Source organism: Paenibacillus faecis (assembly GCF_008084145.1).
GTDB lineage: Bacteria > Bacillota > Bacilli > Paenibacillales > Paenibacillaceae > Fontibacillus > Fontibacillus faecis.
The window spans coordinates 345790-510829 of record NZ_VSDO01000001.1 but is presented as its reverse complement, the minus strand read 5'-3'; the positions used below and the strand labels follow the sequence as shown (position 1 = coordinate 510829).

162 protein-coding genes and 3 pseudogenes are annotated in these 165040 nt (G+C 50.9%); 142 read left to right on the top strand and 23 right to left on the bottom strand.

Annotation, left to right across the window (positions count from 1 at the left end):
- From FRY98_RS02400 to FRY98_RS02365, 8 genes are all read left to right on the top strand, one after another.
- Nucleotides 1-802 (top strand): IS4 family transposase (locus FRY98_RS02400; protein ID WP_170287053.1); only part of this gene is annotated, 802 nt, incomplete at its 5' end.
- Between the two features lie 676 nt (nt 803-1478).
- Complete coding sequence (locus tag FRY98_RS02395) at nt 1479-2066, top strand: TetR/AcrR family transcriptional regulator (protein WP_148450153.1); 588 nt, start codon at nt 1479-1481, stop codon at nt 2064-2066.
- Nucleotides 2067-2141: 75 nt separating this feature from the next.
- Nucleotides 2142-3350, top strand: a complete 1209-nt coding sequence (locus FRY98_RS02390; RefSeq protein WP_148450152.1) for an MFS transporter — start codon at nt 2142-2144, stop codon at nt 3348-3350.
- 152 nt (nt 3351-3502) lie between these two features.
- Entirely contained in the window at nt 3503-4189 is a 687-nt protein-coding gene (locus tag FRY98_RS02385; RefSeq protein ID WP_148450151.1) for a FadR/GntR family transcriptional regulator, read from the top strand.
- A 78-nt stretch (nt 4190-4267) separates the two neighbouring features.
- Entirely contained in the window at nt 4268-5047 is a 780-nt protein-coding gene (locus FRY98_RS02380) for an ABC transporter ATP-binding protein (RefSeq protein ID WP_148450150.1), read from the top strand.
- A 231-nt stretch (nt 5048-5278) separates the two neighbouring features.
- Nucleotides 5279-5581 (top strand): hypothetical protein, encoded by a 303-nt coding sequence (locus FRY98_RS02375; RefSeq protein WP_148450149.1) that lies wholly within the window; start codon nt 5279-5281, stop codon nt 5579-5581.
- The gene (locus FRY98_RS02370) at nt 5574-5864 is read left to right on the top strand and encodes a hypothetical protein (protein ID WP_148450148.1); all 291 of its coding nucleotides are present in this window, start codon (nt 5574-5576) and stop codon (nt 5862-5864) included. The genes FRY98_RS02375 and FRY98_RS02370 overlap by 8 nt, the downstream gene beginning before the upstream one ends.
- A gap of 204 nt (nt 5865-6068) precedes the next feature.
- Nucleotides 6069-7028: an IS110 family RNA-guided transposase gene (locus tag FRY98_RS02365; RefSeq protein WP_148450147.1), complete on the top strand. Its 960-nt coding sequence runs from the start codon at nt 6069-6071 to the stop codon at nt 7026-7028.
- Between the two features lie 23 nt (nt 7029-7051).
- Here FRY98_RS02365 and FRY98_RS29390 read toward each other — a convergent pair.
- Nucleotides 7052-8607 (bottom strand): IS3 family transposase gene (locus FRY98_RS29390; RefSeq protein WP_420819690.1). Its coding sequence is split into 2 segments (ribosomal slippage): nt 7052-7977 and nt 7977-8607, totalling 1557 coding nucleotides; the frame shifts between segments, so codons are not numbered across the junction.
- Nucleotides 8608-8795: 188 nt separating this feature from the next.
- Between FRY98_RS29390 and FRY98_RS28365 the strand changes: the two genes are divergently transcribed.
- The 18 genes from FRY98_RS28365 to FRY98_RS02270 all read left to right on the top strand — a co-directional run bounded on the left by FRY98_RS28365 (nt 8796) and on the right by FRY98_RS02270 (nt 33697).
- A complete protein-coding gene (locus FRY98_RS28365; RefSeq protein WP_170287002.1) occupies nt 8796-8966 on the top strand; it encodes a hypothetical protein in 171 nt (56 codons plus the stop codon).
- 842 nt (nt 8967-9808) lie between these two features.
- Nucleotides 9809-11878: a bifunctional aldolase/short-chain dehydrogenase gene (locus tag FRY98_RS02350; RefSeq protein WP_148450144.1), complete on the top strand. Its 2070-nt coding sequence runs from the start codon at nt 9809-9811 to the stop codon at nt 11876-11878.
- A gap of 98 nt (nt 11879-11976) precedes the next feature.
- Entirely contained in the window at nt 11977-12735 is a 759-nt protein-coding gene (locus FRY98_RS02345; protein ID WP_148450143.1) for a DeoR/GlpR family DNA-binding transcription regulator, read from the top strand.
- Nucleotides 12736-12789: 54 nt separating this feature from the next.
- Nucleotides 12790-13518, top strand: coding sequence for a (Fe-S)-binding protein (locus tag FRY98_RS02340; protein ID WP_148450142.1), 729 nt, complete (start codon nt 12790-12792; stop codon nt 13516-13518).
- Nucleotides 13515-15083: a LutB/LldF family L-lactate oxidation iron-sulfur protein gene (locus FRY98_RS02335; protein ID WP_148450141.1), complete on the top strand. Its 1569-nt coding sequence runs from the start codon at nt 13515-13517 to the stop codon at nt 15081-15083. Before FRY98_RS02340 ends, FRY98_RS02335 begins: the two co-directional genes overlap by 4 nt.
- Nucleotides 15028-15762, top strand: a complete 735-nt coding sequence (locus tag FRY98_RS02330) for a LutC/YkgG family protein (protein WP_148450140.1) — start codon at nt 15028-15030, stop codon at nt 15760-15762. The genes FRY98_RS02335 and FRY98_RS02330 overlap by 56 nt, the downstream gene beginning before the upstream one ends.
- A 229-nt stretch (nt 15763-15991) precedes the next feature.
- Entirely contained in the window at nt 15992-17455 is a 1464-nt protein-coding gene (gene rhaB / locus FRY98_RS02325; protein WP_148450139.1) for a rhamnulokinase, read from the top strand.
- Between the two features lie 48 nt (nt 17456-17503).
- Nucleotides 17504-18760: an L-rhamnose isomerase gene (gene rhaA, locus FRY98_RS02320; protein WP_148450138.1), complete on the top strand. Its 1257-nt coding sequence runs from the start codon at nt 17504-17506 to the stop codon at nt 18758-18760.
- A gap of 76 nt (nt 18761-18836) precedes the next feature.
- Nucleotides 18837-19688 carry a rhamnulose-1-phosphate aldolase gene (rhaD, locus tag FRY98_RS02315; RefSeq protein WP_148450137.1) on the top strand — a complete coding sequence of 284 codons (852 nt, stop codon included), beginning with the start codon at nt 18837-18839 and terminating at the stop codon, nt 19686-19688.
- Between the two features lie 773 nt (nt 19689-20461).
- Nucleotides 20462-21448, top strand: coding sequence for a hypothetical protein (locus FRY98_RS02310; RefSeq protein WP_148450136.1), 987 nt, complete (start codon nt 20462-20464; stop codon nt 21446-21448).
- A gap of 15 nt (nt 21449-21463) precedes the next feature.
- Nucleotides 21464-21733, top strand: coding sequence for a helix-turn-helix domain-containing protein (locus FRY98_RS02305; RefSeq protein ID WP_148450135.1), 270 nt, complete (start codon nt 21464-21466; stop codon nt 21731-21733).
- A gap of 414 nt (nt 21734-22147) precedes the next feature.
- Nucleotides 22148-27733: a glycerophosphodiester phosphodiesterase family protein gene (locus tag FRY98_RS02300; RefSeq protein WP_148450134.1), complete on the top strand. Its 5586-nt coding sequence runs from the start codon at nt 22148-22150 to the stop codon at nt 27731-27733.
- Nucleotides 27734-27795: 62 nt separating this feature from the next.
- A complete protein-coding gene (locus FRY98_RS02295) occupies nt 27796-28374 on the top strand; it encodes a glycerol-3-phosphate responsive antiterminator (RefSeq protein ID WP_148450133.1) in 579 nt (192 codons plus the stop codon).
- 213 nt (nt 28375-28587) lie between these two features.
- Nucleotides 28588-29397 carry an HAD-IIA family hydrolase gene (locus FRY98_RS02290; RefSeq protein ID WP_211373267.1) on the top strand — a complete coding sequence of 270 codons (810 nt, stop codon included), beginning with the start codon at nt 28588-28590 and terminating at the stop codon, nt 29395-29397.
- A gap of 142 nt (nt 29398-29539) precedes the next feature.
- Nucleotides 29540-30907 (top strand): ABC transporter substrate-binding protein, encoded by a 1368-nt coding sequence (locus FRY98_RS02285; RefSeq protein WP_148450132.1) that lies wholly within the window; start codon nt 29540-29542, stop codon nt 30905-30907.
- Between the two features lies 1 nt (nt 30908).
- The gene (locus FRY98_RS02280) at nt 30909-31790 is read left to right on the top strand and encodes a carbohydrate ABC transporter permease (RefSeq protein ID WP_148450131.1); all 882 of its coding nucleotides are present in this window, start codon (nt 30909-30911) and stop codon (nt 31788-31790) included.
- Between the two features lie 42 nt (nt 31791-31832).
- A complete protein-coding gene (locus FRY98_RS02275; protein ID WP_148450130.1) occupies nt 31833-32648 on the top strand; it encodes a carbohydrate ABC transporter permease in 816 nt (271 codons plus the stop codon).
- A gap of 56 nt (nt 32649-32704) precedes the next feature.
- The gene (locus FRY98_RS02270) at nt 32705-33697 is read left to right on the top strand and encodes a sugar phosphate isomerase/epimerase family protein (RefSeq protein ID WP_148450129.1); all 993 of its coding nucleotides are present in this window, start codon (nt 32705-32707) and stop codon (nt 33695-33697) included.
- Between the two features lie 582 nt (nt 33698-34279).
- Here the strand turns inward: FRY98_RS02270 and lacZ are convergent.
- Nucleotides 34280-37405: a beta-galactosidase, LacZ type gene (gene lacZ, locus FRY98_RS02265; protein ID WP_148450128.1), complete on the bottom strand. Its 3126-nt coding sequence runs from the start codon at nt 37403-37405 to the stop codon at nt 34280-34282.
- Nucleotides 37406-37713: 308 nt separating this feature from the next.
- Between lacZ and FRY98_RS02260 the strand changes: the two genes are divergently transcribed.
- Both FRY98_RS02260 and FRY98_RS29270 read left to right on the top strand, forming a co-directional pair.
- Entirely contained in the window at nt 37714-38538 is an 825-nt protein-coding gene (locus FRY98_RS02260) for an AraC family transcriptional regulator (RefSeq protein WP_148450127.1), read from the top strand.
- 111 nt (nt 38539-38649) lie between these two features.
- Nucleotides 38650-39219 carry an Imm41 family immunity protein gene (locus FRY98_RS29270; protein WP_148450126.1) on the top strand — a complete coding sequence of 190 codons (570 nt, stop codon included), beginning with the start codon at nt 38650-38652 and terminating at the stop codon, nt 39217-39219.
- Here FRY98_RS29270 and FRY98_RS02250 read toward each other — a convergent pair.
- Nucleotides 39214-39927: a M50 family metallopeptidase gene (locus FRY98_RS02250; protein WP_148450125.1), complete on the bottom strand. Its 714-nt coding sequence runs from the start codon at nt 39925-39927 to the stop codon at nt 39214-39216. The two genes, FRY98_RS29270 and FRY98_RS02250, sit on opposite strands and share 6 nt — an antisense overlap.
- 154 nt (nt 39928-40081) lie before the next feature.
- Here FRY98_RS02250 and FRY98_RS02245 point away from each other — a divergent pair, with 154 nt between their 5' ends.
- From FRY98_RS02245 to FRY98_RS02195, 9 genes and pseudogenes are all read left to right on the top strand, one after another.
- On the top strand, nt 40082-41938 hold the full coding sequence (locus FRY98_RS02245) for a TerB N-terminal domain-containing protein (RefSeq protein WP_148450124.1): 1857 nt from the start codon (nt 40082-40084) through the stop codon (nt 41936-41938).
- Nucleotides 41939-41986: 48 nt separating this feature from the next.
- Nucleotides 41987-43330: an ATP-binding protein gene (locus tag FRY98_RS02240; protein ID WP_148450123.1), complete on the top strand. Its 1344-nt coding sequence runs from the start codon at nt 41987-41989 to the stop codon at nt 43328-43330.
- On the top strand, nt 43327-45537 hold the full coding sequence (locus FRY98_RS02235; RefSeq protein WP_148450122.1) for a DEAD/DEAH box helicase: 2211 nt from the start codon (nt 43327-43329) through the stop codon (nt 45535-45537). Before FRY98_RS02240 ends, FRY98_RS02235 begins: the two co-directional genes overlap by 4 nt.
- 71 nt (nt 45538-45608) lie before the next feature.
- Complete coding sequence (locus FRY98_RS02230) at nt 45609-46256, top strand: pentapeptide repeat-containing protein (protein WP_148450121.1); 648 nt, start codon at nt 45609-45611, stop codon at nt 46254-46256.
- Nucleotides 46257-46387: 131 nt separating this feature from the next.
- Nucleotides 46388-47938, top strand: a pseudogene (locus FRY98_RS29385) (IS3 family transposase).
- A gap of 203 nt (nt 47939-48141) precedes the next feature.
- Nucleotides 48142-48678 carry a DUF6932 family protein gene (locus tag FRY98_RS02210; RefSeq protein WP_148450117.1) on the top strand — a complete coding sequence of 179 codons (537 nt, stop codon included), beginning with the start codon at nt 48142-48144 and terminating at the stop codon, nt 48676-48678.
- On the top strand, nt 48678-49721 hold the full coding sequence (locus tag FRY98_RS02205) for a hypothetical protein (RefSeq protein ID WP_148450116.1): 1044 nt from the start codon (nt 48678-48680) through the stop codon (nt 49719-49721). Before FRY98_RS02210 ends, FRY98_RS02205 begins: the two co-directional genes overlap by 1 nt.
- Nucleotides 49722-50023: 302 nt before the next feature.
- Nucleotides 50024-50365, top strand: coding sequence for a YolD-like family protein (locus FRY98_RS02200; protein ID WP_148450115.1), 342 nt, complete (start codon nt 50024-50026; stop codon nt 50363-50365).
- 387 nt (nt 50366-50752) lie between these two features.
- A complete protein-coding gene (locus tag FRY98_RS02195; protein WP_091033306.1) occupies nt 50753-51259 on the top strand; it encodes an HIT family protein in 507 nt (168 codons plus the stop codon).
- A 207-nt stretch (nt 51260-51466) separates the two neighbouring features.
- Here FRY98_RS02195 and FRY98_RS02190 read toward each other — a convergent pair whose 3' ends face one another.
- Nucleotides 51467-51685: a helix-turn-helix domain-containing protein gene (locus FRY98_RS02190; RefSeq protein ID WP_148450114.1), complete on the bottom strand. Its 219-nt coding sequence runs from the start codon at nt 51683-51685 to the stop codon at nt 51467-51469.
- Between the two features lie 100 nt (nt 51686-51785).
- On the opposite strand from FRY98_RS02190, the gene FRY98_RS02185 reads away from it, so the two are divergent.
- Nucleotides 51786-52058, top strand: coding sequence for a DUF6809 family protein (locus tag FRY98_RS02185; RefSeq protein ID WP_170287001.1), 273 nt, complete (start codon nt 51786-51788; stop codon nt 52056-52058).
- A 460-nt stretch (nt 52059-52518) separates the two neighbouring features.
- Here FRY98_RS02185 and FRY98_RS29160 read toward each other — a convergent pair.
- A pseudogene (locus FRY98_RS29160) lies at nt 52519-52584 on the bottom strand (putative holin-like toxin); the annotation flags it as partial.
- 158 nt (nt 52585-52742) lie between these two features.
- On the opposite strand from FRY98_RS29160, the gene FRY98_RS02180 reads away from it, so the two are divergent.
- The 12 genes from FRY98_RS02180 to FRY98_RS02135 all read left to right on the top strand — a co-directional run bounded on the left by FRY98_RS02180 (nt 52743) and on the right by FRY98_RS02135 (nt 60405).
- Nucleotides 52743-52988: a hypothetical protein gene (locus FRY98_RS02180; RefSeq protein WP_148450112.1), complete on the top strand. Its 246-nt coding sequence runs from the start codon at nt 52743-52745 to the stop codon at nt 52986-52988.
- Nucleotides 52985-53410, top strand: a complete 426-nt coding sequence (locus tag FRY98_RS02175; protein ID WP_148450111.1) for an NUDIX hydrolase — start codon at nt 52985-52987, stop codon at nt 53408-53410. Before FRY98_RS02180 ends, FRY98_RS02175 begins: the two co-directional genes overlap by 4 nt.
- Before the next feature lie 200 nt (nt 53411-53610).
- Nucleotides 53611-54093, top strand: coding sequence for a DinB family protein (locus FRY98_RS02170; RefSeq protein ID WP_148450110.1), 483 nt, complete (start codon nt 53611-53613; stop codon nt 54091-54093).
- Nucleotides 54094-54276: 183 nt separating this feature from the next.
- Nucleotides 54277-54915, top strand: coding sequence for a DUF4304 domain-containing protein (locus FRY98_RS02165; protein ID WP_148450109.1), 639 nt, complete (start codon nt 54277-54279; stop codon nt 54913-54915).
- Nucleotides 54916-55286: 371 nt separating this feature from the next.
- Entirely contained in the window at nt 55287-55526 is a 240-nt protein-coding gene (locus FRY98_RS28760; RefSeq protein WP_249043311.1) for a DUF5071 domain-containing protein, read from the top strand.
- A gap of 188 nt (nt 55527-55714) precedes the next feature.
- Nucleotides 55715-56182 carry a hypothetical protein gene (locus tag FRY98_RS02155; RefSeq protein WP_148450108.1) on the top strand — a complete coding sequence of 156 codons (468 nt, stop codon included), beginning with the start codon at nt 55715-55717 and terminating at the stop codon, nt 56180-56182.
- Between the two features lie 219 nt (nt 56183-56401).
- Entirely contained in the window at nt 56402-57052 is a 651-nt protein-coding gene (locus FRY98_RS02150) for a lysozyme inhibitor LprI family protein (RefSeq protein ID WP_148450107.1), read from the top strand.
- Between the two features lie 326 nt (nt 57053-57378).
- Nucleotides 57379-57474 carry a competence inhibitor ComI gene (gene comI / locus FRY98_RS28755; RefSeq protein WP_019639195.1) on the top strand — a complete coding sequence of 32 codons (96 nt, stop codon included), beginning with the start codon at nt 57379-57381 and terminating at the stop codon, nt 57472-57474.
- Nucleotides 57475-58201: 727 nt separating this feature from the next.
- Entirely contained in the window at nt 58202-58726 is a 525-nt protein-coding gene (locus FRY98_RS02145) for a DinB family protein (RefSeq protein WP_148450106.1), read from the top strand.
- Nucleotides 58727-58807: 81 nt separating this feature from the next.
- Nucleotides 58808-59284 carry an NUDIX hydrolase gene (locus tag FRY98_RS02140; RefSeq protein WP_148450105.1) on the top strand — a complete coding sequence of 159 codons (477 nt, stop codon included), beginning with the start codon at nt 58808-58810 and terminating at the stop codon, nt 59282-59284.
- A 422-nt stretch (nt 59285-59706) separates the two neighbouring features.
- Entirely contained in the window at nt 59707-59856 is a 150-nt protein-coding gene (locus FRY98_RS28355) for a hypothetical protein (RefSeq protein WP_170287000.1), read from the top strand.
- 66 nt (nt 59857-59922) lie between these two features.
- The gene (locus tag FRY98_RS02135; RefSeq protein ID WP_148450104.1) at nt 59923-60405 is read left to right on the top strand and encodes a hypothetical protein; all 483 of its coding nucleotides are present in this window, start codon (nt 59923-59925) and stop codon (nt 60403-60405) included.
- 106 nt (nt 60406-60511) lie between these two features.
- Here the strand turns inward: FRY98_RS02135 and FRY98_RS29265 are convergent, their stop codons facing one another.
- Nucleotides 60512-60886, bottom strand: coding sequence for a hypothetical protein (locus FRY98_RS29265; protein ID WP_148450103.1), 375 nt, complete (start codon nt 60884-60886; stop codon nt 60512-60514).
- A gap of 513 nt (nt 60887-61399) precedes the next feature.
- Between FRY98_RS29265 and aac(6') the strand changes: the two genes are divergently transcribed.
- From aac(6') to FRY98_RS02045, 16 genes are all read left to right on the top strand, one after another.
- Nucleotides 61400-61840 (top strand): aminoglycoside 6'-N-acetyltransferase, encoded by a 441-nt coding sequence (gene aac(6') / locus FRY98_RS02125; RefSeq protein WP_148450102.1) that lies wholly within the window; start codon nt 61400-61402, stop codon nt 61838-61840.
- A gap of 30 nt (nt 61841-61870) precedes the next feature.
- On the top strand, nt 61871-62692 hold the full coding sequence (locus FRY98_RS02120) for a GNAT family N-acetyltransferase (RefSeq protein ID WP_148450101.1): 822 nt from the start codon (nt 61871-61873) through the stop codon (nt 62690-62692).
- A 14-nt stretch (nt 62693-62706) separates the two neighbouring features.
- Nucleotides 62707-63141, top strand: coding sequence for a hypothetical protein (locus FRY98_RS02115; RefSeq protein ID WP_148450100.1), 435 nt, complete (start codon nt 62707-62709; stop codon nt 63139-63141).
- Between the two features lie 220 nt (nt 63142-63361).
- Nucleotides 63362-63811: a GNAT family N-acetyltransferase gene (locus FRY98_RS02110; RefSeq protein ID WP_148450099.1), complete on the top strand. Its 450-nt coding sequence runs from the start codon at nt 63362-63364 to the stop codon at nt 63809-63811.
- 77 nt (nt 63812-63888) lie between these two features.
- Complete coding sequence (locus tag FRY98_RS02105) at nt 63889-64305, top strand: hypothetical protein (protein WP_148450098.1); 417 nt, start codon at nt 63889-63891, stop codon at nt 64303-64305.
- 10 nt (nt 64306-64315) lie between these two features.
- On the top strand, nt 64316-64849 hold the full coding sequence (locus FRY98_RS02100; protein WP_148450097.1) for a hypothetical protein: 534 nt from the start codon (nt 64316-64318) through the stop codon (nt 64847-64849).
- 51 nt (nt 64850-64900) lie between these two features.
- Nucleotides 64901-65470, top strand: a complete 570-nt coding sequence (locus FRY98_RS02095) for a histidine phosphatase family protein (RefSeq protein ID WP_148450096.1) — start codon at nt 64901-64903, stop codon at nt 65468-65470.
- Nucleotides 65471-66037: 567 nt separating this feature from the next.
- Nucleotides 66038-66484, top strand: a complete 447-nt coding sequence (locus FRY98_RS02085; protein ID WP_148450095.1) for a VOC family protein — start codon at nt 66038-66040, stop codon at nt 66482-66484.
- A 31-nt stretch (nt 66485-66515) separates the two neighbouring features.
- Complete coding sequence (locus FRY98_RS02080; protein ID WP_249043310.1) at nt 66516-67304, top strand: metallophosphoesterase family protein; 789 nt, start codon at nt 66516-66518, stop codon at nt 67302-67304.
- Between the two features lie 33 nt (nt 67305-67337).
- A complete protein-coding gene (locus tag FRY98_RS02075) occupies nt 67338-67880 on the top strand; it encodes a GNAT family N-acetyltransferase (RefSeq protein WP_148450094.1) in 543 nt (180 codons plus the stop codon).
- Nucleotides 67877-68620, top strand: coding sequence for an ATP-grasp domain-containing protein (locus tag FRY98_RS02070; RefSeq protein ID WP_225040172.1), 744 nt, complete (start codon nt 67877-67879; stop codon nt 68618-68620). The genes FRY98_RS02075 and FRY98_RS02070 overlap by 4 nt, the downstream gene beginning before the upstream one ends.
- A 16-nt stretch (nt 68621-68636) precedes the next feature.
- Nucleotides 68637-69059: a DUF6843 domain-containing protein gene (locus FRY98_RS02065; protein WP_148450093.1), complete on the top strand. Its 423-nt coding sequence runs from the start codon at nt 68637-68639 to the stop codon at nt 69057-69059.
- Nucleotides 69060-69086: 27 nt separating this feature from the next.
- Nucleotides 69087-69566 (top strand): GNAT family N-acetyltransferase, encoded by a 480-nt coding sequence (locus tag FRY98_RS02060; RefSeq protein ID WP_148450092.1) that lies wholly within the window; start codon nt 69087-69089, stop codon nt 69564-69566.
- A 31-nt stretch (nt 69567-69597) separates the two neighbouring features.
- Complete coding sequence (locus FRY98_RS02055) at nt 69598-70737, top strand: hypothetical protein (RefSeq protein ID WP_148450091.1); 1140 nt, start codon at nt 69598-69600, stop codon at nt 70735-70737.
- Between the two features lie 10 nt (nt 70738-70747).
- Nucleotides 70748-71209 (top strand): GNAT family N-acetyltransferase, encoded by a 462-nt coding sequence (locus FRY98_RS02050; protein WP_148450090.1) that lies wholly within the window; start codon nt 70748-70750, stop codon nt 71207-71209.
- Nucleotides 71210-71254: 45 nt separating this feature from the next.
- Nucleotides 71255-72055, top strand: coding sequence for a class I SAM-dependent methyltransferase (locus FRY98_RS02045; protein WP_148450089.1), 801 nt, complete (start codon nt 71255-71257; stop codon nt 72053-72055).
- Nucleotides 72056-72192: 137 nt separating this feature from the next.
- On the opposite strand, the gene FRY98_RS02040 is transcribed toward FRY98_RS02045, so the two are convergent.
- Complete coding sequence (locus FRY98_RS02040) at nt 72193-75135, bottom strand: S-layer homology domain-containing protein (protein WP_148450088.1); 2943 nt, start codon at nt 75133-75135, stop codon at nt 72193-72195.
- Nucleotides 75136-75632: 497 nt separating this feature from the next.
- Here FRY98_RS02040 and FRY98_RS02035 point away from each other — a divergent pair, with 497 nt between their 5' ends.
- The 29 genes from FRY98_RS02035 to FRY98_RS01900 all read left to right on the top strand — a co-directional run bounded on the left by FRY98_RS02035 (nt 75633) and on the right by FRY98_RS01900 (nt 92551).
- Nucleotides 75633-76097, top strand: coding sequence for an NUDIX domain-containing protein (locus FRY98_RS02035; protein WP_148450087.1), 465 nt, complete (start codon nt 75633-75635; stop codon nt 76095-76097).
- Between the two features lie 44 nt (nt 76098-76141).
- Nucleotides 76142-76618, top strand: a complete 477-nt coding sequence (locus tag FRY98_RS02030) for a DinB family protein (protein ID WP_148450086.1) — start codon at nt 76142-76144, stop codon at nt 76616-76618.
- Between the two features lie 102 nt (nt 76619-76720).
- The gene (locus FRY98_RS29380) at nt 76721-76840 is read left to right on the top strand and encodes a SecDF P1 head subdomain-containing protein (protein WP_412067020.1); all 120 of its coding nucleotides are present in this window, start codon (nt 76721-76723) and stop codon (nt 76838-76840) included.
- A 473-nt stretch (nt 76841-77313) separates the two neighbouring features.
- Entirely contained in the window at nt 77314-78189 is an 876-nt protein-coding gene (locus FRY98_RS02025; RefSeq protein ID WP_338114592.1) for an aminoglycoside phosphotransferase family protein, read from the top strand.
- A gap of 35 nt (nt 78190-78224) precedes the next feature.
- A complete protein-coding gene (locus FRY98_RS02020; RefSeq protein WP_148450084.1) occupies nt 78225-78545 on the top strand; it encodes a hypothetical protein in 321 nt (106 codons plus the stop codon).
- 52 nt (nt 78546-78597) lie between these two features.
- Nucleotides 78598-78993, top strand: a complete 396-nt coding sequence (locus FRY98_RS02015; protein WP_148450083.1) for a DUF6508 domain-containing protein — start codon at nt 78598-78600, stop codon at nt 78991-78993.
- Between the two features lie 166 nt (nt 78994-79159).
- On the top strand, nt 79160-79753 hold the full coding sequence (locus FRY98_RS02010; protein ID WP_148450082.1) for an O-acetyl-ADP-ribose deacetylase: 594 nt from the start codon (nt 79160-79162) through the stop codon (nt 79751-79753).
- Nucleotides 79754-79758: 5 nt separating this feature from the next.
- Nucleotides 79759-80433: an HAD family hydrolase gene (locus FRY98_RS02005; protein WP_148450081.1), complete on the top strand. Its 675-nt coding sequence runs from the start codon at nt 79759-79761 to the stop codon at nt 80431-80433.
- A 50-nt stretch (nt 80434-80483) separates the two neighbouring features.
- Entirely contained in the window at nt 80484-81206 is a 723-nt protein-coding gene (locus tag FRY98_RS02000; protein ID WP_148450080.1) for a hypothetical protein, read from the top strand.
- A gap of 132 nt (nt 81207-81338) precedes the next feature.
- On the top strand, nt 81339-81887 hold the full coding sequence (locus tag FRY98_RS01995; protein WP_148450079.1) for a GNAT family N-acetyltransferase: 549 nt from the start codon (nt 81339-81341) through the stop codon (nt 81885-81887).
- A 22-nt stretch (nt 81888-81909) separates the two neighbouring features.
- Nucleotides 81910-82605 carry a HEAT repeat domain-containing protein gene (locus FRY98_RS01990; RefSeq protein WP_148450078.1) on the top strand — a complete coding sequence of 232 codons (696 nt, stop codon included), beginning with the start codon at nt 81910-81912 and terminating at the stop codon, nt 82603-82605.
- A gap of 163 nt (nt 82606-82768) precedes the next feature.
- Nucleotides 82769-83290, top strand: coding sequence for a hypothetical protein (locus FRY98_RS01985; RefSeq protein ID WP_148450077.1), 522 nt, complete (start codon nt 82769-82771; stop codon nt 83288-83290).
- A 51-nt stretch (nt 83291-83341) separates the two neighbouring features.
- Nucleotides 83342-83908 (top strand): hypothetical protein, encoded by a 567-nt coding sequence (locus tag FRY98_RS01980; protein ID WP_148450076.1) that lies wholly within the window; start codon nt 83342-83344, stop codon nt 83906-83908.
- Nucleotides 83909-83965: 57 nt separating this feature from the next.
- Nucleotides 83966-84184 (top strand): hypothetical protein, encoded by a 219-nt coding sequence (locus FRY98_RS01975; RefSeq protein ID WP_148450075.1) that lies wholly within the window; start codon nt 83966-83968, stop codon nt 84182-84184.
- Nucleotides 84185-84187: 3 nt separating this feature from the next.
- Complete coding sequence (locus FRY98_RS01970; RefSeq protein ID WP_148450074.1) at nt 84188-84496, top strand: hypothetical protein; 309 nt, start codon at nt 84188-84190, stop codon at nt 84494-84496.
- A 16-nt stretch (nt 84497-84512) separates the two neighbouring features.
- Nucleotides 84513-85163: a class I SAM-dependent methyltransferase gene (locus FRY98_RS01965; protein WP_148450073.1), complete on the top strand. Its 651-nt coding sequence runs from the start codon at nt 84513-84515 to the stop codon at nt 85161-85163.
- 36 nt (nt 85164-85199) lie between these two features.
- Nucleotides 85200-85604, top strand: coding sequence for a hypothetical protein (locus FRY98_RS01960; protein ID WP_148450072.1), 405 nt, complete (start codon nt 85200-85202; stop codon nt 85602-85604).
- 321 nt (nt 85605-85925) lie between these two features.
- Complete coding sequence (locus FRY98_RS01955; protein ID WP_148450071.1) at nt 85926-86387, top strand: hypothetical protein; 462 nt, start codon at nt 85926-85928, stop codon at nt 86385-86387.
- A 35-nt stretch (nt 86388-86422) separates the two neighbouring features.
- Nucleotides 86423-86959, top strand: a complete 537-nt coding sequence (locus tag FRY98_RS01950; protein ID WP_148450070.1) for a SecY-interacting protein Syd — start codon at nt 86423-86425, stop codon at nt 86957-86959.
- A 107-nt stretch (nt 86960-87066) separates the two neighbouring features.
- Nucleotides 87067-87351: a hypothetical protein gene (locus FRY98_RS01945; protein WP_148450069.1), complete on the top strand. Its 285-nt coding sequence runs from the start codon at nt 87067-87069 to the stop codon at nt 87349-87351.
- Between the two features lie 26 nt (nt 87352-87377).
- On the top strand, nt 87378-87863 hold the full coding sequence (locus FRY98_RS01940) for an NUDIX hydrolase (RefSeq protein WP_148450067.1): 486 nt from the start codon (nt 87378-87380) through the stop codon (nt 87861-87863).
- A 39-nt stretch (nt 87864-87902) separates the two neighbouring features.
- Complete coding sequence (locus FRY98_RS01935) at nt 87903-88268, top strand: DUF4180 domain-containing protein (RefSeq protein WP_148450065.1); 366 nt, start codon at nt 87903-87905, stop codon at nt 88266-88268.
- A 17-nt stretch (nt 88269-88285) separates the two neighbouring features.
- Complete coding sequence (locus FRY98_RS01930; RefSeq protein WP_148450063.1) at nt 88286-88591, top strand: DUF5316 domain-containing protein; 306 nt, start codon at nt 88286-88288, stop codon at nt 88589-88591.
- 14 nt (nt 88592-88605) lie between these two features.
- The gene (locus FRY98_RS01925) at nt 88606-88989 is read left to right on the top strand and encodes a nuclear transport factor 2 family protein (RefSeq protein WP_148450061.1); all 384 of its coding nucleotides are present in this window, start codon (nt 88606-88608) and stop codon (nt 88987-88989) included.
- A gap of 15 nt (nt 88990-89004) precedes the next feature.
- Nucleotides 89005-89799 carry a hypothetical protein gene (locus tag FRY98_RS01920; protein ID WP_148450059.1) on the top strand — a complete coding sequence of 265 codons (795 nt, stop codon included), beginning with the start codon at nt 89005-89007 and terminating at the stop codon, nt 89797-89799.
- A 31-nt stretch (nt 89800-89830) separates the two neighbouring features.
- The gene (locus FRY98_RS01915) at nt 89831-90793 is read left to right on the top strand and encodes a hypothetical protein (protein ID WP_148450057.1); all 963 of its coding nucleotides are present in this window, start codon (nt 89831-89833) and stop codon (nt 90791-90793) included.
- A 27-nt stretch (nt 90794-90820) separates the two neighbouring features.
- Nucleotides 90821-91615: a GNAT family N-acetyltransferase gene (locus FRY98_RS01910; protein ID WP_148450055.1), complete on the top strand. Its 795-nt coding sequence runs from the start codon at nt 90821-90823 to the stop codon at nt 91613-91615.
- Nucleotides 91616-91647: 32 nt separating this feature from the next.
- On the top strand, nt 91648-92118 hold the full coding sequence (locus FRY98_RS01905) for a hypothetical protein (RefSeq protein WP_148450053.1): 471 nt from the start codon (nt 91648-91650) through the stop codon (nt 92116-92118).
- Between the two features lie 25 nt (nt 92119-92143).
- Nucleotides 92144-92551 (top strand): hypothetical protein, encoded by a 408-nt coding sequence (locus tag FRY98_RS01900; RefSeq protein WP_148450050.1) that lies wholly within the window; start codon nt 92144-92146, stop codon nt 92549-92551.
- 334 nt (nt 92552-92885) lie between these two features.
- Here the strand turns inward: FRY98_RS01900 and FRY98_RS01895 are convergent, their stop codons facing one another.
- Genes FRY98_RS01895 through FRY98_RS01880 form a run of 4 tightly spaced genes read right to left on the bottom strand, consistent with a single transcriptional unit; the run spans nt 92886 to nt 96442 of the window.
- On the bottom strand, nt 92886-93710 hold the full coding sequence (locus tag FRY98_RS01895) for an ABC transporter permease (RefSeq protein WP_249043308.1): 825 nt from the start codon (nt 93708-93710) through the stop codon (nt 92886-92888).
- Nucleotides 93707-94684: an ATP-binding cassette domain-containing protein gene (locus tag FRY98_RS01890; RefSeq protein ID WP_148450048.1), complete on the bottom strand. Its 978-nt coding sequence runs from the start codon at nt 94682-94684 to the stop codon at nt 93707-93709. The genes FRY98_RS01895 and FRY98_RS01890 overlap by 4 nt, the downstream gene beginning before the upstream one ends.
- 19 nt (nt 94685-94703) lie before the next feature.
- Complete coding sequence (locus tag FRY98_RS01885) at nt 94704-95528, bottom strand: NAD(P)H-binding protein (RefSeq protein ID WP_148450046.1); 825 nt, start codon at nt 95526-95528, stop codon at nt 94704-94706.
- Nucleotides 95525-96442, bottom strand: a complete 918-nt coding sequence (locus tag FRY98_RS01880; RefSeq protein ID WP_148450044.1) for a helix-turn-helix transcriptional regulator — start codon at nt 96440-96442, stop codon at nt 95525-95527. The genes FRY98_RS01885 and FRY98_RS01880 overlap by 4 nt, the downstream gene beginning before the upstream one ends.
- Before the next feature lie 204 nt (nt 96443-96646).
- On the opposite strand from FRY98_RS01880, the gene FRY98_RS01875 reads away from it, so the two are divergent.
- The 22 genes and pseudogenes from FRY98_RS01875 (at nt 96647) to FRY98_RS01775 (ending at nt 112331) form a co-directional block, all read left to right on the top strand.
- Nucleotides 96647-97132, top strand: a complete 486-nt coding sequence (locus FRY98_RS01875) for a tetratricopeptide repeat protein (RefSeq protein WP_148450042.1) — start codon at nt 96647-96649, stop codon at nt 97130-97132.
- Between the two features lie 17 nt (nt 97133-97149).
- Nucleotides 97150-97572: a hypothetical protein gene (locus FRY98_RS01870; protein WP_148450040.1), complete on the top strand. Its 423-nt coding sequence runs from the start codon at nt 97150-97152 to the stop codon at nt 97570-97572.
- Between the two features lie 24 nt (nt 97573-97596).
- A pseudogene (locus tag FRY98_RS01865) lies at nt 97597-97788 on the top strand (GNAT family N-acetyltransferase); the annotation flags it as partial.
- 27 nt (nt 97789-97815) lie between these two features.
- Nucleotides 97816-98277 carry a GNAT family N-acetyltransferase gene (locus FRY98_RS01860; protein ID WP_148450036.1) on the top strand — a complete coding sequence of 154 codons (462 nt, stop codon included), beginning with the start codon at nt 97816-97818 and terminating at the stop codon, nt 98275-98277.
- 1 nt (nt 98278) lies between these two features.
- Complete coding sequence (locus tag FRY98_RS01855) at nt 98279-98932, top strand: NUDIX hydrolase (RefSeq protein WP_148450034.1); 654 nt, start codon at nt 98279-98281, stop codon at nt 98930-98932.
- A gap of 20 nt (nt 98933-98952) precedes the next feature.
- Nucleotides 98953-99591: an HAD family hydrolase gene (locus tag FRY98_RS01850; RefSeq protein WP_225040197.1), complete on the top strand. Its 639-nt coding sequence runs from the start codon at nt 98953-98955 to the stop codon at nt 99589-99591.
- A gap of 15 nt (nt 99592-99606) precedes the next feature.
- Complete coding sequence (locus tag FRY98_RS01845; RefSeq protein ID WP_148450032.1) at nt 99607-99867, top strand: hypothetical protein; 261 nt, start codon at nt 99607-99609, stop codon at nt 99865-99867.
- Between the two features lie 29 nt (nt 99868-99896).
- Complete coding sequence (locus tag FRY98_RS01840; protein ID WP_148450030.1) at nt 99897-100415, top strand: DinB family protein; 519 nt, start codon at nt 99897-99899, stop codon at nt 100413-100415.
- A gap of 44 nt (nt 100416-100459) precedes the next feature.
- Complete coding sequence (locus FRY98_RS01835; RefSeq protein WP_249043306.1) at nt 100460-100969, top strand: GNAT family N-acetyltransferase; 510 nt, start codon at nt 100460-100462, stop codon at nt 100967-100969.
- Nucleotides 100970-100983: 14 nt separating this feature from the next.
- Complete coding sequence (locus tag FRY98_RS28350) at nt 100984-101142, top strand: hypothetical protein (protein ID WP_170286998.1); 159 nt, start codon at nt 100984-100986, stop codon at nt 101140-101142.
- Nucleotides 101143-101334: 192 nt separating this feature from the next.
- On the top strand, nt 101335-101880 hold the full coding sequence (locus FRY98_RS01830; RefSeq protein ID WP_148450029.1) for a GNAT family N-acetyltransferase: 546 nt from the start codon (nt 101335-101337) through the stop codon (nt 101878-101880).
- A 26-nt stretch (nt 101881-101906) separates the two neighbouring features.
- Nucleotides 101907-102467 carry a GNAT family N-acetyltransferase gene (locus FRY98_RS01825; protein WP_148450027.1) on the top strand — a complete coding sequence of 187 codons (561 nt, stop codon included), beginning with the start codon at nt 101907-101909 and terminating at the stop codon, nt 102465-102467.
- Between the two features lie 17 nt (nt 102468-102484).
- Nucleotides 102485-103414, top strand: a complete 930-nt coding sequence (locus tag FRY98_RS01820; protein WP_148450025.1) for an AraC family transcriptional regulator — start codon at nt 102485-102487, stop codon at nt 103412-103414.
- 31 nt (nt 103415-103445) lie between these two features.
- Entirely contained in the window at nt 103446-104279 is an 834-nt protein-coding gene (locus FRY98_RS01815) for a class I SAM-dependent methyltransferase (RefSeq protein WP_148450023.1), read from the top strand.
- A gap of 52 nt (nt 104280-104331) precedes the next feature.
- Nucleotides 104332-105987 carry a spore germination protein gene (locus FRY98_RS01810; protein WP_148450020.1) on the top strand — a complete coding sequence of 552 codons (1656 nt, stop codon included), beginning with the start codon at nt 104332-104334 and terminating at the stop codon, nt 105985-105987.
- Nucleotides 105988-106015: 28 nt separating this feature from the next.
- Nucleotides 106016-107119 carry a GerAB/ArcD/ProY family transporter gene (locus FRY98_RS01805; RefSeq protein WP_148450018.1) on the top strand — a complete coding sequence of 368 codons (1104 nt, stop codon included), beginning with the start codon at nt 106016-106018 and terminating at the stop codon, nt 107117-107119.
- Nucleotides 107112-108308 (top strand): Ger(x)C family spore germination protein, encoded by a 1197-nt coding sequence (locus tag FRY98_RS01800; protein WP_148450016.1) that lies wholly within the window; start codon nt 107112-107114, stop codon nt 108306-108308. The genes FRY98_RS01805 and FRY98_RS01800 overlap by 8 nt, the downstream gene beginning before the upstream one ends.
- Before the next feature lie 91 nt (nt 108309-108399).
- On the top strand, nt 108400-109533 hold the full coding sequence (gene yqeK / locus FRY98_RS01795; protein WP_148450014.1) for a bis(5'-nucleosyl)-tetraphosphatase (symmetrical) YqeK: 1134 nt from the start codon (nt 108400-108402) through the stop codon (nt 109531-109533).
- 3 nt (nt 109534-109536) lie between these two features.
- Complete coding sequence (locus tag FRY98_RS01790; protein WP_148450012.1) at nt 109537-110151, top strand: NUDIX hydrolase; 615 nt, start codon at nt 109537-109539, stop codon at nt 110149-110151.
- A gap of 53 nt (nt 110152-110204) precedes the next feature.
- Nucleotides 110205-110813, top strand: coding sequence for a DUF4269 domain-containing protein (locus FRY98_RS01785; RefSeq protein ID WP_148450010.1), 609 nt, complete (start codon nt 110205-110207; stop codon nt 110811-110813).
- Nucleotides 110814-110823: 10 nt separating this feature from the next.
- Nucleotides 110824-111759: a cysteine synthase A gene (gene cysK, locus FRY98_RS01780; protein WP_148451145.1), complete on the top strand. Its 936-nt coding sequence runs from the start codon at nt 110824-110826 to the stop codon at nt 111757-111759.
- A gap of 152 nt (nt 111760-111911) precedes the next feature.
- A complete protein-coding gene (locus FRY98_RS01775) occupies nt 111912-112331 on the top strand; it encodes a YjdF family protein (protein WP_148450008.1) in 420 nt (139 codons plus the stop codon).
- A gap of 73 nt (nt 112332-112404) precedes the next feature.
- On the opposite strand, the gene FRY98_RS01770 is transcribed toward FRY98_RS01775, so the two are convergent.
- Nucleotides 112405-113241 (bottom strand): helix-turn-helix transcriptional regulator, encoded by an 837-nt coding sequence (locus FRY98_RS01770; RefSeq protein ID WP_148450006.1) that lies wholly within the window; start codon nt 113239-113241, stop codon nt 112405-112407.
- Nucleotides 113242-113384: 143 nt separating this feature from the next.
- Between FRY98_RS01770 and fabF the strand changes: the two genes are divergently transcribed.
- From fabF to FRY98_RS01700, 14 genes are all read left to right on the top strand, one after another.
- Entirely contained in the window at nt 113385-114623 is a 1239-nt protein-coding gene (gene fabF / locus FRY98_RS01765; RefSeq protein WP_148450004.1) for a beta-ketoacyl-ACP synthase II, read from the top strand.
- 214 nt (nt 114624-114837) lie between these two features.
- Nucleotides 114838-116169 carry a hemolysin family protein gene (locus tag FRY98_RS01760; RefSeq protein ID WP_148450002.1) on the top strand — a complete coding sequence of 444 codons (1332 nt, stop codon included), beginning with the start codon at nt 114838-114840 and terminating at the stop codon, nt 116167-116169.
- A gap of 134 nt (nt 116170-116303) precedes the next feature.
- A complete protein-coding gene (locus FRY98_RS01755; protein ID WP_148450000.1) occupies nt 116304-117362 on the top strand; it encodes a DUF4349 domain-containing protein in 1059 nt (352 codons plus the stop codon).
- A 147-nt stretch (nt 117363-117509) separates the two neighbouring features.
- On the top strand, nt 117510-118664 hold the full coding sequence (locus tag FRY98_RS01750) for a response regulator (protein ID WP_148449998.1): 1155 nt from the start codon (nt 117510-117512) through the stop codon (nt 118662-118664).
- Nucleotides 118665-119383: 719 nt separating this feature from the next.
- Nucleotides 119384-123421, top strand: a complete 4038-nt coding sequence (locus tag FRY98_RS01745; RefSeq protein ID WP_148449996.1) for an LPXTG cell wall anchor domain-containing protein — start codon at nt 119384-119386, stop codon at nt 123419-123421.
- Nucleotides 123422-123635: 214 nt separating this feature from the next.
- On the top strand, nt 123636-125081 hold the full coding sequence (locus FRY98_RS01740) for a polysaccharide deacetylase family protein (RefSeq protein ID WP_148449995.1): 1446 nt from the start codon (nt 123636-123638) through the stop codon (nt 125079-125081).
- 20 nt (nt 125082-125101) lie between these two features.
- Entirely contained in the window at nt 125102-126421 is a 1320-nt protein-coding gene (locus FRY98_RS01735) for a nucleotide sugar dehydrogenase (RefSeq protein ID WP_148449992.1), read from the top strand.
- Between the two features lie 65 nt (nt 126422-126486).
- A complete protein-coding gene (locus tag FRY98_RS01730) occupies nt 126487-128298 on the top strand; it encodes a glycosyltransferase (RefSeq protein WP_148449990.1) in 1812 nt (603 codons plus the stop codon).
- A gap of 11 nt (nt 128299-128309) precedes the next feature.
- Nucleotides 128310-130061, top strand: a complete 1752-nt coding sequence (locus tag FRY98_RS01725) for a polysaccharide deacetylase family protein (protein WP_148449988.1) — start codon at nt 128310-128312, stop codon at nt 130059-130061.
- A 32-nt stretch (nt 130062-130093) separates the two neighbouring features.
- Nucleotides 130094-131176, top strand: a complete 1083-nt coding sequence (locus FRY98_RS01720) for a glycosyl hydrolase family 18 protein (protein ID WP_148449986.1) — start codon at nt 130094-130096, stop codon at nt 131174-131176.
- 85 nt (nt 131177-131261) lie between these two features.
- Nucleotides 131262-131906: a class D sortase gene (locus FRY98_RS01715; protein WP_148449984.1), complete on the top strand. Its 645-nt coding sequence runs from the start codon at nt 131262-131264 to the stop codon at nt 131904-131906.
- Nucleotides 131907-131934: 28 nt separating this feature from the next.
- Nucleotides 131935-135096, top strand: a complete 3162-nt coding sequence (locus tag FRY98_RS01710) for a hybrid sensor histidine kinase/response regulator (protein WP_249043305.1) — start codon at nt 131935-131937, stop codon at nt 135094-135096.
- Nucleotides 135096-135743: a GGDEF domain-containing protein gene (locus FRY98_RS01705; protein ID WP_148449982.1), complete on the top strand. Its 648-nt coding sequence runs from the start codon at nt 135096-135098 to the stop codon at nt 135741-135743. The genes FRY98_RS01710 and FRY98_RS01705 overlap by 1 nt, the downstream gene beginning before the upstream one ends.
- A 162-nt stretch (nt 135744-135905) precedes the next feature.
- Nucleotides 135906-138098 carry an alpha-galactosidase gene (locus FRY98_RS01700; protein WP_148449980.1) on the top strand — a complete coding sequence of 731 codons (2193 nt, stop codon included), beginning with the start codon at nt 135906-135908 and terminating at the stop codon, nt 138096-138098.
- Between the two features lie 76 nt (nt 138099-138174).
- Here FRY98_RS01700 and FRY98_RS01695 read toward each other — a convergent pair whose 3' ends face one another.
- The 3 genes from FRY98_RS01695 to FRY98_RS01685 form a co-directional block, all read right to left on the bottom strand.
- On the bottom strand, nt 138175-138624 hold the full coding sequence (locus FRY98_RS01695; protein ID WP_148449978.1) for a carboxymuconolactone decarboxylase family protein: 450 nt from the start codon (nt 138622-138624) through the stop codon (nt 138175-138177).
- Between the two features lie 86 nt (nt 138625-138710).
- Nucleotides 138711-139610 carry a sigma-70 family RNA polymerase sigma factor gene (locus tag FRY98_RS01690; protein ID WP_170286997.1) on the bottom strand — a complete coding sequence of 300 codons (900 nt, stop codon included), beginning with the start codon at nt 139608-139610 and terminating at the stop codon, nt 138711-138713.
- A gap of 113 nt (nt 139611-139723) precedes the next feature.
- The gene (locus tag FRY98_RS01685) at nt 139724-140974 is read right to left on the bottom strand and encodes a methyl-accepting chemotaxis protein (RefSeq protein ID WP_148449974.1); all 1251 of its coding nucleotides are present in this window, start codon (nt 140972-140974) and stop codon (nt 139724-139726) included.
- Nucleotides 140975-141145: 171 nt separating this feature from the next.
- Here FRY98_RS01685 and FRY98_RS01680 point away from each other — a divergent pair, with 171 nt between their 5' ends.
- Together FRY98_RS01680 and FRY98_RS01675 are read left to right on the top strand one after the other, a co-directional pair.
- Nucleotides 141146-142642, top strand: coding sequence for a DHA2 family efflux MFS transporter permease subunit (locus FRY98_RS01680; protein ID WP_148449972.1), 1497 nt, complete (start codon nt 141146-141148; stop codon nt 142640-142642).
- Nucleotides 142643-142870: 228 nt separating this feature from the next.
- Entirely contained in the window at nt 142871-144319 is a 1449-nt protein-coding gene (locus tag FRY98_RS01675; protein ID WP_148449970.1) for an N-acetylmuramoyl-L-alanine amidase family protein, read from the top strand.
- An 80-nt stretch (nt 144320-144399) separates the two neighbouring features.
- Here the strand turns inward: FRY98_RS01675 and FRY98_RS01670 are convergent, their stop codons facing one another.
- The 4 genes from FRY98_RS01670 to FRY98_RS01655 form a co-directional block, all read right to left on the bottom strand.
- Nucleotides 144400-146841, bottom strand: a complete 2442-nt coding sequence (locus FRY98_RS01670) for a glycoside hydrolase family 94 protein (protein WP_148449968.1) — start codon at nt 146839-146841, stop codon at nt 144400-144402.
- 165 nt (nt 146842-147006) lie between these two features.
- Nucleotides 147007-148059 carry a LacI family DNA-binding transcriptional regulator gene (locus tag FRY98_RS01665; protein ID WP_148449967.1) on the bottom strand — a complete coding sequence of 351 codons (1053 nt, stop codon included), beginning with the start codon at nt 148057-148059 and terminating at the stop codon, nt 147007-147009.
- A gap of 135 nt (nt 148060-148194) precedes the next feature.
- Complete coding sequence (locus tag FRY98_RS01660) at nt 148195-149106, bottom strand: molecular chaperone DnaJ (RefSeq protein ID WP_225039438.1); 912 nt, start codon at nt 149104-149106, stop codon at nt 148195-148197.
- A gap of 189 nt (nt 149107-149295) precedes the next feature.
- Entirely contained in the window at nt 149296-150189 is an 894-nt protein-coding gene (locus FRY98_RS01655) for a C40 family peptidase (protein ID WP_148449964.1), read from the bottom strand.
- Between the two features lie 183 nt (nt 150190-150372).
- On the opposite strand from FRY98_RS01655, the gene FRY98_RS01650 reads away from it, so the two are divergent.
- Together FRY98_RS01650 and FRY98_RS01645 are read left to right on the top strand one after the other, a co-directional pair.
- A complete protein-coding gene (locus tag FRY98_RS01650) occupies nt 150373-151620 on the top strand; it encodes an MFS transporter (protein ID WP_225039436.1) in 1248 nt (415 codons plus the stop codon).
- Nucleotides 151621-151761: 141 nt separating this feature from the next.
- Complete coding sequence (locus FRY98_RS01645; RefSeq protein ID WP_148449961.1) at nt 151762-152754, top strand: aldose 1-epimerase; 993 nt, start codon at nt 151762-151764, stop codon at nt 152752-152754.
- Between the two features lie 103 nt (nt 152755-152857).
- Here the strand turns inward: FRY98_RS01645 and FRY98_RS01640 are convergent, their stop codons facing one another.
- Entirely contained in the window at nt 152858-153223 is a 366-nt protein-coding gene (locus FRY98_RS01640) for a LytTR family transcriptional regulator DNA-binding domain-containing protein (protein ID WP_148449960.1), read from the bottom strand.
- Between the two features lie 175 nt (nt 153224-153398).
- Here FRY98_RS01640 and FRY98_RS01635 point away from each other — a divergent pair, with 175 nt between their 5' ends.
- Nucleotides 153399-154484 carry a lactonase family protein gene (locus FRY98_RS01635; protein ID WP_148449958.1) on the top strand — a complete coding sequence of 362 codons (1086 nt, stop codon included), beginning with the start codon at nt 153399-153401 and terminating at the stop codon, nt 154482-154484.
- Here FRY98_RS01635 and FRY98_RS01630 read toward each other — a convergent pair.
- Complete coding sequence (locus FRY98_RS01630; protein ID WP_148449956.1) at nt 154481-155572, bottom strand: bifunctional 3-deoxy-7-phosphoheptulonate synthase/chorismate mutase; 1092 nt, start codon at nt 155570-155572, stop codon at nt 154481-154483. The two genes, FRY98_RS01635 and FRY98_RS01630, sit on opposite strands and share 4 nt — an antisense overlap.
- Nucleotides 155573-156129: 557 nt before the next feature.
- Between FRY98_RS01630 and FRY98_RS01625 the strand changes: the two genes are divergently transcribed.
- On the top strand, nt 156130-157188 hold the full coding sequence (locus FRY98_RS01625) for an AI-2E family transporter (RefSeq protein WP_148449954.1): 1059 nt from the start codon (nt 156130-156132) through the stop codon (nt 157186-157188).
- Between the two features lie 62 nt (nt 157189-157250).
- On the opposite strand, the gene FRY98_RS01620 is transcribed toward FRY98_RS01625, so the two are convergent.
- Complete coding sequence (locus tag FRY98_RS01620; protein WP_148449952.1) at nt 157251-157781, bottom strand: hypothetical protein; 531 nt, start codon at nt 157779-157781, stop codon at nt 157251-157253.
- 123 nt (nt 157782-157904) lie between these two features.
- On the opposite strand from FRY98_RS01620, the gene FRY98_RS01615 reads away from it, so the two are divergent.
- From FRY98_RS01615 to FRY98_RS01595, 5 genes are all read left to right on the top strand, one after another.
- A complete protein-coding gene (locus tag FRY98_RS01615) occupies nt 157905-158930 on the top strand; it encodes an FUSC family protein (protein WP_148449950.1) in 1026 nt (341 codons plus the stop codon).
- A gap of 219 nt (nt 158931-159149) precedes the next feature.
- A complete protein-coding gene (gene helD, locus FRY98_RS01610; protein ID WP_148449948.1) occupies nt 159150-161495 on the top strand; it encodes an RNA polymerase recycling motor HelD in 2346 nt (781 codons plus the stop codon).
- A 92-nt stretch (nt 161496-161587) separates the two neighbouring features.
- Nucleotides 161588-162832: a bacillibactin exporter BcbE gene (locus FRY98_RS01605; RefSeq protein ID WP_148449946.1), complete on the top strand. Its 1245-nt coding sequence runs from the start codon at nt 161588-161590 to the stop codon at nt 162830-162832.
- Nucleotides 162833-163011: 179 nt separating this feature from the next.
- Entirely contained in the window at nt 163012-163689 is a 678-nt protein-coding gene (rpiA, locus tag FRY98_RS01600) for a ribose 5-phosphate isomerase A (RefSeq protein WP_148449944.1), read from the top strand.
- A gap of 14 nt (nt 163690-163703) precedes the next feature.
- Complete coding sequence (locus tag FRY98_RS01595) at nt 163704-164138, top strand: GNAT family N-acetyltransferase (protein WP_225039428.1); 435 nt, start codon at nt 163704-163706, stop codon at nt 164136-164138.
- A 58-nt stretch (nt 164139-164196) separates the two neighbouring features.
- Here FRY98_RS01595 and FRY98_RS01590 read toward each other — a convergent pair whose 3' ends face one another.
- The gene (locus FRY98_RS01590) at nt 164197-164871 is read right to left on the bottom strand and encodes a tetratricopeptide repeat protein (protein ID WP_148449942.1); all 675 of its coding nucleotides are present in this window, start codon (nt 164869-164871) and stop codon (nt 164197-164199) included.
- Nucleotides 164872-165040: the final 169 nt, after the last annotated feature.

The following is a 165040-nucleotide window of genomic DNA, read 5'->3' as shown; positions in this document are numbered from 1 at the left end:
GTACCGTGATCATACTCAAATCAAAATTCACGTTCGAGTCTTGGTTTTGACCAAAAGTGAAGAAAAAGAGGTCATTCCTGAGAAGGCCATCCCTACTACGGGAAATGTGAGTGACTACGAAACCATGAACTTACTGGTTGAAGACGATGGCACAATATACGTTATGGATCGCGGCTATGTCAAGTACAAACAGTTCGATACTTGGCTAGAACAAAAAGTTCAATTCGTAACCCGTATCAACGAAAACCATAGGGTTTGGCAGGTGGAGCAAGAGCTGCCGGTTGATCCCGATTCAAACATCACCCGAGATGCTATCGTTCAATTAGGGAGCGCCTTCCGTAAGACAGAGAATTCTTTACGCCTTGTAGAGTTTTTGGATGAAAAGGGTCGCAAGTATCGTCTGGCAACTTCGTGCTTGGATCTAAGTGCTGAGGAAATCGCGGATATCTATCGGCAGCGCTGGCTGATCGAGCTATTTTTCAAGTGGATGAAGCAGCATTTGCGATTAGTGAAGCTATATAGCTATGATCCTCAAGGGATATGGAACCAGATCTTTATCGCTCTGATCGCCTACGCTATTGCCATGCTCATTCACGTGAGCAGTGGAACCCGAATGAGTTTATGGGAAGTGCTTCAATCCCTTCGTCTTTTATGGGAGAAGCCGAATTTGCTACTTGAAACCGAGCTTCATCGAAGGAGTAAAAGCCAGAGCAACAAAGGGCGTCAAAGGGGTACAAAAATATACAAGGAACCGCCTATTATGAACACGTCAGTTGGAATAATCAAGCCAAGGGGAAAATGAAGCTGAGAGAAGAGGCAAAATAAAACAAAAAGTTAATATCCAAAAAATGGAATAACGCATCTATTTTCTGCCCCCCTTCATTTTTTGACCAAATACTGAATAAACCAAATGGAAAATATTTACACAGTATCTCTGTGAGTCACCGTGTAAGCTTTGATGCAATGCCAGTGCCTTTTTGGCCGCTATTTTTCCCGAAAACGCAAATGGGGTCGAAATAGCAGCCCAAAACGCCGCTATTATAACGGGCGGCAAGTGAGATTGCGGGGTCGGCAGCACCATGTTAGTTTTAATGCAACGCAAGTGCTTAAAAAGCCGCTGCTTCGCAGTGATAAGCCGGATTCGACAAAATGGCGGCGTAAAAGGCTTCTGTCACTATTCACCTGTCTAGCTTTCAAAAGGGAAACGGGCTCCGCCGAATGCGATAAGGTGTTTGGCCTAGAAGTGCAAATCTGCAGGAATTTGAAGTTATCAAGATTGTCTAAAGGTGCGCTAGCTTGCGGGAAGCTATGGAGGCCGACCCGGGACGAGCCTGGCTACTTGATGGCACGTCTAAGAAAAATTGCGAAAACTTTTTTTATCCCGTATAATACTGAAGAAACGTTCAGTATTATTTGTTTTACTGAGCGACGCTTAATGCCGAGGGTCTTCATCAACTGCTTTAGAAAGGGGTGAGCGGGTGAACAAAAAGAAACAGCAGACCGAGCAGACCAAGAAGCGGATTGCCGATGCGGCCAAGGAATTATTCGTTCAAAAAGGCTACAAGGCTACATCCATCGAGGATATCGTGAAAGCCACCGGGTGCAGCGCCGGCAATATCTATTATCATTTCAAAAGCAAGGAAGGCTTGTTTTTGCATTTGATCGAGGAATGGAACAGGGAATGGGAAGAGAATTGGCTGACCAAGGAACCGCTCTATCCGACCACGATCGAAAAACTGTATGGCATGGCCGAGCATTTGGCTAACGATCAATTTAACCATCCGTTGACCAAGGCGATTGATGAATTCTACACGAATGCCGAGAAAGCTTCGGACATTGAGGAACGCATGAACGACATGGTCAAAGGCTACATCGCCTTTAATGAGCAGCTGCTGCAGCGGGGCATCGATAACGGGGAGTTCAGGAGCAGGGATGTCACCGGACTGGCCATCATTCTGGAAAGCTTGATCATCGGTTTGAACCAACATACGCTAAGGATGGACCGCGAGCGAGCGCTGGAGACCTACCGTTTGGCGATGGATGTTTTTTTGCATGGGATTGTTTAGCCGTCAGGCTAATTTTTTTACAAAGATATAGAATAAAAATTCAGTATTCCGTTTTTTTGGAGGAGAGTTAGAGAAATGGCACTATTACTTAAAAGTCGGGGAGCTATACTGATCCTGATGCTCAATTTGTTTCTTGTGTTTACGGGAATCGGTCTTGTCATACCGATTATGCCGAAGTTCATCGAAAGTTTAGGCATTACCGGGGGAATTGTCGGTATGCTGGTGGCGGCCTTTTCGCTCACCCAGTTCTTGTTTTCGCCGGTGGCCGGCCGTTTGGCCGATTTGTTCGGACGGAAAAGACTGATCGTGTTCGGCATGCTCCTGTTTGCCTTCTCGGAAGCGTTGTTCGGCTTCACGAGCTCGACGGTACTGCTGTTTGTGTCCAGAATGCTCGGCGGCATCAGCGCGGCCATGATTATGCCGGCCGTTATGGCTTATGCGGCGGATATCACGACCAATGAGGAGCGGGCCGCGGGGATGGGATTTATCAACGCGTCCATCACGACGGGATTTATTATCGGTCCGGGCCTTGGCGGGTATGTCGCCGAGTTGGGTCTGCGGGTTCCGTTTTATTTTGCGGCGATCGCCGGCGTGCTTGCGGCTTTAATCAACTTGTTGATCCTTCCCGAATCCAAGCCGGTTAAGCGGGAAAGTTCGAAATCACCGGCAGTGGATAAAAAGCCGAGAGGCCTTTTGACACAGCTGCGGTATGCGTATCGGGAGCCTTACTTTTTCAGCTTGATCATCGTATTTGTCATGTCTTTCGGCTTGGCCAACTTTGAGACCGTCTTCGGGTTGTTCGTCGATCACAAGTTCGGATTCGGGCCGCAGGATATCGCGTTTATTATCACGTTCGGCTCCATATCGGGCGCGGTGATTCAAGCCACCGGCTTTAGCTGGATTCTGAAGCGTTTCGGGGAGAAGCGGGTCATTTCCGTTTGCCTTCTTTTTGCGGGCGTGTTTATTCTTCTGACGCTGTTTGTACACAAATTCTGGCTGATCTTTGCGGTCACGTTCATTATCTTTCTCGCGATCGACATCCTGCGTCCGGCCATCAGTACGCAAATGTCCATGGTAGCCGAAGATCAGCAAGGCTATGTCGCCGGCCTCAACTCGGCCTTCACCAGTTTGGGCAATATCGTCGGCCCGATCGTGGCCGGATTTTTGTTCGATTTCGATATCAATTATCCGTATATGCTTGCGTTTGTGGTTCTGCTGCTTTGCTTCTTCCTGTCCATTCGGACGGGGAAACCGGGACGACAGGAAGCGCCGGCATCATCTTGATAAAATGAATAAAAGGCAAAAAGGGGCCGTTCTGAGCAGAGTCATTCGCTTGGAACGGCCCTTGGCGTAGGGTGAAAAGGCGGCAAAGCGCCGGTTTGTTCTTGTCGGCGAAGTCAGGATATGCTAAACTTCTAAAAACAGGAGATGATCAGATGAATGGGAAGCTGTCGTTTAAAGCCTTGAACCAGCCTAAGCTGGTGGACGAGGTCGTCAATCAGTTACAGCATAAAATATCCAGCGGCGAAATTCGTCCCGGAGATAAATTGCCTATAGAGCCTGAACTGATGGAGCTGTTTGGCGTCGGCCGTTCCACGATCCGGGAGGCGATTCGGGTGCTGGTGCACGCCGGTTTGCTGGAGAAGAAACAAGGATACGGCACATATTTGAAGAGCGCTCCCGTAATTCAGGAACCGCTGGTTCATCGTCTGCATCGGGCGGAACTTATGGAAGTGTTCGAGGCGAGGAAGATGCTGGAAGTCGAAATTTCCAGGCTGGCCGCCCTTCGCCGCGAAGATGAGGATCTGCGGAACATGCGCCAACACCTGGACACACGCAGTTTAGCCCTGCAGCAAAACAATCGCGACCTTTACGTGAAGTCGGATATCGAGTTTCATTTGTCCATCGCGATCGCCAGCAAGAACGGCGTCATCATCGATATGTTCCGTACGTTTTCGCACGTATTAAGCGATGCCATGAGTAAACTAAACCAAGAGTACAGTTCGCATGATCCGCAATCCCATAGCCATGAGCAATTATATGAGGCGATCCGCGGCATGAATCCGGATGTTGCCGTATCATGGACCCTGAAAATTTTGGAGGGCACCATGGCGGAGTTATAATCCATCAGTTGCCATTAAACAGCAGATGATATGATGAATGAGTGGTTGTAACTCAGACGATGAGGAGGAGAACAGGGGATGTCAAATATTGTTGAAGTGAAAGATGTTTATTGGAAACGCGAAGAGAAGGTCATTCTGAAGGATGTCAACTGGACGATCTCCAAAGGCGAACATTGGGCTATCCTAGGCCTTAACGGTTCGGGGAAGACTACGTTATTGAATATGATTACGGGATATATCTGGCCGACGGGGGGGCAGATTTCCGTGTTGGGCGAACGTTATGGAACGGTGGATCTGCGGGAAATGCGGCGGCGGATCGGCTGGGTCAGCTCGTCTTTTCAAGAACGGATTCATCCCAATGAACAGACGCAGCATTTGGTCATCAGCGGGCTTCATGCTTCCATCGGCTTGTTCGAGAAACCTACGGACGAACACATTCAAAAAGCCGTCCACCTGATGGAGACGCTGGGCTGCGGACACCTGGTCGACCGCCAATACCAGACCTGTTCTCAAGGGGAAAAGCAGAAGCTGTTGATCGCCCGCGCGCTGATGGCTTCCCCCGAACTGCTGATCCTGGACGAAGCTTGCAACGGGCTGGACCTCCTGTCCCGGGAATCCCTGCTGCAGAGCATCGCTAACTTGATGAAGGAAAAAGATGCGCCGACGCTTCTATATGTCACACACCATGTGGAGGAAATTTTGCCGGAGTTTACCCATTCCTTGCTGCTTCGGAAGGGAACCGTGTTTGCCAGCGGAAGAACGACGGAGGTTCTTACGAGCGAGCGGTTAACGGCTCTATTTGAAACCCCGGTTCAAGTCACCTGGAAAAATGAACGGGCTTGGCTTTCGTTAACCTAATCAACGGGAAAGGGCCGCCTAGAGCAACCATTACATATCGGTTGTTCCTGAGCGGCTCTCTTGTTATTTCAACACGGTTCCGTCTTAGTTGGAGGGGGCGGGCTCTTTTTTCGCTTTGGACAGTTAGCAAGAGCTGGATGAAAGTTAGCAGCGCCGCCCCCAGGATACAGGGCTAAAGCCGCGTACATGGCCGTATGATAAGCCCCGCCGCTCGACTCGAGCACGGCGAAGTTGAGTGTACCGATGAGCACGACGCCCAATACATTGGCCGTTTGCATCATCGTGCTGAGAATGCCGGAGGCGGCGCCGATGTGGTTCGGGCCAACCCGCGACAGGATGGCGGTAAGCAATGGCGCGCCGACGATTCCTTGGCCGATTCCCGCAAGAAAGAGCGAGGGGAAATGCGTCCACTGCGGGTTTTCCACATCTAAACACCATCACCGCCGCACCGGCGGGAAGCAGCCGGGACCCCCATCTCTTAACGCCGCGCGGCGCGAGCATCGATCCGAGAAAAAATCCGACGCCGATGGATAGGAAAGAGAGCGCCGACGTCATCGGTGAGAACGATAGGCCATCCTGCAGAAACAAGGACAGGGTCAAAAACAGCGCGGCATTTCCGTTTTTTGCTGCCCTCCACCAACGATTCCCGGACAAAGGGCAGAGCCATTGCGATCAGACCGATCGGCAGATTGATCGGAAACACCGTTCGCCAACCGAAGCCGAACAAGTCGGCGTGAAGAAGAAGTTAATGGTTTGGTTCGAATTAAAGGGAATTCCTCCCGTTAATCAAACATGGCCTAGCGGCCACCGCCAGTAATGAAAATGGTACGGTCATTCACCTACTTTTCTGTTACATTTAAAGTGTGAGTCATAGGTCGGCCAAATATTGGGGATCTACCCCGTCCGTTAATCGGACCAACTGCAGCCATGAGGATCGCCGAGTGTTGCCTTGAGCACGTGTATAAATTTTCTCCTCAAAAGGTTGCATGATTCACACCCATACTGCAACTGGAGGGATAATATGGACGCCATACGCGAATGTTGTGCTGGACTGGATGTCCACCAGGAAACTGTAGTAGCTTGCCTGCTGAGCGGGCCGCTTCATAAGAAGCCCAAGTCTGTTATTGAAACATTCGGTACCACTACACGAGAGCTCTTGCGGTTACAAGACTGGCTCGTAAAGCACGAATGCACAGAGGTTGCCATGGAAAGCACAGGAGTTTATTGGAAGCCGGTGTGGAACATACTTGAGGGCACCTGTACTTTAACCTTGGCAAATTCGCAACATATCAAAAACGTCCCTGGCAAGAAGACGGATGTAAACGATGCGGAGTGGATTGCGGGATTACACCGTTGTGGGCTCATCGATGGTAGCTTCGTCCCGGATGAATCCATACGAGATTTGCGGGATCTTACTCGCTACCGTCGAAAGCTCATTCAAAACCTTACTCAGGAGAAAAACCGAATCCACAAAATTCTTCAGGATGCAAATATCAAACTAACCACGTTCATCTCGGACCTGTTCGGTGTTTCTGGACGTGCCTTACTGGGATCCATCGTCAACGGGGAAGTCCTTGACGTACATGAGGTACGCAAAATGGTACACACCCGGCTGAAGATGAAGGTCCCGTTGCTGGTTGAAGCACTGAATGGTCGCCTGCGCTTGCATCACCGAAACATGATCAAGCGGCACTTGGAACATATACATTATTTAGAAAAGCAGATTCAGGAACTCGAGGCTGAGATTGAATCGGCAGTAGAGCCTCACATGAGGGAAATACAGTTGCTCGATACGATTCCGGGAATTGACTTCGATGCTGCGGCGAGCATCGTAGCGGAAATAGGTACCGATATGGCGCATTTCCCAAGTGAAGCTCACTTAGCCTCTTGGGCAGGTGTTTGTCCAGCCAACCATGAGAGTGCCGGTAAAAAAAAAGAAAAAAGAACAACCGCGGAAACTGAACCGCTCCCCGTCAAGTAGACAGTACAAAAAATAAAAGTCAATTAAGCGGCCTTGGTCCTGAATTCCATTGGACTAAGGCCGTTTAGTTTTGCTTGTAGTCTTTCGTAATTGTAAAAGTGTATGTAGTCATCAATATCCTTTTTGAGTTCCTCAAAGCTTTGGTAGGTATGCAAATAATACTTTTCACATTTCAAGGTTCCCCAGAAGGATTCCATCGGTCCATTATCAATGCAACGACCCACACGGGACATACTCTGCTTTATTTTAGCTTCGTCCAACAGCTCCTTAAAGCGCAGTGATGTATACTGAAAACCGCGGTCACTATGAAGCAGCGGTGTGCTATCGGGTGCTGACTGCAGGGCTAGATCCAACGTCTGAAATACGAGAGGATTATTATTGGAGCGTCCCAGTACATAGGAGATAATCGATTTATCATGGAGATCGAGGATTGCACTTAAATAAGCCTTCTGACCATTGCCGTATTTAAACTCCGTGACATCCGTTGCCCACTTCTCATTCGGCGCTTCCGCTTGGAATTCACGATTAAGTATATTCTCAGCTACTTGCTGCGGCGTAGAACGCTGGTACTTCCTTTTCTTTCTACGGATGACGGACTGGATTCCTTTAATCTTCATAAGTCGTTGCACTCGCTTAAGGTTAATCGCTTTTTGCATTTGTCGACACATATGTAGTGTTAATTGCCGGTAACCGAAGGTGCCCTCGACCTTCTCGTACAAGGACATCATAACCTCCGTCAGCTCTCTGTTCTCCATCTCGCGCTTCCCAGGAATGTGGTTAAGCCACTTGTAATAGCTTGACCTTGACACCCCGGCAATGCTGCATAAAAGTTGTATACTGAGTGACTCTGCTTGTTGGACAGCTTGAATGGCAAGGTAGATGTTCTCTTGCCGATGCTGGCTCAGGGACGCCTCCTTTCGAGATCTTGTAACTTTTTTAAGAAAGCATTCTCCGCCCGGAGCCGCTCGTTTTCGTACTCGAGCTTCTTCATGGCAAGCTTTTGCTGATCCGTTTCGCTTAGCTCTTCAGGCGACTTTGTACGTCCTCTGCCGTCCTGTAAAGCATCCTGACCACCTACTTCATACTTTCTTACCCATCCGTATACTTGCTGGTAAGAAACCTGGAACTGCTTTGCTGTTTTTGTATAGTCTTGTCCATTTGCAAGGCAGTAGAGGACAATGTCAATTCTCTCCTGCCATGTCGTGGAACGTCCCTTGGTCATAGCCGTTGTTCCTCCTGTATAGGCTTTTAAACTGCTATGACTATTATACTTCTTAATCCAGTTGGCGAGTTGCGTTCGACTCGCAATCCGATATTTATCAATGATTTGATTCTGCGACATCCCCCCATCCAGATAATCCTTAACCGCTTGGTGCTTTATCTCTTCGGAATAACTACGATTATGAGTGCGGATTTCTAATCCCTCGTAACCATATAACCGATAACGATGTTGCCATTTGGCTATTGTGGATTTATTAAAGCCATGCTTCCTGGCGGCTTCCTTCACTCCAATAAGGCCCCTTTCAATCTCTTGAAGGATGGCTAACTTCTCAATAGCACTGGGCTTGTCTGTAGGCATGAAAAAAACTCCCCTCACAGTAACAGGTTTTATTATTTCACCTGTCTACTGTATGGGGAGCATATCAAAACAAGCATATAAAGTCCGTGTTATGCCAAGCGGCATGGGCAGCGATAAAAAAGAAGGATAGCCGGTTTACAGCAGTGTACTCCCGAATTGCAAAGAGGGCAGGCACACAGAAGGCTAACATGGCGATCGCCCATTTGATGATACGAATCATTTATGTAATGCTTCGTGATAAAGTGCCTTATGAAGAATTAGGGCGCGAGTATTTAGTTTCCGACAAAAAAGTAGCAGAGTCCCTTGTGAAGAAGCTACAAAAGCTAGGTTACCACGTCGAACTAACCGAGATTGCTTAAATATTAGTTTTTAAAAAAAGACAAAAATCATTTAAGGGATGCTTTAAAGCCAATTTTAATTTCGCGCTGTGAAGCAACAAATTCATTTTCGTATAAATTTGGTGAATATGCGGCTGCAGAGGCGAATTAGCTGGAAAACAATTCGCCTGAAATTGTGTATATCGGCAATCGGGCCGCGAAATAGATGGAGCTTTTCCAGCTAATTCCGGTCAAAGAGCCAAGAGCGGTACATTAACGGGAGATTTTCCCGTTATTGATGTAGACTCCGACGGTGGGTTTTCAGTGAATAAGTACCTTAAACGGCGCGATTTTGTCGAACTTGACTCATCGCTGTGAGATAGCGGTGTTTTAGCACTGTCGTTGCATTAAACCTGACATGGTGTTGCCGACCCCGCAATCTCACTTGCCGCCCGTTATAATAGCGGCGTTTTAGGCTGCTATTTCGCCCAAATTCGCTTTTTCGGGGAAAATAGCGGCTAAAAAGGGCCTTATTTCTCTGGTGCGAGTCCAAAAATCGGTTTTCAGCCCGCTTTTCCTTAAAATAAGGCCCCAAATGATCGCTATTTCTCATCGAAAGGACGAATTCGACAAAATAGCGCCTCAAAAAGCCTTTATCCACCCGCCCGGCTTCTAAGGGAGGCGGTTACGGTCATTAGCCCCTTCGGGTTAATGCAACGTCAGTGCTGTTTTAGGCCACGAGGCCGCTATTTCGCGGGCGGCTAGGCTCCTCAGCCGTATAGGCCGAATTTATTTTGTTTTTTTGTTTGAATTACATATATTCAAAAATAAACAATTGAATTATAATCATAAACAAACACAAACAAAAAAAGGAGGTTCGAATCATGATACAAAATCTTTGGCAACCCTCCCAAGCCCCAACGGAGAAAAACGGGTTGGCCGAACTCGTTTACCGCTCCAATCTGATCGGGACAGATCGGCGGGTCTGCAACTGGGGCGGCGGCAACACCTCCACGAAAACCCGGATCATTGACTTTAGGGGGCGGGAGGTGGAGGTCATGTACGTCAAAGGCAGCGGCTCCGACCTGGCCACCATGGGCCCCGGCCATTTTACGGGCCTAAGACTGGAGGATATCGCTCCGCTATTCGAGAGAAGCGAAATGTCCGACGAGGAGATGGTGGCCTACCTGGCGCAGTGCATGATCGACAGCAAGCATCCCCGGGCTTCCATCGAGACGCTGCTGCACGCCTTTTTGCCTTTTCCGCATGTTGACCACACGCATCCCGACGCGATTATCAGCATCTGCTGCGCGGACAACGGCCGCGAGATCGCCCAAGAGATATACGGCGACCGATTCGTATGGGTACCTTATATACGCCCCGGGTTCAAGCTGTCGAAAATGATTGCCGAAGGCGTACGGGCCAATCCGAAGGCGGAGCTGGTTCTGATGGAGAAGCACGGTTTGGTGACCTGGGGGGATACCTCCGAAACCTGCTATGCGCAAACGATTAAAGTCATTAATGAAGCCGAAGCCTATATTGAGGCGCGGATCGATCCGAAGACCCTGTTCGGAGGCGAAAAATACGCCCCGCTGGCGGCGGACGACCGTCGCAGCCTAGCTGCTCAAGTGCTGCCGGCTATACGGGGATTCGTTAGCGATGAGCGCAGCATGATTCTTACTTTCGATGACGAAGAAGATGTGCTGCAATTCGTCGGCGCCCGGGATGCCTTGACCCTATCGCAAGTCGGAGCCGCCTGCCCCGATCATCTCGTTCATACCAAGGTGACGCCGCTGTTCATCGACTGGAATCCAAACGCGGAGGATGTGAGCGGGCTCTTAAGCAAGATCGAAGCAGGGGTCGGTCAATACAAAGAACAATACAAAGCCTACTTCGAGCGGAATAAGGCGCCCGGTGATGTCATGTTCGAGCCTGCGCCGCGGGTCATTCTGATTCCCGGCCTGGGCATGATCAACACCGGTAAGAGCTGGGCGAACTCCAAGGTGAGCGGGGCGCTGTACCATCGGGCGATCGCGGTCATGCGGGGAGCCACGGCGCTCGGCCGCTTCGTCTCCTTGAGCGAGAGCGAGTCGTACAACGTGGAGTACTGGCCTCTGGAGCTCTACAAGCTTTCTCTGGCCCCGCCCGAAGCGGAATTTTCCCGGCAGGTCGCCTTTATTACCGGCGGTGCCGGCGGCATCGGCAGCGAGACCGCCCGCCGTTTGGCAGGCGAAGGAGCGCATGTCGTTCTGGCGGATTTGAACCTGGAAGGGGCCCGTAAAGTCGCGGACGAGATCAATGCCAAGTACGGGGAGATGCGCGCGCTGGCCCTCCGCATGGACGTGACCCGCGAAGAGGAGGTTCGGACCGCTTTTCTCGAGGCTTCGCTGAATTACGGAGGCGTCGATATTTTAGTGAACAACGCCGGATTGGCGACTTCAAGCCCGTTTGAGGAAACGTCGCTGAAGGAATGGAACCTCAACCTGAACGTACTCGGCACCGGATATTTTCTCGTGGCCCGGGAGGCTTTCAAAATAATGAAGCGGCAGGCCCTGGGAGGGAGCATGGTGTTCGTCGGTTCGAAAAATTCGGTCTACGCCGGCAAGAACGCCTCCGCTTACAGCTCGGCCAAAGCGCTGGAAGCCCATCTGGCCCGCTGCATCGCGGCGGAAGGCGGGGAGTACGGCATCCGGGTGAACACCGTGCTGCCCGATGCGATCCTGCAAGGCTCGGCGATTTGGAATTCCGGCTGGCGCGAGGAGCGAGCGGCGGCCTACGGCATCGAGCCGGACCAGCTCGAGGAATATTACCGCAAGCGGACGACCTTGCAGGTCAACATTTATCCGCGGGATATCGCGGAAGGGATCACTTTCTTCGCCTCCTCCAGGGCGGGTAAAACGACAGGCTGCATGCTGACGATCGACGGCGGGGTTCCGGCGGCGTTTACCCGCTAAAGCTTTTGATGGGTTCCGGCCGCATACGTTATAATTTATTTCATGATTGGAACAACGCACGTGGTTTCATCAAATCCGTATCGAAAAGAGGATGTCAGATGCTGGTTGCAGAGCGTTACGAAAAAATCGTTCAGCTTGTGAATGAAAGGGGAAGTATCCGGGTCACCGAGTTAAGCGAGCTTTGCTCCGTCACGGAGGAAACGATCCGAAGAGACCTGGATCGGCTGGAGCAGGCGGGACGGCTCAAAAGATCCCACGGCGGAGCGGTTAGCGTAAAGGAAGCCCAGCTCGAGGTCCCCTACTTCGAAAGAGAAGTTACCCGGTCGGAGGAGAAGAAACGCATCGCCGAGGAAGCGGTCAAGCTGGTTCGGCCGCATGACCGGATTTTGCTGGACGCCAGCACTTCCGCCTGGTATATGGCGAAAATCATGCCGGATATCCCGATGACGGTCCTGACCAATTCCATCAAGGTCGTCACGGAACTGAGCACCAAGGAGAAGGTGGAGGTCATCTCCGTCGGCGGCCGGCTGTCCCCCCGTTCGCTGTCGTTTGTCGGGCCGCTCGCCGAAAAGTCGCTGGAATCCTTCCATGTCGACAAGCTGTTTTTCTCCTGCAAAGGGGTGCACCTCGAACGCGGCATCAGCGAATCCGGCGAACTGCAGGCCCGGCTCAAGCAGCAGATGATGGGCATGGCGGATCAAAAAATTCTGCTGGCGGATTCCAGCAAGTTCGGCGTGCAGGCTTTTACGCAGGTGGCGGATTTGTCCAGTGTCGACACGGTGATCAGCGATTCCAGCCTGGCGCCGGATATCGTGGAATCCCTCGGCGCAGTCGGGCTCAACGTCAAGAGGGCCTAAGTCTAAAGAAAGGCGGCCATCGTAAACTTTTACATGGGAAAGAGGGTGAACGGGTTGAAGGTGTCCATGTTTATTACCTGTGTCAGCGATGCGGTATATCCCCGGGTCGGGGAAACGATGATGCGTCTCTTGGCCAGGTACGGGATCCTGCTGGATTTCCCCAAGCTCCAGACCTGCTGCGGGCAGCCGGCCTATAACAGCGGTTACTGGGCGGAAGCGAAAGCCGCCGCGAGGACGATACTTGCCGCTTTTGCGGACAGCGACTTCGTCGTTTCGCCTTCGGGTTCTTGCACGTATATGCTTCATCATTACGAAGAGTTGTTCAAAGACGAGCCTGAGGGGCGGGAACAAGCGCGTCAGCTTCGGCACAAAACGTTCGAATTCACGCAATTTCTGGTTCAGGTGCTGGGCATTACCGATGTAGGCGCCCGGTTTCCCCACAAAATCACGTATCATCCGTCCTGCCACGGCAGCCGGCTGCTGGGCGTGAAGGATGAGCCGATGGAGCTGCTGCGTCACGTGAAGGAGCTGGAGTTCGTTCCGCTCCCTTTTGCTGAGGACTGCTGCGGATTTGGAGGAACCTTTGCCGTAAAGATGCCGGATATTTCCGGCGCGATGGTTGCGGAAAAGGTCGATCATCTCAGGGAAACCGAAGCCGAAGTCTTGGTCGGGCTGGATATGGCCTGCCTGATGAACATCGCCGGTCACTTACGTTACCGGAACGAGCCGGTTCGGGTGATGCACCTCGCGGAACTGCTCTATGAAGGGGTGGTGCTGGCGTGAGCGCAGGGAAAAATTCCAAGCGAACCGTACAGGAGCGGGCAGGCCTCGCCTTGAACGACGATTTTTTGCGGAAGGCGGTCCGCTTTACGACGGAACGGCTTCGCAGCGGCAAGCGGAAAGCGGCCGAGGAACACGGGAACTGGGACGAATGGCGGGAGCGGGGCAGGCAGATCCGGCTGCATACGATCGCCCATCTGGATTACTATCTCGGCCTGTTTGCGGACCAGGCCCGGGTGAACGGTGTGCATGTCCATTTTGCCGATACAGCGGAGGAAGCCGTTTCACTCGCTCTTGAAATCGCTTCCAAACATGCGGCGGCGACAGTCGTAAAATCCAAGTCGATGGTGACGGAGGAGATTCACCTGAATCGGGCTTTGGAGTCGGCGGGCATCGAGGCGGTTGAAACGGATTTGGGCGAATATATTATTCAACGGGCCGGGGAAACGCCGTCCCACATCATTATTCCGGCGATTCACAAAAACCGCTATCAGATCGCGGACCTGCTGTCCGAGGATGCCGGCGAACGGCTTGCTCCCGAAACGGCGATACTGGCGGGGTATGTCCGGAAAAAACTGCGCGAAAAATTTCTGGCCGCCGACATCGGCGTCACGGGCTGCAATTTTGCGATTGCGGAAACCGGCTCGATCGTTCTGTTCGAAAATGAGGGGAATGCCCGCATGGTCACCACCCTGCCGAAGACGCAGATCTCGTTCATGGGCATGGAGCGGATCATCCCCTCATGGAGCGATCTCGAAGTGATGGCGACGCTGCTTCCCCGTTCGGCGACCGGACAGAAATTGACGGTCTACATGTCGGGAATTACGGGGCCGAAGCGTTCCGGAGACGCGGATGGCCCGGAGGAGATGCATGTCATCGTTCTCGACAACGGGAGATCCTTGCAGTTGGGCGATCCCGAATTCCAGGAGCTGCTGAATTGCATCCGGTGCGGAGCGTGCCTGAACGCTTGCCCCGTGTACCGCCATATCGGGGGCCACGCCTACGGCGGTACTTACAGCGGGCCGATCGGGGCCGTGCTCACCCCGGCGTTGAACAAGAACGTCGCGGAGTGGGACGATATCGCGGGCGCTTCCAGCTTGTGCGGGGCATGCTACGAGGCCTGCCCGGTCAAGATCCCGCTGCATGATATGCTCGTCTCGCTGCGGCGGAGAAAGGTCGAGCGGGGATACGGCGATGCGCGCGAGACGATCGGAATGAAAGCGTACGGCTCGCTGATGTCCCGCTCCAAACGCTATCACGGGTTTTTGAGGCTGGGGAGGCTTGGACAGAAGTTGATCGTGCGAAACGGCGGGATCACCCTGAAACTGGGGCCGCTGAAAGGCTGGAACCGCTACAGAGTGGCGCCGGGCCTGGCCGCCGAACCGTTCCGGGAACGTTATCAAACGTTGGAGGCCGAGCTGCGGCAAGGGCTGCAGGAACTGCCGCCGGAAATCGCGGAGCGGATGCGAAAACGGATCGGCAGCCGAGAGAAGAGCGCGGGAGGTGAGGAACATGGCGGAAGATCACCGGGAGTGGCTGGATCATCTGGATCAACGCTCGAGAGCTAAGCAGGAGGAATTTCTGGGCAAGATCGCTTCAAGGCTGCGGCGTCCGCGTTTGACGCAAAAACCGCGGCAGCCGTACCGGGGAGCGCCCGACTTCTGGAACTCTTACGATGGCTCGGAGGACGATAATCTTCAAAGGTTTACGCGGAACTTTGAGGAGGCCGGGGGTTATGTGATTCGGGCGGACAGCTTGCAGGAAGCGGGCCGGTTCATGACGGAAAAGGCGCTGGAGCTGCAGGCCAAGCGAATTCTAAGGCATGACCGGCCGGCATTGGCGGACCTGGGGTTGGAGTCCTCACTGCCGGAGGCAAAAGTGCAAGTATGGAATTGGAACCGGGAGGCGTCCGAGGACTGGAAGGCGCGCGCCGCCGAAGCGGATATCGGCATCATCATGGCGGATTACGCGGTGGCTTACACCGGGTCCATCGCCATACTTTCCGGCCCCGACAAGGGCCGATCGGTCAGCCTTTTGCCGGCGGTCCTTTTTGCCGTCATCCCGATCGCTTCGCTGGTTACCAGACTGGGCGAGGTGCTGACGGCGTTCGACCGGACCGGGCGGGAAGGATTGCCGGCCGGCATTCATTTTATCTCGGGGCCGAGCCGTTCCGCGGATATCGAGAACGATCTCACCATCGGCGTGCATGGTCCGGGTATCGTTTATGCCGTGCTGGTTTCAGGTTGAACCGAACCGTAGGCGGGAAAACGGCGGTCTCCGGGTCGGGAGGCCGCCACACTCCAGTATGTTGTTTTGTTCTTGATTGAATCGTCAAATCGAAACGAAATCAACCTAAAACAAATAATAAACAAAAATAAAAACATATAAACAAACATAATTTCATTGACAATCGGAAATTTAGCGATTAGGATGAAGGAAAATCCTTCACTTTATTTGACCATAAGGGGAAGAACTTATGTTAAATCATATCGCGGTGGATATCGGGGCTTCCAGCGGGAGGCTGGTGCACGGCGCCTTGATTGCCGGACAGATGGTGATCAGGGAGCTATACCGGTTCGACAACCGGTTTCACAGGGTAGAGGGTCATGATTATTGGGATATCGATCATTTGTTGGAAGAGATTTTGGCCGGTCTTGTCTTAGCCAAGCGGGGGGGAATCGGGCGCTGCACGCTCGGCATCGATACCTGGGCCGTGGATTACGTTCTGCTGGACCGGACGGGGAAGCGGATTCACGAAGTATATGCTTACAGGGATTCACGGACAAATGGCGCGCCCGATAATTTCCACCGGGTGATTCCGCGGGAGGCGGTGTACCGCAAAACCGGGATTCAGGAGCTGTCGTTCAACACGTTGTACCAGCTTTTTGTTCATGATCCCGAACAGTTGAAGCGGACCGATGCCATTCTCCTCGTTCCGGATTATTTGTATTTCCGCTTGACGGGGAGACAAATCAACGAGCTGACAAATGCGTCCACCACCCAATTGCTGAATTTGCAGGATGGAGAGTTCGACCCGGAACTGCTAGGCATTCTCGGGCTAGACCGGGCGCAGTTCGCGGAATTGACGGAGCCGGGGATAAAACTAGGGCCCCTTCTCCCCGAATTGAAGGAAGCTTATGATCTCCCGGAGTGCGAACTGGTCGTGGTGCCGACCCATGACACGGCTTCCGCCGTCGTCGGGGTCCCGGCGGCCGGCGATCGGCCGTGGGCGTACCTCAGCAGCGGAACCTGGTCTCTCCTTGGGGCGGAGTTGGCGGAGCCGCTAAATACCGGGTCCGCCATGAGCTGCAATTATACGAATGAACGGGGAGCTTACGGAACTTTTCGGTTTCTGAAAAACATTATGGGGCTGTGGATGATCCAGGAAACCCGCAGGGTTTCGGCGATAGACTGCAGTTTTGCGGAGTTGGCGCAATGGGCGGAAGAGGCTCCTCCCTTCCAAAGCCTGGTTGCCTGCAATCATCCGCGTTTTTTGAACCCGGCCGATATGATCGAAGAAATCCGCAGCTTTTGCCGGGAGACGGGGCAACCGGTTCCCGCGACGCTGGGGGAAGTGGCGCGATGCATCTTTGAAAGCCTGGCGCTTACGTACCGCGACGCGATGGAAGAGCTGGAACGGTTAACGGGACGTACGTTCGAAGTTCTTCATATCGTGGGGGGCGGGTCCCATAATGGTCTGCTCAATCAATTAACCGCGGATTTGTTGGGGAAACCGGTGTGCGCCGGGCCCTCCGAATCCACCGCCATCGGCAACCTCGCCGTGCAAATGATCGCGTGCGGATGTCTCTATGACGTCAGAAGTGCACGGGAAACCATCGACGGATCGTTTCCGATTACCCGATATACGCCGCGACCCGTCGAGAATCGAAAGCAGTTGCTGGAGCGGTGGGAACGAGTGAAAACCAGCCCGGTGTTTTAGCGTCGGTTGGAAGATACTTAAATCTCACTTGAAAAAGGAGCGAACCAGATGGATGCCAAAATCGTCGAAAATTACGAGTATGCCAAAGGCCTCTATAGCCAGCACGGGATTGATGTCGACCAGGTGCTGAACAAGCTTGCGGACATTAAAATTTCCTTGCACTGCTGGCAGGGGGATGACGTTCGCGGGTTTCTTTTTCGAGATAAAGCATTGGGCGGCGGCATCGCGGTTACCGGCAGCTATCCCGGGCGCGCCGGAACTCCCGGAGAGCTTCGGCAGGACTTGGAGAAAGCGCTTTCGTTGATCCCGGGGAAACATAAAGTGAACCTGCACGCCATTTACGCGGATACCGAAGAAAAGGTGGACCTGGATCAGCTTGAGCCGAGACATTTCCAAAGCTGGGTGGACTGGGCGCGGGAGCAGGGGCTCGGATTGGACTTCAACCCGACCTGTTTCTCGCATCCCAAGGCGGAGGACGGATTTACGCTGAGCCATCCGGACCGGAAAATCCGCGATTTCTGGATCGCCCATGGCCAAGCGTCGCGCCGGATCGCGGAATATTTCGGCAAGGAACTCGGGCAGACTTGCGTGACGAATTTCTGGATTCCGGACGGTTACAAGGACACGCCGGTGGACCGGCTGTCACCGCGCAGAAGGCTGAAGGAAGCGCTGGATGAGATTTTCCGGGAGGCTATCGATCCCCGCTACAATATCGATGCGGTCGAAAGCAAACTGTTCGGGATCGGATCGGAGAGTTATGTCGTAGGTTCGCACGAGTTCTACATGGGATACGCGATGTCCGCGGGAAAAGCGCTCTGTCTGGACGCGGGGCATTTTCACCCGACCGAAGTGATCTCCAACAAAATTTCGTCGGTTCTTATGTTCGTGGACCAGCTTCTCCTGCATGTCAGCCGTCCGGTCCGCTGGGACAGCGACCATGTCGTCGTCATGGACGATGAGCTGCTCGAGATCGCCCGGGAACTGGTGCGGGGCGAGCTGTTGTCGCGAACCCACGTCGGCCTCGATTTCTTTGACGGCAGCATTAACCATGTGGCCGCCTGGGTGATCGGGACGCGCAACACGATCAAGGCGCTGCTCCGGGCCATGCTGGAGCCGGTCGAGCGGTTGAAGGCGGCGGAGCTCGACAAGGATTACACGACGCGGCTCGCGCTGACCGAAGAATTCAAATCCTATCCGTTCGGAGCGGTCTGGGATTACTACTGCGCTAGATCCGGCGTCCCCGTACGCGAGCAATGGCTTTCGGAAGTCCAGGCGTACGAGCGGGATGTTCTTTTGAAAAGATAGGGACTTGGGATTTTTACATTTAAGGCTTTCATAGTTAGCCATTATAGCGAATTTTTATAAAGGGGATTGGATGGTCATGACGGTTTATGTCACGGAATCGCTAAATTATATCGGGTCGGGGGAAGCGCCTTTTATCCGGGAGATGTCCGAGGTAACCTCCAATATGTGGAAATACGGATGGGACGAACGGAATGGCGGAAACGTCAGCTATTTGCTGAATGAGGCCGAGGTCGCGAAATACATCGATATTCATCGTGTACTGCGGGTGATCGAGCCTGCTTTTCCGGTGGATGCCTTGGCCGGCAGGTACTTCATCGTGACGGGATCGGGAAAATACTTTAAAAATGTCGGCGATGATCCGGAAGCGAACCTTGGCGTGATTCGCGTATCGGCGGACGGCGAGCGGTTGGAACTACTCTGGGGCTTTAAAGACGGCGCTGTGCCCACCAGCGAACTGGCCGCTCATTTTATGAGTCATATCGAGCGGCTTCAGGCGGACCCGGGCCATCGCGTAATTCTCCACACCCATGCGACAAATGTAATAGCGATGACTTTTATCCATGACCTTGACGAGAATGCCTTTACCAAAACGCTGTGGGAGATGTGCACGGAATGTCTGGTCGTCTTTCCGGACGGCGTCAGCATCGTGCCGTGGATCGTGCCGGGCACCGCCGAAATCGGTCGCGCGACGGCCGAAAAAATGCGCACCAGCCGCGTGGTCATTTGGCCCCAGCACGGCATTTACGGCGCCGGCAACACGATGGATGAAGCCTTCGGCCTGATCGAAACGGTAGAGAAAGCGGCGCAGATCTACATGCTGATCGCTCCGCATGAGATCAAGCAGCGAATTACGGAAGCGCAGCTCCGGGACTTGGCCCGGGCGTTCGGGGTTACGCCGAAGCCCGGGGTGCTGGGGCGGACGCAGTAGCCGGAAGCGCAGGACTCGGGCACGACGTCGCCGGACGACCGGAGACCGGACATGAATGAACCGGTCTAACGAATAAACCGGTCTAAAGAATAAACCGGTCTAACGCGCACGATAACGCTCGGGGCACGGGCAGGGCAGAGCACCATTTGTTCTTCGTGAATAACGCCTTTTTGGGGGCGTTATTTTCTTTTTTCCGGGAGGATGGCGTTTCTCGGGTTCGCTTGTTTGTCCGTTTACAGAGGTGAGCGGGAGCCGCCGAGTCAAAAAGATGCAAATCTGCAGGAATTTTCAGCGATTGAAGGGGCCATATGAGAAATTGATGCAAATCTGCAGGAATTTATTGAGATTTTTTCGAAGGGGGAAGATTTTGCCCAAAAAACCTGCAGATTTGCAGGAATTTTTAAATTAAGGGCGAACGGAAGAAAAAAGCCTGCAGATTTGCAGGAATTCGCCAAAGAGGAATGAGGTTTTGGTGAGCCAAGTGATCGAGCAGCTTAGAGCCATCGGCCTCTCCGATTTGGGCAGACATTATGAGAACATCAAACGGGAGTTCGGGGGCGTTATTTAAATGGCGGACGAAGACAATGGCGAAAGAGCTGTTGTCTTTTTTATATGCAAGTGTTGCGGGCCTGATTAGATTCGAATATCATAAGTAGTAAGTAGTAAGTAGTAAGTAGTAAGTAGTAAGTAGTAAGTAGTAAGTAGTAAGTAGTAAGTAGTAAGTGGTTGAGTAATTAGCATGCCCTAATCGCAAAAAAAGGGAAGTCAGGTCCATGCACGATTTTAGCCTGGTTCAGGAGTTCTCCATGATTTCGCTAAATGCGCAGCGAAGCCGGCATATGACCACAGCCAAGAAAGTCGCGCTGCGCTGCATGGCGGCGGCGGTGATTTTGGAAGCTTATATGGAAGGGTTCATGACGGGGCCCGAAGATCAGCTTGGTGTGAGTAAGGAGATTCAGGCCACTTTTTCATCCGTTCCTTACCGGGAAGTGTTTTTTCAGGATCCTAATTTTGCGAATAAAAGAGGAAGCCTGGGCGCGTGGTTAAAAAGAGCTTCAAGGCTGTCCAAAAGAAAACTTAGCCGATTGGAGACGGTCGTCTCCGCATCGCTACTTCAAATCGGGCTGTTGGAAGAAATTCCGCATCTGATGGGGTGCGATCTTTATTTTCATTCGGCGGGACTTTCCATCAAAGAATACCGGTGTCACATGCAGATGTACCCGAGAATTACCGAGCGCTGTCGGGCGGAGATTCTCGAGGAGGGAGCGGTCGATGAGAAGACGATCTGTATGTTGTGGCTGCTCCGGGAAAGCGGATGCATGCATGATCTTTTTTCGAGAAACGAGTTGGAACGGGTTGCTGTCCGCATGAATGAACTGCATAAAAATAACCCGCTTGCCCGGCAAGTGTATCCGATTCGCATCCGGCACGGCTGGGAATTGGCGGTCAAGCGCTTACTTCGGGTGAAAACGCAGTTTGTTAAAACCCCGGTGGGCAGCGGGGTAAACTTCATATTCCCGATCATGGAGCGGGCGCAATCGGTGTTTATCGAAACTGAGGCCTGGTTCTCCAATCCCCAGGAAAGGCTGAACGATGTGACGAGACGGCTGGAATCCAACGGCCATTCGTACACCATCCTAAGGACGGGGCCGATTCCGACACTGAAAATCGATAATGTGGAGTATGAGGCGGTCCCGCAGGCTATTTACGGCAGAGTTCCCATTCATGGCGTACGGCTGCTTCCCAAGCGCTCTATTTAGAGGAGAGAACCCTAGATGTCGAGACAACGATCGATGGAGGCGATTCTGGCGTCAGAATACGTATCTATCGGAGAATTAGTCAGGTTGACGGAATCCCGCTACAGCACGCTCAAATTTTACACTGAAGAAGGTTTGCTTCCCTACGAGCAGGCGGAGGAGAACTTAACGCGCCGATACAAACGGGAGGAGACGATTGCCCGAATTCATTGGATCCGTGAGAAAAAAGCGGCAGGATTGTCCATTCCCCAAATTAAGGAGGCGCTGCAAATGACCGGAGGTTCCTGAACTGAAACTTTCCGGGCGAGGAGACGAAAAATTAATTCCCGTTATTTACAATCCCTTTACTTGGATCAGATACGGTGAAAATAATTCCGCTTTAAAGTGTAGGTATCGTGGGATGAGGACAGACAGCCCCCTGCGCAGGTAGGGCAATGCTTTGCGATCCAGGCGGCGAATGTGTGATCATGGCCGTTATCGCAAAACCCAATCGAATACCGGGTAGAGACCAGGAGAAAACCCTCTTTTCGCTACGGAAAGCCGGATGCCCTTTAAGGGCGGGCTTAACGGAGCGGACGGACGGTTTTTTTTGTGCTGCCCAACGAAGCGGATAGCTGAGGCCAAGGGTTCGGCCCTGGCCCTGACGCCGGGAGGGGAATCTGCCGCATCCTTCAACTCATTCTTAGGAGGGATAGCTAACGCATGAAAAAAGCGAAAAAGCTGCTGCACCTGATCACGGTTTTGTCTCTATTGGCCGGCTTGGCAAATATGGGGCCGGCGATCCCTACGGCCGCGGCTGCGGAAAAGGGACCGAACAGGGCGGAGATGGAGGCGGTACGGACGCGGACGGCTCCGGTCATTGACGGGCGTTTGGAAGAGTCTTTTTGGAGCGTCAGTGAACCGCTCACGGTTCGCACCGACCCGGCTTCGAACGACAACCATCGGTTTGGACTGCTGTGGGACGACACTTATTTGTATATCGGGGTGCGGATCGAGGACGATACGCCGATCACCGGGGGCAGCGGATACTGGTTCGATCAGGACAGCCTTAATCTGTTTTTCGACCCGACCTTGCATCGGTCGTCCCCGTTTGCCCCGGAGGATATGCAGATCGGTTTGCTTTACGGGCAAGACGGAAGCGCGCCGGAGTTCCGGTTTGGTGCGGCGCTGAATAATCATGCGGATAAGGATGAGAAGAAGGTGCTGCGCTCGATTCACGCCACTCCCGAAGGCTGGAGTGCCGAGCTGGCCGTTCCGTGGGACATGCTTGGCATGGACCCCCGGCTTCAGAAACAGCTCGGCCTCGAAGTCGGCGTCACCAACCGTTATGATGCGGCGGATCCGGCGAAACAGCGAACGAGCTATTGGAGCGCCTACAATTCCTCCAGCTTCTGGAACGATACGAGCGGGTACGGCGAGGTGCATCTTTCGGATGCCACACCGGTTTCCGGCTCGGTAAATCCGGTGCTGCTGGAGGAGAACTACGAAGGGTATGAGGAGGGAACCCTTCCGCCGGGCTGGATCTCCGACGTCAATGGAGGGAGCCCGGCGTTTACGGTGACCCGGGACACGTATTCCTCCGTGACGGGAGACACATACGGAGGTGGGACGGCGGATCCGGCACCCTTCGGCAAAAGACTCCGTTTCGACGGCAACAAGTCCGGGTGGCAAGCGCGGATCACCGCGCCCGTGCAAGCCGACAACTACACGGTGGAAGCGGATGTCCGGTTTGAAAGCGTGCTGAATTCGGCACGCTGGGCGGCGCTGATGTTCCGCGTTCCCGCGAACGGCAAGGCGCCGTACAATCAAATGGCCGTAAGGCAAAACGGCGCTTACGAACTGGCCTACCGGAACCCGGACAACCAATGGAACGTCCCGGAGAGCGGGACCTGGCAGCCGCTTGCGCTCGGCAAGGACTACACGCTGAAAGTGCGGGTGTTTGGCGATAATGTCAAGGAATACATCAAGGCCAAGGACGAAGCGGAGTTCGCCCTGCTGATGGACGCCACGCTGGACAGCGGGCTTTTGGAACGGGGGAAGGTAGGCTTCCAGGCGGATCAGGCTTCCGTTTCCTTCGACAATCTGAAGGTGACCCGTCTTACCGCGGACCGGCTGGATCTGGTACTGCCGGATTCGGCGGAAGCGCTCAGCGGACCGATGACGGTAACCGCCACCGTTTATTACTCCGACGGGGTGGTTGAGCCCGTCCAGCCCAAGGACCTTAAGCTGTATTCTTCGGATGAGCGCGTCGTCAAAATTGTCGACAATCGGCCCGTACCGCTGAAGGAAGGCGAAGCGGTGATTACGGGGGTTTACCATCAGGCGGAATCGGGCGTCCATGTCCGGGTGACTCCTTCCCTGACCGGGCCGAAGGTGGTGAAACTGGCGCATGATCAGGGCTATTTGCTGGTCGAGGCGGGCGACCCCGTTCCGCTCAAAAATATCCGGTTTACGGCGGAGTCCAGCGACTATTCCTCGGCGGAAATCGACGGGAGCCGGTTGAACTGGACCGCGGACAGCGGCGAAGTTACCACGGACGGGACAGATCTCATGGTGAAGGCTCCCGGCGTCTATGAAGTGAAGGCGGGCATCGACAGCGCCGAGTTCCGGTTGATTGTGGTGGCGAAGGCGGCGGATCAGCAGGAATATACCCTGTATGCGGAGGATTTTGACCGCATGGCGGACGGAGCGTTTCCGGAAGGCTGGACCCGCAAGCAGGGCGCTTCCGAAGGAGCCGCGGGCGTGCGGGACGGGGCGTTCGAAATGCGCGCCACGGCTTCGCCGGACAATCCCTCCCGCGTCCTCCTGCCGGATTACTTGAGCTTGTTCGGCAACTATGCAATCGAGGCGGACATTACGAATACGGCAGCCAATAACACCGCGCGGTGGAATTCCATCATGTTCCGGGTTCAAAACGGGGATTCCCCCTATTACCAGATGGCCGTACGCAAAGATCCTTCCGTTTACAACGGGGTGGAGTTTGCGGAGCGCACGGCGTCCAATCAATGGAACGTGATGGATCGCGGTTCCTATACCGAGCCGATGGAGGAAGGGAAGCCGCTTCGGTATACGGTAAAAGTGTACGGCAATCGCGTCCAGGAGTATATCAACGATCGGATGGTGATCGATACGGCGAAGGCGGAGGCGTACAACAAGGGACTTATCGGATTTCAAGCCGACGGCAGTACCATGCGGATCGATAATATCCGGGTGACTCTGCTGGAGCAGCCGCTTCCGGTTCAGGAGATCACGCCGTTTGTCAAAGTGTCGGAACCCGATACCCGGATCGCGATGGCGCCTACGGTCGTCACCGAGGTGGTGTATGGCCAAGATCTCGCGAAACTAAAGGACGGACGGCTGCCGGCCACGGCGATTATTCATATCAACGCCGATCTTGCCGTGACCGAAAAGTACGGCGGCAAGGTGATTTCCCCGCTGAGCGACGTGCTCGAGACGATGGGGGAGAAGGTCATTCCGGCCTTTTATGTCAAAGAAGAGCTGGCGGTTGACCGGCTCGTTCACGAGCTGCGCGAGCGCGGTTTGGAGGACGCCTTCGTCGTCTCCGACCGTCCGGACTTGGTCCGGCGGGCCAGAGCGGCTTATCCGATGATCCGCGGCATCCTGGACTTCATTTCCCTCCTCCATCCAACGCCGGAGCAATTGCTCGATATCCGCAGACAAACCGCGTCGAGCCAGGCGAGAGTCGCGCTGCTGCCGGCGGGGGCGGCTACCCGGGATAACGTGGCTTATCTGCAGAAGCTGGCGGTGATGGTCTGGGCGCAGGAAGCCCCGGGCACAACCGGCGGGCCCCTGCCGCTGCACCGTTTGATCACGGCGGGCGTCAACGGGGTTGTGGCCGCCGAGCCGGTGAAAGCGCACGAAGCGCTGGAGCTCTACAACCGCGATACGACGCTGGTTCGCAAAGTGTACATGATCGGGCATCGCGGCATGCCTTCCGTATCCCCGGAGAATACGATCGAGAGCAATATTTTGGCGATTGAGGCCGGTGCCGATTACATTGAGAACGACATGTTCCTGACCAAGGACGGATATCTGATCATCACCCACAATGCTTCCCTGGAAACGACGACGGATGGAAGAGGGCAGGTCGAGAATTTCACCCTGGAGCAGCTCAAAGCGCTGAACGCGAACAAGCCTTATCCGCAAGGTTATTCGCTGGTGAGGATGCCGACCCTGGACGAGCAGCTGCAGCTGGCCCGGGAGCGGGGACGCCTGGTTTATGCGGAGATCAAGACCCAAACCCCCGGGGCGGTGGATGCGTTCGTACAAACCGTCAGAAAATACAAGGCGGAAGATATCGTCAATGTGATGTCTTTTTATCCGGCTCAACTGGAGCGGCTTGCTCTCTTGATGCCGGAAATGAACGCGGGTCTGCTGACCGGTTATTTGTCGAGCGAATCCAATGTGGAAGGTTCGCTGCGGGAGACGATCAAAGCGCTGTCCAGGCAAAACTGGACTTATAATACGGATTTTAACGGTCTCGGGCCGAAATTTATGGAAGCCGCCAAGCACCGCGGGCTGCTGATTTCCCCGTGGACCCTGAACAAGCGCGATGATATCATCAAGTACTTCAAGATGGGCGCGTTTGCCATCACGACGGACTATACGTACTACGCTTCGGATTGGGCGGCTGCGCTGTCCGCGAAGGAATCCGCGCTGGTGTTAAACCAGGGGGAATCCCGGAGTATAAGCGCGGTCGCGGAAACCTATAGGGGCGACAAAAAAGAGGTTGCGCCGGACGTTGTGATCATCGAGGGAAGCGATATTCTTCAGGCGGACGGTAACACCGTCAAGGCGGTCGGAGCCGCCGGAAAGGCCTATGCGCTGCTGCGCTACTCGGCTGCGATCGAAGGGGGCGGCACCTATGATCTGTATTCGGAGCCGATCGAGATCGCGGTTCGCGGGGGCCATAACGGCGGCGAAACGCCGGGCAACGGCGGAGGTACCGGCGGAAACGGGAACGGAAGCTCCGGCAAACCTGGCGGATCGCAAGGCCTTCCCGGAACACCGGCGGGCAGTGAGACTGGGCAGCCTGATACCGGCGCCGGGACTACCGTACTTGAAGCGACAAGTGGAGCCGTTAGAACGGAGGACTTGAAAAAAGCTGTGGAGGCGGGAAAACCTGTCGAGGTCCGCTTTAGAGGGGAGAGTGTTAGGGTTCCTTTAGCAGGTCTGACGCCGGAGTCGTTACGGCGGACTGAAATTACGCTGACGCTGGTCAACCGGGATCTGCAGGCCGGCTACAGACTGCCGCTGCGGAACATCGATCTTGCTGAGGCCTCCCGTTTACTCGGAGGCACCGCCGCCGATTCCGCCGAGCTTGTCGTCACCGTCCGCGAACTGAACGGACCGGAGAGATCCGCTGTGGCAAAAGCGGCCGAACGCGCCGGAGGAAGGCTGGCCGGTCCGGTTGTGGAATTCGGGCTTCGCCTATCATCCGGGGACGGATCCGCGTCGGAGCGCAGCGTGCCTTTCCCGATCGCTAACGCGGTTCAATACATCGGAACCAATAACGGCGGGAAAAGCCGTACAGGGACGGGCGTTCGTTTCGATCGGGCCGGGAACAAACTGGTTTATACGCCGAGCCGTTATGTCGTCGAAGCCAACGAGGTGATATTGACGCGCGGCGAAAACGGAATCTTTACCATACTGTCCATGGAAAAGGCATTTGCCGACATGAAGGGTCACTGGGCGGAGCAAGAAGCCCGGAAGCTGGCGGAGCGGCTGCTGCTGGAGGGAACCGGCAGCGGGGCGTTTGAACCGGGCCGCCCCGTGACGCGGGCCGAATTCGCGGCCATGCTGGTTCGGGCCCTGGGCCTGGATGCGAAGTCAGAAGCCGGTCTGACGGCGGGGAGCGGTGAAACATCGGGCCCGGCCATGAAGGATGTCGCTCCCGCGGATTGGTTCGCCCCTTATGTACGGGCGGCGGTTCAGTCCAGGCTCGCCGGCGGATACGAAGACGGGACCTTCCGCCCCGACGCCCCCGTCACCCGCGGGGAGCAGGCGGCGATGATGGCCAGAGCGATGCGGATCTCCGGCTCCGCTGCCGGTTCCGGATCCGGATCTGGTGAAGGCACCCGGCGGCTGGACGGCTTCAAGGACGCCGCGGAAATCAGATGGGGGCGGGCGGATTGGGAAACGGTCCTTCAGGCCGGCCTGTTCAACGGCGTCACCGGGAACCGGCTGGATTCGGCCGCATCGTCCACACGCGCACAGTCCGCGGTTGTGCTGTATCGCTTCCTTCAATGGTGCGGCGATTTGGAGTAGATGTTAATCCAGCGCTGATAAACGGCCTCTATACTAGGGACAAACAACAAGGAGGCGTGAGAATGAAAAATGGACTGTTCACGGGAACCTGGGGACGAACGATCATCCCCGCCGTGAGAAAGCCGGAGGATCTGGCGGCGGCCTGCGCCAGCGATTGGCCGATCTTGTTCCTGCTGACTGGCGATTTGTTTACGGTGCAGCACTATGTCCGGCAGGCGGATGAGGCGGGGAAGAAAGTGTTCCTCCATGTCGATTTTCTGGCGGGCCTGGCCAGCGACCCCGTCGCCGTGGAATACATCGCGGACAAGGTTCGACCGACAGGCATCATATCGACCAAAAGCCATATGGTCAAACAGGCCAAAAAGTGCGGGCTTCAGGCGATCCAACGATTGTTCCTCATCGACACGTCGGCCCTGGAACACGGTATTCATACCGTGCGCCAAAACCGGCCGGACGCGCTGGAGGTAATGCCGGGCTTGATCCCGAGAGTGATCGGCGAGCTGCGGGCGAGCACGTCTTTGCCGATCATCGCGGGAGGCCTGATCAAGGACCATGAGGAAATCGAAACGGCGCTGCGCGCCGGGGCCGCCGCGGTATCCATGGGAAATCAAAGCTTGTGGCATTCTTTTGCAATGTCTTAACACGACGTTAATACGCCCTTGACACTGGGGGGCTACATTAGAGGAGAAAGAAAGCTTAGAGTTTCAAGTTCAATTTCATAATTTAGGGTCGGAGACGAGGAGAAAGCCCTTATGCAGAGAGCCGGAAACGGCATGGTTCGCCATGTCCGTTTCCAGGGCGGCTGCATAACGGGCTTTTTTGTGTTGTCCGCCCCAAAGGAGGCTGTTCAATCATTGCCGGACACGCTGTCATTTGAGACGTACTTTTTTGATCTGGACGGCACGATTTTTCTGGGTGACGTCCTGCTGCCCGGCGTGCGGGAAACGCTGTGTTATTTAAGGAGCCAGGAGAAGAAGGTAAGATTCTTGAGCAACACGACCATCCGGACGAGAAAGGAATGCCGTGACCGGCTCCGGCGGCTTGGACTGGCGGCGTACGAGGAAGAAATCGTCACGGCGGGGTCGATGTCGGCCGTTTATTTCGGAGAACGGCCCGAACGGGTCCGGGTTCTCGTCGCCGGGGAACAGGCGCTGGTCCGGGAGCTCGCCGCCGAGGGGGTCGATACGACGGAGAATCCGTCCGAAGCGACGCATGTGCTCGTCGGTATGGACCGGGAGTTCAACTACGGGAAGCTGCATCGCGCGATGAAGGCGGTCCAGGGCGGCGCGCGGCTGATCGCGGCGAATCCCGATCCGAACTGCCCGGTGGACGGCGATTTGATCCCCGACACCTGGTCCATGGTCAAGGCGATCGAGGCCGCGAGCCTGGGAACGGTGGAGGAGATCATCGGCAAGCCATCCGCCTACTACGCCGCCAAGGTGCTGGATTGGAGCGGCACGGACGGGGACCGCTGCCTGATGGTCGGCGACCGGCTGGACACCGACATCCTGTTCGGCGCCGGCCACGGAATGCGCACGGCGCTCGTACTGACGGGGGTATCGACGCTTACGGACCTGGACCGGTTCCCGGTTCGGCCGGATTACATCTGGGCGACGATGGATGAGATGCTTCCGCGCTCCCAGCGGGCCGGAACGATCGTTTAACCGGCGGGCGGAATTTTACAGCATTTTTACCCCATGCTTACGAAAGAAATATACGGATTTGGTAGAGTGGAAGAAATGCCGGCCCCTAAAGCTCGGGAGTTCTTCCGGAAACAGCTAAACTAAATTGGAGGAGATGGACGTTATGCGGAAATGGAGCACGAAAGTACTTGCGGCGGCCTTAGGGCTGTCGCTGCTTGCGGGATGCGGTGGAGGCAGCGGAAACGGGAACGGAACCGGGAGCAGCAACGGCAAGGGAGATGACGCGGCGGCTTCCCAAGGGACGGCTCAGACGGCGTCCGCGGCGAACGGCGGGAAGAAAACGGAGCTGACCTTCTACTACCCGATTGCGGTCGGCGGTCCTTTGACCAATACGATCGAAGCGATGACCGCCGATTTTGAAAAAGAGCATCCCGACATCGATGTCACCCCCGTGTATACGGGCAGTTATGCGGATACCGCGGTAAAAACGCAGGCGGGCGTTCAAGCGAAGCAGCCGCCGGATGTGGCGGTACTGCAATCCACGGAGTTGTTCAGTTTGCTGGATATGACCGCGATCGTTCCGCTGGACGACTTCATCGCCAAGGAAGGCAACGATTATTTGGCGGATTTCTATCCCGCCTTCATGGCGAATTCGCAAACGGACGGTCATACCTACAGCATCCCGTTCCAGCGCAGCACGATCGTTCTGTACTACAACAAGGAGATGTTCAAGGAAGCCGGACTGGACCCGGAAAAAGGGCCGGCGAACTGGGAGGAAATGCAGGACTACGCGATCAAGCTGAAAAAGGACGGACGCCACGGGCTGGAAATCCCGGTTACGGGCTTCGCTTACTGGATGATGCAGACTTTCGCGCTGCAAAACGGGGAAAACCTGATGACCCAGGACGGTAAAAAGGTGATGTTCGACACCCCGGAGAACGTGGAAGGACTTCAATATTGGGTGGATCTTGCGGCCAAGCATAAGGCGATGCCGGAAGGGGTCACGGATTGGAGCACGGTGCCGTCCGACTTCCTGGAAGGCAAGACCGCGATGATGTACCATACGACGGGGAACCTGACGAACGTCAAGAAGAACGCCACATTTGATTTTGGCGTCAGTTTCCTGCCGGCTAAAAAGCAGTACGGCAGTCCGACGGGCGGAGGCAACTTCTATATTTTCAAAGACATCAGTCCGGAAAAGCAGCAGGCCGCCTGGGAATTCGTTAAATTTATGACCGAGCCGGAGCGCGCGGCCCAGTGGAGTATCGATACCGGTTATGTCGCGGTGCGCAAGTCCGCCTATGAAACGGAGCGGATGAAGAAGTATGCGGGCGAGTTCCCGGCGGCGCTGGTGGCCCGCGATCAGTTGGAATATGCGGCAGCCGAACTGTCCACGCACAATAACGGCAAGGTGATGAAAATTTTGAACGATAACGTTCAGGCGGCATTGACCGGCACATTGTCTCCTGCGGAGGCCTTGAAGAAAGCCCAGACGGAAGCCGATCAGGCTCTGGCTTCCTTCAATAAATAGCATGGCCGGAAGCCGCTGGAGAAACAACGCCTTTGCCTGGATTTTGCTGCTGCCTTCTTTGGTTATTCTGGCGTTGTTTACTTTCTATCCGATCTTTCTGACGCTTCGTCTCAGTTTGTTTCAGGCCGACCTCGCCGCGCCGGAGCCCCTATTTGTCGGATGGGATAACTTCCGCAGGTTGGCGGAGGACGAAGTGTTCAAAAAGGTGATGGGCAATAATGCGATATTCGCGCTGGGGACGGTTCCTACGGGGATCGCCCTGGCCCTCTTGATGGCGGTTTTCGCCAATAAGATGATGCGGGGAAGAGGATTTATGCGGACGGCCTTCTTTTACCCGACGCTGATCCCCATGATCGCGGTCGCCAACATCTGGCTGTTTATTTACACGCCGGAATACGGTCTGGTCAGCCGGCTCCTCTCCTGGACCGGACAGGCCGAACTGAACTGGCTCGGTACGCCGGGCCTCGTGCTGTGGGCGATGATCATCATGATCATTTGGAAGGAAGCGGGCTATTTGATGATTTTTTATCTGGCCGGCATGCAAAATATCCCCAAAGAGTTGTATGAAGCCGCCCAAATGGACGGGGTCGGGAGTTTTACCGTGTTCCGTAAAATCACATTCCCGCTGCTCATGCCGACCACGCTGTTTGTGAGCATCGTCGCCTTGACGAACGCGTTCAAGCTGGTCGATCATTTGATGATAATGACCCGCGGGGGTCCCAACAATTCAAGCAATTTGCTGCTCTATTACATCTACGAGACGGCTTTCAGCTTCTGGGACCAGGGCATGGCTTCCGCGCTGACGGTAGTCATGATCGGACTGCTGCTGCTGTTTGCGGCGGTTCAGTTTTTCGGACTCGACAAACGCATTCACTATCATTAATTCCGGACGGATCGTCCGGAAAGAAAGGCAAGGCTCAAAGATATGCCGCAGAAATATGTGTCTAAAATCGGCCATTCCCTTATGCTGCTGCTGGCCGCGATCTGGCTGGTGCCGCTGATCTGGATGACGGTGACCGCGTTCCGCTCGCGTCAGACGGCCCTTTCGGGGTTCTGGTCGGCGGACTTCACCCTGGACAATTTCGCCACGGTTTGGTCGGCGGCTCCCTTTACCGTGTATTACCTGAATACGCTCCTCATCGTGTTCGGCGTATTTGCCGTACAGATGCTGACGGCGACGATGGCCGCCTTCGCGTTCGCGCGGGTGCCGTTCGCCGGAGGCGGGATCGTGTTTCTGGTATTTCTGGCGCAGATCATGATTCCGGCGGATGTGCTGATTTTTCCAAACTACAATATATTGAAGCAGTTCTCGCTGCTCGATACGAAACTGGGAATTATGCTGCCGTATCTCGCTTCTTCCTTCGGGATTTTCCTGCTCCGCCAGGTTTTCAAGACGATCCCCCTGGAATTGGAGGAGGCGGCACTCATGGAAGGCTGCAACCGGTGGCAGGTGTTGTGGAAAGTGTATTTTCCGCTGTCCCGGCCCACCTATGTCGCCTTTGCGCTCGTGTCGATCAGCTATCAGTGGAACAATTTCCTCTGGCCGCTGATCGTCACCAATTCCGTGGAAAACCGGCCTCTCACGGTCGGGCTGTCGATTTTCGCCCAATCGTTCGAAGTCGGGGTCCAATGGACTGAGGTCAGCGCGGCGACGCTGCTCGTCATCGTACCGCTGCTGGTCATTTTCCTGGCGTTTCAGCGCCAATTCATCGACAGTTTTATTCATTCCGGCATCAAGTAAGTAAAGAATGAGGGAACCGACCCGGCAGGACCATCCCATTTGAAGGAGAGATCCAGATGATCGCACGCGAAGACTGTTCCGTTTCCACCTATGCTTATATCGAGCGACCGCTTCAAGAGGCGGTGCTGACTTTGGCCGAGGCCGGCTGGAAGCAGATCGAAATCATGTGCGAGGGCGGCCATGAAGAGATCCTGGTCTGGCCGGAAGCGCGGCTGGCGGAACTCAAGCGGACCGGGGAGGCCTACGGCATCCGGTGGAGCCTCCACGCGCCGATCACCGGCTGCAACCCGGCGGCCCGGGACGAGGCGGAGGCGGCCCGATCCGAGCGTCTGCTCGTGGAAACGCTGCGCGTGGCGGAGCATTTGGGATGCCGCCATGTCGTCCTGCATGCGGGGAGCGAGGAGGTGCCCGGGGCTGGATTGGCCGGGAAGAACTCCGGCGGCTCCATGCCGGCGGGCACCGAGGAGGCGGCCGCGCTGCCGCAGGCCGAGCCGACGCCCGGGAACGAGGCGGCGGCAGTAGGCATGGCCGAGGGGGAGGGTGCGGCGGAACCGGCGGGGGCCAGAGCGGGGGTTGAGACCGCGACCGAAGCGGCGAAGCTGCGGGTCGTCGGCTTTCTCACCCGGGTGCTGGAGCGGACGGCCGGCGGCGGCGCGGTCATTGCGCTGGAGAATGTCCCGCCTTACCCCGGTTTGCTCGGCGTGGAGGTGTCCTTCCTGCGGGCGATCGCCGACGAGATCGATTCCCCGCGGGTCGGCCTCGTCTTCGATTGCGGCCACGCTCATATGACCGGCAGCGGACGCTGCCTCCTCATGCTTCAGCAAGCGATGTCCCGGCTGGTGGCGCTGCACCTCAGCGACAACACCGGGCAGGCGGATGATCATTTGGGGCTCGGCGGCGGCACCGTGCCGATCGAGGCGATGGTGGCCTGGCTCGTGGCCTGCGGGTATCGGGGCGCCTGGGTGCTGGAGATGAGAAAGCCGGAAGATTTGCAGCCTTCCGCAGACAGGCTGCAAAGTCTGACCCGGCAGTTCTTGAGCAGCTTTTAGCGAACCGAATTAGGCTCCAATAAGGGAGCTAATGCCCCAGGGGACTAATGGCTGTAATCGCCTCCCTTTGAGCCGGTCGGGTAAATAAGGGCATTTTGAGGCGTTATTTTGTCGAATTCGTCCTTTCGGTGGGAAATAGCGGTCTTTTGGGGCCTTATTTTAGGGGAAAGTGGGCCGAAACCTGATTTTTGGACCCGCAACAGTGAAATACGGCCTTTTTTGGCCGCTATTTTTCCCGAAAACGCAAATCAGGCCGAAATAACGGCCCAAAACGCCGCTATTAAGACGGACGGCCAGAGAGATTGCGGATAGGCAGCACCATGTCAGGTTTAATGCAACGCTAGTGCGGACGGCCAGAAAAATTGCGGGTCGGCAGCACTAAGTCAGGTTTAATGAAACGTCGGTGCATCATCGCACCAAAAACTTGCAGAGTATTTGCGGGTTTTTATAAATTGAATGCAAAAGATAAGGAAAAAACCTGCAGATATCTGCAGGTTTTTTATATAAGCTTATGAGGCCGACCAAGATCTCCTCAAAGTCACCTTAAGATCATCTCAAGGCCTCGCCTCAAGGGCCCGCCCGTTACACGGGTCGAACCCGGAACTTGAAGGAATAAGGCCGGTTTGCGGGAAGCGTGTAAGCTTCGTGCGTCCGGGCTCCCCAGCTGTCGTCCCCGCCGACGCCCATTTGTTTGAGGTTGATTCTTACAATGGTATGACCGGTTTCGGGCAGCTTGTAGACATGGTCATGCGCTTCCAGTTCGTCCGGGGACCAAGGCAGCGCATTGAAGTCGAACGGCACTGGACTTTCAAACCGGAGGGCGGCCGCACCGTCAGCGGCGCTCTGCGCGATTTCGGCATACCGGACGTCGGTCTTGTTGCCGCACTCCTGCGGGCGCAGATAAGGAACGAACTGATCCCGGACGGCACCGGTGTAATATCCGAGACGCGCCCCGGTCTTCCGATCCCAATAGTTCTCGTGCGGACCGCGGCCGTACCAGGATACCGTGTCATGGCTCTTGTTCAGGGCGAAAAGCAGCCCGAACTCCGGCAATTCAGGCAGATTGCCGTCCGGCACCAAAGTTTGCTCCACCTCGATCGCTCCATCGGGGAACAGGCGGTAGACAAGGGATAGGGTGCTCGAAGGCTGATTCTCCCACGCGTATTCGGCATAGACGGCATAACCTTCGCCTTCCGGCCGATGTTCGAACCGGGTCAGCTTCAGTTGGAACGGGGCGGTTTTCCAAAAAGCGCAGCGTTCATGAAGCTTGCTGCCGAGATCGTTGTCGGTAACCGCGCGCCAGAAATTCGGCCGCACGTCTCCGGCGAGCCGCTCTTGGCCCGATATTTTATAGGAGACCAGGTTTCCTGAATGGCGGTCAAAAGAAACAGAGAAGGTTTCCCCCGATAGGGTTAGCCGATCCGCCTCGATTTCCGGTTTCAGAGGGGAAAGCCCTTGAGCCTCGGAGGAACCCCACGGCACCGGCACCATGCGAGGCTTCAATACGAACTGCTCCCACGCGACTTCGTGTCCGGCCTTGGCCCACTTCTGATCGGCTTTCGTGACGAAGGAAACCGTCAGGACGGCTTCCCCATCCCCCTCGAAACTGGGCTGGAACGGAATTCGGATCTCCACCGTTTCCCCGGGCTGCACCGGGCAAGTCAGCGTCCCGCTTTGCACCGGAACACCATCCACAGCCACGCTCCACACGCCTTCGTATTGCTCCAGATCCGTGAACAGCGCTTGATTCCGAATCCGAATAAGGCCTTGACTCAGATCGACGGCTTCGAAGCGCAGATCCTGATAGCATTTCTTAACCTCTTGCAGCTTGGGCGTGACGGTCCGGTCGGCAAAAATGAGCCCGTTGCCGCAAAAGTTGCCGTCATGCGGCGTCTCGCCGAAATCTCCGCCATAGGCAAGGTATTCCGTCCCGTCTTCCGCGGTCGTCCGAATGGCCTGGTCGATCCAATCCCAAATAAAGGCTCCCTGCAAAATGTCGTACTTGTCAAACAGTTCCCAATAAAGATGAAGTCCGCCGCAAGAATTTCCCATGGCATGGCTGTATTCGCAGAGGATATACGGTTTGTTGGGACGGCTAAGCGCGTAGCGCTCGACATCGCGGGGCTTCACGTACATGGTGGACTCGATATCGCTGGCCGCTTCCGATTTGCGGTAATGAAACACCCCTTCGTAATGGACGAGCCGCGTCGGGTCGGCCTGTTTCAGAAACTCATACATGGCGATGAAGTTGTCTCCGCCGAAGGATTCATTGCCGAGCGACCAGATGATGACGGACGGGTGGTTTTTGTCCCGCTGAAACATGGAATTGCAGCGATCGAGCACGTTGTCGCGCCATTCCGGCCGGCTGCCCGGCACATTGAATTCATTCAATTCCTGCTGCCCGTATTGCCAGGATCCATGCGTCTCCAAATTGGTCTCGTCGATCACATAAAGCCCGTATTCATCGCAAAGTTCGTACCAAAGCGGCTGGTTCGGATAGTGGGAGGTGCGGACCGCGTTGATATTATGAGCTTTCATGAGCTCGATGTCCCGGATCATCTCGGCCTTCCCGATGGCCCGCCCGGCGTCTTGCGAAAATTCGTGCCGGTTGACGCCCTTAAATACGATGCGGCGGCCGTTGATTTTCATCAGTCCGTCCTTCAGTTCGAATTTACGGAATCCGGTCCGGCAGCGGGTCGCTTCGAGGACACGGCCTTCGCGATCCTTCAGCGACAGTATGACCGTGTAGAGATGGGGCGCCTCCGCGCTCCACTTCAGCGGATTCCGCACCGCCGCCGAGAGCTGCAAAGTACGGGATTCTTCGGCTTGCAGGACGGAGGTGAAGGTCAGAGGCGCTTCAAGAACGGCCCGCCGATCTTCATCGTACAGTTGGGCTTCCACGGTGATTTCCCCGGTACTTTCTCCGGTATAGTTGGTGATTTGGATATCGAGCCGCAAATCGGCATCACGGTAATCGGCATCCAGGTCGCTGCGCACAAAAAAGTCGGCGATATGCACCGGGCCGGGCGAATAAAGGTAAACATCGCGGAAAATCCCGCTGAGCCGCCAAAAGTCCTGGTCCTCCAGCCAACTGGCGTCGCACCACCGATAGACCTCCACGGCCAGTTTGTTGTCACCTTCCACCAGGTAAGGGGTGATATCGAACTCGGCAGGGGTGAAGGTATCCTCGCTGTACCCTGCCAACTCGCCGTTCACCCACACGTAGAACGCGGATTCGACGCCTTGAAAACTGAGAAACACAGGGCGTCCTTTCCAGTTCTCCGGCACGGTAAAGGTGCGGATATATGAACCGACCGGATTGTAAAGCGTCGGCGCAAAAGGAGGCGTAAGCTCCGGCTCGGAGACAGACCAGGGGTATTTTACATTCGTATACTGCGGATAATCGTAGCCTTGAAGCTGCCAATGGGAAGGGACGGGCATTTCCCCCCAGCCGCTGGCGTCGAAATCGGTCCGGTAAAAATCCCGGCTTCGCCGGTCCGGCGTCTCCGCGAACGAAAACTTCCACACCCCGTTCAGCGATTGGTAGTAGGGGGAAGATTCGGGATCGTTTGAGAACGCTTCCGAAACGGAAGGAAAAGGCATCATGGACGTGTGGGCGGCGAGCCTCCCCAATTGAAACAGCTCCGGATTGTTATTCCACTCGGGATAACCGTTGGCCGGGGGTGTGTAAACGAGTTTTTGGCGCATGATATCGTAACAACTCCCTCCTATATAAATTGAACTAATTGATTTACATGTACGGCCGCCGTGTGAAATGTTCTTCCGATCGCTGTGCTCCCAGATTTCTTTAATTAAGTTTATAAGGTAGAAATCCGCTCACAAAGGCGAACACTTCGCTTCTCCAGAATCATTTCACACTCTAGCCTATTGGCAAATCTTAAATCCAATTTATATATGTTATAATATATTCACATTATAAGATTCCGTGGAGTATTAGAAAATAAAAGAATATTCGCCCTGTGTATTAAAATATGAAACAAAAGGAGGGTTTTCCGTTGAAGTCCCGGATCATCTTCGGAAAGACGGAGGAAACATCCCGGCTGCCTGTGTTTATGACGACGCTGGGCTACTGGGAGCATCAGGACGAAACGCATCGTCCCGCGGGTTTTCCCGATTATCAGGTGCATCAGGTGATTCAAGGCCAAGGCTCACTGATCCTGGGCGAGGAGGAGTTTCTCGTGGGGCCTGGGGAAGTCTTCTTCTTGTTCCCGGGAATTCCGCACAAGTACATGCCGGTTAGCGACCGCTGGGAACTGGCCTGGGTTTCGTTTCAAGGGAGGGAAGCAAGCCAGTTGCTCGCCTATGCGAGGGTCAACGGATCAGGTGTCGGTCGGCTGCGTACATCGACGCTGCTGGACCCCCTTTACCGCATGCTTGAGGCGGAAGAAACGGGGATCGAGGATTTTGAGACGGAGTGCTCGAAGCAGTTGTACAATCTATTGCTGGATCTAAAAAAAGAGTTGATCGAACCCGCGGCAAAAAACGATGAACTGGAACGAATGCGTCCGGTGCTTACCTACATCGCGCAAAACTTGTCGCGTCCCTTACCGCTCGGCGAACTGGCGGAGATCGCGGGCGTTTCGCCGCAATATTTGTGCCGCCTTTTTCAAAAAACGCTGAAGCTCCGGCCACTAGCTTATATCAATCAAGAACGCGTCAATCTGAGCAAAAAGTTAATGTTTACGGAGCGCGGCAAAAAGATCTACGAGATTGCGCAAAGGGCGGGATACGAAAACTCCAGCTACTTTTGCGCGGTGTTTAAACGGTATACTGGAATGAGCCCCGAGGAATTCAAAAGGATGCACGGACTCGGTTCCTGAGGAGATAAAGTGACTTAAGGCGGCCAGGCGGATCGTTTAGCGGGAACCATTCCAGCTAAATTGGCGTGTTGAGCGGTTGAAAATTGAACGATGAAGGAAGGGGGAGCACGGATGAAAAACGAAGCGATCAAAGTGCTTGAAGCCAATAGTAACGGGCAAAAGGGGAGTTTTATTTATTATTTGCACGAAGAGGACTTGTTTCATGAGGCTTCATACTGGGAACTGTACCACGCGATGGTCGATATCATTGAAGCTACGAAACGGGAACCGCGGCTGGAGCGAGGGATCAGCGCTGCGATCGCTAAGGTGTTTTCTTTTATCTACCGCAGCTTTATGTGGAATTATTGCCCTAACGATCAATATTCCATTCAGGGGCTGCCGGGTGAGGAGCATTTTCCGGATATGGTGGACCGGCTGGATGAGGTCTTTGGCGCCTATTTTCATGGAATATCCGTGAAAAGGGAGGCTGCGGATAGCGAGATTCCGAAGCATATCGGTAAGCCTGCGACGCGGGCTCTTGCCCAAGCGGGATACCGGGAGCTGGACCAGCTCGCTTCGATCCGCGAACGAGATCTCCTCAAGCTGCATGGAGTAGGCCCCAAAGCCGTGAGGATCCTGCGCGAAGCCTTGGAGGAGAAGGGGCTTTCTTTCGCCCCGGACAGCTCTCCCCGAAAGTCATAATCCGGACCGCATCCTTGGTGTCATTTCGGATCTGTTCGGTCTAGCCGCCCGGTCCCGCTTCCAGTACAGCTGCAGCGCGAAGAGTGCGCACCAAAGGGAAATCACGATGAAAATCATCGACCACACCAGTGCCGGCACCAGGGTCAGATCGGCCAAATTGGCGGCGTCGCCGGCTTGGCGGGGATCGATGACGGAGCGCTGCAGCAGGATCATCGGCCCCATCACGGACTCTTCCAGACACAGGAAGGCCAGCAGCAAATAGTAGAAGTTTCGAATCTTTCCGCCAATATAGTAAAATACCGCGTTGATCAAAATAAAGCCGATCAGCCAGCCCACCCCGTACCCCGATCTCACGAAAAATAGTATCGTCGCCAGCGCCATGGCGCTGATTACCGCAAGCCCCAGGGCTTGTTTTTGTTTGGCATAGCCGTAAAAGAGACCGATGGCAAACAGCGAAGCCGAAATGTAGCCGGCCAAAGAAACGACAATCTGGCTCCAACCGGAAGCCAGCATGGAGTAGGTGACTCCGCTGTGATCGGGATTCAGTTCAATTCGCAGCACGCGGCCGGAGACCAGCAGCGTCGCCACGGCGTGACCGAGCTCGTGCACCATCGTATCGAGCATGCGGAACCAGTCGGAAAAAGGGATCAGCCGGGTCAGAAACGCAGCCCCCAGCAAAAATAGCAAGGCTTTAATCCATTTGTTCATATGGGTTATCCTTTCGGGTTATCGCTGACAACCGAATCTCCCGTGGAAGAGCCGACTGTCACTCCATTATAATAGAGAACAAAAATGCATTCAAAAAAGCGAACAAATTTTCGCTTCGATGGTATAATGGTGTCATGATGGAGGACATTGGACGATGAACGAAGGAGCGGACAAGCACGGCATGTCTCAGGATAATAAAAACCCGCGAACCACCCGGGAACAGGGGCTTACGTTCGCCGAACTGGAGCTTGATTTCACGGACCGCGAGGAGCATGCGGACGCTGCGAACCCTATGGCCGGGGCGAACCCGCAAGCGCAAAGCCGGATCGTGATGCCGGATCGTGTGGAGCGGGAAATCGACTGGAGGGAGAACTTCAGGTATGTTTCCCGCGAGGAGCAATTTGTCCAGCAGGCTAAGGAGCTGGAAGGGGAGACGGTGGAGACGGCCGAATTCGTCCCGTTCCAAACGTATTGGCCGACCTATGCGGAAATGCAGCCGCCACAACTGAAATGGTATTTGCATTGGCGCGGAGAGGTTCGTGCGGGAAGGTACCCGGATACGGATCTGTCGTATCTTTTTGTATATATGTATGAATTAATTCATGGCGTCGGCTGGCGGGAGCCGTCGCAGGGGCTGGATCTCCTCTTCCGGGTTTGGCGGGAATACCGTGAGCGTTACCCGAAACTGGAGGTGTACGCGAGGGAATGGCTGTATGATTTTGCCCTGGTGTTCGGGCTGGATTTGCCCGGGATGGAACCCCTGCTGAAATTTCCCCGGAACCTTTCGACCGAGCTGAGGGAACTGGAATGGTACCGGAGGTTTACGGCCGAACCGCTCGGACTGACCTGGGACATGCTGACGCCGCTCCTCGATTATGAGGTGGAGAAGAGCCGCTTTTATACGGGCCAAGGACGGAAAGACTTGCAGCAGTATGCGCCGAAAGTGGTGTCCCTGGTTGACGGCTATTTGGGCAAGACGCAGGGGAATCGGCTTATAGACCGGTTTAAGCCGCGGGAGAAGAAAGTCAAGCGGTACTTGTTCCGCAGCGCTGTCTACGATTTTGAACTGTACGGGCGCAGCGTTCCGGTCACCGTGCTGCCGGTGAGCGAGCATCTGCCGCTCCGCGATTATGTGACCCAGCTCGTCCGGCTGACGGAGAACAAGCTCCGCGATCTGACGGGATTCAAAGGCAAGCTGCGGGGGATCGTCGTGGAGCCGGACGTCGAGCAGCTTGTCGACCGTTTTTTGCGCAAGGAATTCGAGCAGCGCAAAGCGGAGGAAGTCAAGGCCCGGACCCCCAAAGTGAAAATCAACACGGCCAGGCTGCGCAAATTACAGAAGGAGTCGGATGAAGTGCGCGATCTTCTGCTTGCGGAGGAATTGGGCGGCGTTGGGGGAAATGCTTGGGGTGAGCCTAAGACGGCGGTGACCCCGATCACGGAGACCAAGCCGGGCCGGCGACGCGACTCGGATAAGCGAAAGCAGTCGGGACCGCAGCAGACGGAGCTTGATTTTGAGCGGGGGTGGCTGGTCTTTGCGGAAGCACCCGAGGAATTCCCGGACATGGGGATGGGCGCACTGGCGATTCCGCCGACGGCGTCCAGCGAAAGTGAAAGCAAAAGCGTAGGCGAAAGCCAAAGCGAAAGCCCGGTAGCCCGACAAGAAACGGTGCTTTGGACCGAACGGGAGGCGGTTGCCGGGAGCGAATCGACGGCGGCGTTTTTCGCAGACCGAATCCAAGGGGGGGACGAGCTGCCGTCCGGATGGCGGGAGATGTCGGCGCGGTTCAGCGGGGCGCATCTTGAAATGCTGTCCGCTTTGTTGAACGGCGAAGGGACGTCCGGCTTAAATAGGATCGCCGAGCTGGCCGGCTCGATGCCCGAGCTGCTGCTGGACGAAATTAATGAAATCGCCATGGAAGAGATCGGCGATTTGCTGGTGGACGGCGCCGAAATTCCCGAGGAATATCAGTCTGAGCTCGCCGGGCTGCTTGGGAGAGCGGCCGAGTGAATGGGAAGCGGCGAGGGCGAAAGTAGAATTCAATGAGGTGAGATCTCGATGAAACAGGTGCAAATTCCGAAGCGGCTTACGACGGCGCTGGTGAACTCCCTGACGGCGGGGGTGGTGCCGCGGGTTGGGCTCGAGCATATCGCCGTCGGGCGTAAGGCCGAGGTCGCGTCGATGCTTCAGGATATGAACAATATCGCGGAGGGCGGGGCGGCCTTTCGGTTGATTACCGGGCGGTACGGCAGCGGCAAAAGCTTCCTGCTGCAAATGATGCGCAACTATGCGATGGACCGCGAGTTTGCGGTGGCGGACGGCGACCTTTCTCCGGAGCGCCGCCTCGTTGGCACGAAGGGGCAAGGGCTCGCGACTTACCGGGAGCTGATGAGGAATATGTCCACCCGGACGAGGCCGGATGGCGGCGCATTGGAACCGATGCTGCAGAAATGGATCGCCGCGCTGCAGCAGGAGCAGATGCAGGCCACGGGACTGCGGCCCGGAGATCCGCAACTGCTTGACGCGGTGGAGCTGCGGATTTACGCGGTGAGCCAGGAGCTGCAGAACCTGGTGCACGGGTTTGATTTTGCCAAGGTGCTGGCGGCTTACTGGAGCGGATACAAACTCGGGGACGAGGACCGGAAGGCGGCGGCGCTCCGCTGGCTGCGGGGCGAATTTCCGACGAAGACGGAAGCCCGCAAGGAGCTCGGCGTCGGCGTGATCATCGACGATGACAACTGGTACGACTACATGAAGCTCTGGGCGGAGTTCGCCGTGCGGATCGGGTATAAGGGACTGCTGCTTTTTATCGATGAAGGCGTGAATTTGTACAAAATCACCAACAGCATTTCCCGCCAAAGCAACTATGAGAAATTGCTGACGATGTTCAACGACACGATGCAGGGGAAGGCGCAGTACCTCGGCATTTACCTGGGCGGAACCCCGCAGTTCGTGGAGGATGAGCGGCGGGGATTGTTCAGCTATGACGCTCTCCGCTCCCGGCTTATGGACGGGCGCTACAGCAGCGGTGAGCGGCGGACGTACACCTCGCCGATCCTGAAGCTCGATATGCTGTCGCATGAAGAGATTTTGATTCTTCTGCAAAAACTGCGGGATATCCATGCCATGCATTTCGGCTATGCGGCGAAGCTGACGGACGAGCAGTTGATCGCGTTTATGCAGGCGGCGGTAGGCCGGCTGGGCGCCGAGGAGCTGCTGACAACCCGGGAAGTCGTCCGCGATTTCATGGACGTGCTGCATATGCTGCATCAGCATGAGTCGCTGACCTTCGAGGCGTTGATGGGGGAGCGGGAGCAGGAGTTTGCGGCATCGGGCGGAGCGGGTTCGCGTAAAGAAGCGAAGGACGAACTGGACGACTTTTTGGCGGAGTTTGACCTATGAGCGGACACCATTCTTTTTCCAGGCTGGCTCCCTTCATTCAGGAATATATTTACCGCAAACAATGGGACTCCCTGCGCGAAGCCCAGGTCGAGGCATGCCGGGTGCTGTTCGATACCCCGCATCATTTGCTGATCGCTTCGGGGACGGCGTCGGGGAAGACGGAGGCGGCCTTTTTTCCGGCGTTGACGGAGCTGTTCGAACGGCCGTCGGAATCGGTCGGCATTCTGTATATCGGGCCGCTCAAGGCGTTGATCAACGACCAGTTCGAGCGGATCACCGAGCTGCTTCGCGAGGGGGAGGTCCCGGTCTGGCATTGGCATGGGGATGTGTCCCAGGCGGAGAAAACCAAGCTGATGCAGCGCCCTTGCGGCGTGCTGCAGATTACGCCCGAATCGCTGGAAGGGCTGCTGATGAACCGGCCCAATGCGATCCCCGCGCTGTTCCATGATCTAAGGTATATCATGATCGATGAGGTGCACGCGTTTATGGGGGCGGACCGGGGGATTCAGGTGCTGAGCCAGCTGACCCGGCTATCGCGGATGGCCTCCTGCTCTCCCCGGCGGATCGGCTTGTCGGCCACGCTGAGCGATTACGACACGGCCGCGCGCTGGCTGGGGGCCGGCACGAAGCAGCCCGTCGAGGTCGTCTCGCCGCAGGGCGGGCGGAAGCTGAAGCTGTCGGTGGAGCATTTTTCGTTCCCGGACGCGCGGAATGAACGGGAAGCCGAGCATTTGGAGCTGGCCAAGCAGAACTATCACAACTTCATATATGACCACACGCACCGCAAAAAAGCGCTCATCTTCACCAACAGCCGCTCGGACGCGGAGCTGACGACGCTCGAGATGCGGCGGATCGCCGCGAAGCGCGAGGAGCGCGATGTGTTTCATGTGCATCACGGGAGCATTTCCGCGATGCTGCGCGAAGAGACCGAGGCCGCGCTGCGCTCCGGCCCCGGGCCCGCGGTCGCCGCTGCGACGGTCACGCTGGAGCTGGGCATCGACCTCGGCGAGCTGGAGCGGGTGATCCAGCTCGGGGCGCCGTACAGCTGCTCCAGCTTCGTGCAGCGGCTCGGCCGCTCCGGACGCCGGGGCGACATGGCGTCCGAGATGATGTTCCTCGTCGCGGAGGAAGAGGACGAGGAGGCGCAGCTCCCCGCGCGCATGCCGTGGACGCTGCTGCGGGCGATCGCCGTCATCGAGCTGTACGTCCGCGAACGCTGGGTGGAGCCGCTCGATCTGCGGCGGAAGCCGGTCGGCGTGCTCTATCACCAAACGATGAGCACGCTCAAGAGCATCGGCGAAGCCGAGCCCGCCGAGCTGGCGCGGGCGGTGCTGACGCTGCCTTCCTTTCGCGGCTTCGAGCCGGAGGAATACAAGCAGTTGCTGCAGTACTTGCTTCAGACCGACCATATCCAGCAGACGGAGGAAGGGACGCTGATCATCGGGCTCGGCGGGGAGAAGGTGGTCAACAATTTCCGCTTCTACGCCGTGTTCAAGGATGACGAAGAGCATGCGGTGTACAACGGCTCCGAAGAAATCGGCAGCATCACCACCGTGCCGCCGCCGGGCTACTGCTTCTCGCTGGCCGGGAAGCTGTGGAAGGTGGAAGAGGTGGACAACAAGCATAAAGCGGTGTATGTCAAATCCTCCCGGGGCAAGGTGGACACGCTTTGGCTCGGCGCCGGCGGGGATGTGCACACCCGGGTGATGCAAAAAATGCGCCAGGTGCTGGAAGATTCCACGCTCTATCCGTATCTCGCTCCAGGCGCCGTGAACCGGTTGGAGCGCGCGCGGCGGCTGGCCCGCGAGAGCGGGCTGCTGCAAAGTCCGGTGATTCCCGCGGGCGGCGATTCGGTGTTTATTTTGCCCTGGGCGGGAAGCAAACAGTTCCGGACTTTGGAGCGCCTTTTGAAGCATAACCTGTACGAGTCCATGGGCTTGCGGCAGGTGGTGCCGATGGAGCCGTACTACATGGTCGTCGCCGGACGGGCCGGGGCGGATGAGCTTCTGACCGCGATCCAGGCCGAGCTGTCCGAGGTGAGAGATGCGGAGGGGCTGCTAGACGCAAGCGAGGCCCCCTACCTGGGGAAGTACGATGAGTTTGTTCCGCCCGAGCTGGTGCGGCGCGCTTTTGCCGTGGACGGATTGGATTTGAAGGGCTTGAAGGCAGCGTTGAACGGCGTTCCGGGGGATGGTTTTGCCGGTTGAAAGCCGAACAGCTAACGGAGCGGGAGCGCTTTAGATACGCATTAAATTTAATTTTTGAAGGGGATAAAGACATGGCGGCGAGAATAAAAATGATGGCACCTCAGCTTCCGGCGGAGTTGAACGAGGCACGGTGGGAGGATGTCCTGGAGGACGAGGACCGTGAACTAGTGAACGGGCTGCTCAGCGGCGACCGGTTCGAATATGAGGTCATGGATCGGTGCATTTTGGCCAAAGTAAGGCTGCGCGGATGTTCTTTTGCCCATACCACTTTCGACCGGATGGACCTGACCGACGCGGTTCTGGAAAACTGCGACCTGTCCAATGCCGTCTTGCAAAAAGGTGTGATCCACCGCGTCCATTTCAAGGACTGCAAATTGACCGGCATCAATCTGAGCAAGGCCAACCTCGGGTTCGTCACCTTTGAAAACTGTATCATGAACCTGTCCGATTTCGGCGAGGCTTCGCTCAAGCAGGTGCGCTTTACAGGCAGTGTTTTGCAGAATGCGACGTTTTATGGCTGCAAGTTCAAGGATGTGGAGCTCGACGTGTGTGACCTGAACGAAGCGGATTTCAACAACACCTCGCTGAAGGGGATGGATATCAGCACGTGCACGTATGACCGAATCGACATTCCGGTAGACGCACTGGCGGGATGCACCGTGGCGCCCGAGCAGGCGATCGGGTTTGCGAAGCTGTTGGGATTGAAGGTGAAGGGATAGAAGAGGAGTGCCCAGAGCATACATAAACGGGTATCCGAAAGCATCGGAAGGCAGAACTCTGCTGATATGCTCCCCATACAGTAGACAGGTGAAATAATAAAACCTGTTACTGTGAGGGGAGTTTTTTTTTCATGCCTACAGACAAGCCCAGTGCTATTGAGAAGTTAGCCATCCTTCAAGAGATTGAAAGGGGCCTTATTGGAGTGAAGGAAGCCGCCAGGAAGCATGGCTTTAATAAGTCCACAATAGCCAAATGGCAACATCGTTATCGGTTATATGGATACGAGGGATTAGAAATCCGCACTCATAATCGGAGTTATTCCGAGAGCTAAAGCACCAAGCGGTTAAGGATTATCTGGATGGGGGGTGTCGCAGAATCAAATCATTGATAAATATCGGATTGCGAGTCGAACGCAACTCGCCAACTGGATTAAGAAGTATAATAGTCATAGCAGTTTAAAAGCCTATACAGGAGGAACAACGGCTATGACCAAGGGACGTTCCACGACATGGCAGGAGAGAATTGACATTGTCCTCTACTGCCTTGCAAATGGACAAGACTATACAAAAACAGCAAGGCAGTTCCAGGTTTCTTACCAGCAAGTATACGGATGGGTAAGGAAGTATGAAGTAGGTGGTCAGGATGCTTTACAGGACGGCAGAGGACGTACAAAGTCGCCTGAAGAGCTAAGCGAAACGGATCAGCAAAAGCTTGCCATGAAGAAGCTCGAGTACGAAAACGAACGGCTCCGAGCGGAGAATGCTTTCTTAAAAAAGTTACAAGATCTCGAAAGGAGGCGTCCCTGAGCCAGCATCGGCAAGAGAAGATCTACCTTGCCATTCAAGCTGTCCAAAAGCAGAGTCACTCAGTATACAGCTTTTATGCAGCTGCCGGGGTGTCAAGGTCAAGCTATTACAAGTGGCTTAACCACATTCCTGGGAAGCGCGAGATGGAGAACAGAGAGCTGACGGAGGTTATGATGTCCTTGTACGAGAAGGTCGAGGGCACCTTCGGTTACCGGCAATTAACACTACATATGTGTCGACAAATGCAAAAAGCGATTAACCTTAAGCGAGTGCAACGACTTATGAAGATTAAAGGAATCCAGTCCGTCATCCGTAGAAAGAAAAGGAAGTACCAGCGTTCTACGCCGCAGCAGGTGGCTGAGAACATACTTAATCGTAAGTTCCAGGCCGAAGCGCCGAATGAGAAGTGGGTAACGGATGTCACGGAATTTAAATACGGTAATGGCCAGAAGGCCTATTTAAGCGCAATCCTTGATCTTCATGACAAATCGATTATTTCCTACGTACTGGGACACTCCAATAATAATCCTCTCGTGTTTCAGACGTTGGATCTAGCCCTGCAGTCAGCACCCGATAGCACACCGCTGCTTCATAGTGACCGCGGTTTTCAGTATACATCACTGCGCTTTAAGGAGCTGTTGGACGAAGCTAAAATAAAGCAGAGTATGTCCCGTGTGGGTCGTTGCATTGATAATGGACCGATGGAATCCTTCTGGGGAACCTTGAAATGTGAAAAGTATTATTTGCATACCTACCGAAGCTTTGAGGAACTCAAAAAGGATATTGATGACTACATACACTTTTACAATTATGAAAGACTACAAGCAAAACTAAACGGCCTCAGTCCAATGGAATTCAGGACCAAGGCCGCTTAATTGACTTTTATTTTTTGTACTGTCTACTTGACGGGGAGCGCTTCAAGCTGGCGGGGGTCTTTTTATTTTATGTTTAAGTTTGGCTAAAGTTTAGTAACTTTTTTATTTTGGATCATATAACAATTGACATACCTTCTTTAATGGGTGAAAATTGAGGAGAATTAATACTCTCAAATATTACCATTATATAAAGAAGGGCTGTATTGATTTTGAATAATATCCCTGAATTTTGTGATGGATACCATTTACCTGAAGGTATTCATGAGTGTACAATAAAGGATATAGAACATGCGTTCTTATTCACGGAAAAAAGAAAAAAACTATGGAGAATGTTCAAGGGGTTAATCAATAGACTTATTGACGTCGGGTTAACACCAAAAGCTATATTAATCGACGGGAGCTTTGTTACAGGAAGAAAAGAACCTGGCGATGTTGATTTTGCAGCGTACATTCCACCGGAGGTTGTTTCTGAAGCATTTACTACCTTGGATGAGCATGATAAGCAGGCAATTACCTTGTTTTTAAATCCAAATAATCAATTAGCCATTAGAAATATGTTTGGAGCGCATTTACTACTGGCTGATTCAGAGGATATGTTGAATCAGTGGGCTTATTTTTTCTGCACTGGCGGATCGAAGGGGAAGCTTAGAGACAAGGATCCGGAAAGAGACCCTGATTGGGTTATAGTTCCTCGAAGCAAGGGTATACTTAAGGTATACTTAGATGGGGGTGAAATCTGATGGTTATTGACACCTTGTCAGAAACAATAGAAAAATTAAAAGAAGCCCAAAAGAACTTGGAAAGAATAAGATCAACTTATAAAGATAATTCTGAATTACTCAACATTTATGAACCTTCGGCAAAATATTTAGTGGACAGCATGAAAGATCGTCTTAATGAATTGTTAAATGAGGAAGTCGATTTGAAATTATCTCAACCTGACAAGGATGTTGACCTTTGGATTCGAATTAATGGAGAGGATTTCCAATCAGGTAAGGGGCCAATTGGCTTGGTTGGTAACTTTTTAAGTAAATTATCTAACGCTAATAGACAATCCTTAAACTTAATTGCAAAAGCTCGTAATATTGATATTAAATCTATTACAAATGAGTTTCCGCTTTCATTCGATCTTACTACAACAGCTACAGGAAGTCTGAAATTAGGTTTGAAATCGCCTAATTTGAAAGTAGATATCGATGATGAACAACTGGATATGTTTAGCTATAATAAGGATCCGTGGGAAAAACTTAGAGAACTAGCTACCCAAAATGAGATGGCTGTTGAATCAATGCAGCTATTATTATCTGCACTTGCTTCAGCAGAAGATGAAGAAATTTTAAGTGGGTTGGTTGAAAAGTATAACGAAAGAGATGTTTTAAAAATTATTCACTATGCTAAGCAGGTTACACCTAGTTCTCAGTCTAATATTGACGCAATTTCCTTTGAAGGAAACAGTGTAACTTTTCGTCAGCGTATAGTCAATACAACCAAACACACGCGTAAACAATTATCAAAACAAGCAAAAAAACTAGTGAATAAAGAATTTGTACATGGTAAGGGGAAAGTACGTGGTGTTGATTTAGACGATAAGAGTTTAATTATTCGACCATTTGTTTTTGAAGATGTTAAGCATGATGAAATAAGATGTTACTTATTAAATGATGATGGTGAGCAAAGTCTTGAACGATTTCTTAAAAAAAGAGTGAAGGTATCTGGCTTTGTTGTTTATTCAAGTAATAATAAATTACTGAGGCTAGAAGCCGAAGAAATAACTGTGGAATAATGAGAAAAAATCCCGCACCTTCACTGGTTAGCGGGATTTTTTCATCATGAACTCTAAAACACCGAATTTCTCAGCATTCATGCGCGAGTCCAATTCCGTATTTTCACACGGGCCTTTTCCACGTCTCCGTAAACAAAATCGATCCTCTCCGGTAACCACTCCCTGACTCACGCCATAAAAAGCCTCTTTCTCCGTCGGCCCCGCGCCAAGCTCGATAAATCCGATTAGAGAGCTATCGTAAAATTTTCTCGTTGAATAGGAACATTTGTTCGGTATATAATATCCGCAGAGGTGATTCGGATATGTCAACGAACAAACTTACGCCGGGGTCGAATATGCTATGCGAGTCCTCCCGCATGATCCTGCCAGAGGATAAAGAGGCGATGTTGCGCGCTCAACATGAGGAAAAACGCAAGAGCCGTCCGGAAATCGATGGACAGCTCACGGAGCAGATTTCGCGTTTTCTGGTCGAGACACATCGCGCTAAACAGCCGGTTAATTTGCGCATGTTTGACGAGTTCGAAGACGTGCGAGTCGTCGGCGTAATTGAACGGCTCGATCTACGGTCCGGCCGCTTTATGGTTGACGGCGAATGGTTCGGCATGGCGGATATACTCGAATTGGGATTCGCGCCAAGAGAATAGGAAGTGAACGTAGAAAAGCGACGTAAACTAAACGGCGGGAGGTTAAACTTTCTACCGGTCCGGGTGAATGGCAGTGGATTCGGATCGAGGATATATTGGCAGCCGAGTAAATGAAAAGACTACAGGAGCAATTATGCCTCTGTAGTCTTTTTTTGTTGTTGGGAGCATGCCCACAACTTGCCCACAAAATATATCAACTTTTGAAATATTCACAGACCCTGTGAAACCGTAAAAGCCGCTTGGATAAAGGATTTCACGTTTTTTAAACGAATTAAATATACGTATTAACTTAAGAGTTATCTAAGGCCGGGTCGCGTCATAGATGCGGAACGTTAGATGAAATTACGATGCAAGTTCTTTTCAAAATCAAAAACTATGAGGTGCATAATGCCAAGACTAATTACATTGGCTGATGGAAGATCAGTAGAAGTTGAATGTGTAAGCTGCGCATTGACAAGTGGTTTGATTTCTTCAACAGGTGGAGTGATTTTTGAATCAAGCAACTTTCATGTCCATCAGGATATTGCTTACCCAATTAAAGGGTTAGTTATATTGGCTTCAAAGAGGCATTTTTACTGTATGGATGAATTAACAGATGAAGAGCGATTAGAATTTATTTCGTTAATCCATAAGCTCAGAAGTGAACAAAGAAAACGATTGGGAATTGATAAGGTCTATTATTTTTATAATGAAGATACAACACACCACTTTCATTTATGGATGGTTCCTAGATATGAATGGATGTATCAATTTGGAAATTCAGTAGAATCATTAAGACCGGCATTATTACATGCAAGGAATAATATGAATGACGATGAGAATATGAAGAGTGTAGAAGAAGGGGTTAGCATGCTAAGAGAGGGCATGAGGGATTTTGTGAGTAGCTCAAGGTAACTTCATCTAACACCGTGTTCATGCATCGGGCTGACGCCCTCGGTTTGGCAGAGGAGTAGTCGGGGGAAGTGGATGCAGCCAGACAACCCTGCGAGGCTGAGTGGCAGAGCCACCAGGGGCTAGCGCTCCTTAAGCCTCTCGGGTTCGTGAACACAAGAACGTTAACTGAAATCAACGATAGTGAAATAAGTACCCCCAAAATCTTTTTCAATCTTTGGGATAAGCTTGTTTAATGTTAGTTCTATTAAGAAGATAATCGGTGCTGGTATGGTGGAAGTCGGCAAGTTTAATGAGTATGGCGGTTGGAATATCAACTTCACCGCGTTCATAATTACTGTATATACGTTGACTACAGTTGAGGTATGCAGCAATTTGAGATTGAGTTAAATCCTTATCTTCACGTAAGCTTCTAATTCTTGGGTACATACAAACACCTCCAACATAAAAATACTCTAGCGAGTAATTCGCTATTGAGATTTAGCGATAAAATCGCTAAAATGTTCTTATGAGAAATACAATGGAGGGAATGAGTAGCTTATTAGAGCAATTGTATTTTGGAGAAATTAGACCAGAAGAAAAGATTATACCAAAGAATCCAGAGTATAAATTGTTGAATAGCGAAATTTCAAACTTCAAGGAGAAGTTACTAACAAGTCTGACGGAGGATGAGGTAGAGCTTCTTGAAAAAATATATGATCTGTTGGGAAAGTCTTCTTCTATATACTCAACCGAAGTATTCATCTATGGTTTCAAAATGGGTGTTCAAATTGTAACGGAGGCTTATGCTGATAGAAAATAAAGAAGAATTTTAAAGACTGATATATAGAGGGGAAAGTAGCTCGAGGAAGTCGTTGACTTCAGTTAACACCGTATTCCCACTGCGTCGCTATCGCTCCTTGGTCCGGCCGGAGCATGAAGAAGCGGTTTCGAAGAGGCAAATTCAGTAGCAGGGAAGTGGAATCAAACCGGACAACCTTGCACTACCTAACCGCGTCGCGGCCACTCCCTCCGGTCGTTTAAGGCAGTGAAGGTTCGGGAATACCCGAACGTTAGGTGAAATTACTGCAGACAACATTACAGATCTTATATAAATAAAAATAATCAACAACCCATAAAAGCGTTATAAAATGAGTTATACTGAGGTAAGAATAAGTAAGGAGCCGTGCGCTAACACGGCTCCAAAGTACAATAACTGCATAAAGAGCAGTCGGCCACACTAGTCAGGTCGCAGAATAGACCGTTTCCTTAGGCAGGGCGGTCTATTTCTTTTTCATGTAGGTAAGCAATGCCAGAAGGAACATGCCGAACATGAACATTAAGGAAAGTGCATCTTAGACCTCCATGGGCATTACCTCCCTTCTGGGAGATTAGCCGACCGCCCTTATAGCCGTATATTGTACTGGGAAATTATAACATATAGGACATGATCAAATACCATTAATATACTATAATTATCTAGAATACATAGGAAACAAAACCGTATATGAGAAATGTAAACACACAGAAGGCAGTAACATCACTTAACAATGCATCTATGCTGCGGGGCATTCGCCCCTTGGTTGTTAGAAGCAAGCTCACAGACATAGATCCAGACAACACACGACCCGGCCAAGATAAGAGCAATCTAAGGCTGGGGCGTTTCGTGAATACAAGACCGTTAGATGAAACCTGCGGAAAGCATGTAAAAACTAAGAAAGAAGAAAAAACAATTGAAGGAGAAAAACGATGAATCCTCCGAAACATATCGTTTCTGCAGCTGCAATTGTAATAAATGATAAAAACGAATTGTTACTCATAAAAGGACCAAGAAGAGGCTGGGAGATGCCTGGAGGGCAAGTTGAGATTGGGGAATCCCTTACACAGGCAGCAATTAGAGAAACAAAAGAAGAATCAGGAATAGACATAGAGATTATTAAATTCTGCGGGATTTTTCAGAACACCGGTAATTCCATTTGTAATACTTTATTTTTAGCAAGACCAATTGGAGGAGAACTAACAACAACAATAGAAAGCTTGGATTCTGGATTTTTCCCAATAAAAGAAGCGCTAGAAATGGTTGAATGGAAGAACTTCAGACAAAGAATAGAATATTGTTTAAACCCTGAAATACAACCATTCTGTATTGAGTTTAATGACGAGAATAATATATGAGAGTATCTCAAAGAGCAGCAGGCATCATCTAACACCATATTCACGCCGTTGGGTCGTGAATGCGGGAACGTTATGCATAATTTCCGCAATCCCTAGCTAATCAAAGGAGGAATAATTTTGCTCGATTGGCAGGCAGTATTTATTGATCGAGACGGTACTATTGGAGGTACCGGCCACTTATCGAAAAGTGAGGTACAGGGATGAGTTATAAATCTATTCTCATAGACCAATTAAACGCCTGTTATAACGATAGGAGCTGGTTCATTCCGCTTCATGAAATTTTAATAGATTTAAATGCTACAGAAGCTGCACGGGAAAATGGGAGTAAACAATCAATTTGGTCGATCGTGAATCATCTCATTTTTTGGAATGAGAAGTGGCTTGAGAGATATTACGTCGAACAATTTGAATTAGAAAGTTCAATAAACAATGATGATACTTTTTACGTAAATCCACATACAATAAATGAATTGGAGTGGAAGAAGACCTTACAGAGACTTGAAACAGTCTTTAATAGTTGGAACAGGGCACTTGAGGAAAGCGAAGATCTCAAACTTATAAAAGAAATCCCTTCATATTTCAATGCTGCTTGGTGGGGAGTAATATCAAATTTATGTATTCATAATGCATATCATATTGGTCAGATAATGCTGCTCAAAAAACAATTAATAAGTATAGATTAATAAAGCATCGGGCCATCCGGCCCTCGGTCCAGTAGAGGGATTTCGGGGAAGTGGTGGCAGCCGGACATCCCTGAACTGGCTAAGTCCGTTGGACCCGGCGCTGTCGCGTCTTAAGCCAGTGAGGGTTCGTGAATACAAAGACGTTAGGCGAAATTCCACAAAAATCAATAAGGACAAAATCTAATGGACACAAAAACATTTAGAAGATTAATCAAAGACAATTTGAAGCCCATTTTAAATGACATGGGATTCAAAGGCACAGATCATCACTTCATTAAGAAAACTAATGATCATTATATCTATACGCTTGTTATCCAAGCCAATATCAAAGGTGGCGCTTGTATTATGGAAATGGGTGTAGGAATAGACTGTGTTGATTTGAATCGAAATAATAAAATTACTACTGTTTATGATTGTGAATTTAGAAAACGAATAAAACAAGAAATAACTTTATGGGATAGGTTAAGGGGAAACACTCTAGAAAAGTGGCATGATTATGGTGAGAATGAAAACCAAGCTCTTAAAACAATTAGTAAAATGTCCAAGCTTTTCAAGGTACAAGGACCAGAATTCTATGGTCAATTTGATCAGTTCCCGAATCCCTTAAGCAAGATTACTATAGAAGAATTAATCTCAGGCAGTGACAGAATAGATAACTTAGGCAGCCCACCTAAACTAAGGTTAGCTCTGATTTTATCCAAAACACATCAGTATATCGGGAATAAGAAGGAACAAATTTCTTTTGCCGAATGGGGTCTAAGGAATATTGGAAATGCATCCGCATTGGAAGAAGAATTTCGTAAGTTGATTCAGGATGTGTGAGCCTTCGCCTAACACCATGTTCACGCATCGGGCATTCGCCCTTGGTTCGGCTGAAGACAGAAGTGTATTCAGAGAGGGATTTCAGTAGCAGGGGAGCAGAATCAGCTGGACACACCCGCAATACCTAACCGCATCGCGGCCGTCCCTTACGGAACTTAAGGTGGTGGGGCGTCGTGAACACATTAACGTTATGTGAAATGATTGCAACAAATGAAAGGATCTGAAAACATGAGTGACCTCTACAAATTATTACCTAGAGATAAACATGACTTTGAGAGAGTAGATGTTTTAAAAAATATGGATAAAGACGACCTGATAAAACTAATCCGAAATTAATCGAGTGGCTGCAGGATATAAACTGGCCAATAGCTATGGATGTATCTAAATTACTATTAACAGTTCCCGTAGAAACGATTCCATTTATCCGAAATGTTCTTGCGGGTGACGATGATATTTGGAAAGAATGGTGTTTGAGATATATTGTAAAGGACCTACCTACGGAACTAAGAGAAAACTTAAAAGAAGATCTTGAGCGAATTGCATATAGACCAACAAAAGGAAAAGAACTTGAAGAAGTACATATAACCGCTCAAGAAATATTAAAGAAATAAATCGATTATGAAAGTGAAGTCAAGGGAGGCAATCACATCTGATAACACCGTATTCACGCGGCGGACCGTTCGGCCCTTGGATCGGCAGAAGATATGAAGTCAGGAAGCTGATTCAGGCAATCAACCCTGCAAGCTTACGTTTTTGACTCAGTCGCTACGTGCCAGACACCCAGCATACGTGCTGGGTCGTGAATACAGTAATGTTAGCAAAAATTGACGAAAAGCAGGTGAAAGACATTAAAAAACTGGGATCTCTTTTTATTATGGGACTCTTTATATCGCTATTGCTAAGTTCTTGTAATGATAATGAACATATAAAACTGCAACCAACAACAATATCAAACATATATCCGGGCGATATAACCAAAGTAAATAAGATAATTCTAGTAGACGGCTTTTCAGGTAAAAGAAAAGAGATTACTAAAAAAGAACAGGTAATAAACATGCTTGATCAAATAAAGGATGAACTGCTTATACCAGAAGAAAATCAAGAGGGGGGAGTAGGATATATTTTTAGAGTGATTCTATATGAAGATGAAAAAATAGTAATGGACTTTACTCCACATCATATACAAAACATTAATTTTAAATTTAATGACAATTTACATCAGAAATTAAAAGAGATATTCGAAGTGCAATTTGAAAGAAAATTCTAAGAAGCCGTCAACTTCTGCTAACAATGTGTTCACGCATCGGGGGACTAGCCGCCTCGGTCCGGGAAGATAAATCGGGAAAGCCGATTCCCGGGACACATCCGCACCACCTAACCGCAACGCGGCCGGTCCTTCGGTTTAAGGTGGCGGGACGTCGTGAATACAACAACGTCATGAGCCATTACCGGTAAATATTAAAGATAAAATTTAAGGAGATAATTTATGAAAGGTAAGATACTCTTATTATTTTTTATTACGATAGTGTTGTCATCTTGTCAAAATATTAGTCAATCGACTACCTTGAACAGCGAAACTAAATCAATAATGAATTCTGAACTGCCTCCTGATGTAGTAAGTACAGGTAATGGAACAGAATCGAAAGATATAACTGAAGGTCGATCAGATCCTTCTAACAATGAAGTGTTATCCATAAGCGTTGGGAACTATGATTTGACTGGAGAATTTTATGATGAAATGCTTCGAAATCCTATAGATCGTGATTATGAAGTGGAATTTAATGAATTACAAAACTCCGATGAGGTTACAACATTGGGATGGGGGGCGTTGGAAAGCAAATATACAGAGATTTGGGATAAAGAGTTGAATCAAATATATAAAAAGCTTCTTTCTAAGTTGGATAGAGAACCAAGGGAAGCACTAATTGAATCACAGAAAGAATGGTTACAGTATCACTTAAAGGAAACAAAATTTGTAGAGAAGACATTTATTGATAATGGTTACCTAGGAACACAAGGATCGGTAAGCCTAGGGAAGGTTATAAAGGAGAGAACTAGGGAAAGAACAATGCAATTATTTGAATATCGATATTTGCTTGATGGTAAAGTCGAGTTTTTATACCAAAGTAAAAAATAGAGTTGGAATCTTGATCAAAGGTTTTTAGGTTATGCTTCGAAGACAGTAACGGTGCATAACACTGTATTCGCGGATTGGGGCTGTCGTCCCTCGGTTATCAGATGTATAATCATGGAAGAAGCTCAGACAACAAACGCCCTAGCCTAAGAGAAGAGCTATCTAAGGCTGGGGCGTTTCGTGAATACCCAAACTTTATATGAAAGGAATGAAAGATACAGATTATTAAACAAATTGAGAACACTTGTACGCAGATATAAATAAAGGTAAAATATAACTACAATTGAATCTTGGGTGGGCATGGTTTCCCTTCGAAAGGAGGTGAAGCCATGGAAGTGAAAGATGCATTAACGATCATGTTCCTCTTTGGGACATTCATTCTTGCTCTTTTAACATACATCAATAATAACAACAAGAGAAAGTAAAAACCCACCCAAAGGTTGAGGCCAGAGGTGGGTTTTGTTCCTGTACGACTTAGAAGGGAATAGACCATCCAAGCCAATTGTACTGACCAAGTGTTCGCAGCACTTGGTCTTTATTACGTATATAATAACACAAAGAAAAAAATGTATCAAAGCGTGAAACAATATTGAAGGTGATAATAAGAAAAAAAGAGATAAGTTGAAAGTCAAAACGAAGATGGCATCCCCATCATGTAACACAGTATTCACGCATCGGCGGACAGCCGCCTCGGTCCCGGTAGATAACTCGAAGAAGTGATTGCCGGGACACATCAGCACCATCTAACCGCATGGCAGCCAGACCTAAAGGTTCTTAGGGCGTGGGACATCGTGAACACGAGAAAGTTATAGGAAATATTTAAAACACTTTATAGAGGAGTTCGCGAATGATTAATCAATTCTCAAGATTAAGGATGGAATTGATGAGTCCTACCCATCACAAGCTTATGCCAAAGAAATAAAAGTACTAATAGAATAGAACATCTGAAGGGCGTTTCAAGGGGGCAATAGGCATCACATAACACCGCATTCACGCATCGGGGCTATCGCCTCTCGGTTGTCAGATGTATAATCATGGAAGAAGCTCAGACAACAAACGACCCAGCCTAAGATATAGCTATCAAAGGCTGGGTCGTTTCGTTAATACAAAAACGTTAGGTGATATACAAATAAGAAATTGGAGGAACAACAAATGCTAAACATAGAGAATTTATTGCTTATAACAGATATTCCCGGTTATACCCCTCAAATCAGCCGTTTATTATCAATGATGAACTATGCTAGATTTACAACAATAGATGCAGTAAAGAGTCTTTCGCAAGAACAGCTTGATTTTTTGCTTGATTCTCAAAGTAACTCTATTGGAGCATTATTATTGCACTTTGCAGCGGTTGAATATGCTTACCAGGTCTCTACATTTGAAAAGCGGGAATTGAACGAAAAAGAACTCTCAATATGGAGTCCTGCTCTGAATTTGGGGAAGGAAGGTCAAGAAAAAATTAAAGGTAATGATTTAGCATATTATCTCAATCAATTAGATGGTGTAAGAAATAGGACGCTCGAATTATTCAAATCAGTTAACGATGATTGGTTATATATAGAGGAGAAATTCTGGTGGAATAAAGCTAACCATTATTTTATGTGGTTTCACGTCTTTGAAGATGAGATCAATCATAGAGGACAAATCAGAACGATTAGAAAAAGATTGAAAGTGTAAGCAGTAGATTTGAACCTCACCTAACAATGTGTTCAAGCAGTAGCTTAAAGATATACGCTTTACATATCAGGGGGAGTAATTATGAAAGATTATATAAAAGAAATGAGAAAACTCATAGGTACAAGGCCCCTTTTAATGTGCGGTTCAAGTGTTATTATTTTTAATACTGAAGGGCAAGTATTAATGTTACATCGAACAGACAACGACAGTTGGTGTTTCCCGGGAGGTGCAATCGAACCTGGGGAGAAGGTAGAGGAAGCGGCGTTGAGAGAAGTTTTTGAAGAAACAGGACTTACGGTTAGAGAATTGACGCTGTTTGGTGTATTTTCAGGAAAGGAATTGTACTACAAGTATCCCCATGGGGACGAGGTTTACAATATCGATATTGTATTTATGACCGAAGCTTATGATGGAGAACTGACACTTAATGAAGAAGGTAAGGATATTCGTTTTTTTGATCTTGATGGTTTGCCAGAAACGATAAGTCCCCCTGTTCGGCCCATCGTCAAAGAGTTACTAATAACTAAAGGGGTCAAAAAAATTGAAAGCTTTCATTAGCGTTCTGACTGTTTTTTTTGCACATTTTATTTTAATTTTATTTTTTGGGATCCGAGTGGAGGATTTCACATCCGAAACCGTGCTGTTTTTTATGTTATTTTATACCGTCCCCTTATTGCTATTAGTGTCTAATTCTGCTTTGGCTTATAGATCTAATAATAAAAGGAAAAGATGGATTTGGCTTGTAACAAGTGTTGTCCCGGGTTGCCTTGTAATTGTCTCGGCAAAGTATCAACCGACCTCACCAGGTGGGTTTCCAATTTTTCCGGATTATCAAATAGAATTGGGCTTTTTTTTACCTGCTATCCACTGCTTTCTTCAAATCATTTGGTTACTGGATTGGCTAGCAACTAGAAAGCACTAGCTGCCCCATCATGATAAAATTTATCCTAAGAGAAGGTATGGAAAGGAGACTCGGAGAGATGGCCTTAATGTTGATTATCGTACTGATTATTGGGTTTGCAGGGATTATTGGGAATCAATATGCAAGTCTAAGAAGGATGGACGACCTTCAAAGATCGGTAAAAGAGATAGAGATGCAACTCCGTGATCTTCGCAACAAGGAAAAGTAGAACTCTGAGGGGATTAGCTTGCTCCGGAAATTATAAAAATTTTAGAGCGAATAGGAGAGCTTTTTCATGCCCAAGCATGAATTCGTTGTGGAAAGCAGGCAAGACGCGGATAACCTCTCGTACGCGTCCTTTTCCTGGAATTCGAAAGGAGAACTCTGGAGGGACGGGTTGTCCGAGGAGGATCATGTTTCTTTGGAGGATGAATTCATCTCCTACATCAATGATTCGTTGAATTGGCTTCCCACTTGGAACCCCAGTACCAAAACAGAAGGTATGGGATTGAACCACTACGGGGTCACGGTAATAAGCGGGCAAAATCTAAGGGTCTTTCGAGGTATACTCCAGGCATGGACGGATCTTTTGGGATTTGCCCCAGAGAACATCGTGCTCAAGGGAAGTTGTTTTACGATTGTGGGAGTAGAAAATTCCGGGCAATATGAAAAATTGGAATATAAAAAGACCATTTTGATTAAACATTTGCAAAAGCTAATCAGAATGATAGATCGAGCTGTAGAAGAAGATAAGTGCATCCTGCACTTAGGGATATGAAAAAGACTCAGGGTGTGGAAAAAGCAACTTTGAGTCTTTCTTGCATGCAATAGATTCGGCAGCCTGGACGATAACATAAGCCCAAGGCTGCCGCTGATTCGAAGCGTTATTGTCTTATAATCAGGATGTCACGTGGCGGTCTTCCAGTGCTTTGGATTTGGGATATTTCGCTGTTAGTTAAATTGCGGCCTACCAGAATTAGTGATGATGTAACGTTGTTGAAATTCAAATTACCCAAGTTAGCCACATTTTGACTGCCCCGGAAAACCCGGAAGGACCCCTGAAAGTTAGTTCCCGAAAACAGTACCAGTGTTACTTGAGTGCTTTGCACAACATTTCTGAGTCGGAAGCTCGAAAGCGCATTGTTGAACCGAAACGCTCCAAGATCACGAACCGCAACCCCACCGCGTCTGAAGAGGATCCGACGACCAGAAAAATTAGTACCTGACCAAAGTGCAAGGCGTACATCACTGTTTGCCAACTATATCACTCCTTTTTTAAGGTTGATATAGTGTATTGCAGTTTTTGAGAATGGTGTAGACACGTAGAGCAGGGGAATAGCTTGATTTTTCTAATCTGGGGTACGTGTTATTTAAAAAAATGGAAAAACCTTCATCCATCCCCTAAAATAGAGTAGAGATGGTATGGCTTAAGCTGCCAACCTCCACCTAATCCGTGATGACGTTATGACCATGTGGGTTTAAGTGTGTAAGCAAGCCATTTTGCTATGAGGAGTTGTATCCGAGTGTTTTCAATCATACCGATGTTTCTGTTTATTGTCTACGGATTGTTCATTCTTCTTGGACTATATTGCTTATATTTGCTGATTAAATTATTGATTCGTGCGATAGAAGCTTTGGATATCCATTTGGAGGAAAAAAGAAATAGACGACTATAGAGCACAGATCCGCAGGGCCTGCGGTAGTCGGTTTGGCGATTTGATAGTAATGAATTACCTCAAATCCGTAAGACTAAATAAGAGAGGTGTGTCCTGATGAAGATTGTAAAAGCGGATCCATCCAACCTAAATGAATTAACGGAGCTAGCGTTGAAACTTTGGCCAGACAACGAACAGGAGCATTTAAGAGCCGAATTTGAAGAGCTATTGGATTCGGAGAGAGACATCCTTTATTTAGCAACTATTGAAGGTGGTTTTGTGGGATTTATTCATATGTCACTAAGAGTCGATTACGTTGAGGGTTCTAATTCGAGTCCCGTCGGATATGTTGAAGGAATCTATGTTGAGCAGGACTACAGAAACAGAGGGATTTCCAAAAAATTAGTTGAGGCTGGAGAGCAATGGTCGAAGTCGCTCGGTTGCCATCAAATCGCCTCGGATACACAGCTGGATAATGTTATAAGTCAGAAATTTCATAAGAAGATAGGATTTAAAGAAGCGGGAAGAATCGTAGCTTTTATCAAAGATATTAAGTGATTTGAGCTTGCGATGTAAGGAGGGATTCCCATGCAGGCTTTAGCGCCGGAATATTATTATACTGTTGAAAAATTACTAAATGACGGTTTTCAGCATCCTGAGGTTCTATCCATAATTGAACGGAATAATCCGGGCGCCATCTACGTGGATCAATTATTGAATCCAAGAAGTGCATTAGTTTGGAGCCAGGGGATTCAAGGATTTTATCTTATAGGGGATTACAGAAATGATTACTTTAATCAATCTCTAGATGGTTTTATAGCTGAGTATATTGAGCCCAGGATGAAGGCGACTTCCTTAACTCATTTAGAAATCTCGGGTCATCACGAGAAGTGGGATTTTGAAAGCATGTTTGCTTCCAGAAAACTTTATCAGTTCGAGCAATTGGTTTTAGAAATGCGAAAGGAACCCGTAGAAACGATTGAAAATACGGGCACATACCAAATCATCAATTTAAAAACTGATGAGTGGAATAACGGAAGTATAAGAAATGTAGAACTCATAAATAGCCATATCGATTTGTTTTGGTCCTCCAAAGAAGAATTTAAGAAAAAGGGATATGGGTATGCTGCTCTAGACGAATCAGAAGTCATTGGAGTATGTTACTCCAGTTTTGTAACGAATCAAACTCATGCCATTGGTATTGAAACGGTACCTCGATATCAGAACAAGGGTGTGGGAACTTATTTGGGATATCGATTGGTTAAAGATATACGTGACAGTGGGTATACTCCGTATTGGGACTGTTCGCTCGATAATGAAGCATCAAAAAGACTGGCCTGTCGATTAGGCTTTGAACAGGTACACCGCTACAAATGCAGAGGTTTTGAAATTGAAGTAGTTGAACAATAAGAATAGTAGAAAAGATGTGGTGCAAGATTAAAAAAGTGGTGACGCTTTCTCTTTTCTTCATAGTTGTGATTATAGGCATCCTGTATATCTCGAACAAAGCAACCTATACATCCCTGAAAAAAGAAGTTATGGACGAGATCAGCCTGACTAATTTAGTTAAAGTTTCTTTTAGGAGATATTCAGACGATAAAGGAACGATCATTAAGGATGAGAGAAGGATCGAGCAGATGTTAGCCGAACTGTCGGATATTGAGTTGAAAAAAGTGAGAAACATTTCTGCGGATCGGGAATATGAAGTAAGGATATATCTGAAAGATAAAAATCTTGGCTTCGAAGTTACGGAAGATTTGAATTACATGGTTATTTTTAAGGAGTCGGGCCACCAACTCTACAAGGTGCTTGATGGTAAAAATCATTTAAAAATGATTGAAGCCTTAGACTATCGGTAAAGTTCTGATATTGTAGGAAACGGAGCAATCCGCAATCCAGGCCCCAGTATAACATGCTGCTCTGCGGAGGTTCCGTTGGAAAGCTAATGTCTAAATTTTTGAAAGGTGTGATGTGGTATGAGAAGTAACCAAAGTATATTGAAAACTGGCTTGTCGGTGAAGGCTAAATTTTAGGTGGAGAACTTGAAAACAGGTCTCTCCACGAAATCGGAGGGTTCCTATGATTAGATTAGAAAGAATTGATAAAGATAATTGGGAAGAATGTGCTGAGCTGGAGCCGGCAGAAGAACAACAATCCCTTATTGCGCCGAATGTATATTCTATTGCTGAAGCTCAGTTTTTGCAGGGATTTTCGAGTGTGGCCATCTATAAGCATGAGACGATGATTGGGTATGCTCTATACGGAAAAGATCCGGATGATCATAATTATTGGATCTATCGTTTTATGATCGATCGGCGTTTTCAAGGTCAAGGGTACGGGTTCCTGGCTGTTTGCAGCATCATTGAAGAGATCAGAAGCCGCGCGGATCGGACGGATGTATTGGTTTTAGGGTATAAACCTGAGAATGAGCGAGCAAGAAGATTGTATTCAAAAGCCGGATTTATAGAAGATGGATTGGCTCCGTGGGGAGAAATGATTGCAAAATACAGCTATGTGAGTACAGAGTAAGTTTAGACAACCAGCGGCCCAGCCTAGATCTGAGTGATCTATGGCTGGGCTAATCCCTAATCGGGGGAGGTCCCATATTGAAGAAATTCATAAGATTGAATGTTGTTAGTATCCTCTATGCTTTTTTTATATTTATTCCCCTGGAACTTATGATTAACGTGTACAGAATTAATAGACTGACAGGTTGGGACATTAACACCGTAAATAAGATTAGTTTAGCAACTGCTGTTATTGAAATGTGTTTGGGCACGCTCATTTTATATTTTTTAACAAAAAAGTGGCTTGGTAGAGGGGGGGCAAACTATTTTACTGTGATCCTCTGGATACCTTATTTGATGCTGCTCGTCTACACTTTTTCCTCTTTATTTCCTATCACGGAGAGAGGAGACAACCCCAATCCCGCATCAGGTCTTATCGCAATAGGAGCTTTATTCTTATACCCCATATATATTCTTATCATCAATTTCATAAGTTTTTTAACTGACTATGAATAGGACGGTACTCATGACTTATTATTTGTATCATTATTTTGAGAAAGAAATGGGTCCATTCAAGAACTTGTCAAAGCTATCAATGGATGATGCAGCAAAAGTATCTAATCAAATAAAAAAAGAGGGTAAGGTGTTTGCCAGTCGAAGAAATGATGAATATTTGATGATCAGAAGAGAATTGGAAAGAACAGCGAGAGACCTATTTATTAGTAAAGGCGGGAAGCCAGTCAATACTTTTCCTCACTATATGACTTTGGGGGCTTGTAGTTGGCTTCAGACATGGTATTTGGAACCGGGGATCATCACAATAGATTGGAATGAAATCGCTAAGGAATCCATGAGTTTTACATACGGTGATTTATTCCCAACTATGCGATATCCCGATGAAAAACCATACAGAAAACAAGTGTATACTAAAGATGAAATTATTAAAGTTATTGATCAATTTGGCTTTCCCCAAGATTGGAACCATGATGGAGCTAAGGGACCGGAAAGATACATAGAAGTGCAAATATGGGATGAACAAATTATTCAAAGATATCTGTAAGTGACGCAGTAGAAGTAAATCAGCCGAGCCGGAGAGGATTGGACGAAATACATGAATACAATCATTTATATGGTAAGACATGGTGAATCGCCAAAAGTTGAGGGTAATGAGCGGACTCGGGGGTTAACCGAGAAAGGGAAGACGGATGCAAAACGAATTACAGAATTGTTGAAGCACGAAGGAATCGATGTTTTTTTCTCAAGTCCGTACTCCAGAGCAATAATGACTCTCGAAGAATTGGCGCAGACGGCGGGAAAGCAAATCCAGCTCCATGAAGATCTTAGAGAGTTAACGTTTTCGAACGATGACAAGATCACGTCAGACAAAGAACTATACCCTTTGGTAAGTAAGATGTTTTCAAATCGGGCAGCAGTCTCGCCTGGTGGAGAGTCCGCTATCGGTTGCCAAACACGTGCAGTAGCTGTCCTCAAGGAGATTTTAACGAAAAATCGTGGTCAGCGCATTGCGATCGGAACTCATGGAGCCGTGATGACTTTGATCATGGAACACTTTGATAGCAGCTATGATTTTGATTTTTTAATGAGAACATCAAAACCGGATGTTTACAGGATGGAATTTAAGGATGATGAGTTAATAAAGGTTGAGAGATTATGGAAATGAAGATGATGAGAATGTTATGATATCATTACTCCAAATCTTTTACATAGAGATCCTTTTCCTTACGATCAGGAAGAGGAAGCCTATCACTTCTTCACCAATGAAGTCGGATTTAACGGACCGAGGGATGAAGTAAAGCAAATTGTAGCCGCAAATAGAACGAAATATGAGAAAATTTACATCATGGGCTTTAGCGTCGGAGCAACGATGGATGGATATGCAGCGAGTTTGAGGTTGACGGCGTGATTGGGTTTTATGGATCCCGAATTCGGGACTATGTTGAGATGGAGCCAGGATGTCCGACTTTATTATTTTTTCCCGAATCGGAAAGATCGTTTCATGTTCCGGATCTGATCGACAAACTGAAGAACAAGAAAAATGTCACAGTAGCAGCCATTCATGCCGACCACGGATTTATGAACCCCTTTTTTAGAGCCTATAGCCGTAAAGACTATATGGAATGCATGAACAAATGCTTAAAATTCCTGAAGCAAATCGATGAGACCGATTCAACCATCTTGTCAGGGTAGCCGAAGAAAATGAAATCAATAAACTAGGGAGGCCTGTCATATGAAACAGGATTTTGCTTTTTCAAGAATAGGTTACGTCTATATTCCCACCACGCAGATCGATGAGTCCATTCATTGGTATACGGAGAATTTGAATTTTAAACTGATGAATAAGTTTCAAGACCGCGGGACATTCGTTGCCGTTTTACACCACCCGCATCAAAACTCCATAGCTTTATTGCTCATTGAAACACAAGACAAGCAATCCATGGAAATCACAAGAAACGGAAAACCATTTCCGGTCATGGCCATGAACTGTCCCAATATTGAATACACATATCAATTATTGAAGGATCGAGGCGTAATGGTGGAGGATTTACATACGCTCGGTAATGGAGAAGCCAAGTACTTTTATTTCAGAGATCCTGAAGGTAATCTGTTAGAAGCGGCCTGGTCCATATGGGATCCGGTGGACGAATTCAAAGAAGACTTTGTAGAGCAAGAGTAAATCATCATGTTATCGGAGAACCAATTCGTACATGCCGAGCGTTGCAGCGCTTGGCTTTTTTAAAAAGGGGAGAAAGATTATGCACGATGCCATAGCTATAATCTCGGATATACACAGTAACCGTTTTGCATTAGAGGCGGTATTAGAAGATATATCCACGCGAAACATTCAACGGATCGTAAATTTGGGGGATAGTCTATTCGGCCCCGTTGACCCGCTCGGTACAGCCAAAAGGTTGATGGAGCACGATAAGATAGTGCATATCATGGGAAACTGCGACGCGGCTTTACTGGAAAAAGAGATGGATTCCGCTACATTCCAATACGTTAAACCTTTACTGGGGCGTGAGATTGAGGAATGGATAAGAACGTTTAAAGATACATGGGTATATAAAGACCTGTTCTTTTGTCATGGAACTCCTTATGCAAACGATCGTTACTTATTAGAGACCATAGATGGGAATGGGGTTAGTTACAAGAAGCCTGACTTTCTCATGAAAGAACTTGGCTCCATTTCGCAAAATTACTTTTTTTGCGGCCATAGCCATGTCCCCAAATCCATATTTTTGCCCGACGGTAAGCTCATCGTCAATCCGGGGAGTGTGGGGTTGCCCGCCTATGAGGAGGAATTGCCAGTTCCGCATAAAATGGAGTCGCTGTCCCCTTTTGCGGATTATGTCATTGCCTATCAGACGGAGATGAGCGTATGGAATATAGAGCATGTTATGGTTCAGTATGATTGGGAGCAAGCCGGCTCGATGGCCGAGTCAAACGGACGAATGGATTATGCGGTTGCAATCAGGACGGGAAGAGTAACGTGAGAAAAAAATACGATTTTTAAGGGGGGACGCACAATGAAAAACTTACCAACCATACAACTGGAACGACTTATATTAAGACCTTTCTGTTTAGATGATGCCAAAGAAGTCCAGACCTTGGCCGGTGAAAAATCTGTTGCCGAAATGACGTTAACGGTTCCTCATCCGTATGAGGATGGGATGGCGGAACAATGGATTGAAACGCACGCTGACAATTTTAATGAAGATCGGGCACTTCAATTGGCTATCGTACATAAGGATGAAAGTTATTTAATCGGTGCTATAGGATTAAGTATTAATAGAGGGTTTGAGCATGCAGAGCTTGGATATTGGATTGGAAGCAAGTATAGAAATCAGGGTTATTGTACTGAAGCGGCTAAAGGGATCATGGATTTTGGATTTAAGAAACTGAAGTTAACCCGCATTTTTGCATGCCATTTAGGGAAAAATCCCGCCTCGGGAAACGTAATGACCAAATTAGGCATGAAATATGAAGGAACATTAAGACACCATGTTAAAAAGTGGGATCATTTTGAGGATCTTGTTTATCATGGTCTTTTAAAGGATGAGTATGAATGATGAGAGCTTATATTCAGACCGATAAGAACGGAAATTTTTACAACGTAAACGCGTTTATCGCGAATGAAGGTTTTACTTCCTTGGGTTGGGAGACCGTTAAATTCCATGACGTACAGGAGATCAGGGAGTTTGATCCTGAACATATCCTGGTGAGCGGGATCGGAAACGTGAGAAAGCGCCTTGAAATTTTGGGGTTTGAAAGAAAACAGGGAGAAATCGATTATCCGCCTTCTTTGTCACGCTATTTCGGCAGAAAAATTTGGGCCACCACCCTTCAGGAACTTATCCAGAAACCACAGGATTGGGGTATATTTATTAAACCTAAAGACACGACCAAACAGTTTGCCGGGCGAGTTGTGAAAGAGTATCGGGATTTTATAGGATTGAATGACGAGGATGAACGGACGACGATTTGGTGCTCCGAAGTGGTGCATTTTAAAACGGAATGGCGTTGTTTTATCCGATACGGTCAGATCCTTGATATCCGCTACTATAAAGGGGCCTGGGATTCTAAAATAGATCTCAGGGTTGTCGAGAATGCAATCCGTGATTTTATCGATGCACCAGCCGCCTACGGGATGGATTTCGGAGTTGACCTCAATGGCGAAATGAAGTTGGTGGAGATCAACGACGGCCATTCTTTGGGGACTTACGGGATCAGTCCTTTAAACTATGCAAAATTTCTCTCGGCCAGATGGTCCGAATTAACGGGGACAACGGATTATCTTCGAACTCTTTAGGGAAAGGACCTGGCGTATGAAGCAAATGCTCCTCGCTATTTTGTGTTTAGCCTTAACAGTAGGATGTGCTTCCCCATACCAACGAGGAACTTATGACCTCTACCTTATACCGCAAGGTTACGAGGGGATTATTAGGGTCATTTATAATGTAAAAGGGGCTCCACTTCTCGAAAGGGAAGGGAAATACGACGTTATACCTGTAGATTCAAACGGGAAATACGAAACATCGAACCCTATGTACGATTACGGAGAGGTTATTGATCAGTATTTTTATGTGGATGAAAAAGGCAACCGGACGGCCATCGACCCGACCTGCGTGAACATTAGGGGGACCGGCGGAACCAGTGTCGGTGGAGTAGAAACGCATCACACGGAAATTGAAGTAACGAATTCGCTTTGTGGGGAAGATTTTATGCTTCATGGGTCGAACAGAAGTTGAGATATATTTTGATTAGGGAGAGCAAGTATGGAAAAACTAGACGACATTAAATTGGTTCATTTGGCGGAAAAACATGTAGCTGAGTTGAACAAATTTGAGCTTCCTGAGGAACAACGGCAATTTACGGCGCTGCCAAGTGAAGTGCTTAATGTAACGGAAGGTCAGTATCCCATCGTTATATTAGATGAAGGGGTGGCTGTGGGATTTTTTTTGCTCCATGCCACGGATCGGGTTAAAGACTATACCACCAATCCAAACGCTATGCTATTAACGGCTTTATCCATCAATTTAAAACAGCAGCGCAAGGGATATGCGAGAAAAGGAATGCTTCAGCTGCCTCTTTTTGTGAGAAAAGAATTTGAGCATTGTGATGAAGTCGTCTTGGTGGTCAATCACAAAAATATTCCGGCTCAACAGCTGTATTTGAAAGTGGGATTTGTGGACACGGGGGAAAGAAGAATGGGACCGATCGGAGAACAAATCGTCATGAGTTTAAGCATAGCCTAAGATTTGCCGCCGGAAAGGAGAGGCCATATAGATGGGGCTCGACTACAGTTATGTACTTGTGATCAAGAAAGTTAGAAGAGATGAATTATTTCATTTCGTGGAAGAGCATGGAGAGGTTGATTTATCAGATCATTTCAGTGCTTATTTCGAACTCGACTCCCATGTTCTGAAGTATTTGGAAGGGGGATATGATTGGAAACCGCATTACGATAAAGCAGAAATTCAAAAATATCTGCTGCCGGACAACCGGGCCAGGATTGGCGGCATTGATTATGACGAACGAACTCCTCAGGCAAATGACGAGGAGCTCGTGGTAAGATTTACGGCGGTTACATCCGATATGAGCCGGCTATTCGAGGATTCCGTGTCCGTCAGAAACTGGTTTGTGGCTCTGAGCAGAAGGGTAGACGCCAAGTTGACTTACTTGGACCTGGAATCGGAAGGACGCAGGGTCATCTTTTTGGAGGGTTCGGAAGCCTTTTTAGCGTTTAAAGGGGAAGGCCTGTTCGAGGTAAGTCAAAAAAATTTTCTTGGGGCTATGGATGAATTCTCTAAAAATTTACCGGATATCCTCGCTTCTTATGAGACGAATTACAAGTTTGAAGAAGAGTATACTTTGATCCTGAGGAAAGCCGATCTCGAACCATTGCGAAGCTATATTGAGAGGCAGGGGCACTTTGACAACGGTCAGGTTGTTTTAAAGTTTGATCTGGACTCGGCGCTGATGAGGTATCTGGAAGAAGGACATGGCGAGCAAGAGTATGGTATATCTCAAGGCGGTATTCCCTACTTCAACAAAGAAATCGTCTATAAGTATATAGAGCCGGATTACAAAGTGCAAATCGAGAGGATCGATTATTCGGAAGAAGAACTTGGTGGTGATGAAGACCGGGTCGCGGTACGATTTATTCCAAAAAAGTGGAAGACAGATCAGTTGTTTTCCCAATCCGAATCGATCCGTCATTGGTTTGTAACTCTGAGCAGGGAAGTCTCGGCCAAGCTGACTTATCAGAGTTTATGGAATGATGGGTATGCTCACAGGATTATTTGTTACGAAGGCGAGCATGCGAATATCGAGTTTACAGGACATTATGAGCTGGAAGTATCTCGTTTTAAAGAAATATATCGGGTTTTCTCCATGTATTTTGACCAGTTTTATGATTTAGAGTGAGGGGGAAATCATGCTAATTACAGACATCGACGAAATGAAAGCCATGCATGAATCCGCCGTTGTTGATAGCGGTTTTGTTGCAACTTGCGGCAGAATGCATGATTTAAATACACTCCCCGGGTTTGCGGCTTTAACTGACGAGGGAATTCTAGGGACGGTATTTTATCTCATTGAAAATCATGAATGTGAGATCGTTTCCCTTGAAAGCCGGAAAGAGAACCTAGGCGTAGGCTCTGCACTGGTCCAACGTGTCGTTGACCATGCCCGGACAGCAAGCTGCAGAAGAGTATGGTTAGTAACAACCAATGAAAATTTAAGGGCGATTCGGTTTTATCAAAGGCGCGGATTTGAGATGAAGGCCATACACAGAAATGCGGTGGAGGCCGCGAGAAAGCTTAAACCGTCGATTCCCTTCACAAGTGAAGACGGGATTCCGATAAAGCATGAAATTGAGTTTGAAATGTTGCTGTGAGGAGAAACTCTCTCTCATAGACGCAAACCAAGGGGAGAATAAACCATGGAGGCAATCATTCGTTACTATAACCAATATGACGAATCGTCCAGGCTCACAACGGACCACTCCAGAAGACTTGAATTCATCACCACCACCCATGTGCTGGACCAGCATATCTCGAATGATCATGAAATTTTGGATCTTGGAGCGGGTACGGGAATTTATTCTTTTTATTACGCGGAAAAAGGGAATCCTGTGGTCTCCACCGACATTACGCCTAGACATGTCCAGATGATAGAGACCAAGGCGGATGAATTAGGAATGAATCATGTCCGGGCGAAGGTGATCGACGCGAGGGACCTTTCCCGTTTCGAAAACGGGCGTTTTGATGTTGTCTTATGCTTAGGGCCTATTTATCATCTAACCGACCCGAGGGATCAAGAACGGTGTATTCGTGAATGCATTAGGGTTCTAAAACCAGGGGGGATTCTTGCCGTAGCGTATGTCAATAAGTTCTTTATTCTTCCCCATTTGATCCAAAAAGACAGAAAATACTTAGAAGAACCCTGGGTGAGTAAAATATTGGATGAGGGCAGGATTTTTTCTCACGAAGTTCCAGGCTTTTGGACGGATGCTTATTTTCACTCGCCGAGCGAAATGGAACAACTGTTAACCCAGCGAGGTATCGGCAAAATCGCAAATGTAGCCACAGACGGGGTGGGCCAATATTTGCGGGATATGGTGAACGATTTCAGTGAAGAAGAGTTTAAACTATGGGTGGCGTACCATTTACGAACTTGTTCGGAGCCCTCGATCCTGGGAATGAGCAATCACGGACTCTTTGTGGGCCGGAAAGTGGATTAGTTGTCTTCAAAAGATGACAGGGAAACCCCTTATGGAATATTTTCACAATCGAGCAGCCTAAAAAAGAACCGAAAGCGATATGCTCTCGGTTCTTTTTCTTTAAAACTCGGGTTCCAAAGCCCCTCGAATTAGGACTTTTATTGATAATTCACTTCCTCAGCGAAGTAAATCTGCTTCAAACGATCCTTTATGCGCTGAATTTCCTCTGCGGTTAACGGAGCCGTAGGACTTAGCTTGAAGTTCCTTCCGGTGATATAGCTTACATCCGTGTTCTTGTTCAGGTTGTAAGGTGTCTTTGGAACCGGACTGCGAGTATAGTCGGTGAAATCAATAACGGACCATGCCTCGTCTCCATCCTCTTTGGATAAAATAATCCGCTGTGAGGCGTTTTCCGTCCACAAATAGCGCAGATTGGCCGGTGAATTATTGGAGTCCATAGCCGTCTTAAAGCCGGAGCCTCTGAACATGAGTGTAAATTCTGCATGATCATTATTCGATCCGGCTGATGATTCATAAATCTGTTTCAGTGCGTCCACGCCCACAATCTCGACTTCGCGGTCATCAGGGAAGTGGTTCACAAAGTTCTCCCAGATTTCGGACATGTTAGGGTTACTGGCAAGCCAGTTAATGTCCAAAATAATGGACAAATAGTTTACCGTATTTATACGTTGAAACGGATTATCTAAATATTGTTGCGCTATATACAGTTGTGGTGCCGCATCCGTTTCATTCACATAGGGGTCACCCGGATGGAGAGTCCAGCGGGAGGAATCTTTGGTATAGCGCGATCCAATCGGATCAATCGTAATCGAATTCATGAATACGGTGCCGCTATTATCCGAAACTCTCTGCGCAGGGACCATCGGATTGTCTTTATTGGACCAGTAAGGCATCAAAGGTGAACCCTCACCATACATGCCGTTCACATTATATTGTGTAGCCGACCACCCCATCGCGGAAGTGATCTTAAAGTGATCTTTGAGCCATTGGGTTTGCTCGGGATTCACTGTAAAGCTGGTCAATGATTTAGGCAGATACTTCCGATATTGGTCTGTATCCATGCCTTCAAACACTGAAGGTGATCCCATCGTATTGGATTGGTGCAGTTCATTGAGCGCATTGTAACGATACATATACAACCACTCGTTCATCCGCAATTCCCATAAAGGGAGGTCATACAGGTTATTCGGATACCCGTCCAAAATACCGACTTCATCACCGTACTGGTCGACGTATTCCAAAACCTTTTTAAGCTGCGGACGATTCGTTTCTACGAAAACAAATCGATTTTCCATGGCCCAAGTTACTTTTATGTTAGGGCCAAAGTGGTCCATCAGCAATTGACGAGCCTGCTCGATTTGTTCCACCGTGGTCGTACTGCCCGGATCTTGCCCCTGCAGCATTAGTGAGACAGCAAAATATTGCTTTTTGCGTTCTCCCGGTACTACCGTCAATTCGGCATCGGAGATGAAGTGAATTCCTTGGGATGACGATTCAACTTCGATCTTGAATGGTATGACAGAGTTCACCGGAGGAATCAGATGCAGGTTGGCTATGTGTCCATCCTGGTCAAATATTCCCCTGGAATCCTCGATCCGAAGCTTCAAGTCTGACGGTAACAAACCTGATGGTATGACCTCTCCTTTGGCATTCCGAAATATGTAGGGCATACTCCAGGATGCAGGGTCTAGAGTAATAGACTGCGGAATGTTATTCGTCGCCAAGTATACGGAGCTGATGACACTCGGATCCTCCGCCGGAGGAGTCTTGCCTTTTACGATCAGCTTGGTCTGTGCTGTAAGTACCCGATAGGGCTTGGCAATGGTGATTTTTATCCCTACAGGAATGAAGCTGTCAGCCGTCGGAATATTCCCGGTATGTGCGATTTTCCCTTGTTCATCAAAAACATCTAATTCATCACTAAATGTATAAGTTACACTTGTGACGCTGGCAGCGGGAATGGTTACCGGCCGCCCTTCATTGTAGAGCTGAAAGGACAACTGATACGAAGGATACGTTTCCGGTTGATTTACCAGCTCCGGTGCTTTGATGACGACTTCATCCGCTACAAAATCCACAGAATCACCCACTGGAAGCACCGGTGGTTTTGGCGGAGCTGTTGGATTTGTCGCTGGTGGTGTCCCTGGTGGCTTTATAGGTGGTGTCTCCGGTGGTTTAGGGTCAGCCCCTGGTGGAATCTCAGGCTGCTCCGGCTTCGGTTCAGTTGGAGTTATCGGCTCCGTCGGTGTTACCGGACTTGCTGGTGGATCAGGTCTAGGACTATGGCTGCTAGGCCCCGTGGTTTCCAAATTCGCAGGCGGTCTGCTAATCTCGGGTGCCAGATCGCCCGTTGCCTTCTTCGGTTCCGTTGGGCTGATCGGCTGATTCTCGGTTGCAGGTCCTTGTCCTAATGACTCCAGTAAGCGCTGGGCGCGTTCTCTCAGATCGTCCCCGCTAAGCCAGACGCGATAAGCAATTAGCACAGCGTCCTGCCGTGTCACAAATTGTTTGGGATGGAAATAATGATTCGTATCCCCCTCAATCAGCTCTAATTCCTCCATCAGCCACACGCTCGTTTGTGCATAGTCCGATATATCGGACCGATCCACAAAGCTGGATATCCCGGAGGATAGGGTATGTTCAGAAACACCGAAATACCTGGCATACCAAACGGCCATATCCTGGCGACTCAAATTGTTCTTGGCGCCGAATAATTGGTCACCGATTCCCTTAGTAATACTCTCTTCCTGCAAGATTTGTACATAAGGTAGAGCCCATGTTGACACATCGCGAAAAGAAGTTAGACCTTTGTTATTAGATGCTCGCTTTATGATTTTGGCGAAAATGCTTGCGCATTCCTGCCGCGTAATAAAACGCAAAGGCCGAAAGCTCCCATCCTCATAACCAGTTACATAACCTTGGGCAGCCATGACCTCGATCGCATCGGCCGCATAGGAATGTTCAATATCGTTAAAGGCTCTGTTTGCAAAAGCGGGAACACTATGTATAAAGAACAACCAAACAGCCAGTAAACCAGCCACGTAACGACTAAATCGTTTTATTTTCTTTTCACTCTTCATTATTTCGGATCATCAACCTCCTCTGTGAGACATCATCGTGGTCACTTTAGCCTGCACCTCCATGTCAACCTTGAAAACCGGTCTTTTTTCAACAGGTTTTCATTCCCATTACAAAAACACCCAACTGTATATACTTGGATTATCGGAATAATCCCCCTGGGATTGAATAAAACCGGCAAAAAAATGACTTGAGAAATGTGTCTTTTAAAGACACAATTCCCTACCAATTTACATTGGTTTTCATTGGTAATTAGGGAAACCCTATTCTATATAGTTTTTAAGCTGCCGAAACGGGATTGTAATCGTTAGGGCTAGCCTAACGAGGGAGTTTGCCTGTATAATCATGGGAGAAAAACATTCAGTGACCCAGCCTCCTTTTGATTTAGGGCTGGGTTTTTGTATGAATACAGGAATGCAGTCCATTGATAATGGATTACGTTTGTGGCTCTTAATAGCAAGGAAGATCCGGCTGTAGTATAGGATAGGGAGGTTTTTACGTGCAAAAGCAAGCTCAACCACAGAAATACCACGTATTGGCCCGAGGTGTCATTTTGGCGGATCATCACCTCTTGGTTGCTCATTGTAAAGGCATGGATAATACGTTTTTACCGGGCGGCCATGTGGAATTTCACGAAAGCATTCGAACCTCATTGCAAAGAGAGATCCATGAAGAGCTGGGCCTGGCGTGTGAGGTCGGTGCTTATATCGGGGCGGTGGAGGCCGCATATGAAGATAAGGGAGTGTATCACCAAGAGATCGGTCATGTTTTTGCTACCTGTTTGGACCACACGGATCCTGGAAGAAATCCCATATCCCAAGAGGACCACTTGGAGTTTTATTGGATTCCCTTAGGTGAAATGGAAAGACACAACCTGCTCCCCGTGCCGGTGAGAAACATGATTGAAAACTACACCAAGGGCGTGGCGGGGCCGGGTTTCGGAAGTACGTTTGAAGATGAATGAGTCACAAATGGATAGATCTCAAAAAAATAAAGGATGGATGATAAATGTCAATGTCCGTGAAAAACCAAAAATTAATCAAGTCTTTTGTAGAATGGATCGCGTTCGTAGACACCCTTAAGCAACTGGATAAGAGTACCTGGAACTCTAGCCTGAAACCCGGAAAATGGACGATCAAAGACATCGTTAGTCACATGATGTTATGGGATAAGTACTTTTATGAAGAAGCCATTCACAAGATTGCCACGCATCAGGAATTGACGCTAAAGCATTTGAACTATGATGAATTCAACCGGGAAGCTGTGGTTTACAGTAAAGCGATAACGACAGACGCATTGGTGGAAGAAGCCATAGATTATCGTAAAAAGATCATAGAAACGATTGAAGCGCTGCCGGAAGAGGCGGTGGAGCAAAATTATACGGACGGGGACGGTAATGTTTTTCATATCCCGCAATACTTGAAGGATTTTATTTGGCATGATCGGCATCATATGAAACCCATGAAGGAGTACCTTAGAAAGTGAGAGTAAGCTCATGAAATTGAATATTATTTTATTTTTTTTGCTGTCCCTTCTATTTTCGCATGTTTCCCCTTATGGTGGGAACTTACCCAAAGAATTGGGGAGTTGATCGCAGCTCCAACGGTACAAACGGTTTTAGTTTCCGGGGAATTCAGTATTTCGGGAAGTTTCACTTTAAGTGAAGCTAATGAGTTGAAGGAGTTGATCAAAATAAGCGCTGAGTGAAGGAAGGGGAGTAGCAATATTGGGGCTGTAATTTACTTGGGAAAGAAGTTAGTATTGGCGTTGGGCAAGGATGTGATAGGTTTCGGAACTACGTTGCCAACATCCACAACTGTAGATATAAAGTCCCGCCGTCGGAGTCTGAATAATTAACGGGAAAATTTCCCGCTAATGTACCGCTCTCGGCCCTTTGGTCGGATTTAGCTGGAAAAGCTCCATCTATTTCGCGGCCCTATTGCCGAAAAACACCATTTTTAGGCGGATTAACGGGAGGTTTTCCAGCTAATTTGCCTCTGCAGCCGCAGACGTACCGAATTAACGGGAAGAATTCCCGTTAATTCGAACCAAACCATTAGTTGCAGGTCAAGAGTGCGAAAAGAACCCCTTTACACCGCTGTCTAATATGCAAATCAATAGTTCAACCTATGTTGAACCTATATAAATAATTTTAAGTTCATGAAAGGGGGGAGAACACCATTACTCAAATTCCCGAGATTCAATGGGTCGAAGGTGACCAGGAGGCGATTACCCATATAAAAAATCGTCACGAGCTGTTTTCTCTAAATCCGGGACTTGAAGCTGAAGTCGTCAAGGTAGAAACCGAACATGGCGCGTATGTTCTTAAGATATGGAACAAGGATTCGAAACCGGATGTCGGAAAGCAGTATCACCTTCTATCCGAACTGTATACCAAGGGGATCCGCGTTTCCAAACCGTATGGTTGGGGAACGGATATGAATCAAAATCCCGTATTGCTGACCAGCTACGACGGGGTGCCCATTTCCAAATTGGACAAAAGCAAATTGAAAAAAATCGTACAGATGTTGGTCCAAGTCCATAACTATCATGAAAACAGGGATATGGCGTTGATTCCGAAGTACGATTTTGTGGCTTACTTTTTTCCTCGGCTGGAGCAACACCATGATCTGAAAAATAGTTTGGTTAAGCTGTTGGACCGGATAGAAATTCGGCAGGATCGTTTCATTCACGGCGATTATAATTTAGGGAATATTTTGGAGCATCAGGACAAGTTAACGGTCATCGATTGGACAAATGGTCAGTTGGGCGACATCAGATATGACATAGCTTGGTCTGTTTTTTTAGTGCGGGTTTACGTCGGTGAACGGTACGGCCGGATGTATGCTTCTGAATTCAGGGCATTAATCCCAGGTTTTTCCTTGGAAGATGCTGAAATTTTTGAAGCTGTAGCGTGTTTGCGCTGGATTTTGTTAAGCCGGATGTCCGATTTGTCCCAGGGCTCGTCCATTCTAAAACGCGTGAATGAAATCATTCTGAGCAATCCGTGGTTAGATGAGGAGCTCATCTTGAAAGGTAAGTCGAGGCGGCTATGAGCCCGGAGCCACGATTGAAAGGAGGAGATTAACCGATGTCTGTCGCGGCCTTTATTATCGAGCCTCAGGACAGGGATTTCTATGTCCCCGTAGCTTCGGAAGCTTTCTTTTGCAAGTGCTGGATTCCTGCGTCTATTGAACTCAAATTGCAATACATTCCGCTTTTCCAATCCGGGGTTGATATCCAAAAAGATGATCTCCCCCTTTTATTTCAGGAGCTTTCGCATCTCATGAATTGGTCTAAACAAAATTTAAGTAAGGAGGATGGCTTACATCTTTGTTCCCGAGTAGATTTCTTAAAGACCAAGCTGACGGAAGCCTTCTCCGAAGAAGGGGTTATCGTATTTATAGGATAAGGCTTTATGTCCGCGTAAAATTTTAGTTCGTCTCGAAATGAGGTAGTGGCAGATGTCGCAACATAAAGAGCTTACGAAACAAGATATCGAGAGTTTAGTCGGTTTTCTTGATTACTTTCAGAATTCCGGCAATACGTTTTACGAAGTGGTCAACGGATATTATAGGGAGAGTCCGGAGGTGGAACGCTTCCGGGAGGAATTGAATCGCACCGGCTTCCTGGTCGTTTTTAACTGGCACGAATGGTTGGCGGATCACGAGGAATTCACGGATTTGGCCCAACCGATCGATGAACCCATCAAGAATGCGGACCTGGATACGCTGAGAAAATTAATGACCAGCTATATCCGTGGAGACCGGTTCAATGAAGGCTTGTTTATTCGGGCCGTTTTGAACGGACATATCACCTGTATTTTGTTACGACTCAAAGCGTTAAAAGATCAAGTGTAACCCCCCCTCGGAAAGGCTTTCTTTGGAGCGGGGGGCTTTTTGCTTCTTATGCCTTAATTTCTATAATCCATTCTTATCCTGTTCTCCCCATGGTAAATTAAGGTACTATGAGTATAACAAATTTCATTTGGAAAAGTTGAGAAGCGGTCCAAAATGAGGGGACGACATGTCCGCAAGAGGAAAGGAAGAATCATTCGTGCAAGTTACCATCAAGAATACCATAGTCGAACTAATTCAAGGGGATATCACGAAATGCGAAGTGGACGCGATCGTCAACGCGGCAAATACAAGTTTGCTGGGCGGGGGCGGAGTGGATGGCGCTATCCATCGGGCTGGAGGAAAAGCGATCCTGGAGGAGTGTTTGAAAATCCGCAATCAGAAGGGCGGCTGTGCCGTAGGCGAGGCCGTGGTGACAACCGGAGGGAACTTGAAATGCCGTTATGTCATTCATACGGTGGGTCCGGTTTGGAACGGCGGAGCCAAACAGGAAGAAGAGAAATTAAAAAGCTGCTATAGAAGCTCATTAAAGCTGGCTGATTCCATGAACGTCGAAAGCCTGGCCTTCCCCAATATAAGTACGGGAATATACGGATACCCGAAAGAACGGGCCTGTATTGCAGCTATTGATGAAGTGACTGCCTATTTGGTAAATAGCGGGACCAGCATAAAGAGGATCATTTTCGTTTGCTTCGATGAAATCAACTACGAACTATATAAACAAGAATTGAAAAAGACCGCGAGTAATTTGAAGAAAGGTTGAACCCTATGAAACCGTTCGAAGTAATAAGTCTCGATATGTTTCAAACCTTAGTCAACGTAGATTCTAGGAAAGAACATATTTGGAGGCAAATCCAAAATGATTCCTATACATCTGACCTGGCTGAACAATGCGGAGGACGGTTACTGGAGCTTTTTTGGGATCATTCCAGCGATTTCAAGGCGACGAAACAATTTCATCTCACTCAAGACATTTATAAACGGTGTTTTGAAAGTTTGTTTAAGGAAAAGGGCATGACTTATGATCCGCTAGAGGCTACCAGGATCTTGATCAGCGAACACACCCAATCGGAACTGTACGAAGATACCGTGGAGTTTTTAGAAGGAATTATAAATAAATATAAGGTTTGTATAGTTAGTGATACGGATGAGGCGATGCTGCCCAAGTTTTACTTGGACTATAGCCTGCGCATATTCACTTCCGAGCAGTATCAATCCTATAAAAATGATGATCACAATGCGATGTTTAAACAATTGCTTCATACCTATCATGTAAATCCCAGTCAAGTGATCCATATTGGAGATTCCATATCCGATGTTGTGGGAGCCAAGCGGGAAGGTATCGTGAGCTGCTGGTTGAATCGGGAGAGGAGATCCTGGCGGCACGAAGTGAAGCCTGATTTGGTTATTCATTCACTTAGAGATCTGGATACATTGTTGTAACGGGTACGATTCGCAAAAAAAAGATATAGAAGCAGATAGGGAGCAGTCATGTGAAAAAGGCTATGATACGGATCTTATGCGGGACGGTTTTACTTTCAAGCTTACTGTCCGGGTGCGGGGGAAGTTCGAACCTTCAACAGAAAAGTCAAAATTCGAAGGCATCTCCCCAGCCGGAGGCATCTAAAACCAAGGACGAAATCGCCCTTAAGGTCGATTGGACTTCGTTGATCCCCCCGGGTTGGCACATTCTTATAGCGGAAGATGAGTCCGTTAAAGCCGAAGGCGATTTAAACAAGGACGGGATCAAGGATATCGCGGCCGTGATTGAAGGTGCCTCAAGTGAGGATACAGCGCCTCCGCGTTCCCTTTTGATTGCCTTTGGGGACAAAGAACGGGGTTACCGGCTATCGATTATTGCGGATAAAGTTCTATTGAAAGCCGATGAGGGCGGTGTATGGGGCGATCCTTTTGAAGGCTTGGAAATTAACCGGGGGTCTGTCGTTGTGAGCCACTACGGCGGAAGTAATTGGCGTTGGTATCAAAAATACAGATTCAGGTATCAAAATGACGATTGGTATTTGATCGGGGCGACGACAGGCAGTTATTTTAATGGGACGCCGATGGAAAGCATGGAAGAAGACGACTACAATTTGCTGACCGGCGACTATATCGAGAAACGGACGAATGATCAAGGGCGCACCGTGACGAAAAAAGGAAACCGAGGCGTCAAGCCATTGGTTACGCTTAGGGAATTTAATATCGAGGACATGTGACTGAGGGGTTGCCGAGTATGGAAAAATTAAAATTTAAGCGGGAAAATATCAAAGCAATTCTTTTCGATTCGGGCAGAGTGTTAAACGAAGTTCTTGAAATCTTGAATAGGGAACAAGGGGGACTCGACCACAATGATACTTAATGGGAGGAGCGTGAATCTTTCACGGGTTACCGTGGATGATCTTGATTTCATTAGCGAACTGGAATGCAACAAGGATATATGGGTTTACGAAGAATATGTGGAATCGGATCGCGCAACCGTCAGAGCGGATTATTTGGAAAAAATGGACTCGGATACCGGTTATGACTTTGTTGTTACAGCGGATATAGATGGAAAGCATGAGCGAATCGGTTTGGCGCAGATCTGGAGTTACGTCGATCATCGAAACAGTTGGGAACTCGGTTTTGCTATCCTTCCTTCCTACCAGAGACAGGGGTACGGAGCGGAAGCGACAAAACTTCTACTGGATTTTGCATTCAGGCAATTGCAAGCTCATAAAGTTGTCGGCATGTGCCATTGTCATAACCTCAAATCCGTTAAACTTATGGAACGCGCGGGCATGAGAAGGGAAGGGATTTTCCAGGAAGAATTGCTGCTGGATGGACAGTGGCATGATCAATATTTTTATTCCATCCTGGATAAAGAATATATAAAGAAATATGCGATGGAGCTTGACTAAAATCAACTAGGAGTTGGAGAACATGTTTTTCAAAGATATCGTTAAATCTTTAAATATCAAATTGCCTGATGAGACCCTGGAGCCATTGAACAGACACTTCCGTCTCCAGGAAGAGGTGGATTTTTTCTTGCGGATGTTGCGTCAAGAAGAGATCGTGGAGATGCTTGAATTTATGTCCGAACTGGACGGGTTTCAAGACTTGCTTCCCCTCTGGACCGATGACAATTCCAACTACGTCTGCATGTATTATCGAGGGCCGCTGAGTTACCGAGTATGTTACGTGAATCATGAAGAGACCGATCTTTCCCCCGGTTTTAGAAATGTAAGTACCTTTATTGCCGCATTGGAGCCGAATCCGCAGAGCGAATGGGGGGACCTGGAAAAAAACTATCCGAATGCGCATCCCGAAAATAGCGAGTGGATCGCCGCGGATCTTGAAAGTATCGAGCAGATTTATCACATTTTGCAAAACTCCGATTTGGAAGACGAAGTGAGATGCCAGTATATCTACAGTGTTTTGGCGCTGACCCCCTATGACCATTTGGATTCTCTGGTGCAGTTTTTGGATGAAGACGATATGTTTGTTCAAGAACGGGCCTGTGATATTTTGGGGTATCACCAATACGTACCGGCCAGGGAAAAGTTGCGGGAGATCGCGGAGCACGGACTGCCTAATGCCCGCTCAGCCGCTAAGCGTGCGCTTGCTCGGATAGGTTGAGCAGCCAGAGGCGGAAGGAGGGAAAATCATGAAAGAAAAAGAATCGATACAAGCATCTTTTGGCGTTTTTCACTATCAAGAGGATTTTCAATCCTATGAACTCGACGACGGAATATGACGAAGTTTTTGATTTTGACTACAATTTCATAAAGGCGGATGTATAATGGGGAACTACATTGGATTGCCGGATGACCCGGCCTATGCCATTGAAACATTACATATGTCTAACGGATTGACTTCCGTTTTGTTGGAAGTCGTTGTTCTAAGCGGATCCATTCTGGCCGAAACCGATCGGGAGAAAGAGTTGATCATTTGGCTGGCGCAAAGAGACCAGGCTGCCGTTGGGATTGGAACGGTGGGTTTCGACCTCGATGAGATGCCGTGGACGTTGGACTCTTTTGAAGCGGAGAAAGCCTTTATGCTCCGTACGATTGAAGCCGCCATAGAAGGGCTGGGATGGGAACGGCTCGATTATGAGCCAAATAAAGATATAGTCCTGAATTGCTTACGGCAATTTGGATTCATGATCCAGGCTTTTGAGAGAAGAAGCGTGAATCTGGAGAATTACCTGGAATGGACGGAGATTGAGGAAGGGGACCCCTGTCCCACGATTCCTTATGGTTATCCGAAATGCGAGAAACATGGAGTTTACTTGTCCTTGTTTGGATGCATCATTTGCAATTAACTTTCGCGGTGGATTTCAACAACACGTTCATCATAGTTCGGAGGTAGTTTCATGGGGATGGATTTTACGGCGTTTATGGCACATCGTTTGGATGCATCCGAGATATTTAAATTTAGCGAGGAACTTAATGCGGCGGTTCATTCGTTTCCAAACATCCATCGATTTATCGATAAACTAAGCAATAGTACTAATGCACTCTCTCCAATGTGGACTTTAACTCCCGACTATATTGGGGGAACGACCCACCTTCAAGGACCGGTCGGGATTTCCTTATATTTTTCAGAAAAGGTATGCCATTTCAGCCATTATATTCGATGGGGTTCATTTCTCTTGGATACGGAGGGCATTCAAAGTTTTTTAAGAGGAGTAAGCTATGATCTAACAACTTTCTTTAAAGCTGAATATGCCATTTATGTCCCGGACAGCGGGGCCAAGGAATCGATTATTATGGACTTTATTTGGGACGATGAGAATCGGGATATGGAGTTCATCCGAAACTGGCTTGCTGCCCATTGCGGGCCGCCGAAGAAGCGTATTCAAGAGATTTATGCGGATCGGGAGTATGGGTGGGAGTCGGAAGGGTACTACATCGATGATTTTGGGGATTACAAAATATGAAGCGGTATATTCGGGTGTGGCGGTTACTATGTGGATGTCTATCATGAGGACCATTCGGTGATCTGGATAACGGAAGAAACGCCGTTTATGAATAAATCCGTCCCCGGTCAGCAGCGATTTGTGTTCCCGAATGACGAAATGAGCGCATTTGCCCAAGCTTTGGTAGATAAACTGGAAGAAGTCAGGGAAATGTGCCGTTCACATGGACTGAATTTTCAATATGATCGAGATCAATATATAACGGCCATTCGAAGTTATAAAAGCAAGAGAGGCTAAAGAATGAATTCCAAGGAAAAAAAGGAATTGGCGTTTCGCATCTATCCCTTGCCGCATGGAACGAGCTACGGGTATACCGATTTGCTCCAACCGGAAACGGTTGAAATCCTGTTCGATTACTGTCAGATCATGGAGGCCGTCATTTACAAAGAAGGATGGGATATGTTATTGAATTTCCACGGCCTTGAGACCTTATATGAGCTGAATAAAAAAAGCGGATGGTTTGATTGCGACAGCATGGATGAGTTTTTACAATACATAGAAGCTAACATCGAGGATACCTCTAATCGTACTAGAGGGCAGCTTTCTTAAAAAGGAGGAACGGGCATTGGGAGACTATTGGGAGCAAAGATTCAGCAGTGAAGGAATGATTTGGGGTAAATCCCCCAGCAGGACGGCTTATCACGCACTTGAGATCTTTAAGGAGCATCATGTGCAATCTGTACTCGTCCCCGGTTCGGGTTATGGAAGGAATACCAAGGCGTTTTCGTCCATCTTTGATGTTGAAGGGATCGAAATATCGACCGAGGCTTTGGCCATAGCGGAAGAATGGGACCCGGACAGCCGATTTATTCAGGGTTCTTGCCTGGAACCCATCTTACCGAATAAAACATACGATGCGGTCTATTGCTTTGATGTATTGCATTTGTTTTTAGCGAAGGAACGAAAACAATTGATCGAGAATTGCTTGCATCATCTTAACCCATCCGGTCTCGTGTACTTCACCTGTTTCTCGGACCAAGACAAGAATTACGGCGTAGGAGCGAAGATCGAAGAGGGGACTTACGAATACATACAAGGGAAATATGCTCATTTTTTTAGTGAGAAGGATTTGCTGCAACATTTCAGTCAACTTCAAATTTTGGAAACAGGATCCTGTAAGGAGATTTTGAATTATAACGATCACAGCACGAAGGAATATCATTTGAGATATATCGTTGGCCGGAAAATACAGAAGGTGAATCATGATGAACCTTAGGGATAAACCTACACTTCTGAATTCGAGGGCTGTGGAATGAAGAAAAAGACGAGAGAAATCATTGTGCGTGAAAAAGAATACGTCTATGTGCTGACCTCCAAATATTCTAACGGAGAGAGTTTAGTCAGACTAAATATCTCCTCGAAGGAAGATAAGCAATTTACCTGCACCTTCAAATTTTCCACATGGGATCATCCCATAGCAGGTAGTCCGCTTCTAACAGGAGTGGACCTTAGAAACAAAAAAACGAACGATACTGAGCGTTTTAATTTGCACCACCCTAAACGGATCAAGGAGTTAATTATATACGCTCTGGATCACGGATGGACCGGAGAAACCAGTATTGAATATCCCAATGGGCTGGATATTTTGGATCAAATGGGATGGGATACGGAATTCCTGCTTTTTGGAGGAGCCAATATTGAAGCCGACGTTAAATAGCGAACTATGGGAGCTCATCGAACGTTTAAATACCAAGGAGACGCTCCCCGAGACCGGGTTAAGACGCAACTCGATATACTATCCATTAATATCTTATATCAATCATACCATCGCACTGCTGCTCAGTGGTTCCTATGATGAGGCAGCCTTATTTATTCGGAGGGCGAGAAGGGAAATGCAAGATAGGAATTTTGAACGAACCGAATACATCCTCATATGTCAAACCTATCTGTCCCAACTTCAAGCGTATTTGAAGAAACATAAGCTGCTAAGCCCAATGGGTGAGGAATGGATAGATGAGGAATAGGAGGCCTTATGTAAATGATCGGTCCCGTTTTTCTAAGAGGTGCATTAATTCAGGAATTTAAAGATCACCTCATCAAGTTTCCCTATGCACCGGTAATTCGCCATGGAATAAGTAATCTGGATGCTGTCCCCAAGACGTTCACGCAGGAAGAAGCTGAGGCTGTCGTTCACGATTTTGCCAAGCAGCGCTTTCCGATCATATGTCGGGCCGGAAGTAAGAGTCCCATCCCTTTCTTTGATTTTCATGTCGCTCTCGAACATACCGAGAATGAAAGAGAAGTAAGAATCGTTGAAATGCTGGTATGCGATCCGGTCCGCGAAAATGCCGCTAAAGGCATATTGATGGCTTACTACACCCTTGTGAATGACAAAACGGGAATTGAAAAGCTGCAGGTTCCTTTTATACCCGAAGGCTTAGATGAAGGGTTGAATATTGAGCTGATGGGTGAGGTAAAAAATAGCAGAGCATATATGTAATCAAAGCCTAAACTATCGCAATAGGAGAAAAAACGATGAACCTCAAAGAAGTTATTTACGACTATTTCCAAACTAATCATCCTAGCTCACTTGTGGAAAACACAGATCTCCACGACTTCTCGATGATCGAGCAGGAATTGGGATTTAAGCTTCACCCTGATTTACAGGCGTATTTCGGAAGCTATTATTTTGATGAAATTGAAGGAATCCTGGCTTCATCCACGGTCCCGGCCACGGAGAAATGGGGCCATTGGTTTGAATTCAATCATGAGTTCAAACTCCCCGTCACGCTACACGGGCCGGAAAGAGACAAAGATTTGAAGGAACAGATCATGCGCGCCTATCAAGTTTGGACCGGCGGATATGACTTCGGCCAGCGGTTTTGGGTCGGGGAAATCTTTGCGAATATCGGGCAGATCCTGCTGGTCTTTAACAATGAAACAGGCGCCGTCGAATGGATCGACACGGATTACGGGAGCTTCGGCAATCTGGATCAGGACCCCAACGGTATTTTTACACCTACGTTAGTCGATTTGATCGTTGCCTTAACCGGCAGTTATCAACAGAGGTGATAACGACATGTTTGTTACAGGGGATCTGCACGGTTATGAGGACATTAGCAAGCTGAATTCATGATAAAGCATACAGAAAAGAAAACGTCAACTGGTGGCGGGGAGAATTGCCGACACAGGAGGAGTACCAGGAGGGATTGGACAATTTGGCGAGGCATCATTGGGAAGTCGATCTCGTGATTACGCACACTTGTTCCACATCCACCGTAACATCGTTGAAAGAGGCGCTCGGCACCCCTGTCGAAGCGGACGAGTTAAGCGATTACTTGGAACATATTCAGCAACGTTTGACCTACCGGTCTTGGTATTTCGGTCATTTTCACCACGATCTATTGCTGCCGAAAAATTTAAGGCTGATCTATCACGATGTTGAAAAGATAGGGCGGGATTAGCAATCTAAGCGAAGTTGGTGCGGACGATGATAAAAAGATTGATAAAACGGCTCCCCAGCGACTTACTGGTGCGTCTATACACAGCCATGCCTTTTAAGGGAATAAAAAACTGGATCGTCTACAAAGCCCAGGATAAATTTCTTGTTGCGGTTCTGGGGGTCATTACGAATGAGTCGAGCCAGGTTCTGTTATTAAACCATGTTTATCGCGAAGAGCCTTGGGGTATCCCCGGAGGCTGGATGGAGTTGGAGGCTCCGGAGAAAGGACTCAAGCGTGAAATCCAGGAAGAAACCGGGCTTTCGGTAGAGATTACGGGGATTTACCGTGCGGTTTATCAAACGGATCCCGACCGTGTGGAATTGATTTTTCGCGGCGAAGTAAGGGGCGGGACGTTTAGACCCTGTGCGGAGATCTCGGACATTCTTTACTGTGAGGTCGGCTCCTGGCCGGCAGGTTTACCGGATACCCAAAAGTCCTTGATTCAAGAGGTCCTTGAAAAAACCTCGGTATGACGATTTTTTCGAAATGATATGTAAAAAGGGGGATATAGGATGAATATCACAACGGTTCAAAACAACGGGGCGGATATAGCCCTAATTCACAGCAGCGAAGAACTGATCACGGATGTTCAATCGGCCTTGGACTTGATAGCGACCGTCCAATATGAAACCGGGTGCCATCGGATCGTACTTCATAAAACGGCGATTACGGAAACTTTCTTTGATTTGAAAACGAAACTGGCCGGGGAGATTTTGCAAAAGTTTATTAACTATCAAACGAAAATTGCCATCGTGGGCGACTTTTCCGCATACTCCAGCAAGAGTCTTCGCGATTTTATCTACGAGTGCAACCAAGGTAAAGACATCTTTTTCCTGGCCAGCGAGCATGAGGCGGTAGAAAAATTGAGCCACCTCTAAGGGAGAGGAGAAAAAACGTGAGAAACATAAGAATCACATTGCTTCTCGCTGCTGCCTTCGGTTTCCTTATCGCACTGGGATTCGGGATACTGGACTCCTGGAGCATGTCTTTAAAAGTAACGGGTGGAATCGGTATCGGTGCCTGGCTGGTGGCCGGGATTTTTACCGGGTCTTACATCAGCGGAGACCGTTCCAGAGCCAACGAGAGCATCGAGACGGCGGAGGATAGAACATTCCGAAACAAGGCGGCAAATCTGTTGTTCCTGATTGGAATCCCGTTTCTGGTTATCGCTTTAGTCTTGTATTTGATCACCGAATCATAACGGAGGTGCTATCCATGACCAAGGAAGAGAAAATCGCATGTATTCACAACTACGTTAACGCATATAACGCCTTCGATATTGAGGGAATGCTCCGGCATCTGCATGAGGATGTGGTGTTCAGAAATTATTCCAAAGGCGTTGTGGAAGTGGAGACCCATGGGATCCACGAATTTAAACGATTGGCTGAGCAATCCAAAGGGGTGTTTTCGAGCCGGCGTCAAGCGATCAAGGCAATAAAGATCAATGACGAAGAAGCCGAAGTCGAACTTGACTATAAAGGTGTACTTGCCGTAGACCTCCCTAATGGCCTAAAGACGGGGGACACAGTTGATTTGGAGGGCAGGTCAATCTTTCGCTTTTCCGGAAATAAGATATATATCCTTGAAGACCACAGTTAGGAGAGCTTGCTGGATATGGGATTGGATGCTTTTGTGAACTGCAATTGTCTCAGAGAGGGCAAGGTAAAGCCAGCCCCCTTTGATTTAAGTCTCTTGGAGTGGACGGATGACGGGATTGAAATGCCGGACACGGTGGAAGACGAAATCTTTTATCAGTTTCACGAATGGAAGGAACAGGCGTGTACCCACGAGGATATGCAAATATACTCGGACCGTGTAGGGAATACGTCTGGAATGAACGTCTACTATGGCGTGCTGGAGCGGTTGGGAGAAGAGCGGTTTCCGCTTTTACGCCGCATATGGGGCTCGCCTTTCACCGCCGAGGAATCGCGGAAGGCCCTCTCCGAGCTTGAGCAGTTCGAGCGCCGGGTGGGAGAGGTGGAGGGCATTTTCCTGCTGGAATCGGGCTCGATGGAAGAATATCAGATGACGCTCGTTGGCGAGGACAGGTGGTTTTATTCGGCGGGTAATGAAATTACTTACCGGCTTAACCCGGAAGGATTTTGCGTGCAGGATCGGGAGGGACGGGTGTTGTTCCAGTCCAGAGCTTTTACCCAAGAAACGGTCGAGACGAACCGAAGCGGCTGGCAGCGGTTCAATGCGCGCTTTAGCGATTCGGATACCGGAAGCACCTGCGAAACAACGTCTCCGATTTCCAAGAAAATCTGGGGGGTCGAGGAACTGTATTATCCCGCATCTTTCCAGGTTGTGAACCGGGGGTTGACAAGTTCCGATCTTCGGGCAATTCGAGTATTAAGAAAGCTGTTTGAAGCTTCGATTCAGACGGGAAACCCGGTGATTTGGGTCTAAAATTCAGTAACTGGAGGAGAACGACCGGACGATGACAAGGGATTTAACATTACTTGAAAAGCTGGAGCGATTTGCTGAAACGGACCGCGACGGGAGAGAGGCGGTAAAGGGGGGAATCATTGACGAGATTGGCTCCTTCGGCACGGCGCCGGAAGCTGCGGCCTGGATTGCAAACCGCTTTACCTGCGCAGGCAGTGAGCAGGGGGAGAAGGGATTTTTTACGGCCTTGGAGGACCCTGATCTCACCGCGGATTTGTTGGAGCTGGCGCACGAAACTCTAAGCGCAACGGAAAACCCCGAGCCCTATGTAACCCCGGTGGCAAGGCTTTTGTATATCGATAAAAGGGCATCCGATAAGTCGAGGGCGGAAGAATATGTTCAATATCGGGCGGCTGCTCTAATGGACCATTTGCTCATGTCGGATGTTCCATTGACGCGGGAGGCCGCTGAATTCCTGCTTACCGACTTTTACATCAGAGATCCGCTAATCCAAGAATTAATATGTCATATCTGGTGGGCATTAGCCGAACGGGGAATCGATATTTCCGGTCGCCTGAATTCGTTGTTAACGTCGCTCCATAACTACAAGACCCCGGCCTTGGCGCAAAATAGTATATTAGCCCTCTGGGCGGCCGTGCGCCAGGGATTTTTCGATTCAACGATCCCGGGGACCGATAGAACGAGCAGGATATGGCTTTGGCATCTTGTCACCAAATGTGTTGCGAAGCTGAAGAAAAAGATCGACGAAGATACAAGGCTCGGCGCAGTGGGGTGTCTCCTGGATACAGCCTCTCGCTATCCCGAAACGCAGAGCCTGATTCTCGAATGTATGGAAAATTGGGGAATTCCCGAACCCAAAAAGCCCAGGAGCGATTTTCAAATCGATCTGAAAGAACTTTATGATCGCTGCAAAAACCACCCGGGTACCACCTGTCTACCGGAGGGACATGTGATCACGAAGAAGGGGATCATGACATTTAGCCGCCGAACCTAAGCACTTATAAGGAAGGGAGCCCTCGCAATGATCATAAGCCAGGCGTTAGCGGAGTTGATAGAGCAATCCGAAATGGATTATATGACGGACCGCATGGAGGCGATTCGAGCCCGTGAGGGGAATCCCGAAGGAGTTGAAGTCAAACGGTTTGGATCGGCCACCGCTTTTTACAGCCGGACAATGCCTTGGGGGTTATTCAATAATGTCAAAGGGAAGATCGAGGAGGAGAACGTCGAGGAGATTATCGCTTTTTACCGGGAAAGAGACAGAAATTTCGAAATTCAGATTACGCCCGGAAAGGTCCATCCGGCGGTCCTGAAGGATTTGGCTTATGCCGGTTTTTATCAGTCCGGCTTCCACACCTCCCTATACTGCGAAGCTCGGAAAACGGAACCCGACCACGTAGCAGAGGTGGAGATCCGCGAGCTTCGCCCCGAAGAGATGGATACGTATGCGGAAATCCATTGTCTGGGGACCGGTCTTTCCATAGAGGGAAAGACCTCCGTTGCCGCCAATAATGAGGTGCTGTTTATGCGTCCGGGATGGCGTTTTTATATCGCTCTGTACAACAAAATTCCCGCCTCGGTAGCCGTGATGTATATGCAGGAGGACGCAGCGTCGCTTACGTTTGCCGCCACCCTTCCGGAATACCGGAACAAGGGGCTGCAGCGGAATCTGCTTTTGAAGCGAATCGATGAGGCATACCGAAACGGCTGCCAATGGGTTGTGGGGCAATGCGCATACAGCTCCACCAGCCACCGCAACATGGAGCGGGCAGGGATGAAAATCGGGTACACCCGGGCGACCTGGACAAAGCTGTAAAGCTGTTAATACCCGGAGAGGAGAGAGCAACGATGAACCTAGAGACAACCCGAGTAAGGCTGGAGGATTTAAGTCAAATCGATTATGAAATACATATCGGAAAGTCGGCGGCCGTGGAATACCGTAGAGTGATGATTTTGAAATTTATCGGCAGCTACGGGTTCGGTTCGGGCGGGAATAGCGACGCCACCTATATGCGCGCCATGGGGGAAGCGGCGTTGGAAGCTTGGGACCCGGACGCGCTTATCCTCGATTTGAGCGATCTTGATTATGAGTGGGGGGATATGATGGATTATGTCTTTGATATGGGGGTGGATAAGTATGCCGACCTCCCTTTCCCCAAAGCTATGGTCGTTAGCGAAAGATGCGAGGAAGCAATAAGAACTTTGCTGCTTGGGCTGTATAGTCCCAAAGGGATCGAGGAAACGGGCTGGGTGTTCCGCAGCCTGGAGGACGCCTGGAGTTACGTGGAAAAGAAGCTGGTGGAGTACAAATCGAAATAAAAAGGGTACCGGGGAGATAAGAAAAATGGGGAAAATGCTGGAGTACGGCTTTTTGTGCGAGGCTAAAGACGAGAAGAAACTGATCAACGCGCTCTTGGGATTTCTGAAGCCTTTGAACCGGACGTTCTCCAAGTCCAAAAACAAAGGGATGCTGGAAGCGAGGCTTCCATATGTCTATCGGCATTTCTACTGGAATTTGAACAAAGAGATGCAGGTGTATGTCGAAATTTATCCGAACCGGGATGCGGAGGGGAAAGTTAAATTTCCCCATCCAGGCGTCGGTTGGGTGCTGTTCGCAAACTTAAAGGATGTTTCGGGCCCCTATCACGTCCCTTTGGACAAGCAGGAGGCGTATCTGCGGGACTTCCTGCAAGCGTCGGGATTTGAGTTTGTCGAGTTAAAAGAGTACCGTGACGATGAAGAGCGGATCTAACCGGCGAGGACAGTAAAGTTAAGAAGGGCAGGCCGGGGTTGGGGTGGTGTATCCCGCCCCGGCCTTTTATTTGGGGCTTTAGCCAGTGGAACTCGCGAAGCGTGCGAAACAAAAACCACATGATGGGGTCGTTATCATACGAGTGTTCAAGCTACTCCATATTATCAAGGTGGTCTGAAGGGGGACTAGTAATAAACGCACCCCTTCAGGGGTAGGCAAAAGCGGCAGCGGCATAGTAGCTTCAACGAAGTGAAGCTAGCGCCTTTAGACGCTAGCCGGTTATAAAGGCTAATAGCCTTAGAGCAAACCACCCGTTTGACGGTGGTTATGATGTTTAGCGAAGCGGTTTCGTCACATAAAAGTAAAACGTCAAAGGGGCGAACACCGCGATTAACACAAGGCAGACGCCCAGACCGGCAGCAATCTCCCCGCCGCCGGTCGTTCCTTCCATAAGTCCCCGTACGGCGGTAACCACTACACTGATAGGGTTCAGCTCGACCAGGCGCCCGATCCATCCGGGCATCGTACCGGGATCGACCAGGCTGTTGCTGGCAAACATCAGCGGATACAAAATCATCATACTGGTGCCCGAGACGGTTTCGGGGCGCTTCGCTACCACGCCGATCATGGAGAAGATCCAGCTAACGGCAAAAGCGAACAGCGCCGTTAGCAGCAGAGCCAACGCCGCTCCCCGGATTCCGCCGGCAGGGCGAAAACCCAGGAGCCGGCCTGCCGCGAGAATCACCACGAGGGCGATCAAATAGCGGACGGCGTCGGTAACCAACGGCCCCAACACGGCGGATGGCTGCCAGAAAGGCATGGTGCGGAACCGGTGGTATACTCCTTTGGAGATATCCTGGCACAGTGTAGTTCCGCTGTATACGGTCATAGGGGAGACCGTGAGCACCAGGATTCCCGGCAGCAAGTAAGGAATGTACGCGCCCGTGGAACCGGCAATCGCCCCGCCGAACAAATAGGTGAAGATAAGCAGCATCAGAACCGGGGAGAGGACCGCGTCCATGATGAAGCCAAAGCCGTTGTTTTTCGTATTCTGCCATGTTCTCCAAATAAAAACCCGGACCGAGTTGAAGGCCGTCGGACCGGCTTTTCTCCGGTTTTCGGCTGACAACGGCGGACTCCCCATTCCGTTGGTATTCATTGCGGCGACCTCCCTGAATCCCGCTTGGTTACAGCGCCGTCCCGGGAATCGCGGGTCAACGCCAGGAACACTTCGTCTAACGTAGGTTCCTTCAAAGAGAAGGATTCAATCCCGATCGGTGTTTCCAAAAGCGATTGGACCAGCTGGCCGGCGTGCGCAGCGTTATCCACGGGAATACGATAAACGAGCCGCTCGTCGCTCCGGATGTTCGATCTCCCGGAAGAATCGGCCAGCAGCCGAGTGAGCAGCACGGGATCCGCCGGTTCGGTCAAAATCAGCTCCAGTGTTTTTCCGCCTAGCCAGGTTTTGAGCTCGCGGGACGTTCCCTTGGCGATCATCGTCCCTTGATCCATGAGCGCAATCCGATCGGCCAGTTGATCGGCCTCCTCCAAATCCTGTGTCGTTAGAAGGATGGTCGTCCCTTGGGCAAGCAGCAGGCGGACCGTCTCCCAGACGCCCTGCCGGCTCCTTGGATCCAACCCGGTGGTGGGCTCGTCGAGAAACAGGATTTCCGGCCGAGACACGATCCCGGCGGCGATATCCAGCCGCCTGCGCATTCCGCCGGAATAGCCCTGTACGATCCGGTTCCCCGCTTCCGTCAAGCCGAAGGATTCCAGCAAATGCCCGGCGATTTCACGAGCCTCCTTGGCCGGATATCCATGCAGCCGGGCGATCATCCGCAGGTTTTGCAGACCTGTCAGCCCCTCATCCAAAGCGGCGAATTGCCCGGTGAGGCTGATCCTCGCCCGCACTTCCTTCGGTTGTTTCACCACATCGAAGCCGGCGATCCAGGCGCTCCCGCTATCGGGCGGGAGCAAGGTGGAGAGCATATGGATCGTCGTGGTTTTGCCGGCGCCGTTCGGTCCCAGCAGGGCCAGCAGCTCTCCCTTTCGTACCTCAAATTCGATTCCTTTCACCGCCTCCTGGCCGCGAAAGGATTTCCGAAGCCCCTGAACTTGGATGGCATAGGACATTTCATCATGTCTCCCTTCCTTAGGATATAAGCATGGCTTTATGTTCAGCCACCCATTCGGCCAACGTCCTGGCCGGCCGTCCCGTGACTTGTTCGACGGTGGGGAGGACGGTGTGCCCGATGGCGGGCGGATTTTTTCCCATTAGGATAAAAAATTCGATGTCCTCGTCGCTGTACCCCTGGGTCTTCCAATTTTGTCGCGCTTCTTCTTCCGTCAATTCCACGAAACGCAGCTCCCGGCCGATCCCTTCGCCAATGATCCTCACGGCTTCCCGGCGCGTCAGCGTTTCCGGACCGGTGAGCATATAGCTTTGGCGGTGGTGACCATCCTCAAGCAGAGACGTCACAGCGACAGCGGCGATATCCGCTTCGTGGATCCGGGAGCTCGGCGCATCTCCGAACACTTCCCGGACGGTGTGCTCGCCGCGGATGGAATCCGCCCAATCCACCAGGATATTGGCCATGAATTCCCCCGGCTTCAGGAGCGTCCATTCCATGGAGCTGGCCTGGAGCGCCGCTTCGACAGGCCCCTCTTCGTAGCCTACCAGCACCACGACACGTTTCACGCCAGAGCGTTCCGCCAAAGCGATCACTTCCGGCGAAGTTTGAAGCCAAGCGCCCGCCGCATCGCTGGAAGTAATCAGAAACATTCCGCTTACCCCGTCAAGCGCCAATCCCAACGTCTCCGGGTTGTTCAAATCCCCGGCCACCCCTTCAACCCCCGCGGGAAAGTTCGCCGCCTCGGGATTCCGGGACAGCGCCTTGACGCGAACCCCTTTTTCCGCAAGCTGCTTTACGACATGTTGTCCGACCGTTCCGGTCGCACCGGTTACCAAAATCGTCATTCGTCCATTCCTCCTACATTTGAGTATAAGCTACCGATTTCTTTGATTTTTTGCAGCAAATCTTCTTTCAAGCTGTCAGGCGAGAGGATCGTCACCTCGGTTCCGTAGCTTAGTACGATCGAGAGGGCGTAGTCTTTCGTGTAGCAGACCGTTTTTACTTCCAGATGGCCGTCCCGCATTACGTATTCCCGCGGAAACTGCTCCATCGCGCGCAGCCTGGCACTGGGCGTGAACCTTAAATGGACCTCCATGCCTTGGGGCCGGTTTTTCTCCTCTTCCTCAGGCTTTTCGTGTCGCGCCGTAAACTTCTCTTCAGTCACCTGTAACCCGGAGATTCTGGAGATCCGGAACAACCGATTGGCCCTCCGCAGTTGGCAGAATCCCTTTAAGTACCAAGCTCCCTGTTCCCAAAACAGCTGAAGCGGTTCAACCGTTCTAGCGGTTTCCGTTCCCAAGGCGGTCACATAGGAGAATGAGATCCGTAAGTTTTGCCGGATCGCCGGGAGAAGCTGCTGCACCACGGTCTTTTCGCTATCGTTCGTACTCCATTCCAATATGATGTTGTGGCGGTCGTCCCCTCCATTCTTCAAAGCGGGCTGCAAACTGGTCAATTTGCGTGCCAGTGTAGTATAACTGCCTCCTAGAGCGGCTTCCAGGCCTTTCAAAAGGCTATAGATCACCGAAAAGTCGTCGATCGAGAAGTGCTGCCGTGTCAAAAAGAAACCGTCCATCAGTTCAAAACCGCCATCCGTTCCCGTGTAAGAAACAATGGGGATGCCCGCCTGATTGATCAAATCGATATCCCGGTAAATCGTTCGTACCGACACTTCAAACCTCGCGGCCAATTCGGCCGCGGTCACCCGGTTGCGGGTCATCAACTCCATCGTAATTCCAAACATCCGGTCCAGCTTCATTTCGTTTCGCTCCTCGGCTCCAACCTTATCGGTGGTTCGTTTTCATCCTACTCCATTAATTCTGACATCTTGGGTGTCAGAATTAAAAGAGTTAATTTCAAAAAAGGAACTCTTCTATTTATTACTTATTCGTCCGGCAATTGATTTTTGGATTCTCCCGATTGGCAGAAGCTGGTACAATACTCGTACGGGGAGGGGAGTTTTATGGAGAATTTAAATTTGGCCATCCGTTTAAGAGAATCGGGAAAACTGGAAGAAGCACGTACCATGCTGCTAGAATTGGTAGAAACGGAGCCGGAGAATCCGTCCGTTTGGTATCAATGCGCCTGGGTTCATGATTCCTTGGGTTTGGAGAAGGAAGCCGTTCCCTTTTATAAAGCAGCCTTGGCCGGAGGACTTGCTGTAGAGGAGAAACCAGGAGCTTATCTTGGCTTGGGCAGTACCTTCAGGGCGCTGGGCGACTACTCCGAAGCGAGGAACATCTTCGAGCAGGCTATGACCGAATTTCCGGATCACCGGGAGTTTCCGGTTTTTCTCGCGATGGTTCTATATAATCTGCAGGATTACAGCAAGGCGATGGAGATTCTGTTGAATCAGCTGGCGCAAACCAGTTCCGATTCCGGTATACGTCAATACGCCAGAGCGATAAGCTATTATGCCGATAAATTAGACCAGCGATGGGATGGATAAGGAGGAGAGATTAGCCTATGACAGGGAAATTAGAAGAAGACATTAGATTCACGGCGGAGAGTTTTACCCGAAACTTTGCGGATCGCGGAAACTTTGATTTTAGTATTGAAAGTCTGCAGCCGCTCGACGAATTGCTGGATGAGGCCGGCGATTTCGATCTGGGAGAAGAACAGCTGGACTCCATCTCCTCTATGGCGGGATGCTACGTGTTTGAGGTGGCCCGAAGAAATTTTGGCGGCGTCTACGTTTGGAGCCCGGATCGGCAGCAGCCTGTTCTGGTTACGGGGGAGCCGGACTTTTCGGTATCGCTGCTCGCTTTTGATAAAGTCAGAGGGCGAATTCAAAACGGGGCGGAGGACAATATCCCTTTTTATTTTTCAGGTTACGTGCAGGCGGTTGAAAAAGGGAGATCCACGGGATACCGTGCAACGATTCTATGATGAAAATAAGGAGTCAGATTCGGATTCGAGGACATGGGCTTGAACCGGATCGAGGCCCGCTGCAACAGTGAAAATTTCCGGTCCGAAAAGGTCATGCAGCGGATGGGGATGACCTTGGAAGGAATCATCCGTGAAGAATTGAAAATCAGAAACGAGTACAAAAGCCAGAAGCTGTATTCCATACTTCGCAGCGAATATTTGGCAAGTCGGCCATAGCGGCCTTCAGGAAGGAGAGCGGTTAGAATGGAACTTGAAATTAGAAAAATCACGCAGGCGGACGGATTTCCCTATGATTTGCTGCTTCTGGCGGACCCCTCCCGGGAAATCGTGGAAGAGTACGTAAAGCGGGGGGACTGTTATGGAGCCTATCTGAATGATGAAGTGATCGGCGAGTACGTTTTGATCAGAACCCGTCCCGAAACCGTAGAGATCGTCAATGTCGCCGTACAGGAAGATTATCAGGGCAGAGGCATCGGAAAAAGACTGGTCCTGCATGCGATTGAATCGGCGAAAAGAGAAAACATGAAAACCGTGGAAATCGGCACAGGCAATTCGGGGGTCCAGCAGCTGGCTTTGTATCAGAAATGCGGCTTTCGGATCGTAGGCGTGGATCCGGATTTTTTTGTCCGTCACTATGACGAGGAAATCTATGAAAACGGGATTCAGTGCAGGGATATGGTCCGCCTGAGATTGGAGCTGCCGTAAGATGTCCGGGCAGGAGCTATTCGATGTTTACGATGCGTCGATGGTGAAAATAGGCGTGGATACGCGGGAAAATGTGCATGCCAAGGGCTTGTGGCATCAAACGTTTCACTGCTGGATCGTGTCCCGACCGGACCATGAACCACCCAGGCTGCTGTTGCAGTTGCGACAGTCCACCAAAGACACCTATCCCGGTTTATTGGATATTTCCAGCGCCGGGCATCTTCAAGCCGGAGAAACCGTGGAGGACGGGGTCCGGGAACTGCGGGAAGAGCTGGGGCTTGAGGTCGTGTTCGAGGACTTATTCTATTGCGGGCTCGTCCCGGAAGAGGACCGGATTTCCCCCGTGTTAACCGATCGTGAGTTTAACCATGTCTTCTTGTATTCCTGCAACAAGGAGGCGGCGGACTATGATTTTCAAGCGGAGGAAATTGCCGGGTTGTTTTTTTGCGAAATTGAAGATTTCAAAAGGCTCCTTTTAGGTCAAACGACTTCGATTCCTATTGAAGGCGTTGTTTTGGACGAGAATCGAAAGGAGAAGGCGGCGGAGCGAAGAATGGTCGGGCTTCAGGATTTAACGCCCATCTCGAACGAATATAGGAATCGGCTTTTTGACAGCTTGGACATATATTTTGAAAAGATAGATCCGCCGACATAAATGAAAGATAGGGGTGGCCGATGGTTAAGGGCATTATTTTTGATATGGATAATACACTGCTGCGGTCCCGGATCGATTTCGAGGCGATGAAACAAGACGTATATCAATTTTTAGTGTCACACGGCATATTGGTGGAAGGTGTTGAGCTGAACCGGCACACGGCCTCCACCTTGATCGAAGCGGGCGTAAAGACAAACCGGATGAATGAGTCATTGATGAAGGAACTGTGGGATGTTCCCAAAAAACACGAGGTCATCGGCATGAAGGATGCGGAGCTGGAGCCCGGCGTAAAAGAACTGCTCAAAGAGTGGCAGGGCCTGTATCATTTGGTGGTCGTCACGAACAATTCCATTGAGGCGGCGGAGGCCGCCCTTCGGGGCCATGATGTCTTGCGCTTTTTTGAGCAGGTCGTCGGCAGGGAACAAGTTCGGTTCCTCAAACCGGCGCCGGATGCTTTTTTTCACGTGCTGCATCATTTTGGGGAGGTGTCCCCCGGGGAGTGGATTTCGGTGGGCGACTCCTGGATGGACGGCAGAGCTTCCGCACTTGCGGGCATCCCGTTTATCGCGTATGGCGGGGACGAAGCAAAAATGAACGAGATGGAAGTCTTTCCCCGCGCGTTCATCCGGGATCTCCGGGACTTGAACGCATATCTTTAAGGGAGGGGGGATCCCGTGAGCTGGTTGGGGTTGCTGTTCGGGGCCGGGATGGCGGCGCTTGGCCTTTTTGCCGGACCTTATGGAATAGCGTTATGTGTGGTGGTCTTGTTCGCCATGGTGTTCGATATGAACCGGAGAAGCCGTGAAATCCATACCGATCTGCAAAAAATCAAAAGCAAATGGCATCTGCTCAACCCGGAAGAGGAGGAACGTTTCACCATTGAGGAAGAACTCGAGGCTTACGAGCGAAAGATGAACCGGGAAGAAGGGCCTTGATAAAACGTAATGAAAAGGGGGATTGTATCGTGGAGTTTACCGGTTTTCAAAAAACATTTTTGAAAATTTCGCTTCTTCGAATGAAAGATCTCTATTTTCTGAAGCTGAGGGCGGTGCTGGAAGACCTCCCGAATGAGGTGTTGTGGGCGGAAAGCTATCCCGGAGGGAACAGCATTGGATCCATCGTACTTCATATGGGCGAACATATCGCCAGAAACTGCCTGCGCCTTACCAACGCCGAAGGCCAGCTTCTTCCGGGGTTTGAAAATTTCTTTCCGAAAGACGCCGCTTCTTCCCTGCAGCTTATTCAAAAATTTGAGGAGCAGTTTCGTGAGTGGGAAGAAGTGATGGAGCGTTTTTTGCATAGAGAGTGCAGGTTGAGCGAAGAGCATATTCACCAGATCTACCACCTTGTGGAGCATACCGGCTATCATTTGGGGCAGATCATCGACAGAGTGCAGGGGGCGACGGGCAGGAAATTTCACTTTTGCGAAAATGGCTTGAATGAAGCCTTCCTGCGGGGACAGATCGATCAAAATTTGCCGTAATTCACTATCCTAGTGCCCCATTGGCTTAGACATTAGATGCGGAGGTGATCGTAATCGAGAGCTTATTTTATTTTCAGCCGATGACACGGGATTTGGCCGTCGAGATTTCCGGCTGGACCTATGCGGAGCCTTATTCGCTCTACAGCATGGACGGAAGCAAAGCCTGTATTGCCGAATTGCTTGGCGGAAGCTACTTTGCCGCGAAGACGTCGGCGGGTGGAGAACTGATCGGTTTTATCTGCTATGGAGCCGCGGCGCGCGTACCCGGCGGATATGAGGTTGGACTGTACGACGCGGACAACAAGCTGGACATCGGGCTGGGGTTACGACCGGACATGACGGGAAAAGGATGGGGGCAGCCGTTCCTGCTGGAGGGAATGCGTTTTCTGGCGGAACGATTATCCCCCGAAGAATTTCAATTGGTTGTGGCCGCCTTTAACCGGCGGGCAATTCAGGTGTATGAGCGTAGCGGGTTTCAGCGGGGAACGTTATTTCAAAGTAAAGCAGGCGAGCGGGAGATCGATTTTATAGCGATGTCGCGCCGATATGTGTAGAAGACTGCCCGTGGATGGGTCATGTACAAAAAGATGCAAAAGTGCAGGAGTTTTCCGCCAAACGAGGAGGTTTAAGTCAAAAGGATGCAAAAGTGCAGGAATTTTCTACGCTTTTAAGAAATGAGAGCCCTTCGAGCAAAAAAGCTTGCAGATTTGCAGGAATTATAGAATAAGTCGTTCATTGCGCCAAAAATACCTGCAGATTTGCAGGTATTTCTTCCCTTGGGCGATGTACCGGTCGCAAAAGGCCCTTATCTACCCACTCGGTTTTAAGGGAGGCGGCTACGGCATTAGCCCCCTCGGGTTAATGCTACGCTAGTGGTGTGTACGGAACAACACACTATCTTAACAGGAGGTCGTGCTGGATGTTTGACGTTAAAATCGACGAAGAGGTGCATGTAAGACAGTTGGATCAACAGATGGCGAAACCTCTGTTTACCCTGATAGACGGACAAAGGCCGTATTTACGGGAATGGCTGCCCTGGGTGGACGCCACAAAAACGTGGGAAGATTCCCTCGCCTATATCGAATCGGCCGAACAGCAGGCGGCAGCGGAAAACGGATTTCATGCCGGGATCTTTTATAAGGGTGAAATTGCCGGCTGTATCGGCATTCACGGCATCGACAGAAGCAACCGCAAGACCTCTGTCGGATACTGGCTCGGCCGCGATTTCCAAGGCCGGGGAATTATGACCCGTTCATGCCGGGCGGTAACAACCTATGTGTTTCGGTCATTGGATATGAACAGGGTGGAAATTCGGGCCGGCGAAGGCAACCGCCGCAGCCGGGCGATTCCCGAACGGCTCGGTTTCGTGCTGGAGGGCAAAATCCGGCAATCGGAATGGCTCTATGATCATTTTATCGATCATATGGTATACGGCATGTTGGCCGAAGATTGGAATGAGAATTAAATCCACCGAGGGGAGGAGAAGGTAATATGGGTTGGATCGCACCGATTAAAATCGTCGACAAATACAACCGTTACATAGATCTTCGGACCGCGGAGGGGAGGGACGCCGAAAGTATCCTGGAATTCAACCGGACCGTCATTGCGTCGGAAGCCCACCTGCTGACGGTGCCCGAGGAATTCACTTTGACGGTCGAGGAGGAAAGAGACTGGATCGAACGGATGCGCGGCAACGAAAATAACTTGGTGATCCTTGCGGAGGACCAGGGGAGAATTGTCGGTTTCCTTGATTTTCTGAGCGGACAGAAACGGCGGATTGCCCACACCGGTTCGTTCGGGATGAGCGTGCGCGGCGATTACCAGGGGGGAGGCATCGGCAAGGCGCTCTTGCAAACGCTTATCGAGTGGGCGGAAAAGCACCCGAGGCTGGAAAAAATCAGCCTGGAAGTGTTTGCGACCAACGTTAAAGCCATTGAACTGTACATGAAGATGGGGTTTGTGCGGGAAAGCCTGCTGCGCCGGCAAATTAAGCTTCAGGACGGCCATTATGTCGATGTCATCGGCATGGGGTTGCTCCTGCCTGATAAATAACCGAGGAGAGCGAGACCATGAGTTCTTATTACAAGGAGAGAATGGCCGGCGTTGTCGATTACATGGAGAGTCACTACTCGCAAAAGATCACACTGGATCGTCTTGCCGACATTTCCGGGTTCTCCAAGTATCATTTTAGCCGGATCTTTGCTTCCGTCATGGGCAGCACCCCCGCCGTCTATTTGACGCGGCTGCGCTTAAGGGAAGCCGTCCGGTTGTTGGTGGAAACCGACAAGACCGTATTGGAAATCTCGATCCTGTGCGGATTCGAGTCGCCCTCCGGTTTTAACGCGGTGTTCAAAAGACATTTTCAGAAGACGCCGAGTGAAATTAGGGTATCCTCTCGGGCGGATCGCAATATTCCGCTATTAGACCGCAAGATGCAGGATGATGAATCCACGCCATCCTCCTATGCTAGAGAAGTAAAAACAAACTTCTTAAGGAGGATTTGGGACATGAACATTTCCATTCGTCAATTAGCCGACGCCGAGGTGGCCTATGTCAGGCATGTCGGCAGCTATTTGGACACGTATCAAGCGTGGGAAAAGCTGGGCGCATGGGCGGCCAAGAACGGGTTATACCCCCCGGAGCGTCAGTTTATCGGGATCTCGCTGGACGACCCTTCGCTGGTCGAGGAGTACGCCTGCCGCTATGACGCCTGCGTCACTTTGCCGGAGGAATTCGACCGGGCGGGACATCCGGATGAAATCCGGTTCGGCACGCTGCAGGGAGGGACTTATGCGCTTTATTCTTTTTATGATACCGTCGACCAATTAGGGATTGTTTATCAGACGCTATTCGGACAATGGCTTCCGCAAAGTGAATATGAGGCGGAAGATAAACCTTGTCTGGAATACTGCATGAACAATCCGGCCACGGATCCGGAGGGCAAAAGCAAGGTCGATCTTTACTTACCCATTAAACCGAAAGTTAATTTCCATTTATAACAGGTCCTGCTTGAAGGGAGCGTCGAAGGACATGAGCGAAACGGTAAAACGGTATTATGACGACAGTGCGGAACGGGAGTGGTCACGTTTGGATCACCCATATAGCAGGGTGGAGTGGTTGTCTACTCTCCGCCTCATGGACCGGTATCTTCCGGAGACCGGTCACATTTGCGATATCGGTTCGGGCCCCGGGCGGTATGCCGCCGAATTGCTGCAGCAAGGTTACCGGGTTACCTTGATAGACTTGTCCGTCAAGGCGTTGGCATTGGCGGAACAAGAGTTCCGCAAACTCGGGCTGCAAGCGGAGGCTTATCTATGCGAGGATGCCCGAAACCTGCACCTTCTGGAGGCGGATCAGTTTGAGGGCGCTCTCGTGCTGGGTCCCCTGTATCATATTTTGGAGGAAGAGCAGCGCCTGCAGGTGATCCGGCAGACGGCAAGAATTTTAAAGGCGGACGGCGTCGCTCTGTTCTCTTACATTAATTCCTGGGGCGTCCTTAAAGCGGGAGTTACCGAGTTTAGCGAATCTTATCGGGACCCCGAACAAATCTACGGGTATTTACAGGAACAGAAGTTGGATGAAAACCGGGGTTTTACCGAAAGCTACTTCACCATTCCCGCTAAAGCGCTCGATGAGGTTCGGGCCGGCGGGTTTGACATTCTTTCTTACGCCGGAGCGGAAAGCTTTTTGGCCGGAATGTCGGCCGAGGTGACCCGGTTATACCGTGAGGATCGGCTCGTCTACGATAATTTGCTGCAAGCCGCTAGCGAAACGAGCGAAGCCCCTCAGTATAGAGAGGCGACCGAACATCTGATCATTGTGGCTCGGAAAAAGGCGGCCGAACTAGAAAATCATGCATGGTAAATCGACTTCCAGGGCAGGATGAAGATAGTTCATAAGGTAAGGATGATTTGCGATGTGGACCAAAGTGCTATCTTACATCCCTGACTGGAAAACGTTTATGCAAGCGGGATTGGTGCTGCTGATCCCTTTGATCATAAATTTTGGCTATAATAAAATTTCCTCGCTTGTTTCGAATAAGAACAACCCGGCCAAAAAAACGACTGCCGGGGACACCACCGCCCCCGAAGAACCGTTATCCGGAGAATACGAACGTGACCTGGAGTTTCTAAAGAAGACGATCGGAACGAGCAGCGACGTTCATTTCCGGGAGTTTCAGATCACCGGGTTAAACGTCAGGGCCTGCCTGGTTTTTGTGGACGGCATGCAGACCGTAGATTTCCTCAATACGCATGTGATGCAAGTGTTGATGCGGGAGGCCGATCCGCAATTGAGGGAGCAGGGGCGGGCCCTGAACACTCCGGAGTTTACCGCTCACCTTAAGGAAAAAATTCTTCCACTCATCGATATCACCGAAGTTACGGAGAAGCTGGAGCTGACCCAGTCGATTTTAAAAGGGTTTACCGCCCTCTTGCTGGATGGAATGCCGCACGCTTTGCTAGTCGGTTTACCGAACGGCAAAACAAGGGCTATTGCCGAGCCGACCTCGGAGGCCCTGCTGCGCGGTTCGCGGATCGGTTTCACGGAAGTGCTCAGCGAGAATACGGCAATGCTGCGAATGCAAGGGAAAAGCGAAAATCTGGAGATGAAGAAATATGTGGTCGGAAGCCTGCTAAAAAAGAACCTTGTCATCGCTTATTTCAAGGATATCGTAAACCCCGAGCTGCTTCATGAGGTTGAGGATCGGATCACTAAAATCGATATCGATTTTATCGCCGAGTCCGGCTATGTGGAGCAGCTGATTGAGGACAATCCCCTCAGTCCGTTTCAGCAGGTGCAGAATACCGAACGTCCTGACCGGGTGATCAACGCCTTATTGGAAGGCAGAGTGGCCATTTTAGTGGAAGGGACTCCCTTTGCGCTGATCGTACCCGTTACGTTCAGCATGCTGCTGCAATCCCCGGAGGATTATTTTGAGCGATGGATGCCGGGATCGTTGCTGCGTACCCTGCGTTTTTTTGCATCCTTCTTGGCGCTGATGGCTCCCGCGCTATACATTTCCTTTATCTCGTTTCATCCCGGCTTGATCCCGACGGAGCTGGCCATCACGATTATTGAGGCCAGGCAGGGGGTCCCGTTTCCTTCCCTGATCGAGGTGTTGATTCTGGAGATCTCTATTGAAATTTTGCGGGAGGCCGGTCTGCGGCTGCCGAAACCGATCGGACCGGCGATGGGGATCGTCGGCGGTCTCATCATCGGGGAAGCGGCGGTGCAGGCCGGCATCGTCAGCCCTTTTCTGGTTATCGTTGTAGCGGTCACGGCGATCTCTTCGTTCTCTATCCCGATGTACAGCGCGGGGATCGCTCTGCGCGTCTTGAGATTTGTGGGCATGCTCTTTGCCGCCACTCTCGGCATGTTTGGCACTATCCTGTTCTTCCTGCTGATTTGCAGCCATATCTCCAAATTGAAAAGCTTTGGCGTTCCTTACATTACGCCGTTCTCCCCGTTCCGCCTGCAAGATTTCAAAGATTTGTTTGTACGCGCACCCTTAACTTTAATGAAACGCCGACCGGAAATGATGAAGACCGGGAATCGCCGCCGCCGATCTTAGAAATGCAACGAGAGGGATGTGACCCGCTGTGTTTTTACGTAAAGACGACAAAATCACGACAACTCAAGCCGCCATCTTCCTGACGGATACCGTTTTGGGAGCCGGGATTCTGACACTGCCCCGTTCGGTGTTGGAAGCGGCGGAGACGCCGGATGTCTGGCTCTCCGTCCTATTGGGAGGGGCGATCATCCTGCTGCTCATGCTGGTTATGGTGAAGTTAAGCCAGCGATTTCCGGGAAAAACCGTCTACGAGTACAGCAGAAGTATCGTCGGTACGATCCCCGGGGCCTTCCTCTGTCTGCTGCTGATCCTCTATTTTATAATTGTTGGCGGATTCGAAATTCGGGTGCTCGCCGAAGTGGCGATGCTCTATTTACTGGAGGGAACCCCGATTTGGGCCATATTGATTCCGTTCATTTGGACGGGGGCTTATTTGGCCTGTGGGGGGATCAATTCCATCGCCCGCGTATTTCAGATCGTTTTTCCGATCAGCCTCTTTTTTCTTATCTTGTCCTATGCTATGAGCATCCGGGTGTTCGAGCCGAATCATTTGCGGCCCTTGCTGGGCGGAGGAGTCATGCCGGTTATCCAAGGATTAAAATCGACGATCCTGGTGTTCACCGGTTGTGAAGTCATTATGGTACTGATCGCGCACATGCAGCATCCGGAACGGGCGGTCAAGGCCGTATTCGCCGGCATCGGGATTCCGATCATGCTGTATCTTTTCACCATTGTGATGGTGATCGGCGGTATGTCGGTGGATGCCGTTCTCCGAAGTACTTGGCCGACGATCGATCTGCTGCGGAGCTTTGAGGTGACGGGTCTTTTCTTTGAGCGTTTGGAATTTCCGTTTCTGGTCATTTGGATGATGCAGATGTTTTGTAATTTCACGAGCTTTTATTTCAGCGCCTCATTAGGAGTCTCGCAAATTTTCCGGATCAGGTTCGGCCCCGTTCTATTCGCGCTGATGCCCGTCATCTTCATCTCCGCCATGATTCCCAAACGAATCAATGATGTGTTTCAACTCGGCGGAGCGATCGGTTACATCGGCATCTTTTTTTTCGCCCTCTTACCTGCGCTTCTCTCAGCGATCTACTGGATTAGAAAGAAGGGGTTGAGGCAGGATGTTTAAGCGTTCGATGCGGCGGTGTTGCCTTCTTATCGCGGCCATGGCTCTAATCAGCGGCTGTTGGAGCAGCAAAGAAATCGAGGATTTGAGTATGTACGCGGGTTTGGCTCTCGATGTCGGGGACCCCACACCGTTGGAGCGGGAACTGGAACGAAAAGGAGCCACTTACGATAAAAAAAATCAGATCACCGCTACGATTCAGATCGTGCCCGCCCATTCCTCCAGCAGCAACCAAGGGGACTCCTCGACGAAGGGGAAGGTTCCCGAATTTTTGAACACGACGGAAACCGGGGATTCCTTGTTTGAGATCATGCGGACTTATTCGACCCGCCGGGAACGGGCCGTGATCGGCCACCATCTTAAGACGATCGTCGTCTCCAACCGGCTTCTGCAGAAGCGGGGGATCGATTCGATTATGGATTTTGTGCTGCGGGACAACGATATCCGCCCGAGCTGCGTCGTCTTTGTAACCGAAGGACGGGCCTTGGATACGTTTGCGAAAAATGCGTCAGGCACCGTACCCGCCCAGCAATTAAGGGATTTTCTGCGCAACCGCTTCAGAACGAACAGAATCATGGAAGGCGTTAACTTGACCCGCCTGGATGCTCTGATGAGAACGCGGCAAAGTTTCGTTCTGCAGAATGTGGTCGCCGCCAAAGGTGAACTGGAATTGTCGGGTGCCGGGGTCATTAAAGGAGCAAGCGGAAAATGGATCGGTTCGTTGAGTCAGACCGACGTGGAGAGTATTTCTTGGATTCGCGGCGACGGGGGAGGCGGAGCCATCAAAACCTACGACTGGCGCGGGGAGCCGATCGTTTATGAAATCGAGTCGATGAAAAGCAAGCAAAAGGCGAAGATCACGGGCGACGACATTTCTTTTCATGTCGAGATCAAATCCGAAGGACGCTTCATCGAAAATTGGGACATTCGGGAGGACCCGTCCAAACCGAAATATATGGAAAAGGCGGAACAGCTGTTTGAAGAGAGGCTGAACGCGATGCTCCGGGAATTTATGCGGAAGATACAAACCCAATATAAAGTGGAGGTGGCCGGCTTTGGGGAGAGTCTACGGATCCAGTCGCCAAAAACGTGGAAAAAGGTGAAGGACCGCTGGGATGAAGTCTTTTCCGAAGTCCCGGTAACCTTCGATATCGATTTGCATATTACGGATTTCGGGTCCTCGACCAAGTAAGCCGCCGATGATTCTTCCTAAACATCATTAGAAAAATATGCTAAATTAAAAGACGTATCCTAATGTGTTTTGGGAAGAAGAGGAGGCCAATATGGATAATCGAGCGAATTATGTGCCTGCAACCGGAGTGGCAGCTTTCTCGGCGGGTTTGGAGTTGACGGGAAGCCTGCTTCAGGATGTCGGCACATTTTTTAAACTGCACGGAGACCTGGAAACCTGGGACCATACGCTTAAGGTAACTTCTCAAGCGGTCCGCATCGCCCGTCTCTATGGCGCGGATGCCCAAAAGGCGGAGCAGGCCGCCCTGCTTCATGATATCAGCAACATCATTCCGGTCAGCCTGATGCCGCAGGTGTCCGAGCAGTGCGGGATTGAAGTGCTGGAGGAAGAGCAGCGTTATCCCCGCATTTTGCACCAGAAGCTGTCTCGGGCGATGGCCGAGACGATATTCGAAATCCGGGATACCGACATTTTGCAGGCGATTGAATGCCATACCACATTGAAGCCTCGGGCCTCCCTGTTCGATAAAGTGGTATTTATCGCCGATAAGGTGGCCTGGGATCTTCCGGGCGAGCAAACATACCTCCAGGAAATTCGCCGGTTGGTGGATGATATGCAATTGAACGCCGCCGTGCTCACCTACCTGAATCAGGTATGGGAGCGCAGGGAGCAAATGAAGCTGGTGCATTCCTGGTTGATCCGGGCCAGAGAAGAGCTGATGGAGGAGGAACGAGCCGGCTTGGAGGAAGGGTCTCCTGTCAAACAGCACTTGCTGCGGATGTTTGAGCATATGGCCTGGGCGAATCGGGAAATCGCGAATGCGCTGGAGCTTCAGGAAGCGAAGCTGCCGGAACGCGCGCTTCAGCTGTTCGCCCATATTTTGGCGGCGGAGGCCAGCTGGCTGGCCAGGCTGCAGCTTCAGGAAGCGACGGCAATCCCCCTTTGGTCCGACGGAAAGGGTAAGGTCGAACACTACATCGAGCTCGCGGAGGACAATATCCAAGGGTTTCGGCGGTTTTTGGCTGCGATCCATGACGAAAAGCTGAAGGAGCGGATTCAATATCACAACAGCCAAGGGAAATCGTTTGATCGGTCTATCGGGGACATCCTGACGCATGTTGCGCTGCATGGCAGCTACCACCGCGGACAAATCGCCTCTTCCCTCAGGATGGCGGAGATTGCGCCGCCTGCAACGGATTATATTTATTACGTGAGAGGAGATTAACCGATGCAGTTGAAATGGCTGGAATGGGCGAAGCAGATTCAGGCGATCAGTCAAGCCGGGCTTGCTTATTCCAAGGATATGTACGATCTGGAACGTTTTGAGATGCTGCGCGATCTAAGCGTGGAAATTCTGAGCGAGTATACCGGCGTCGAACAGGAGCAGGTCCGATCGCTGTTTGCCGGGGAAAAAGGATACGCGACTCCGAAGGTGGATGTCCGCGCGGTGGTGTTTCGGGATGAACGCCTGCTGCTCGTCCGCGAAAAGGTGGATGGCGATTGGGCTTTGCCCGGCGGCTGGGCCGATATCGGTTTGTCCCCTAAAGAGGTGGCGGCCAAGGAGGTCCTGGAGGAGTCCGGCCTGATCGTGGAGCCCGTACGCCTGCTCGGCGTTTTGGATAAGAAGTTCCATGACCATCCTCCCGAGCCCTGGCATGTTTATAAAATGTTTGTTTTGTGCGAAGAGACGGGCGGAGAAGCCCAGGCGGGCATGGAGACGATGGAGGTCGGCTTCTTCCCCAAGGACCGGCTTCCTCCCTTATCCCAGGGACGAAATACGCTAAAGCAAGTGCTGTGGCTGTTCGAAACCAAAGGGATCTCCCAAGAAGTTCGATTGGACTAAGTTAGAGGTTGTGTCGGGCTTCGCGCAAGGAGAGTTAAAGGGGGGGAGATGGCATGGCCTTTCCGGACGGCGAAGACCTGGATTATTTAAAGCGGGGAACTCCCGTTCAGCGGGAAGTGTATCATTTGATCCAGCGTTACTCCCTTTGCGGGTTGTTGCGGGCTTATCATCCGGTCCTTGTCGGGACCGTCCCGCTCGAAATTCAAATTCCCGGAAGTGACCTGGATCTTATTTGTGAAGTTCATGATTTTGCCTGCTTTGCGGATGATTTACGCCGGCATTTCGGACATTTTCCGGAATTCAGGCTGACCCGAAGGCAGGTGCTCGGCGTAGAAAGAATTAAAGCCAATTTCTTCTGCGAGAATTGGCCTGTCGAAGTATTCGCCCAACCGATCCCCGTTCACCGGCAAAACGGATACCGGCATATGATGGTCGAAGCCCGGTTGCTGCGCCTTTTTGGCGAGGATTTCAAACGCGCGGTGATCAGGCTTAAACAGTGCGGCTTTAAGACCGAGCCGGCTTTTGCCGCCTTGCTGGGCTTGGAGGGGGATCCTTACCTTAGGATGTTGGAGCTGGCCGATTGGTCGGACGAGGAACTTGCAGCTAAATTTACATCCCGCTTTGCGGGCGATAAAGTGGATCTGTCAAATATGGAAAAGTGAGGGATATATGTTGTCGAATATCGCCAAAAATTTAACGGACTTAATCGGGAGAACGCCGATGCTGGAACTGAACAATTTCTCCGCCGCGACCCAGGCGGAAGCCAGGCTGGTCGCCAAGCTGGAATACTTTAATCCGGCCGGCAGCGTCAAGGACCGGATCGGTTTCGCCATGATCAAGGATGCCGAAGAGCGCGGGCTGTTGAAACCCGACTCGGTCATTATCGAACCGACGAGCGGGAACACCGGGGTAGGGCTTGCTTTTGCCGCGGCGGCTTTGGGGTATAAGCTGATCATTACGCTGCCCGAAAGCTTCAGCATCGAACGAAGAAAGCTGCTGGTCGCCTTAGGGGCCGAGCTGGTGCTGACACCGGCCGCGGAAGGCATGGGAGGCGCGATCCGCAAGGCGGAGGAACTGGCCAAGGAAACGCCGAATGCGTTTATTCCGCAGCAATTCGAGAATCCGGCCAACCCGGATATACATAAACGGACGACCGCGGAGGAAATCTGGAGCGATATGGACGGGAAGGTCGATATGTTCGTTGCCGGTGTGGGCACCGGCGGGACGATTTCCGGCGTGGGCGCCGTACTGAAGGAAAGAAATCCGGAGGTGCGGATCGTGGCCGTGGAGCCGCATAAGTCGGCGGTATTGTCGGGCGGAACGCGCGGGTTTCATCATATTCAGGGGATCGGAGCCGGCTTTGTGCCGAAAAATTACAACAGCGAGGTTGTGGATGAAGTTTATCCGGTAAAAGACGAAGATGCCTTCGCGACTTCCCGTCTGCTTGCCCGGACAGAAGGATTGCTTGTCGGCATCTCGTCCGGGGCGGCCGCCTTTGCCGCGCTTCAACTGGCGAAACGCCCGGAAAACGCGGGTAAGAACATCGTCGTTTTGCTGCCGGATACGGGCGAACGGTATTTGTCGACGCCGCTTTTTCCTGAAGAGTGATTCCGGCAACCGGTATGTTTTGCTATACTAAAACCCGGAGCGCAAAAACACATTCTGGTTGGTAGTCCAGAAGCACGGTGTCCAGCCGTGTCAGTAACCTTCCCCCCTCGGGATGTCCGGCGCTTCGACGCATAACAAGAGGGGGATTTACCATGAAGTTGACGGTTTATTTTGAGGGACAGTTTTGGGTTGGCGTGGTGGAGGAGACGATCGGCGGGCAGTTGAAGGCGTACCGGCATATTTTTGGGTCCGAGCCGAAAGATCCCGAGATTTTTCAGTTTGTGAATCAAGAGATGCCCCGCATTTCGGAGGTGCTGTCGCGTTCGAGAGGCGTGGAAGGCGATGATGCCAACGAGGCCCGCAGAATCAATCCGAAAAGGCAGGCCCGCCTGGCCGCTCGCGAGTTGAACCGTCGAGGAATCTCGACGTTTGCGCAGGAGGCCCTGAAGGAGGAACTGCTGCTTCGCAAGAAGGAGCGGAAGAACTTGAGCCGGGAGGAGCGCGAACGTCAGCAAGCGTACAAACGCGAGCAAAAGGTGCTGAAAGCGAAGCAGAAGCACCGGGGTAGATAGGAAAAACAGCGTCCCCGCCGTAAAGGGGGCGCTGTTTTTCATTTCGTAATGCTGCCGCGCTAAGCGCGGCAGCCTATCCCTCAAGGAGTTTTTTGAGTTTCGCTTCCGTGGCGGTTTGCGGGGCGGGCGTGTAAATGCTCATCCTCAGGTCGGATTCCCCTTGAACTTGGAGGGAGGAGAGGTTGAACAGCATTTTTCCGGCCCTGGCGTGCCGGAATTCAATCATGACCTCGGGAGCCGCACGGACCTCGCTTTGGTTCCAGAGTTCTTCAAAGTCGGGGAATTCGGCCGACATCCGGCCGATAAAAGCCGAATACCACGGATCGGCCACATATTGACCGTAATAGGCGCGGAAAATCGCCAAAAATCCCCGAACGAACTGGGCCCAGTTCACGGCAAGCGTACGCAGCTCCTTTTTCCGAAACAGAAGATAGATTAGATTGCGCTCGGCTTCGGGCACCTGTTCAAAATTTAAAAAAACATGGGAAGCGGCGGTGTTCCAACCTACGATATGACAGTGGCGATCGGAAATAAGGGTGGGGCAAAATTTGAGTTCTTCAAGAATCTTGGCCAGCGACGGGCTGATCTCGGCCTCCCGCCCCGGGGCTAGATCCGGATGAAAGCCGTTGTCGAGCGCAAGATCGAACAAGTATTTGCGCTCATCGCTGTTAAGATGAAGCGCTCCGGCTATGGCGTCGAGAACGGAAGCGGAAACCTTGATGTCCCGCCCCTGCTCCAGCCAGGTATACCATGTTGTGCTCACCCCGGCCAACTGGGCGACTTCTTCACGCCGCAGTCCCGGGGTCCGTCTGCGAGCCCCCGGCGGCAGCCCGACCGCGGCGGGATGCAGCTTGGATCTTTGGCTTTTCAGGAAATCGGATAGCGCTTTAAGTCGAGGGTCGTTTGGCATTCGGAAGGCCTCCTGTCTTATTGTATTATCCATTATACTAGGATAACTAAAAACTTGTAATAGGATAATCAGAGGTTACAATAGGGACAAACGGCTCCCGTTCTTTTTCAAGATGAGAACGGGATTAAAGGAGGCACTAACGTATGCAAAGCGTTGTTATAACCGGGATGGGGATCGTTTCGCCGCTGGGCCACGACGTCGAATTATTTTGGAACGGGCTGAAAGCGGGACGCTCCGGTATATCCGTTATTGATCATTTTGATGTGTCCGGCTTCGGGACAAAAATCGCGGGCCAGGTGCGCGATTTCGATCCGGAAGCACTGTTTGGGCGGAAGGATGCGAGAAAGATGGACCGATTCGTCCAGTTCGCCGTATATGCCGCGGAACAGGCGGTGCGGGACGCCGGTCTTGAACCTGAGCGGGTCGATCGGGAGCGTTTCGGCGTTTATGTCGGGACCGGAATCGGCGGTATCACGACCTTGACGGACAATATGGAGGCCTATCAGCAGCGCGGTCCGGGCCGGGTTAGCCCGAGTCTGGTACCGATGATGATCTCCAATATGGCCGCCGCGCAGATCAGCATCCGATACGGCGCGATGGGTCCGACCTTGTCCCCTGTCACCGCCTGTTCGATCGGCAATACGGCGATCGGCGAGGCGTTCCGCCTGATCCGAAGCGGGGAGGCCGATGTGATTATCGCCGGAGGGACGGAAGCGGCGGTGCATCCCCTGTCCCTGGCCAGCTTCGGCAATGCGACGGCCCTGTCGAAGCGGAATGAGACGCCGGAGCGGGCCAGCCGTCCGTTCGATGCGGAGCGGGACGGCTTCGTTATGGCCGAGGGGGCGGGCCTCCTTGTGCTGGAGTCGCTGGACCATGCCCGGCGCAGAGGAGCGCGCATCCATGCCGAGGTCATCGGGTATGGCGCCAGCTCGGACGCCTACCATGTCGTCGCCTCGCATCCCGAAGGGGAAGGGGCCTTCCTGGCGATGAAGCGGGCGCTGCAATCCGCCGGCGTTTCGGCGGCGGAAGTGGACGTTGTCAGCGCCCATGCCACGGGCACACAGGTCGGAGATCTTGCGGAGACGATAGCGCTCAAGAAATTGTTCGGCGACCAGGCGTCCCGGATTCCCGTTACGGCGAATAAATCGATGACAGGCCATATGTTTGGCGCTGCGGGAGGGGCGGAGGCCATTGCGTTGATCCAAAGTTTAAAAGAAGGCGTGATTCCGCCCACCATCAATCTCGATCACCCGGATCCGGCCTGCGATTTGGATTATGTTCCGCATCATGCCCGCCAGGCTCCACTCAACATCGGCCTCTCCAATTCCTTCGGTTTTGGCGGACATAACGCCGCCATTCTGCTCCGAAAGGCGGAATTTTAGAGACGACTTGACACCTCTATAGCGGGCTCTTTATAATATGTTTTAATATTTGGAAAGAGGTTTAATTGCGATGACCGATTCGGACGACCCGGACAGTAACAGCCCCGATCAGGGAAATCATATCGTTATACAGGCATAACCTGCGTCTTATTAGGCGTCAGGTTATGCCTTTTTGTTTTTTTAAGCTTTTCAAAATATACGGAGGTGTTTTGTTTTGGTTGAACTTCTCATTATTTTAATCCTGATTTTGATCAATGCCTTTTTTGCGGCCTCGGAAATCGCGCTGATCTCGCTGAACGATAATAAAATCCGTTTAATGGCGCAGCAGGGACACAAAAAGGCGAAAAGACTAATCGAACTGCTGGGAGAACCCAGCCGATTTTTGGCCACCATCCAAATCGGGATCACGCTGGCCGGCTTTTTTGCCAGTGCTTATGCGGGAGACAGCTTTGCGGGCGATTTGGCCGCGTTTCTTATAGAACTAGGCGTACCGTTATCACCCACGGTCTTGAGTACCCTGTCGCTCATCATCATCACCTTGTTCCTCTCTTATTTTCAGCTCGTTCTCGGTGAGCTGGTTCCCAAGCGGGTAGCGATGAAAAAGGCGGAGGGGATGGCGATGTTTGCCGTCAACACGCTGTATGTACTGTCAAAGGCGACGGGCCCCTTCGTCAAGCTTCTTACGTTGTCCACGAATTTGCTCGTTCGTTTGTTCGGCATTGATCCGAACTCGAAGGATGAGGAAGTGTCCGAAGAAGAGATCCGGATGATGCTGGATACCGGTACCGAGCTGGGAACGATCCAGGCCAGTGAAAAATTGATGATCAACAACATATTTGACTTTGATAATATGAACGTTGCCGACATCATGACACACCGGATGGATGTGATAGCTCTCCCGGTGGATTCCGATTTGCAGACGGTCGCCGAACTGGCCGACCGGGAACAATACACCCGTTTTCCGGTGTATGAGGAGACCATCGATAACGTGATCGGCGTGCTGCATGTGAAAGATTTGATCCGATATCTGAAGGTTGCGGAACATCAGTCATGGGATTTGCGCTCCATGCTTACGCGGCCTTATTTTGTCCCCGTATCCATGAAGACAAACGAGCTGTTTGAGGACCTCCAGCAAAACCGGATTCATCTGGCCGTCGTCGTCGATGAATACGGCGGAACGGCGGGGATTGTTACGATGGAGGATCTATTGGAAGAAATCGTCGGTAACATCTATGACGAACACGATGAAGAAGAGGCGGAATATGAGCAGCTTCGGGAGGGGGACTATCTTGTCCGGGGAACGATGTCTCTTCACGATGCGCAGGATCTGTTGGGCATAAGCCTGCCTGTAGAGGATTACGATACATTAAGCGGATTTATAATCGGTCAACTGAAACGGATTCCGACAACGCAGGAAAAACCGCAGTTGGAATATAACGGTTACATCTTTGCCGTTCGGGAGGTAGGTCAGCGCCGGATTCGCAAACTCGCCGTCACCAAAAAGGCCGGGACGAACCCGCTTCCGGAAAGTGAGCAGCCGATTTAGGATATCTCGGCAACCTTCCGGCTTTTGGCAACGTCAGGAAATGAGGAGCGGTTATTCGCGGTCATGGACTTTACAGAGAGACTTGGGCGAATGAACGAATTTCCTGATGATTTTCAATTCGGGGGGCGGTTGAAATGAAAAAACGATGGGGAAGCATCGCAGCCAGTCTAGGTCTTGTGATGGTATTCCTGCTGGGAGGCTGCGGGAGCGCGGACAAATCGGCCAGCAATGTCAGTTCCGCGGATTCCGGCAGCGGCGGCGGGTATGCTTCGGATGAGCTGTCGGTTGCTACCGCAGAGAATATGGCGGAGGTGTCGGATGCGAAGGGCGCCGCAGATGGCGGCGCTGCCGGGGGCGAGGCGGAAGCGCCGGCTTCGGCGGGGGAGAAGGCGGCTTCTCGGGTTGGCGGCGGGGTTCAGGTATCCAGCTTCGAAGAGGGGCTAAACAAGAAGCTGATTTACGAAGCGAACGTCACCATCGAAGTGGAAGACTTCAATCGGGTTCAATCGGAGATTCGCAATCTGGTCACTTTGACGGGCGGGTATATTGTTGAATTTTCCGAGAATCAATCCGACAGCGAGCGGGGCGGTACGTTTATTTTAAAAGTCCCCGCCAGCGGGTTTTCTTCCTTTCTCGACGAGCTTGAAAAGTTGAAATCCACGTCTTTTCAGCAGAGCATCCGGGGGCAGGACGTCTCCGAAGAGTATGTGGATCTGGAGTCGCGGCTTAAAGTAAAGCAGGCGATGGAGGCGCGTTATCTGAAGTTTGTGAACGAGGCGACGAAAACCGACGAATTGGTCAAGTTCGCCAACGAGCTGGAGCGCATCCAGACTGAAATCGAGCAAATCAAGGGACGCATGCGGTTTATTGATAATCACGTGGCGTTCTCAACGGTCGAGATTCGAGTTTTTCAACCGTTGGAAGACACCGTTTCCAAGCTTGACAAGGAACAGCCTCCGCTATTGCAGCGGGCCGAACAGGCGTTGTCCGGCAGTTTGAAGGTGATTTCGATGATTTTGCAGTGGATCGTTATCGTCCTGGCCGGTGCCTTGCCGCTGATTCTGATCGCCGCGCTGATCGTGGCCGTTTATGTACCTGTACGGAAAAAGCGCAGGAAATCACAGCACGTGCGGAATTCGGAGTACCCTGAAAGTCCGGGCCAAGCGGACTCGGATGAAGTAGAGCCCAAGTAGAGCCCAAGTAGAGCCGAAGTAGGAGATCGATGATTTGCCTCGGACGTGGTAGGTTCGAGGCTTCTTTGTTGAAGTTAATTATGGTATCCTTCTTAGTAGGCAAGCGATGAAAGTGCAATACACTCAATCGATTGAGGAGTTAAATCTATGAGAGTAGTCATTGTGGATGATGAAGTGCTGGCTTTGGATTATCTGGAACGGCAAATCGCAAAAACGGATATTTCCGCCAACATCGTCGGGAGGTTTACCGATCCTCTCGAGGGGAAGCAGTTCCTGCTGCAAAACCAGGTGAATGTGGCTTTTTTGGATATCCACTTGCCGGAATTGAACGGGATCGAACTGGCCGAACAACTCTTGGAGGCCAAGCCCGAGCTCGTCGTTGTTTTTGTGACGGCATACGACGAATTTGCGGTCAAAGCCTTTGAACTCAATGCGCTGGATTACATAGTAAAGCCGGTCCGTCTGGAGCGTCTTTCAAAAACTTTGTCGCGTGTCCGGGACAGTTTGGCTATGAAGCAGCCATCCGCGGTTGAATCGGATTCGGCGCAGGTGCTTCGTTTGAACTTGTTTAGACAGTTCAGTATCGCCGACGAGACGGGTGGGACGCATTTGCTGCAGTGGCGGACGACCAAGGCGCAGGAACTGTTCTTATACCTGCTCCAGCATCGCGGGCAATTGGTTCGCAAATCCACCTTAACCGACCTGCTCTGGCCCGAGTACGAGCTGGACAAAGTTTATTCACAGCTCTACACGGCGATTTATCATATCCGAAAAACATTGAAGCCGTACGCCAAGTATATTCAAATTACAAATACCACCGAAGGCTATATTTTGAGCTTAACGGAGGTGCGTCTGGACATTGAGGAGTGGGAAGAACGGATCGGCAAACTCCCCCCGATCAGCGAAGCTTCCTTGGAGGAATACATAGATACCATGAAGCTATATACGGGAGATTACTTGCAGGAGTATGGCTATTGGTGGACCGAGAGCGAATGTCAGCGATTGAAGGAGCAAGGACTGGGTGTTTCTTTCGCGATCGCGGAATGGTATCAGCAGCAGCAAATTTGGGATAAAGCGGCATCTTACTATCAGCGTCTGAGGTCTTTGTACCCTCAGGAAGAGCGCACTTATTTTGAACTTATGAAAATTTATGCTTCTACGCAAAACTCCGGTTTGGTCGAGCAGCAATATAAAGAGCTGCAGTTTATTCTGAAAGAGGAACTGGATGTAGCACCGAGCAAGTACATTACCGACTGGTACGAAGCCTGGTATCAAAACCAGGAGGCCGTCCGAAAAATTTAGGCTGGCTGAGCGTAGGGAGGGGGAGCGGTACCTGCTCCCCTTCTTTGCGTCGGTGGAGGCGGCATGGAGAGGGTGTTGGGCCGTCAACCAGTTTATTCGCCGATTTAACGGCGGCGTGGGAAACGGGGTGGGGTACCTGCGGCTTCTCTTGCCTCCCATGGAATAACGGCCTTTTGGACCGTTATTTCGGTTCAATTCGGCTTCACGGGCATAATAGCGGTCAAAAAGGGCCTTATTTCACTGATGCGGGCACAAAAATCAGGTTTTGGCCCGCTTTTTCCTAAAATAAGGCCTTAAAAGACCGCTATTTCTCACCGAAGGGACGAATTCGACAAAATAACGCCGCAAAAGACCCTTATCCTCCCGCCAGGCTTCAAAGGGAGGCGATTACGGCCATTAGACCCTTCGGGTTAATGCAACGCTAGTGCGCAAAACACCCTTATTCACCAACTGTTCTCAACAGAAGACTCGTTGGAATGGGGCTAACTTAGTTTTCTCATAAAATATAAGTAAATTCGAAGAGTGCCGAAAGGCGCTCTTTTTTGTCGTGAGGCATGTTGAGAAACGGTGTAGAGTTTTGTTGAGAATTTGTCCAGAACCAGCAACTAGTATATGTAATGTGACTTTTTATACAACAAACCTGATAGGAGGGGTCAGGAAAAACAAACTTCGTTTGATCCTTGAAAATATAATAAAAAAGAAGGTGAGTTAGTAACCCTATGAAGAAAAGAATGATTGCGATCGCAATGGCCTGGGTTCTTCTGCTCCAAACGGTGTTCGGAGCGGGGATGCTTACGGCCAGCGCTGATTCGGATGTTTTACCTCCGGGGGATGCGGCAACGGCGACGGATGCGGCCTACGGTCCGGTTTCGCTCATGGCTGCCAGCAAGGAGAGCATCCTTACCAAGGTGAAGCTTCTCGACCAAAACAACACCGTGATCGATGCGGTGTACAATCCGAGCCGAGAAGGAGTTTCCAAGCCCGGGGATCCCGTTCGTATTGAATACGAATGGTCATTGGAGAACGGACACGGCTATAAGGCCGGAGATAAGTTCGAATTTGACATTCCCAAGGAATTCACGGTTTACAGTAAGTTCACTGAGTCGCTGGAAACTGAAAATGGAAGCATTGGTGAGTTTACCGTTGAGCCGAACGGCCATGTAACGGTAGTGTTCAATGAGCTGGTGGATAATTCGGAAGTTCGGGGCACCATGGAGATTAGCACCGAATTCAGCAAGACCACAATTAAAGGAAGCGTTGAAGTTCCCATCACTTTCCCGATTCGCGGAGGGGATCAGGTAGCGAAGGTTAAATTTGCACCGTTTGGTGGAAAGCCGTTAACAAAACAAGGTACGGCTTATAAGGATCAAAAAATTGATTGGACCTTGGATGTCAACACCAAGACGGACAAACTGAACGCACCCGTGGTATCCGATATCATTCCGGACGAGCTGAAGCTGGATGACACAAGCATTAAGGTATACAAGCTGAATGTCAACGTCGATCGGGACCCGGATGAGGGAAGCGAAGTTTCCCCCGCTGAAGGGAACTATACGGTAAGTGCCGAACCGGACGGCTCTGCATTCCAGATTCAGTTTAACGATCCTGAATTTAAATCGGCTTATCGGATTCGTTATACGACTAAAGTAACCGGGGAAGAAAAGACCGAATTTACAAATCAGGCCGAGCTGAAGGTTGGAACGGACGTGAAGGCAACGGCCAACAAGACGGTACCTGTTCACCGTGAAGAGCTGATCACGAAAGAAAAAGGGCTGTATGATAAAGTCAATCAGACGGTGGCCTGGAAGCTGCAATACAATTACGGCGAAAAGACCTTTGAACCTGGCGAAGCTATCATCGAGGATCGATTTAGCAATACCATGGTTTTGGATGGCGGAATTGTCGTAAAAGAGGCGGCCGGTGGAGCGACCCTGGACCCTCTTACGGACTATACAGTTACTCGGGTTACCAATGAAGAGGGGAAAAACGGGTTCACCCTGACTTTCAATTCAAAGATTACTGCCGCCTATGACATCGAATATAAGACAACAGTGACCAAACGGGTCTATGAAAATGTACCTGTGGAAAACGTCGCGTATTCGACTTACAAAGGTAAAGAAACAAGAAAAACCGTTCCTCACACATTCACTAGCGGGATCGGTGTGAAAAATCTGAAAAGCACGGATTATAGCACTAAGGAACTCACTTGGGAGATCGTAGTTAACAGCGACCGCCAGCCAATGACTAACTTGGAGATTAAGGATGATTTCTCGGGTGGCGGCTTGGAATTCATTCCGGATACGGTTACGGTTACAGCTGCTTCGGGCGGTGCTGTAATTACTCCAACTGTGGATGCAAGTACCGCGACACAAGGTTTTAAGCTTACTTTTAACGGCACATTTACCGATAAGTACACGATTACTTACAAAACGAAATTTACACCCGGAAAATCTCTGTACGGCAATACTGCTGTCTTGGATTGGACAGAGAAAACGGGGAATTATGATGAACCCGTGAAAGTAGCTGCAAACTTTAATCCCAACAATGAAACCAAAAACAACGGCGCTAAAGTCGGAAAGTACGATGCTTCGAGCAAAACTCTGACTTGGACGGTTTACGCCAACTATAACGGATTTGATGTGAAGCACGCCGTCTTCACCGACCCATTGCTTCAAAATCAAACCTTGGTCGATGGAACCGTGAAAGTATACCAGATGTCCGTCAAGGCGGACGGGACCCCGGAACAAGGGGCAGAAGTCAGTCTGGATTCGAGTAAAATCGACACATCGAACGGGCGGATTCAAATCGATTTCGGTGACATCCATGAACCTTACTGGATCACGTTCGACACCAAGCTGGGCAGAACGCTGGTAGACGAACAAGTTACAAACAAAGCGACGCTGAGCGGGGATAATAGCGCGGAATGGAATTGGGACAAAACCGTGGATATCCCGCACGGCGAAGTATACGTCAGCAAGACCGGCGTACGTGGCGTTGATAAAGACGCCGACAAAATCAATTGGCAGATCAAAATCAACGAAGGTCAATCTTACGTTGAAAATGCGAAAATCGTCGATACGCCAAGCGCCAACCAGATCGTGAAGCCGGAAACTTTTGAGCTTTACGAAGGTATAGTGGGCTCCAATGGCGATGTATCGACCGGTAAGCTCCTCGAAAAGGACAAGGACTATGAAGTGGTGCTTCACACCGATGATTCGGGCGAGTTGAAGAGCTTCGAAGTGATTCTCCCTAAAACGATTGAGACGGCCTATATCCTGAAGTATCAATCGGAAATTGCCGTATCCGTCGACAAGGAAAAGATCACGAACCAAGTGAGCTTTATCGGTGACGGTGTCTCGGTAGGGACGCGGGAAACGGAGCAAGCGATCGAAATTCGTTTATCCTCCGGTTCCGGTACGGGCTCTGGCGTACGCGGCGGTCTGGAAGTCACGAAAGTGGATAAGGACAGCCCGGGGACGGTACTGCCTGGCGCCAAGTTTGAACTGAAGAACAGCAAAGGCGAATCGATCGGGGTAAAGGAAACGGGAGCGGACGGGAAAATCACGTTCACGAAGCTGCTTTACGACACCTATACGCTGACCGAGCTTCAAGCTCCGGCGGGCTATAAAGCGGTTGCGTCGCCTCTTACGGTAAAAATCGATAAAGAGGTTCAAAGCACGGGCGGTGTGAAAGTCCTCCCGGTACCTAACGAAAAAATCCCTTACATCCCGCTGGGCGGTTTGGAAATCCTGAAAGTGGCCAAAGAGGATAACTCGAAAGTGCTGCCGGGAGCCAAATTCCAGCTGCAGGATGCCGGATTGCAAAAAGATCCTGTTGTCTTGACGACGGACAAAGACGGGATTGCGCGGATTAACGGTCTTATTTTTGGGGATTACATCCTGAAAGAGATCGAGGCTCCGGCAGGTTATATCCTGGATTCAACGGAGCATAAAGTCACCATCGACAAAGAATCCGTTGTGAAGATGACACTGGTGAACGAGAAGCAGCCGGACCCTGTCGTCCAACTGGAAGTTGTCAAGGTGGACAAGGATGACGCCTCCAAGAAGCTGGCAGGTGCGACTTTCGTCCTGCAGGATGCCGAAAAACGGAGAGAACCGGTAACGGTAACTACGGGCACCTATGGTGTGGCCTTGTTCCCGAACCTTCTCTACGGGGAATACATCCTTAAGGAAACGGTGGCGCCAGCAGGCTACGTGCTGGATGCTGCGGAGCGTCCGGTAACGATCGGCGCAACCACCGAGTTAGTGGACGGTAAATTCATCCTTCCAATCAGCAATACCAAAATGCCGCAGATTCCGGGGAATCCAGGAAACAGCGGCGGCGGCAATGGATCCAGCGGCGGCGGGAATTCCGGAAGTACGGGCGGATCCAGCCAACCGCAAAACCCTACGCAACCGAGTAAGCCGAATGATTCTTCAACCCCTCCCGCTAAAGATGGGGATGGAGGGAACAACAACGATCAAGGAAATACGGTTATTCCGGGCACAGGTAACGGTTCTGCCGGGGATACCACCGGACCGGTTCAAACACCTGGTCAGGATACGGAACAAGACGGCAAAAATAATTCGTTGAGAGATTCAGGCGACGAAACCGGAGATGATGCCGGGAAAAAAGGCCGTGGCGTAAAAGTACTGCCGAAAACCGGCGAAGATAGCGCTTTGCCGATACAATTGGCAGGAGTTTCCTTGATTGCCTTGGGCTTGTTGCTTAAGAGAAGAATGACACTCAAAAAATAGTTTAACGACGTATAGCGTTCCCCAAGGAGACCTTTCCTCTCCTCGGGGAACGCTTTTCTTATGTCCGAAATGTTTAATATTTTGTATAGAATTTGTAAAGGACAATACGTTATCGTATTAGTAGTACTATTCTACTAAGAAAATAAACTTGGTGCTGTGAGGAAAATCCTATTATACTAGGTTTATTTAAGATTTTTAAAGGAGCTAAAGGAAGATGAAAGTAAAGAAACGGCCGCTGCTCAAAGCGGGGGTGTTCATCATGGCTTTTTCCATCCTGCTGGCGGGATGTTCGTCGGGGACGGGGATAGGTTCGGAGGGGCAGCCCGTCGAAAAGCCGACGGAGGTTGTGGAGAAGTACACCGGAGAGAAGAGTCTGGAACTCCCCTTTGTATATACGGCCAAGAAAGAATTATCCCTGACCTTTAACGGGATGGGGGATAAGGACTCAATGGCGAAACTGCTGAAGCAGTTGGACAAATACAAGGTAAAGGCGACCTTCTTTCTTCCGGGGATACGGGTTGCGGAGGAACCGGATATCGCCGCGGCGATCTTGGCCGGCGGACATGAGATCGAGAACAACACGTTGAACCAATTGGATTTGAACAAGCTGGACTATGAGCAAATTTATAAAGAGGTCAAGTTGGCGAACGACGTGATCGAAGAGAACACCGGGTCCCGTCCGAAATATGTGCGGACCCGCTCGGGGGACTATCCCGAGGACTTGCCGCTGGTGGCGGCACAGCTCGGGCTGAAGGCGGTGGTGAGCTACAACATCAACCCGAAAGACCGGGACATGCAGAGCGCCAAGGAGATTGGGGACTATGTCAAAAGATATATCCACCGGGGCGGCATCATCTCCTTAAACACCGACATTAATCCGGAAGTCATCGCGTCGATTCCTTATATCGCCGCAGCCGCGGACGAAATCGGATATAAGCTGGTTACGCTGGACGAGCTCGTCAGCCGCGGCGGCGTACGCAAACCTGCGGAGCAGGTTCCGGGATACGATGCGGCGCGCATCAATTCCGATTACAAAACGGCGAAGTATCGCCTGATCTATCAAGTGGACACCCCCAAGAAGCACATCGCCCTCACCTTCGACGATTGGGGGAGCGACAAAACCGTCACGAAAATTCTCGACATCCTGGCGGAGAAAGGCGTCCATGCCACGTTCTTCCTGCGGGCGAAAGGCGTCGAAACCAACCCGAATCTGGCCAGGGCCATGGTGGAAGAAGGCCATGATGTCGCCAATCACTCTTACAGCCACCCGGTGGTCACTTCGTTGACGGCCGACGAACTGCAGAAAGATATCGTGAAGGCCCACCAAGTGATCACGGATGCGATTCAGGAGCAGCCGGTGATGCTCTTCCGTCCGCCTACCGGCGTAGTCAATGACGAAAGAGCCAAGGCCATCGCCGCGGTAGGCTACCCGGACATCGCGATGTACGATGTAACGATGCTCGACTGGGACGCCTCGAACAGCGCGGACGATATCGTCAAAGGCGCTTTGGCGCAGACGAAACCGGGGAGCGTCATCCTGCTTCACATGCTGGATGACATCCATACGATTGAAGCTCTGCCAAGAGTCATCGACAGCTTGGAGGGCAAGGGCTATACGTTTGTGAAAATGGCGGATTTGATTAAAGAACAAAAAAATTAGAACAGCGGGGAAGTAGAAACATGGTCACTGAACTTTATGAAAATATCGTCGATCGACGCGAAAAAATTGCCGTCGTCGGCCTGGGTTACGTCGGACTTCCGATTGCGGTCGCCTTTTCCAAAAGGGCCGAGGTGATCGGCTTCGATGTCAATGTAGCCAAAGTGGCGAGTTACCAACGGGGGATCGATGTCACGGGGGATTTGGGAGATGAGTCGATTTCGAGCAGCAGCGTGAAATTCACCTCCAATCCGGCCGATCTTGACGGCGTACGATGCTTTATCGTGGCTGTGCCGACGCCGGTCAAGAGCGGAAACGTCCCTGACCTTCAGTTCGTGAAGAAAGCGAGCGCGCTGGTCGCCGAGAAACTCACGCCCGGTTCGCTCGTCGTTTACGAATCGACGGTTTACCCCGGCGTTACGGAGGAAGTTTGCATACCGGTGCTGGAGTCGCAATCGGGCTTCCGGTGCGGCACCGACTTCAAAGTTGGATATTCACCAGAGCGTATTAACCCGGGCGATCCGGTGCACCGCCTCGAGAATATCGTAAAGATCGTGTCGGGCAGCGACGAAGCGGCGCTGGACATCGTCGCGAAGCTGTACGAGCTGATCATCGAGGCCGGCGTGCATCGGGCCGAAACGATTAAAGTCGCCGAGGCGGCCAAAGTCATTGAAAATGCCCAGCGCGATATCAATATCGCTTTTATGAACGAGCTGTCCATGCTGTTTCACGAAATGGATATCGACACGAACGCGGTGCTTCGGGCGGCGGGAACCAAATGGAACTTCCTGAATTTCCGCCCGGGGCTGGTCGGCGGCCATTGCATCGGGATCGATCCGTATTATTTAACATACAAGGCGGAGGATAGCGGGTATCATTCCAAAATCATTTTGGCCGGACGGCATGTCAATGACGGAATGGGAAAATACATCGCTTCGAACATCGTTAAAATCATGGTGCGGCAGCGTCTGGACCTCAGCCGGACAAAGGTGGGGATCCTGGGACTGGCCTTCAAAGAAAATTGCCGGGATATCCGTAATTCCAAAGTCATCGATATGATTCGCGAGCTTCAGGAATACGGCGTCGAGCCCCTTGTCTTCGATCCGCTGGTCGACCCTTCGGAAGCGTACGAGGAATATGGGGTCGAGTTGTCGGGAACCGAGGCGTTAAAGGGACTTAATATTGCCGTCGTGGCGGTGGCGCACGATTGCTTTGCTTCGATGGGACCCGAGGAGATCGACTCGATGTACAGCGACGACCAGCCTAAGACGATCATCGATATTAAAGGCATTTATAACAGAACCGGGTTAGAAAGCAAGGGCTACCTTTACTGGAGTCTGTAATTTACCGATTGGGGTTTTCTCAAGTGATTATTAAGAAAAAAGAAACCAAAGAAGAAAAATTAACAATGACTCGAACGGACCGGCGTACGCTTTCGTACGTTCCCGATCCGGAACAGGTCCGCAAGAACGCGGACCGGAGAGGCTCGCACCTGGCGGACTCCGGGAACGGGGATGTGGATCCGGAATATATCAACAAGCTGCGGATGCTGAGCTTGCGCTATTTGGCCGACTTTGAAGTGCTGCTCGTGCCGGAGGGCAAGCGGAAAAAGGAGGGCATCCGGGGCCAGGCTTCCGATATTTCCGCCACCGGCCTTTTGATCGAACTGAAGGAAGATGCCGGCTTGACGGAAGGGAGCCGGGTTAGCGCCCGTTTTCGCATCCCTCCGGGAACGATGCCTGAGGGGTTCGAGTCTTCCGTAACCATCGACGCTACGGTGGTGCGCCGATTTATCCGGGGAGAAGGACAGGAAGCCAGAACTATGCTGGCTGTGGAGTTTTCCAAGCCGCTGACTTCTTATTTTCAACGAAAACGTTGGGGATATTCCGTATACTCCGCGAGCGCGATCCTTTTTGTCGCCATTTTGTTCATTATGCTGATGCGCGTGGAAAGTGTCGTTTACTTCCGCTACAACCTGGTGCTTTATTTGTATAGCCTCATTGCGGCGGCTTTTTTGCTGACCCGCTATTTATTCGGCGCTTTTTACCGCGACGTTCCGATCAATCCCGATTATACGCCCGGCGTTTCCATTATCATCCCTTGCTTTAACGAGGAGGAGTGGATCGGCAGGACCATCATGAGCTGCATCAATCAGGATTATCCGGTTGACAAGCTGGAGGTCATTGTGGTGGACGATCGTTCCACGGACGGTTCGGTGAGCAACATTCAAAAAACCGTCGAGTTGATTCATAGAGAGGCGGAGCGTTATGCCACAAAGGACCGCCTGACGTACACCGTTCTTGAGAAGAACGGAGGAAAGCGGGAAGCGCTGGTTAAGGGGGTCGAACTGGCCAAACATGATCTCGTCGTCTTCGTGGATTCGGACAGCTTCCTGGAACCGACGGCGATCCGCCATCTGGTCCAGCCTTTTCAGGATCCCAAAATGGGCGGCGTGGCAGGGCGGACGGACGTGGAGAACAAATACACGAATGCCATCACCAAGCTGCAGACGGTTCGCTATTATATCGCTTTTCGCATTATGAAGGCGGCGGAGTCCTGGTTTGACAGCGTCACCTGTCTGTCCGGCCCATTGTCCTGCTACAGAAAAGATCTCATTCAGCAGCACGCCGAGGCTTGGCTGAATCAAAAATTTCTTGGACAGCCCGCAACCTTCGGGGATGACCGGAGCATGACCAACTTCATATTGAAAACGCATCGGACGGCCTACCAGGATTCCGCGATCTGCTCCACGATCGTGCCTTCGAAGACGGACGTGTTCCTGAAGCAGCAAATGCGCTGGAAACGATCCTGGCTTCGCGAATCGCTCCGGGCGGCCACATTTATTTGGCGTAAGGAACCTTTCATGGCCTTATTTTTCTACATAGGTTTGATCGTGCCGATCGCCGCGCCGATCGTGGTTCTTTATAACCTGGTATACGTACCAGCGGTCTATCACGTTTTTCCGACGACGTTCCTGGTGGGGCTGTTAATGATGGCACTGCTGATGAGCCTGGCGCACCTGATGTTCCGGAAGAGCCGGCTCTGGGTGTTCGGCTTCGTCTTCTGCCTCTTCTATGAATTTGTTCTGCTCTGGCAAATGCCCGTAGCTTGGGTGACCTTCTGGAAGTCCACCTGGGGAACCCGGGAAACGCCGCAGGACGTCGAGGCCCGGATGAAGAAAGAAGCGCGCAAACTTAAAAATAAAAACCGAGTCAAGTGAGGATGGCAGACATGGTAAAGAAAAAACAAAGTTCTGCCCTGAATGTACGCAGAAAAAACACGAAAAAGCTTGTCAAAACAATGATCCAGTCCGTCATTCTGGTGTTGCTGGGGGTTGTTTTGTTTCATGCCGTATTCGACGTAGAGTCCTATCGGGAGCCCGACAAGACCACCTGGAAACAGCAAAACGGGTTTATCGCCCTGTCTTATTTCGGAGTAGGACGTTCCGGGACATCCAAATTGGTGGCTAAAAGCGACCTGGACGAGCAGCTTAAAGTGCTGCACGATTTGGGCTATCAGACGGTATCGCAGCAGGATATCATCGACTTTTACTCCAAGGACAAACCGCTTCCCGACAAGGCCCTGTACCTGTCCTTTGAAGACGGAAGAAACGATTCGAGCTTGTTCGCCCGTCCGCTTCTGGAGAAATACAATTTTAAAGCCACCTTCTTTTCCTATGCCGATAAGCTGGGGGACAATAAAGAGCGGAAATTCGTCCAGCCGAAGGAAATGAAGAAGATGGAGAAGACCGGCTTTTGGGAGATGGGGACCAACGGATACCGGCTCAGCTACATTAATGTTTTTGACAACGAGGGCCGTTTTATCGGGATGAAGAACGAGAACGAGTTGCGAGACAAGTCCAATGTGGCGTACTATAATCATTATTTAATGGACTTTATTCGGGACGAGAATATGATTCCGGCCGAAAATCGGGACGAGATGAATGCGCGGATCGGCGCCGATTACGAGAATATGAAGAAAATATATACGGAACAGCTGGGTTACGTGCCTTCCGTTTATATGATCATGCACGCCAACGCGCTGGGCGAAGGCATGAACCGTCTCGTCACGGAGGCCAACCAGGATAATATCCGCGGCTTGTTCCAGATTCATTTCAACCGGGAGGGTCGCGCGTATAATTCTAGCCGTGCCGATCTCCTGAATCTGACCCGGCTTCAGCCGGCACCTTATTGGTCGACGAACCATCTTTTGATGAGGCTGCGGGAAGACAGCGGCGAAGCGCTTCCGTTCATCACCGGGAACGAAGAGGATTCCGCCCGGTGGAACGTCAAGGATGGGGCGGCGCAGTTTAAAGATCACGAGCTGATTCTGACCTCTCCCCCGGGAAGAAGCGGGCTGCTTGAGCTGAAGGAAGCCGTAAAAAGCGAAAAACTTCATGTGTCCGCCCAAGCGACAGGAAATGTAGTGGGCAAGCAGAGCATTTATGTTCGCTACGACCGTGCGAAAGATTCCTATATCCGGATCACCTTGGACAATAACACGCTTCAAGTGGAACAGAAGAAAGCCGGCGCCGCACCGGCCGTCTTGCTTACGCGAGAACTGGATCCCGTAGCCTGGTCTTCCGAGGATCTCAGCTTTGATAAAGCTTCGGTCTATACGTACGAGCAGACGTCGGCCGGCGTAAGTGAGGAAGAAGAGAAATATCCGATCAATATCAAAGATGAGCGGAAGCTCGACATTACGCTGGACGGTGAATCCTTGACCGTACGGGTGGATGACGAGGCGATGCTGGACAAGCGGAAGATCGACGATTCCATCCGGACCGGCACGGTGGCTGTGGAAGCCGAATATAGCGAGAACAACAAGAAAGAAAATATTTACGATGCCCGGTTTGAGAATATGGAGATTACGGCGGGAGACCGGGTTCTGTTCAGCAATGCCCCCCGCGGTTGGCAGGGGGCGGCCGACCGGGTCAAATCGGCGGTTAACGCCGCCATTGACTGGGCGATCGAAACGTTCTGAGTTTCATAGTTCAACGCATCGGAGGTGGGCGAATGCCTGCAGGCAAAGGAACGCGAATCGCCCTGGCCGCTGCCGGGCTGCTGCTGTTGATCGGGGCGGCCGCCGTCTGGTTCTTCCTGCGGGAGGGGGACGACCACGGCCGGCCGGAGCCGAGTCCGGAGGATCGGGCGGAGTTTTCCGCCTGGATCGTCGACTGGCAGTTGGGGGCGGGGATGGAAGAGGCCCAAAAGCTAACGGGCGGCACCCCGCAGGGGCTGCAGTTGTTTGCCGTCTATTTTGATGAAAATGATGGATTGTACTTTAGCGAGGATATGAAAAAGGCATTGACTCGATTACCCGAGCTCCGAACCGAGCCCGGCGCCGAAATCGGGATAACCCTCGTTAACGATATCGTTCGGTCGGACGGAAGTTCCGTGCAAAAAGATCCGGACCTGATCAACCGCCTGGTGGCCACGGAACAAAGCCGCGGCAGCCATATTCGGCAAATTGTGGACACCCTTGAACAGCAAGGATTGAACCGGGTTGAAATCGACTTTGAAAAGATTCGCCAAGAGGACTGGAAGTCCGTCAGCCTTTTTTATAAAGAGCTCTATGAAGCGCTGAAAGCTCGGGGAAAAACACTTCGAATCGTGCTGGAACCTAAAGCCCCGGTTGACTCCGTGACGCTTCCGGAAGGGCCCGAATATGTCATGATGGCTTATAACCTATTCGGTTCCCACAGCGGCCCCGGTCCAAAAGCGGACCCCGCGTTTATCCGGAAGGTGGCCGGCAAATTGAAGGGACTCCCCGGAAAGCCGGTCATCGCCCTTGCCGCCGGCGGCTTCGATTGGTCGGCGTCCGGAAAGGTGACGGCCGTGACCGAGAAGAAAGCAGAAGAGCTGGCCCGGACGAAAGAGGCTTCGTTGCGGAGGGATCAGGACAGCGGAAGTCTGCACTTTGAATACACCTCTAAGGACGGGGAGCGGCATACCGTATGGTTTGCCGACCACACGACCCTGGAGATGTGGGTACAAACGGCTCAGGAAGAAGGGATTACCCGCTTTTCTCTGTGGCGGTTGGGCGAGCTGGCTGAAGAGACGCTGGAATACTGGAAAGAAGGAACGGACGGATCGTAAACCGGCGTTCCTTTTTTCGTTGAGAAATTGTAGAGCCGAGTGAGTTATGCTGAAAAACAACAACATAATAAAGGTGGATCAACCGATGCGAAAGTGGCCTTACTTGCTCATCATTGCGGGGCTGATATTGATTGCGGCTCCTTACGCCATAGAATGGAACGCCAATCGGGAGGAGAAGCTGCTGCTGCAGGAAGCGGAAGCGCTCCAGAAGCTAAGGAATACCGGCGGTCCGAACTCCGAACTTGCGGCAGGGTATGAAAGGGTATCCCGGCTGCTTGAACAGGAGAGCGGGGAAGATGAAGCACCCACACTCGATCCAAAGGAAAACGTAAAGGAGGGAACCCTGGCAACGATCGAGATTGAGAAGATCGATTTGAAGCTTCCCGTGCTGGAAGGGGCGACCCAAAAAAACATGAAACACGCGGCGGCACATATGACGGAGACGGCTCCCTTCGGCCAAGTCGGCAACGCGGCGGTGGCCGCTCACCGGGCCCGAACCAAGGGAAGACTATTTAATCGCTTGAATGAAGTGGAGATTGGAGATAAGATCAGGATAAGCACGATCGACGGGACCTATGAATATACCGTCTATGATACTTCGGTAGTTGAACCTACGGATTTGTCCGTGCTCGAAGGAAATGGTCAAGACCAAATCCTGACCCTGATTACTTGTCACCCCTTGAAGAATCCAACACATCGGCTGATCATTCAAGCCAGAATCGAGTCGTAGGGGTACACAGCGAAAGGAATGGAATCGATTGCCGCTCGAACCTGTCAAGCTGAACTCCAAGCGAAAGATGCTTCTGTATTTGATCCTTTTTATACTTCTCCTTCTGGGCCTGCGTTTGTCATGGTTCCAATTCCGCATGATTCCGGAGCATCCCCATGCGCAGCAAGGAACCCAGGATCTTAGTAAATGGAACTTCACCGATAACCAGGTGATTACGTTGAATGGAGAGTGGGAATTTTATCCCGGGGTCTTCGTGGAACCGGAAGCGTTCGTGAAACCGGAGGGCAGGTTGGGGCGGCAATTCATCCAGGTACCGTCGAATTGGGTTAATCAATCCGAACTCTACCGGAAACATAAATTTGCCACTTATCATCTGCGCGTGCTCCTCAAAGATCATGATTTATTGTATGGCATGCGAGTCTATAGTATCGATACGGCGTCCAAGCTGTTCGTCAACGGCAAGCTGATGAAGCAGGCCGGCAATCCGGACGGAAACGCATCGGTCAGCAAACCGATCAACATTCCCTACACCGTCCTGTTTAAATCGGACAAGCCCTATCTGGATATTGTCATTCACGTTTCGAACCATGAATATTCAGGGAAAGGCGGCATCAACCAATCCATCAAGTTCGGAACGGCGGCGGCCATAACCCATGAAGAATTTTTCACCAAAACGATGCAAATTATCGTCACGATTGTGATGCTGCTGCACGGTCTTTGCGCCTTGATCCTGTTAATCATGGGGTATCGAGGAAAAGGGCTGGTTTATTTTGCCGTCATGAATGTTTTTGCGGTTCTGTCCGTCCTGTCGGAAGACGATCGGATGCTGATCGCTTGGCTGCAACTGGATGTGGTGTGGTCCGTTAAATTAAGGCTTGTGATTTATATGAGCTTGGCTTTATTTATCACCTTATGCACGAGGTCTTTGCTGGGGGAACGCAAACTGGAAAAACCGGTCCGCGCCCTTACCGCCCTGGGCATCGTCAGCATCCTTGTCACGTTGTGTCTGCCGGTGGAGTATATTACCTACTTCCGGCTCCTGCTGCTTGCCATCAACGCAGGGATGAGCCTTCTCGTTATAATGACGATTGTCAACGTCATCCGGAGCGGGGAGAAGACGGCGTTTTCCTTCCTCCTCGCGGCAACGGCCCTGTCGATGAATATTTTGATCGGTGGGGTAATCAAAGCCCGGGTGTGGCTGGACATGCCTTACTATCCGGTGGACCTGATCATCGCGTTTCTCAGCTTCGCTTCCTTTTGGTTTATCCGGTTCACCCAAACATCGATTCGCGCCGGTAAACTGGCGGAGCAGTTGCTTAGAGCGGACAAGCAGAAAGATGACTTTCTGGCCAATACGTCGCATGAACTGCGCAATCCGTTGCATGGCATGATCAATATGGCCCAGACGGTCCTGGATGAAGAAGGAAACACCCTTCGGCCTCAGCACCGCGACAAACTGAAACTGCTCGTTACCGTAGGCCAACGGATGTCTTTGCTGCTGAACGATTTGCTGGACGCAACACGTCTGCGGAACCGGGATGTTCGGCTGCAGAAACATCGTGTGAATTTGGAGGGAGTTGTGGCCGGGGTGTTCGACATGGTCCGTTACATGACCGACGGCAAGCCGGTGGTGTTGGAGCAACGATTTCAAACTCCTTTTCCTCACGTCGTTGCCGACGAGAATCGTCTGGTTCAAATTTTGTTCAATCTGGTGCATAACGCCATAAAATATACTCGCGAAGGAAAGGTGACCGTGGAAGCCGAGATCAAAGAGGAGACTGTCTGCATTCATGTAAAGGATACGGGAATGGGGATGGACCGGGATACCCTGGAACGGATCTTTGAACCCTATGAGCAAGGGGATTCGGGGATCACGGCGACAGGAGGCGGTATCGGACTGGGGCTCAGCATTTGCAGGCAGTTGGTTGAGCTTCATGGCGGGACGCTCACCGCTCAGTCCGTTCCCGGGCAGGGTTCCGTCTTCACATTCACGCTCCCTGTGGATCTTGAGCATCTGGACGAGCTGTCGGCCCCTTCGCCGTTTTTGGAAACGGCTGCGGATACGGAAGGGAGGCTTGAAGCGCCTCCGATGTCCATCGAGGTCCCCGAGGTTCTTCAGACAGCGGAAGAAACAGCGGTTGACTCTCAACAGTTAGGCGAGTATCGACCGCATATATTGGCGGTGGACGACGACCCCATTAATCTAAAAATTTTAGAGGCTATGCTGGCTCAGGAGCAATACCATGTCGTTGTCGTAACGAACGGAGCGGACGCCCTGAAACAACTGGAACTCCGGGAATGGGACTTGGTGATTGCCGATGTGATGATGCCGCAGATGTCCGGCTACGAGCTTACCAGGAAAATCCGGTTTAATTATTCCATTTCCGAACTGCCCGTGCTGCTGTTAACAGCCCGAAGCCGGCCCGAGGATGTATTTGCGGGATTTTCCTCCGGCGCCAATGACTATGTCACCAAACCGGTGGGGGCGATGGAGTTAAAAGCGAGAGTGCGCGCTCTGGTTGAACTCAAACACTCGATCCATGAACGGCTTCAAATGGAAGCCGCGTGGCTCCAGGCTCAAATCCAGCCGCATTTTCTGTTCAACACGCTGAATTCCATCGCTTCACTGAGCGAAAGCGATCCGGGCAGAATGGTCATCCTGCTTGAAGAATTCGGCAACTATCTGCGGAAGAGTTTCGACCTGAAAAATTTGGAGCGTGTCGTTCCATTGGATCATGAACTTGAACTTCTCCATTCTTACTTATATATTGAAAAAGAACGATTTGGGGAGCGGCTCAAAATAGATTGGCAGGTTCCTGCTTTGGTGGAAGCGGATATTCCGCCTCTATCGCTTCAAACCTTGGTTGAAAACGCGGTCCGCCACGGGATACTTGCCCGGGCCAGCGGCGGCACGGTCACCATTCGGATTGCGGAATTCCAGGCCGAATGGGAGTTCGCCGTAACGGACGACGGGGTGGGCATCGAGGAGGATAAACTGCAGCAACTGCTGACCGGAACACCTACGGCTCCTAAGGGAGTAGGGCTGATCAACACGGATCGCCGATTGAAGCAAATTTACGGCCAAGGTTTGCAGATTTCCAGCGTTCCCCACCGGGGAACGACCGTAAAATTCCGAGTCCCCAAACAGCAGCGGACAACAAGTAAGGCAGAAACGGGGATGTATAGGTGATGACAATGAATTTATCCGGAATTAACCTGCATTATGTTCTTTATGGTCTCTTTGTTATAGTACTGCTCGCCGGAGTGATCTATATCCGTACACTGCTGGCGGAAAGGAATACGCTGAGGGAACTCGCGTACCGGGATCCGGTAACCGGACTGCTGAACCGTAACGGATTCGAACATTTTTGGTCGACTTTTAAAGGGAAAGATAATCTGGCCGTGCTGAGTCTGGATTTGGACCGGTTTAAAGAGATCAACGATTCTTACGGCCATAATGCGGGGGACCAATTGCTCAAGGAGGTCAGCGAGGATTTACGGCAGGTAACGAACAAAAATCTGCTCGCGTTTCGGATGGGCGGAGACGAGTTTTTGTTTATTATGAAAAATCGCGATCCGAACCAGGTCGAGATTCTCGCCGGCTTAATTTTAAGCAAAATCAGCAGGCCCTATTATATTCAAGAGCGCGATATGTCCGTAACGGGCAGTATAGGGATAAGCCTATGCCATGCTTCTAAAGTGGATCGGGCTCGCATGCTGGAGGAGGCGGACCGGGCGATGTACCATGCCAAACGTTTAGGCAAAAACTGTTACTATGTCTTTTCCAGACCCGAACCCGAAAATCAGGTTCACGAAGACGAGCAGGACGCGGTATGACCTAGGAGGCGGCCTTGAGTGAAGCCTCTTAAGTTATCCCCGTGAAAAAGACACAAAAATCCATATATAAGATCACTTTATTAACGTTACTCCTCCTGGATAACATAGTAGAATGGGGTAAAAGCCATTCCAGTATTCATAACCATTCAGGAGGATTTTACTATGCCCATTTTCTATGATAAAGCTCAGGGTTTGTTCCATTTGCAATCGCAAAATTCCAGCTATTTGATCCAATTGGTGCATGGCTATCCGGCTCATCTGTATTACGGGCCCAAACTGCGGAACGACAGCAATCTTTCGAACTTGTTACAGCTGACGGAGCGGGCGTCGTTTTCCCCTAACCCGATTCCCGAGGACAAACGGATTTCTCTCGACACGCTGCCCCAGGAGTATCCGGGATACGGGACCAGCGACTTCCGCAGCCCGGCCTATCAAGTGAAATTGGCGGACGGCACCCGGATCACGGAATTGACTTACAGCTCCCATCGGATTATTTCCGGAAAACCGGCTTTACCGGGGCTGCCCGCCGTTTATACGGAGCAGAATTCCGAAGCCGAAACGTTGGAGCTTGAGTTGATCGATACGGTTTCCGGGCTGACGGTGACCCTTTTCTATACGGTATTTTCCGATTTTAACGCCATTGTCCGTTCGGTTGGCATCACGAATGCCGGTCAAAGCGCGGTGGAACTGGAACGTGTGCTGAGCGCGTCCGTCGATTTTGCCGACAGCGATTATGACGCCCTGTATCTGTCCGGCGCTTGGGCCCGCGAACGCCATGTGCAGCGGCGGAAATTGGCGCCCGGCGTCACGGGAATCAGCAGCCGCAGAGGATCGAGCTCCCACCAGCAAAATCCGTTTATCGCACTGCTTCGTCCGGACGCCAATGAACGTCAGGGCGAAGTATACGGATTCAGCCTCGTTTACAGCGGTAATTTTGTGGCGGAAGCCGAGGTCGAGCAGTTCGGAACGACACGGCTGCAAATCGGCATCAATCCGTTCGATTTCGGCTGGCGGCTTGAGCCGGGCGAGCGCTTCCAGACTCCGGAAGTGGTTATGGTATATTCCGGCGAAGGATTGGGCGGTATGTCCCGGACGTTCCACCGGTTGTACCGCACCCGGCTTTGCCGCGGACAGCATCGCGATCAAGTGCGGCCGATTCTGGTCAACAACTGGGAGGCCACCTACTTCGATTTCAACGCCGACAAAATCGAGGCCATCGCAAAGGCGGGGAGCGAACTCGGAATCGAGCTGTTTGTGCTCGATGACGGCTGGTTCGGCCGCCGCGACAAGGATAACTGCTCGCTCGGCGACTGGTTCGAGGACCGCCGCAAGCTGCCGGGCGGTCTGGAGGATTTGGCCCGCCGGGTTGAAGCGACCGGCCTGCAATTCGGCCTATGGGTCGAGCCGGAGATGGTCTCCCCGGACAGCGATTTGTACCGCAGCCACCCGGATTGGTGCCTGCATGTTCCGAATCGGCGCCGGACGGAAGCTCGGGACCAACTCGTGCTCGATATGTCGAGGGAGGATGTCCGGACTTATCTCTATGAGCGGCTTAGCGCTATTTTCGCCAGCGTGCCGATCTCTTACGTCAAATGGGATATGAACCGGAACATGACGGAAATAGGTTCAGCCCAAGTCCCGGCCGAGCGGCAGAAGGAAATCGCCCATCGTTATATCCTCGGCCTCTACGATCTGCTTGAACGGCTGACGACCGAGTTTCCGCATATCTTGTTCGAGAGCTGTTCCGGCGGCGGCGGACGCTTTGACCCGGGCATGCTCTACTATATGCCTCAGACTTGGACCAGCGACGACACCGATGGCGTCGAACGGTTAAAAATTCAGTACGGCACGAGCCTGGTATATCCCGTTTCCACGATGGGGGCGCATGTTTCCGCCGTACCGAATCATCAGGTGGAGCGCATCACATCGCTTAACTTCCGCGGGGACGTCGCCATGTCCGGCAACTTCGGCTATGAATTGGATCTGACGAAGTTTACGCAGGAAGAGAAGGAAACGGCCAAGCGTCAAATCGAGTTCTACAAGCAAATCCGCGGTCTGGTGCAGCAAGGCGACCTGTATCGTCTGCGCAGCCCGTTCGAGGGCAATGACACTTCCTGGATGTTTGTGAGCGGGGACCAGGAGGAGGCGCTACTGTTCTACTTCCGGGTATTGGCGGAACCGAATGCGCCGCTGCGCAGCGTGAAGCTGGAAGGACTGGACCCGGCCAAAAACTACCGGCTTGACCCTAGCGGAGAGGTGTTCGGCGGGGATCGTCTGATGTATGCGGGAATACCGGTATCATCCATGCACGGGGATTTTGCAAGCATGTGGGTGCGTTTGACAGCCGTCCATTAAGGCGGGACTTACGTTGAATGCAAAGAGCCTGGAGCGAAAGCTCCAGGCTCTTTGCATTTGGCAGCGAACCGCCGCTTTAGGTGTCCATGCACCCGGGGAACATCCCCGTGGAAATCGCGATGCGATTCCAGGCATTGATCAGGTTGATGGCGAAGATCAAATCGACATATTCTTTCTCGCTGTAGTAATTCCGTACACGCTGATACAGCTCCTCAGGCACGCCTTTCTCGGATATGAGGGTGACGGCTTCCGTCAACTCCAGCACGGCTTTTTCCTGGTCGCTGTAACATGGAGACTCCTTCCAGACGCTGACTAAAGCGATCCGCTGTTCGGATTCGCCCATTTTCCGCAGTTCCTCGGTGTGCATGTTGAGGCAGAAGGCACAGCCATTGATTTGCGATGCGCGGATTTTGATCAGTTCATACGTTACCCGGTCCAACCCGCTTTCCCTGACACGGGTCTCCAATTGAGTCATGGCCCGATATACTTCCGGATTTACCGCATAATGATTCACTCTCATCTTCAATGCAATCCCTCCAAATGGTTCTATTATTTCGATCCGTCAAAGTTAAGACAATGAAGGAGGGGATTTTGTGACCGAACCCTAAAAAATCAATGAGTCAAAGGCAAAGAAAGAGGAGGGGCCATGGCCAATTTATCCGGGTTCGTGACCAGGTACATATTCCGGATTTGCCCTTGAGCATCCCCCTCAAATGCGATGGCTTTAACGGGACGGCCTTGCTGGTAAAGGAGGAGTCCCCAGTCCCCGTTTAAGCGTACCGGGACCAGTTCCCCGGCCATGGAGCCTTTGCGCGTAATTCCGTTCCAAAAGGCCATAATCCGCTCGCGCGTAAAAATCGGACGAAGTGCCGAACGTACCTTGCCGCCGCCATCGCTCCAAAGGACGGCATCTTCCCGTATCATCGCCAGCAGCGGGGTGAACTCCCCTTGCCGGGAGGCTTGGAGAAAGGCCTGGACCCAAGCCGAAACCCGGTCTCCCGGGACTTTCGTTTCTTCCAGGCCGCTGCGGGCCAACTTGTTACGAGCCCGGCTCAACAATTTCCGGCAGGCGGCTTCGCTTTTGTCCAGAATGGCGGCGATTTCTTGATAATCAACGGCGAATGACTCCCGAAGCACCATGACGGCCCGCTCTTCAGGGGACAGCTGTTCCAGCATCACCATAAAGGCGTATGACACTTGCTCTTCATGGAGTACGGAATGATCCGTCTCGGTGGCGGTTTGAAAAAGAGGTTCGGGAAGCCATGTCCCCGGATACGTTTCTCGAGAGAACCGCGGGGACTTCAGCACGTTCAAGCTGCGATTGACCACGGCTTGCCTGAAATAGGGGAGCGGATTCCGCACCTGCTCAAACGCCGCGGGAGTCTCAAGCAGGGAGGTGAAGGTTTCCTGGACGATATCTTCGGCTTCCGCCCAAGAGCCCGTTAACCGGTAAGCCATGGCGATCAATGAGGACTTATGCTCACGGTAAAAGTTTTCCCAAGGCGAAGACATGATTCGGTCGTCTCCTTTCGATCGGTCTGTCATTGGACTATCCCCAATATAGCAAAAAAAATGCCGCCGTGTCTCACCAAGAGAAACGGCGGTTAGTATCAAGATCAAGGGAGCTAAAATTTGAAAATATGTATCGTCTTTTGAAGCTGGAATACGGCGTTTTTCATTTCTTCGGCCTCATCGGCCATCGCTTGAATCGATGTAATCTGCTCGTTCATGGAAGCGGAGACCTCCTCGGTTCCGGCGGCCGACTGCTGGGTGATGGCCGAAATGTTCTGGATCGCCGACGAGATATGGTGCGCGCTTTCCAGCATCGCTTCACTTTCTTGGGAGAAAGCGGAGATTTGCTCTGAAATGTATTGAACGCTATCCACGATTTGCTGGAAGACCTGTTCGGCTTCCCGGATCATTTCATTTTGCTGGCGCACCACGTCTTCATTGATTTTGATGTTGTGTCCGGCGCGCTCGACATCCTGCTCGATGCTGCGGACGAGACTGAACACCTCTTTGGTGGAGGCGGTGGATTCTTCGGCCAACTTGCGGACCTCATGGGCCACGACGGCAAAACCGGCGCCATGTTCGCCCGCCCGCGCCGCTTCAATGGAAGCGTTCAGGGAGAGGAGGTTGGTCTGCTCCGCGATTTCTGAAATGGTGGCCGTAATCTTCGTGATTCCCCGGGCATTTTGCGCCAACGCCTCGATGGATTCGGCCACGCGGTTCGTCGCCTCAATGTTGCGTTTCATTCCCTCGGCCTGCTGGGACACCGATTCCTGACCCCGCTCCACCAGACTCAGCATTTCCACGGAACGCTGATTCATTTCCCGGGTGGAGTCGGCATAATTGCTGACTTTAAGCTCGATTTCACCGATCGAATCTTTCATGCCGGCGACATCCTCCGAAATTTCGTTGGCCCCGAGCGCCAGCTCGTTGGAGGATTGGGTCACCTGAGTCATGACGCGGATGAGCTCCTGGTTGCGATCGGCGATCGAACGGCTGGAATCCATCACTTTCCGGGTGATTTCCGACGTTTCCTGCAAAATTTTGCGCAGCTTGTCCGCCATGTTGTTGAACGCGCGGTTCAGATCTTCCATGCCCCCGGTTTCCATGATCCGGACGGTGAAATCGCCTTTGGCGATTTTCGCGGAAGCATTGGAAATGTCATCGAAGGAGCCGGTCAAAGACTTCTGAACATACAGGGTGAGCGGGTAAGTAAGCGCTCCCAACACGGCGATCAAAATAATGCCGGCCAGCAGTTTCCCGACCACCGCAAACAAAACCAGCGCAGGAACGGCAAACATGGCGGCCACCAGATAGCACGCGGCGGAAATTTTTTTGGATAGAGGAAGTCTGTTGAACCATGACATAAGTACGATGCCTCCTTGAAAAATAGGATATATCTACCATTGATTATATCACCGACTGTGGAATGCGGATAGATCTAATCTTCACTGCATATGACCAAAGAACTTGGGAAAGGTTATAGAAAAAAAGTTGATGCCGTCATCCTACTTGAGAAAGTGAGAGAAAGAATCCGCATGGAAAATACTGCGAATACCGGAGCGCTCCCCTTAAAAAGATGGCCGATCGTCATGGCGCTCCTGATCGGAGCCTTCGTCTCCATCTTGAATCAGACTTTGATGAACGTGGCGTTGCCTCACATGATGCGCGATTTGAAGGTCACGGAAACGACGATACAATGGTTGGTCACCGGATTTATGCTGGTCAACGGTGTTCTCATCCCGGTCAGCGCATATTTGATGGAACGGTTTACGACGCGGGGACTGTTTGTGGCGGCGATGACGCTTTTTACGATCGGCACCGTCGTCTGCGGAATCGGTACGAATTTCGAGCTGGTATTGACGGGCCGCCTGATTCAAGCCGCGGGGGCTGGCGTACTTATGCCGCTGATGACAGTCGTATTTCTGACGATTTTTCCGATTGAAAAACGGGGTCAGGCGATGGGCACGATGGGGATTGCCATGGTGTTCGCCCCGGCTGTCGGCCCAACGCTGTCGGGCTGGATTATTGAACATCATCCGTGGAACATGCTTTTTTGGATTATCCTTCCGTTCTCGGTGCTTTCGGTTATTCTAGGCGTTATATTTATGAGAAATGTCACCGAAGTATCGCGTCCCAAACTGGATGTGCTGTCGGTTATCCTCTCGACCCTGGGATTCGGAGGCATCCTGTATGGCTTTAGTGAAGCGGGAAGCTTGGGCTGGGGCGCTGGTGAAGTGACCGTCAGTCTGATCGTCGGCGCCGTGGCCCTGGCGCTTTTCCTGTGGCGTCAAGTCAAGAGCAGCCATCCGATGCTGGAATTTCGGGTGTTCAGCTACGATATGTTCTCCCTGACGACGGTGATCAACGTTATTGTTACGATGGCGCTTTACGCGGCCATGATTTTACTGCCGATCTACCTGCAGACGATCCGCGGTTTCTCGCCGCTGGAATCCGGCCTGCTGCTGATGCCGGGGGCGATCCTGATGGGGATCATGTCCCCGGTGACCGGGATCATCTTCGACAGAATCGGAGCCCGGTGGCTGGCGGTGACCGGTCTGGCCATCACGACCGTGACGACATGGGAGTTCAGCAGACTGACGGACAGCACGACCTACACCCAGCTCATTCTCATTTATACGGTCCGGATGTTCGGCATGTCCATGCTGATGATGCCGATTCAAACGGCCGGCTTAAACCAGCTGCCCGCCCGCTTGAACGCGCACGGAACGGCCATGTCGAATACGCTGCGCACGATCGCGGGCGCGCTCGGAACCGCGCTGCTTGTCTCCATCATGTCTTCCCGGACGAAGGATCGGGTGACGGAGATGATTCTGGCGGCGGGCATTAACCCGCGGGACCCGGCGAATACGGAGCAGCTTGCGCAGATTACCAAAGCAGCGACCATCAACGGGATCGACTTTGCGTTCGAAGTCGCTACGGGGATCACACTGGCGGCCTTTTTGCTGTCTTTCTTTATCCGTAAAGTGCGGGTAGGCCAGGGCGGTCGTAACCGGATCAACAAAAGAGCCTGATATAAAGTCCGCGTATCTCGTACGCTTTTAAAAAACCGATTGCAGGAATACTGCGGTTGGTTTTTTTTATGTTCTTTAAAAATAAAAGAATGAAAAATAATGTAGATTTGGGAGGGAAACTATCTATCCATGTAGAAATAATTACAAGATGGGGGGACATACCTTTGTGGCAGGGGAAGAGTAGCCATAACAAAATCATAGATTGTGACGACTAATAGAGGTGTAGAAATGAAAAAGGCTATATTTTTTTTATTTTTCAGTTTGACTTTTTTCATCGCGTTCTTTCCGCAGGAAATTCATGCAAAACCCGCGCAATCCAAAATCGTCCTGGACGGCCAGGAAATCCTTCCCCCGGAAGGCGTGGAAGTCGCCAGTATCAACAACAGCGTGATGATTCCCATAAGGGTTGTGGCCGAAAATTTACAATTCAATGTTAAATGGGATCAAAAGACGCAAAACGTTAAAATCGAAAACCAGTCGAATGCGATTTCTTTAAAAGTGGGCCAGAAAGAAGCGAAGGTCGCCGATAAGCAAGTGTTGCTAAGCACCGCACCCCTCGTGCAAAAAAATACGGTATTGGTTCCGATTCGTTTTGTCAGCGAGCAGATGGGGCTGGAGGTAAATTGGAACAACGCCGATAAAACCGTATATCTTGCAAGTAAAGAAAAAAATGTGATTCCGCCGGAAGAACAAGCCGAGGAATCATTGAAGTATATAAACGAAATCAATTTTAACAACGATCAGCTTGTTATCTCGATGAACGGTCAGGTTACTCCCACTTTATTTACACTGCCGAATCCTGATAGAATAGTCATCGATTTGCCGCATACCGCATTCGCGGATACGTTTCAGCCTTTGGGAGCCGGCCTGAACGGGAGTTTGGACGTGAGCGGAAGTGCCCAGATCGCCGACATTCGATATTCGCTGTTTCAGCGTGATCCGGAACAAGTCCGGATCGTTGTCGAGTTAAAGAAGGACCAAGAACTTCGGTATAACTATGAATTTCAGGAAGGCAACTTGATCGTTGATTTAAGCGAAGCGGGGAATTCTTCCGATCCTGTTAATTCAGATAATCCTGTTACTCCTGATAATCCTGCTACTCCCCAAGATCCCGTCGTCCAACCGGGACTCAAAACGGTAGTAATTGACGCGGGTCATGGCGGCAGCGATCCGGGGACAACGAGCTACAGCAAGAGACCTGAAAAGGAGTTTACTCTGGCGTTAGCCTTGAAAGTCCAGGAGTTACTTTTACAGGAGCCCGGGATTCATCTCGTAATGACTCGTGAAAGCGATGTTTACCCAACCCGTCCAGAGCGCGTGGCGATGGCCAATGATGGCAATGCGGATGTGTTCGTCTCGATTCACGGCAATAGCGTGCCCTCTTCACCGCAAACGACCGGAACGGAAACCTTTTATTATAAACGAAGCAGCAGCAAAGAATTAGCCGACGCGATTCATAAGCGCTTAGTGGAAGCCATGGGTTTAAAAGACCGCGGCGTCAAGGACGGAAATTTTCAAGTCATTAGAGAGACCCGTATGGCTGCGGTTCTGTTAGAGGTCGGGTTTCTAAGCAACCCGTCGGACGAGGAAGCGATGTTCTCCGAGGATATGCAGTACAAGGCGGCCCAAGCCATTGTCGATGGGATAAAAGAATATTTGGATATCTCTGGAATGTAGGGGGCCGCTTCGTGCGTGCCTATGTATAGGATGCAAAAAACCAGGGTAGGGGAGAAATCCCCTGCCCTGGTTTTTTTTAACTAGCCTAATACCACTTCAACTTGGTGCACGCCGCCGTCGCCGATCGGAACGATGATGTTGCCTTCTACCGCTTGACCGTCGACCGTCATGCTCTTGACGCCTTTCGAAACGCGGTTCGGGTTCTGCACCTTGATGACGTAAGTGTCGCCGCGGAATACGCGGGTAATCTCGAAGCCGTCCCATGCGGCAGGGATGCAAGGCTCCACCTTCAGGCCGCGGAAGTCCGGCTGGATGCCCAGGATCGCCTGGGTAATCGCCACATAGTTCCAAGCCGCGGTACCGGTCAGCCAGGAGTTCTTGGCCTCCCCGTGACGAACCGCGTCTTTGCCGGCGATCATCTGGGAATATACATACGGCTCCATACGGTGGATTTCGCTGATATCCTCCAGATAGGCGGGAGCGATCTTCGAATAGACTTCGAACGCTCTGTCTCCGTGACCAAGCACGGTTTCCGCGATCATGATCCAAGGGTTGTTGTGGCAGAAAATGCCGGCATTTTCTTTATACCCAGGCGGATACGTGGAAATTTCGCCCAAGTTGAGATAATACTTGGAGTATGGAGGCTGCTGCAGCACGATACCGTACTTGGTATCGAGTTTTTCTTTAACGGAAGTCAGCGCCTTGTCGGCAAGCCCTTCTTCCACGCCGATGCCGGCCATAACGCAAATGCCTTGCGGCTCGATAAAGATTTGGCCTTCCTCGTTTTCCTTGCTGCCGATTTTTTGGCCGTAATGATCGTAGGCCCGCAGGAACCATTCGCCGTCGAAGCCGTGTTCGAGCGTAACGGCGCGCATTTTTTCCATATGGGCTACCGCCGCGGAAGCTTCTTCATCCAGACCGCGCATGCGGCAGATCTCCGCAAAATCCGGGCTGACGAAAACAAACAAACCGGCGATAAAGACGGATTCCGCCGTTCGTCCGGCGATGTTTTCCGTCGTTTGGAACGATTCGCCCGGCTCTTTGGAGAAGCAGTTCAGATTCAGACAGTCGTTCCAGTCCGCCCGGCCGATCAGCGGCAAGCCGTGAGGTCCGAGGTTATGGATGACATGATAATAGGAACGCTTCAAATGTTCGAATAAGGTAGCCGTATTGTTCGGATTGCTGTCAAACGGCACCTGTTCATCCAGAATGCTGACGTCGCCGGTCTCTTTGATGTAAGCGGCCGTCCCGAGAATGAGCCAGAGCGGGTCATCGTTAAATCCGCTTCCGACTTCGTTGTTGCCTTTCTTGGTCAACGGCTGGTATTGGTGATAAGCGCTGCCGTCCTCGAACTGCGTGGCGGCGATATCGAGAATCCGTTCTCTGGCGCGCTCCGGAATTTGGTGCACGAATCCGAGCAGGTCCTGGTTCGAATCCCGGAAGCCCATACCGCGGCCGATGCCGGATTCGAAATAGGAGGCGGAGCGGGACATGTTGAACGTAACCATACACTGATACGGATTCCAGATGTTGACCATCCGGTTCAACTTGTCATCGCCGCTGTTGATCTGATATTTGGAGAGCAGTCCATTCCAATAGGCGGCAAGCTCTTCCATCGCGCGATCCACATCGGCATCCGTGGCGAATTTCTCGATCATGGCCAGCGCAGGTTTTTTATTGATCACGCTTGGCGCTTCCCATTTTTCTTCCTCCGGCACTTCCACATAGCCCAAAATAAAGACAAGGCTTTGCTCCTCGCCCGGTGCCAGGTTCAGCTTCACTTCGTGCGAACCGATCGGAGACCAGCCGCTGGCTACGGAATTGTTCGCTTTGCCCTGGACAACCGCTTGCGGCTCATGGAGGCCGTTATAAAGACCGACGAAGGATTCGCGGTCCGTATCGAACCCGTCGATGGCCCGGTTGACGGAATAGAACGCGTAGTGGTTTCTGCGTTCGCGGTATTCGGTTTTGTGATAAATGACGGAATCCTTTACTTCCACTTCGCCGGTGCTAAGATTGCGCTGGAAGTTCGTCATGTCGTCCTGGGCGTTCCACAGGCAGAATTCGGCAAAAGAGAAGAGGGAGACCGTTTTGGCCGCCGCGCTGGTATTCTTGACCGTCAAGCGATGAACTTCCCCGTTATAACCGAGCGGAATAAAGGCCAGTTGGGTGACGGAAATCCCGCCGCGCTCGCCCGTAATCGAAGTATAGCCGAGACCGTGGCGGCACTCGTAAAAGTCCAGATCACGCTTCACCGGCATCCAGCCCGGCGTCCAGAAATCCTGGGTGTCGTGATCGCGCAGGTAGTAGTAGCGGCCGCCCGTATCCAGCGGGATGTTGTTATAACGGTAACGCGTCAACCGCCGCAGGCGGGCGTCGCGGTAAAAGGTATAGCCGCCGGCCGTATTGGAGATCAGGCCGAAAAATTGCTCGTTGCCCAAATAGTTGATCCAAGGATACGGAGTTTGCGGTGTGTTAATGACATATTCTTTGCGAACGTCGTCAAAATGTCCGAATTTCATGAATAATTGCTCTCCCTTCGTTTGTGAACGCGCGTTTATTTTAGCGAAAAAGCACCGCCCCGATTGCCGCAAACGGCAACAAAGGGGCGATCAGGCGGTTGACCCCGATAAACGGCAATCCTTGCCGGCCGAATCGAAGGTCAAAGGAAGGTGGTTCATCGGCGCTCAAGCCTGCGGCGGTCTGCAGGAATCCCGGACAACGAGCCGCGTCGGAAAGCTGACCGTGCTGAACGTGGGCTCTTCCGCGCTACATAGATCGATGACCTTCGAGACGGCCGCTTTGGCCATATCGTCGATCGGCAGCTTGACGGAAGTCAGCTTCGGACTAATGACGGCGGCAAGCTGGACATCGTCGAAGCCGATAAGCGACAGATGCTCGGGCACCGAAATGCCGTGTTCAGCAAACGCTTCCATCGCCGCGATCGCCATATCGTCATTGGAGCTGAACAACGCTGTCGGAAGCTTACCGCCCGCAGTCAGTCGCTGCGCTTCCCGATAAGCGGTTTCCTTCAGAAAGTCGCCTTCCAGAACAAATTCCTCCCGCACCGGAAGTCCGTACTTCCGCAGGGTGTTGACGAAGGCCGTATAGCGTTCCCGCCCCGAGAACGTGTTCATCCTGCCTTTGATGATGCCGATCTCCCGGTGGCCCAACCCGATCAAGTACTCGATCGCCTCGACCGTGCCTTCGTAATCCATGGAGTTGATGACGGCGAGGTGGCTCTTGTTCAGCCGCTCGGCCATGATTTCGGAGATGTCGTAATCGATCAGCACGAGCGGAGCGTTCTGGCCGACAAGTTCCCGCACCAGTTCGATGTCCTTCTGGGTACCGACCAGGATCCCTCCGTCAATCCGCTTTTGCAGAAAGGCCTGCTTGATCTTCTGGAAATCCTCGGGCGAGTAGACCGTATGAATGAGCACGTAGAACCCGCGAGCATTCGCCGTATCGACGACAAGGTCGACGATCGGGGCGAAATAGCTGTTCTGGTAGATCCGGCTCGCGTTTTCCTTCTCGTTCATACTGATGGCGAACAGGCCGATCGTATCGGTTCGTTTGCCGGCCAGCGCTCTGGCGAAGCTGTTGGGCTCGTATTGATACTGTTCGATCACGCGCAGTACCTTGGCCCGGGTGGCTTCCGGAACGTTGGGATAATTGTTGATGACGCGGGACACGGTGCTTCGGGAGACCCCCGCCAATTTGGCAATATCTTCGCTGCGCATGTGGTTCCCTACTTTCTTGTAAACGCGCGTTTATGAGACTATTTTAGTGGATGTTCCGGTTGAAATCAATTCCTTATTTTTGACGTTTCAAAAAACTCCCGAATTCCGTTCTAAGAATTCGGGAGGGGATGGAGGTTACTTAGCCGACACGCCCGGCTCCAGATAGCGTTCGATGAAATGGAGGGCTTTGTCCTTGTTTTTGCTGTCGATTCGGAGCGTAACGATCATGTCGTCCATTGCGAGCGGCAGCTCTTTGGCCAGCGCGCTGTCCGAGACCCGGATGCCGTAAATATGATCTTCCGTATCATCTTCCGTTCGTCCCTTTACGAGCGAATCCTCTTTCAGGAGCGGCTTAAGCACGCCTTCGGCCTCTTCGTCCAGGGGTTCCAGAACGCCGCCGCCGCCCAGCCATTTAAAAGAGTTCTCGTCCAGAATGTATACATCCGGGGTTTCCGTCGCCACGACCGCCATGGCCTTCTGCTGATAAGCGATATCCGTGGTTCCCACGCCCTGACCCTGCGGAGGCAGATAGGTGAGTAGCACTTCCAGCCGCTTCCATTCCGGAAATTGGGCGGTCATTGCTTGTTCCAGACCTTCGTCCCCGCCTCGATTTTGGTCCGACATATAATTGCCCACAAACATGATCGACAAATCGACGGGAGGCAGGGCGGCCAGCCGTTTCTGTTCCTCCCGGTGGTTGATGAAAGCGACCGTCCCGGCGACCAGCACGATGACCGCAATGACGGAGATGATGACGTGCGTCCGGTACAAGCGGAAAAAGTCATCGATCTTCTCGGCGGTCCCTGCGAATTTTCCCCATTTGTCGTAGCGTTTGCGGCTCATTTCGTTGATTTTACTGCGTTCTTCATGCTCCACGATCGTTTTGTAAGCCCTCAGCTTCATTTCGTATTCGGTTTCGCCGGATTCGGCCCCCGCCGATTTGGAACGGGATTTACGAAGCACCCGCTCAAAGGCTTTCTCCACTTCTTCTCTGGAAGCGTTCTCGGGAAGTCCCAAAGTTTCATAAGCTTTTTTCAGTTCGTCCATCGCCAATCTCCTCTAATTATAAGTGCTTTTTGCTCTCTATTGTTCTAGAAATGATATGGAAAGTGGTCCTACCATTCATTATACTTTGTATTTGTAACGAAGGGAAATAGCGGGGGAAGGGGGCGGGGAAGACAAAAAAGCCGGGGGCCTGAGGCCTCCCGGCAGCCAAAAATAACATGGGTTTAGGATTTACTGTACCCGGCGCATCGACAAGATCACGTCGTGCCAATACCCGCTGTCCAGCGTGCTGATCTGTACGCCGGGATCTCCCCAGGTATGGATGAATTTGCCCCCGCCGATATAAATCCCGACATGGCCGGGGACTTTTTCGCTCTCAAACCTGCCCGGAACCGTGAAGAAGATCAGGTCCCCCGCAACCAGCTCGGATCGTTCGACGGGATTTCCTTCCTTGGCTTGATCCCTGGCGAGGCGGGGAAGGTCGACCCCGAAATGTTTAAATACATGACGCGTAAAGGAAGAGCAGTCAAAGGTGTGGGATTGCTCGTAAGGAGCGGCTCCGAAATCATAGGGTACGCCCATGAATTGTTTGGCATAGGATACGAGTTCATCGCGGTTTTCAGTCAGGCCGAACGCTTGAAACCCCCGGCTACGGGGCTGCCGGGCTATGTCCGGGGCATGCCCCCCGCCGACGGATGCAATCTCTACTTCCCCCGTCTGCGGATCCTTCCGAACTTGTCCTTGCAGCAGGTCGGACAGTGCTTCGGCCGTCAGGTAGGTTTTTCCGTTTTGTCTTAACGGAGGGTGTGCCAAAGTCACCTGTTTGCCGAAAGAGATCGCGGATTTCTGGCTCGGCGTCAGTTCGAACATGACATCGGTAAAACCCATTTGCGCACTGTTCTGGCTTTCCCGGAGCCGCAGTCCCAGTGAATCGGCAATCTGCGTAAGGGGAATCCATTCGTTGTCTGCCGGGGTGCCTTCAGGACCGGTACGGATTAAAGGGTTTTCCGGAGTAGGGACGGATTGGGCGGTGGGACCCGGCTGCCGATTTCCGCAGGCGGTGGCGGCCAACAGCAGAAGCCCGAGAAGCAAGAGGGCCCAAGTTTTTTTCGGTGCAATGCTCATTTGCGTATCGCACTCCATTTCTGTGGATTAGTCCCGGAGTTGTCGGGGCAGCCCGCTCCGGGAAAAGATCGGATATGTAGAAGTATGTAATAGTCTGTTGTTTTTATGTAAGCTGGGGGAAATTCCCGGTTGTTCGAGGTTTTCTCACCAAGACAAGGAGAGTGCCATATGAGGGGCGGCATCATGTTTAAACAGAGTACCCAGCGTAAACCGTCGTTACAGCGCAGAAATTTGGCGATGGCGACATGGGAAGGAATTCCCTCCGTCATTTTTCAGACGCTGCTCGGCGGTCAATTTCTAACAGGCTTTTTACTTTATCTCGGAGCGACTTCCGGGGAACTTGGCTTTGTGCTGGCGATCACGACGTTCGTCAATATCGGGCAGTTGTTGGTGGCCTATCTGATTCAGAAAATCCGCAGCCGGAAATGGGCGTTTGTCATCTTCGGCACCGTTCAACGGGTGTTGTGGGGAGCGACGGGACTGGCTCCGTTTCTGTTTCCCCAGCAATATTGGGTCGCCGCCTATATCGGATTTTACGTCTCGGCTTTCCTGCTGAACACGTTTGTGGGGATGCTTTGGAATTCGCTGATCAGCGATATCGTTCCGGCGAGGGTGCGGGGAAGGTACTTCGGGATCCGGAACACGATTTTGAACGGTCTGGGCACGCTTTTTATGTTTATCGGCGGTATGCTGCTTGACCGGTTCCCCGGGGGACAGGGATTTTTGTACCTGTACATCGTTGCCTGGATCTGCATTACCGCCAATATCGCGACCTTTTTCTTTTATCCGGATTTGCCGTTCGAGCGCTCGCGGGAGACCGGGTTTCTGCCTATGCTCAAGCGGCCGCTGAAGGACCGTTCTTTTATTAAAGCGACAGGTTTTATCGCCGGTTTTCTGTTTTTGCAAAATCTGGTCGTCCCGATGTATTCCTACGTCATGCTGGAGCTGCTGGAAATCAACTATAAAACGATCTCCTTGTTGAACGTGACGCAGACGGTCTTTATGATGGGGAGCTTTTACGTCTGGGGCAATCTGAACGCCAGATACAGCAATCGGAGGCTGCTGCTGTGGACCATGCCGTTGATCGCGCTGGCCGTTCTGACCTGGGGGCTTATCTCGGTATTCCCGGCCCTGCCGGTCCTGTTTCTGGCGCATATCCTCTTCGGGATCGGAGTGGGCGGTTTTAACCAGCTGGCGTTTAATTTTATGATCGGCGACACGCCAAAGGCGGAAAGACCGATGTACATGGCGATGTATTCGGCGATTACGGGGGTGGCGTCCTTCTTCGGTCCGCTTATCGGCGGCCAAATGTATGAATGGATCGAGCATTGGCCGAAATGGACCCAGGTCTTTGGTTTGCAGTTGGTTGTCGGCATCCTGATGATTGTGCTGGCGATGACATTTGGCCGGCGGATTTTGCGGGATACCTAGTTAAGTTAAGTTAAGTTAAGTTAAGTCCGAAAATTCGCCGATTGTGACCGGAAAAGATGACTTTTGAACCGGCATTCGGTATAATCCTTACCAGGTTAAGGAAGCAATCATGACTAAGAGGTGTGAGGGGAGATTAGCGAGATGGCACAATTGAAGGCATACGAGGGTTCGTTTCACGGGGAGCCGGCGGTTTGGCTGCAGGCCGGAAAATATGAAGCCGCCATGGTACCCGGTGTGGGAGGGAACTTATTAGCTTTTCGCGATACCGAAAGCGGTTACCGTTTTTTGCGTGAACCGGCGGAGCATGAAATGGACGACTTCAAAAGCAATCCGGGCGTCTACGGGATCCCGGTATTATTCCCGCCAAACCGTTATCAGGACGGCGTATTTCCCTGGAAAGGGAAGGAGTACCGGTTCCCGGTGAACGAGGAAGCGACCGGAAACCACCTGCACGGCTTTTTGCACACGGCCGCTTGGGAAGTGGAGGATTACGGACATACCAAACTGGAAAGTTTCGTTACCGTCAAAGCCGCGGTCGATGAAGGGCACGACGCCTACCGTTACCTCCCGTTCCGCTTTACGGTGAGATTAAAATACAGTTTGAGCGAAGACGGGCTATCCCAGCATTTATTCGTGCAAAACCTGGATGAACAGGAAATGCCGTGTCTGCTGGCCTTCCATACGGCGGTAAACGCACCGTTTGCTCCCGACAGCGAAGCGAAGGATTATCGCGTCAAATTGACGATCGGCAAGCGGTGGGAGCTTGATAACCGGATGCTCCCGACGGGGAACCATCAGGCGCTGACCGAAGAGGAGAAGCAGTTGCAAAGCGAGGGCATTTATCCTTTTTACGCTTCCATGGATAACCACTACACGGCGGTTCCGCAAAACGGCCGAAATCGGATGGAGCTGACCGACACGAAGATCGGAAAGACGCTGGTTTATGATGTCGGGGCCTCGTACAAGCAGTGGATGATTTGGAACAACGGGGCGACCGAGGGATTCTTCTGTCCCGAACCTCAGATCAACCTGGTCAACGCGCCGAACGTGGATCTGCCTGCGGAGGAAATCGGCCTGTTCAGCCTGGCGCCGGGGGAAATCTGGGAAGAGACCGCCCGCTTATATGTGAAGTAAGGGTCGGGGGAATTTCCGAAGTACGGCATACAGGAAACCAAAAAGTGCGGGTTTGCGGAGGGAACAGCTCCCTTCGCAACCCGCACTTCTTGCGTTGATTCGCTTAGCCTACCTGATCCATACCGGCCGTTCTGCGGTGTCCGGACACAGGGAGCAGACGCTTGATCTGCTCCAGGTTCCGCCGGGGAACCTGAATCGTCTTGATTCCGTGGACTTCATCCCGGAACAATACGACGTTGTCCCGAATCTCCGCGATTTTCGGCAAATTGACGTAACAGTTGGTACTGATGCGGTAGAAGGAAGGGTCCGTTACGAGCTTGGAGGTTTGTTCGGCGGAAAGTCTCTGTTTTATACTATAATTTCTGCCATGGAAACAAACGAGTCCGTGAGCCCCAATTTTGAAGAAATACGTGTCATGCGGGTCGAAATCCTCGTAAACGTCTTTCTTCTCCAATCCGACATTCATCATTCCAAATCCCCCTTTAGAAGATGTTGTGGAAGCGCTTGCAGTATACCATATTTTTACGCGTTTGTGTAGGGGATATGCTTAAAATTTAAAAGCTTCCGAAGCGAACGGCTGGACTTTTTCGTTCTTTTACGGAAGAATAGTTTAGAAAGAACATATAAAAAGGAGGCCGAATTTCTTGTCAAACTTATCGCAACGTCTGCTTATATTCGTGGGATCTTATGCCGAACCGGACAATACCGGGGTTTACGTCTATGCATTTGACCCTGTCCAAGAGGACTTCGAGCGTCTTGACGCCGTATCCGGCTTCAAAAACCCGACCTTCTTGAGCGTGGATGCCGACCATCGCAAAGTGTATAGCATTGCCGAAACCCAAAATAAGGCGGGGGAACGAATCGGGGAAGCCGTTGCGTTCGCGGTCGATCCGGAAACCGGTCGGCTCCGTGAACTGAACCGGAGTCATACGATTCAGCCCTCATCTTCGCATATCGCTCTCGACAGGGAGAACCGATACATCGCGTTGTCAGGCTATCATGGCGGGAACGTAGGGGTGGCCAAGCTTGAAGAAGACGGGTTGGTGGGCCCCCTGGTCGACGAACAGCAGCATGCGGGAAAGGGGGCCGACCCCGAGAGACAGGATCGGCCGCACCCGCACTCCTCGCTGTTCAGCCCGGATAACCGTTACATGCTTGTAGCCGATCTGGGCCTGGATTTGGTGCGGACTTACGCTTTTGAAGCCGAGTCAGGTACGCTCAAACCGGTCTCCGATGCGATCACGCCGCCGGGTTCCGGCCCCCGGCATTTGGCCTTCCATCCGAACGGGAAGTGGGTTTTCTCCATTAATGAAGTCGGGAATTCCATGACGACCTATCGGTATGACGCCGATTCCGGACGTTTGACGCCGGTCGACACGATCTCCACGCTGCCCGACCATTTTCAAGGGGAAAATACGACCGCGGAAGTGGCGGTGTCGAAGGACGGCCGTTTTCTATACGGTTCCAACCGCGGTCATGACAGCATCGTGCAGTACAGCATTGATGAGAACAGCGGCAAGCTTTCCCTTGTGGAGTATGTATCCACCGAAGGCGGACATCCCCGTCACTTCGCCTTGACGCCGGACGGCGGCCATCTGATCGCGGCCAACCGGGATGCGAACAATCTGGTCTTGTTCCGCGTTGATCGGGAAACCGGACGGCTGCAATTTACCGGGAAGACCGTAACCGTGTCGAAGCCGGTGTGCGTGCGTCCCGTCCTGTTTGGTTAAGCTTCAGCGGAAGCTTGTTCCTTGAAAAGACCGGACGACGTAATGCCTTCCCACAGCTCGGCGAATTGCGGAATATCGAGCTGCTGGGCGGCGTCGGACAAAGCGGTTTGCGGATCCGGATGAACCTCCACCATAATCCCGTCGGCGCCGGCTGCTAGGGCGGCTTTGGCGCAGGGCAGCAGGATGTCCTTTCTTCCCGTGGAGTGCGTCACATCGACCAGCACGGGAAGGTGGGTTTCCTGCTTCAGCAGCGGTACGGCGGAAATGTCCAGCGTGTTGCGCGTCCATTTCTCGTAAGTGCGAATGCCGCGCTCAATGAGCATGACCCGGCTGTTCCCGCTAACCGCGATGTATTCCGCGGCATGTACGAACTCCTCCAACGTGGCGGCGAGCCCCCGTTTCAGCAATACGGGAATGCGGGCTTTGCCCGCCTCTTTAAGGAGCTCAAAATTCTGCATATTTCTGGCTCCGATTTGGATGATATCGATATACTGCTCCGCCAGTTCGATGTGAGCCGGATGAACGATTTCGCTGATGGTCGACAATCCGAATTCATCGGCCACCTCTTTAAGCATTTTTAACCCCTCGATCCCCAGACCCTGGAAATCATACGGAGAGGTACGGGGTTTAAAGGCGCCGCCCCGCATTACCTTGATCCCGGCCTTCCGAAGGGCGGAGGCCACCGTTTGCAACTGCTCATAGGACTCTACGGAGCATGGACCCGCGATCATGACCTGAGTTTCGCCGCCGATGCGTGTGCCGTTTACGGCGATCACCGTATTTTCCGGCTGTTTCTTACGGCTGACCAGCAATTGCCGTTGATGCTCTTCTTCCTGCAAGTGAAGCGAAGCCTTAAAAATCTCCTTGAAGATATGCTTGATCTCGGCATCGCGGAACGGACCGGGATTCAGCCGCGTCAGTTCATCGAGCATGTCTTTTTCCCGCACCGGGTCAAACTTCGGAACCCCCTGTTTCTCTTTGATCTCCCCGATGGCGCATGAAACTTCCGCGCGCTCGTTCAACAGGCGAAGGATCTCGTGGTTTATGCGGCTTAGCTGGGCGCGCAAATCCTCCAAGGTTTGGCTCATGTTTACACACTCCTCTGAATAAATTTTTTATGGGAGCAGAAAAACAAAAAAAGGCTGCCTTGTGAGGGACGGATTATTCCGCGGTACCACCCTCATTAGACAACCTTCCGGTTTCTCAGCTTGGACACGGATAACGGTGTGCGGCCGGATTTCCTTAATATCGCTCGAGAGTGCCGGGCGGGTTCGGGAAATCGACTCGGGAGCGAACTTCAGCGATGCGGCTCCATCGGGGTGCTCTCAATCTCCGGCACCGCCGTCCCTGTGTGGACGCATTCACTTACTTTTCTCCGTCAACGTCGATCTTGCAGATGAATACAAAGGATAATTACGTAATTACCGGAGATTATAGTCTTTACCGAAAAAGCTGGCAAGCGTGCGCAATCCCGCTTGGAAACTGCAACGCAATGTTTCGTTAAAGCATTTAAAGGGAAAGGACAGGCGATGGGTCAGAAAATTGAGAAAATTGTCCTGTTTGCTGACTTGCTTTTCGGGCAGGGGCTGACTTAAGATAAACCCATAGGTTTTTTGAAACCACATAAGGGAGCAGGTTGCAAATTATGACGTTTTTTAGGGAATTGTTTCAAATGCCGGGTTTTCGCAGGGTGCTGGCCCTGTTGTTTGTCATACTGGTACTTTATTTTTCGCGCAGCATGCTCAACATGATGTTAATCACGTTTATCCTAACGTATTTAATCAACCGGATACATAATTTCATTGCCCGGAACGTGGACAAAGTTATCCGTATTCATCGAAGTATCACGATCCTGTTGATTTATATCGTGATGATTTCCCTGCTTGTGTTGGCCCTCGTCAACTATTTTCCCGTGTTTCTCACGGAACTGACGGATTTGGTGAACCAAGTCATCTCCTTCTACGACAATCCTCCCACAGATTTGCCGGACAATATCATTTTGAATTTTTTGGTGGATACGCTTAAGGACATCGATCTTTCAGCCTATATCAAAGATGGATTTAGTTTTGCGGTCAACGCCCTGTCGGATATCGGAAAATGGAGCTTAAATCTGTTCGTCGCCATTATCCTTAGCTTGTTCTTCCTGTTGGAGAAGGAGAAGGTAACCCATTTCACCGCGAAGTTTAAAGCGAGCAAGTTTTCGGCACTGTTCGTCGAACTGGAGTATTTCGGCAAGAAATTCGTCTCCTCCTTCGGGAAAGTAATTGAAGTCCAGTTTATGATCGCGCTCGTGAATGCGGTGCTCTCCACGATCTTTCTGTGGATTTTCGGGTTCCCGAATTTGGTGGCTTTGTTTATCATGATCTTTTTGCTGGGTCTCATTCCGGTCATGGGCGTGATTATCTCGCTGATTCCGTTGTGCGCGATCGCCTTTAAGATCGGCGGCCTGGTCAAGATCGTTTATGTCCTGGTGATGGTTGCCCTGGTGCATGCCTTGGAAACCTATTTCCTGAATCCGAAGTTTTACTCCAATAAAACGCATCTCCCGATCTTCTACACCTTCATGATCCTGCTCGTTTCGGAGCATTTCCTCGGAGTTTGGGGGTTAATCATCGGGATCCCGATCTTCATGTTTTTGCTGGATATCCTGGAAGTGCCGATCGGTACGGCGAAGAAGGAGAAGCTGTCTCCAACTGGAAAATAAACCAACAAGACAGAAAGGACGGAGCCGTCGCCAGTCCTGGCGGCGGCCCCGTCCTTTTTTTACTAATTTTGCGCGGTCTCTGGCTTTGAATTCGGAGCGGGCCATACAATATGATTATGCTGCATGTCCATCGCCGGATGGCCGGGGCTGCCGTGCTTCCAAGTCCGATGAATCGCTTTCTTTAACCTCTCGGGCAAACCCTGCTTGATTTTGGCGGCCTGCTCCGGCTTCAGCTTTCCTTCGGCGACGGCTTCGTCCATATGACGGGACGCCGTTTCCGTCAGTTTTTTGATATACTCGGCTTCACTCCAGCCCTTCTCGGCCTTTACGACCTGCATCAGCGACTGGCCTTTCCGCAGCCGATCGACGAGCTCTTTCGGTTCCATCCCGAGCATGGACGCCGTATCTTTAACAAGGTGCCCGCCGCGGAAGTGCGGGCGATGCGGCTTGTTCTGTCGTTCACCGTTCTCCGTTTGGGGAGGAGCGCTCTCTGCCGGCGACGTAAGGGCGAATGCGGGAGAGGCGGTAAAGACACCCCACCCTGCGACCGCGGCAAGGAGCGTGGCGGCTGCCAGACGTTTCAGCTGGTGCATAGACTTTTTTCACCTCATCGTTTAGAATAATTTGGGCCTTGCCTTCTTAGTTTAGACAAAATGAACGGATTCATATCAATTCGGGTAAAAATGAGAAAGAGAGAAGCAACAGGAGGAATCGATGTGACGTTTGGCGCAAGAATGCTAAAAACCGGTCTTGCGGTGACCTTAGCTTTATATGTGGTGAGCTGGCTCAATTTATCGTCGCCGGTCATCGCTGCGGTTGCTTCTATTTTTGCGATGCAGCCGACGATTTACCGGTCCTGGAGATATTTGCTTGACCAGCTTCAGACCAATACGCTTGGGGCCGTTCTCGCTATGCTTGGCGGTATGCTGTTCTCCAACGAACCGATTGCGGTAGGGTTGGTCTGCATTCTGGTCATTATGATCTGTTTGAAGCTGAACATGGGCGAGACGATCGGAATCACGCTGGTTACCGTCGTATCGGTTATGGAAGCCTCGGGGCAATGGGAGTTTGCTCTGAACCGGTTTGCCTTGAGTTTGATCGGCATCGTTTCGGCGTTCGTCATCAATGTTCTGGTCATGCCGCCCAAGCCAAAGGTGCAGTACCTGAATCAGATCCAGGAAACCTTCCATCAGCTTTCTTTGCTGCTGCGTACGGCGGTCTCCGATGAAATGAAGGAAACGGTGTTCCGGAGCGAGAAGCGGAAGCTGGAAGACAAAATCAATTCACTAAACGACAAATTTAAGTTGATGGAAGAAGATCAAAAGAAGTTGAAAACGCCCAAATTCAGCGATAGCCGTCAATTGGTCGTATACAAACAAATGTTGAAGGCTCTCCGAAAAGGATACGGGGTTTTGGACGCGGTGGAGCAGCACTATTTCCAGGCGGTCGTCCGCACGCCGGAAATGAACCGCGAATTCGACCAGCAGTTGGAGAAGCTGATCAAATTTCACGAGCACATTATGCTCAAGTTTGACGACAAGCTGAAACCGAACAATCGGGAGGCCGAGGAATTCGAGCGGGAGAACGACGAGTTTCTGCGGCGCATGCTGGACCGGTACGCTTCCGAACGGGTTGGCGTTTTGCGCCTGTCGATCGTCTCGGCTGAGATGTATGAATACGGGCATCAACTGGAGAGGCTAAACCGGTTGGCGGATCACCGTCACACCGCCGGTGATTCATAAATAACAAAAAAGTCCTGCCGTTCGGCAGGACTTTGATCCATTAACGATAATATCAAGTTGAAAAAGGCGCATAAAATGGTTACAATAAAAGCCGATATAAACAGAATTAACAAAGTAAACATATCCTAAAAAGATTATATCATAATTGTATTCCAATGTCAATAGGCTGTTTGCCTTGTTGGTAAAGTCGTTATATAGAAGCTTACAAGGGGAGCGATCATGGTGAACGGAACGGACCAAACATGGAAAGAAGAGCAGCAGCGCGTCGAATATGTCTCCGACCGGATTGACGAACAGATTGCGCAGTTAGAGAGTGAAGTGGGCAGCGTACGCGGGGATGTCGTGACCATGCGAAAGGAATTTTGGGATGAGGTAACCGTCAACTTCTCGGAAGCCGACGATGTCGGAGAAACCTCCACCAGCTTGCGCCAGCAATCGCAGGTGTTGTCCGAGCGGGAGAAGAGCCATCAGCACGCCTCCGCCGCACTCGGAAAAATGAAGCGGCTCAAACAGTCGCCTTATTTCGGACGTATCGATTTTGAAGAAGAGGGTTACGGGACCGATTCGATTTATTTGGGGATCGCTTCGCTGCTGGAGGAGGGGGATGAGACGTTTCTCGTCTACGACTGGCGCGCGCCGATTTCGAATCTTTACTACGACAGTGTTCCCGGGCCGGCGTCCTACGAGACCCCTTCCGGGACGATTGAAGGCACGATGACCCTGAAACGCCAGTTCGTGATCCGGGGCCGCGAAATTAAAGTGATGTTCGATACCGGCGTAACGATCGGCGACGAGCTGCTCCAGCAAGTTCTCAGCCGCAGTTCGGATGCCCAGATGAAGAGCATCGTGGCTACGATTCAGCGGGAGCAGAACCGGATCATCCGCAATGACAGAAGCCGCATGCTGATCGTCCAGGGGGCCGCAGGCAGCGGAAAGACCTCCGCCGCCTTGCAGCGCGTCGCTTATTTGCTTTATAAGCATCGGGATACGCTGCAGGCGGACCAGATGATTCTTTTTTCGCCGAATCCGATGTTTAACAGCTATGTGTCTACCGTACTGCCGGAGCTCGGAGAAGAGAATATGCTGCAGACGACGTTTCAGGAGTATCTGGAACATCGGCTCGGCCGCGAATTTCAGCTGGAGGACCCCTTCATCCAGATCGAATACGTGCTTTCGGGCCGGGAAGACGCGGACTATGCCGCCCGCATTAACGGGATCCGCTATAAATCCTCGGCTTCGTTCCTTGATGCGATCAATCGGTATAAGCAACTGCTGGAACGGAAGGAGATGCGGTTCAAGCCTTTGAGGTTTATGGGCAAGGTGGTGGTGGACGCGGACACGATCGCGGAGAAATTCTATGCCTTTGATCCGGCGATTCGGCTGGCCAACCGGTGTGAGCTTTTGAAGGATTGGCTGCTCAAGGAGCTGGCTGCCTTCGGAAAGGGCGAGCTGAACGAACCTTGGGTCGAGGAGCAGATTCAAATCCTGGACATCGAGGATTATCAGCGGGCGTTTCAACGGATGCGCCGCAATCAAAAAGGGCGGGCCGACAATTTCAGCGATTACGACGAAGAAAAGGTCATTCTATCCAAAATGGTGGTCAGCGACCGGCTGAAACCGCTGCGCAGATGGGTAAAATCGCTGCGGTTCGTCGATGTTACGGCGCTCTACAGCCAGTTGTTTCAAAATCGCGACCTGTTCCGGGAAATCCACGGCGGCGAGCTTCCGGCGGACTGGGACGCCATCTGCGTGCAGACTCTGGAGAAGATCCGGGAGGGGGAGCTGTTTTACGAGGACGCCACACCTTTTCTGTATTTGAAGGAACTTATTCTGGGCTTCCGTTCCAATACCTCGATCCGGCATGTCATTATCGATGAAGCGCAGGATTACTCGCCTTTTCAGCTGTACTTTCTCAAGCGGCTCTTTCCGCGTGCCCGCATGACGGCGCTCGGCGATTTGAATCAGGCGATTTACGCTCATGCCTCGGTATTGCAGCAGTCCACGTCGCTGACGGAATTGTACGGGGAGGAGCAGAGCGAGCTGATCACTTTGGTGCAAAGCTATCGTTCCACGCGGGAAATCGTCGAATTTACCCGAGGGATGATTCCCGGCGGTGAGGCGATTGTGCCGTTTAATCGGGAAGGCGAAAAGCCTGAGGTGCGCGTTCTTGACGATGTCGCCGAACTGAACGGACGAATCCGGCAAGATATCGAAGGGCTTCGCGCCGAGGGGTATGACATGATCGCGGTCATCTGCAAAACGGCGGCCGAAAGCCAGCAAGCCTATGAGGCGCTGTCGAAAGATTTGCCGGTGAAGTTGATCAAGAAGACGACGCTCTCTTTTGAGAAAGGAATTCATATCATACCGGCTTATTTGGCGAAGGGCGTGGAATTCGATGCCGTTCTGATCTACGACGGTTCGGACGAGAAATATACCCGCGAAGCGGAGCGGAAACTATTTTACACGGCGTGTACGCGGGCTATGCATCTGCTGCATGTGTATTCCGTGGGGACGCCCAGCCGTTTTGTCCGCGAAAGCCGGGAGGATACGTATATTCTTGTATAGGTGTGAATAAAGGCCCGGAGTATATTTTCGTGAAATACAACCAAACTACCCTTTATGGAATGATTTATCGACTGTGAAGGGTGGCCATCATAATGGATAACAAAAAAGGCGATTTGGCTGCGCTCGCTTCCATCCCGCTCATCATGACCTTGGGCAATTCCATGCTGATCCCGATACTTCCGCAAATTGCCCGCGAGCTCCGCGTTTCCTCGTTTCAGGTCAGTTTGCTGATCACGGTGTACGCGGTCGTAGCCATTCTGCTCATTCCTGTGGCCGGATATCTTTCGGACAAATGGGGGCGGAAAAAAATCATTCTTCCCAGCTTGGTTATCGCCGGGATCGGGGGAGCGGTTTCCGGGGTTGCCCCCTGGTTTTCGGAAGGCTTGGCGGTTTATTGGATCATTCTGGCCGGGCGCTTTTTACAAGGAATTGGCGCAGCCGGCGCCTTCCCGATCGTCCTGCCCCTGGTGGGGGATCTGTTCGACGAAGAGGATGAAGTAAGCCACAGTCTGGGGATTATCGAAACCTCGAATACGTTCGGTAAGGTGCTCAGCCCGATCCTAGGGGCGCTCTTGGGCGCGTGGATCTGGTATGTGCCGTTTCTGGCGATTCCTGTTATGTGCCTGGTGTCTCTTCTTCTGGTCCTTTTCTTGGTTAAAGAGCCGGAACGCCGTCATGAAGCCAAGCCTTTAAGGGAGTTTTTAACTTCACTGAAAAACGTGTTTGTCGAGAAAGGGCGCTGGCTCTATGCTATTTTCGCGATCGGCTGCATCTGCATGTTTTTGCTCTTCGGCGTGCTGTTTTATTTATCCGATCAATTGGAGAAACGGCATGGACTGGACGGGGTAATAAAAGGGCTGGTTTTGGCCATTCCTTTAGCAGCCTTGTGCCTGGCTTCCTATATTACGGGGAAAAAAATCGGAAAGAACAAAAAGCTGATGAAATGGTGTGGTGTTGTCGGGCTGATTATGGCAACGGGAGCATTATTCGGGATCAGCTTTTTGAACAATATTTATTTCGTGATCGCTTGTTTGATCGTATGCGGGGTCGGCATCGGAATCGTTCTGCCGAGTTCGGACGCTTTAATTACCGAAGGAATCGATAAGGAATTAAGGGGAACGATCACCTCCGTTTACAGCAGTATGCGCTTTATCGGGGTTTCGTTGGGACCACCAGTCATTTCTTTGCTGGTGGGGGCCGGCCACACGATGATGTTCATCGTGATCGGAGCCGTGGCTCTAATCGCGGTTGTACTGCTTCTACTGATGGTTAAGCCCGAATCCGACAAGGGCGAAGAGGGCAGACGAAAAGCGCCTAAACCGATCCATCAGGCTTGACGCAACGGTTGTCATAGTTGAATATACCTAATGATGAACAGCGAATCCGGGATTTGCCGAAAGGGGGATCTCGGGGTACGCTGTTCTTTTTTGCGCCTGTTTTTGGTATGATATTAGCTGGTTCGATAAAAAACAAAATCCGTTACATATAGGATGCCACAAAATAAGGAGGCGGAACTATGAATGCGAAACAGGCGGCTGGATATAAGGCGGCCGAATGGGTTCGGGACGGGATGACCGTCGGTTTGGGAACCGGGTCCACAGCCTATTATGCTATCGAGAAAATCGGAGAGATGGTGGGCAAGGGCTTGAAGATCCGGGCGATTGCGACCTCGAATGCTTCCGAGGAGCTTGCGGTGAAATACGGGATTCCGCTAGTGGCGTCATCCGAAGTGACCCGGCTGGATATCGCGATCGACGGAGCGGACGAAGTGGATCCGCAGATGGCGCTGATCAAAGGAGGGGGCGGCGCTCTGCTGCGCGAGAAGCTGGTGGCGATCAACAGCGACCGGTTCATCGTCATTGCGGACAGCGGTAAAATGGTGTCCCAACTGGGAGGATTCAAGCTTCCGATCGAGATCGTGCCTTTTTGCTATGAATGGACGCTGGGCCGGCTGCAAGAACGCTATAAAGTTGAAATCGAAATGCGCCAGCGGGACGGACAACTTTACGTCACGGACAACGGGAACTATATCGCGGATGCGTCTTTTGGCAAGATTGTATCGCCGGGCGAGTTAAGCCATGAATTGAAAATGACGACCGGCGTCGTGGATCACGGATTGTTCGTAGATATCGCCGATACGGTTATCGTAGGCTATGACGATGGAAGAACCGAAGTGATCGGTAAAAAGGAATAAGGGAGGAACCGAGCGTGCTCGTTCAAGTGACCTCGTTCCCCGCCGAAGAGGCTCTGCGGGAGCTGATGGAATATGCGGCAGGTTTTGACCCCGAACGGGAAAAAGAGGCCTGGGAACTTTATGCGTCCGGTGGACAAGCCGAGTTATACGGTTATCAAGAGGAAGGGGAATGGATCGGGTTAATCGGCTTTGCCCTCCGGGAAGGCGGCCAGATGGACATTCACCATCTTGCGGTACATCCGGAAGACCGCTTGAAAGGTTACGGACGCGGAATGCTGCTGGAGACCTTGCTTCTCAAACAACCCCGGGTCATTACGGCCATAACCGATGAAGAGGGAGCCGATTTTTTCCGCAATATCGGATTTTCGGTCCAAGGCTTTATCTCGCAAGGCGGGTACGAGGAGTTTCGGTGCGTTTATCGGACAGAGGAAGAAGAATCGGACGAATAGAAAAAATGAAAGCCGCATCCTCCGTGTGAACGGGGATGCGGTTCTTTTATTTTTTCGGCTAAACAAACAGGGAAGAAAAGTAGCTGCGCACCGCCCATTTTCGTTCATGGCGTTTTTTGAATTTAGGCAGGCTTCTGTAGACGGCTATGGATTCCTGAAAGGCTTGGTTTGCCTCTTCCTTGCGCCCCAGCGAGCGGTAGAGACTGCCGAGAAGGTAGCAGGCTTCGCTGGAGGAGGATTGGATTTCACCGTATTTACCGACGTAGACCAGCGCCTTCTCGGGATTAGTTTCCTTAAAGGCCAGCGCCAGCGTTAAATAAGGTTGGCCGTATCTTACGCGTTCGTTGAGTCGGATCGCTTGAAGTTTCATGGCTTCGCCTTCGTCCAAGCGCCCCAGCCCGATGGTCGCCGTCCCCAAGTCGTCCCAATATTCCGCCGAGCTCTCGGAGTAGTCTCGCACTTCTTCAAGAAGAGCCAGCGCTTCTTTGTACTTTTTGCGTTCCAGTAACAGGCCGGCCAGTTCGCGTTTCGCGGAAACATCAAACGGACTCAGGGAAAGCTGCTGACGTAGCTTGCTTATATTTCGATATCTTTTAAAAGGTCTGGAGATGCTCGGAAATACGCCGATAAAACGCCGATCGATAAAATAAAGGACTGCGAGCAAAATTATAACGGCAATCCAGGGATTCCCTATCAACCAGGTCAACAAAATAAAAAGCATGAGCTTGCTCATAAGTTCCTCCACCCATCATTGTATTTACCAATTATAGCATAGTGTGGGCGATGGAGGATTATAGTTATACGATGGTTTGGGTATTAATGAATAGGAGTAAAAAAAGAAAGAAGCCGCCAAAAGCTGGCGGCTTCTGAAGTTGAACGGTTTGACGGAGGTTATTGCATAC

Coding starts and splice junctions, on each gene's coding strand:
- FRY98_RS01735 (WP_148449992.1), top strand. CDS start 125,102: ATGGTCACTGAACTTTATGAAAATATCGTCGATCGACGCGAAAAAATT.
- FRY98_RS28355 (WP_170287000.1), top strand. CDS start 59,707: ATGGCCTTAATGTTGATTATCGTACTGATTATTGGGTTTGCAGGGATT.
- FRY98_RS02140 (WP_148450105.1), top strand. CDS start 58,808: ATGAAAGATTATATAAAAGAAATGAGAAAACTCATAGGTACAAGGCCC.
- FRY98_RS02390 (WP_148450152.1), top strand. CDS start 2,142: ATGGCACTATTACTTAAAAGTCGGGGAGCTATACTGATCCTGATGCTC.
- FRY98_RS02240 (WP_148450123.1), top strand. CDS start 41,987: ATGAAACAGGTGCAAATTCCGAAGCGGCTTACGACGGCGCTGGTGAAC.
- FRY98_RS02285 (WP_148450132.1), top strand. CDS start 29,540: ATGCGGAAATGGAGCACGAAAGTACTTGCGGCGGCCTTAGGGCTGTCG.
- FRY98_RS01895 (WP_249043308.1), bottom strand. CDS start 93,710: ATGAATACCAACGGAATGGGGAGTCCGCCGTTGTCAGCCGAAAACCGG.
- FRY98_RS02230 (WP_148450121.1), top strand. CDS start 45,609: ATGGCGGCGAGAATAAAAATGATGGCACCTCAGCTTCCGGCGGAGTTG.
- fabF (WP_148450004.1), top strand. CDS start 113,385: ATGCAAAGCGTTGTTATAACCGGGATGGGGATCGTTTCGCCGCTGGGC.
- FRY98_RS01855 (WP_148450034.1), top strand. CDS start 98,279: ATGTCCGGGCAGGAGCTATTCGATGTTTACGATGCGTCGATGGTGAAA.
- FRY98_RS01860 (WP_148450036.1), top strand. CDS start 97,816: ATGGAACTTGAAATTAGAAAAATCACGCAGGCGGACGGATTTCCCTAT.
- FRY98_RS01910 (WP_148450055.1), top strand. CDS start 90,821: ATGATCATAAGCCAGGCGTTAGCGGAGTTGATAGAGCAATCCGAAATG.
- yqeK (WP_148450014.1), top strand. CDS start 108,400: ATGGATAATCGAGCGAATTATGTGCCTGCAACCGGAGTGGCAGCTTTC.
- FRY98_RS01700 (WP_148449980.1), top strand. CDS start 135,906: ATGCCCATTTTCTATGATAAAGCTCAGGGTTTGTTCCATTTGCAATCG.
- FRY98_RS01890 (WP_148450048.1), bottom strand. CDS start 94,684: ATGTCCTATGCCATCCAAGTTCAGGGGCTTCGGAAATCCTTTCGCGGC.
- FRY98_RS01955 (WP_148450071.1), top strand. CDS start 85,926: ATGATCGGTCCCGTTTTTCTAAGAGGTGCATTAATTCAGGAATTTAAA.
- FRY98_RS01885 (WP_148450046.1), bottom strand. CDS start 95,528: ATGACGATTTTGGTAACCGGTGCGACCGGAACGGTCGGACAACATGTC.
- FRY98_RS01740 (WP_148449995.1), top strand. CDS start 123,636: ATGAAAGTAAAGAAACGGCCGCTGCTCAAAGCGGGGGTGTTCATCATG.
- FRY98_RS01715 (WP_148449984.1), top strand. CDS start 131,262: ATGCGAAAGTGGCCTTACTTGCTCATCATTGCGGGGCTGATATTGATT.
- FRY98_RS02245 (WP_148450124.1), top strand. CDS start 40,082: ATGAACGAAGGAGCGGACAAGCACGGCATGTCTCAGGATAATAAAAAC.
- FRY98_RS01750 (WP_148449998.1), top strand. CDS start 117,510: ATGAGAGTAGTCATTGTGGATGATGAAGTGCTGGCTTTGGATTATCTG.
- FRY98_RS01820 (WP_148450025.1), top strand. CDS start 102,485: ATGAGTTCTTATTACAAGGAGAGAATGGCCGGCGTTGTCGATTACATG.
- FRY98_RS01655 (WP_148449964.1), bottom strand. CDS start 150,189: ATGAGCATTGCACCGAAAAAAACTTGGGCCCTCTTGCTTCTCGGGCTT.
- FRY98_RS01640 (WP_148449960.1), bottom strand. CDS start 153,223: ATGATGAATGTCGGATTGGAGAAGAAAGACGTTTACGAGGATTTCGAC.
- FRY98_RS02175 (WP_148450111.1), top strand. CDS start 52,985: ATGAATCCTCCGAAACATATCGTTTCTGCAGCTGCAATTGTAATAAAT.
- FRY98_RS01980 (WP_148450076.1), top strand. CDS start 83,342: ATGGGGATGGATTTTACGGCGTTTATGGCACATCGTTTGGATGCATCC.
- FRY98_RS01870 (WP_148450040.1), top strand. CDS start 97,150: ATGACAGGGAAATTAGAAGAAGACATTAGATTCACGGCGGAGAGTTTT.
- FRY98_RS01815 (WP_148450023.1), top strand. CDS start 103,446: ATGAGCGAAACGGTAAAACGGTATTATGACGACAGTGCGGAACGGGAG.
- FRY98_RS02330 (WP_148450140.1), top strand. CDS start 15,028: ATGGCGGAAGATCACCGGGAGTGGCTGGATCATCTGGATCAACGCTCG.
- FRY98_RS02145 (WP_148450106.1), top strand. CDS start 58,202: ATGCTAAACATAGAGAATTTATTGCTTATAACAGATATTCCCGGTTAT.
- FRY98_RS01685 (WP_148449974.1), bottom strand. CDS start 140,974: ATGTCATGGTTCAACAGACTTCCTCTATCCAAAAAAATTTCCGCCGCG.
- FRY98_RS01940 (WP_148450067.1), top strand. CDS start 87,378: ATGATAAAAAGATTGATAAAACGGCTCCCCAGCGACTTACTGGTGCGT.
- FRY98_RS28350 (WP_170286998.1), top strand. CDS start 100,984: ATGGGTCATGTACAAAAAGATGCAAAAGTGCAGGAGTTTTCCGCCAAA.
- FRY98_RS01620 (WP_148449952.1), bottom strand. CDS start 157,781: ATGCACCAGCTGAAACGTCTGGCAGCCGCCACGCTCCTTGCCGCGGTC.
- FRY98_RS01810 (WP_148450020.1), top strand. CDS start 104,332: ATGTGGACCAAAGTGCTATCTTACATCCCTGACTGGAAAACGTTTATG.
- FRY98_RS01985 (WP_148450077.1), top strand. CDS start 82,769: ATGGGGAACTACATTGGATTGCCGGATGACCCGGCCTATGCCATTGAA.
- FRY98_RS02350 (WP_148450144.1), top strand. CDS start 9,809: ATGATACAAAATCTTTGGCAACCCTCCCAAGCCCCAACGGAGAAAAAC.
- FRY98_RS01915 (WP_148450057.1), top strand. CDS start 89,831: ATGACAAGGGATTTAACATTACTTGAAAAGCTGGAGCGATTTGCTGAA.
- rhaA (WP_148450138.1), top strand. CDS start 17,504: ATGGATGCCAAAATCGTCGAAAATTACGAGTATGCCAAAGGCCTCTAT.
- FRY98_RS02190 (WP_148450114.1), bottom strand. CDS start 51,685: ATGTACCCAAGAATTAGAAGCTTACGTGAAGATAAGGATTTAACTCAA.
- FRY98_RS02015 (WP_148450083.1), top strand. CDS start 78,598: ATGTCGCAACATAAAGAGCTTACGAAACAAGATATCGAGAGTTTAGTC.
- FRY98_RS02165 (WP_148450109.1), top strand. CDS start 54,277: ATGGACACAAAAACATTTAGAAGATTAATCAAAGACAATTTGAAGCCC.
- FRY98_RS01670 (WP_148449968.1), bottom strand. CDS start 146,841: ATGAAATTCGGACATTTTGACGACGTTCGCAAAGAATATGTCATTAAC.
- FRY98_RS02310 (WP_148450136.1), top strand. CDS start 20,462: ATGCACGATTTTAGCCTGGTTCAGGAGTTCTCCATGATTTCGCTAAAT.
- FRY98_RS01875 (WP_148450042.1), top strand. CDS start 96,647: ATGGAGAATTTAAATTTGGCCATCCGTTTAAGAGAATCGGGAAAACTG.
- FRY98_RS01935 (WP_148450065.1), top strand. CDS start 87,903: ATGAATATCACAACGGTTCAAAACAACGGGGCGGATATAGCCCTAATT.
- FRY98_RS01785 (WP_148450010.1), top strand. CDS start 110,205: ATGGCCTTTCCGGACGGCGAAGACCTGGATTATTTAAAGCGGGGAACT.
- FRY98_RS02135 (WP_148450104.1), top strand. CDS start 59,923: ATGCCCAAGCATGAATTCGTTGTGGAAAGCAGGCAAGACGCGGATAAC.
- FRY98_RS01790 (WP_148450012.1), top strand. CDS start 109,537: ATGCAGTTGAAATGGCTGGAATGGGCGAAGCAGATTCAGGCGATCAGT.
- FRY98_RS02120 (WP_148450101.1), top strand. CDS start 61,871: ATGCAGGCTTTAGCGCCGGAATATTATTATACTGTTGAAAAATTACTA.
- FRY98_RS01755 (WP_148450000.1), top strand. CDS start 116,304: ATGAAAAAACGATGGGGAAGCATCGCAGCCAGTCTAGGTCTTGTGATG.
- FRY98_RS01725 (WP_148449988.1), top strand. CDS start 128,310: ATGGTAAAGAAAAAACAAAGTTCTGCCCTGAATGTACGCAGAAAAAAC.
- FRY98_RS02195 (WP_091033306.1), top strand. CDS start 50,753: ATGCCAAGACTAATTACATTGGCTGATGGAAGATCAGTAGAAGTTGAA.
- FRY98_RS01680 (WP_148449972.1), top strand. CDS start 141,146: ATGGAAAATACTGCGAATACCGGAGCGCTCCCCTTAAAAAGATGGCCG.
- FRY98_RS01775 (WP_148450008.1), top strand. CDS start 111,912: ATGAAGTTGACGGTTTATTTTGAGGGACAGTTTTGGGTTGGCGTGGTG.
- FRY98_RS01990 (WP_148450078.1), top strand. CDS start 81,910: ATGTTTTTCAAAGATATCGTTAAATCTTTAAATATCAAATTGCCTGAT.
- FRY98_RS01880 (WP_148450044.1), bottom strand. CDS start 96,442: ATGAAGCTGGACCGGATGTTTGGAATTACGATGGAGTTGATGACCCGC.
- FRY98_RS01650 (WP_225039436.1), top strand. CDS start 150,373: ATGTTTAAACAGAGTACCCAGCGTAAACCGTCGTTACAGCGCAGAAAT.
- FRY98_RS01665 (WP_148449967.1), bottom strand. CDS start 148,059: ATGCGCAGCGAAGATATTGCCAAATTGGCGGGGGTCTCCCGAAGCACC.
- FRY98_RS02070 (WP_225040172.1), top strand. CDS start 67,877: ATGATGAGAGCTTATATTCAGACCGATAAGAACGGAAATTTTTACAAC.
- FRY98_RS02365 (WP_148450147.1), top strand. CDS start 6,069: ATGGACGCCATACGCGAATGTTGTGCTGGACTGGATGTCCACCAGGAA.
- FRY98_RS02065 (WP_148450093.1), top strand. CDS start 68,637: ATGAAGCAAATGCTCCTCGCTATTTTGTGTTTAGCCTTAACAGTAGGA.
- FRY98_RS01970 (WP_148450074.1), top strand. CDS start 84,188: ATGAATTCCAAGGAAAAAAAGGAATTGGCGTTTCGCATCTATCCCTTG.
- FRY98_RS02080 (WP_249043310.1), top strand. CDS start 66,516: ATGCCGAGCGTTGCAGCGCTTGGCTTTTTTAAAAAGGGGAGAAAGATT.
- FRY98_RS01605 (WP_148449946.1), top strand. CDS start 161,588: ATGGATAACAAAAAAGGCGATTTGGCTGCGCTCGCTTCCATCCCGCTC.
- FRY98_RS02200 (WP_148450115.1), top strand. CDS start 50,024: ATGTCAACGAACAAACTTACGCCGGGGTCGAATATGCTATGCGAGTCC.
- FRY98_RS02045 (WP_148450089.1), top strand. CDS start 71,255: ATGGAGGCAATCATTCGTTACTATAACCAATATGACGAATCGTCCAGG.
- FRY98_RS02235 (WP_148450122.1), top strand. CDS start 43,327: ATGAGCGGACACCATTCTTTTTCCAGGCTGGCTCCCTTCATTCAGGAA.
- FRY98_RS02185 (WP_170287001.1), top strand. CDS start 51,786: ATGAGTAGCTTATTAGAGCAATTGTATTTTGGAGAAATTAGACCAGAA.
- FRY98_RS01825 (WP_148450027.1), top strand. CDS start 101,907: ATGGGTTGGATCGCACCGATTAAAATCGTCGACAAATACAACCGTTAC.
- FRY98_RS02060 (WP_148450092.1), top strand. CDS start 69,087: ATGGAAAAACTAGACGACATTAAATTGGTTCATTTGGCGGAAAAACAT.
- FRY98_RS02305 (WP_148450135.1), top strand. CDS start 21,464: ATGTCGAGACAACGATCGATGGAGGCGATTCTGGCGTCAGAATACGTA.
- FRY98_RS01745 (WP_148449996.1), top strand. CDS start 119,384: ATGAAGAAAAGAATGATTGCGATCGCAATGGCCTGGGTTCTTCTGCTC.
- FRY98_RS01800 (WP_148450016.1), top strand. CDS start 107,112: ATGTTTAAGCGTTCGATGCGGCGGTGTTGCCTTCTTATCGCGGCCATG.
- FRY98_RS01660 (WP_225039438.1), bottom strand. CDS start 149,106: ATGGACGAACTGAAAAAAGCTTATGAAACTTTGGGACTTCCCGAGAAC.
- FRY98_RS01690 (WP_170286997.1), bottom strand. CDS start 139,610: ATGTCTTCGCCTTGGGAAAACTTTTACCGTGAGCATAAGTCCTCATTG.
- FRY98_RS02050 (WP_148450090.1), top strand. CDS start 70,748: ATGCTAATTACAGACATCGACGAAATGAAAGCCATGCATGAATCCGCC.
- FRY98_RS02250 (WP_148450125.1), bottom strand. CDS start 39,927: ATGAACAAATGGATTAAAGCCTTGCTATTTTTGCTGGGGGCTGCGTTT.
- FRY98_RS02020 (WP_148450084.1), top strand. CDS start 78,225: ATGTCTGTCGCGGCCTTTATTATCGAGCCTCAGGACAGGGATTTCTAT.
- FRY98_RS01925 (WP_148450061.1), top strand. CDS start 88,606: ATGACCAAGGAAGAGAAAATCGCATGTATTCACAACTACGTTAACGCA.
- FRY98_RS01730 (WP_148449990.1), top strand. CDS start 126,487: ATGACTCGAACGGACCGGCGTACGCTTTCGTACGTTCCCGATCCGGAA.
- FRY98_RS02180 (WP_148450112.1), top strand. CDS start 52,743: ATGAGAAATGTAAACACACAGAAGGCAGTAACATCACTTAACAATGCA.
- FRY98_RS02030 (WP_148450086.1), top strand. CDS start 76,142: ATGTCAATGTCCGTGAAAAACCAAAAATTAATCAAGTCTTTTGTAGAA.
- FRY98_RS02115 (WP_148450100.1), top strand. CDS start 62,707: ATGTGGTGCAAGATTAAAAAAGTGGTGACGCTTTCTCTTTTCTTCATA.
- FRY98_RS01625 (WP_148449954.1), top strand. CDS start 156,130: ATGACGTTTTTTAGGGAATTGTTTCAAATGCCGGGTTTTCGCAGGGTG.
- FRY98_RS02040 (WP_148450088.1), bottom strand. CDS start 75,135: ATGAAGAGTGAAAAGAAAATAAAACGATTTAGTCGTTACGTGGCTGGT.
- FRY98_RS02075 (WP_148450094.1), top strand. CDS start 67,338: ATGAAAAACTTACCAACCATACAACTGGAACGACTTATATTAAGACCT.
- FRY98_RS01830 (WP_148450029.1), top strand. CDS start 101,335: ATGTTTGACGTTAAAATCGACGAAGAGGTGCATGTAAGACAGTTGGAT.
- FRY98_RS01720 (WP_148449986.1), top strand. CDS start 130,094: ATGCCTGCAGGCAAAGGAACGCGAATCGCCCTGGCCGCTGCCGGGCTG.
- FRY98_RS01590 (WP_148449942.1), bottom strand. CDS start 164,871: ATGAGCAAGCTCATGCTTTTTATTTTGTTGACCTGGTTGATAGGGAAT.
- FRY98_RS02095 (WP_148450096.1), top strand. CDS start 64,901: ATGAATACAATCATTTATATGGTAAGACATGGTGAATCGCCAAAAGTT.
- rhaB (WP_148450139.1), top strand. CDS start 15,992: ATGTTAAATCATATCGCGGTGGATATCGGGGCTTCCAGCGGGAGGCTG.
- FRY98_RS02110 (WP_148450099.1), top strand. CDS start 63,362: ATGATTAGATTAGAAAGAATTGATAAAGATAATTGGGAAGAATGTGCT.
- FRY98_RS02085 (WP_148450095.1), top strand. CDS start 66,038: ATGAAACAGGATTTTGCTTTTTCAAGAATAGGTTACGTCTATATTCCC.
- FRY98_RS28365 (WP_170287002.1), top strand. CDS start 8,796: ATGGCGATCGCCCATTTGATGATACGAATCATTTATGTAATGCTTCGT.
- FRY98_RS01905 (WP_148450053.1), top strand. CDS start 91,648: ATGAACCTAGAGACAACCCGAGTAAGGCTGGAGGATTTAAGTCAAATC.
- rpiA (WP_148449944.1), top strand. CDS start 163,012: ATGAATGCGAAACAGGCGGCTGGATATAAGGCGGCCGAATGGGTTCGG.
- FRY98_RS02005 (WP_148450081.1), top strand. CDS start 79,759: ATGAAACCGTTCGAAGTAATAAGTCTCGATATGTTTCAAACCTTAGTC.
- FRY98_RS02300 (WP_148450134.1), top strand. CDS start 22,148: ATGAAAAAAGCGAAAAAGCTGCTGCACCTGATCACGGTTTTGTCTCTA.
- FRY98_RS01645 (WP_148449961.1), top strand. CDS start 151,762: ATGGCACAATTGAAGGCATACGAGGGTTCGTTTCACGGGGAGCCGGCG.
- FRY98_RS01950 (WP_148450070.1), top strand. CDS start 86,423: ATGAACCTCAAAGAAGTTATTTACGACTATTTCCAAACTAATCATCCT.
- FRY98_RS01850 (WP_225040197.1), top strand. CDS start 98,953: ATGGTTAAGGGCATTATTTTTGATATGGATAATACACTGCTGCGGTCC.
- FRY98_RS02295 (WP_148450133.1), top strand. CDS start 27,796: ATGAAAAATGGACTGTTCACGGGAACCTGGGGACGAACGATCATCCCC.
- helD (WP_148449948.1), top strand. CDS start 159,150: ATGGTGAACGGAACGGACCAAACATGGAAAGAAGAGCAGCAGCGCGTC.
- FRY98_RS02205 (WP_148450116.1), top strand. CDS start 48,678: ATGGTTATTGACACCTTGTCAGAAACAATAGAAAAATTAAAAGAAGCC.
- FRY98_RS28760 (WP_249043311.1), top strand. CDS start 55,287: ATGGATGTATCTAAATTACTATTAACAGTTCCCGTAGAAACGATTCCA.
- FRY98_RS01995 (WP_148450079.1), top strand. CDS start 81,339: ATGATACTTAATGGGAGGAGCGTGAATCTTTCACGGGTTACCGTGGAT.
- FRY98_RS02380 (WP_148450150.1), top strand. CDS start 4,268: ATGTCAAATATTGTTGAAGTGAAAGATGTTTATTGGAAACGCGAAGAG.
- FRY98_RS29270 (WP_148450126.1), top strand. CDS start 38,650: ATGAAAAACGAAGCGATCAAAGTGCTTGAAGCCAATAGTAACGGGCAA.
- FRY98_RS02055 (WP_148450091.1), top strand. CDS start 69,598: ATGGGGCTCGACTACAGTTATGTACTTGTGATCAAGAAAGTTAGAAGA.
- comI (WP_019639195.1), top strand. CDS start 57,379: ATGGAAGTGAAAGATGCATTAACGATCATGTTCCTCTTTGGGACATTC.
- FRY98_RS01675 (WP_148449970.1), top strand. CDS start 142,871: ATGAAAAAGGCTATATTTTTTTTATTTTTCAGTTTGACTTTTTTCATC.
- FRY98_RS02385 (WP_148450151.1), top strand. CDS start 3,503: ATGAATGGGAAGCTGTCGTTTAAAGCCTTGAACCAGCCTAAGCTGGTG.
- FRY98_RS02275 (WP_148450130.1), top strand. CDS start 31,833: ATGCCGCAGAAATATGTGTCTAAAATCGGCCATTCCCTTATGCTGCTG.
- FRY98_RS01770 (WP_148450006.1), bottom strand. CDS start 113,241: ATGCCAAACGACCCTCGACTTAAAGCGCTATCCGATTTCCTGAAAAGC.
- FRY98_RS02100 (WP_148450097.1), top strand. CDS start 64,316: ATGACTTATTATTTGTATCATTATTTTGAGAAAGAAATGGGTCCATTC.
- FRY98_RS02010 (WP_148450082.1), top strand. CDS start 79,160: ATGTCCGCAAGAGGAAAGGAAGAATCATTCGTGCAAGTTACCATCAAG.
- FRY98_RS02345 (WP_148450143.1), top strand. CDS start 11,977: ATGCTGGTTGCAGAGCGTTACGAAAAAATCGTTCAGCTTGTGAATGAA.
- FRY98_RS01920 (WP_148450059.1), top strand. CDS start 89,005: ATGGGATTGGATGCTTTTGTGAACTGCAATTGTCTCAGAGAGGGCAAG.
- FRY98_RS01630 (WP_148449956.1), bottom strand. CDS start 155,572: ATGAGCCAAACCTTGGAGGATTTGCGCGCCCAGCTAAGCCGCATAAAC.
- rhaD (WP_148450137.1), top strand. CDS start 18,837: ATGACGGTTTATGTCACGGAATCGCTAAATTATATCGGGTCGGGGGAA.
- FRY98_RS02170 (WP_148450110.1), top strand. CDS start 53,611: ATGAGTTATAAATCTATTCTCATAGACCAATTAAACGCCTGTTATAAC.
- FRY98_RS01900 (WP_148450050.1), top strand. CDS start 92,144: ATGGGGAAAATGCTGGAGTACGGCTTTTTGTGCGAGGCTAAAGACGAG.
- FRY98_RS01960 (WP_148450072.1), top strand. CDS start 85,200: ATGAAGAAAAAGACGAGAGAAATCATTGTGCGTGAAAAAGAATACGTC.
- FRY98_RS02280 (WP_148450131.1), top strand. CDS start 30,909: ATGGCCGGAAGCCGCTGGAGAAACAACGCCTTTGCCTGGATTTTGCTG.
- FRY98_RS01705 (WP_148449982.1), top strand. CDS start 135,096: ATGACAATGAATTTATCCGGAATTAACCTGCATTATGTTCTTTATGGT.
- FRY98_RS02150 (WP_148450107.1), top strand. CDS start 56,402: ATGAAAGGTAAGATACTCTTATTATTTTTTATTACGATAGTGTTGTCA.
- FRY98_RS02370 (WP_148450148.1), top strand. CDS start 5,574: ATGGATAGGAAAGAGAGCGCCGACGTCATCGGTGAGAACGATAGGCCA.
- lacZ (WP_148450128.1), bottom strand. CDS start 37,405: ATGCGCCAAAAACTCGTTTACACACCCCCGGCCAACGGTTATCCCGAG.
- FRY98_RS02270 (WP_148450129.1), top strand. CDS start 32,705: ATGATCGCACGCGAAGACTGTTCCGTTTCCACCTATGCTTATATCGAG.